Consider the following 228,337-nt stretch of genomic DNA (forward strand, 5'->3'; position numbering starts at 1 on the left):
CCGCCGCGGGCGTCCCCGTCACCAAGGTCGAGGAGCTCACCGGCTTCCCCGAGTGCCTGGACGGCCGGGTCAAGACCCTGCACCCCAAGGTTCACGCGGGCATCCTCGCCGACCTCCGGCTGGAGGACCACCGGCGCCAGCTCGCCGAGCTGGGCGTCGAGCCGTTCGACCTCGTCGTCGTGAACCTCTACCCGTTCCGGGAGACCGTCGCCTCCGGCGCCACCCCCGACGAGTGCGTCGAGCAGATCGACATCGGCGGCCCCTCGATGGTCCGCGCCGCCGCGAAGAACCACCCCTCCGTGGCGGTCGTCACCAGCCCCGCCCGGTACGCGGACGTCCTCGCCGCCGTGCAGGACGGCGGGTTCGACCTCACCACCCGCAAGCGGCTCGCCGCCGAGGCCTTCCAGCACACGGCCGCGTACGACGTGGCCGTGGCCTCCTGGTTCGCCTCGTCCTACGCGCCCGCCGACGACTCGCAGTTCCCCGACTTCCTCGGGGCCACCTGGGAGCGCGCGCACACCCTGCGCTACGGCGAGAACCCGCACCAGCCGGCCGCGCTGTACGTCTCCGGGACCGGCGGTCTCGCCGAGGCCGAGCAGCTGCACGGCAAGGAGATGTCGTACAACAACTACACGGACACGGACGCCGCGCGCCGTGCCGCGTACGACCACGACGAGCCGGCCGTCGCGATCATCAAGCACGCGAACCCCTGCGGTATCGCGGTCGGCGCGGATGTCGCCGAGGCGCACCGCAAGGCGCACGCCTGTGACCCGCTGTCCGCGTTCGGCGGTGTGATCGCCGTCAACCGGCCGGTCAGCAAGGAGATGGCCGAGCAGGTCGCGGAGATCTTCACCGAGGTCATCGTCGCGCCCGACTACGAGGAGGGGGCCCTGGAGGCCCTCGCCAAGAAGAAGAACATCCGGGTGCTGAAGGCGCCGGGCGCGCCTGCCGCGCCGGTGGAGCTGAAGCCCGTCGACGGCGGCGCGCTGCTCCAGGTGACCGACCGGCTCCAGGCCGACGGCGACGACCCGGCGAACTGGACCCTCGCGACCGGCGACGCCCTCTCCGCCGACGAGCTGGCCGAGCTGGCGTTCGCCTGGAAGGCCTGCCGCGCGGTGAAGTCCAACGCCATCCTGCTCGCCAAGGACGGCGCGTCGGTCGGTGTGGGGATGGGGCAGGTCAACCGCGTCGACTCCTGCAAGCAGGCGGTCGAGCGGGCCGGCGCCGAGCGCGCGCGGGGCTCGTACGTCGCCTCGGACGCGTTCTTCCCGTTCCCGGACAACATCGACGTGCTGGGTGCGGCCGGCGTCAAGGCCATCGTGCAGCCGGGCGGTTCGGTCCGTGACGAGCTGGTCGTCGAGGCCGCGCAGAAGGCCGGGATCACGATGTACTTCACGGGGACGCGGCACTTCTTCCACTGATCCCACCGAGTGGATGCGCTGAAGGCGTGAGACACGGGGCCCGTCGGTTCGTCCGACGGGCCCCGATTCGTACGTGTGCGCCGCGGGCCGCTCGCTACGTCGTGGCGCGCAGTGCCGCCCAGGTGTCGGGCCCGACCTGGCCGTCGATCTCCAGCCCCTTCGCTGTCTGGAACCGCCTGACCGCCGACTCCGTGTCCTTGCCGAACTTGCCGTCCACGCCCGAGTCGCCGACGCCGTAGCCGCGTTTCTGCAGCATGCACTGCACCTGGACGACGCGTTGGCCCTCGTCGCCCCGGTCGGTGAGTTCGGTGCCGGAGTAGTAGGTGCACTGGGAGATCCACGCGGGGGTGGCGGGCTTCGTCGCGGTCCTGGTGGGGGTGGGTGCGGGGCTGGTCGCTGCCGCGTCGCCGTCACCGCCCGGGGAACCTCCGGCGCCGGGGGTGGGGTCGGCCGTGTCGTCAGGAGCGGCGTCGGTCGTCTCCGCCGAGGGCCGCGCGGACGGACTCTTCTCGTCGCCCTTCTCCCCGTCCTTCTCGGCGGAGGGCGAGGGCGATTCGGAGGACCCCGGCAGCGGCGCCGCCGCCTTCCCGTCGGGCGCGGTGGCCGTACCGGCGGTCGGCTTGGCGGCCGCGGCCTCCTCGACGGGCTTCCGGGTGACGAGGAACGCCCCCACGGCCACCGCGCAGATCGCCAACACGGCCACGACGACGAAGTAGGGCCGCCTCCGCCGCCGGGGCGCGACCGACGTGACCGTGGGCCCCTGGCCGCCGCCGGAGGCCGGCGGTCCTGCGTATGGGCCGGGCGAGGGAGTAGGCGGACCGTACGCCCCGATCGGCGTCACGGCTCCGTACGCCGTGGCCGACACCGGCGTTCCGTACGCCGTGCCTGACGTCGCGGCTCCGTACGCCGTGGTCGCGATCGGCGCTCCGTACGGCCCGGCAGGCGTGGGCGCTCCGTAGGAACCGGCGGGCGTGGACGCCTGGTGAGGCCCGGCCGGCGCGGAGCCGCCGTGCGCAGCGTCGGTCGGCGTCGCGCTGTGACCGCCGGGCGACGCGGGCGCCCCTTGGGCCCCAGCCTCCGTGGCCGCCGCCCCCTGCTCGCCCGGCGGCGGTGTCGGGGTTGTGGCGCGTCGGGTCGGGAGGCGGAGGCGGGCCGTGTCCTGGGCCGTGGCGTGGGCCAGGGACGCACAGGACTCCCGGCGGGCGAGGACGCGGGAGTTCAGGGGGTCGGGCCAGGGGCGGCCGGTGTCGGCGGCGGCCTCGACGAGGCCGGCCGGGGTGGGGCGGTCGGCCGGGTTCTTGGCGAGGCAGGCGGTGAGAAGGGCGGCCAGCGCCGGGTCGGCCGAGGCCAGTTCGGACATCAGCGCCGGCTTGGGTTCCTCGAAGGCGACCCGGTGCATGACGTCGACGCCGGTGCCGTCGCCGAACGGAGCGTGGCCGGTGACGGCGTACACGAGGGTCCCGGCGAGGGAGAAGACATCCGAGGCGGTGTCGCAGCGGCCGTCCCTGAGGTACTCGGGGGACATGTAGGCGGGAGTGCCGACGCGGCTGCCCGTGGTGGTGATCGCGCTGCTGTCCACCGCCTGCGAGATGCCGAAGTCGATGACGTGGACGCCGTCGGCGGAGAGCAGGACGTTGGAGGGCTTGAGGTCGCGGTGGACCACCCCGGCCGCCGCCAGCGCCGACAGGGCCCGGCCGAGTTCGCCCACCAGCCGCCAGACCGCCGAGGGCGGCAGCGTGCCGCAGTCGCGGACCGCGTCCGTGAGGTTGAGGCCCGGCAGATACTCCGTGGCCATCCAGAGGAGTTCGCGCCCGTGCTCGTCCTCGGGTTCGAAGCCGGTGCCGAGCAGCCGTGGCGCGTAGGGCGTGCGGACCCGGTCGTGCACGCCCGCCTCGCGCTGGAACCGGCGCCGGAACTCCGTGTCCTCGGCGTACTCCGGCCGGATCACCTTCACCGCGGCGAGCCCGGGGGCGTCGTCGGCGGGCCGGGCCAGATACACCCGGCCCATTCCGCCACTGCCGAGCAGCCCGAGCGGCACGTACGGCCCGAGGCGCGCGGGATCCGAGGCCCGCAGGGGGGTCGCGCCGGCCAGTTCCAGCGCGGTGTCACGCGATGCCGGGGAGTCGGACGAGGGGGAGCCGGACGAGGGGGAGTGGGACGCCGGGGAGTGCGACGGCGGTCCGGGCCGCTGGTCTGACATGGGTCCCCCGGGTGGTGTTCTCTCTGGTCGTGCGCTGCCTCAACGGTCCCATGGGCAACACGAGTTGACGAGAGAGTACCGTGCGGGCGACGCCGGGAACGGCCGCCGGAGCAGGTCCGGCGGGCCGTCGCGGGCGGGCCGTATCAGCAGTTCTTGCTCACGACGTCCGTCCACGTCTTGCCCGCGCCCGTGTACGCCTTGCCGTTGAAGTGCACCGGCTTGCGGTGCTTCTCGGTCGGGACCCCGTTGGTCCGGTACCGCTGCTCGTAGTGCAGGTGGGCGTGGTTGCCGCTGTTGTTGCCGGTGGCACCGATCCGGCCGATCTGCTTCTTCGCGGAGACGTTCTGGCCCACCTTGACGTACTTGGTGGCGCTGTCCTTCAGGTGGTAGTACGCCGTGTACCAGCCGCCACCGTGGTTGATGATGATCATGTTGCCGGCGCCGGAGTCCTTGTAGGCCTTGACGACCTTGCCCTTGTAGCCGGGGTAGACGGGCCTCCCGGAGGAGCCCGGGTTCCCCTTCACCACGATGTCGATGGCCGGGTTGTGGCCCCAGGTGTCGATCCGCCAGTGGGTGTTGCACTGGAACGGCATCTGGAACTTCGGCTTGGCCGCCGCGGCCACGTCACCCGCTGTGGCCGCGGCAGTCGGCGCGGCCGCGGCCGAACCCCCGGCTGCCAGGCCGAAGGAGAGCGCCACGGCGGTCGCGGCGAGCGCGATGGCCGTCCTGCGCCGTACGGCCGTGGCTGTGCTCGGTGCCGTTGTGGTCGTCGTCATGATTTCCCCGTTTCCCCGTGGGTTCTTGTCGGTGTTCGCTGTGAACGCCTCAAGCATCCGCGCGCGGCCCCCGCCCCGGTACCTCGAAGGTCATAGGGTCAGGTGGTCGGCGGCTCGCCGCTCAGCACGCCTCCACCCACTCGTGGGAGCGGAGCACGAGGCCCTCGGGGTAGTTGACCTTGGCGTTCTCCTGGACACAGCCGAACGGTCCCTTGCGGTTCGGCTCGCGGAAGAGTTCGACGTCTGCGTGCGGGTCGCCCGAGTAGCCGTTGTTGAAGACCGACCTGGGCCTGGTGTCCTTCGCCCAGTCGCAGGTGATGATCCCGCCCAGCCAGTCGTCGTCGTACTCGTACCAGGCGCACATCTCGCCCTGTCCGTCCGCGCCGGTGAAGAAGCAGACGTCTCCCCGGTCGCAGCGCTCGTAGCCCTGCGGGGCGGGTTCACGCAGGGCCAGCAGACCGGCCGTGGCGAGGGACACGACCGTGAGCGCGGCCAGTCCGCCCAGCAGGGCGGGGTGGGGGCCGCGCCTCGGCCGGAGCCGGGGCAGTCGTGGGGAGCGCGCCGCTCCGGCCGCCGTCTCGACGCGGCGGAGCAGGGACGAGGCGGTGCACGGGGCGCGCGCGGCGTGCGTCGGGGCCAGGCAGTCGGTGACGATCTGCCGCCAGGGGCCGGGCAGTTCGGGGGAGATCCGTAGCTCCTCCTGGCCGCTCGCGTAGCGCAGGACCGCGTCCCTGCGGGCGGGCGGGGTGGCGCCCGGGAAGGGCGGGCCGCCGGTCAGGACCAGGTGGGCGAGGACGCCGAAGGCCCAGATGTCAGCGGTCGGACGGGTCCGGTGCCCGTTCTCGCCGACCTCGGCCCAGAGCAGCTCGGGCGGGGTGTAGTCGGGGGTGGCGAACGCCGGGGAGTAGGCATGGGTGCCGTCCAGCTCGGCGGCCAGGTTGAAGTCGGCCAGCCGTACCGAACCGTCCGCCATCAGCAGTACGTTGGCGGGCTTGAGGTCGCCGTGCACCCAGCCCGCGTGGTGGAGGTGGGCGATCCCCTCGCAGATCTGGGCGAGGAGCGAGGGTCCGCCCGGCAGCGCGACGGCCCGCTGCCCCCGCGCCTGCCCGGCCAGCCGGTCGATCAACTGGTCGAGGGAGCCCTCGGCACGCTCCAGTACGAGGACGGAGGCGCCGTCGAGCAGTGGGTCCGACGGGTCGTCGACGGTGAGCGTCTCGTACATGCGGATGAGGCGCGGACGGCGCAGGCGGAGCAGCAACTCCTTCTCGCGCTCGGCGAGTTCCTGGAGGTGCCGCAGCTGGCGCGGGGTGCGGGTGCCGGTGGGGTGGAACTTCAGGGCGGCCTCGGTGGGCAGCCCCTCGGCCGGTTCCGTGCGCCTGGCTGCGTACACCGTCCCGAAGGCCCCGGAGGCCAGCGGCTCACGGATCTCCCAGCCGCCGACGCGATACCCCTTCGGCACCGGTACGGCGTACGTCTCCTCCGCGCTCATCGGCCCGCCCCGCCCTTCAGCAGGGCCAGGTCGGCCTCGCGGACGAGGTCGAAGCGCAGGGCCAGGGAGACCAGGCGGTCCTTCTTGCCGTTGAGGCGGGTGCCGCCGGGCGGCGCGGACTCCGGGGCCGGCTTCAGGCGCAGTTTGACGGCCAGGTAGTCGATGTTCCACTGCACGGCCGTGCGGGACACCGACGGCCAGCAGGGGCGCAGCAGTTCGACCAGCTCGTCGGCGGTGGCGAGCGCGGCGTGCGGTTCGCCGCGCAGTCGTGGCGCGCACAGGGCGGCCAGCACCTGGAAGTAGCGCCGGCCCCGGTCGAGCGGGAACGCGGACGCGGTGGGCGAGCCGTCGCGAGGACCGGCCTGGTCGAGGAAGTCGTGGCGCGGGGCCCAGACGTCGAAGCTGAGCAGCTCGTTGCCCGCGGGCAGCACCACCCGCGAGAACTCGAACGGCACCGGCGCGTCCAGCCGCCCCGGCGCGACCTTGATGTGTTCGCCGGCGCCCTCCGGGTTCTCCACCACGTACGTCTGTGCGCGGCTCAGATTGCTGAGCGTCCAGTAGGCGCCCGTGGCCGTGATCTCCCCGGCCTCCCGGGAGACCCCTTCGTGCGCCAGGGCCAGATGCGGGGCACCCGGCCGTGCCGTACGGCCGAAGGGCAGGGACTCGCCGGGGGCGAGTCGGAACTGTTCGCCCGGACGTGCTCCGTCGACGGGCACGACGATGATGCTGTGCATGACTGGTTCCTCCCCCGAGGCAGACATGGACGGGTCAGGCTACGGCGACAGGAGGCAGACGCCTCAGGTCCGGCACATCCCGCGTTTCCGAAGAAGAACCTGTCAAAGCGAGTCATATGAGGTGATAAGTGGTATGGGATCGCCAGTGAGCGGCGGCTGATCCGGTGGCGAAACGCCCTCTGCGTGGTCGCTGTGGCCAGTGCAGGCGGAATGGCCGATACCCCGGTGCAGAGGCGGGCGTTCCGCTGCGAGGGTCGAGGGGACAGCGCTCTGGACTCAGGAGGTTCCGTCATGCGCAGCAGGTTGAATCGGTCACGCCGGGTCGTGGCCGTCGGCGCGGTGCTCGCGGCCGCGCTCGGTACGGGAATGGGCGGCACCGCCGTCGCCGCCCAGAAGGAGGCGGCGGCGGTGCTGTGTCCGCAGGGGTTCGTGTGTCTCGCGGAGAACCCGAACGGCACGGGCCGCGTGTACCGCATAGCGCAAGGGACGACGGCGCAGCTGGGTGCGGTGCCGGTCGGCGAGGCCACCAACAGCACGAGCATCGACTACTGCGTGATCGGCACCTTCAGCTACCTCCTCCGCCCCGGCGAGACGCAGACCCGGGACAGCGTCGTCCGCACCGTGACGCCCCGCCCGACCAGCGGGACCTGCCCGGTGTGAACACGCCGAAGGGCCGTACCCCTTCTCCGCGGGGTACGGCCCTTCGCTGTGCTCGGCGGCGCTCAGTAGCGCGGGCGGTTGAACCAGGCCTTGCCGTTGGCGTTGCCGACGAAGACGGCGATCAGGATGCCCAGCACCAGGTGGACCAGGCCGATCAGGAAGAACGGGAAGACGCCCAGGACGGCCGTGATGATGCCGAAGACCAGCGCGGCGACGCGTACGCCGCTGCCGCCGGTCTTGAACTTCACGGCCAGCATGATCGCGTAGACCAGCCAGGCCACCGCGAAGACGGCGATCGCCACCATCTGGCCGGTGGGGATGTTGCCCAGCGCCTCCGCGAGGGCCGGGTCCTCGGTGCTGTCGCTGGCCGCGGCCACACCGATCGCGCCGATGCCGTACAGGAGCACGCCGACGACCTGGAGGCCGACGATGACCCAGAGCATGATGCGGGCCGCGTTCACCGTGCTGGGCATGGTCTCGGGAGCGCCCGGGTAGCCGCCGTAGCCCTGGGAGACCGGCGGGGCGGTCGGGTAGCCGTACCCCGGCTGCTGGGGCTGGTTCTGCTGCGGGTAGCCGTAGCCCGGGGCGGGCGGCTGCTGCTGGGGCTGGCCGTACGGGTTGTTCGGGTCGCCGAAGCTCATGCGGGGTTTCCTCCGTTGCCTGGTGCGGGACGCGCGGCACGGTTCGGAGGAATGCCCTGCCTTTTTGAACTGGTCACGCCCCCCGGCAGTGCCCGCGGCACTGTGTCCCAATCGTTTTATATGCCCGCCCGGATGTCCAGGGAGATATCGCGGGTGTTGTGCAAGTGCAACACATCCGATCTTGTCCCGCAGGGACGCTCCGTACGGACCGGTACGGGGCGGAAGGCGTCCGCCTGGTGACCGGATTGGAACCCGGCACCGGTCATCCGCGAAGATTGGGGCCATGAGCGCCCAGATTCTCGATGGCAAGGCCACCGCAGCCGCGATCAAGTCCGATCTGACCGCCCGCGTGGCGGTGCTGAAGGAGAAGGGCGTCACGCCCGGACTCGGCACGATCCTGGTCGGGGAGGACCCCGGCAGTCAGAAGTACGTGGCGGGCAAGCACCGCGACTGCGCGCAGGTGGGCATCGCCTCCATCCAGCGCGAGCTGCCCGCGACCGCCACGCAGGAGGAGATCGAGGCGGTGGTGCGGGAGCTCAACGAGGACCCCGCGTGCACCGGATACATCGTGCAGCTGCCGCTTCCCAAGGGCATCGACGAGAACCGCATCCTCGAACTGATGGACCCCGACAAGGACGCGGACGGCCTGCACCCGATGAACCTCGGGCGCCTCGTCCTGAACGAGCCCGCGCCGCTGCCCTGCACGCCGAACGGTGTCCTCACCCTGCTCCGCCAGTACGGCGTCGAGATCAAGGGCGCCGAGGTCGTGGTCGTCGGGCGCGGTGTGACCATCGGCCGTCCGATGCCGCTGCTGCTGACCCGGCGCAGCGAGAACGCCACGGTGACCCAGTGCCACACGGGTACGCGTGACCTGGCCGCGCACCTCAAGCGGGCCGACATCATCGTCGCGGCTGCCGGTTCGGCCCACCTCGTCCGGCCCGAGGACGTGAAGCCGGGCGCCGCCGTGCTCGACGTCGGTGTCTCCCGCTCAGCCGAGGGCAAGATCGTCGGGGATGTGCACCCCGGGGTCGCCGAGGTCGCCGGGTGGATCTCCCCCAACCCCGGGGGTGTCGGGCCCATGACCCGCGCCCAGCTGCTCGTCAACGTGGTCGAGGCGGCGGAGCGCAGTGTCGGCTGACGGCAGGGCGGAGGGGACGTCGGGACGGCCGGGGCCCCCGAGGGCCTCCGGCCGGGCCGAACGGCCAGGGGCGTCGGCCGACGGCTCCCCCGGTCTCGGGAAGACGGCGGTCGAAGCCGCAACGTCGGAGCGGCCGGGCGCGAGCGACGGGGCAGCGGCGTCGGAGAGGGCACAGATGTCGAGGACGACGGAAACGGCCGGGACGACAGGAACCGCGGGGGCCGCTGAGGGCGCCGGGGCGGTCGAGACGCCGGAGGCGCCGGAGGCGGCGGAAACTGCGGAGACCGCGGAGGGGGCTGGCGCGGACGAGGGTGCAAGGGGCGCGCGGTCGACAGGGGCCGCCCGGTCGGGCGAAGCGGCCGAGGGCGCAGGCCCTTCGGCTGAAGCGGCGGGTGTGGCCGGGGCGGCCAGGTCCGCTGCGGGCGGCGACGAGGGTGATGAGATCGAGGTACGGGATCACATCAGCGTGCCCGACGCCGACGGGAAGCCCGCGCGCGGTACCCGGCGGTTCCCGATGTTCACCAAGGACACCGCGCGGCCCGAGGGCGGCGGCAGGGCGGCACCGCGAGAGGCGCCCGCGCCCGTCCGGCAGTGGCCGATCCTCGCCGTGCTGAGCACCGTGGGCCTCGGCCTGCTGCTCACCGCGCTGGACGCGTTCCGGGTCGGCACGATCCTGATCGGCGTCGCGCTGCTCGCCGGTGCGGCGCTGCGCTGGGCCGTCAGGGACGTCGGCATGCTCGCCGTCCGCTCCCGCTTCACCGACATGGCCACGTACATCTTCCTGGGCACCGCGATCGTGTTGCTTGCGCTGATGGCCCAGCCCAAGCCGTGGCTGGAGATCCCGTTCCTCAAGGACACGCTGCACTTCACGGTGGGCGACGAGGAGACGGGCTGAGACCGGCCGCTTCGCCCCGGCCCCTGACGCGGTGCGACGGCGGCCCGTCCCCTCCCCCGAGTAAGGACGGGCCGCCGTCGCGCTCCACGTTCCTGCACGGCGAACGACCTGTTCAACACCTGGCAGGCCGCTGTGGCACGGAAGTGACCATTCCGCCAAGGTGTCCGGATCGGGCCACTGCGACGGCACCCGAACGTCATCCCGGTATGGCAGCAGCGCAGGCCATCAGCGGCAGGCCACCGGTGACAGGGCCGGCAGCGACAGGCCGACAGCCGTGGATCGCACCGGCGCGGGCCCGATTTCACGCGCCCCCTCCGTGCCCTTCGCTTCGCCTCACCAGGTCACCCACGTCACTCCCCACCACTCCCACCCGGTCCGGCGCGCTGTCCGAACGCCAGGGCTCCGAGGCCCGTACTGGTGGGAACCGGTCCACCCACGTCCTTCGTCACCTGCTCAGACCCGCACTTGAGCCCCACCCTCGAGCCGAGGAGGCAGCCCGATGAGCGCCTGGCAGCCGCTGCCGGACGAACTCCCCCCGGAGGTACAGCATTTCGTCGAGCAGCTGCGCCTGCTGAAGGACCGCACGGGGCTGAGTCTCGTCGCGCTCGGCGCGCGCACCGCCTACAGCAAGTCCTCCTGGCAGCGGTACCTCAACGGCACCCAGCCCCCGCCCCGCCAGGCGGTCGTGGCCCTGTGCCGGGTCGCCGGCGAGGACGCCCACCGCTTCGGGGCGCTGCGCGAACTGGCCCTGCGGGCCTGGCCCCGCCCGGCCCCCCAGACGGTGCCGCCGTCCCAGCCGCCCGAGCACGGAGCGGCGGGGAAGCGGACGCAGAACGCTTCCGAGGCGTACGAGGACGACCCCACGCTCCCCTGGTGGGACACCCCCGCCGACGAACCGGCCCCCCGCCCACCCGGCCGCGTCGCCCTCTACGCCGCCCTCGCCGTGCTGCTCGCCCTGGCCCTCGTCACCGCCGCGCTGATAGGGGCCGTCACCCTGTCGTGACGACCCCCGTCAACCCCTTGCGGCGTCCGTCGACCTTCGGCGCGGCGCCCGTCGGCACCTACCGGCGCCCACCGGCACCCACCGCGCCCACCGGCACCGATCGGTGCCGGCCGGCCCCCTCAGCCGCGCCAGTCGTACGCGGCGGCCTTCCACTTCGAGCCGATCCTGACGTAGTAGTCCCCGTCGAGGCGCTTGAAGTCCACCTCGTGCGACAGGCCCGCGTACGTCACCTTGCCGTCGCCGTACGGCCCGTCGAGGAAGCCGTCGGCCTGGCCGAACGTCTCCTTGCCGACGATCCCGTCGACGTCCTCCAGGTCTTCCTGCGCCTGCCAGTACTTGGTCGCCGAGCGGGTCTTCCAGCCGAAGATCCCGTCGATGTCCCACTGGGTGAAGGTGTGCAGCTTCCCGCTGGAGTCCTTCCACTTGGCGCCGTCGGCGTACAGGACGCTCTGCCACAGTCGCGTCGCGTTGCTCTTGGCGTGCGAGTTGACGGACAGTGTGCCCTCGTCGCCCCAGTCGTTGTACGCGGCACCGGTGCCGTCGACGACGTGCGGCTCGGCGGCCGTGGCGAGCGGAGCGGCTGTGCCGAGCGCGAGCCCGGCCGAGGCCGTCACGGCGACGGCCGCGAGCAGCAGCCTGGACTTGAGTTGCATGTGATCCCCCTGGTCCCCGTTGACTGTCGGTCTTCACTGACGCACACGTTCCTCGCCGGTGTGTGCGAGGCGCACGAGCCCCTGTTCGACTTCCGTGACCGTGCCTGTGTGGTCGCTGTGTCGATGTGTTGACAACTTCGAGGATGTGCGGCCGACCCGCTCAACACCAGGGCTAACGTGGGCATTTGGGATGGTCCGGGACGTCCCGTGCCTGGACCTGCGATTCCGCCCGGAAATCCGGGATGTCGGTGGGACACTGGACCACAGACCGTTGTGGGGCGCGCGACAGCGCGTGAGCACGCCCGAAATGCTCCCGCACGCCCCTTTCGGCGGAACTGGCATCCCCGCCGGGCGCATCCCAGTGGGTAGGCCAGAACGGGGCTTCGGAGAGGGCCCCGGGTCGTACGGAGAGACGTACGGGGGGAAGAGGGGGAAGTAATGCCTCGTTGGAGGGCCTTGCCGGATGAACTCGATCCACAGGTCAGGGAGTTCGCGGGCCAGCTCCGCCGGCTCGTCGACCGCGGTGGGCTGAGCATCGCCGCGGTGGCCGACCGCACGGGCTACAGCAAGACGTCCTGGGAGCGGTACCTCAACGGCAGACTGCTCGCGCCGAAAGGCGCGATCGTCGCGTTGGCTGAGGTGACGGGTACCGATCCCGTCCATCTGACCACGATGTGGGAGCTGGCCGAGCGGGCCTGGAGCCGTTCGGAGATGCGTCACGACATGACCATGGAAGCGATCCGTATCTCCCAGGCCCGCGCCGCCCTCGGCGAGACGGGCGGCCAGTCCACCGTCAACGGCGGCGGCCGGAACGGCAGAGCGGGCCGCAGTGCCACCGCGACGCCGGGCGTGGCGGGCCCGGCGGGCGTCTCGCCGACCGTCCCGCCGCAGCCGCGCTCCCCGAGCGATCGCATCTCGCGCTCGCCGTACGGGGGTTCGAGAGAGCCGTCGACCTCGTCGCCGTCCGCTCCCTCCGTGTCCTCCTCGTCCTCCTCGTTCTCCCCCGCGCCGCCGTACGGCGGGGTCGGCGGGGCCGGATCGGCCGTCGGAGGGGCGTCGCGCGTCAGCTGGGGAGCGGCCCCGCCTGCCTCCTCGTCGGGCTCCTCGCCCTCGGCGTCCTCCTCCTCGCCGTCGGGCCTGGTGGGAGGGCGGTCGTCCTCGGGCTCCTCCGGGGCGGCCCCGGGGCCCACCTCGGTGTCGTCGAGCTCCTCGTCCCGGGTCCCGGCCGGGGCCGTCCAGGGCGACGACGCCGCGGCCCCCTCCGGTGTCTTCGGGCCACCGCCGGGCGGCGGCGGCCGGTCCGGGGACGGCGACTCCCAGCCGAAGCGGCGCGTGACGATGTTCCTCGCCGGGGCCGTGGGTGCGCTCGTCCTCATCGCGGCGGCGTTCCTGCTCACCGACGGAGGCGGCGGGGATCAGGCGGGGGGCGGGCCGTCGACCTCCCCGTCGACCTCGATCGGCACGAACCCCGACCTCCCGGCCGGTGTGAAGTGCAGCGGCAAGGACTGTGACGGCAAGGACCCCGAGACCATGGGGTGCATCGGCAATCTCGTCCGGACCACCGACGAGGCCACCATCGGCACCACCCGCGTCGAGGTCCGCTACAGCAAGGCCTGCCAGGCCGCCTGGGCGCGCATCACCGGCGCCGCGCAGGGTGACGAGGTCCAGGTCGCGGTCGGGAAGACCAAGCAGACGGCCGCCATCGAAGCCGCCGGCGACAACATCGCCTACACCCAGATGGTCGCCGTGAAGGACGCGGGCGAGGCCACGGCCTGCGCGACCCTGGCGTCCGGGCAGAAGGGCTGCACGGGGTAGCGATTCACCGACTCGTCCGCGGTCGCCTCGCGCTCGGCCGACTTGCTGTCGGCGGACTCGCCCTGGGCCGCCTCGCCCTCGCTCGACTCGCTGTCGGCGGACTCGCCATCCGCCGACCCGCCGTCCGCCGCCTCACCGTCGGCCGTCTCGCCGTCGGCCGGTCCGGTCACCTTCCGTCATCGTCGTTACCGGAAAAGTAATCACGGTGTAAGGGGAATGCCCGCCGAACTCTGGGGCAGGCGGAGGGTACCCCCACGGGAGTCCGGCCCGCCCGGGAGACGCACCACCCTCCCGGCCCGGCACCCCCACAGGCGGCCGCCTCGGTCCCACCCCCCCCCGGACCGGCGGCCGCCTCTTTCGTGTGGCCCTCCCCGCGGCGCGACTTGTGGGCTGGGCCACACGAACCCCGGCCGTCCGGGATCCCGGATGCGCGATAGCCTGACCACCGATCTCTTGACGCCGAGAGATCGATCATTTGTACGTCCCGCAGGGGCAGGGACGCCCCACCGCCAGCTGTCATACGGAGAACGCCATGACCCGCACTCCCGTGAACGTCACCGTCACCGGCGCGGCCGGCCAGATCGGTTACGCCCTGCTCTTCCGCATCGCCTCCGGCCAGCTGCTCGGCGCGGACGTGCCGGTCAAGCTCCGCCTCCTGGAGATCACGCCGGCGCTCAAGGCCGCCGAGGGCACCGCCATGGAGCTCGACGACTGCGCCTTCCCGCTCCTGGCGGGCATCGACATCACCGACGACCCGAACGTCGCCTTCGACGGCGCCAACGTCGGTCTGCTCGTCGGCGCCCGCCCCCGCACCAAGGGCATGGAGCGAGGCGACCTGCTCGAGGCCAACGGCGGCATCTTCAAGCCGCAGGGCAAGGCCATCAACGACCACGCGGCGGACGACATCAAGGTCCTCGTCGTCGGCAACCCGGCCAACACCAACGCCCTCATCGCCCAGGCCGCCGCGCCGGACGTACCGGCCGAGCGCTTCACCGCGATGACCCGTCTGGACCACAACCGCGCGCTGACCCAGCTGTCGAAGAAGACGGGCGTACCGGTCTCCGAGATCAAGAAGCTCACGATCTGGGGCAACCACTCCGCGACCCAGTACCCGGACATCTTCCACGCCACGGTCGCCGGCAAGAACGCGGCCGAGGTCGTGGCCGACGAGAAGTGGCTCGCCGAGGACTTCATCCCGACCGTCGCCAAGCGTGGCGCCGCGATCATCGAGGCCCGTGGCGCCTCGTCGGCCGCCTCCGCCGCCAACGCCGCCATCGACCACATCTACACCTGGGTCAACGGCACCGCCGAGGGCGACTGGGCCTCCATGGGCATCCCGTCCGACGGCTCCTACGGTGTGGCCGAGGGCCTCATCTCCTCCTTCCCGGTCACCGTGAAGGACGGCAAGTACGAGATCGTCCAGGGCCTGGAGATCAACGAGTTCTCCCGCGCCCGTATCGACGCCTCGGTCCAGGAGCTGGCGGAGGAGCGCGAGGCGGTCCGCGCGCTCGGCCTCCTCTGAGCAGTCCTCCCGGGGGCGAGGCCGCCCCCTAGCTCGTCCCTGCAGGCCCTGTCCCGGTTTCGACCAGGACGGGGCCTGTTCGGCATGTTCGCCGCTATCGTCTGCCTACGCACGTCATGAGAACGCCGACGTCGGCAAGGGGGACAGGATGACGCGCTGGGACCCGCACCAAGGACGCTGGGTGGACGAGCCCTCAGGAGGGGGCAGCCCCTGGCCGCGCACGGCAGCCATCGTCGTACTCGCCGCGCTGTTGGGTGGTGGCGCCGGCTTCGGGGTGTGGACGCTGTCCCGGGACGACGACTCGACCCGTACGACGGCCACGGACACCTCCTCCTCCACGCCCCCGCCTTCTCTCTCGGTGGCGGGCCCGGAGGACGACGACGCCACCTCCTCGGCCACCCCGAAACGGTCGGTCCCGGGTGACGAAGGGGCCGACGGCCCGGACGCGGACAACGGCGAGGACGGAGAAGGGAGCGCGGGCGCGAGCGACGGCGCGGACGTCGCCCCCGGCTATGTACGCTCCGACGACCCGGCGGGCTTCACCGTCCACGCGCCCTCCGGCTGGGAGCGGACCGCGAAGACACCGTCGGGCAAACCCCCGGTCGTGACCTACGAGTCCCCGGACGGCAGCCGGATCCTCCAGATCTTCCAGGTCAGCGAGGACACTCCCGCCGTATCCATGGACCTGGCCGAGAACGAGAACTACGGCTTCGCCCGCCTCCCCGGCTACCGCGTCATCGACCGCTCCGCCGCCGACGACAGCTTCTCCGAGGTCGTCTACCGCTTCGACGGCGACGGCGACCTCGGCCCCCGCCGGGTCGTCGACCACCGCTTCCGCACGGCCGACGACCAGATCTACGGCGTCCGCCTCAGCGCCCCCGAGTCGACCCCGCTCGACACCCTGCGCGAGCCGGTCACGATGGCGGTCACCTCCCTGTGTCCGACGGGAGCGACCTGCGTACGGGGGTGAGCGCGGGGACGGCCTACGGGAGCCGCTTCTCGAAGAAGTGCGCCCCGTACACGTCGTCGTTGTACCGGGGGATCTCCCTGTAGCCGCACGCCCGGTACATCGCCTGTGCCTCCGTCAACGCGGCGTGCGTATCGAGCCGTACGACGCCGAGACCGCGCTCGGCGGCCTCCCGCTCCAGCTCTCCCAGCAGCCGTCGGGCGAGGCCGAGGCGTCGTGCGTCGGGATGCACCCACACGTGCTTGATCTCCCCGATCCGCGCCCCGGCGTCGAGCGTGCGCAGCGCCCCGCATCCCACGGCCAGCTCCTCCTCGTAGGCGACGAGGAAGGCCCCCGAGTCCCCCGAGACCTCATGGGGCGGGACGAGGGTGGCCGGGTCGTACCCCTCGGGGAACCGCTGGTCGATGTCGGCGGCGTAGGCGTCGAGGCAGGCCCGGGCGTCGGCGGAACCGCCGTCCACGGTCTCGACCCGGATCGCGGCGAGCCGCAGCAACCGCCGCGCGGCACCCAGCGCGTCGGTCAACTCGCCCCGCTGCGCCGGAGTCAGCCCGCGCAGCAGCCCCTCGGCCAGCGCGTCGGCCCGCCGATTCTGCTCGGCGACCTCGGAACGCCCCGCCGGGGTCAGCGCGGCGACCCGCACCCGGCTGTCCCCACCGTGCACCCCGACCCGGACCAGCCCCTGGCCCTCAAGCGCCTTGACCATCCGGCTCAGATACCCGGCGTCCAGTCCGAGCCGGGTCCGCAGCTCGCGCAGCGCGGCCCCCTCGTGGCCCCGGCCGGACTCGCCGACCTCGCCGATCTCGAAGAGCAGCCGGGCCTCGCCGAGTGGCCGGTCCTGCCCGAGGTAGTGGTCGTCCAACGCTCCGATACGGCGCGTGAAATACCGGTTGAACCGCCGCAGGCTCCGTACGTCCCGCGCGGCCACCGGTGCGGACTGCTTCTCGTGCCGGGTCTCCATATTTATTTGACTTTAGTCAAAGGAGCACGGGATGTCGACGTCGGCGGCGTGCCTCGGTCCCTTCACCGCAGCTCGCGGAAGAACTCCCGCAGGTCCTCGACGAGCGCCTCCGGGGCCTCCAGGGCGAGGAAGTGGCCCCCGCGTTCGAGTTCGGTCCACCGCACGATGTCGTGGTCCCGCTCGGCCCAGCGCCGGACCGTCACATCGCGCGCCGAGACCAGCACGGCGGTGGGCACCTTCGCGCCTCCACCACCGGTCGCACCCCAGCCCTCAGTCGCACCCCAGCCCTCAGTCGCGCCCCCACCCTCCGCCTCGTCCCAAGCCTGGCCCCAGGCCTCGGCCTCGGTTGGGGCCTCGCCTCCGGAGCCCTCCGCGCCGCCCCATGAACTCGCGGAGATCTCCTCGTAGTAGATCTGCGCGGACGAGGCGGCCGTGCCGGTGAACCAGTAGAGCGAGATGTTCGTCAGCATGCGGTCCCGATCGACGCTGTCCTCCGGCAGCCCGTCCTCGGGGTCCGTGAGTTCCTTGAACTTCTCGACGATCCATGCCAGTTGCCCCACGGGGGAGTCGGTGAGCCCGTACGCCACCGTCTGCGGCCGTTTGGAGTTGCACTGGAGGTAGCCGTCGTTGAAGTCCTGCATGGTCTGCCAGCGCCGCTGCTCGACCTCGCTGAGGCCGTCCGTGTCGCCCTCCGCCCCGAAGGGGAAGGAGATCATGCCGTTGACGTGGACCCCGACGACGTGCTCCGGCGCCTGCCTCCCCATCTCGGGTGCGATCCACGACCCGGTGTCGTACCCCTGGACCCCGTACCGCTCATACCCCAGACGGGACATCAGCCCCGTGAACACCGTGGCCATCCGGGCCGCGTTCATCCCGGGTCCCGCCAGCGGCGTGGAGAGTCCGAACCCCGGCAGCGACGGGACGATCAGGTGGAACGCGTCCTCCGGATCCCCGCCGTGCGCCCGGGGATCGGACAACGGCCCGATGACGTCCAGGAAATCCACCACCGACCCCGGCCACCCGTGCAGCAGCAGCAACGGCGTGGCCCCCGCCTCCGGCGACCGCACATGCAGGAAGTGCACATGCTGTCCTTCGACCTCCGTCGTGTACTGGTCGTACGCGTTGACCGCCGCCTCCTGCGCCCGCCAGTCGAAGCCGGTGCGCCAGTACTCGGCGAGCTCCCGCAGATAGCCCGATGGCACGCCACGACTCCACCCCACACCGGGCAGTTCGTCGGGCCAACGGGTGTCGGCCAGGCGTCGGTGCAGGTCGTCGATGCGGTCCTGCGGGATCGCGAGCCGGAACGGAGTGGGTGCGGGTGCGGGTGCCAGTGCATGCGTGAGTGTGGGCGTGGGGTCGGGGTGGTGCTCGGGGTCGGACAGGGGGTGGGCATCGGCTGTCGGCTTCGTCATGGCTGCGACGCTACGAACCGGTTGGGTCACCTCCGGTCCTAACTCTGCGGCACCCTCATGACCATGCTGGAGACCTCCGGACGACTGCTGAAACTGCTCGCCCTGTTGCAGAGCCACCGCGACCGCGACCGCTCCGGCGCCGAACTCGCCGAGCAGCTCGGCGTCAGCCGACGCACCCTGCGCCGGGACATCGAGCGACTGCGTGAGCTCGGCTACCCCGTGCACGCCGCCCGGGGCGCCGCCGGCTACCGGCTCGGCGCCGGCGCGAGCCTGCCGCCCCTGCTGCTCGACGACGAAGAGGCCGTCGCGGTCGTGGTGGGACTGCGCACCGCCGCCGAGGGCACGGTCACCGGTATCGAAGAGGCCTCGCTGCGCGCCCTCACCAAGCTGGAGCAGGTGCTGCCGTCCCGGCTGCGGCACCGGCTGACCACGCTGCACCGCGCCACCGTCCGAGCGGGAGCGGCCCCGGCCCCCAAGGTCTCGCCGGACACCCTCATGGCCATCGCGGAAGCCTGCCGCCGCCACGAACGCCTCCGCTTCGACTACGCCACCCCACACAGCCCCTCTCCGGATCCCCACCCCCCTGAGCCCTCAGCCACCTCCCGAGCCACCCCTCGCGTCCGCACCGTCGAGCCGCACAGGCTCGTCAGCTTCGACCGGCACTGGTACCTCGTCGCCTGGGACGTGGACCGCGAGGACTGGCGCACCTTCCGAGTCGACCGCCTCGTGCCGCGCACCCCGACCGGGCCCCGCTTCGTCCCGCGCGCCCTCCCCGACGGCGACGCGGCGACCTATCTCGCGCACCGCCTCTCGTCCCGGACCTGGCCCTTCCGGGCCACCGTCACCCTGCACGAGTCGGCCGCATCGGTCGGAGAGCGGCTCTGGCCCGGCATGGGTGTGCTCGAACCGGTCGACGACGATCGCTGTCTGCTGCACCTGGGCGCCGGGACCCCGCGCGACCTCGCCTGGATGATCACCTCGGTGGACGCCGACTTCACCCTGGAGGCGTCCGCCCCACCCGAACTCGCCGATGCCCTGCTCGCCCAGGCCACCCGCTCGCTGAAGGCGATCCGCCGCCCGTAGGCCGCCCCTCGCACCCAATTGGCCTCCTCCAGGAGTCGATCACTAGTCTGAGCGCCGATAAAGCGCACATAAGACGGCGGCCGGTTTCGTGCATCGCATGGCGAACCGGCCCCGGTACGGCAGGGCTCACGAGCCCCACGGGGGAGCACACATGGGAGAACAGCGCAGGCGGCTGCGGTCCAGCACGGTCGTACTCGGAGGAATGGGCGTCGTCGCGGCGGCCCTGACCTCCTGCGGTTCCGATCCGGACCGCCGCTGCGTGGACCGCGACAGCTACGACTACGCCAACGGTTACAAGATCATCGCCGACAAGAACTGCAACTCGAGCTCCAGCTCCTCGTCGTCCTTCGGCAAGAACCGCAAGAGCAACAGCAGCGGCAACCGCAGCCAGACCGGCTCGGTCGACGCCGCCTGGTACTACGACGCCGACGTCAGCGGCGGCCGCGCCGACTACGGCACCTTCAGCCGCAGCGAAGCCGTCGACCGGGACGGCTTCGGCTGCTCGGGCTCCGGCTCCGGCGGCGGCTGACCCGGCGGGCGGGGCACCACCATGGAACGCCGCACCATCGAACCCCGGCCGGGCTGGCAGGAGACCGTCGAGGAACAGGGGCTCATCTACCCGCTGACCCGCCACCCCGACGGCTCCCTGCGCCCGTACTGGGACGAGAGCGCCTACTACGTCTTCTCGCTGCCCGAGGTCGAGGCGCTGGAGGAGGTCGTCGAGGAACTGCACGGCATGTGCCTCGCGGCGGCCGAGCACATCGTGGCCGAGGACCGCTTCGCCGACCTCGGCATCACCGACCCGCGCCTCGCCGGTCTCGTCGCCGAGGCGTGGCGCCGACGCGACGAACTGCCGTCCGTCTACGGCCGCTTCGACCTCCGCTACGACGGGACCGGCCCGGCCAAGATGCTGGAGTACAACGCCGACACCCCGACCTCGCTCGTCGAGGCGGCCAGCCCCCAGTGGTTCTGGATGGAGGAACGTTTCCCGGGCGCCGACCAGTGGAACTCCCTCCACGAACGCCTCGTCGACGCCTGGAAGAAGCAGTCTCCTCTCCTGCCGCCGGGCAGCCCCCTCTACTTCGCGCACTCCGCCGGCGACGAACTCGGCGAGGACCTGATGACGGTCGCCTATCTCAAGGAGACCGCCGAGCAGGCCGGGCTCGCCACCGACTGGATCTCCATGGAGGACATCGGCTGGGACCGCCTCTCCGAACGCTTCGTCGACAAGAAGCTCCGCTTCATCCGCAGCATCTTCAAGCTCTACCCGTGGGAGTGGCTCACCACCGACCGCTTCGCCTCCCATGTCCTCTCCACACTCGACAACGGCGGCGGCACCGGCACCACGATGTGGATCGAGCCCGCCTGGAAGATGCTCCTCAGCAACAAGGCCCTCCTGGCCGTCCTCTGGGAGCTGTACCCCGGCCACCCCAACCTCCTCCCCGCCTATCTCGACGGCCCCCGCGAACTGGCCGCCACCACCGGCCACGTCGCCAAACCCCTCCTCGGCCGCGAGGGCGCCGGAGTCACTCTCCATGCCCCGGGCGCCGCCCCGGCTCTCCGCGAAGAGCCCTGCTGCTACCAGGAGTTGGCACCCCTGCCCGCCTTCGACGACAACCACGTCGTCCTCGGCGCCTGGGTCGTGGAGAACGAGTCCGCAGGCCTCGGCATCCGCGAGTCCTCGGGCCTGGTCACGGACGAGTACGCCCGCTTCCTCCCGCACGTCATCCTCTGACCGGCGGTCCCTCCTCTCGATTCCTCCCGACTTCTCCCGTCGTTCGAATGGTGGACGTCCCGGCCCGCCGCTCCGGCCCGCCCGATAGGGTGAGTGGTGGGCCGTGACTGGCGCGCTGGGATGGGACGGACCATCGGGGAGCGGCCCGGGGAAGATGAGTGCCGTGCGCCTGGGCCGTACCGTGAACGCTGAACGCAACGTCCGGAGGTCCCCATGTCAGCCGAGCCCCTCTCCCACGAGTCCACCGCCTTCCGTGCCGCCCTCGATGTGATCCGCGCCGTCGAGCCGCGGGTGGCCGATGCCATCGGCCAGGAGGTCACCGACCAGCGCGAGATGCTCAAGCTGATCGCCTCCGAGAACTACGCCTCCCCGGCCACCCTTCTGGCCATGGGCAACTGGTTCAGCGACAAGTACGCCGAGGGCACCGTCGGCCGCCGCTTCTACGCCGGCTGTCGCAACGTCGACACCGTCGAGTCCCTCGCCGCCGAGCACGCCAAGGAACTCTTCGGCGCCCGCCACGCCTACGTCCAGCCGCACTCCGGCATCGACGCCAACCTGGTCGCCTTCTGGTCCGTCCTCGCCGACCGGGTCGAGGTCCCCTTCCTGGAGAAGGCCGGCGCCCGCCAGGTCAACGACCTCTCCGACGCCGACTGGGCCGAGCTCCGCCAGGCCTTCGGCAACCAGCGCATGCTCGGCATGTCCCTGGACGCCGGCGGCCACCTCACCCACGGCTTCCGCCCGAACATCTCCGGCAAGATGTTCGACCAGCGCTCCTACGGCACCGACCCCGCCACCGGCCTCATCGACTACGACGCCCTGCGCACCTCCGCCCGTGACTTCAAGCCGCTGATCATCGTCGCCGGTTACTCCGCCTACCCCCGTCTCGTGAACTTCCGGATCATGCGCGAGATCGCCGACGAGGTCGGCGCCACGCTCATGGTCGACATGGCGCACTTCGCGGGCCTCGTCGCCGGCAAGGTCCTCACCGGCGACTTCGACCCCGTACCGCACGCCCAGATCGTCACCACGACCACCCACAAGTCGCTGCGCGGCCCGCGCGGCGGCATGGTCCTGTGCGACGACTCCCTCAAGGACCAGGTCGACCGAGGCTGCCCGATGGTCCTCGGCGGCCCGCTCCCGCATGTCATGGCCGCCAAGGCAGTCGCCCTCGCCGAGGCCCGTCAGCCCGCGTTCCAGGACTACGCCCAGCGCATCGTCGACAACTCCCGTGCGCTGGCGGAAGGCCTGATGCGCCGGGGCGCCACCCTCGTGACCGGCGGTACCGACAACCACCTCAACCTGATCGACGTCGCCACCTCCTACGGTCTCACCGGCCGTCAGGCCGAGGCCGCGCTGCTCGACTCCGGCATCGTCACCAATCGCAACGCCATCCCGGCCGACCCGAACGGCGCCTGGTACACCTCCGGCATCCGCATCGGCACGCCCGCGCTGACCACGCGGGGGCTGGGCACGGCCGAGATGGACGAGGTCGCCGGCCTCATCGACCGCGTCCTGACCACCACCGAGCCCGGCACCACCAAGTCCGGCGCCCCCTCCAAGGCCCAGCACGTCCTCGACGCGAAGGTCGCCGACGAGATCTCCCGTCGTGCCACCGACCTCGTCGCCGGTTTCCCGCTGTACCCGGAGATCGACCTCGGCTGAACCGGCCGCCCCTCCGGCTGCCCACCTGCCGACCGCCGCCCTCAGGCGTCCAACAGCTCCTGACGGGGCTCCCGCGGCGGCCCGGACCCGTTCCGGGCCGCCGCGCGGCGCAGCAGGAGGGTGGCACCGCCGGAGCCGGCGAGCAGGCCCAGCGCCAGGGCGGGTATCGCCCAGTGGGCGTGATCGGCCAGATCGGGCGCGGTGGCCGCGGCCCTGGCGTCGGCGGCCGTCCCGGCGGAGTCGGGCGCGGTCCCTCCCGCCGCCTCGCCGGAGAGCGGTTCGTCCCGCACCGGGTTCCCGAGGGCCGGAGCACCCGGGGCCGCGCCCCGGACTCCCAGGCCGTTGAGCAGCTTCCGCAGCTGGTCCGGCTGCTTCGCCCGGTGCCAGACGCCGACGCCCTCAGCGCCCGGATCCTCCTCGCCGGCGACGAGCGTCGTGTGGATCCAGATGTCCTTGGTGTCCGGCGCGGCCGTGTAGACCCGGTCCAGCCGCCACGGCGTCACGTCGTGGATCATCCACGTCACGCTGACCATGTCACTGATCCGCTCTCCCCATATGTCCTCCCGCCCCCACCGCGGGGCCTCCTCCCGACCCTGGTCGAGCTCGCCGCCCGCGCGGGCGAGGAGCTTCTCCAGGTCGCCGTACTCCTCCTGTGTGCCGTACAGCGAAGCCGTCCGCTGGCTGGTCGGGGAGACCAGCAGCACACTGGTCGGTCCGCCCGCCGCCGAGGGCTGGGCCTCCAGCAGCACCAGGGCGAACGCGGTCAACAACCCGCCCACCGTCGCCGTCAGTTGTCGTGGTCCACGCATCCGACACCCCCGATCGATCCCGGTGCGGCCCTCCCGCACTCGCGGTGTCATTCCTGGTACACCGCTCGGCCCGCCGGGGTTCCCACCCGGACGGGACCGATCAGTCCAACGAGTTCGCGATCTCCCGCGCCCGTGCCTTCGACTCCACGCCCTCCAGCCGCAGCGTGAACGCGTCGTCGTGGACCCACAGGAGGGTGGGCCCCGCCGTGCGCTCGGAGAGGGTGAGCCGGGAGCCGTCCTCGGAGGTCATCCACAAACGCAGCAGGTGCGGCTCGGGGAACCACAACGCGTCGTACGCGCCGCCCTTCAGCCCGACCCACTCGACGGCCTGCTCGCCCGCCACGGTCTTGCCGTACTCGGGGGCCAGCCGGGCCGCGTACTCGTCGAGCCGGACGGTCCCTCCCCTCTCGTCCCAGCAGAGAGTGATCACGAAGCGGTCCTTCGGCGCACGCGTCACGGACACCGCGTCCGGAGTGCCCAGCGCCCCCGGTACGAGCGGAGTGAACCCGGCCCGCCGCGCGGCCTCGGCCAGCGGGACCGGCTCCGGGCAGCCGGGCACCCGCGCGCCCGGCGGTGGCGTCGCCGACGGGTCGTACCGCACCTCGACCCCGCCGAAGGAGAACCAGTCGGCCACCGCCGCCCGCACCGGAGGGGTGAGGACGAGGGCCGTGAGCAGCCCGCACAGCGCGGCGATCAGCGCGCGCCACCGCGTCCGCGCCCACCGGCGCACCGCCCGCAGCCGCTCCCCGGCCCCCGGCGGCTCGGCCACCGGCGTCGGCACCCGCTCGGCCAGTATCTGCTGGAGAACCCGCTCGACCATGGTCTCGTCCCCGTCGCTCCCCGGCCGGTCCAGCGCCCGTCCGAGCGCCCGCAACTCCTGGGGCAACCGGACGTCACGCATGTCACCCCCCGCGTTCCCGCCCTTCCGCGACCGCCCCCGGTCCCCGCCAGGACCACGCTCCTCGCCAGGACCACGCTCCTCGCCCTCGCCCGGCTCACACACGTCTCTCACCCCCTTCCCCCTTCCGGCCCAGCGGTTGCCCCGGCTCGAACTCCGGCAGGAGGCGGCCCAGCTTGCGCAGTGCCCGGCTCAGACGGGACTTCACCGTGCCCCGGGGCCAGCCCAGGGCGGCCGCCGTCTCGGGCTCGTCCATCTCCAGCAGATAGCGGTACGTGACGACCAGTCGGTGTTCCTCGCTCAGCTTCTCCAGGGCGCCCAGGAGCGCGACACGCCGCTCTATCTCCAGCGCGGCGACCGCCGGGTCGGCCGAGGGCGGTATCAGCGGCTCGGCCTCCACGAAGGCGGCCTCCCGGTCGGCCAGCGAACGCTGGCGCCCCGCCGTCCGCACTGTGTTCCTCGTCTCATTGGCCACGATCGACAGAAGCCACGGCCGGAACGCGGCACCGTCCCGGAAGCGGCCCAGTGAGCAGTACGCCTTGAAGAAGGCCTGCTGCACCACGTCCTCCGCGTCCGAACCGGCGCCGAGCGCCCGCGCCGCTCGCAGCGCGATGCCCGTGTGGGCGCGCACCAGCTCCGCATAGGCCTCCGGCTCCCCGGCGCGTACGCGTGCGATCACCGCGGCCTCATCGACGATGCGGCCCCCCTCCCGCGTTCTCACAACATGGGTACACCGCCCGGACCGGATCGGTTCCCACCCGTGTCACATCTGTTTCCGGTCGGTTCCGGAACGGCCCCGGACACCTGAGAGAATGGTGAGCATGGCCTCTGATCGACCCCGCGTGCTCTCCGGGATCCAGCCCACCGCCGGCTCGTTCCACCTCGGCAACTACCTCGGCGCCGTCCGCCAGTGGGTGGCCCTGCAGGAGTCACACGACGCGTTCTACATGGTCGTCGACCTGCACGCGATCACCGTGGCGCAGGACCCCGCGGACCTGCGCGCCAACACCCGGCTCGCCGCCGCGCAGCTGCTCGCCGCCGGTCTCGACCCGGAACGCTGCACGCTCTTCGTCCAGAGCCACGTCCCCGAGCACGCGCAGCTCGGCTGGGTCATGAACTGCCTCACCGGCTTCGGCGAGGCCTCCCGCATGACCCAGTTCAAGGACAAGTCCGCCAAGCAGGGCGCCGACCGCGCCAGCGTCGGCCTCTTCACGTACCCGATCCTGCAGGTCGCGGACATCCTGCTCTACCAGGCGAACGAGGTGCCGGTCGGCGAGGACCAGCGCCAGCACATCGAGCTCACCCGTGATCTCGCCGAGCGCTTCAACGGCCGCTTCGGCGAGACCTTCACGATCCCGAAGCCGTACATCCTGAAGGAGACGGCGAAGATCTACGACCTCCAGGACCCCGCGATCAAGATGAGCAAGTCGGCGTCGACCCCGAAGGGGTTGATCAACCTGCTCGACGATCCGAAGGTCACCGCGAAGAAGGTCAAGAGCGCCGTCACCGACACCGACACGGTGATCCGCTTCGACACCGCGGAGAAGCCCGGCGTCAGCAACCTGCTCAGCATCTACTCGACCCTGACGGGGGCGGGTATCGCGGAACTGGAGCAGAAGTACGTGGGCAAGGGCTACGGTGCGCTCAAGACGGACCTCGCCGAGGTCATGGTCGAGTTCGTGACGCCGTTCCGGGAGCGCACCCAGCAGTATCTGGACGACCCGGAGACGCTCGACTCGATCCTGGCCAAGGGGGCCGAGAAGGCGCGCGCGGTCGCGGCGGAGACGCTCGCACAGGCGTACGACGCGGTGGGCTTCCTGCCCGCCAAGCACTGAGTCGCACCACCTCTGCCCCCGAGCGCCTGTCGCACCACCGACAGCGCCGCACATCACTCCCGCTGCGCCTGCCCGGAGGACCGTCGTGGCCGTACAGTCGATAGCCGGTACGACCGACAGCGGTACGACGGACAGTCGGTACGACGGGCAGTGGTACGACCGGCGGTCCGTACGACAGGCAGTCGGTACGGCCGGTGGTCGGTTCGACCGACCGCCGGTACGACGGACCGCGGCTGACAAGGACTACGACAACTCGCATGACACGACGACAGGAGACGACGTGGGGACCGTAACGATCGGTGTGTCGATCGCGGTCCCGGAGCCCCACGGCAGCCAGCTCCAGGAGCGGCGCACGGGCTTCGGCGACGCCGCGGCTCACGGCATCCCCACGCACGTCACGCTGCTGCCGCCGACCGAGGTCGAGGACACCGACCTCCCGGCGATCGAGACGCACCTCCGCGAGGTCGCGGCGGCCGGGCGGCCCTTCCCGATGCGGCTGTCCGGCACGGGCACCTTCCGCCCGCTCTCGCCCGTCGTGTACGTGCGGGTCGTCGAGGGGGACGAGGCCTGCACCTGGTTGCAGAAGCAGGTCCGGGACCCGTCGGGACCCGTGGCCCGCGAGTTGAACTTCCCCTACCACCCGCACGTCACCGTGGCGCACGGCATCGCCGAGGAGGCGATGGACCGGGCGTTCGAGGAACTCGCCGGGTACGAGGCGCAGTGGCCCTGCACCGGGTTCGCGCTCTACGAGCAGGGTTCCGACGGGGTCTGGCGCAAGCTGCGGGAGTTCACGTTCGGCGGGTCCGTGGTGCCGCCGCAGGCGGGGGCGCCGGTGGGGGACACGACGCTTCCCGCGCGGTGACGTCCGTCGGGCGCCGAAGGAGACGGAGCGCTCCGGGAGGGGCGGTTCCGAAGGCTTCGCGGCTGCGGGCTCGTGGGGGCTGTTCGCGCAGTTCCCCGTGCCCCTGAAGGGGCGCTACAGCGGCAGGCGGCGGAAGAGCGGCCTCGGCAGGTGCCTCAGGGCCGTCATCACCAGGCGTAGCGCACCCGGCACCCAGACCGTCTCCGAGCGGCGGCGCAGCCCCAGCTCGATGGCGGTGGCCACGGCCTCCGGGGTCGTGGCGAAGGGGCTCTCCGGGCGGCCCGCCGTCATGCTCGTGCGGACGAAGCCGGGGCGGACGAGCATGACGTGGGCGCCGGTGCCGTGGAGGGCGTCGCCCAAACCCTGGGTGAAGGTGTCGAGGCCGGCCTTGCTGGAGCCGTAGATGAAGTTGGAGCGGCGGGCCCGCTCGGCGGCGACGGAGGACAGGACGACCAGGGAGCCGTGGCCCTGTGCCTGGAGGGCCCGCGCGCAGACCAGGGCGGACGAGACGGCGCCGGTGTAGTTGGTCTGCGCGACACGCGCGGCGGACACCGGGTCGCGTTCGTCGTTCGCCTGGTCGCCGAGGACACCGAAGGCGAGGAGCACCATGTCGATGTCGCCCTCGGCGAAGACCTTGCCGAGGACCGCCTCGTGGGAGCCGGGGTCGAGCGCGTCGAAGGTGACGGTGTGGGTCTCCGCGCCGAGGCCGCGCAGATGGACGGCCGCGTTCTCCAGAGCCTGCGACGGGCGCCCCGCGAGCCACACGGTGCGGGTGCGGCGTGCGATCAGCCGACGGGCCGTGGCGAGCGCGATGTCCGACGTACCGCCGAGGATCAGCAGGGACTGGGGGGTGCCGAAGGCGTCCTTCATGACAGCTCCTGGGTGTGGGGGTGGGGCACAGCGGGGGACAGGCGTGCGCGCCGCGCTCACGGCACCGCACGCACAGCACGGCGCTCACTGCACGGCGTTCACAGGCCGAGGCGGCGGGCCAGGTCCGAGACGAAGACCCCGCCCGGGTCCAACTCCTCGCGCAGTGCGCGGAACTCGGGGAGCCTCGGGTACATCGCGGCCAGCAGCTCGGGCCGTAGCCGGGCGTCCTTCGCCAGATAGACGCGGCCGGCGGCGGCCGCGACCTCTTCGTCGAGCGAGTCCAGGAAGGCGCCGAGACCGGGCAGGCTCGCAGGGATGTCCACGGCGAGGGTCCAGCCGGGCATCGGGAAGGACAGCCACCCGGGGTCGCCCTCGCCGAACCTCTTCAGCACGGCGAGGAAGGAGGGGCAGCGGCGTTCCGAGATCCGCTGGACGATCCGGCGCAGGGTCTCCTCCCGGCCGTGTCCGACGACGAACTGGTACTGCACGAAGCCGGACCGGCCGTAGATCCGGTTCCAGTGCGGGACCCCGTCGAGGGGGTGGAAGAAGGTGGAGATGCGCTGGAGTTCGTCGGTGCGGGACCGGGGCGCCCGGCGGTACCAGAGCTCGTTGAAGAGCCCCATGGCCGTACGGCCGAGAAGACCGTCGGGGACGAAGGAGGGGGCGGCGGGGAGGCGGGGGGTGCGGAACTCCAGCGGACCCGCGGGCGCGCCCCTGCGGAACCGCGACGCGTCACCGACCGCGGGGCGGCCCGCACGCGCGCGCGTGGACGATGCCCAGGGCACTCCCGAGGGCGGTGTCCACGGCACTCCCCTCGGCGGCGATCCCGTCGGCCCTGTCCACGCCGGTCCCCGCCCCGCGTTCCGCCGCCACCGCGTCTCCAGGGCCTCCAGGGGCGCGTGGTCGCCGCGGGTGAGCACCGCTCGGCCCGTCGCGGGGCCCTTGGCGAGCAGGTCGATCCAGGCGACCGAGTAACGGTAGTAGCGATCCGTGGCCGTGAGGCGGGCGAGGAGGTCGTCGAGGTCGCGCGCGCGTTCGGTGTCGACGCACATCCAGGACGTCTCGACGGGCAGGAGGCGGACGGTCGCGGTGAGGATGACGCCGGTGAGGCCCATGCCGCCGGCCGTGGCGTCGAAGAGCGGGGTGCCGGGGACGACCGTGCGGATCTCGCCGTCGGCCGTGAGCAGGTCCAGGGAGAGCACATGGCGTGCGAAGGACCCGGAGACATGGTGGTTCTTCCCGTGGATGTCGGCCGCGATGGCGCCGCCGACGGTCACCTGACGCGTCCCCGGGGTCACCGGCACGAACCAGCCCAGGGGGAGCAGGACCTCCATCAACCGGTGCAGCGAGACACCCGCGTCGCACAGGACGGTGCCGCCGTCCGCGTCGATGGCGTGGACCCGGTCGAGGCCGGTCATGTCGAGGACGGCGCCGCCCGCGTTCTGCGCCGCGTCCCCGTACGCCCTCCCGAGCCCCCGGGCGATCCCGCCCCGCGCCCCCTGCGCCGCGCACGCCCGTACGGCGGCCGATGCCTCCTCGTAGGTCCGTGGGCGGACCAGCCGCGCGGCGCTCGGCGCGGTGCGGCCCCAGCCGGTGACCGTGACGGGAGCGGGAGCGGGAGCGGGAGCGGGAGCGGGAGCGGAGGCGGAGACGGGGGCGGGTGAGGCACGGCGGGGGCCGGCGGGCGGGGGAGCCGGGGAGGTCGGGGCGGCGTCGGCTGGCATGCTCGCGACCGTATCGCCGCGTATGCGGAGGAGTCGGGCACGTCGGCGCGGCCGCCCGGTCGCCTCACCGAAATGGGTGATTAGTGGGATGTCGTTCAAGATTGCCGTAGCTCCGGCCCGGTTGCCCGCGAGAGTGGCGTCGCATGGATGAAGTTGACGTCGTCGGGGGCGTGCGGGGGCTGGACCGGCGGCTCCTCTCCGCGCTGCGCGCCCGTGGTGCCGACCCGCGTGTCGCGAGCGCCGCGCGCGGGCTGTCCCGGGTCGGGGAGCACGGTCTGCTGTGGCTCGCGGCCGGACTGGCGGGGGCCGCCGTCGACCGGGAGCGGCGTCGTGTGTGGCTGCGCGGCACGACGCTGACCGCCGTGGCGCATCTGGCCAGCATGGGCGTCAAACGCGTCGTACGACGGCCCCGCCCCGCACACGTCGAGCCGCTGGTCGGCACGATCGGACGGCACTCCTTCCCGAGCTCGCACGCGAGTTCGGCGGCCGCGGCGGTCGCCGTGGTGGCCCACGGAGCACCGGCCGGTGCCCCGCTGCTGCTGTCCGCCGCCGCGCCGCTCGCCGCGGCGATGTGCGTCTCCCGGCTCGTCGTCGGCGTGCACTATCCGTCGGACGTGGCGGCGGGCGTGGCGCTCGGGACGCTCACGGCGCGGCTGGGCGCGCGCTGGGTGGTGAGCGGCGATGGCTGAGCGCACGGTGGTAGGGCGCACGCCGGGGAGCGCCGTGGTCCTGGAGCGCCGGACGCCTTACGGACAGGCGCCCCCGAAAGCTGGCCTCGTCCGCGGCCTCCTCCGGACGACCCGGCCCCGGCAGTGGATCAAGAACACCCTGGTCGTCGCCGCGCCCGCGGCCGCCGGAGAGCTCTTCACTCCTCGCGCGCTCGTCCAACTCCCGCTCGTCTTCGTCCTCTTCACGGCCTGTGCCGCCGCCGTGTACCTCGTCAACGACGCCCGGGACGCCGACGCGGACCGCGCGCACCCCGTCAAGCGCCACCGGCCGGTCGCCGCCGGGCAGGTGCCCGTCCCCGTCGCGTACGGAGTCGGGGGCGCCCTCGCCGTGCTCGCGCCCCTGGGCGCCGCCTGGCTCTGCTCGCCGTACACCGCCGCGCTGCTGACGGCGTACCTCGGACTCCAACTCGCCTACTGCGTCAGCCTCAAGCACGTCCTGGTCGTCGATCTTGCGGTCGTCACCACCGGGTTCCTGATGCGAGCGATGATCGGCGGACTCGCGCTGGGCATCCCGCTCTCCCGCTGGTTCCTGATCACCACCGGGTTCGGCGCGCTGTTCATGGTCGCCGCCAAGCGGTACTCGGAGGCCGTGCAACTCGCCGACCGGGCCGGCGCGACCCGGGCCCTGCTCACCGAGTACACCGCCGGATACCTCCGGTTCGTCTGGCAGTTGGCCGCCGGCGTCGCCGTGCTCGGCTACTGCCTCTGGGCCTTGGAGGAAGGCGGCGTACCCACCTCCGGCGTGTTGCCGTGGCGGCAGCTCTCCATGATCGCCTTCGTCCTCGCCGTCCTCCGCTACGCCGTGTTCGCCGACCGGGGCACCGCCGGTGAACCCGAGGACGTCATCCTGCGCGACCGTGCCCTCACCCTCATCGGCGCCGCGTGGCTGACGATGTACGGGCTGGCGGTGGCGGACTGGTGATCCGCTCCCCGTGGCGCCGGAGGCGGTGACGCCGGGAGAGAATCCGCGGGCGGTCCGGGGGTACCCGGTATCGGGTGTCGACGACTGGGGCAGAGTTCGGATCATGGACTGGCTGAAAAAGCTTCCCGGGGTGGGTCCTTGGGCGGAGCGTCTGATGACCACGCACGCGTGGCGCTCGTACGAGCGGCTGGAGCGGGTGAAGTGGACCCGGCTGGCCGCGGCGATGACGTTCATCAGCTTCCTGGCGCTGTTCCCGCTGCTGACCCTGGCGGCGGCCATCGTCGCGGCGACCCTCGGCAAGGACCAGCAGCAGGAGCTGGAGGACCGGCTCAGCGAGCAGGTGCCCGGCATCTCCGACCAGCTCGACGTCGCCGGCCTCGTCGACAACGCCGGCACGGTCGGGATCATCGCCGGCGCGCTGCTGCTGTTCACCGGCATCGGCTGGGTCGGCGAGATGCGCGGCTGTCTGCGCGCGGTGTGGGAGAAGGAGGACCCCGACGAGAACCCCGTCCTCGCCAAGGGCAAGGACGCGGGCCTGCTGCTCGGTCTGGGCGGCGCGGTCCTCGTCTCGCTGGCCGCCTCCGCAGCCGCCTCCTGGGCCGTGGGCCGGTTCGCCGACCAGCTCGGCATCGACCGCGACGGCTGGGGCGGAATCCTCCTGCGCCTCGCCGCGTTCGCGGTCGCCGTCCTGGCCGCCTTCCTGCTCCTCCTCTACGTCCTCACCCTGCTCCCGGGCGTCCATCCACCCCGTCGCCGCCTCGTCGTGGCCGCCCTCATAGGAGCCGTGGGCTTCGAACTCCTCAAGCTCCTCCTCAGCGGCTACATCCAGGGCGTCGCCTCGAAGAGCATGTACGGCGCCTTCGGTGTCCCCATCGCCCTCCTCCTCTGGATCAACTTCACCAGCAAGCTCCTGCTGTACTGCGCGGCATGGACGGCGGAGGGCAGCAAGGAGAGCGGGGAAGCGGACGACGCGGGGGACACCGGAGGCGCAGGGAGCACCGAAGACCTCATCCCCCCGACCGGCACCATCGCCCCGTAGCGGGCGCGGGCAACGGCGCGAGCAACCACGACGCACCCGCACCCCGCCTCCGGCCCCAGCGCCCGTAAGGGGCGCGGGGAACCGCGCGAGCAACCACGACGCACCCGCACCCCGCATCCGGCTCCCACCAGGCAGCCGCTCCCGGACCGCCCTACTTGCTCCCCCGCAGAGGCCACTTCCGATTCACCAGAAACACCCCACCGGCCACCAACACCAACACGCCCCCCATGATCCCGAGGGCGACCCCGACCCCGCCGCCCCCACCGGACGCACCCGAGGCGACCGACTTCCCGCCCGCCCCGCCGGAGGCCGACGCCGACGCCGTGGCCCCCGGCTGCGCACTCGGCTCGTCGGCACCCCCACCGGAGGTGTCCGCGCTCTTGGGCGGCACCAGCTCACCCACCGGCGTCACCTTGCCCGCCGCCTTGAACCCCCAGTCGAGGAGGCTCGCGGTCTCCTTGTAGACCTGGTTGTGCTCCTCCTTCTCCGGATGCATGACGGTGACGAGGAGGACCCGGCCGCCGCGCTCGGCGACCCCGGTGAACGTGGCGCCCGCGTTCGTGGTGTTGCCGTTCTTCACACCCGCGATGCCCTGGTAGGAGTCGAGGCCGCTGTCCCCGGTGAGCAGCCGGTTGGTGTTCTGGATCTCGAAGGAGGAACGGCTCTTCTTGCCGTTCTTGCCCTTCTTCGTCTCGCCCGGGAACTTCGCCCGCACGGTGGAGCAGTACTCCCGGAAGTCCTTCTTCTGCAGCCCCGACCTGGCGATCAGCGTCAGGTCGTAGGCAGACGACACCTGCCCCTTCGCGTCGTAGCCGTCCGGGCTGACCGCGTGCGTGTCCAGGGCCTGGAGCTCCTCGGCGTGCGCGTTCATGTCCGCGACGGTCTGCTTCACCCCGCCGTTCATGGCCGACAGGACGTGCACCGCGTCGTTGCCGGAGCGAAGGAAGACACCGAGCCACAGGTCGTGGACGGTGTACGTCTCGTCCTCCTTTATGCCGACCATGCTGGAGCCCGAGCCGACGCCCGCCAGGTCGGCGGGCACGACCTTGTGCTCGTCGTCCTTGTTGAACTTGGGCAGCAGCGTGTCCGCGAACAGCATCTTCAGCGTGCTCGCGGGGGCCAGCCGCCAGTGCGCGTTGTGCGCGGCCAGCACCTCGCCCGACTCGGCGTCGGCGACGATCCAGGAGCGGGCGCTGATGCCCTTGGGCAGCACGGGAGCGTCGCTGCCGAGACTGGCCTGCGTGCCGGGCCGGCCGAGCAGCTCGCCGCCGACGGTCGACATGGTCGCCGGGGGAGTCGCGGACGGCGAGGCGCTCGAACTCGGTGACGGCTTCGCCGCGAAGGCCGGGCCGGCCGTCAGCAGCGGCAGTGAGGCCAGGGAAAAGGACAGCAGGGTGGCTGAGGTGACCAGCAGGGGGCGCCTGACGGTCTTCTTGGAGGCGGGCACGATCGAGAAAGTACATGGCTCCGACCGGTAAATCCCACTGGAGCGCCCTGTGGCGCTCCGACTCCTGCTCACGCCCCCGCTCGCACCCCGGCGCGATACCCGGGCGGTCGACGGCGATACTGAACGCATGAAGCTCAGCCGCCCCCTCTCCTGGTTCCTGCTCGCCTTCGGGGTGTGGAGCTGGGTCATCTGGATCACTTTCGTCAAAAACCTCTGGAAGGACGGCAGCGGGCTCGCGTTCGACGACGCGGGTGATCCGACGGCGTACTTCTGGGTGCATCTGACGCTCGCCGTCGTCTCCTTTGTTCTGGGGACGGCCATCGGGGTCATCGGGTTGCGCGGGCTGCGTGCCCTTCGCCGAGCCGCACCCGGGAGTGCCTCGTGATGACCGTCGTCTTCGTCCTGGTGCTGCTGCTGGTGCTGGCCCTCTTCGGCGCGCTGCACTGGTACGCGTGGCGCCGCCTGGTGCGCGACACCACACGCGGGCCGGGCCCGGCCAGACGCGTGGGCACGGCGGTGTTCGTCGCGGGGCCGGTGCTGATGATCGGCGGCTTCGCGGCCGAGCGCACCGGCGCGCCCTTCTGGCTGCAGCAGACACTGACCTGGCCGGGCTTCATGTGGCTCGCCCTCGCGCTGTACCTGCTCCTCGCCCTTCTGGTGGGGGAGCTGCTACGCCCTCTCGTACGCCGCCTGGTGGCGCGGCGCGTCCCGGAGCCCGCGCGGCAGCCGGAGTCACGGCCGGAGCCCGCGGTGCGGGAGCCGGAGCCGGTCCCGGCGGGCGCGCAGCCCGCGCAGTCCGCCGAGTCCGCGCAGTCCACCGAGTCCGCGCAGCCCGTCGAGTCCGCGGAAGCCGCCGAGTCCGGAGGACAGTCGGCGCCGCCCCGGGCGCCGGAATCCCCGGACCCGACCGCGCCCGCGGCCCCGGCCGACCCCTCCCGCCGTCTCTTCGTCTCCCGGGTGGTGGGCGGTGCCGTCGCCGCGGCCGCCGTGGGCACGGTCGGCTACGGCACCTACGGCGTCGTACGCGGACCCAAGCTCAAGCGCGTCACCGTGCCGCTGGCGAAGCTGCCGCGCGCCGCACACGGCTTCCGCATCGCGGTGGTCAGCGACATCCACCTCTCGCCGATGCTGGGCCGGGGCTTCGCGCAGAAGGTCGTCGACACGATCAACTCGACGCAGCCCGACCTGATCGCGGTGGTCGGCGACCTGGTCGACGGCGACGTGGCGGACCTCGGCCCGGCGGCGGCGCCGCTCGCCGGACTGAAGGCACGGCACGGCAGCTACTTCGTCACCGGCAACCACGAGTACATCTCCGGCGCCGAGCAGTGGGTCGACGAGGTACGGCGGCTGGGTCTGACGCCGCTGGAGAACGCCCGCCGTGAACTGCCGTACCTCGACCTCGCCGGAGTGAACGACATCGCGGGCGAGGACGAGGGCCAGGGCCCCGACTTCGCCAAGGCGCTCGGCGACCGGGACACCTCGCGGGCCGTGGTGCTCATGGCCCACCAGCCCGTCCAGATCCACGACGCCGTCGACCACGGCGTCGACCTCCAGCTCTCCGGTCACACCCATGGTGGCCAGATGTGGCCCATGACCTATGTCGCGCAGGCCGCCAATCCGACCCTCGCGGGTCTGGAGCGCTACGGCGACACCCAGCTCTACGTGACCCGCGGCGCGGGCGCCTGGGGGCCGCCGGTGCGGGTCGGGGCGCCCTCGGACATCACGGTCGTGGAGCTGGCGTCGAAGCAGGCGTGACGGTTCGTCAGAAATGCTTCCGCTACAGGGCGGAAGCCTTTCGGGCACATATGGCGACATGCTTACCGAGTTCTTTCTCAACTCAACAAAACCTGTCTTCCATCGACGCAGTCGACTGTGGTTAGGTGATCCGCGCCATCGCGGAACCACTGTGCGTAGTGGGCCGGGTGGGGTCCTTGGAAGGGGCACCGATGCGGTCGGTTCGCATGCGGATTCTCGCGTCGCTGCTGGTGGTGGCGATCGCGGCGATCGGTGGCTGGCAGTTGATGCCGGCCCAGCGGGACGAGAACGGCACGATCGTCGTCGGCACGACCGACAAGGTCACCTCGCTGGACCCGGCCGGAGCCTACGACGCCGGGTCCTGGGCCCTGTTCAACAACGTGTTCCAGTCGCTGCTGACCTTCGAACCGGGCGGCGCCGCGCCCGTGCCGGACGCCGCCCGCAGCTGTGAGTTCCTCGGCAACGCGCTCACCGTCTACCGATGCGTCCTGCGCCCGGGCCTGAAGTTCCCCAGTGGACGCGAGGTCACCGGGAAGGACGTCAAGTACTCCTTCGACCGGATCAAGCGCGTCAATTCCGACGTCGGACCGGCCGGGTTGCTCGACACCCTGCGGTCGGTCGGCGCGGACGGGCCGACCGTCACCTTCCGCCTGTCCTCGCCGGACGCCACGTTCCCGTTCAAGGTGGCCACCGGCGCCGGCTCGATCGTCGACCGGACCAGGTACCCCGTCAACCGGCTCCGCACGGACGGCGGCGCCGACGGCACCGGCCCGTACACCCTGACGTCGTACGGCGACGGGCAGGCCCGCCTGACCCCCAACGACGGCTACCAGGGCGACGCCCAGAGGCCCCGCAGCCCGGTCCTGATGCGCTACTACGCCGACTCGGCGGCACTGCAGACGGCGTGGAAGACGCGCCGGGTGGACGTCGCCACCCGCACGCTCCCGCCCGCGACGCTCGCCGCCGTCTCGCCCAGCGACCTCGACCAGCGGGTCACCGAGGCCGACAGCACCGAGACCCGCAACCTGGTGCTGAACGTGCGGGTGGGCTCGCCGTTCCAGGACCGCCGGGTGCGGCAGGCGCTGGCCGCGCTGATCAACCGCGAGAAGCTGGTCGCCGAGGTCTACCAGGGCACCACCGAGCCCTTGTACTCGCTCGTCCCGGCCGGACTCACGGGCCACACGACCTCGTTCTTCGACGCCAACCCCCGGCCCGACCCGCAGCGGGCCCGCAAGCTGCTCGACGAGGCCGGTGTCGGCATGCCGGTCCGCTTCACCTTCGGCTACGCCGAGGGCAGCGGCTCGGCCGCCGCCGAGGCCGCCGAGCTGAAGCAGCAGCTGGAGGCGAGCGGGCTGTTCTACGTGACGACCAAGGCGTACGAGTGGACGGCGTTCCAGAAGCGGTACGCCGAGGGCAAGCTGGACGCGTACGGGGTGGGCTGGGTCGCCGACTACCCCGATCCCGACACCTTCAGCGGACCCCTCGTCGGCACCGGCGGCTCCCTGAACAACGGCTACAGCAGCGGGCAGGCCGACCGGCTGATCAAGGACAGCCGGCGGTACGAGGACCGCAGCCGGGCCGCCGACGACTTCAAGGAGCTCCAGGAGGTCGTGGCCCAGGACGTGCCGATGATCCCGCTGTGGCAGCGCAAGGAGTACGTGCTCAGCAGCGAGGACGTCGGCGGGGCGCAGTACCTGTCCGACGACACCGGCGTCTTCCGGCTGTGGCGGCTGGACTGGATATGACAGACGCCCTGGACCGGATATGACAGACGCCGTGTGACAGCTGACGCGAAGTCGTGGGCCGGACGTTCGCGGGAGTGACACGGCGTGCCCGCCCCACGCATCGTTCTGTGTGGGGGTGTGTCCGGGGTGAGGAGCGAACGTGCCGAGACGCGACTCCTTCCGGCTGCCCCGGCATCCGGCGTCCGTGGGGCTGGCCCGACGACGCGCACGGGAACATCTGGTCGCCTGGGGGCACAAGGAGGGCTCCGGGGACCTGGCGGACGTCGTCCTCGTCGTCTCCGAGCTCGCGACCAACGTCGTACGCCACGGGCCCCTGCTGGAGCGGGAGTTCGAGGTCGCCGTGACCGCCCTGGCCGACGGGTCCTGCCTGGTCGAGGTGTCCGACGAGGACATGACCGTGCCCCGGATCAGGGACGTGGGGGACTGGGAGGAGACGGGGCGGGGACTGCGGCTCGTGGAGCACCTGGCCGTGGCCTGGGGGGTGTGGAGCCGAGGTCGGCACGGGAAGACCGTGTGGGCCCTGATGGGAGGGTGACCGTCACTTTCAGGCCATCACCCGGGGCCGTGCTCACCGCGACCTCACCCTCGTGGGCCTCCACCACTCCCTGCACGATGGCCATGCCCAGCCCGCTGCCGGCCCCTCCCCCCGCCCGGAAGAAACGGTCGAAGATCCGGGCCGCGTCCTCCTCCGCCAGACCGGGCCCCTCGTCCGCCACGTACAGACGCACGGTCCCGGCCGAGCGTTCCACCCCGAGCCGCACGGGCACGTCCGCCGGCGTGTGGGTGCGCACGTTGCTCACCAGGTTGCCCAGCAGCTGACGCAGGCCCGACTCGTCGGCCCGGACGAGGAGGACGCCGTCCGCGCGGACGGTGACCGGGCGGTCGGGCTGCTGGGCGCGGAGATCGGCGGCGGCGTCGCGGACCAGGCGGGTGAGATCCACGTTCCTGACCCGTAGTTCGGGCCGCTGGTCGAGACGGGCGAGGGTGAGCAACTCGTCGACGAGGCGGCCCATCCGGTCGACCTCGTCGCTCATCCGGTCCCAGGCACGCCGGCGCTCGCCGGGATCGGTGAGCATGCCCTTGTCGTGCAGCTGGAGGTAGCCGCGGATCGCGGCCAGGGGCGTACGCAGCTCGTGGGAGGCGTCGCCGACGAAACGGCGCAGCTGGGCGGCGCTGCGTTCCCGGGTGTGGTGGGCCGTCTCGACCTGCTGGAGCATGGAGTTGAGGGCGAGCCGTAGCTGTTCGACCTCCAGGGTCGTCTCGCTGCTGGAGGGGACACGACGGGTGAGGTCGCCCTCGGCTATCGCGGACGAGGTCTCGACCATGTCCTCCAGCGGCCGCATCCGGCGGCGCACGCCGAACAGCGTCAGACAGGCGAGCGTGGCCAGGAGCAGACCACCGACGGCGAAGTCCAGCTTGAGGGCCTTGGCGATGACCCCGTGCAGCGAGGTGGTGGAGGCGCCGAGCAGGACGGTCGTGCCGTCGTCCATCCGGGCCGCCGTGACGCGGTACGGGTCGCCCGCCACGTCGACGTCGTACGGTTCGTCGTCCGCGACGAGGGCGGCAGGGTCGCCCACCGCGGCGGCGAGGGCGCGCTGCTCCGCGGTGGGCGCGAAGCCGGCGACGGTCAGCGGCGCGCCCCCGGCGTCCAGCGAGATGAAGACGGCGCCGTGGACCAGGGAGTCGGCGCCGTCGGCAGCGGGTTCACCGTGGGTCCGGTCGCTGAGGGCGATCAGCGCGCTGAGCGCGTCGACCTGCTCCATGCTGATCCGGGCGGCGCCGATGGAGTCGCGGGTCGACATCAGCTCCCGGTCGACGCTGTCGAGCAGGTACACCCGCATGGCTATCGCGCTGACCGCGGTGGCGGTGACGACGCCCACGGCGAGCAGGACGACGTTCGCGAGCGTGAGCTTGGCCCGCAGGGAGTACAGGCCGTGCCGCCGACACGGCCTGCGCGGCCATCCGGAACGGCTCACGCGAGGCCGTATCCGACGCCCCGCCGGGTGGTGATCACCGGCGGGCCGAGCGTGTCCAGCTTGCGCCGCAGATAACTGATGTAGGTCTCCACGACGGTCGACTCGGCCGGCGCGTGCTCGTACTGCCAGACGTGGCGCAGGAGTTGCTCCTTGGGGACGACCCGTCCGCCGTTGCGCACCAGGAACCGCAGCAGGGCGTACTCGGTGGGCGTCAGCTCCACCGTGCGGCCCGCCCGGCGCACCGAGTACGTCGTCTCGTCCAGCTCCAGGTCGCCGTAGCGCAGCGGCGGGCGCTGGGGCAGCACGTCGGTGCGGCGGGTACGGCGCAGGACGGCGGTGAGGCGGGCGACGACCACCTCGATGTCGAACGGCTTGGTGATGTAGTCGTCGCCGAAGCCGAGGGCGCCCACGATCTCGGCGGGCGCGTCCCGGGCGGTCAGGAAGACGAGCGCCGACTCCGGCCGCCTGGCGCGCAGTTCGCGGCCCAGGGCGCGGCCGTCGCCGTCCGGGAGCATCACGTCCAGCAGGACCACGTCGGGCCGGGTGCGCTCGGCGAGCCCGAGCGCCTCGCGGACCGTACCGGCCGTCATCACCTCGAAGCGGTGGTAGCGCAGGGCGATGGAGAGGACGTCCGCGATGCTCGGTTCGTCCTCGACGACGAGCACGGTCGCCCCCTCGTGGCCGGAGGCCGCCGCGCCCTCCTGGCCGGAGGAGGCCGCTCGCTCGTGGCCGGGGGTCGCTCGCTCGGTTCCGGTCATGTCCTCAGTATCCGCACCGGAGTTCCCGGATGCAGCCGCTCCGCTTTGGAGTTCCTTGGGAGTTTCGGCCCGCCCATGTCGCCCAGCCGCCGCCGTGGCCGAGGGTGAGGCCCGGACCTGGTGGACCGACCGACGACCGAGCGACCGACGACCGATCGATCGCAGGACAAGGAGAGTTGATCGTGGCGACCTTGGCACGGTGGTGCTATCGGCACCGGCTGGTGGTCCTGTTGCTGTGGGTGGGGACCGTGTTCGGTGTCGGCTTCGCGGGCACGAGCGCGGGCACGGACTACGCGAACGTCCTCTCCCTCCCGGACACGGACTCCAAGCACGCGTACGACCTGATGGACAAGGCCTTCCCCGAGCGCACGGGCGACACCGACACGGTGGTGTGGAAGGTGGACGAGGGGGCGGTGGACGACGAGGCCGTGCGGTCCCGGATCGAGCCCGCGCTCGCGAAGATCGGCCGGATGGCGGGTGTCGGGGACGTCACCAGCCCGTACGACGAAGGGGACCTGGCAGGCGGCGGTGCGGGCGTCAGCCGCGACGGCACCATCGCCTACGCGCAGGTGACCTTCACCGAGCAGGTGGACTCGGTCCCCAAGGACCTGGTCGACGACGTCATCGAGACCGCGCAGGGCGCCGAACGGGCCGGTCTCCAGGTCGAGTTGGGCGGCCAGGCCATCGCGCGGGTCCAGCAGGTCTCCCAGGGCACGTCCGAGGCGGTCGGCATCCTGGCGGCGGCGGTCGTCCTCTTCCTCGCCTTCGGCTCGCTCTTCGCGATGCTGCTGCCGATCGTCGTCGCCGTCGCCGCGGTCGGCACCGGACTGATGGCCACGGCCCTGCTCAGCCACACCACGGACATCCCGGACGTGGCCCCGCTGCTCGGCTCGCTCATCGGTCTCGGCGTCGGCATCGACTACGCCCTGTTCATCGTCACCCGGCACCGGCGCGGCATCCTGCGCGGCATGGAACCGGAGGAGGCGGCGGTCACCGCTCTCAACACCTCGGGCCGCGCGGTGCTGTTCGCGGGCGGCACCGTCTGCATCGCGCTCGCCGGAATGCTGGTGATGAACCTCCGCTTCCTGGACGGCGTCGTCATCGCGACCTCGCTGACGGTGGTCCTGAGCGTGCTGGTGGCCGTCACCCTGCTGCCGGCGCTCCTCGGTGTCCTCGGTCCGCGCGTCCTCAGCCGCCGTGAGCGCCGGCGCCTCGCCGCCACCGGCCCCGAACCCGAGCTGACGAGCGGCCTCGCAGCCCGCTGGGCGGCCTACGTCGAGCGGCGTCCGCGCTCCACCGCCGTGCTCGCCCTCGTCGTCATGCTGGTCCTCGCGATCCCCGTCCTGTCGATCCGTCTCGGTACCTCCGACCAGGGCAACCACAGCGACACCACGACGACCCGCCAGGCCTACGACCTGCTGGCGGAGGGCTTCGGCCCCGGCTTCAACGGCCCCCTCCAGGTCGTCGTGGACGGCACCGACACCGAGGGGCTGCTCGCGCGCATCGAGTCCACCGAGGGAGTGGCCCAGGTGGCCGCCGCTCCGCCCACGAACGGCGTCACGGTGATCCAGGTCGTCCCCACGACGTCACCGCAGGCGGAGGAGACGGACCGGCTCATCGACCGGCTGCGCGAGGACGTCATCCCGGCGTCCGGGGCCGAGGCCCATGTGGGTGGGGTGACGGCGGTCTCGAAGGACTTCGCCTCGGTGACGGGCGACCGCCTCCCCTATTTCATCGCGGCGATCATCGCGCTGGGTTTCCTGCTCCTGCTGGTCGCCTTCCGCTCCCTGATGGTGCCCCTGACGGCCGCGCTGATGAACCTCGTCGCGGCGGCCGCGTCCTTCGGGGTGCTGGTGGCGATCTTCCAGTGGGGCTGGGGAACGGAACTCCTCGGCATCGGCAAGGAGGGCCCGATCGCCGCGTTCCTCCCGGTCATCATGCTCTCGCTCCTGTTCGGCCTCTCCATGGACTACCAGGTCTTCCTGGTCAGCCGGATGCACGAGGAGTGGGTCCACACCAAGGACAACGCCCGCGCCGTCCGCGTCGGCCTCGCCGAGACCAGCCGGGTCATCAACTGCGCGGCCCTGATCATGATCTGCGTCTTCAGCGCGTTCGTCCTCAGCGGCGAACTGGAGGCCGCGATGGCCGGCATCGGCCTGGCCGCCGCCGTCGCCCTGGACGCCTTCGTCCTCCGCACGGCCCTGGTGCCGGCCGTGATGCATCTGCTCGGCAAGGCGAACTGGTGGTTGCCGGCCGGGCTGGAGAGGCGGTTGCCGCACCTGGCGGTGGAGCCGAGGGAGGAAGCGCCTCCGGCGGTTCAGCCGCCCTCGGCGAACGGGGAAGACCACGCCTCCGCGATCCATGGCTTCGTCCGCACGGCGGAGGGCGAGCCGGTCGAGGGTGTCGAGGTGATTCTGCTGTCGCGAGGCGGCCGTCAGCTGGACCGGGTGACATCCCTGGCGGACGGCTCGTACATCGTGGCCGCCCCCGGTCCGGGCCCCTATCTGCTGGCGGCGCCCTCAGCGACGTCCGCGTCCGGTACGCGTCAGGTGGTCGTGGGGGAGGGGCCGCTGGTGTACGACGTGGAGCTGGCGGAGGGGGAGGTGGACGCGGTCAACTAGTTCAGGACAGACCGGCTTTGAGGAGACGCTCGACGTCAAGCACGACCTTGCCGCCCACGGACTCGGGGAGCGTGACGAGCTCCCCGGGGATGTGGATGCCGTGCTTGGCGTAGCTGCCCCGCGCCGGATCGGTCAGGACGTGGAGGCGCTGGTGCTTGCGGTCGATGATCACGTAGACGGGGACGCGGGCCTTGGCGTAGTGGGTGACCTTCGTCTGCAGGTCCGTCTTCCAGTTGCTGGAGGTGACCTCCATGACCAGGCGGAAGCACATCGGGTCGTAGCAGCTGTTCTCCACCAGGTGATCGCGGTAGTCGTCGTCGACGACCGACAGATCGGGGATGGCGTAGTCCTCGGGGCCGCTGGGCAGCCAGAGGCCGATGCCCGGAAGCGCACGCACCAGGCCCAGCTGCATGAAGGGGGCGGCGAACAGCATCAGCGCCTCGGAGTGAGGGCCGTCCGGTGCGGGGCTCACGAGGATCTGGTCTCCGATGATCTCGACGCGGAGGCCCGGAACGCTCTCCATGATGTGGTTCGCTTCGGCGATCAGCGCCCGCTCCTCATGCGACCGCTCGACAGCTGCTGCGGACATCACGCGCCTCCCATGGGCTGGTGTCGAGACCATCATGGTAAGCAGGCCCGACGAGCAATGTCCCGTTCGATCCCGTTCACCCGAAAGTGATCACTCCGCCGCCCGCCCCTTGTCCCCAGGATCCGGAACCCCCTTCGTCATCCCCGGCAGGAAGTCCGTGAACAGCTCGTGCACCTCGCGGACCAGCGGCCGCAGTGCCCGGAAGCGGGCCAGCGAGACACCCCGGGTGGTCAGCCGGGCCCCCCGCTCGGCCAGCCGGTAGCTGCGGGCGCGCCCCTCGCTCCGGTCGAAGACCCAGTACAGGACGAGCCCCATGAGGGAGAGCCACATCAACTCGGGCAGAATGCCCCGAAGTTCGTCCGGAACCTTGGCCTTGGACCCGGCGAGCACCTCGCGGTGGATGGCGATGGACTCCTCGCGAGGCCCCGCCGACTCGGGGGAGAAGGGGCTGAGCGGGCTCTGCGGATCGGCCGCGTTCTTGAAGAACTGCGCCGCGAACTCGTGGTACGGCTCCGCCACGTCCAGCCACGCCTTGAGCACCCCGGCGATCCGCGCCTCCAGATCCTTCTCCCGCTCCAGCACGGGCCGCACCGCCACCAGGTGCTCCGCGCCGATCCGGTCGTAGAACCCCTGGATCAGATGCTCCTTGCCGGCGAAGTAGTAGTACGCGTTGCCGACAGAGACACCGGCCTCCTTCGCGATGGCCCGCATCGTCGTCTTGTCGTACCCGCGCTCCTGGAAGAGCCGCAGCGCGGTCTGAAGGATCAGCGCGCGGGTCTGCTCGGACTTGGCGGTGCCCCGGGTGCCGGACTGCTCCTTGCCGTCCCCGGGGCCGGAGCCATCGGCCACGGACGCTGCCGACCCGGGGCCGCCGGGCTCCGCGTCGAGCTGGTCGTCGAAGGGCTCTGGGCTGGGGCTGTCGTTCGCTGCGGGCACGGGCAGAGCCTAACGAGTCGGGCAGGTACCGGTGTCGCAGTCTCCGGGAGTCCGGTACACCCACCCGTACCGCCGGTCGTACGCCCATCCCGTCGGCTCGGCCCCGCCGCTCCCGTAACCGGAGCCGGGCTGCCGGTGGGCGCCCCGCCACTTCGCGGCGGTGAGCACGGCGGTGCGGGCGAGCCGGGCACCCGCCGGGGTGCTCAGCCGGTGCGCGAGCGGCCGGTGCTTGCGCAGCGCCCACAGGCATACGATCCAGGCGGCGGACCCCCGGTACACCTGCCCGCCGTCCCCCACGATCGTGATCTCCTCCAGCGTCGCCGAGTGATCGAGCGACGGGAACCGCAGATGTGCCTCCTGTGAGCCTGCCGCGACGAACGTCAGCGGAACCAACTGCCGCTGTCTGCCCAGCCACTCCCGCAGGAAGGCGCACAGCCCGCACCCGGCGTCGTACAGCACGGTGAGCCCGTGGACCGGGACGCGCTCGGCGCCCCGGTCCACGGCGACCGGCCCGGCCGCGGCGCTCATGCGCGCCCGGTCGGAGCGGCCGGAGCGACCCAGCCCTGCGGCGGGACCGGCGGCAGCTGCTCCCGCTCCATGACGCCCCGCCGCCGGAACTTGTTCAGCACGAACACGTTCCCCAGGTGCAGCGCGCCGAGCACGAGCAGCACCACGCCGAGCTTCGCCGACACGGCCTCGAACACCTCACGGGGGCTGGTGATGGCCCCGTCGGCGTTCAGATACAGCGCCACGAAGCCCAGGTTCACGAGATAGAACCCGACCACCAGGAGATGGTTCACGGCGTCCGCGAGCGTCTCGTTCCCCCGCAGCACGTCCGAGAGGAAGATCCGCCCGTTCCGACTGAGCGTACGCGCCACCCATACCGTCAGCCCCACGCTGACCAGCGAATAGACGACGTACGCGACGACCGTGAGATCCATGTCCCCACCCCTCAGTGGCATTCTTGAACGCGTTCAAAGCGTCCTGGGGGAGACTGTAGCGCTGTTTTTGAACACGTTCAAGCGATTGGGGGCGGGCGGGTGGACGGCCGATCGATCATCCGGTGCGGGCGAGTTCCGGCCGCTTGCTGTAGTCCGTGAGGCCGATGACGTTCCCCCAGGGATCCGCGAACTCGACGGTCCATCCGGTGGCGACGGAGAAGGGGGCGTCGAGCGGCGGCACACCCGCCGCCGCGAGGGCCCGCGCGGCGGCCCGCGCGTCGGGCACCTCCAGCCACACCCGCGCGGACGCCCACACCGGCGGCCGCTGCCGCAACTCTTCCTCCACTCGCAGCAGCAGTCCGGGCGTCTCCTTGCCGACCTTCAGCCCCGCGATCCCGGCCTCGTCCAGCCGGAACCCGACCTCGAAGCCGGCCCGCTCGTAGAAGGAGACGGCCTCGGCGAGGTCGCCGACGGGGAGGAGGACGTTGTCGAAACCGAGCAGACCGTGCGGCTCGTATGACTCTTTGTCTGACATGTCGTCAGATTAGAGCGTCGGCTGGCGCAACGACGGGAACGACAGCACGCGCGTGCGCGGTCGGGGGACGGCGGGGCAGGGGAGGTGGGGAGGGTTGTGGCAAAGGGGCCGAACCGCGGCTGTCCGCGGCCGGCCCCCTCCCCACTCTCGCTCCGGTCAGCCGATGGCGATCCGGGTCTTCCAGTAGCTCGCGGGCGCCACGATCTCCGTGCCCGAGCCCGCCAGGGCGGTCTTGCCGCCGACGTAGAAGCGGACCGAACCGTCCGAACGCACCGTCCAGACGTCGGGAACGGCGTCCCCGTTGGCGTCCGGGGTCCCGATCAGCAGCGGGATGTTGGCGTTGGACCAGCCGGCGGAACCGTACTCGAGGTCGGTGCCGCCGGAGGAGTCGACGCCGGAGGACAGGGAGTCCAGATCGGTGCCGCCGCCGCTCGCCGCCTTGCCCTTGCGGAGCATGAGCTGGGCGTGCTCGTCCGTGCGGTACACCATGTCCGTCACGCCGTCGCCGGTGATGTCCAGGACGGTGACGATGTCGCGCTCGGTCCAGGCGGAACCGGACAGCCGGATCGCCTGGTCGATCGTGGCGCCGTGGTAGCCGGTGAGAGCCCAGAGTTCGTCGCCCGCGGTGGCGAAGAAGTCGGTACGGCCGTCGCCGGTGACGTCTCCCGTGGACACGATCTGCGTCAGCGAGGCGGGGCTTGGGGCCCCCTCGGTAAGGAGGGGCGGCGCGGTGTGCGCGGGCAGGCCGAGGCGATCGGCTCACAGGGGAACGGGGCGCCTCGTAGCCGGGCGCGGACGCCGGGACCGGCGGGGTCTGGTCGGCGTGGGCGCGGTGGTGATCACCGGCGGGTGCGTGACGTTAACATCGGGTCACTGGCGCATTCAAGTGCATCCCTCCTCATTCCTTTCTGTGGGCGGTGGGACGCGGGTAGTGTGGGGCCGGTTTCCCGGTTTGGGCGGGCCGGAAATAGCTGATAGCGGGCACGGAAGGCGGCGGGGTGGCGGGCGTGATGGCGACGCGGCGCGGGCGCAGGCCGGCGGTCGGCGGGGTGCAGTTGACGTTCGAGGTCATCGCCGAGACCCTGCGGGAGCAGATCAACTCCGGGCGGCTGAAGCCGGGCGACGCGCTGCCGACGCAGACCGCGTTGATGCGGGAGTTCGGGGCCTCCAGCCTGACCGTGCAGAAGGCCATGGCCCTGCTGAAGCAGGACGGCTGGGCGGTATCCCGCCCGGGCAAGGGTGCCTTCGTCGCCCACCACGACCTGGCTGACGCGGATGACCTCGATCACCCGGAAGTGACGTCACCCGCAGGCGGGACGGCGGCCCGCGTCGAGGCACTGGAGCAGGCGCTGGCCGAGGCGGTCGAGCAGCTCGCCGAGCTCCGCGCCCGCGTCGCGGTTCTGGAAGCGGGCAACGGAGAGCAGAGCGACTGACCTGCCCGACAGGTGGCCCGGGGTGGCCCGGGGTGTCGGGTCCCAGCTGATGCACGACGTTCTGGTCCCACCTGAGGCTTGACGGTAGGCCTAGGAAACATGGGAAGCCCCGTGGGGCTTGTTCGCTTTCACGTTACGGACCGGGACATCGGTCGTGCGGCGGATCACGCGGATCTGGCCGTCCAGCTCGACGCTGATCGTCGTGTCCGACACGTGTGCGGTCACGGTCTGGCCGGCGTAGGGGCGGCCGAGCGGGACGGTCTGTCGGCAGACCATGATCGTGCCGACCGCGCTGATCCGTCGCTGCACGCTGACCGGCTCCACGCGGGGCCGTGGCGGCGGGCCGGCCGGACGCAGACCGCGCAGTCCGCGGACTTCCTCGCTGGTCAGCGGGTTGGGTCGCACCCTCAGCATCCCGAGAGGCCGGGTCGAAGAACGACAGCGTTTCGTCGTCGATCCGGATACCCACCTGGCGGCCGCCCAGGATCTCCGCCGCCAGCACCTGATGCCCGGCCAGGCCCACCAGTCCGCTGTTGTTCACCGCTCGGTCCACCTCGAACGCGACCCCGTCCCCGGCAGGCAGCGGCGGCGGCCCGGCCGCACGTCCACCCCGGGCGGCCAGCTGCGCGAGATCCGCCACCGACAGGTGCGACCGCACGCTCTTGATCCGCGTCCCGGCGATCAGCAGATGGATCACCGAAGTGTCGGCCCAGAACATCACCGTCAGCCCCGAACGGGCCGGACCGAGCCAGAACTGCTTGCCCGCGACCTGCAGATTCCCACTCGCAGGCACCACCCGCTCGAACTCCACCGGCCCACCCTCGTCCGCCTGCACCACCTCAGGAAGAGGGACAGAAGCAGGTACCACCCCGACCGGATCCGGCACCGCCGCGGGAGCCGTTCGCTGCTGCGGCACCAGCGCGAGCACGCCGGGGATCTTCAGGCCCAGCACATTCCGTTCCTGCTCGGGGACCGGGGTGAACCGGTCGGCGGGAGAGTGCATGTCCAGCGCCTGATGCGGACGATCGGAGTTGTACTCCTGCACCCACTCGTCCAGCGCCGCCTGAGCCTCCCTGATGCTCTCGAACGGACCGCAGTCGTCGAGGAGTTCACGCCGCAGCGTCTGATGGAACCGCTCAACCTTGCCCGTCGTGGTCGGCGACGCCGGCTGGGTCAGCCGGTGCGCGATCCCGTGCTCCCGGCAGATCCGGTCGAACAGCACCTCACCACCACGGCCGAACCGGTCGGTGAACTGCTTTCCGTTGTCGGTCAGCACCTCTTCCGGCACCCCGAACATCTGCAGGGCCCGGGCAAAGGCCGCGCAGACCGCCCGTCCGGTCGCCCGCTCGACCACCGACGCGATCACGCAGTACCGGGAATGGTCATCCACGCCGGTCACGATCTTCGCCTCGGTCAGCTCGCCGGTCACCGGGTTGACCAGCATGACTCCGCCGACGATGTCCATCTGCCACAGCTGCATCGCACGCTCGCGCTGCCAGCGCTTGTAATCCGACCGCTTCCGGCGCCGGACCCCCGGCTCGACCAGCCCATGGCGGACCAGGATCCGATAAACGGTCATCCGCGACGGCACCGGCGCCACCGTCCCGGACCGCTCCAGCACGTGAGCGATCCGCCGCGGACCCCACCGCGGATGCTTGCGCCGCAGCTCACACACGGCCGCTTCCACCTCGGCGGACGCCTGATGCGGACACGAGGCCGGCCTACGTGACCGGTCTGCCAGACCTGCCAGGCCCGCGGCCGCATACCTCGACTTCCACCCACTGACCGTCTGCCGCGAGACGCCCAGCTGAGCGGCCACCTCGGTCACGGTCGCACCCGCCAGCACGGCCAGGACCGCCCGGTATCTCTGCTCGACAACCGACAACTCCACCAGCGCCAATCCCGGCCTCCCGCCACACGCCGCAACGACGTGCACAGAAAAGCCGATCACGGCCACTGTCAACCATCAGCTGGGATCGAACTGTCAAGCATCACCCGGGACCGGACACACAGGTGGCCCGGGGTGCGCGTTCAGATTTTCTCTACGAGGTTCAAGGCGGGCCTGGCTCGCCAGGGCTGGCCGCCGTCGCCGACAGACCCGCCGTTCACTCACCGGGATCAGGCGCTACTGGAGGCCGAGCCGACGGGCGGTCGGGCGGCGGGAGCGGCAACCGGCCGGCTCGCTGGGCTGACCGGAATCGGGCTCCTGGCAGAGCAAGTTGTCGCCTGTGACCGTCCTACGGCCGGATCGCAGGCGTAGGACCGGTCAGGGGGCCGACCCTCACGTGCGTCGCACGGGGCTCACCGAGGGTGGGGGCCAGCCCCGTCTGCGGCGGGGAGCAGTGCTCCCGGCGGGTCGGCCCTCTCGGCAGGCCCCTCCCCTTCCCGGCCCGGCCTCCGCGCCGCCACCCCGACGCCTGAAGGGGGCCCTCCCCGGCAGATCCGCATCCGCGTAGGCCACGGCCAGCCAGGACAGGTACGGTGCCCACCGGTCACCGACTACGCCAATGGCGAGCCGGGAGCCTTCCTACGAGCACCGACACCCGGGGCGTCGAACGGACGGCCGTTCGGGTGGCGGTACGGACGGGTGAAAGCCCGGTGTCCCCGGGAGTTCCGCCCCGTATGCTGAGCTCTGTCAGCCCGCAGCATGCCCCGGTGGAGGTCCCGATGAGCACACCCGACGCGGACCACCCCGCCTACCCGCCGATCAGGCCCCGCCTGTCAGTCGAGGAACTCCTCGCGGCCAAGAACACCCAGCCGATCCGCTCCCTGGACGACCTCGCCGCCGACACTTTCGAGTCGGATGAGGAGCTGGAGGAGTTCCTGGCCTTCACGTACGCCGAGCGCCACCGCGACGTGGCCTGAGCCGCCGCCGTGCAGCCCGTCATCCTCGACACCGACGTTGCCTCGCTGACCCACAAGCGCAAGCTCACCGGTCCGCTGGCTACTCGCCTGATCGGCCGGAAGCCGCTGATCACCTTCGTCACCTTCGGCGAGCTGACCAAGTGGACCGAGATCCGGCACTGGGGCTCCCGAAGCCGCCAGGAACTGGCCGACTGGCTCTCCGGCATCCCCATTCTTCCCGGCGACGAACCCGTCGCGGCGATGTGGGGCCGACTGTCGGCCGCCGGCATCCAGCGCGGACGCCCCCGCCCGATCAACGACATGTGGATCGCGGCGTGCTGCCTCACCTATGACCTGCCGCTGGCCACGCTCAACCTCAAGGACTACGAGGACTTCAGGACCCACCATGGCCTGCGCATCCTCGGCACCGAATAGCCCGTCGGCAGCCGCCCACAGGATCAGTGGTCCAGTCCTCTGACGGCAGTAGTGACGGCAACAACCACGGACATCAGCGCACAATCACGGACCCCGACGCACCGTTAAAACCCCGCTGACCTGCAAAGAAGCAGGTAGAGCGTGGTCGCGTAGCACACGTACTATGTGCTGGCGGGCAAGACACCCGTTCTCGTGCACAATTCCAACTGCGGGCCAGCGGAGTATTACCGCGGGGCCAAGGGCGGCGGGCCGAGCTTTGCGCCGAGACCGAACGACTACAAGGTGGACCCCGCAACAGGATTCGTTAAGGAAACGCACGGCGTTTCCTTGTTCGATAATCCTGGAAGTATCACGAGCCGTGGTTTCGAGTCACATGGAATTAATCCGGCATCCATGCCTGACACGCTTCGAGTCATTCAACGAGGCAAGTATTTGAGGCATTATGAAATCGTACCTGCGCCAGGAGCAAATCTAACCCCGGCGAGGTACGCTGAGGAGCTATCGAAAATTCGGTGCATGTGCGGTGGAGGCGGATGAACTTGGCGACATACGACGTAAGATTTCCCGATTATCTCGATGGCTATGAGGCTGAGACCGAGGCCAAAGGCTATCTGGTGGGAGTGGTCGTGAGTGCAGGGAATCGATCCTTCGAACTTGCGGTCTACGACCGGACTCGCCTGGTTCAAGAACTCGATGATGAGCTGGATTCGGATCGCGCGTATTTCGCCGTTCCTAACTTGCTGGTCGTCCGATCGGTAACAAAGGCCGAGATCCGCAGGACCGTCGAAGCCCTGGCGAAAGGAAATTTTCAGGAATTGGTGCCGAATCCGGTAGAATAGCGAACCAGGCGCCAGGGTGCGGAGCGAGCGGACAGTGCGCAGGCCCCGGCGTGGTGGAAGTGCATAATGTCGCAATGTCAGCGTGGCATTGTGTCGCGTTGCGCCAATCCGCAAAATAGTTATATCGCCGGAAGCCCCACCAGAGTTTGTTCTGGTGGGGCTTCTGAGTCGTTTGACGGCAACGGTGACGGCAACCTCAGCGGACGACGGCTGCGGCTGGTGGGTCGTCGGGGTCGTCTTCCCGGCTGCCGAGCGCATGGCTCAGAGTGTCGATGGCGTCGCGCTGGAGGCGGAGTCGGACATGGGCGTAGACGCCGGCGGTGACGCCGATGTGGGCGTGGCCGAGGAGCTCCTTGATCACGACGAGGTCGACGCCCTGTTCCACGCGGAAAAGGCAACTCTCGACGCTGCCGCCTATGCTGACGCCTCTGGACTATGGGAGCGCTGCGCGTGGTTCGTAGTGGTCAGGCGTTGCAGCCGCCTGTTCGATGGGCGCTCACCGCGATGTCGTCCAACCTCATCTCGAACGCCGCCGGTGCGGGGTTCGACTGGTACAGCTGCCAGCCCAGCTTCAGTTTGTCGAAGGTGGGGAAGATGAAGTCGTCCGTAGTGCCGCCATGTTGGGTGGTGGAGACGGTCAGGTCGGGCTGGGGTGCGCCGTCGAGGTAGACCGTGACGCGGTTGTCCGTGGCGTCCAGGTGGAATTCCACGCACTGCCACTTGCCGGCGACCGCCGGGGTCGACGTCTTCCAGTTGGTCCAGTCGCCCGTCGGGCCCAGGTCCGAGCCGACGCCCCAGAAATTGCCCTTGTCGGTGGGGGCGTACTGGCCGCCGAGGGGGCGGACCAGGGTGGGGGAGTCGGGGCCGGAGGCCTCCGCGAGGGTCCAGTGGGCCCAGTCGGGGGCGGTCGGGAACTCGGTCACGCGTAGCCGCATACGGGCCCAGAAGCTGTTGCCGCGCGGGGCGAGGTCGGACAGGACCACGAAGGCGCGGCCGTTGCCCTCGGTGTGGACGCGGAGTTCACGGCCGTGGCCGGTGGAGCTGGGGACGACGGTGAGGGTGCCGTCGGAGGTGTCGGTGGTCCAGCCTCGGCCCCGTGTCACCGGGCCGAGGGGGAGGCGGTCGAAGTTCTCCCGGGCGAGCGTGCCGCCGTACGTGTGACTGGAGGGGGCGTGCGGGGCGGGGGTTGCCGAGGCTGTGGGGGGTGTCGCGATCAGGATCGCGGCCGCGGCCGACAGTGCGGCCGCGGCTTTCCGCAGGTTGGTCATGGGGGTCATGGGGGCAGTGTGTGGTCAACTGCCCCATCAGTCACGGACGTCGGACGCGATCCAGCCAAGCGGCGATGTACCGCCGCGACCCGAGGGGAGGGGCGTTGGCGCCGGGCTACGCCACGACCACCCGGGTCCCGTTGAAGTTCGCGACGATCTCCAGCTCCCCGCCCAGTGCCTCCACGTAAGCCGCGACCGTCCCTACCTCTGCGGACTCGGTCCTGCCGCGTTCGATGGCGGATACCCGTTCCTGACGCACGTGCATGCGGTCGGCCATCTCGCGCTGGGTGAGACCGAGTTGCCTGCGCATCTCGGCCAGCCGGTGCGCACGTGCCTCGGCGACCATGCGCCGGGCGCCCGCCATGATCTCGTCCAGGTCCTCGGTGTCGAAGACCTCCTCCTTGACCTCGTCCCATGAGTGGAAGCTTGTCATCGCTCTGCCTCCTCGTGACGTCGCCGGGCCAGGTGGTCCAGCCACTCGGTATAGCGTTCCTCGACCAGAGGGATCGCGCGGCGATACCACGCTGTCCATCGTCCCGCCTTGTCGCCGGCGACCAGCCGTACCGCGCTGCGCTCGGGATCGAAGGCGAAGAGGATCCTGATCTCCGTGTCTCCGGCCGAACCGGGTCGCAGTTCTTTGAGGTGATGCAGGGCGGAACCTTTGATCCGATCCACGAGAGGGCGTCCGAGATCCGGACCCTCCTCCACGAGGGCTTGAATCGCCTGGCCCACCAGCCGCGCCGTGGTGCGGTCGTCCTTACGTAATCCGTGCAACCAGTCGCGCACCTCTCCGGCATTTCAAGATGCCAGGCCATTAGCCATCACCATGTAGTACATGTGCATACTAGTACTCTGGTGTACTGGCCGCCAACCGTGCCGTCGGCCGGACGTGGATCACCCGATCGAGTGCCCTCCGGGCTACCCCCCGTCGCGCGGCTCACGACCCGAGAAGAGCCCTGGCGCTGTCGCCGTTGAGATCGCGTCACTCTTCGTCGCGCGCCCCCTTGCTCGGTGCGCACTTGTTCGTCCCGGTCGGCCATTTCACTGAGGCGAAGCGGTGGGCGTCGATGGTGGGTGCGCGGAGGAGACGGATGACGGCCGTGGTGGCCGTCGCACTGGGGCTGCTGCTCGGTGGATGCGGTGAGCGACCGGCCTGGGCGGAGCGGAGGCCCGCGTACGGCGACCTGCGGGAGGTGCCGGAGGAACTGGACGCCGACGGTACGACGATCCGCGTCGGGGATCCCCACGCGCCCGTCACCCTCCGTCTCTACGAGGATCTGCGCTGCCCCGTCTGCGAGGAGTACGAGCGGACCGGCGGCCCCGCCGCGCGTGAGCGGACGCTCGCGCGCAGGGTGGTGGCCGAGTACACCCTCGCTTCCTTCCTGGACGACAATCTGGGCGGCAGTGGCTCGAAGAAGGCGGTGAACGCGCTGCGGGCCGCGTTGGAGGAGGACAAGTTCGCCGAGTACCACGCCGTGCTCTACGAGAACCAGCCCGAGGAGATCGTCGACGGCTTCACCGACGCGTATCTGCTCGAACTCGCCTCCGAGGTGGAGGGCCTGCGCGGCCCGGCGTTCGACTCCGCCGTCAGAACAATGAAGTACCGCGACTTCGTGGCCAGGTCCGAGAAGGTCTTCGATCGGGAGGCCTCCGGCACGCCCACCGCCGTCATCAACGGAAACAGGGTTCGTGAGGCGTACTCCGGCGTCCTCTACGAGGAGGTGGCGTTCGGCCGGTTGCTCGACGCCGTGGAGAAGGACCCGGAGGGGTGGGAGGAGTACGGGCCCATGTCGGAGGATCTGGGCTGACTGTCGGTCCTGCCAGTTGGGCCCCAACGGCAGGAACGGAACCCCGCAGACCGGCTGTCTCCCCTACGAGGGCGACCGTATGCTCGCAGTCATCCTCAGCAAGGCGATGCTGCTCGCCAAGGACACGGAGATCACGGACCCGACGATCCTCAGCCAACTGCGATCAGGGGCTGTGACTCCGCCCACATGCGGGAGTCGGGGCGGGACCGGTCGAAGTAACAACTTCTCTCCGGGCCCTCCCCTCCTGCAATATGACGGACAGCCCATAGTGAGTTTTTCAGCCGCTCAAGCAAACAACACGCAGGAGTCAGTACCGTGACCGAGCAGCCTCAGCAGCCCGCTCAGCCCCCGCAGCCGCCGCAGCCCGGATACGGGTACCCGAACGCCGCCCCCGGCCAGCCGGGCGCCGGCCCGTACGGGGCTCCGCAGGGCGGCTACCAGCAGCCGGGCGCGGGCCAGCCCGGCTACGGCTACCCCCAGCAGGGCGGCTACCCGCAGCAGGGCGGTTACCCCCAGGGCGGCTACCAGGTGCCCCCGACGCCGGGCGGCGCGTACACGGGCGACCCCAACGCCCCGTACGGGTACGACCCGTACGGCCGCCCGTACTCCGACAAGTCGAAGATCGTCGCGGGCATCCTCTCGCTCTTCCTGGGCTCCTTCGGTGTCGGCCGCTTCTACATCGGTCACGTCGGTCTCGGTGTCGCGCAGCTCCTCACCTGCGGCGGCCTCGGCATCTGGGCGCTGGTCGACGGCATCATCCTGCTCACCAGCAGCAACACCACGGACTCCAACGGACGTGTCCTGCGTGGCTGAGCGCGGCCTCAGCACCCTCCGGCATCCGGCGGCAGCCCCCCTCGCGGTGGCCGCCGCCGGGCTGGCGGGCGCCGCGTACCTGTACGGCACCAACCCGCACGAGCCCGGCCACCTGCTGCCCCAGTGCCCGTTCCGCTACGTCACCGGGCTGCTCTGCCCCGCCTGCGGCGGCACCCGCATGGTGTACGACCTGATGCACGGCCAGTTCACCGCGGCCTGGCACGACAACCGGATGTTGCTGCTCGCCGCGCCCTTCGCGCTCGCCCTGCTCGGCCGTTGGGCCTTCGAGGGGCTGCGCGGCCGCCGTTGGCGCCCCGCGCTCAAGCCCCGCACCCAGGCTCTGATCCTGGGCATCGCCGTGACGTGGACGATCGTCCGCAATCTGCACTGAGCCGATCTGTACCGAGCCGATCGGCGCTGAGTCGGCCCGCGCCGAGCCCGCGCCGCACCCGTAAATCCCTTACGCCCGCTTTATCTTGCTCAGTTGTCGCAAGTTGGCTGGAATCGGATCACGGAATCGGAACGATCGCCCTGATCCACTCCCATCCGCCCCTCACGTCTCATTACGCTGCAACCGCTACAGGGGGGATGACGGGGGATTACGTCGTGCTCGATCGCTGGCCGGTGTTCGCCGTGCCCGGACGCAGCACGTTCTCTGCCACGCCTTTCCTCCTGTGATCGCTCCCGGAGCAATCCGCTTCGGTATCTCAGTCAGTAATCCAGGAGTTACTTCCATGACCGTCCCCACCCCTGACGCTCCCTTCGGCCACGACCCGCAGGGTCGCCCGTACTCCGACAAGTCGAAGATCGTCGCGGGCATCCTGCAGCTCTTCCTCGGCACGCTCGGCATCGGTCGTTTCTACGTCGGTTCCGTCGGCGTGGGCGTCGCCCAGCTCCTCACCTGCGGTGGTCTGGGCTTCTGGTCCCTGATCGACGGCATCCTGTTCCTCACGAGCAACGACCGCACCGACTCGCAGGGTCGTGTCCTGCGCGGCTGAGTGCGGAGGATCGCCGCTCAGGTGATCGACCGAAGGGCCTCGTCCACCCCGGAGCTTCCCCCAAGGCTCCGCGCGGGGACGGGGCCCTCGTGCGTGCGCACGCACGGGCCGCACGCCCGCCGTGCACGCCCCGAGCACGAGGAAGGCCCGCAGGTGATCCTGCGGGCCTTCCTCATGCGTTGCGGAGGCGGATCAGAAGCGGCGCGTGATGAGCGCCCGCTTCACCTCCTGGATCGCCTTGGTGACCTCGATACCGCGCGGGCAGGCGTCCGTGCAGTTGAACGTCGTACGGCAACGCCACACGCCGTCACGGTCGTTGAGGATCTCCAGCCGCTGTTCGCCGGCCTCGTCGCGCGAGTCGAAGATGAAGCGGTGGGCGTTGACGATCGCGGCCGGACCGAAGTACTGGCCGTCGTTCCAGAACACCGGGCACGAGGACGTGCACGCGGCGCAGAGGATGCACTTCGTGGTGTCGTCGAAGCGCTCACGGTCCTCGGCGGTCTGGAACCGCTCACGCGTCGGCTCGTTGGTGTCCTTCGTGATCAGGAAGGGCATCACGTCCCGGTACGCCTGGAAGAACGGCTCCATGTCCACGACCAGGTCCTTGAGGACCGTGAGGCCCTTGATGGGCTCGATCGTGATCGGCTTCTCGGGGTTGATGTCCTTGATCAGCGTCTTGCAGGCCAGACGGTTCTTGCCGTTGATCCGCATGGCGTCCGACCCGCAGATGCCGTGGGCGCAGGAACGACGGAACGTCAGCGTGCCGTCCACGTCCCACTTGATCTTGTGCAGACCGTCGAGGACGCGCTCCTTGGGGTCGATCTCCAGCTGGAAGTCTTCCCAGACCGCCTCGGCCGCGACCTCGGGGTTGAAGCGGCGCACGCGGAACGTGACCGTGATGTAAGGGGAGGCGGCGGAGTCCGCCTCGACCTTGTCCAGAACGGGGGTAGCCATCAGTACTTACGCTCCATCGGCTGGTAGCGGGTCTGGACGACCGGCTTGTAGTCGAGGCGGACGGTCTCGGAGCCGTCGTCGCCGACCTCGCGGTACGCCATGGTGTGACGCATGAAGTTGACGTCGTCGCGGTTGGGGTAGTCCTCGCGGTAGTGACCACCGCGGGACTCCTTGCGGGCCAGCGCGGAGACGGCCATGACCTCGGCCAGGTCGAGCAGGTTGCCCAGCTCGACGGCCTCCAGCAGGTCGGTGTTGAACCTGCGGCCCTTGTCCTGGATCGCCACGTTCTTGTAGCGCTCGCGCAGCTCGGCGATCTTCTCGACGGCCGTCTTGATCGTCTGCTCGGTGCGGAACACCATGACGTTGGCGTCCATGGTCTCCTGCAGCTCGCGCCGCAGCTCCGCCACGCGCTCGTTGCCCGTGGAGGAGCGCAGCCGCTCGATCTGCTCGACGACCAGGGACTCCGGGTTCTCCGGCAGCTCGACGAAGTCCGCCTTCTGGGCGTACTCGGCGGCCGCGATGCCCGCCCGGCGCCCGAACACGTTGATGTCGAGCAGCGAGTTGGTGCCGAGACGGTTGGCGCCGTGCACGGAGACACAGGCGACCTCACCGGCGGCGTACAGACCGGGGACGACGGTGGTGTTGTCGCTGAGGACCTCACCCTCGACGTTCGTCGGGATGCCGCCCATGGCGTAGTGCGCGGTCGGCTGGATCGGGATCGGGTCCGTGTAGGGCTCGATCCCGAGGTAGGTCCGCGCGAACTCGGTGATGTCCGGGAGCTTGGCGTCCAGCTGCTCCGGCGGGAGGTGCGTGAGGTCGAGGTAGACGTGGTCGCCCTCGGGACCGCAGCCGCGGCCCTCACGGATCTCCGTGTAGATGGAGCGGGACACGACGTCACGGGACGCGAGGTCCTTCATGACCGGCGCGTACTTCTCCATGAAGCGCTCGCCGTCCTTGTTGCGGAGGATGCCGCCCTCACCGCGGGCGCCCTCCGTCAGCAGGATGCCCATGCGCCAGATGCCGGTCGGGTGGAACTGGAAGAACTCCATGTCCTCCAGCGGCAGTCCGCGACGGTAGACGGCGGCCTGGCCGTCACCGGTCAGGGTGTGCGCGTTGGACGTCACCTTGAAGAACTTGCCGCAGCCGCCGGACGCGTAGATCACGGCCTTCGCCTGGAAGATGTGGATCTCGCCGGTCGCCAGTTCGTACGCCACGACACCGGCCGACTTCTTGACGCCGTCGACCTCGGTGATCAGCTGGTCCAGGACGTAGAACTCGTTGAAGAACTCCACGCCGTGCTTGACGCAGTTCTGGTACAGCGTCTGCAGGATCATGTGGCCGGTGCGGTCGGCCGCGTAGCAGGACCGGCGGACCGGCGCCTCGCCGTGGTTGCGGCTGTGACCGCCGAAGCGGCGCTGGTCGATCGTGCCGTTAGGGGTCCGGTTGAACGGCAGGCCCATCTTCTCCAGGTCGAGGACGGAGTCGATGGCCTCCTTCGCCAGGATCTCGGCGGCGTCCTGGTCGACCAGGTAGTCACCGCCCTTGACCGTGTCGAAGGTGTGCCACTCCCAGTTGTCCTCCTCCACGTTGGCGAGCGCGGCGGCCATGCCGCCCTGCGCGGCGCCCGTGTGGGAGCGGGTGGGGTACAGCTTGGTCAGCACGGCGGTCCGGCTGCGCTGCGTGGACTCGATGGCCGCGCGCATACCGGCGCCGCCGGCGCCGACGATGACGGTGTCGTACTTGTGGATCTTCATGATCGGTTGCCTCAGCCCCGTGCCTAGCGGATGTTCGGGTCGAAGGTGAAGATCACCAGCGTGCCCAGCAGGATGGTGAACACCGTGGCGGTGTAGAGCAGGCCCTTGAGCCACAGCCGCGTGTTCGGGCGCTCCGCGTAGTCGTTGATGACCGTGCGCAGGCCGTTGGCGCCGTGCAGCATCGCGAGCCACAGCATCAGCAGGTCCCAGGTCTGCCAGAACGGCGAGGCCCAGCGGCCCGCGACGAACGCGAAGCCGATCTTGGAGACGCCGCCGTCGAGGACGAGCTGGATCAGCAGGTGGCCGATGACCAGGACGACCAGGACGATGCCGGACAGACGCATGAAGAGCCACGCGACCATCTCGAAGTTGCCGCGGGTCGACCGGGGGGTCTTCTTGGTGCGCTTGCGGGGCGGCTCGATGACGGGGGCCGGGTTGTCGGGGCTGTAGCCCGACAGTTCCCCGGCGCCCTCGACGGGGCCGATGCCGGAGGCGGTGGTTTCAGTGGCGGACATCTGCCTCAGCTCCCGAAGACTTCACGGACGGCGTGGCCGAGGACGGGGTACAGGGCCCCGATCATCAGCACGAGCCAGATGCCGACGACGGACCACAGCATCGTCTTCTGGTGACGGGGGCCGTTGGACCAGAAGTCGACGGCGATGACCCGAAGGCCGTTGAGCGCGTGGAAGAGGACGGCGGCGACGAGGCCGTACTCCAGCAGCGCGACGATCGGCGTCTTGTACGTGGCCACGACCTTGTCGTAGGCGTCGGGGGAGACACGGACGAGAGCGGTGTCCAGCACGTGTACGAACAGGAAGAAGAAGATGAGGACGCCGGTGACTCGATGAGCCACCCAGGACCACATTCCTTCCCGGCCGCGGTACAGCGTTCCAGCCGGCACGGAAGAACCCTCCGGGAGCGGGGATTGGGGCCGGCCGGCTTGCTTGTCGGTCTGACCCGGCCGGGTACGGTCCACCGGCCCCGGCCATGGTAGCGACGTCGTTGCACTTGGCTTAAGCCGGGAGGGTTGGTGTGATCAAACTGGCATACAAAGGCGCACGTAAGGGTGAGTACCGGGTGGGGCGGGCCGGGCGTGGGTGCGGGTTGGATTCCCGGGTACGGGGGGTGGGGGTTGTTCGCGCAGTGCCCCGCGCCCCCGAAGAAACCCAGTTTCCCGCGGTCTACGGCACCGCGCAGGTGTTCGTGCGGCTGACGTGGGTGGTCAGGCGGGTTCTTGCCAGGCGGCGTAGTTCCTCGGCCACCACCACGCGCTCCTCCTCCGGGTCGTTCGAGAGGCGGGAGCGGATGCCCTCCAGGGTGCGGTCGAGGAGCTCGTCCGGGTGGGTGGTGTCCAGGGCGATGACGAAGACGTGGCCGAAGCGGGCCTCGTACGCGGCGTGCGCGGCGTTGAGCGCGGTGTGGGCGACGCCGTAGGTGTCGTCGGGCAGGACGGGCAGGGTCTCGCCCGCCAGGGCCTCCGCCAGGTCCGCCGGTGTGAGGTCGTACGCGGCCTCGTCGGACGCGGCGAGGAGGGCGTCCAGGTCCGGGTAGGGCCGGTGGTCGGTGAGGCGGTGCGCCCAGCGCAGGCTGCGCAGGCAGGCGAGCAGGGCCTGCCGGGCGGTCTCGGCGGGGGCGTGGTTGAACCGCTCCAGGGCCGAGGGGCCGGGAGTGTGGGCCTGCTCCGGGACGGCGACCTGGCCGGGGAGGTGCGGAAGACGGTGCGGAGGCAGCGTGGGTCCTCGGCGGTGCGTAGGGGTCGGCTGGGCAGGCTGTGCGAAAGGTGCCACCACGTTATCGAGGCGGTTCATGGGCTGTCCGTTCGATGCCCGAAATTCACCCGGACGGGAGAGTTTCGGAACCTGTGGTGGACGGTTCGGGCGGGGGGACGTCGTAGGTTCGAGAAGGGGGCTCGGCGGAGAGTCGGGAGTGAGGCCGGGGGACAGCGAGTGGCGAGAGGTGTGTGAGATGTCGTGGACGGCGAACGGGACGAGGACGGGCACGGAGACCGGGGGCCTGTCGTGAACCGAGGCCGGCGCAGGGCACCCCGCAGGAAGACGGCGATCACGTCGAAAGGGTTGCTCCTGGGCACGGGAGTGGTGCTGGCGGGCGGTGCGGTCGCCGTGGCCGTGACCGTGTGGCCGGGCGACGGGACGGGCACGCCCAGCGGCTCGGGGCCGTCGCCGGAGCGGTCGTCCGTGAGCGCCGCCGGGACCACGCCCTCCGCGTCCCCCTCGCCGTCGCGTACCTACCCCCTGTCGACGAAGCCGCGGACCGTCCCCGCCGTACGGCAGCACGAGGCCGCACGCGGTCCCGGGTGGAAGCCCGCCGACGGGGGCCGGGTCGTCGTACGGAACGCCGCGCTGGCCGACGAGGGGCGGCTGACCGCCGGGGAGCTGGGGCTGGCGTACGCGGGCGAGGCGCGGCCCCGGGCCGGGGACGTGGAACTGGCGCTGACCGGGGCCGATGCGCCGAGGTCGGAGGCGTACACCCTCACCGTGAAGGACGGACGCGTGCGGATCGCCGCGCCCGCCGAGGCGGGGGTCTTCTACGGCACCCGCACCCTGAAGCAGGAGGTGCGCGGCGGCGGTACGGCGCCGGAGGGCGTCGTCCGCGACGAGCCGGCCAAACCGCAGCGCGGGTTCATGCTGGACATCGCGCGCAAGCACTTCACGGCGGGCTGGATCGAGGACCGCATCCGTGAGCTGGGTGACCTGAAGTACAACCAGCTCGGCCTGCACTTCTCCGACGACCAGGGGTTCCGGATCGAGTCCGCGAGCCACCCCGAGGTGGTGTCCCGGCAGCACCTCACCAAGGCCCAGGTGAGGAAGATCCTGGACCTCGCGGAGAGCCGGCACATCACGGTCGTACCGGAGATCGACTCACCCGGACATCTGGGTGCCGTGATCGCGGGCAATCCGGGGCTCCAGCTGAAGAACGCGCAGGGCGTCGCCGCGAGCGGGGCCGTCGACATCTCCAACCCCCGGTCCGCCGAGGTCGTGGACGAGCTGCTCGACGAGTACGCCGACCTGTTCGACGGCGCGTACTGGCACCTGGGCGCCGACGAGTACCGGGCCCTGATGGCCGCCGACCCCGAGGCCTCGTACCCGCAGCTGGCCGCCGCCGCGCGTCAGAAGTACGGCGCCGGCGCGACCGTCGCGGACCTCGCCACCGGCTGGCTGAACGACCGCGCCAAGGTGATGCGCGGGCACGACCGGACCGTCCGGGCCTGGAACGACGGGTTCTTCCGGGGCGGCTCGGTCCAGGCGGACAAGGCCATCCAGGTCGCGTACTGGACGGGCAAGGAGATCGGGGCCCGGCCGCCGATCGAGTACCTGAGCGCCGGCCGACAGGTGATCAACTACAACGACGAGTACCTGTACTACGTCCTCGGCGAGCCCAACCAGTTCGTCTACCCGACCGGGCAGCGCATCTACGAGTCCTGGACTCCCCGGGTGCTGCGCGGTACCACCGCCGTGCCCGCCCAGTACGACGAGCAGATCCTCGGCGGCTCCTTCGCCGTCTGGTGCGACCTCGCGAACCGCCAGACCGAGGCGCAGGTCGCGGCGGGCGTCCGGATGCCGCTGCGGGCGCTCTCGCAGAAGCTGTGGGACCCGGGCAAGCCGGGCCTGACCTGGGCGCAGTTCCGGGAGCTGGCGGGACGCGTGAGCTGAGTCCCGGGGCGCGGGCCCGCGTGCCGCCCGGCACCGGCCCGCGCGACGATCGGCGTCATGGAAAGGGAGAGGGAAAGGGGTGGACGGGCGGCGCGGGTGAACCGTATGTTCCGCCTGTTCGGCTGCCGAGCGTGAGGGTCTGGGGAGGACCGCCGTTCGGTCTGTTCCGATCAACCGATCACCATCACCGATCACGCCAATCACCATCACTGATCACGGTCGCCCGATCACGGTCGTCCGATCACGCGGGGGGCTCCACGATGAACTGTGCGCGCTGCGCGACCTATGCCGCGGCACCCGGCGGTGAGCTGTGCCGCCAGTGCGAGGCGGCGGATCTGCACCCCGCGCCGGCGCCCACGCCCGCGCACGCCGCCGTTCCGCACCCGGCGGCGGGGCTCCCCGCCCACACGGCCCTGCCGATCCAGTCTCCGCACGGCCCCGCGTGGCTGCGGTCACCGGTGGGGCTGGGGCGTGCGGTGGCGATCCTGCTCGGCGTGGTCGCCGTGACCGACCTGGTCGCGGTGTGGGCGGACCTCGTGATGCTCGACGTGCTGGGAAGGATGACGGAGGGGGAGTACGGGTTCAGTGTCGATGCGGACGCGGACCGGGCCGACCGGCTCACCGGTCTGACCGGCAGCGCGCAGATGCTCGCCTATCTCGTCACCGTCGTCGTCTTCCTGGTCTGGTTCCACCGGGTGCGGGTCAACGCCGAGGTGTTCGAGCCGTTCGGGCACCAGAAGAGGCGGGGCTGGGCCATAGCGGGCTGGATCGTGCCGGTCGTGAACCTCTGGTACCCACGCCGGATCGCCCTGGACAGCTGGGACGCCAGCAGTCCGTCGACGAAGCCGCGATCGCACGCCCTCGTCAACGCCTGGTGGGCGATGTGGATCATCACCGGTGTGGCGAGCCAGGTGAGCGGCCTGGCCCTGCGCCGGGCGGAGACGGCGGAGGAACTGCAGGCGGCCACCGAACGTGTGCTGTTCGCGGACGCGTTCGAGGTCCCCGCCGCCGTGTTCGCCATCCTCTTCGTCCTCGCCCTCACCCGTATGCAGGACGACAGGGCGCGGAGCGGGCCGCGTGCGGAGCCCGAGCCCGTGTCCGCACTCTGAAACCGTCCTCCTTCGCGGCTGTCCAGGGGATCCGGGCGGATTGCCCGATTCCGGGGGCGAACCGCCGTACGGGTGTGGTCTATTCCCGGTATGGGGTACTGGGGGTACTACGTCGTGGGCAGAAGCGAGCGGCCGCTCGCGGAGCTGGACGCGCTGGCGGGGGCCGAGGCCATGACGCTGTGTGTGACGGCGGACGACGGCTGGCAGATCTGGGCGTACCCGACGGGCGCACCCGGTGCCGAGACGGCCGGGGGTTCCGGGAGCAGCGGCGACGTCGGCAACATGAACACGCTCGCCCGGGAGACGGGCGCGCCCGCGCTGTTCGGCTACGTCATGGACAGCGACTGCGTGGTCGTCGAGGCGGCGGCACCGGAGAGCGGGGCGTGGACGACGTGTCTCGCGCGGCGTGCCATGGCCGCCTATCTGGGGGACGGTCAGGGGCTCACGGTCGAGGACTACTTCCTCGAACCGCGCGACGCCGCCGAACGCGCCGTCGCCTGGGCCGCGGAGGCGGGGCGGGTCGTCGTCGAGCGTTCCCTGGTCGAGGTGTTGACCGCAGAGCCTGGACCGGCGGACCCCCTGGCTGAAAACATTCTCTTCCGGTTGCTCGACCGGCTCGGGGTCGTCCCGCTGTGACACTCCCGCGTCGTCGCACGCAGTAAGGGGAAGTGCGGGCTCCGTATAACCGGGGCACGGTCGAGCAGGATTTAGGGGAGGCGCGATGAGCCTGGTGGAGCTGTTGGCCCAGGCCGACGAACGTGGTCTGGCGGCCGGTGGGTTGGCTTGTTTGGACCGTTGCGTACCGCTTCTCGGGGGTGACGACGAGGTCCTGCGTCCACTGTGGGCGGGCCTGGTGGACGAGGGGGAGGAGTGGGGAGAGCGAGTCGCGAAGATTCGGGGTGAGCTGACGCCTACGGACCCCTCCGACGTCGGCTCCGGCGAGGGCGGTGACGGTGACGGGGGCGAGGAAGTCGTCCTGCTCGCCCGCCGGATGCTCGACGCGGTTCCCGGGGAGCGGTCCGGTGAAGGGCTGCGGGAGTGGGCGGAGGTGTGCTCCGTCTCCGCGCTGCGGATCCATCAACTCCTCGACCCGCTGGACGCCGGGGGCGCCGACTCCGTGGCGGCGTGCCGGGAGGGACGTACCGACGGCGCGTCCCATCTCGTCGCCGCCGAACTGCGCCGTCAGGTAGCGGTGTTGGAACTGCTCGCCCAGCACGGCGCGGCGGGGCTGCGGCAGGCGCTCGGTGTCGCCACGGAGGGACGGCGGGTGCTGCGGGCGGTCGTGTCGCGGCGCGCGCGAGGGGCGCAGCGGTAAACCTCGTTTCCTGGCGGGTCCTGTGGGTGTCCTGGGGCTGCGTGTGGCGGTCCTGCACCGGTGTCGGGGACAGGTCGAAATCGCGAAACGTCTCGTGTCGTGCAGGCGCTTTCCCGAGTGTGAGCGCACAGCAGACATTCAGTTCGGTCGGTGCCCCCGGCGCACCGGGGAGTCGAGGAAACCGGCCCGGGAGCGCGGCGAAGCCCCTTCGGTGGGCCGCCGACGCGGTGGCGATGATGCGGGAAGGGGCGCGGGTACGCCTCGACTACTCGACGCAGAGCCTGTGGCGGGTGGACCGGATGATCGAGGAGATCCGCCGCGAGGGAGCGCCGTACGCCGCCGTGGAGGGGGCGTTGCGGGGTTTCGGGGCGTACGGCGGTGAGGTCGTCGTGCGCTGGGCCGGCGGCGAATGGGTCGAGTCGGACGGCGGCTACTGGGTCCGCACCTGGGACGGCCGCTTCTGGGACCCCTTCGACGAGGCCCGCCGGTGCTACACGGGGGACGGGTCGTTGCGGCTGCTGTGCCACGATGCGATGCCCTCCGGGTAAGGGCGGGTGAGGCCGGGTGAGGCCGGCTTTCGGCTGCGGGTGCGTGGGGCTTCTGGCGCAGTTCCCCGCGCCCCTGAAAAGCAGGGGCTGCGCCCCGTGCTTTCGCCCCTGAGTGGCCGTAGGCCCTCAAGGGGCGCGGGGAACTGCGCGACCAGCCCCCACCGGACGGACGTGTGCAGGTCAAGGGCGCAGCCCCTTGAGGATGGGACGGGTAGGGGCGGCGGGGGCGAGGAAAAGCCGGGCTACGGCGTCAGGAACTGGCCGAGTCGCGCGCCCTCCGACGCCCCCAACTGCGGGACGCCGTAGTACACGGCCCGCGAAGCCACCGGCACACCGTCCACCGACGGCATGAACAACACCGTGCCGTTCCCCCCGTCCTCCCCCTCCACCCCGACCAGCACGTCGCCGTACCCGTCCCCGGTGACATCCGCCCCCGACACCGCGGAGCCGAACTTGTCCTCGGCCTCGGTCGAGCCCGCCACGTCCGGCGCGTCCTGCGAGAACGCCACCGACCCCGCGCCGCTCACCCCGGCGGCGGCCCCCTTCAGCAGCCACACCGACCCCGCGTTCGGCCGGTTCTTCCCGGCCCGGGTGATGTCCTCGTTCGGCGCCCCGGTCAGCATGTCGGCGTACCCGTCGGCGTCGACGTCGCCGACGGCCACCGAGGAGCCGAAGCCGTCCGAGGTCTCGGAGGCGCCCTCCACCCCCGCCGTGGCCTGGTGGACCGTCCGCGTCCCCGTCGAGCCCAGCCCGGTGGACGTGCCGGGCACCACGGTCACCTGGCCGCCCGCGTTGCCGCCGGACTCGGAGGCGTAGGGCTGACCGACGACGAGGTCGTCGTAGCCGTCCCCGTCGATGTCGCCCGCCGCGACGGCGCGTCCGCCCTTCACGGTCAGGGTCGCCGCCTTCGTCAGCCCCAGCGACCGGGAGCCCTTGAACCAGACGATCCTGCCGATGCCGGACGCGTCACGGTAGTTGAGGGCCACGTCGGTGTAGCCGTCCCGGTTGAAGTCACCGGTCGCGGCGTCCGCGTGGGCGAGGGAACCCGTCGCCGTGGTGAGGTCCCCGGCGACCTCGTGGCCGTCGCCGAAGCGGGCCGCCCAGTTGCCGCCCGTCCCGGTGGCGGCGGTGAACACGTCCGCCCTGCCGTCCGCGTTGAAGTCCCCGGTCGCCACGGTCGCGCCGAACCGCGCGCCGGCCGGCTCGTAGTCGTCGCCGAGGGCCATGGTGTCGGCGCCATCGGTGAAGGACGGCCCGTAGAGGATCGTCACCGCCCCCCGGTCCGCGTGCCCGGTGGTGTCGTCCTCACCCGGTGCGCCGACCACGAGATCCGCGTACCCGTCACCGTCGACATCGCCCCACGCGGTCGCCGCGCCCCACTGGTCGCCGGACTCGGCGGCGCCCGGCACGCCCGCGCTCGCCTGGTTCAGGCGGAGCCTGGCGGTCGGGACGGGCCCGCTCGTACCCCCCGGCACCAGGGTGACCCAGCCGCTGCCGGTCCGCGGGGTCGGCACCACCAGGTCGATCACGCCGTCGCCCGTGTAGTCGGCGGTCGGGACGGCCGAGGCACGGGCCGGGGAGGCGGCGTAGCGGCGTATCTCGGGGAGCTCGGCGTAGAGGCCCGCTCCCGGCGAGGTGAGGGACGCCGCGTCGCTGCCGCCGGCTATGACGTCCAGCTCCGCGGACTCGCCGCTCGTGTACACCCCGGTGTCCTCGGACGCCGTCAGCGTCACCCTGCCCGTGGGGTCGCCCGCGTACTGGCCCAGCTTCCACGCCGCCAGCCGTGCCACGGACTCCACGGCCGCCCGGCTCGGCGCGCCGCCGTCGAAGTCGCCGAGGACCGCGACGCCCGTGGACTCCCCGTCGAAGCCGGGGGTGTGCGCGCCGCGCACCGACAGGTCCGCACCGCCCGCCCGGCCCTCGTAGATACGGCCGCACTTGTCGACGACGAAGTTGAAGCCGAGGTCGCCCCGGCCCGCCGCCTGGATGTCGTCGGCCATGAGCGCGCGGATCAGGGCGGGCGACTCGGCGCAGCTGTAGGCGTTGGTGCCGCCCGTGTCGTGGACGAACACCGCGCTGATCCGGTCGTTGTACTCGGGAGTCCCCGTCACGGCCGCCTCGTCCGCGCCCCACGCGGCCCTGCTGACGATCGGGGGGCGGGTGACGGTCGAGGGGCGGGCGGTGGGTACGTCGTCGGCGGCGGCCGTGCCGACGCCCGGCCCGACCACGGCGTAGGACACGAGGCCCGCGCCACCGGCCACGACGGCCCCCCACATCAGCCAGCCCCTCCGCCTCGGCCCCAGCGGCTCCGACGCATGGCTCCTACCGTGACTCAAATGCCCCACCCCTGGATGAACGGTACGAAGACGCCACCCCGGCGCGGGGGTGACCCTCTATTCAGCGCACAGGACTTCACGGAGATCGGCATCGGGGGGTGCGGGTGTGGCCCATGTCACGCGCGGGGTGGGGCTCTTCGGGGGGCGTATCGGCCGCTGTGACACTTCCGCGAGGCGTGACGCAGATCAGCGTGGGGGCTGGGCGTCGGCCGGGACGGCCCCCGGGAAGGCGATCCCGGCACTGACTTGGCACTGTCCCGACAGTTCGGGGCCAGGGAGGGGAACCGCGGCGCGTGCAGGCCTACGACGGGGAGCTGGGCGCGGCCGTCGCGCGGGCCCAGGCCGGCGACGAGGCCGCGTTCGCGGTGGCGTACCGGCTCGTGCAGCCGGGGCTGCTGGGGTATCTGCGCGGCATCGTCGGGGACGACGCGGAGGACGTCGCCTCGGACGCCTGGCTGGAGATCGCGCGGGACCTCGGACGGTTCAAGGGCGACGGAGCGGGCTTCCGCGGCTGGAGCGCGACCATCGCCCGGCACCGGGCCCTGGACCATCTGCGGCGCCAGCGGGTCAGACCCCGGGCGACCGCCCTGGAGAACGACCTGCTGGAACTGCCCGGTACGCACAGCACCCAGGACCAGGCGTTGGAGAGCCTCTCCACCGAACAGGCCCTCGCGCTGGTCGCCCGGCTGCCGCGTGACCAGGCCGAGGCCGTGCTGCTGCGTGTGGTCGTCGGCCTCGACGGCCCCGCCGCCGCCCGTGTCCTCGGCAAGCGCCCCGGCGCGGTCCGCACCGCCACCCACCGGGGCCTGAAGCGTCTCGCCCAGCTCCTGCGGAGCGAGGGTGTGACGGATGACGGCCCCCGGACGCTGGGGGAGTCGAGATGACCGACAGCGACGCCGGGACGCACGGCGAGAGGGAAGGGCGCGAGATGCCGTCGGGCAGGACGGAGCCGGACATGAGCGACCGGCCTGACAACGGAGAGCGGGACGACACCTCCCCTGCATCCGTCCCACCGTCCACCGAGTTCCGGGACGCCCCGCCTCCCGCGTCCCGCGACACCTCGCCCGCCGCCGCGCGGGACACCCCCTCCGTCGATTCCCTCCTCGCCGCCGCCGTGCGCGCCGACGCGCCGGCCGACAGCGCGGGGGAGGCGCGGGCCGTGGCCGCCTTCCGGGCCGCGCGGGAGAGCGGGGGCCGCACGGCTCGCACCCGGCGGCGCGACGACTGGCGGCCCAACGCGCGGCGCCGCGTGCAGCTCTCCATCCGCACCACCCTGGCCGTCCTGCTGGCGAGCCTCACCCTCGGCGGAGTCGCCTTCGCCGCGATCGGCTCGGCCGCGCGCGGCGACAAGGGAGCCGACCAGGAGCACGGCAGCTACGAGGACCGGGAACGGCCCGACCGCACCACCGACGGCGCCCCGACCCGGCCGGGCCCCGCGGACGTCGCGCGTACGGCTCCTTCTGCACCGGACCGCTCCGCCACGGCCGACCGGAACGGCGCGTCCCGGAACCCGGACGAGTCCGAACGACGGTCCGACCGGCAGAACGGCGGCAAGGGCACGGGGGAGACGCCTTCGGGCGGCGATCGCCCGGGCGACGGCACGGGCAACGGCACAGGCGCGGGCATCGGCAATGGTTCCGGCAGCGGCTCCGGCGGCGGAGATGTCGCCGGCGACAGCCGCCGGGCGTCCCCCCGGCCCGGCGAGGCGAACGGGCCGACCGGACCGAAGGCGCAGGCCGCCCCGGAGTCGCGTGACGAAACCGCCCCGGAGTCCCGTGAGGAAACCGCGTTGGAGCCGGGTGAGGAGACCGTCCCGGAGTCGCGGCAGGAGGCCGCCCCGGAAACGCCTCAGGAGGCGCGGAGAACGAAGTGAGGCCGGCGTGCTCGCAAGACCCCCGTACTCGCAAGACACCCGGCCACTCCGCCGATGGCAACGGCCGGGGCCGCCACCCCCCACAGGAGAGGCCCCGACCGTCGCGCGGCACGGGCCGCGCGGCGACCCGTACTACCTACAGCGCCGCGTCCACGTTTTCTGTCACACCTCGTCGCATCACGAGTTAGTTGCATGTTCTACGGACATGGACGCCCAGCGGTTTCAGGCCGTAACGTGCCATTCGCGCCGGATCGTGGATGGCGGAAGACCACCACAACCATCGACGGCCCGGTACCGCACGATTCATTGAGGACCACGACCACGACAGCGAGGACCCGGTCCGCGAGAGCGGCCCGGTCGAAGCGCAAAGAGGGGCGCGCGCGGGTGCTGGGGGACGACGCGGAGCTGACCGCCGCGGTGCTTGCGGCACAGGACGGGGACGAGACCGCGTTCCGGACTGTGTACCGCTCGGTGCACCCACGGCTGCTCGGGTACGTGCGGACGCTGGTCGGCGATCCGGACGCGGAGGACGTCACCTCCGAGTCCTGGCTCCAGATAGCCCGTGACCTGGAGCGGTTCAGCGGTGACGCCGACCGGTTCCGCGGCTGGGCCGCACGCATCGCCCGCAACCGGGCCCTCGACCACATACGCATGCGGGGGCGCAGGCCCGCGATAGGCGGCGACGAGACCGAGCTGACCGGCCGGGCCGCCGAGTCCGACACGGCCGGCGAGGCGATGGAGGCCTTGGCCACCGGCCGCACGCTCTCGCTCATCGCCCAGCTGCCGCAGGACCAGGCGGAGGCGGTGGTCCTGCGGGTCGTCGTCGGACTCGACGCGAAGACCGCGGCCGAGACCCTGGGCAAGCGCGCGGGAGCCGTACGGACCGCCGCGCACCGGGGTCTGAAGCGGCTCGCCGAACTGATCGGGGAGAATCCGGAGACGGCCGGTGAGGCCGACCCGGAGTCCGGCGATCCGCTGGACGCCGTACCCCCACCGAGAGGGCCGCGCGCACGCGCGGCTTCGTCCGCCGGTGTGACGCATACGCGTTGGCGGACGCAGAAGGATGTGTGATGGCCGACGAGCAGTACAGGTGGCTCAACCGCGACGCCGCGGAGCGGCTGCTGCGTGGAGAGCCCCTCGAAGCCGTCGACGCCGACACCCGTGACCGTGCCGCCCGGCTCGCCGAGGCGCTCGGCGCGCTGACCCCCGATGTCGCTCCGGTGTCCTCGCGGAGCCCCGAACTCCCCGGCGAGGAAGCGGCGTTGGCGGCCTTCCGCAGCGTGCGAACGGCCCGTACGTCCGACGCGACCACGTCCGCCACCTCCTCCTCCGCCCGTTCCGCCCTCTCGTCCGATGCCGGGCGGACCGTGGAGCCCGGCCGGGGCAGCCGTACGCACACCGCCGCCGTTCCCGCGGCCGACGCGGGGCTCGTCCGCCTGGGACGTCCTGAGCGCCCGGCAGGCGTCGATGGGCGCCGTGCCCGTTGGGGCCGGCCCGTACGGTTCGGGCTGGTCGCGGCCGTGGCCGCCGGGATGCTCGGCGGGGTCGCGGTGGCGGTCGGAGGCGGGGCGCTGACCGCGTTCCGCGACGCCGAACCGGAGCCCTCCGCCACCGTCTCCGCCGGCCAGTCGCCGGACCGGCCGCTGCTGTCGCCGTCGCCGTCACCGAACGAGCAGGACGGCAACGGCCGACGGGGGGCGTGGGGCGACACCAAACCGGAGATGACCCCGGACGGCTCCGCACAGGGCGACGGCCCCTCCGGCGACGGCACCGGCGGCACCGGCGAGGACGGGCGGACCGGGGAGTCCGGGAAGAACGACACCCCCAGCCAGGAGTGGTGGAACAAGGTCCGCTCCGCCTGTCGTGACGTGCGCGACGGCAAGGACCTGGGGGCCGACCGTCGGCGTGGCCTGGAGGACGCGGCGGGCGGCAAGGGCAAGGGGCAGCTGAAGCGGTACTGCGAGGGCGTCCTGGCCGGCGGCTCCGACTACCCCGGCACCAAGAGGCGACCGGGCGGGGGCACCGGGAGCGGGTCCGGTACGGCGGACTCCGGCGACTCCACCGGGCGGTCCGGCGGCGGTGACGGCAACCCGCGGTCCGGCGGTGGCTCCGACGAGGACGACGACTCCCACCGCGGCGGACACGGCGACGGCAAGGGCAACCACCGCCCCGGGCACGGCAGGGGCCACGGCGACGGCGGCAAGGGCAGCGGTCACGGCAAGGGCCACGGGAATGGGCACGGCAAGGGCGGCCAGGGGAACAAGAGCGGCAAGGGCAACGGGGGCAACGGCTACCGGAGTCAGCTCGCCTCGGCGGCGCGGTTCGACGCCGCTGCCCGTATCAACCCCTCCTGACCTGCGCTTTCGCATCCGTCACGAATTCTTTCGCGGAACGGGTAACACTTTTGGCGGTCCCGGCGCAGTAATGAGTGAGCCGACTGGTCATCGGCCGTCGCACTGAGCCGGGGTTCCCCCCGTACCTACGGCTCGTGCACCTCGGCGCGGGCGGGACACGTTCCCCCGGTCCCGCCCGCGCCCCATAACCCCCGTATTTCCCCCGTGGTCCCCCGTGACCCCGTACTCCCCCTGACGCGCCGGGCACCCTCCCGCTATGCGTCATGTGATGCACGTCACGAAAACTTCCGTCGCCGGTCACGCGTCGCCAGGATCCGTCACCAGTACACGACGACCTTGTCGCCGTTCCTGACCTGGTCGAACAGCCGCGCGATCGCCGCCTTGTCCCGTACGTTGACGCAGCCGTGCGAGGCCCCGTAGTACCCACGGGCCGCGAAGTCGGAGGAGTAGTGGACGGCCTGGCCGCCGCTGAAGAACATCGCGTACGGCATCGGGGTGTCGTACAGGGTCGACCAGTGGTCGCGGGACTTGAAGTAGACGCTGAAGACGCCCTCCCGGGTCGGGGTGTACTCCGAGCCGAACCGCACCTCGACCGTCGTCAGCGTCCTGCCGTCCACCATCCAGCGCAGCGTGCGGCTCGTCTTGCTGATGCACAGCACCCGGCCCGTCATGCAGCGCGGATCGGGTGACGCGGCCGGCTGCCCGCCGTAGGCGTACAGCTCCCACTTGCCGGGCTCGCGCGTCATGTTCAGCAGTCGCGCCCATGTCACGCTGTCCGTCTTCCCGGTCCGCGGCAGCCCCCGCTTGCCCTGGAAGCCCTTGACCGCCTGGACCGTCAGGTCGTCGTACGTCCCCGTGGGCCCCGCGAAGAGCCAGGCGACCTGCCGCAGCCGGGCCTGCAACTCGCGTACGTCGAGGCCCTCGTCGCCCTGGGACCAGAGGACCGGGGCGGGGGGTGCGGGTGTGGGCGTGGGGGAGGGCGGCGCGGTCGTCGGGGCCTTGTCGGGCGCCCCCTTGTCGTCGTTCCCGCTTCCTTCGCTTCCGCTCCCGCCCGTGGCCTGGTCCCCGCCGCCGGCGCCGTCGCCTGCGTCCTGCTTCGGAGTGCCGTTCGGCGTGGCGCTCCCGTCGACGCGCACGGGCCGGCGCTGGTCGCCGTGCACCTCGATCCCCTGTGCCGTGCAGGCGCCGGCCATGGCGAGTGCCGCGATCGCGGCCACCGATCTCCGCATGTCCTTGGTACGCATCGGGGTCCCCGTCGTCTCATGATCGGCCGCGTCCGGTCGGTCTTCCCGGACAGGTTGCCCGGACGTGAGCCGTCGCGAACAAACGGGCATGGTTGTGAGCAAGGTCCCAGCAAGGGGCACTCCACCGGACCAACGGTCGCCGCTACAGTCCGACGCCAAGACCGTTGTACTGACGAGTAACAAGCGAGCATCCGAAGCGACGAGCAAGACGGAGGCACACATCATGGCGCGCGAGTCGGAGTCCGGGCTGCCGATCGAGCCGGTGTACGGGCCGGAGGTGCTGGAGGGCTGGGACCCGGCGGAAAAGCTGGGGGAGCCGGGCGCGTACCCGTTCACGCGGGGCGTGTATCCGTCGATGTACACGGGGCGTCCGTGGACGATGCGTCAGTACGCGGGCTTCGGTACGGCGGTGGAGTCCAACGCCCGCTACCAGCAGCTGATCGCCAACGGCACGATGGGGCTGTCGGTCGCGTTCGACCTGCCCACGCAGATGGGTCATGACTCCGACGCCCCGATCGCCCACGGCGAGGTCGGCAAGGTGGGCGTGGCGATCGACTCCGTCGAGGACATGCGGGTGCTGTTCGACGGCATCCCGCTGGACAAGGTCTCGACGTCGATGACGATCAACGCGCCGGCCGCGCTGCTGCTGCTGATGTACCAGCTGGTCGGCGAGGAGCAGGGCGTACCGGCGGACAGGCTGACCGGCACGATCCAGAACGACGTGCTGAAGGAGTACATCGCGCGCGGGACGTACATCTTCCCGCCCAAGCCCTCGCTGCGGCTGATCGCCGACATCTTCCAGTACTGCAGGGCTGAGATCCCGAAGTGGAACACGATCTCGATCTCCGGCTACCACATGGCCGAGGCCGGTGCCTCGCCCGCGCAGGAGATCGCGTTCACCCTGGCCGACGGGATCGAGTACGTGCGCACGGCGGTCGCGGCGGGCATGGACGTGGACGACTTCGCGCCCCGGCTGTCGTTCTTCTTCGTCGCCCGGACGACCATCCTGGAGGAGGTCGCCAAGTTCCGGGCGGCGCGCCGGATCTGGGCGCGGGTCATGCGTGAGGAGTTCGGCGCGAAGAACCCCAAGTCGCTGATGCTGCGTTTCCACACGCAGACGGCCGGGGTGCAGCTGACCGCGCAGCAGCCCGAGGTGAACCTGGTGCGGGTCGCGGTGCAGGGACTGGCGGCGGTGCTGGGCGGCACCCAGTCGCTGCACACCAACTCCTTCGACGAGGCGATCGCCCTGCCGACCGACAAGAGCGCCCGTCTGGCGCTGCGCACACAGCAGGTGCTGGCCTACGAGACGGACGTGACGGCGACGGTCGACCCGTTCGCCGGTTCGTACGTCGTGGAGAAGATGACCGACGACGTGGAGGCGGCGGCCGTCGAGCTGATGCGGAAGGTCGAGGACCTGGGTGGTGCCGTCGCGGCCATCGAGCACGGTTTCCAGAAGGGCGAGATCGAGCGCAGCGCGTACCGCATCGCGCAGGAGACCGACTCCGGGGAACGGGTCGTGGTGGGTGTCAACCGTTTCCAGCTGGACGAGGAGGAGCCGTACGAGCCGCTGCGGGTGGACCCGGCGATCGAGGCCCAGCAGGCGGAGCGGCTCGCCACGCTCCGCGCGCGACGCGACCAGCAGGCGGTCGACACGGCCCTGACCGCCCTGAAGAAGGCCGCGGAGGGCACGGACAACGTCCTCTACCCGATGCGCGAGGCACTGAAGGCCCGCGCCACGGTGGGCGAGGTGTGCAACGCCCTCCGTGAGGTGTGGGGCACGTACATCCCCAGCGACGCCTTCTGACCGCTCGTGCGTGAGCCGCGGCCGATCACGATCGACCGCGGCTGCCTTCTGACTGCCTTTTGGCTGCCTTTTCGTCTGGCTTTCCTCTGGCTTTTGTCTGGCTTCGGGCGGGCATATTGCGATGTCGGACCCTCGTGCGACACTCCTTCTCATGTTCGGTGTCATCGACCTCCCCACCTATCTGGCGGGCCTCGTCCTGATCGTGCTGCTGCCCGGCCCCAACTCCCTCTACGTGCTGTCCGTGGCCGCCCGGCGCGGGATACGGACCGGATATCGGGCCGCCGCCGGCGTATGGGTCGGCGACACCGTGCTGATGACCTTGTCGGCGGCGGGAGTGGCCTCACTGCTGCAGGCCAACGCCGTGCTGTTCGGGATCGTGAAGTACGCGGGCGCCGGCTATCTGTCGTGGCTGGCGATCGGGATGCTGCGGGCCGCGTGGGCGATGTGGCGCAGCCGCCGCGAGCGGGACGTGGAGGGGCCGGGCGAGGAGGTCGCGGAGGGCGAGCGGCCGTTCCGGCGGGCCGTGGTGATCAGTCTGCTGAACCCGAAGGCGATCCTCTTCTTCGTCGCCTTCTTCGTGCAGTTCGTGGACCCGGGCTATGCCTACCCGGCCCTCTCCTTCGTCGTCCTCGGTGCTTTCGCCCAGCTCGCCAGCTTCCTCTACCTGAGCGCGCTGATATTCAGCGGCACCAGGCTGGCCGCCACGTTCCGCCGCCGGAGGAGACTGTCGGCGGGGGCGACCTCGGCGGCGGGGGCCCTGTTCCTGGGCTTCGCGGTCAAGCTGTCCCTGGCGAGCAGCGCCTAGCCTCTGCGCGCCCCCTTCCTGCCCCGTCTCACCTCCCCGGCCGGTTCGCCGCGCGCGCCTTCCTGATCGCCCTCGTCACCACCGGCGGCAGCAGGTCCGCGGCCAGTTTCCGGGCGGGGCTCCGGGGCGGGCGGCGGCGGGCCGGGGGCTGGGGTGCGGGCGCGACCGGGGCGGGTGCCGGCGGCGAGGGCTCGGTCCAGTGGCGGGACTTCGGGAAGGCCGGGGCCTTCATGCCCTTGGACTTCAGGCGCAGGATGCGGTGACCCGCGGCCCGCTGGTTGCTGAGGTGGCAGTCGTCCCGGTCCGCGACCATGGCGAGCAGCGCCTCCTGGAGGGGCTCGGGATCGCCCCAGGTGCCGTACAGCTTCTGCGTGCTGAGGCAGACGGGGTTGAGGCCCCGGTTGAGGACGGCCTCCCAGGCGGCGATGGAGACACCCGGTGTGTGCTCCGAGCGGAAGTCGTCGAGGACGACCAGGCCGCCGGGCAGGAGGACGTCCCGGGCGGCGGTGATGTCGGCCTCGACGTGCTCGTACAGGTGCGAGGCGTCGATGTGCACGAATCGGCAGGAGCGCGGCTGGACCTCGCCGGGGACGACCGAGCTGGGCCCCTGCAGCACACGCGGCAGTTCGTCGTGGAAGGAGAGGTAGTTCGCCTCGAACGCCCGACGGGTGAGCGTGCTGCGGTACGACTTGGTGGCCTCCGCCGCGTTGGCGTCGTCCGGTGCGTCGCTCTCGAAGAGGTCGCAGACCGTGTACGCCTCGCCCTCCTGGAGATGGTGGCCGAGGAAGATGGCGCTCTTGCCCATGTAGACGCCGACCTCCAGGAGGTCGCCCCGCTCGCCCGCTGCCTCCTGCCGGTTCAGGAACCAGTCGAAGAGCATCTGGTCGAGCACCGGGAACCAGCCGGGGACGTCATCGAGTTCACGGGGCAGTCGGATCGTGCCGTGTTCAGAGGTCATTTCAGAGGTCATGAGGACGGAAGACCTTCTTGCGTCGACGAGGCGAACAGGCGAACGGGCCAGGAACCTATGAGATGCCTTTGGCCCGGTCAAGGATGCTGCGGAGCCTCTCCGCGGAAGCGTTTTCGAATCCTCGCGTCGCATGAACAGTGGGCCAATTCCAGGTTCCGGGACCGTTCAGCGACGACGTCCTCCGAGTGACGTCCGCAGCAGCGGCTGCAACGGACGTTCGACCCACCGGTGCAGCAGCCAGGCGAGCGCCAGCATCAGCGCCACGGTGAGCGTGACGGTCAGGGCCGACGGAACACCCAGCCCCTGGTGCAGTGCCCGCACCACCGGCCAGCCCAGATGCTCGTGCACCAGGTAGAAGGGGTACGTCAGGGCCCCCGCGGTGGTCAGCCAGGGCCAGTCGACGCGGTTCAGCAGGCCCAGCGCCACGGCACCCACGGCCACGAAGCCGACGGTGACGGCGACGATGATGCCGAGCTGGGAGCGGTAGGAGAAGTAGTCGGCGTTCGGGGCGTGCCACATCGCCTCGACCGTCTGGTACTGGCTCAGCAGCAGACTGAAGACCACGATCAGCCAGGCGGCGGTGTCCCGGCGGTCGCGGTGCACCAGATAGAGGCCCATGCCCCCGATGAACAGGGACGCGTACTCCGGCATCAGGACCATGTCCAGCAAGGGCTCCTTCGCCCCGTGCGCGAGCACCGAGGCCAGGGTCCAGCCTCCGCAGAACCAGATCACCCGTCTGCGGGTCACCCCGGGCAGCACCACGCACAGCGCGAACAGGACGTAGAAGCGGACCTCCGCCCACAACGTCCAGCACACGCCGAGGACGCGGTCCGCACCGAGCGGCATCTGCAGCATCGTGAGGTTCACGAGGAACTCGCTGACCGACACCCGTGCGAAGGCGATCCCCGGCAGCGCGAACACCGCCGCCACCAGGATCACCGCCGCCCAGTACGCCGGCAGCAGCCGGGACGCCCGGGAGGCGAAGAACGCCTGCACCGACCGGCCCCAGCCGCTGGCGCAGATCACGAACCCGCTGATCACGAAGAAGGCCTGCACCCCGGCCCAGCCGTAGGCGAGCCAGCTGTGGGCGGTCGGGAACTGCACGGCGGGCGAGGCCCCCCACGCCTTCGCGATCTCGCCGTCCCGCCCGCCGTAGTGATAGGCGGCGACGGCGAGAGCGGCTATCAGCCGCAGCCCGTCGAGCGCGTAGAGCCGGGGCGCTGCCCGGCCGACGCCCGCTGCCGCGCCCCGAGAGGTGCCCGGGGAACTGCGCGAGAAGCCCCCACCGACCCCCGCCCGAGACTCGACCCGATCATCAACCTTGGTCAAAGAACTCACCGCGGAACTCACCCCAGAGTCGCCCGCTTGAGCGACCGTGCCCGCCGGGCGACCCTCCGCACCGTCGCGTTACGCGGAATGAACGCGAGCTGCACCGGAATCCCACCGGGCAGCCCCAGCGAGGTCAACCGCCGCCGCTTGAAGTACCGCAGCGTGTGCGTACTCAGATGCCGCGTCAGATACGCCTCGGTCTCCGCCCGCAGCGACGGGTAGATCTTCGACTGCATCGCGAACCCCACCGCCCGGACCAGGCTGTTGAGGTCGGACACCGCCGTGCCCGGCCGCTGGGAGGCGACGGCCGCCGCGTCCCCCAGCTCCGGCAGCAGCGCGTCCACGATCGTGACGGGCACCCGGTTGCTGTTCTCGTACGGGGCGAGCCGGTCCAGCAGCGCGCCCGTACCGACGCGGGCCACCGGCAGCCCGTACAGCGCGGAGGCCGTCAGCAGGGCGGTCGAGAAGCAGCCGACGACCAGGGCCGGACGCATCCGCTGGTAGAGCACCTCGGCGAGGACCGGCGTGTCCAGCACGGTCAGGTCGGCGCCGAGCCGCTCCGCCTCCTTCTCCAGACCGCGCGACCAGCGGGCCGGGGCACTGGGGTGCGGCTTGAACACGACCTTGGAATGCCCGAGCGCGACGGCACCCTTCAGCATCGTCACGTGGAGGTTCTCCTCCTCCTCGGCGGTCAGGATGCCGAGCGCGGAGAGGTACTGGCCGAGCAGCAGCGCCGGCTCCTCGATCGCGGGCAACTCGTCGCCCGTGTCCACGAGTTCGGCCAGCACCTTCACGAAGGCGTCCGTCGGCACGATCTCCGCCCCGACCCCGAACTCGGTGAGCAGCAGGGGTTCGAGCCCCGGCACGAGGTCCAGGTGGAGCAGCCGGTCGATACGGGTGCCGACCAGCGGGTCGATCTTGTTGCGGGTGGGGCCGTAGCTCATCAGGCCGTCGGCGTACACGGTCACCGGCGCGCCGGTGAAGATCTGCGTGAAGCCGAGCGCGGGGTGGACCTGGATGGACTCCACGGCCAGTTCGACGTCGTCGTCGCCCAGGTTCCACAGCAGCCGCAGATGCCGCTCCCACAGCGGTACGTCGTCCATGCGCGGGGACCAGCCGCCGGGGTGGAAGGGGGAGATGGTCTCGTTCCAGGAGATCACCTCGTCGAAGCGGGACCGCAGCCGCTCGAAGCCGGGCATCTCGTCCGGGCCGGGGGCCGTCTCCGGGGTCGCCGCGTTGTTGGAGACCAGCAGGATGCGCCGGGAGGCGGGGCGAAAGCACTCGGTGTCCAGGGCGGCGGCCAGCGTGGCCACGCCGTACAGGGTGGACGCCATGAAGATCTGCGTGGTCATGCGGCGACCCCCGTGGCGGCGGGACGACGGCGCAGCCGGCGCAGCCGGGTGGCGCGCTGGACGTCCATCGAGTCGAGGGCCTCGTCGAGCACGTCCTGCGGCATTCCGCGCAGCGCGACCGCGCTCATCGACTTCAGTTTCCGTGCCACCGCCGGCTCGAACCTTTCGATGGAACCCAAATGGTGGGAGATGATCGCGCAATAGGTGCGCACGGCCTTGGGGAGGAGTTTGTCCGCGTCCCGGTCCTTCGCGGTTTCCGCGACGACCTGGTCGAATGCGCGAATGAAATCGAGCTGTCGTACGTCGCCGATCTGGGTCAGCGAGGAAGCCACACCGCGCCGGTAGAAGACGCCCAGCAGCCCCACCGTGGCGAACGAATCGGCCTCCCGGTGCAGCTTCCAGATCCACGGCCGGTCCTCGGCCGTGCGCAGCCCGTGGGTGAAGTGCAGCACGCCCTTGTCGACCAGTCGGCGGTGGTAGATGCCCGCCCAGGCGTACGCGTAGTCCACGGAGGTGGAGCGGTCGGCGGGCAGGATCGCGTCGCGCGGGTTCATCACCACGCCCCGCCGCCCGATGGGCACCCGGTGGACCGAGCGGGCCCGCGCGGTGCACTGGACATGGTCCGTGCGCACGAAGTCGCAGCCCAACTCCTCGATCGCGCCCAACAGTTGAGGATAGTAGCCGGGGGCGAGCCAGTCGTCCCCGTCGAGGAACGTCAGGTACTCGCCGCGGGCCTTGTCGATGCCCGTGTTGCGCGCGGTCGCCAGTCCTCCGTTCTTCTCGTGTCTGACGTACACCGCCCCCGGCAGCTCGCGCTCCGCGCGCGCGAGAATGTCCGGTGTCTCGTCGCGGGAGCAGTCGTCGACGAGAATGAATTCGAAGTCCTCACGAGCGTTGGCTCCGAGGCTCTTCAGGGTGTCGGGCGCGTATTGCTGCACGTTGTAGAACGGCACGATGACGGAGAGCTTGACCACCCCCGTGACGTTAGGCGGCGCTCCGGCATTCGTCTTGACCAGCCGCTTGATGTCAGGTGAACGACGCGTGGCGGGACCGTGAACCAGATACTTTTCGGTGCCATTCGCGCCCCGATTCGCCGTTCGGCGATGTGCTGTTAACCCTTTGTTGCATTCGGGTTGGGCCGATCAACGGAATCGCTTCCTAGCGTCTTCGATGTGCCAGCAAGTGCTACGAACAGCCTGCGAGTCGCCGTGCTCGCGGATTCCGACACCCGGTGGAAATGGGGCGCGCTCACCGCGCACCGTCTCGCTCCGGAGGGCGCGGACATCCGCCTGGACGGCTTCCTCCTGCGCGGCCGGGCCACCCCCACGGCCCGCCAGCTCCAGGAGGTCGGGGTCCGCCCCGACTCCCTGCGCGAGGTGACCGGTCTCGAATTCCTGCGCGCCATGAAGGAGGACACGAAGGGGAACGCGTACGACGTCATCGTGCTCTCCCTCGTCGGCGGAGGCGTCCAGGCGATACTGCACGGCCTGCGCCGGGCCTGGGACGGCCGGACGAAGCGGCCCGTGGTCGTCACCGGTTACGTCGGTGTCGTCTACGAGAAGCTCGCCGACGGTCTGCTGCTGCGGCACGGCGCGGACCTCGTCCTCGCCAACTCCCGCCAGGACGCGGACCGTTTCCGGGCCGTCTACGAGGGTGTGGGCGCCGACGCCTCCTCGGTCACCGAGGTCGCGCTGCCCTTCCTGGGCGGCAAGGCGTACGCCGGCCCCGACGGCCCCTACACGGTCGTCTTCGCCGTACAGCCGTCCGTCCCGGACAACCGCCGGGACCGTACGTACCTGCTGAACCGCCTCGTCCAGCACGCGAGGCTGCACCCGGACCGCCAGGTGCTGCTGAAGCTGCGCTCCAAGCCGGGCGAGCACACCACGCACATCGAGGAACTGCCGTACCAGAAGCTGGCGGAGAAGCTTCCCGGCGGACTGCCGGCCAACTTCCGCCTCGCGTACGGGAACATGGGCGAGGTCCTCGACACCACCGACCTGCTGGTCACCATCAGTTCCACGGCGGCCCTGGAGTCGCTGCACCGCCGGATCCCCACCGTCGTCCTCACCGACCTCGGGATCCGCGAGACCCTCGGCAACCACCACTTCGTGGGCTCCGGCTGCCTCGCCTCCTGGGACCAGCTGGACGCCGGGTACGAGCCGACGCCGGACCCCGAGTGGGTGGCCCGGCAGGGGGTCATGGCCGGGGGCACCTCCCGGACGGAGTCCGGGGGAGGCTCGTACGCCACCGCCTTCGACGCCGCCCGTACCCGTATCGCGAAGCTGGTCGCGGCGCCCGAACTGCCGCCCCTCGCGCCGTACTACACGCCCGTCACCGCGCCCGGCTACCTCCCCGGCATCCTCGCCCGCCACCACCTCGGCCCCGACGGCGCACCGCTGCCCGGGTCGCCCGCGGAGGAGCGGCAGGCCGGGCCCGTACGGCAGATCGTGCGCCGGGCGGCGCGCGGCGCCTACCGCCACGGAGTGCAGCGCGTGGCGCCCGTCATCCGCCGGATGGGGGAGCTGTGAGCCGCCGCCCCACCGCCTCGCAAGAGCCGCAAGGAGTTCCCGACATGTCCAACCCGGAAGCGGGCCAGGCGCCTTCCGCCCGCCGCGTCCTCGCCGTGATCCCCGCGCGGGGCGGCTCCAAGGGCGTCCCCGCGAAGAACCTCGCCCCCGTCGGCGGCGTTCCGCTGGTGGCCCGCGCGGTCCGCGAGTGCCTCGCCGCCCAGCTGGTGACGGACGTCGTCGTCTCCACCGACGACCACGCCATCGCCGCCGCCGCCCGTGAGTCCGGCGCCGAGGTCGTCCTGCGCCCCGCCGCGATCGCCGGAGACACCGCCACCTCCGAGGCCGCCGTCCTGCACGCCCTGGACGTCCACGAGTCCCGCCACGGCGCCCCCGTCGACGTCGTCCTCCTCGTCCAGTGCACCAGCCCGTTCATCCTCCGCGAGGACATCGACGGCGTCGCCCGCGCCGTCGTCGAACACGGCGCCGACACCGCCCTCACCGTCGCCCCGTTCCACGGCTTCATCTGGCGCGACACGGCGGACGAGCCCGCGACCGCCCAGGCCGCCCACCCGGGAGGCACGGACGGCGAGACCCCGGAGCCCGCCGACACCACCGGCGGCTACGGCGTCAACCACGACAAGTCCTTCCGCCCCCGCCGCCAGGACCGCCCCCAGGACCTGCTGGAGACCGGTGCCGCCTACGCCATGGACGCGGCCGGGCTGCGCAAGCACCAGCACCGCTTCTTCGGCCGTACGGAACCCGTCCGCACCGACCCTGCCCGGGTCCTGGAGATCGACGACCCGCACGACCTCGCCCGCGCCCAGGCCCTCGCGCCGCTCTTCGACGCGAACCGGCCCGGCGCCCTCCCCGCCTACGACGACATCGACGCCGTAGTCCTCGACTTCGACGGCACCCAGACCGACGACCGGGTGCTGATCGACTCCGACGGACGGGAGTTCGTCTCCGTGCACCGCGGCGACGGACTCGGCATCGCGGCCCTCCGCAGGAGCGGCCTGAAGATGCTCATCCTGTCCACGGAACAGAACCCGGTCGTCGCCGCACGGGCCCGGAAGCTCAAGATCCCGGTCCTGCACGGCATCGACCGCAAAGACCTCGCGCTGAAGCAGTGGTGCGAGGAGCAGGGCATCGCGCCGGAGCGCGTGCTCTACGTCGGCAACGACGTCAACGACCTCCCGTGCTTCGCCCTCGTGGGCTGGCCCGTGGCGGTCGGCAGCGCCCACGACGTCGTACGCGGCGCCGCACGCGCGGTCACCACCGTCCCCGGCGGTGAAGGCGCGATCCGGGAGATCGCCGGCTGGATCCTCGGTCCCTCTCTCGACTCTCTCGACCCCCTCGACAAGTAAGGAACTGGTCCCACCATGAGCACCAACTCCCGTCTGCGCACGTTCGGTTCGAAGACCGCCGGCCCCGGACACCCCGTCTACGTCGTCGGCGAGATCGGCATCAACCACAACGGTGAGCTGGAGAACGCCTTCAAGCTGATCGACGCCGCCGCCGAGGCCGGCTGCGACGCCGTCAAGTTCCAGAAGCGCACCCCCGAGATCTGCACCCCCCGCGACCAGTGGGACATCGAGCGCGACACCCCCTGGGGCCGCATGACCTACATCGACTACCGCCACCGCGTGGAGTTCGGTGAGGACGAGTACCGCCAGATCGACGAGTACTCCAAGGAGAAGGGCATCGACTGGTTCGCCTCCCCGTGGGACACCGAGGCCGTCGCCTTCCTGGAGAAGTTCGACGTCCCCGCCCACAAGGTGGCCTCCGCCTCCCTGACCGACGACGAGCTGCTGCGCGCCCTGCGCGCCACCGGCCGCACGGTCATCCTCTCCACCGGCATGTCGACCCCCAAGCAGATCCGGCACGCGGTCGAGGTCCTCGGCTCCGACAACATCCTGCTCTGCCACGCCACCTCGACGTACCCGGCCAAGGCCGAGGAGCTCAACCTCCGCGTCATCAACACCCTCCAGGCCGAGTACCCGAACGTCCCGATCGGCTACTCCGGCCACGAGACCGGCCTGCAGACCACGCTCGCCGCCGTCGCCCTCGGCGCCACCTTCGTCGAGCGCCACATCACCCTCGACCGCGCGATGTGGGGCTCCGACCAGGCCGCCTCCGTCGAGCCCCAGGGCCTGACCCGCCTGGTCCGCGACATCCGCACCATCGAGGCCTCCCTCGGCGACGGCGTCAAGAAGGTCTACGACTCCGAGCTCGGCCCCATGAAGAAGCTGCGCCGTGTCGCCGGCGTCGTCGCCGAGGCGGAGATCGCGGTGGCGGCGGGCGAGCCGGTCGGCGTCTGACCGACCGCAGGTAGCCGCGGGCCGTCGTGCCGCCGGGGCGGCACGGGTGGCCCGCGGCCCGCGGCGGCACCCGCCACCGCAGGCAAGCGATCCCCCGCCCCGCCCCCAACATCCGTACTCCCGGAAGCGACGGACATACGTCGATGAGCCCCCGCACCGGAACCGCCGCCCCCCACACTCTCGCCTTCGTCGAGAGCCCGGTACAGCTCCTGAACGTGCTGGAGTGGGCGCACACCCACGCCCTCGGCACCCCCGAGGACCCCGGCGCGGGGCCCTTCGGTTCCGGTGGCGCGGGGCTCACCCTGGTGATCCTGTCGCCGAACGACCCCATGACCCGGGGCCAGCTGCGCCGCATGACGGAGCTGGCCCGGGACGAGGGCCACGACGTGCGCTGGGAGGAGGCGCGCGGCGGCACCGCCGCCCCCTTCCGCACCGTCGGCGGCCTCGCCCCGCTGCTGCGCGCCGCGCGCCGCATCGTCCTGGGCGACCCCTTCTCCCGGTACGTCCAGCTCCTGCTGACCATCACCCGGGCGTCGGACGTGGTCGTCGTCGACGACGGCACCGCGACCATGGAGTTCGTCTCCCAGCTGGCCCGGGGCGAACGCCTCGTGCGCTGGCACCGCAAGGGCGGCCGCCCCGGCCCTCGCGACCTGATCTTCGCCCCGGTCTCCTCCAGGGCCCGCAAACGCCTCACCCCGGCCGGCGGCCGACGGGTCGAGGTCTTCTCCTCCATGCCGATCGACGAGGCCCCCGAGGGCGTCTCCGTCACCGCCAACGACTTCGCCTGGACCCGCTCCCGCTTCGGCCCGCCCCGCATCACCAAGGGCGCCGACCTCGTGGGCACTTCCCTCGTGGAGACCGGAGTGGTCGACGGCGACCGCTACCTCGAAGCCGTCCGCTCCCTCGCGAAGGCCCACGGCGCCACCCGGTACTTCGCCCACCGCCGCGAGAGCGCCGAGAAACTCCACACCCTCGGCGCGGAGACCGGCCTGGAGATCGTCCGCCCCGACCTCCCCCTGGAACTCATCGCCCGCCGCGGTCCCATCGGCCGGACGATCCTGAGCTTCCCGTCGACGGTCGTCCACACCCTGCCCCTGGCTTTGGCCGGGACGGACGTGCGCGTCGCCGTCTGCGACATCGACCCCGGCTGGCTCACCGAGAACGCCTCCCCCCGCGCCCAGGGCTTCCTGTCCGGCGTCACGGGCACGGCCCGGGACGTCCACCGGCTGTCGTCGGTGGCGTCGGCCTGAGGGTCCGGCGGGGACCACTTGTCCCCGTGTCCCGGGTCACGGGGAGACCGTGATCCCTGTCACCTCGGGTACGCGTGCGCGACCCGGTCGGTCAACCGGTCGCCGACGCCCCCGAACGCCCGGACAACCGCAGGCCACCGCCCCCGTCCCAGCTGGTCGGGGTGGCGGTCCGGCCGCACGGTCGAACACACGACGTAGCCGCCCGGTCGCGCGGTGGTGACGCTTCCGGCACCGTGGGACGACGGATACGTGGTAAGGGTGGAGTGTGGGAATCGTTCGGGCACCCCCGGACGTTTAGTCGATGGGATTCGCGGGCAAACCCGGCGCTCCCGTCTCCGAGGGCCACCCGAACCGAAAGACGGACGGGTATACCCATCCCTGCCAATACGTATGCGGTGTGCGGCCGGAAAACTTCCCTCACAGGCTGATTTTTTGTTGATCGAGGGTTAGAAGGTCGCCCGATCGCCCTACCCTTCAGAGGGTGAACCAACTGATGTCCCGAGAGTCCGAGGCCGATCTGCCAGGGGAAGCCGAAGCGTCGCTCCCCGGCACGTTGCCGGAAGCCCTGCGTGCCGAACTCGTCGCGTTCCGCCGCGACTTGCACATGCACCCGGAGCTCGGCAACCAGGAGTTCCGTACGACCGCCGCGATCAAGGCCCGCCTGGAGAAGGCAGGGCTCAGGCCGCGTGTGCTCGAGACCGGGACCGGACTCATCTGTGACATCGGCGACTGGAGCGGCGCCGACCACTCCGCGCTCGCCCTGCGCGCCGACATCGACGCCCTCCCGATCCCGGACACCAAGGTGGACTGCGACTACCGCTCCACCGTGCCGGACCGCGCCCACGCCTGCGGCCACGACGTGCACACCACCGTCGTCCTCGGTGCCGGCCTCGTCCTCGCCGACCTGCACCGCAGGGGAGAGCTGCCCCGCCCCGTGCGGCTGATCTTCCAGCCGGCCGAGGAGGTGCTGCCCGGCGGCGCCGCGGACGTGATCAGGACCGGCTCGCTCGAAGGCGTCGGCCGGATCATCGCCGTCCACTGCGACCCCCGCGTCGACGCGGGCCGCATCGGGCTGCGCCACGGCCCCATCACCTCGGCCTGCGACCGGCTGGAGCTCTCCCTGGACGGCCCGGGCGGCCACACCGCGCGCCCGCACCTCACGACCGACCTCGTCACCGCCGCCGCCCGGGTCGTCACCGACGTGCCCGCGCTGGTCGCCCGCCGCTTCGACGCCCGCGCCGGGCTCGTCGTGACCTGGGGCCGCATCGAGTCGGGCCACGCGCCGAACGTCATCCCGCAGCACGCCGAACTCTCCGGCACCGTCCGCTGTCTGGACATCAACGCCTGGCGGCAGGCCCCCGACCTGATCCACGAGGCGGTCCAGGAGGTCGCGGTCATGCACCGCGCCAAGCCCGAGATCAACTACATCCGGGGCGTCCCGCCGGTCGTCAACGACCCCGTCGTCACCGAGCTGCTGCACGACTCGATGGTGGCCCGCCGCGGCGTGAAGTCCGTCGAGGACACCGAGCAGAGCCTCGGCGGCGAGGACTTCTCCTGGTACCTGGAGCACGTCCCCGGCGCCATGGCCCGCCTGGGCGTCCGCCGTCCGGGCGACCTCACCGTCCGCGACCTCCACCAGGGCGACTTCGACGCCGACGAACACGCCATCACCGTGGGCGTCGAGCTCTTCACCGCGGCCGCCCTCCTCGACGCCCGCATGCGGCTCCTCGACGCGGCCGGCCGGTAACCCCCTCCGGAGCCCTCGGCTTGCGCCCCGTCCACCCTCGCGGCAGCCTGGTGCGCGTGTCCGTACGAGCCCCGTACGGACCGCGCACGCTCACGCTGAAGTCACCCCTGTACACGGACCGCGAGGGACGCGAAAGGCCCCGTGCCCGAGACGTCCCTTTCGATCCCCTGGTTCACGAGGGCGTAACGGCCACCGGCACGAATGGATAACGGCCAGTCGAAACCCCGTTCCCAGGAGGGTCTACGCGCGTTAATGTGCGCCGAACTGAGCACCCGGTCGCGGGGCTTTGGAGAAGATGGGGAACTTCAAGATGCGTCGGATTTCCAAACTGACCCGCGTCGCGGTGGGGGTCGCGTCGCTGGCGCTCGCCGCCACGGCCTGTGGTGGTACCAGCAGTGAGAGCAGCGGCAGCGGTGGCGAGACCAGCAAGGGCGAAAAGGGCCTCGCGATCGCGTACGACATCGGCGGCAAGGGCGACCAGTCCTTCAACGACGCCGCGTACGCGGGCCTGGAGAAGGCTCAGAAGGAGTTCGGTTACCAGACCGAGGACATCGAGCCCACCGAGGGCGAGACGGACGCCGACAAGCAGCAGCGTCTGGAGTCCCTGGCCAAGCAGGGCTACAACCCGGTCATCGGTGTCGGCTTCGCCTACGGCCCGGCCATGGAGGCCGCCGCCAAGCAGTACCCGGACACCACCTTCGGCATCGTCGACTCGGTCGTCGAGGGCAAGAACGTCGCGTCCCTCGTCTTCGCCGAGCAGGAGGCCTCGTACCTCGCCGGTGTCGCGGCCGCCAAGGCCACCAAGTCGAACACCGTGGGCTTCATCGGCGGTGTGGACATCCCGCTGATCCACAAGTTCGAGGCCGGCTACAAGCAGGGCGTCGAGGACACCAGCGGCGGCAAGGTCAAGGTCGTCTCGCAGTACCTGACCCAGACGGCCGAGGAGGGCGGCTTCTCCAGCCCCGACAAGGGCAAGGCCGCCGCCGAGGGCCAGATCGAGAAGAACGCGGACGTCCTCTACCAGGCCGCCGGCCTCTCCGGCCAGGGTGTCATCGAGGCCGCCGCCAAGGCCAAGGTCTGGGCGATCGGCGTCGACTCCGACCAGTACAACCAGGAGGCCCTGGCCCCCTACAAGGAGTACATCCTCACCTCCGCCCTCAAGGACGTCGGCGGTGCGGTCTACGCCCTCGCCAAGTCCGTCGAGGACGGCAAGCCCCTCGAGGGTGTCCAGACCTTCGACCTGAAGGTCGACGGCGTGGGCCTCGCCGACTCCAACCCGAAGATGGCCGAGATCGCCGGCCTCTCGGACGCGGTCGCCAAGGCCAAGAAGGAAATCATCGACGGCACGATCAAGGTGAAGACCGAGTAACGGTCGCATCTCCGCGAGCGCGCACAGGCGGGGTGGGTGTACCTGTACACCCACCCCGCCTCACTTGTGTCCCGGGGTCTTCCGGGGGCGCGGGGAACTGCGCGACCAGCCACAACGCACGGACGATCGCGACTCGACGGGCACCCCCCACCCCTGACGCCCAGAACCCCCGCCCCACGTTGCAACACGGCCCCATAACAACGTGGTCCACCAGGCTTCACCCGGAGGGTCTACGCGCGTTACTCTGCGGCGAAAGCCATATAAGGCGCCGATGCTGTGCAGCACTACTGCCCAGTACCCCCCGGCGCTGTACGACAGGAGCACCACAAATGCGCCGGGTTTCCCGCCTCGCGGTCGCAGGCGCAGCGACCGCCTCCCTCGCCCTCGCCCTCTCCGCCTGTGGCGGTACGTCGACGGACGCCTCGTCCTCGGCCGACTCCAAGGGCGACATGGGCCTCGCCATCGCGTACGACGTCGGCGGCAAGGGCGACCAGTCCTTCAACGACGCGGCCTACGCGGGCCTGGAGAAGGCGAAGAAGGAGTTCGGGTACAAGACGCAGGACATCGAGCCCACCGAGGGCGAGACGGACGCCGACAAGGAGCAGCGCCTGGTCTCCCTGGCGAAGCAGGGCTACAACCCGGTCGTCGGTGTCGGCTACGCCTACGCTACGGCCGTGAAGGCCGCCGCCGAGCAGTACCCGGACACCACCTTCGGCATCGTCGACGACTCCACGGTCCAGCTGGACAACGTCGCTGACCTGGTCTTCTCCGAGGAGCAGGCCTCGTACCTCGCCGGCGTCGCGGCGGCCAAGGTCACCAAGACGAACACGGTCGGCTTCGTCGGCGGCGTGGACATCCCGCTGATCCACAAGTTCCAGGCGGGCTTCGCGCAGGGCGTCAAGGACACCAACCCCAAGGCCAAGGTGCTCACCCAGTACCTGACCCAGACGGCCGAGGAGGGCGGCTTCTCCAGCCCCGACAAGGGCAAGACGGCCGCCGAGGGCCAGATCGAGAAGAAGGCCGACGTCGTGTACGCGGCGGCCGGTCTGTCGGGCCAGGGCGTGATCGAGGCCGCCGCCGCGAACAAGATCTGGGCGATCGGCGTCGACTCCGACCAGTACAAGCAGGAAGCCCTCGCGACGTACAAGGACTTCATCCTGACCTCGGCGACGAAGGACGTCGCCAAGGCGGTGTACAACCTGGCGAAGTCGGTCGAGGACGGCAAGCCCGAGACCGGTATCGTCAGGGGCGATCTGAAGACCGGCGAGGTCGGCCTCGCCGACTCCAACCCGAAGTTCAAGAGCGACACCGAGCTCCAGGAGGCCATCGCCACGGCCAAGGAGAAGATCATCAGCGGCGAGATCAAGGTCAAGACCAGCTGATCCAGGTCGCGACCGACCACCCAGCCACAGCACGAGCAGCCGGGCGACCGAGGGGGCGGTCTCGGACACCACCGAGGCCCTCCCGGAGTCTCCAGTAACCGCGGGGTTACGTCCGCTCAACGGGGCACGGGGAGTATCGCTCCCTGTACCCCGTTGTCCCGGTGCGTCGCCGCCCAATTTCGATGCCGTAGGGGCGCTACGCGCGTAGACGACCCCCTTTCCCAGGAGAGTGCGCCATCAACGCGTCCAGCAGCCCTCCGGCCGACGCGGCGGTCAACGACTCGGTGACCGCCGTCGAACTCGCCGGGATCACCAAGCGATTCCCCGGCGTCGTGGCCAACCACGACATCCACCTGACCGTCCGCAAGGGCACCGTCCACGCCCTCGTCGGGGAGAACGGCGCCGGCAAGTCGACCCTGATGAAGATCCTCTACGGCATGCAGAAGCCGGACGAGGGCACCATCGCGGTCGACGGCGAACACGTCTCGTTCTCCTCCCCGGCCGACGCCATCGTGCGCGGCATCGGCATGGTCCACCAGCACTTCATGCTCGCCGACAACCTCACGGTCCTGGAGAACGTGGTCCTCGGCAGCGAGAAGCTCCACGGCATCGGCGCCAAGGCCCGCCGCAAGATCAAGGAGATCTCCGACCGCTACGGCTTCGGGGTCCGCCCCGATGTCCTGGTCGAGGAGCTGGGCGTCGCCGAGCGCCAGCGCGTGGAGATCCTCAAGGTCCTCTACCGGGGCGCCCGCACCCTCATCCTGGACGAGCCGACCGCCGTCCTGGTGCCCCAGGAGGTCGACTCCCTCTTCGCCAACCTGCGCGAACTCAAGGCGCAGGGCCTCGCGGTCATCTTCATCTCGCACAAGCTGGGCGAGGTGCTCTCCGTCGCCGACGAGATCACCGTCATCCGACGCGGCACGACCGTCGGCACGGCCGTCCCCGCCGAGACCACCCCGCGCCAGCTCGCCGAGCTGATGGTCGGCAGCGAACTGCCCACCCCCGAGACGGCCGAGTCCACGGTGACCGACCGTCCCGTCCTCACCGTCAAGGACCTCCGTCTGGAGGCCGTCGGCGGCAAGGCGCTGCTCGACGACATCACCTTCACCATCCACGCGGGCGAGGTCCTGGGCCTGGCCGGCGTCGAGGGCAACGGCCAGACCGAGCTGGTCGACGCTCTCATCGGCCTGAAGTCCGCCGACTCCGGCACGATCTCGCTCGCCGACGAGGAGATCACCACCTGGGCCACCCGCAAGCGCCGCGAGCAGGGCGTCGGCTACATCCCCGAGGACCGCCACCGGCACGGTCTGCTCCTGGAGGCCCCCCTCTGGGAGAACCGTATCCTCGGCCATGTGACCGAGCGGCCCAACGCCAAGGGCGTCTGGCTCGACCCGAAGGCCGCACAGGAGGACACCCGCCGGATCGTCGCCGAGTACGACGTCCGCACCCCCGGCATCGACGTCACCGCCGCCTCCCTCTCCGGCGGCAACCAGCAGAAGCTGATCGTCGGCCGCGAGATGAGCCACAAGCCGCGGTTCCTGATCGCCGCCCACCCCACCCGCGGTGTGGACGTGGGCGCGCAGGCCCAGATCTGGGACCAGATCCGCGAGGCCCGCCGCGAGGGCCTGGCCGTGCTGCTGATCTCCGCCGACCTGGACGAGCTGATCGGCCTGTCCGACACCCTCCGGGTGATCTACAACGGCAAGCTGGTCGCCGACGCCGACCCGGCCACCATCACCCCCGAGGAGCTGGGCTCGGCCATGACCGGTGCAGCCACCGGCCACCTCGAACACGAAGAGACCCCTGAGACCTCGGCGGACGAGTCCGCGTCCGGGTCCGAGGAAGACGAGGCCCGCTGATGAAGAAGTTCGACAAGGAGCGCGTGCTCCTCGCGGTGGCCGGACCGGTCCTCGCGCTCGCCGTGGCCTTCGCGCTGACCGCGATCGTGCTGCTGGCCTCCGGCAAGAACCCGGTCGAGCCGTTCTCGATCATGTTCGAGCAGGCCTCGTTCTCCGACATTCAGGTCCGGATCATCAACCAGGCCTCGCTGTACTACATCGCGGCCCTGGCGGTGGCCATCGGCTTCCGGATGAACCTGTTCAACATCGGTGTCGACGGCCAGTACCTCCTCGGCGCCATGATCACCGCGATCGTCGGCGCCCACATGGACCTGCCGGCCGCCCTCCAGATCCCGCTGCTGATGCTCACCGCGATCTGCACCGGCGCGTTCTGGGCCTCCATCGTCGGTGTCCTCAAGGTCACCCGCGGCGTCAGCGAGGTCGTCTCCTCGATCATGCTGAACGCGATCGCGACCTCCGTCATCGGCTACCTCTGGCTGCCGAACGTCTTCGGCGTCAAGGTCGGCAACAACAACACCACCGGCGAGATGGCCGAGTCGGGCTGGGTGCCCGGCATCGACATGGGCAAGGCCGGCGAGATCTACGGCCTGGTCCTCCTCGCCGTCCTCCTCGGCGTCGGCTACTGGGTCGTCATCAACCGCACCCGCTTCGGCTTCGACCTGCGGGCCTCCGGCGCCTCGGAGTCGGCCGCCGCGGCCAGCGGTGTCGACCCCAAGCGCATGATCCTCACCGCCATGCTGATCTCCGGTGGTGTCGCGGGGCTCGCGGGCCTGCCGATCCTGCTCGGCGACACCCACACCTACAGCCTCAACTTCCCCACCGGTATCGGCTTCCTGGGCATCGGCATCGCTCTCCTCGGCCGAAACGGTCCCGTCGGCATCGCCTTCGCCGCCCTGCTGTGGGCCTGGCTCGACAAGGCCTCCCCGGAGCTGGACTTCCACGGTTACGACAAGGAGATCGCGGTCATCATGCAGGGCCTGATCGTGCTCTCGGTCGTCGTCTCCTACGAGACCGTCCGCGAGTGGGGCCTGCGCCGGCAGCAGCGCCGCGTCGGCGCCGAGCTCGCCGCCGGGAACGTCCTCGGCGCGGACGCCTCCGACAACAACAACGTCAAGAAGGAGGTGTCGGGCCGATGACCACGAGCACCACCGCGACCGACCTCAACCAGCCCTCGCTGGAGCCGACCGCCCCGACCGGGCGCAAGATGTCGCTGCCCGTGCTGCTGCTGGTCATCGCCGGCGTCCTGGCACTCACCTCGATCGTCCGCATCATCACCGGCGCCGACGGCATCACCAACGTCAGCCAGATGTCCACCGCGCTGGAGCTGGCCGTCCCGATCGGCCTGGCCGGTCTCGGCGGTCTGTGGGCCGAGCGCGCGGGCGTCGTCAACATCGGCCTCGAAGGCATGATGATCCTCGGCACCTGGTTCGGTGCCTGGGCCGGCTTCCAGTGGGGCCCCTGGACCGGCGTCCTGGTCGGCATCATCGGCGGCTGCGTCGGCGGCCTGCTGCACGCCTTCGTCACCGTCACCTTCAACGTCAACCACATCGTCTCCGGTGTGGCCATCAACATCCTCGCCCTCGGCGCCACCCGCTACCTGGCCCCCCTCGCCTTCGAGGGCCACCAGGGCGGTTCGGCCAAGCAGTCCCCGCCGGTCGAGTCCATCGGTGACTTCACCATCCCGGGACTGTCGGACGCACTGAGCGAACTCAACTCCAAGGGCTGGTTCTTCGTCTCGGACCTCGCCGGCCTGCTCGGCGGTCTGGTCACCAACGTCTCGTGGCTGACCCTCGTCGCCGTCGCACTGATCCCCGCCACCTGGTGGATCCTGTGGCGCTCCGCCTTCGGTCTGCGCCTGCGCTCCTGCGGTGAGAACCCCATCGCCGCCGAGTCCCTCGGCGTCAACGTCTACAAGTACAAGTACCTCGCCGTGATCATCTCCGGCGGTCTGGCCGGCCTCGGCGGAGCCTTCCTCTCCATCGTCGCCAACCCCTTCTACCTGGAGGGCCAGACCAGCGGCCGCGGCTTCATCGGTCTCGCCGCGATGATCTTCGGCAACTGGATGCCGGGCGGCCTCGCCCTCGGCGCCGGCCTCTTCGGCTACACCGACAGCCTCAACCTGCGCGGCGGCTCCGAGAACGTCCACGCCCTGCTGCTCCTCGGCGCCCTCCTGCTGATCATCGGCGCGATCTGGCAGGCCGTGCGCAGGAAGTACGTCGCGGCCGCGATCACCTTCGTCGTCGGCGCCCTGGTCTTCGCCTGGTACGCGACCACCAACGAGGTCCCGAACCAGGTCGTCGCCGCCACGCCGTACGTCATCACCCTGATCGTCCTCGCGCTCTCCGCACAACGGCTGCGGATGCCGAAGGCGGACGGCCTGCCGTACCGCAAGGGCCAGGGCAAGTGACCGCCGGCGCACCGGCCGAGGCCGACTGGGACGAACTGCGCGCCCTCGCGCGGGACGCCATGTCCCACGCGTACGCCCCGTACTCGGGCTACCCGGTGGGCGTGGCCGCCCGCGTCGACGACGGCCGCACGGTCTCCGGCTGCAACGTCGAGAACGCCTCGTACGGCCTCGGCCTGTGCGCCGAGTGCGGACTGGTCTCGGAGCTGCAGCGCACGGGCGGCGGCCGGCTGACGCACTTCACCTGCGTCGACGGCAAGGGCGAGATCCTCGTGCCCTGCGGCCGCTGCCGACAGCTGCTGTACGAGTTCGGCGGCCCCGGCCTGCTGCTGGAGACCCCGGCGGGAATCCTGCCCCTCTCGGAGATGCTGCCCCAGGCCTTCGGTCCGGGCCATCTCACCAAGTAACTCCCGTGCGGCCCCTCCTGACGACCGGTCGGAGGGGCCGCGCACTTTCGCAGATCTTTGGAAGGACAGCCATGGCCATGGACGCCATCTCAGTCATCCGCACCAAGCGGGACCGCGGCGAGCTCAGCGACGAGCAGATCGACTGGGTCATCGACGCGTACACCCGCGGCGAGGTCGCCGACTACCAGATGGCCGCCCTCAACATGGCGATCCTCCTCAACGGCATGGACCGCCGCGAGATCGCCCGCTGGACGGCCGCGATGATCGCCTCCGGCGAGCGCATGGACTTCTCGTCCCTGTCCCGCCCCACCGCCGACAAGCACTCCACGGGCGGCGTCGGCGACAAGATCACCCTGCCCCTGGCACCGCTGGTGGCGGCCTGCGGCGCGGCGGTACCGCAGCTCTCCGGCCGGGGCCTCGGTCACACCGGCGGCACCCTGGACAAGCTGGAGTCCATCCCCGGCTGGCGCGCCCTGCTCTCCAACGAGGAGATGCTGAACGTCCTGGACGAGGTCGGCGCGGTCATCTGCGCGGCGGGCGACGGCCTGGCCCCGGCGGACAAGAAGCTCTACGCGCTCCGCGACGTCACGGGCACGGTCGAGGCCATCCCGCTGATCGCGTCCTCGATCATGTCGAAGAAGATCGCCGAGGGCACGGGCTCCCTCGTCCTGGACGTGAAGGTCGGCACGGGGGCCTTCATGAAGACCATCGAGGACGCGAGGGAACTGGCGTCGACGATGGTCGGCCTCGGCACCGACCACGGCGTGAAGACGGTCGCCCTCCTCACGGACATGTCGACCCCCCTCGGTCTCACGGCCGGCAACGCCCTCGAAGTCCGCGAATCGGTCGAGGTCCTTGCGGGCGGCGGCCCGGCGGACGTCGTCGAGCTCACCGTCGCCCTCGCCCGCGAGATGCTGGACGCGGCCGGGGTGAAGGACGCCGACCCGGCGAAGGCCCTGGCAGACGGCTCGGCGATGGACGCCTGGCGCCGCATGATCGCCGCCCAGGGCGGTGACCCGGACGCCCCGCTGCCGACCTCGCGCGAGCAGCACGTGGTCACGGCGACCGCCTCCGGGGTCCTGACCCGCCTGGACGCGTACGACATCGGCATCGCCGCCTGGCGCCTCGGCGCCGGACGCGCCCGCAAGGAGGACCCGGTCCAGGCCGCCGCCGGCGTCGAGCTGCACGCCAAGCCCGGCGACACGGTCACCGAGGGTCAGCCCCTGCTGACGCTGCACACCGACACGCCCGAGCGCTTCGACTACGCCCTGGAGGCCGTGCGGGGGTCGTACGACATCGCGGCCCCCGGCACCGCGTACTCCCCGGCCCCGATCGTGCTGGACCGCATCGCCTGAGACAGCCGAGCCCGGTGGATCCGGGCAGGTCACGGTGGGTGTGGTCGCCTCCGCGATGAGTTCCGGGGCGCTCCCCGGTCTACCGATCGTGGACGCGACGACACCCGCCGTACTCGTGCTGCCAGGCCCCGTCACCCGGGACGAGACGCCTCGGCTCTGTGCCGAGGTACGCGCGCGACTGGAGGAGACCGGGGGCGGGACCGTGGTGTGCGACGTCGCCGGTGTCGGACCGCCGGGCCTGGTCGTCGTCGACGTGCTGGCGCGGATGCAGCTCACCGCCCGCCGGGCCGGGGGCCGGATACGGCTGCGGGACCCCGACCCGGCGCTGCGCGCGCTACTGGGCCTGGTCGGGCTTGCCTTCGAGGTGGAGGGGCAGGCCGAAGAGGGGGAACCAGCGGGCGGTGTCGAGGAAGCAGTGGAATCCGGCGATCCGGCCCTCTGATATCTCCAGCGCCTGCACCGCCCACGCGCTGAAGCCGCCCTTCTCCGGGTCCGGCTTGTACTGCGCGAAGCCCGGCAACCCGTTGACCGCGACCGGCACGAGGTGCGATCCGGCGCAGGGCGCGCCGAGCGTGGTCATGAAGCCGGTGATGTCGCCGGTGCCGGTCAGCCACAGGTCGAACGGCGGCATCGTCATGACCGCGTCCTCGTGCAGCAGGGCCGTCAGCGCCGCCATGTCGTACCCCTCGAAGGCGGCCACATAGCGCTCCAGCAGCTTCTGCTGCTCGTCGTCGAGCGGGTCGGAGACATCGGCCGGCGCGACCTTCCCGTCGCCCTCGGCGAGGGTCGCACGGGCCCGCTGCAGCGCGCTGTTCACCGAGGCGACGGAGGTGTCGAGCAGCTCGGCGACCTCGCTGGCCTTCCACGCGAGCACCTCACGCAGGATGAGCACCGCCCGCTGCTTGGACGGCAGCTTCTGCAGCGCCGCGACGAACGCCAGCCGCACGGACTCCTTGGCCACGGCGGCCTCCGCCGGATCGTCGGTGGTCGGCAGCACCCGGGCGTCCGGCACCGGCTCCAGCCAGGTGTTGTCGGGGCGGGGGGAGAGGGCGGCCTGCGCGAGCGGCGTGGAGTCGGTGAGATCCATGGGCCGGGCCCGCTTGTTCCCCGCGGTCAGCATGTCGAGACAGACGTTCGTGGCGATCCGGTAGAGCCAGGACCGCAGGGAGGACCGCCCCTCGAACTTCTCGTAACTCCGCCAGGCCCTGATCATCGTGTCCTGCACGGCGTCCTCGGCCTCGAAGGACGACCCCAGCATCCGATAGCAGTACCCGGTCAGCTCGACCCGGTGTTTCTCCAGCCGGACGTCAAGTTCCGCCGTCGCCGTACCGTCGCTCATGGCCCAACCCACCCCTGTGGCTCACTCCGTCGCACGCACCCTTGCGCACCACCTCGGAAGCTACCGCAGCCCACTGACAATGGCCTGGCGAAGGGGTGAAGGTGCAGTTCAGGGGGTTGCGGGTCCTCCGCGGGCCGGTGAGGGCCGGTCGCGCAGTTCCCCGCGCCCCTGAAGGGGGCCTTTGGCCCTTCATCGAAAAGCACGGGGCGCAGCCCCTGCTGTTCAGGGGCGCGGGGAACTGCGCGAGAACCCCCACCGGACGCGCGCATACCCACCCACCCCCGCGCGGAGCGCGAACAGGGGGTCGAAGGGGCGCAGCCCCTTCCGGATGGGACGGGTAGGGGCGGCGGGGGCGAAGAACCTCAGCGAACCGGCACCGGCACCGGCGCCCGCCGAGCCGCACGCGACCCCACCACAGTGATCCCCACGACCCCCACCACAGCCAGCAGCCCCAGCGAAACCGTCCCGCCCCAGCCGCCCGCGTGGAAGGCCACCGCCCCCAGCGTGCTGCCCGCACTGGAGCCCACGTAGTACGCCGACTGGTACAGCGCCGACGCCTGTGCCCGCCCCTCCTTCGCCGTGTGGCTCACCGCCGACGAGGCGGCGGCGTGCCCGGCGAAGAACCCGGCGGTGATCAGGACGAGTCCGAGCAGGACCAGCGGGAGCGAGTCGGACAGCGACACCAGCAGACCGGCGGTCGTCGTACCGCCCGCCAGGTACAGCGTGCCCCGGCGCCCCAGCCGCCCGACCAGCTTCCCGGCCGTGGACGCCGAGACCGTGCCCACCAGGTACACGAGGAAGATCGACCCGATGATCCCCTGAGGCAGGGAGAAGGGCGCGTCGGTCAGCCGGTAGCCGATCACCGTGTACACGGCACCGAAGACCGTCATGAACAGCGCGCCGATCGCGTACAGCCGGCGCAGCAGCGGGTTGGCGAGGTGCGCCCGGACCGTACGGCCCAGCACCGCGGGCCGCAGCGACCCGGCCACGAAGTGCCTCGGCGCGGGCAGCAGCAGCCGGAAGGCCACCGCACAGCCGACCGCGACCAGCCCGAGCACGCCCAGCGCGACCCGCCAGCCCCACTCCTGGGCGACCCACCCTGTGACGACCCGCCCGCTCATGCCGCCGACGCTGTTGCCGGCGACGAAGAGACCGATCGCCGTGATGAGCGCCCTGGGCCGCACCTCCTCGGCGAGGTAGGCGGTGGCCGACGCCGGCACCCCGGCCAGCGCGGCACCCTGCACGGCCCGCAGCACCACCAGCGCCTCCAACGAGGGCGCGAACGGGATCAGCAGCCCGACCGACACCGCGACCGCCAGCGACACGGTCATCAACGTCCGCCGCCCGAACCGCTCCGACAGCGCGCTCATCGGCAGCACGAACAGGGCCAGCGCACCCGTCGCCGCCGACACCGTCCAGCTGGCCGCGCTCGCCGTCGTCCCGAAACCGTCGGAGATCAACGGCAGCAGTGCCTGCGTGGAGTAGAGGAGGGCGAAGGTCGCGACACCCGCGAGGAACAGCGCGAGGCTCATCCGCCGGTAGCCGGGCCCGCCCGGGGCCACACGGGAATCGATGGGGGTGATGACTGATCCGGCGCCCACGCTGGTGGGCGCCTCGGTACTCGCGGAAGGCATGCCTCGAAACTACGTACGCCGATATTCATCCGTCCAATGCATGGAACCGTCATAATCGTTCCTGTGATGCATCAGCAGAGGTCAGGGCCGCGGCTGTCACCATCCGGTGACACAGGAGACACCGAGCACACCGGGCACGGCGACCAGGGCGGGGACATCGAGGACATCGTCCTGCGGCTCGCCCCCCGCCTCGCCTACTTCGCCGGGGTCGCCCGCACCGAGCACGTCACCCGGGCCGCGCAGGAGATGCAGGTCCCGCAGTCGACGCTGTCGAGGGCGATGGTCCGCCTGGAACAGGACCTGGGCGTCGACCTGTTCGCCCGCCGGGGGCGCACGGTCTCCCTCACCCCCGCCGGCCGCACCTTCCACGCCTCCGTCGAGCGCGCCCTCACCGAGATCGAGCGCGCCGCCGACGAGGTCCGCGCCGACGCCGACCCCGCCACCGGAAAGGTCGCCTTCGGCTTTCTGCACACCATGGGCGCCGAGACCGTCCCCGGCCTCCTCCAGGCCTTCCGCGCCGAACACCCCCGCGTCCGCTTCAGCCTCGTCCAGAACTACGGCGAGGCCATGCTGGAGCGCCTGCGCGCGGGCGAACTCGACCTCTGCCTCACCTCGCCCGTCCCGGACGCCCCCGACCTGGTGGCCCGCCGCCTCGACGAACAGAAGCTCCGCCTCGTCGTCCCCGCCGACCACCGCCTCGCCGCCCGCAAACGCGTCCGCCTCGCCGAAGCCGCCGACGAAACCTTCGTCACCCTCGAACCCGGCTACGGCATGCGCCGCATCACCGACGACCTCTGCAAGGAGGCCGGCTTCAAACCTCGTATCGCCTTCGAGGGCGAGGAGGCGGAGACCCTACGGGGCCTGGTGGCGGCGGGCCTGGGCGTGGCGCTCCTGCCGCCACCCGCCGTCCCACGGCCGGGCGTCGTCGAACTGACGGTCACCGCCCCGCGAGCGGCCCGCGAAATCGGCGTGGCCTGGCTCGACGGCCACCCCGACACACCCCCGGTGGCGGCCTTCAAGAAGTTCCTGCTGTCGAGAAGGGGCAACTTGCTGAGCAGCTGAGCCGCAGCCGCGCCCCTGAAGCGGCGCGGGCCTGTGTCGAACGTGCGGCTCCGCCGCGTGGGCGCGAGAAGCCCCACCGGACCCGCGGCCGCGCAACGAACCTCAGACACCCCTCTGTGAGCGAGCCCTCCCGAAGCCGGAGGCGAGCGGCATCCGCAACCCCAACGGCGGCGGCGCCGCGAGCGCGTCCTCCACGGGCCGCGCGAACGCCCGCCCGAACAGCACCCCCATCACGAAGTCCGCGGCCAACGCGTGCACCTCGTCCCGGTACTGCGTCAACCCGTGCCGATCCGCGTGCACCTCGAACCGGCAGATGTCGGGGTTCGTCTTCTTCGCCCGCGCCGCGAACCGGAACGACAACTCGGGATCCACCCGCTCGTCGTTCGTCCCGTGCACGATCAGCACCCGACGCCCGGCCAGTTGTTTCACCGGTTCGGGCGGCGCCGCCACATCCTCCTCGGGCAGCCAGGGAGCGATGGCCAGCACGGAGTTGACGGCCTCGTGCCCGCCCGCGTGCAGCGCGGCCCGCGCCCCCATGTGCAGCCCGGCGAGACACACCGGGACATCCCCGTAACGCCGGACGACCTCGTCCGCGGCCCACTCGGCGTCCCGCGCCAGCCGAGCCTCCGAGCCGTTCCACCCCCGATGGCGGTAGTGCACGACATGCGTGGCCAGCCCCTCCGTACGGCCCGCGCGGGTGAGCCGGCGCCCGAGGGCGCGCACGGACGCCGTGGCGATCATGGGGGAGGGTCTGCGGGTGGATGCCTCGTCGCCGGCCGGGAGCAGCAGGACGACCCCGCCGACCGTGCTCGGCTCCGGGCCGAACGTCCGCCCAAGTCTGGGCGTGCGTACCGGCATTGCTTGCTGCGCCATGACAGAACAGTGTCAGAAGAGATGGTGTACGCCACCCGTCCTGAGGGTCACCGTTGGGTATCGACGGAACCGCCCGACAGGCGCTCTACGCGCGTAGGCGATATCGTGCGAAAATGACGAACCAGACCGACCCGACCGGTAACACCCCGGATCCGGACCAGATCCGCCGGGCGCCCAAGGTTCTGCTGCACGACCACCTCGACGGCGGCCTGCGCCCCGGAACCATCGTCGAACTCGCCCGCGACAGCGGGTACTCCCAGCTCCCCGAGGCCGACGCCGACCGGCTCGGCGTCTGGTTCCGCGAGGCCGCCGACTCGGGCTCGCTGGAGCGGTACCTGGAGACCTTCTCCCACACCGTCGCCGTCATGCAGACCCGCGACGCCCTCTTCCGCGTGGCCGCCGAGTGCGCCGAGGACCTCGCCGCCGACGGCGTCGTCTACGCCGAGATCCGCTACGCCCCGGAGCAGCACCTCGAAGGCGGCCTCACCCTCGAAGAGGTCGTCGAGGCCGTCAACGAGGGCTTCCGGGAGGGCGAGCGGCGGGCCAGGACCGACGGCCATCGCATCCGCGTCGGCGCCCTGCTCACCGCCATGCGGCACGCGGCCCGCGCCCTGGAGATCGCCGAACTCGCCAACCGCTACCGCGACCTGGGTGTCGTCGGCTTCGACATCGCGGGCGCCGAGGCCGGTTACCCGCCCACCCGCCATCTCGACGCCTTCGAGTACCTCAAGCGCGAGAACAACCACTTCACCATCCACGCCGGTGAGGCCTTCGGGCTCCCCTCCATCTGGCAGGCCCTGCAGTGGTGCGGCGCCGACCGGCTCGGCCACGGCGTCCGCATCATCGACGACATCCAGGTCCACGCGGACGGCTCCGTGAAGCTCGGCCGCCTCGCCTCCTACGTCCGCGACAAGCGCATCCCGCTGGAGCTGTGCCCCAGCTCCAACCTCCAGACCGGCGCCGCCCGTTCGTACGCCGAGCACCCCATCGGGCTGCTGCGGCGACTGCACTTCCGGGCCACCGTGAACACCGACAACCGGCTGATGTCCCACACCAGTATGAGCCGCGAATTCGAGCACCTTGTCGACGCTTTCGGTTACACGCTCGACGACATGCAGTGGTTCTCGGTCAATGCTATGAAGTCAGCATTCATTCCTTTCGATGAACGACTGGCCATGATCAATGACGTGATCAAGCCCGGATATGCCGAGTTGAAATCCGAATGGCTGTTCCGTCAGACGGCCTCCACCAGCGGTTCTGTCGACGAACAGGACTGATCTGCGGCATGGGGAAGCGGTCGCGCCGACGACGACGCGGCCGCTTTTCGATGTTTGCCTCCGGCGGGACTTTGGTGTTTACGTTTCGGCACCGCTCACCACCCGTCAAACGCATTCCAAGGACGCATTCAACATGAAGCAGTCTGCTGCCAAGACCCTCGGTGTCGCCGTCGTCGGTGCCGCCATCGCCGCCGCGGGCGCGGGCGCCGCGAACGCCGCACCGGGTGCCCCCGACGCCTCCCAGGCCCTGGGCACCGTCACCCAGGCACTGCCCGTGGAGAACGTCTCGAAGGTGCTGCCGGCCGCCTCCGGTGCCCTCGCCCAGGGGCAGAGCGCGCTCGGCGCCGGCCTCGAAGCCGCCCAGCCCGCCGCCACCAACGTCCTCGCCGAGGGCCCCACCGCCCCCGTCGCCGGACTGCTGGGCGGCCTCCCCGTCGGCAAGACCCTCCCCGCCAAGGGCCTCGGCGTCAACGGCCTGCCCCTCGGCGGCGGCCCCGCCGCCTGAGGCGCATCGCGACAGCCGAACGGGGCGCACCCTGCGCAGGGGCGCCCCGTCGGTGTGTGCGCCGGGAGGCCACCGGTCGTCGTCGGCCGCCGGTCGGTGCGCGTCACCAGGCCGCGCGGGCCTTGCCCTCGGAGGGGAACAGGACCCAGAGGGCTATGTAGAGCAGGAACTGCGGGCCGGGAAGCAGACACGACACCAGGAAGATCACGCGCATCGTGGTCGCGGAGGTGCCGAAGCGCCGTGCCAGCGCGGCGCACACTCCGCCGATCATCCGGCCTTCGGTGGGGCGGGCAAGGCGGCTCATGAGGGCTCCTTCGTCAGCGTAGGACGTCGACCCGAGGCCGACGGTGGGACGGGACCTCGAAGCGGCCCGCTCTCTTTTCCACACCTTCGACGCTACGGTGACGAACCGGACGAAGCCTCCCTCTATGGGGCCATCCCCACCCTGGGAATCGTCGGGGTCCGACCCTGAGACAGTTCCTCGGGCAGCCGGGCCGCCCCCACCCGCGTCTTCGCCCTCCGCCGCAAGGCCGACCTGAGCGCCGGTACGACCGCGACATGGGCGAGGCCCACGCCGACCGAGTTCAGCAGGATCGAGTCGATGTCCACGACCTGACCGGGCACCCCGGTCTGCAACAGCTCGATGGCCAGCGACAGCAGCGCCCCGGCCGCGACGGACCGGGCCAGCGAGGCGAGCGGCGACACGGCGAGCCTGCCGTGCAGCATCGGCAGCAGGACGCCCAGCGGGGCGAGCAGCGCCAGCCCCTCGCCGATGCGGTGGGCCGCCTCCGGCCAGCCGAGCGCCAGATCCGCTCTGATCCCCGCGAACGGCCGCAGATTCGCCGGACTCATCCAGGTGACGTCCAGCGGACGCAGCGTGATCCAGGCAACGACCGCGAGATGTGCGGCGAGGAGGACACCCCCCGCCACACGGACACGGACCCCGGCGCTACGGCCGTTCGTACCTTGAGGCTGCACGCCCCCCAAGACGCGGCCCCCGGCACGATCGGTTGCACCTTCTTTTTTGGGCTCGGTTCGCCTCCGGGGCGCTTGTGCCTGTGTCGAGACGGCGATCGTGCTCGGCCCCTCCTTCGTCGGGGCCTGCGCGCGTTCGCCGTCTCGACACAGGCGCGCCCCTTCGGCTCACTCGCCGACCTCTGTTGCAGTGGCCCGGGCAGGAACCCTCTGTGGCGAGCCGTGGTCCGGCTCAGGAGCCGTTGATCTCCTCGGAAGGGGGGTTGCCCTCGCCCGGGGAGGACTCGGTCTCCTGGGTGCACTCGTAGCGGCGTAGCGACTCGGCGCTCGTGCTGCCGAGGACCACCGAGCCGTTGTCGCCGGCGGCGGCGGAGTCGGCGAAGGTGCAGACGATCTGGGCGAGGGCGTACTTGGGCAGGGAGTCCGGGGCGGTGGACAGGCGGAGCGTGTCCTCGGGGTCGCCGGGGGAGGGGCCCGTCACCGTCAGGCCGGGCGGGACGGCCGTGCTGTAGCCGGCCTCGTCCTCGACCTCGCTGGGGTCGTCGGCCAGGGCGTCCAACAGGCCCTGGGCGACGGCGACCCGTCGCTGGGACTCCTCGGTGCCCTCGGCGACCTGCACCGAGCGGTTGACGCGGACGAGCGCCCCGGAGCAGAGCAGGAAGACCTCGACCGGCATGCCCGAGGGGGTCGCCTGGGGCGAGAGGTCCGTCGCCGACAGCTCGCACGGCACCATCGAGGGCGCCGGGCCGAAGTCCGTCGGCACCTGGGTGGCCCGGATGCCGCAGCCGGCGAGGAGGCCGGTGAGTGCCCCCGTCGCGACCAGGACGCGTACGGCTCGGGCGTCTCGTATCGTCACTGGCCGTCCCCTTCGCTGCCCGCCGGGCCGCCGTCGCCCTGCTCGCCGTCCCGTTCGTCCCGTTCCTTCGCGACCAGGGAGGCCGCGTCGCGGGGCAGGCGCAGGGTGAAGACCGCGCCGCCCTTGGGGGAGTTGGCGGCGGTGATCTCGCCGCCGTGGATGTGGGCGTTCTCCAGGGCGATGGAGAGGCCGAGGCCGCTGCCCTCGGAGCGCGGGCGGGAGGCGCTCGCCTTGTAGAAGCGGTCGAAGACATGCGGGAGGACGTCCTCGGGGATGCCGGGGCCGTGGTCCTGGACCTCGATGAACAGGTTCTCGCCCTCCGTGCGCACCGAGACGCGCACCGGGGAGCCGCCGTGCTTGAGCGCGTTGCCGATCAGGTTCGCCAGGATCACGTCCAGGCGGCGCGGGTCCAGGTTGATGATGATGCCGCGCTCGGCGTCCAGTTCCACCGCGTCCAGCCAGGCGCGGGCGTCGATGCAGGCGGTGATCTGGTCGGCGATGTCCACGTCGTCCAGGACGAGCCGGGCCGTCCCCGCGTCGAAGCGGGTGACCTCCATCAGGTTCTCGACCAGGTCGTTCAGGCGCCGGGTCTCGCTGACGACGAGCCGTACCGCCGGTTCGATCATGGGGTCGAGGCTGCCGGTGTCGGCGTCCAGCTCCTCCTCCAGCACCTCCGTGACGGCGGTGATCGCCGTCAGCGGCGTACGGAGTTCGTGGGACATGTCGGCGACGAAGCGGCGGGAGGCCTCCTCGCGGGCGCTCATGTCGTCGACCTTCTTCTCCAGGGACTCCGCCGCGAGGTTGAACGTCCGGGAGAGGTCGGCCAGTTCGTCCGTGCCGGAGACCCGAAGCCGGGTGTCGAGCTTGCCCTCGCCGAGGCGTCGGGCGGCAACCCCGAGGCGCTGCACCGGCTTCAGGACCGTGGTCGCGGCGGCCTGCGCGAGCAGCGCCGAGCCGATCAGCGACAGACCCGTGGCGATACCGAGCGACCAGGCGAGGGAGTTGAGGTCCTTCGCCTCCTCGGCGAGGGACTTGCGCATGTAGCCGGTCGGCCCGCCGCCGATCATCTTCGCGCCGCCCACCAGATAGGGGGTGTCGCCGTCTATGACCCGCTGCCAGTACACGTGGTACGCGTGTTTGTTGCCCGAGGTCAGCTTCTGCCGCTTGTTGACGGCCTTCTGCAGGGACGCGGGCACGTCCTCCAGCGAGAAACCGGTGAGCGCGTTGTCGGTGGAGGATCCGGAGACCGTCTCCCCGTCGGCGCCCTCGGCGATCAGCAGCACACTGGAGCGCTCGCCGCCGTCCGCCATCTTGCGTGCGGCGACGCGCAGTTGATCCTGCGTCGGGTTCGGGCGCAGCGTGCTCACATGGCTCTGCATCTCACGCTCGAAGTCGTTGAGCGCCGCGTCCTGCGCGCGGGTCTGCACGGCCTCGCGGTTGAGCCAGTACGCGATTCCGGACGCCGACACGGCGGCCGTGAGCGCCACCAGGCCGAAGACGACCACCAGACGCAGCCGCAGACTGGTGAAACGGATCCGGGACTGCACTTTCCTGCGAGCCGCGGCCCAGCCGCGGATCCCCCCTCGGGCCTTCGTCACTGAGGCGTGTCCAACCGGTAGCCCACGCCACGCACGGTACGGATCAGGGTCGGTGACGACGGTACGTCCTCGACCTTGGCGCGCAGCCGCTGCACACACGCGTCCACCAGGCGGGAGTCGCCCAGGTAGTCGTGCTCCCACACCAGACGCAGCAACTGCTGCCGGGACAGGGCCTGTCCGGGGCGACGGCTCAGCTCCAGGAGCAGCCGCAGCTCGGTGGGCGTCAGCTGGAGGTCCTCGCCGTTCTTCGTCACGGTCATCGCCGCGCGGTCGATCACGAGGGAGCCGAAGGTCGCCGCGTCGTTGGCCTCGCGCTCACCTCGCCGCAGCACCGCGCGGATCCGGGCGTCCAGCACCCGCCCCTGCACGGGCTTGACCACGTAGTCGTCCGCGCCCGACTCCAGGCCCACCACGACGTCGATGTCGTCGCTGCGCGCGGTGAGCAGGATGATCGGCAGCTGGTCGGTGCGCCGGATCCGCCGGCACACCTCGAAGCCGTCGATGCCGGGCAGCATCACGTCCAAAACGATCAGATCCGGCCGCTGTTCGCGCAGCAGCTTGAGACCATCCTCGCCGGTGGCGGCGGTGGCGACACGGTGCCCCTGGCGCGTCAGAGAGAGCTCCAGGGCCGTGCGGATGGCGTCGTCGTCCTCGATCAGCAACAGGGAAGGCACGGGCTCATTCTGGCCCATGGCATGGCGCCGAATCGACCGTTGGAGCGCTCCCACCCGACACCCGCACACGATCGTGCCGTTCGCGTAGCCGTACGACTCTTCTCTGTGATCGACCTGTGCCCCGGCTGGGCCGTACCGAGGGGCCGACCCCTGTGACAGGTCTGTGACAGTCGGCGGACAGAGCCATGAAGGTGAACCGGCAATCTTTTCGGCACAGGCAAGCAAGCAGGCCGAAGACCGGAACTCCACGACGGGGGGCGCGAGATGAACACGCTGCACAGCACCAGCACTAGCGCAGTTGTCACGCGGCTCCACGACGTCGTCCGGAACACGGAGAAGTCCGGTGCCGTGAGCGGGCGGGGGTGCGCTCGCGGCACCGGGCGTCAGCACACCACGTTGATGTCGGTGGTTGACGCACACGTGGGGGGAAGCACCACGGGGGCAACGGGGGTCGCCCACGGGGGAACGGGGACCGCGTACGGGGAGGGCACGGGGGAACGCCGGTCTGTGTCGGAGGCGGAGTTCACCGCCTACGTCCAGGAGCGTCGTGCCTCCCTGTACGCAACCGCCTACCACCTGACCGGAGACCGCTTCGAGGCCGAGGACCTGTTGCAGAGCGCGCTGTTCTCGACCTACCGGGCGTGGGACCGGATCAGTGACAAGGCCGCGGTCGGGGGCTACCTCCGCCGCACCATGACCAATCTGCACATCAGCGCGTGGCGCCGCCGCAAGCTGAACGAGTACCCGACCGAGGAACTGCCGGAGACCGCCGGCGACACGGACGCGATGCGCGGCACCGAACTGCGCGCCGTCCTGTGGCAGGCGCTGGCCCGGCTGCCCGAACTCCAGCGGACGATGCTGGTCCTGCGTTACTACGAGGGCCGCACCGACCCGGAGATCGCGGAGATCCTCGACATCAGTGTCGGCACGGTGAAGTCCAGCATCTGGCGGTCCCTCCGCCGGCTGCGTGAGGACGAGGTCCTCAGCTTCGGCCGTGACGAGGAGGAGTCCTTCGGGGAGCTTGTCGCCTGAGGGTCTGGGGGGAGCAGGTAACGGGGGAAAGCGGGGGGTACGGGGAAATCGGGGGGAGCACGGGGGAACGGGGAACGTCACGGTGGCGCTGGGGGGCGCCGGTGTGACACGTGGGGGATCACGGGGGAAGCGGGACTGGAGGGCCGGGGGGTCCGTCCAGTCCCGCTTTCATGTCCGGCCTCGGGCTCAGAGCCTCGGGCTCAGAGCCTCGGACCCAGAGCCTCGGGCCCAGAGCCTCGGGCTCAGGCCGGGGCCTTCGCGACGCGGCCGGCGGCGGCCGCCGCCAGCCGGCCCAGCGCCTCGTCCCGGTCGCAGGGGTGGGCGCCCAACTCCGTCTGCCGGGCCACGATCGAACGCTCCAGCCGCATCAGCCGCCAGCCGCGACGCAGCAGGAACGGCACCGACTTGCGGCCCTCCTTGAGGTCGCGCAGGAAGCGGCGGCGGAAGGTCTTCACCGGACCACGGGTCAGGCAGAGCGCGTCCGCCAGCAGGCCGAGTTCACGGCAGCGTTCGACGATCTCGGCGGCGAAGATGCCCTCGGCGATGAACACCGGCGTCCGCCCGATGTGCAGGGCCTCCGCGCCCGTCCGCGCGCTGAGGGAGATGTCGTACGTCGGGACGGTCGTCCCGCCCGTGCGGCACAGTTCCCCGATCGCCGCGACGGCGGTGTCCGCGTCCCATGACAGCGGGTGGTCCCAGTCGATGTCCGTGCTGCCCTCCACCAGCGGCAGCGTCGGGTCGTCGCCCTCCTTGTAGAAGTCGTCGAGCCGCAGCACGGGTAGGCCGGAGCGGGCGGCGAGGAGGGACTTGCCCGAGCCGGACGGACCGGACAGCAGGACGACTCGGGTCGGTATCGGGGGATGCGAACTCACGAGAGTCCAGTGTGAGGCATCGCGCGGCTCCCGCCGAGACGGCGGGTCGCCCTTGGAGCGCACATCACACCTCAACTACTTTACGTGCCTCTATGATTACTTTCCGCAAGATGAACGCACAGGAGAAGGTGGCACCCCTGATGGCTCGACACTCGGCTCTCCAGAACACCACCGCCCGGCGCGCGTTGCTGGCCGCCGCCACCGCCGGGGTCGCGCTCGGCGCGGGCGCGGGCACGGCCGTCGCGGCGGACGAGGCGGCCCCGGTCGTCGACGTGCTGCGCACCCGGCCCACGTCGCTGGGGAAGATCGACCCACAGGCGGGCCTGCAGGCCCTGACCGGCACGGTCGGTTACGTCACCGGGCCGGTCGCGGGGCTCAAGCCCAACCCGCTGGCGGGCACGGGCGTCGACCCCCTCGACAACGGCGTGGGCACGCAGTTGGCGGACTTCCAGCCGCTGCAGTCGACGGCGCTGACCGGGCCGGTGGCACAGGCGCCGTCGATCGGGAGCATTCCGGTGGTGGGGCAGGTGGTGGGCGGATTGCGCTGAGTGGTCGGGTGCGCGGTGCGCCCGTGAGTGAAGCAAGCCGCCCCCTTCCTCTGAAGGGGGCGACTTGTGTTGCTCAGGCGGTACGGCCCAGGTGGGTGATCATGATGTGGATCACCGCGTTGTCGATGATGTACAGAACCCGGTAGTCGCCGACGCGGAGGCGGCGGATGTCGGGTGACCCGTACGGGGTGTCGATCTGCGTTGAAGCCTCGGTGTGTCAGTACGCCGAACCCGACGCCCCCAGCGACCCCGTCGGGTGCCACACCGTCTTCGTCTCCAGGAACGCCGTCATGCGGTCGATTCCGGGCGTGGCCGACCAGTCGTCCACAGGCTGTGGGCGCAGGACGCGCTTGAGGTTGTCGGCCGCGGCGATCTCCAGTTCCTTCGCCAGGACCTCGTCCGCGCCGGCCAGGTCGATCGCGTTGACGTCCTGGTGCGCGGCGAGGGGGGCCGCGATCTCCGCCGTACGGCCGGAGAGGACGTTGACCACGCCGCCGGGGACGTCGGAGGTGGCCAGGACCTCGCCGAGGGACAGGGCCGGGAGGGGAGACCTCTCCGCAGCCACCACCACGGTTGTGTTGCCCGTCGCGATCACCGGGGCGAGGACCGAGACCAGGCCCAGGAACGACGACTCCTGGGGGGCCAGGACCGCCACCACACCCGTCGGTTCGGGGGAGGACAGGTTGAAGTACGGGCCCGCGACCGGGTTTCCGCCGCCGACCACCTGGGCGATCTTGTCGGTCCAGCCCGCGTACCAGACCCAGCGGTCGATGGTGGCCTCCACCTGGGCCGCCGCCTTCGACTTCGACAAGCCCTCCGCGTCGGCCACCTCGTGGACGAACTGGGCCCTGCGGCCCTCCAGCATCTCGGCGACGCGGTAGAGGACCTGGCCGCGGTTGTAGGCGGTGGCTCCCGACCAGGCGCCGAACGCCTTGCGCGCGGCCACGACCGCGTCACGGGCGTCCTTGCGGGAGGAGAGCGGGGCGTTGGCCAGCCAGTTGCCCTTGGAGTCCGTCACCTCGTACACCCGGCCGCTCTCGGAACGCGGGAACTTCCCGCCGACGTACAGCTTGTAGGTCTTGAAAACAGACAGGCGGTCAGACATCGAGGTACGCCTCCAGGCCGTGGCGGCCGCCCTCGCGGCCGAAGCCCGACTCCTTGTAGCCGCCGAACGGCGACGTCGGGTCGAACTTGTTGAACGTGTTGGACCAGACGACACCCGCGCGCAGCTTGTTCGCGACGGCCAGGATCCGGGAGCCCTTCTCGGTCCAGATGCCCGCCGACAGGCCGTACTGGGTGTTGTTGGCCTTGGCGACCGCCTCGTCCGGGGTGCGGAAGGTGAGGACGGAGAGGACCGGGCCGAAGATCTCGTCACGGGCGATGGTGTGCGCCTGCGTGACGTTCGTGAAGAGCGTCGGGGCGAACCAGTAGCCGGAGGTGGGCAGTTCGCAGGCCGGGGACCAGCGCTCGGCGCCCTCCGACTCGCCGCGCTCGACGAGCGAGGTGATCCGGGTGAGCTGCTCCTCGGAGTTGATCGCGCCGATGTCCGTGTTCTTGTCCAGCGGGTCGCCGAGACGGAGGGTGGACAGGCGGCGCTTGAGGGAGTCGAGCAGCTCGTCCTGGATCGACTCCTGGACCAGCAGGCGGGAGCCCGCACAGCAGACCTGGCCCTGGTTGAAGAAGATGCCGTTCACGATGCCCTCGACGGCCTGGTCGACGGGTGCGTCGTCGAACACGATGTTCGCGCCCTTGCCGCCCAGTTCGAGGGTGAGCTTCTTGCGGGTGCCCGCGACCGTCTTGGCGATCGCCTTGCCGACCGCCGTGGAGCCCGTGAAGGCCACCTTGTTCACGTCCGGGTGCGCGACCAGCGCCGCGCCCGTGTCGCCGTATCCGGGGAGGATGTTGACGACGCCCTTCGGGAGGCCCGCCTGGCGGCAGATGTCCGCGAAGAAGAGGGCCGAGAGGGGGGTGGTCTCGGCGGGCTTCAGAACGACCGTGTTGCCGGTCGCCAGGGCCGGGGCGATCTTCCACGCCAGCATCAGGAGCGGGAAGTTCCAGGGGATGACCTGGCCCGCCACGCCGAGGGGGCGGGGGTTCACGCCGTAGCCGGCGTGGTCGAGCTTGTCGGCCCAGCCCGCGTAGTAGAAGAAGTGCGCGGCGACCAGGGGGAGGTCGGCGTCGCGGGTCTCCTTGATCGGCTTGCCGTTGTCCAGGGTTTCGAGGACGGCCAGCTCGCGGGAGCGCTCCTGGATGATGCGGGCGATGCGGAAGAGGTACTTCGCGCGCTCCGTGCCGGGCAGGGCCGACCACTTCTCGAACGCCCTGCGGGCGGCCTGCACGGCGCGGTCCACGTCCGCCTCGCCCGCCTGGGCGATCTCGGAGAGGACCTCCTCGGAGGCGGGGCTGACCGTCTTGAAGACCTTGCCGTCGGCGGCCTCGGTGAACTCGCCGTCGATGAACAGGCCGTAGGAGGGGGCGATGTCGACGATCGCCCGGGACTCGGGGGCCGGTGCGTATTCGAATGCGGAAGCCATGGGGATCAGTCCACCGTCACGTAGTCGGGGCCGGAGTAGCGGCCGGTGGCCAGCTTCTGGCGCTGCATCAGCAGGTCGTTGAGGAGCGAGGACGCGCCGAAGCGGAACCAGTGGTTGTCCAGCCAGTCTTCGCCGACGGTCTCGTTGACCAGGACGAGGAACTTGATCGCGTCCTTGGTGGTGCGGATGCCGCCGGCGGGCTTCACACCGATCTGGACGCCGGTCTGGGCGCGGAAGTCACGCACGGCCTCCAGCATGAGGAGCGTGTTGGCGGGCGTGGCGTTCACCGCGACCTTGCCGGTGGACGTCTTGATGAAATCCGCGCCGGCGAGCATGCCGAGCCAGCTGGCCCGGCGGATGTTGTCGTAGGTCGAGAGCTCGCCCGTCTCGAAGATGACCTTCAGGCGGGCCGAGGTGCCGCAGGCCTCCTTCACCGCGGTGATCTCCTCGTGGACCTTGAGGTAGTTCCCCGCGAGGAACGCGCCGCGGTCGATGACCATGTCGATCTCGTCGGCGCCCGCGGAGACGGCCTCGCGGACGTCCGCCAGCTTCACGGCGAGGGGGGCGCGGCCGGCCGGGAAGGCGGTGGCCACGGAGGCGACCTTCACGGTGGAGCCGGCGACGGCGGCCTTCGCGGCGGGCACCATGTCGGGGTAGACGCAGACCGCGGCGGTTGCGGGCGTGGTGCGGTCGGTGGGGTCGGGGAGGACCGCCTTGGCGCCCAGGGACCGGACCTTGCCGGGGGTGTCCGCGCCTTCCAGGGTCGTCAGGTCGACCATGGAGATGGCCAGGTCGATGGCGTACGCCTTGGCGGTCGTCTTGATGGAACGGGTGCCGAGGGAGGCGGCGCGCGCCTCAAGGCCGACCGGGTCGACGCCGGGCAGCCCGTGGAGGAAGCGGCGCAGCGTGCTGTCGGACGCGGTGACGTCGGCGAGAGCGTGGGGTGCAGCTGTGGACATGGTCACCAGACGAGCATATCTACGCGCGTAGCGGGTGTACAGCCCTCGGATTGTTCCGACAGGCGCCGGGGGCGGGTGAGGCTGCGTCGTGGGTCGGGGCCGCCCCCGCGGTCCGCCCGGCGTCGGGGTGTTCCGGGCATCGGGCAGAATCGGACGTATGAGCACCTCGGATCAGGCCTCCGCGTCGACGCCCGGCAAGCCCGACGACAAGCCCGGCAACAGGCCCGACGGCAAGCCCGTCTACAAGGACCGGGCCTACCGGTCGCCCGCCGGGCTCGTGGGCGGTGCGCTGCTGCTCGGCCTGATCGCCTGGCTCGGTGGGGACGCGGTGGTGTCCGGCGAGGGGCGTACGCCCTGGCTGGCGCTGGCCTCGATGCTGGTGGCGGTGCCGGTGGTGGTCGCGTTCTCGGTGCGGCCGGCCGTGTTCGCCAACGACGACCGGCTGCGGGTGCGCAATCCGTTCCGGGTGATCGAGCTGCCCTGGGCGAGCGTGGTGTCGCTGCGGTCCGGCTACACGAACGAGGTCATCGACGAGAGCGGCACCAAGTACCAGCTCTGGGCGATCCCCGTCTCGCTGCGGGGACGCAAGAAGGCCCATCGGCAGCAGGCCCGGGAGGCCCATCGGGCGGCCAAGGGCGGCGGTGGCGGGCGTACCGCCGACGCCGGGCGGCCCGTGCGGGCGGAGGCCGATCAGGTCATGGCCGATCTGCGGGACCTGTGCGAGGCACGGGCGAAGGCCGCCGGGTCGCAGGGGGAGCCGAGCGTGCGGTGGGCCTGGGAGATCATGGCGCCCGCGGCGGCCGGGGCTGTGCTGTTGGCGGTGCTGATCGCGCTGGGGTGACACCGGTCCGGTGTGACGCCGGTCTGGTGCGGGACCCCGTCCGGTGTGTCACCGGCCTGGTGCGGGGCCCCGTCCGGTGTGTCACCGGCCTGGTGTGGCACCCGCCTGGTGTGGCACCGGTCTGGTGTGACGTGGAGCTCCGGGACGCTGTTTCGGTGAGGAACACCGGACGTCTGTTCTAGGGTGGCGCTGCTCGTGTGTCCCGCCTTCACAGCCTGGTCCGCTTGGATCGTGTCGGACCGCGCGGCGCAACCACGACATCGGCCGGAGTGTCCACACAACGATGAGTACCGAGCTTGAGCCCCAGTTCCCGGCCGGGGTCTCCCCACCGCCGCGTCGCCTGCCCGCGTTCGCCGTGCCCGACGGCAGCGTCGCCTGGAGCGGGGAGAAGACGGAGGTCTGGGCGCGGACCCGGCCTCCCCTGTGGGTCCCCGCGCGGACGCGGCCCCTGCATCTGCTCGCCGTGGTCCCGGGCGGCCTCATCGTCGGCTTCTGGCTGGCGAACTTCGCGGAGGTGCCCGCCGCCCTCGCCGCGCTGGTGCCGCTGCAGCTGGTGTGGACCCTGGTCAGGCCAGAGGTCGTACGGTTCTCGGCGCCCGCCCTGCTGCTACTGCTCGCCTGGTACGGCGGCTCGCACGACGTGCCGACCCTGCTGGGCCTCGTCGCCGCGACCTTCACCTGGGCCGCGGCCGAGATCCGGCTGAGCAAGCGCCGACTCCAGCGGCAGTGGGCGCTCGCGGCCACCGAGGGAGTCACGGCCACGGTGCCGGACGAGGTCGGGCCACTGCGGCGCGGCCGGTTCCTCATGGGCTTCGGAGCCGTGCTGGCCCTGGTCGGTGCGGGGATGCTCTCCGCCGTCTCCGGCTGGGACGTCGCCACCGACCGGCACGAGGTCACGCTCGTCGGCTGGTTCGTGGTCGGCTGGGGGCTCACCACGTCGCTCTCCGGGCTGCTGGGGCGCCGCCGGTCCGCCGCGCTGCGGGGCGCTCCCGTGCCGGTGCTGCGGGTGCTCGTCCGCGACGGCGCCGACGGGGACGCGGAAGTGTTCGCGGCCGACGACGTGGCGGCGCTGCGGCCGTTGTTCACGGTCGCCACCGAGCGGTGGTACGACGACGCCGACGAAGACGATGAGGGCGCCGAGGAGCGGGACGGCCGGTCGGAGCGGGACGCGCTCCTCGACGCCGTCGAGGGCGTCGACGAGGACGACGACCAGCCCGGTCCCCTGCGCGAGGCCGTGCTGTACGGGCTGCCCCACGACGGCGCCGAGATCGTGATCGTCAGCGCGGCGGAGGCCCCGGAGGCGCCGGGCGGGTCCGGTGGGTCGGTGGACCTGGAAAAGCCGGAGGCCGCCGAGGATGGTGCGCCCCCGGAACTGGTCGTCGAGTCGTCCAGCGGGCCCGTGCGGCCCCTGTCCGACCGGACCGTACGGCACCGGGCCGCCCGGCAGCGTGCCGGGGCGAAGCGGCACACGGTCCACGAGGAGCTGCGGGCCACGGCCGTCACGCAGAGCCGGGCGCGGCTGGGGGACGAGCACGTGTCCGTACGGCGCTGGCGGGCGGGCTGGCCGGACTGGTCCGCCGCCCTGTTCATGGTCGTCGCCATCGCCGCCGTGGGCCTCTACCCGGACGGACTGACGCGGTACGTCCTCGGCGGCTTCCTCGGTGTCTTCGGCGTCCTGACGCTGCCCCAGATGCTCACCTGGCGCATCACGGCCGACCGCTCCGGGCTGTGGCTGAGCGGCTGGAGCCGGCCCCGGCACGTCGCGTGGGACGACCTCGCGACCGTGCGGTGCGCCGGTTCCGTGCTGACGGTGGACAGCCGCCAGGAGTCGTTCGAGCTGTGGAGCGTCCGGGCGGAGCGCTGGCGCTGGCTGGAGCGCAGGCTGCGGCTCGTTCACCCCTACGAGAGGACCGCCGCCGAGATCACCGCCCTGTGGCAGGAGCCGTCGCTGCGGCCGGAGGGGGAGTACGTGGGGCGGGGGCTCCCCCTGTGGCCGCTGAGTGCGGTGCTCGCCGTGGGGTGGGCGGCGGTGCTGGTGCTGGTGCCGTAGAGGCTGTGCCGACGCCGTGGAGGCCGGTGCCGGTGAGGTCGGCGGACCGTGCCGCGCCGTTTTGTCGGCGCGCGCATGGCGCAGGCCCCGGCCGGTGAATCGGACGCTGTTGGTAAATCCGCCCCGCTGGATCTCATTCAGCGGGGCGGAGTGCTGCGAAGGGTGAGGTGCGGGTGCGGGCGAGCGGTCTGCCGGTGAGCCAGGCATCGATGCGGGCGAGGTTGATGGCGGCGCCGGTGAAGTGGTGTTGCAGCCGGGTTTTGGCGAGGCCGCGGTAGCGGGATCTGCGCAGGCCGAATGCCTGGACGCCTTGGGAGATGGTGCCCTCGACGCCGGCGCGGTGTCCGTAGCGGCGGCGCCAGTGGTGGGTGTCCTGCTCGGTGCGGGCCTGCTGGAGGATCTCGTGTTCGGCTTTGGGGCGCAGGGTCAGATTGCGGCCGGTTTCGGCGGTGGTGCAGGAAGTCCGCAGTTCACAGGGGGTGCAGTGGCGTTCGGCGAAGCGGACGCGGGTGACCGGGGTGCCGCGGTGGCTCTGGGCGTCTCTCCACTGGACGCTGGTGTGGCCGCCGGGGCAGACGGCCTGGCGTTGCTCCCAGTCGACGGTGAAGCGCGTGCTGTCGAAGACGTCGCCGGTTGCCTGTTGCCGGATGGTGTTCTTCCCGACCGGTCCGACGAGGGTGATGCTGTGATCGCGGCGGGCGTGGTGGATCTGCTCGGCGTCGACGTATCCGGCGTCCAGCAGGTGTTCGTCCGGCACCAGTTGGCGGTCGGCAAGGGCGGTGTGGATGTCCTCCAGCACGGCGTTGTCGGTCACCGGTGCCGGGGTGGTGTGGATGTGGGTGATCAGGTGCGGGGCGTCGGGCTCGCAGGTCTCGCTGAGGTGGACCTTGTATCCGGACCAGGCCAGATCGCGCTTCGCTCCGGTCCTGGCCCCGGGCTCGTGCGGGGTGCGTAAGCGGATCAGGCCGGGCGGGGTGTTCTTCGGCTCCCGCCAGCGCACGGTGCCGTCGACGCGGTGAAACTGCTGCACCCAGGTCTGGCGGAGGAACTCCACCGCGGGAAGACGCTGCAGGCCGGGCGGTGCCGATGTCGACCAGACCGCTTCCAGCAGCACCGTGCCGTCGGCCCCGCACTGGTCGCCGTGCTCGATCCGGGCGGCCCACCGGGACGGGAAACGGCTGTCCTCCGGACGCGCCGAGTACCGGTCGAACCACTCCGGCGCAGCCAACCCCATCAGCCAGTCCCCGGCCGCCTCGGCGATCTGGTTCAAAGCCGCCCGCAGTGTCTCGACCACGAACTCCAGCCGGCTCAGATCCCTGGTCACGGCCAGTACATGGGTGGCGTCCGTGCGCTGCCGGTTACCCGCCTTGACCAGCCCGGCCTCCCCGGCGGCCGTCAGCACCGCGTCGAACACCGCCCGGCCCGCATCCGACTCGGTCAGCCGGGCCCGGAACTCGCTGAGCACGGAGAAGTCGAACCCCACGTCGGCCAGCTCCAGCGACAGGGCGTACTTCCAGTCCAGACGCGAACGGACCGCGTGCGCAGCCTGCCGGTCGGTCAGACCCTCGGCGAACTGCAACACCGACACCAGCGCCAGCCGCGCCGGCGAGACCACCGGCCGCCCCCGCGCCGAGAACAACTCCTCGAAGTCGGCATCGGCGAAGACCGGCCCGAGCGCATCCCGAACCCGCATCACCAGACACCCCTTCGGAAACACCGCACGCGCCAGCCGCGCGGTCTCCTCCGGAATCTCCGCCAGATCCACCCCACGCAACGACACGAACCCACCCCACGAACATGACGACGGCCTGCACAACCCCAACGGGGTCGTGCAGGCCGTCGTCACGCAGGCCCCCGGATTTACCAACAGCGTCCGGTGAATCGGCCGGGGCCCGCGTGTGCGAGGAGAGGCAGGGGTCAGATGCCCGCTGCCGCCGAGAGGTCCCGCTTGATGCCGGTCAGCAGCTCCGTCGCCTTCGCGCGGGCCGCCGGGAGGGCGGTCGGGTCGGCGACGGGCACCACGACCTCCAGGTAGCACTTGAGCTTGGGCTCGGTGCCGCTGGGGCGGACGATGACACGGGCGCCGTCGAGCGTGTAGCGCAGGCCGTCCGTGGGCGGGAGCCGGTCCGTGCCCCGGGTCAGGTCCTCGGCCCGGGTGACGGGCAGGCCGGCCAGGGCGGTCGGCGGCCGCTCACGGAGCCGTTCCATCGCGGCGGCGATGAGCGAGAGGTCCTGGACGCGGACCGAGAGCTGGTCGGTGGCGTGCAGGCCGTGTTCGACGGCGAGGTCGTCCAGCAGGTCGAGGAGGGTGCGGCCCTCCTCCTTCAGTCGCGAGGCGAGTTCCGTGATGAGCAGGGCCGCCGTGATGCCGTCCTTGTCGCGGACGCCCTCGGGGTCGACGCAGTAGCCGAGCGCCTCCTCGTAGCCGTAGCGCAGGCCCTCGACGCGGGCGATCCACTTGAAGCCGGTCAGGGTCTCCTCGTAGGGGAGGCCGGCCTTCTCGGCGATACGGCCGAGGAGGGAGGAGGAGACGATCGACTCGGCGAAGGTGCCCCGGGCGCCGCGCGCGACCAGGTGGGTGGCGAGGAGCGCGCCGACCTCGTCGCCGCGCAGCATGCGCCAGTCGGTGCCGTCCTTCACGGCCACCGCGCAGCGGTCCGCGTCCGGGTCGTTCGCCACGATCAGGTCGGGGTCCGTCTCGCGGGCCTTCGCGAAGGCCAGGTCCATCGCGCCGGGCTCCTCCGGGTTCGGGAAGGCGACCGTCGGGAACTCCGGGTCCGGGTCCGCCTGCTCGGCGACCAGGACGGGCTCCGGGAAGCCGGCCCGGGCGAAGGCGGCGAGCAGGGTGTCCCGGCCGACGCCGTGCATGGCCGTGTAGACCGTGCGTGCGGTCCGGGGGGAACCGGGGGCGAGCACCGCGTCCGTACGGGCCAGATAGGCCTCCAGGACGCTGTCGTCGAGGGTGTCCCAGCCGGCGTCCGGGCGGGGGACGTCGTCGAGGGAGCGTACGGCGTCGATCTCGGCCGCGATCCCGGCGTCGGCCGGGGGCACGATCTGGGAGCCGTCGCCCAGGTAGACCTTGTAGCCGTTGTCGCGCGGCGGGTTGTGGCTGGCCGTGACCTCCACGCCGGCCACCGCGCCCAGGTGCCTTATGGCGAAGGCCAGGACGGGAGTGGGCAGGGGGCGGGGCAGGACGGCCGCGCGCAGGCCCGCGCCGGTCATCACGGCGGCCGTGTCGCGGGCGAAGTCGGCTGACTTGTGGCGGGCGTCGTAGCCGATGACGACCAGGCCGCCGGTGTCGCCCTGCTTGTTGAGGTACGCCGCGAGGCCGGCGGCGGCGCGGATGACGACCGAGCGGTTCATGCGCATGGGGCCGGCGCCGAGTTCGCCGCGGAGGCCGGCCGTGCCGAACTGGAGGGTGCCGGAGAAGCGGGTGGTCAGCTCCGCCGTGTCCGCCGCGTCGATCAGCCTGCCGAGTTCGTCCCGGGTGTCCGGGTCGGGGTCCTCGGCCAGCCACGCCTTGGCGCGGGCGATCAGGTCGTCGTGCACGGGGGTCAACCTCTCGTTCTTTGTCTGCCGTCGGTCTTCTGCTGTGCCGTCGGTTCGATTGTCCTCGCCCCCGCCGCCCCTACCCGTCCCCGTGCCAGGGGCTGCGCCCCTGCGACCCCGCTCTCGGTGGGTTTCCGGGTGCGGGTTCGGTGGGGGTTGCTCGCGCAGTTCCCCGCGCTGCTGAAAGACCAGGCCCCTGCGGGCCTGGAAGGGTGCGGGGCCGCGGGGTGAAAAGCACGGGGCGCAGCCCCTGCTTTCCAGGCGCGCGGGGAACTGCGCGACCAGCCCTCACCCACCCGCACCCGACAACGCACCCCCCGGCGGATCCCCGGGCTACAGCCGGTTCAGGACCTGCGTCAGCAACGCGCCCATGCGGGTCGCCGAGTCGCGGCCCGCCTGGAGGACCTCCTCGTGGTTGAGGGGCTCGCCCGTCATCCCGGCCGCCAGGTTCGTCACCAGGGAGATGCCCAGGATCTCGGCGCCCGCCTCGCGCGCGGCGATGGCCTCCAGGACCGTGGACATGCCGACGAGGTCCGCGCCGATGACGCGGGCCATGCGGATCTCCGCCGGCGTCTCGTAGTGCGGGCCCGTGAACTGCGCGTAGACGCCCTCCTCCAGGGAGGGGTCGATCTCCTTGCACAGGGCGCGCAGGCGCGGGGAGTAGAGGTCCGTGAGGTCGACGAAGTTCGCGCCGACGATCGGCGACGTCGCCGTCAGGTTCAGGTGGTCGCTGATCAGCACCGGCTGGCCGGGACGCATGCCCTCGCGCAGACCGCCGCAGCCATTGGTGAGGACGATCGTCTTCACACCGGCGGCGACAGCCGTACGGACACCGTGCGCGACGGCGGCGACGCCGCGTCCCTCGTAGTAGTGGGTGCGGCCCAGGAAGACGAGCGCGCGCTTGTCACCGATCCTGTACGAGCGGACCTTGCCGCCGTGACCCTCGACCGCCGGCGGCGGGAAGCCGGGCAGCTCGGTGACCTGGAACTCGGCCTCGGCGGCGCCGAGGGCGTCCACGGCCGGGGCCCAGCCGGAGCCCATCACGAGAGCGACGTCGTGGGTCTCGGCGCCCGTCAGCTCACGCAGGCGCGCGGCGGCGGCGTCGGCGGCGGCGTACGGGTCGCCCTGGATGTCGTCCGGAAGAAGAGATGCGTTCACGTGACGAGGGTATCCGGTTTGAGCCTACGCGCGTAGATGACCAGGCTCACGGGACCGGGATCGTTGCCTTGTCGTTTCCAACACCGGGGGAGCCGCTCGCCCCCGGGCCGGTTCGTCAGCAGGGGCGCTTGCGCAGTTCCATCACATAGTCGTGCGGCGCGCCCGCCGACTCCGCCGCGTCCGCGACCTCTCCCAGATAGCGGGCGGAGGGCAGGCCGCCCTCGTAGCCGTTGAGGACGTAGACCCAGGCCGGTTCCTCACCGTCCAGCGTGTGCACGCGGACCCGCATCCGGCGGTATATGTCCAGCCCGACGCCGACCCAGCGGTCCATCGCGTCCTCGTCCATGGGGGCGATGTCGTAGAGGGCCACGAAGACCTGGGAGCGGGGGGCCTCCACGACGGTGGCCAGGGCGCCTTCCCAGCCCATGTGCTCGCCGCCGAAGGTCAGCCGCCAGTCGTTCAGCCAGCCGGTTGCGCGCAGCGGGGAGTGGGGGGCGCGGCGGGACATCAGGCGCGAGTCCAGGTTGCCGGCGTAGGCGGCGTAGAGCGACATGGGGGAGAGGGTACGGGAGCACTCCGCTCGGGGGCCGGGCGCCTGAGAAGGTGGGGGGGGTGCCCGTGGTCTCGCGAGTGCGGGTGTGTTGTGGCTGGTCGCGCAGTGTCCCGCGCCCCTCGCGGGGTGGCCCGCACCCCCGACTCGTTGGCACCCCCGCTCGTACGGGACAATGGGGCATGTGACTCGGATCGTGATCATCGGTGGCGGACCCGGCGGATATGAAGCGGCGCTGGTGGCCGCGCAGCTCGGCGCGGAGGTGACCGTCGTGGACTGCGACGGTCTGGGCGGGGCGTCGGTGCTGACCGACTGCGTGCCGTCGAAGACCCTCATCGCCACGGCCGAGGTGATGACGACCTTCGACTCCTCCTATGAGGAGCTGGGGATCATCGTCGCCGACGACACCCCGCACATCGACACGCCCGCGCGTGTCGTCGGCGTGGACCTCGGCAAGGTCAACCGGCGTGTGAAGAGGCTCGCGCTGGCGCAGTCGCACGACATCACCGCCTCGGTGACGCGCGCCGGCGCACGGGTCATGCGCGGGCGCGGGCGGCTCGCGGGCCAGCAGGACCTCGACGGGTCGCGCAAGGTCGTCGTGCGGGCGGCGGACGGGTCCGAGGAGACCCTGACCGCCGACGCCGTGCTCATCGCCACGGGCGGACATCCGCGCGAGCTGCCCGACGCGCAGCCGGACGGCGAGCGCATCCTCAACTGGACCCAGGTCTACGACCTGGACGAACTGCCGGAAGAGCTGATCGTCGTCGGGTCCGGTGTCACCGGTGCCGAGTTCGCCGGGGCCTACCAGGCGCTCGGGTCGCGCGTCACCCTCGTCTCCAGCCGCGACCGGGTGCTGCCGGGCGAGGACCCGGACGCCGCGGCAGTCCTGGAGGACGTGTTCCGGCGGCGCGGGATGAACGTCATGGCACGGTCCCGGGCCGAGTCCGCCAAACGGGTGGGGGACCGGGTCGAGGTCGCGCTCGCGGACGGGCGCGTCATCACCGGCTCGCACTGTCTGATGGCCGTCGGCGCCGTCCCCAACAGCGCCGGGATGGGCCTGGAGGAGGCCGGGGTCAAGGTCAAGGAGTCCGGGCACATCTGGACCGACAAGGTGTCGCGGACCACCGCCCCCGGCGTGTACGCGGCCGGTGACGTCACCGGGGTGTTCGCCCTGGCGTCCGTCGCCGCCATGCAGGGCCGTATCGCGATGTACCACTTCCTCGGCGACGCCGTGGCCCCGCTGAATCTGAAGACCGTGTCGTCCAACGTCTTCACCGACCCCGAGATCGCCACCGTCGGCTACACCCAGGCCGATCTGGACGCCGGAGTCATCGACGCCGTCGGGGTGAAGCTGCCGCTGCTGCGCAACCCGCGCGCCAAGATGCAGGGCATCCGGGACGGCTTCGTCAAGATCTTCTGCCGACCGGGCACCGGCATCGTCGTGGGCGGTGTGGTGGTCTCGCCGCGCGCCTCCGAGCTGATCCACCCGATCTCGATCGCGGTCGACAACAACCTGACGGTCGAGCAGATCGCGAACGCGTTCACCGTGTACCCGTCCCTGTCCGGCTCGATCGCCGAGGTCGCGCGCCAGCTCCACACGCGCAAGTCGGGTGGAGGGGTCTGACGTCGGTACGGTCCGTGCGGTTCGTACCGACCGCACGGACCGCACGGACCGCATGACCGTTCGGGCCGTTCGGTCGGTGTGATCTGTGCGTTCTGACCGATGTGTGCCGGGTTCCGTCCGGGATAGTCCCTATATCACTTCTCGCCCCACCCTGCGAACAACTTCTGCTATTCGGCGCAAACTGCTGAAAGCAGATGGTCGTTGGCGTTACTGTCAGTTTCGTGTTCGCTGCAGAACGTCGTCAATTGATCCTCGAAATGGTGCGGGCCAATGGAGCCGTGTCGCTCCGTGAGCTCGCCCGCGTCGTCCAGACCTCCGAAGTGACCGTACGGCGGGACGTGCGCGCTCTGGAGGCAGAAGGACTCCTCGACCGCCGACACGGCGGTGCGGTATTGCCGGGCGGGTTCACGCGGGAGTCCGGCTTTCCGCAGAAATCCCATCTCGCGACCGCCGAGAAGACGGCCATCGCCGATCTCGCCGCGAGCCTCGTCGAAGAGGGCGAGGCCATCGTGGTCGGGGCGGGGACCACCACGCAGGAGCTGGCACGCCGGCTCGCGCGGGTCCCCGGGCTGACCGTCGTCACCAACTCCCTGTTGGTGGCCCAGGCGTTGGCCCACGCCAACCGTGTGGAGGTCGTGATGACCGGCGGCACCCTGCGCGGTTCCAACTACGCCCTGGTCGGTTCCGGAGCCGAGCAGTCCCTCCAGGGGCTGCGTGTCTCCAAGGCCTTCCTCTCCGGGAGTGGACTGACCGCCGAGCGCGGCCTGTCCACGTCCAACATGCTGTCGGCGTCGGTCGACCGCGCGCTGGTCCAGGCCGCCGCCGAGGTCGTCGTGCTCGCCGACCACACCAAGCTCGGCGCCGACACGATGTTCCAGACGGTGCCGACGGATGTGATCACCCGGCTGGTCACCGACGATCCGCCCGGCCATGACGACCGCGCGGTCACCGAGCTGCAGGCCCTGGCCGATCAGGGTGTGCAGATCTCCGTGGCCGGGGCGTCGGGCACCGGGGGAACGGGAGGCGATCCCGTCCCGGCACGCCCTTCGCGCCGCGACGTGCCCCTTCCGGGGCCCCGCCGCAACCAGGTCCACGGCACCGCGCCCCAGCTGCGCACCGCCACGGTCCTGGGGGACCAGCCGCCCGCCGGTGAACGGGAACGGGAGCGGGCGGCCCGGGTCGCGGATCTGCGGCGCCGGTAGGGGCGTGAGCCGCGGCATCGGGCAGGGCGCGGAGCCGCGGCGGCGGGCAGGGGCGCGCGGGCTGAGCCCGGGTGGGCTCGGGCCGGCGGTGACTACGGCTTCAGGCCGCGCACGGTCAGCGCCAGCAGGCGGTCGGCCAACTCCGGGTCACCCGGGGTTTCCTCGGCCGCCAGCGCGATCGCGTGGGTGAGCTGGAGCAGATCTCCGATGGACACGTCGTCGCGTACGGCGTGAGCCTGTTGCGCCCGTCGGAGGAGGGCCGTGCCCGCTTCCCGGATTGGGGCGCAGCACCGGGCCAGGTCCGAGGGGTTCTCGTCCACGGCACGGGAGTCCGCGTACGAGACCGTCATCAGGGCCTGCGCCAGCCCTCGGTATTCGCCCGCATGGGTGATGATGTCGCGCAGCCAGGCGACGAGCGCCGTGCAGGGGTGCTCCATGCGCAGGTGTGCCTGGGCGCGGGCCAGCAGATCGGCGACGGCTTCCTCGAAGACCGCGCTCAGGAGGGCCTGGCGGTTCGGGAAGTGGCGGTACAGGGTGCCGATGCCCACATCCGCCCGGCGGGCGATGTCCTCGAGCGAGGCGGCGGTGCCGTGGGCCGCGAAGGCGAGGCGGGCCTGCGTGAGGAGGCGGTCGTGATTGCGGCGCGCGTCCGCGCGCATCGGTCGCGTGGTCGGCAAGGGTTCACCCGCTCTCTTCGCCGAGTGGTCGGTTCAGCCTAAGAGTTCGGGTGACCGAGGTGCGTGCGCGGGTGTGGGCCCCGGGGGCTTCTCGCACAGTTCCCCGCGCCCCCGAGAACAGGGGGCGCGGGGATTTCACGAGCTGGTCAGTCCTTGATCTCGCAGATGGGGGCGCCCGAGGTGAGGGAGGCGCCGACCTCCGCGGTGAGGCCCTTGACGGTGCCGGAGCGGTGGGCGTTCAGGGGCTGTTCCATCTTCATGGCCTCCAGGACGACGATGAGGTCGCCTTCCTTGACCTCCTGGCCCTCCTCGACGGCCACCTTGACGATGGTGCCCTGCATCGGAGAGGCGAGAGTGTCGCCGGAGGCCGCCGGACCGGACTTCTTGGCCGCGCGACGCTTCGGCTTGGCGCCGGCGGCGAGGCCGGTGCGGGCCAGGGTCATGCCCAGGGCGGCCGGGAGGGAGACCTCCAGGCGCTTGCCGCCGACCTCGACCACGATCGTCTCGCGGTCGGCGTCGTCGTCGGCCTCGGTGGTGTCGGCGGGGGCCGCGAAGGGCTTGATGTCGTTGACGAACTCGGTCTCGATCCAGCGGGTGTGGACCGTGAACGGGTCGCTGGAGCCGGTCAGTTCAGGAGCGAACGCCGGGTCCTTGACCACCACGCGGTGGAAGGGGATCGCGGTGGCCATGCCCTCGACGGTGAACTCGTCCAGTGCGCGGGCCGCGCGCTGCAGGGCCTGCTGCCGGGTGGCACCGGTGACGATCAGCTTGGCCAGCAGGGAGTCCCAGGCCGGGCCGATGACACTGCCGGACTCCACGCCCGCGTCCAGGCGGACACCGGGGCCCGAGGGTGCGGTGAACGTGGTGACCGTGCCGGGCGCCGGGAGGAAGCCCCGGCCCGGGTCCTCGCCGTTGATGCGGAACTCGAAGGAATGGCCGCGCATCGGCGGGTCGTCGTAGCCCAGTTCCTCGCCGTCGGCGATGCGGAACATCTCACGGACCAGGTCGATGCCGGTGACCTCCTCGGTGACCGGGTGTTCCACCTGCAGGCGGGTGTTGACCTCCAGGAAGGAGATCGTGCCGTCCGCGCCGACGAGGAACTCGACGGTGCCGGCGCCGACGTAGCCGGCCTCCTTGAGGATCGCCTTGGAGGCAGCGTACAGCTCGGCGTTCTGCGCCTCGGACAGGAAGGGGGCCGGGGCCTCCTCGACCAGCTTCTGGTGGCGGCGCTGGAGCGAGCAGTCACGGGTCGAGACGACGACCACGTTGCCGTGCTGGTCCGCCAGGCACTGGGTCTCGACGTGGCGGGGCTTGTCGAGGTAACGCTCCACGAAGCACTCGCCCCGGCCGAAGGCGGCGACGGCCTCGCGCACGGCGGAGTCGTACAGCTCGGGGACCTCTTCGAGGGTGCGGGCGACCTTCAGGCCGCGGCCGCCACCGCCGAAGGCGGCCTTGATCGCGATCGGCAGGCCGTGCTCCCGGGCGAAGGCCACGACCTCCTCGGCGCCCGAGACCGGGTCCGGGGTGCCCGCGACCAGCGGGGCACCGGCGCGCTGGGCGATGTGACGGGCCGCCACCTTGTCACCCAGGTCACGGATCGCCTGCGGCGGCGGGCCGATCCAGATCAGACCCGCGTCCAGGACCGCCTGAGCGAACTCCGCGTTCTCCGAGAGGAACCCGTAGCCCGGGTGGACCGCGTCGGCGCCCGCGTCCTTCGCCGCCTGGAGGACCTTGCCCATGTCCAGGTAGCTGGTCGCCGGAGTGTCACCGCCCAACGCGAACGCCTCGTCCGCGGCGCGCACATGCAGCGCATCCCGGTCCGGATCGGCGTACACGGCCACGCTCGCGATCCCGGCGTCCCGGCACGCCCGGGCGACGCGGACAGCGATTTCGCCTCGGTTGGCGATCAACACCTTGCGCACGATGGCTCCCTCTCCTTGAAACAAGCCGAGTTTAGGGACTGCCGACACGGCGTTTCGACCCGTCCACAATGGTGAGCTTGCCCACACGGAGCGTGAATCGAGGCTCACTCAACCCGCGAAATCCCTTGTCGCACAGCATGGCGCAGGACTCCACGCGAAAACCCTAGCCCTCTGATGTGGTCAAGGTCTCTGTGCGGCCATGCTGCGGCCGGTTGGGTTTCTTTGTGGAGTCCCTACTAATGGCCCAACGATTCTTTGCTCTCGTAAGAACCCTTGTCCCGAGGTTTACCCGTTAGTAGCGTTCGCGATGTCTCGAACACCTACCTGGGGTAACGAGTGGGTGTGCGGGGAGAGCGTCGAGCGACAGACGAGAGCGGAAGTGGGTGGGGCCGGTGATCCGCAGACCGGTGGCGGTACTGACGGCGATCGTGCTGTTCGTGGAAGGGCTCGGGATCGCCGGGGTCCAGTGGCTCCTCGGCACCGTCGTCGACCGGCAGCAGATGTCGCTCGCCGGGCTGGATTCCGGCGCGATGTCCGTCTCCACGAAGGCCGGGGGCGTCCTCTTCGGCCTCTACTTCGTCTTCTGCGGGGTCGTCGCGCTGCTCGTGGCGCTGCGCAACAGTCCCCCCGCCGGGCTCGGCAGGATCCTGCTCATCAGCGTCGCCGTCGTGCACGGGCTGCTCGGGGCGCTCACCGTGGGGCTGGTCGGGTGGGGCGCGTTCGCGTTCATGATGGCGGTGCTGGGGCTGGTGCTGCTCACCCTGATGACGTACGACCGACAGGACGGGGTCGCTGACGCCGTGCCAGGTGGCTCCGGGGCCGACGGGGGTACCGGGAGCACTGGCGGCGGGGGGCCGGAGCAGGCCGCTCCGGCCGCGCCCGGTGCCTCGTGAGGGTTCGCGTCAGTCGGCGCGGGGCGTCCACAGGTCGGTGATGGACACGCCGAGTTGGGCCAGCAGGCGGCGGAGCAGGGGGAGGCTGATGCCGATGACGTTCCCGTGGTCGCCGTCGATGCCGTCGATGAACGGCGCCGAGCGGCCGTCGAGCGTGAACGCCCCCGCGACGTAGAGGGGCTCGCCCGAGGCCACGTACGCGGCGATCTCCTCGTCCGAGGGGTCGCCGAAGTGGACGACCGTGGAGGCGGTCGCGGAGGTGTAGCGGCCGGTGGCGGTGTCGTAGACGCAGTGGCCCGTCTGGAGGGTGCCGGCACGGCCGCGCATGGACTTCCAGCGGGCGGTGGCCTCCTCGGCGTCGGCGGGCTTGCCGAGGGCCTCGCCGTCGAGGTCGAGGACCGAGTCGCAGCCGATGACGAGGGCGCCCTTGACCTCCGGCTTCGCGGCGACGACGGAGGCCTTGGCCTCGGCGAGGGCCAGGGCCAGGTCGGCGGGGGTGGGCGCGGACACGGCGTCCTCGTCCACACCACTGACGATCACCTCGGGCGCGAGGCCGGCCTGGCGCAGGAGATTGAGCCGGGCAGGGGACTGGGAGGCGAGGATCAGGCGACGGTGGGTTTGTGGGGCGCTCATGCGCTCAGGGTATTGCGTGGGTCGGTGGGTGCGGGCTGAGTGGGCCGGGTGGGGTGCGGGCTGAGTGGGCCGGGTGGGGTGCGTTGTCGGGGGCGTGCCGGGGGGTGTCCGGCCTCGAAACGGCGCGGAATCGGTTGGCCGGGAAGCGGGGCGAGTTGACGCGCCAACCGCCGCGGGCGGACACCCCCCGGCACGCCCCCTTCTCGCCGTACGCGGCTCTCCGTGCGGTGTGGTGGTCAGAGGATGCCCAGGACCAGCATCGCCAGGAGCATGGCGCAGGCCATGAGCACGCCGAGCCGCCGAAGCATGGCCTGCGTGTCGCGCAGTTCCTTCGGCGGCTCGTTCTCAGGGTCGGACCAGAGCATGCTCCGATGGTGCGCCGCCCGGCGGGCCGGGCGCCTGAGTACGCGTACTCAATTCGGTAGGCGAGGTTCCGCTCAGCCGGGCCAGTAGGTGCGGCTCCACGTGGTGGGGCCCGGGGCCGGCAGGCGGTGGGCGGCGATGCGGGACGGGTCGGACCAGGAGTCCCGGGGGGCGGGCGCGCCGGGCGGCTCGGTGGCCGCCGCCGCGGCGCGGGCGCGGACCACCGCCAGGGCGGCGGCCAGCTCCTCCGGGGTCGGGTTTCCGCGTACGACCTTGATGGTCATGTCGGCTCCCAGCGGGGTCGCGGGTGGTTACAGGGGGATGTTGCCGTGCTTCTTCGGGGGCAGGGACTCGCGCTTGGTGCGAAGTTGACGCAGGCCGCGGACCAGGTGGCGGCGGGTCTCGGAGGGCGGGATGACGGCGTCGACGTAGCCGCGCTCGGCCGCCGTGTAGGGGTTGAGGAGGGTGTCCTCGTACTCCTGGATGAGGCGGGCGCGGACCTCCTCGCGTTCGTCGTCGGGGGCGGCGGCGATGGTGCGGCGATGCAGGATGTTGACCGCGCCCTGGGCGCCCATGACGGCGATCTGCGCGCTGGGCCAGGCGAGGTTGAGGTCGGCGCCGAGGTGCTTGGAGCCCATGACGTCGTAGGCGCCGCCGAAGGCCTTGCGGGTGATGACGGTGATGAGGGGGACGGTGGCTTCGGCGTAGGCGTAGATGAGCTTGGCGCCGCGGCGGATGATGCCCTCGTGCTCCTGGCCGACGCCCGGGAGGAAGCCGGGGACGTCGACGAAGGTCAGCACGGGGACGTTGAAGGCGTCGCAGGTGCGCACGAAGCGGGCGGCCTTCTCGGAGGCGTCGATGTCCAGGCAGCCGGCGAACTGCATCGGCTGGTTGGCGACGATGCCCACCGGGTGGCCCTCGATACGGCCGAAGCCGGTGAGGATGTTCGGTGCGAAGAGTGCCTGGGTCTCGAAGAACTCGGCGTCGTCCAGGACGTGTTCGACGACCGTGTGCATGTCGTAGGGCTGGTTGGCGCTGTCCGGGACGAGGGTGTCGAGTTCGCGGTCCTCGTCGGTGAGGGTGAGGTCCGCCTGCTCGGGGAAGGCCGGGGGCTCACTGAGGTTGTTGGAGGGGAGGTAGGAGAGGAGCTGCTTGACGTACTCGATGGCGTCCTTCTCGTCGCCCGCCATGTGGTGCGCCACGCCGGAGGTCGCGTTGTGGGTGCGGGCGCCGCCGAGTTCCTCGAAGCCGACGTCCTCGCCGGTCACCGTCTTGATGACGTCCGGGCCGGTGATGAACATGTGCGAGGTCTGGTCGACCATCACCGTGAAGTCGGTGATCGCGGGGGAGTAGACCGCTCCGCCCGCGCACGGGCCGACGACCAGGCTGATCTGGGGGATGACGCCGCTCGCGTGGGTGTTGCGGCGGAAGATCTCGCCGTACATGCCGAGGGCCATGACGCCCTCCTGGATGCGGGCGCCGCCGGAGTCGTTGATGCCGATGACCGGGCAGCCGGTCTTGAGGGCGAAGTCCATGACTTTCATGATCTTTTGGCCGAAGACCTCGCCGAGCGAGCCGCCGAGGACGGTGAAGTCCTGGGAGAAGACGGCTACCGGGCGGCCGTCGACCGTGCCGTAGCCGGTGACGACACCGTCGCCGTAGGGGCGGTTGTTCTCCATGCCGAAGTCGGTGGAGCGGTGCCGGGCGAACTCGTCGAACTCCACGAAGGAGTCCTCGTCGAGGAGCAGTTCGATCCGCTCACGGGCCGTCAGCTTGCCCTTGGCGTGCTGCTTCTCCACCGCGCGCTCGGAGCCGGCGTGCGTCGCCTCGTGGATACGGCGCTGCAGATCCGCGAGCTTCCCCGCGGTCGTGTGAATGTCGATGCTTGCTGGCTCTACCGGCTCGGACATCGGGGTGCGGCTCCCTGCCTGCTCATGGGGACGTGAGGGATCAGTCAGTACGTGCTGCGCGGTGCGTGCTCATAAGTGGGTGCGGTTACTCATCCGTAGCGTAGTGCTGTGCCAACTGTTCGGCAGTGCGGCGTTTACCACACCTAATGTGGGTTGCATGACGCCGCGAAATTCCTCTTCAGACGACGGTAACGACAAGCCGGGCGGACGCTGGTCCGACCTCGACCGGCCACCCCTCAACTCCGCCTCCCTGCGCCGGGCCCTGGTCCGGGAGGGCGGGCTGTGGAGTTCCCTGGACGTGGTGCCCGTCGTCGGTTCCACCAACACCGACCTCGCGGGGCGGGCCGACCGGCTTCCCGAGGGCGCGGTGCTCGTCGCCGAGGAACAGAACGCGGGCCGGGGGCGGCTCGACCGCGTCTGGACCGCGCCGCCGCGCTCCGGTCTGTTCTTCTCCGTCCTCCTCAAGCCGACCGAGGTGCCCGTGCGCCACTGGGGCTGGCTGCCGCTTCTCACCGGGGTCGCCGTCGCGACCGGGCTGTCCCGGGCCGCCGGGGTCGACACGGCACTCAAGTGGCCCAACGACCTGCTGGTGACCGTGGGGGGCGAGGAGCGCAAGGCCGGCGGGATCCTCGCGGAGCGGGCGGGCTCGGAGGGTGTCGTGATCGGGATCGGCATCAACGTCAGCCTGCGCGAGGAGGAGCTGCCGGTGCCCGCGGCGGGGTCGCTGGCGCTCGCCGGTGCCGTGAGCACGGACCGTGATCCGCTGCTGCGGGCCGTGCTGCGGTCGCTGGAGGAGTGGTACGGGCGGTGGCGGGCGGCCGGGGGTGATCCGTCCGCGAGCGGGCTCCAGGAGACCTATGCCGCGGGGTGCGCGACGCTGGGGCGCACCGTGCGGGCCGAGCTGCCCGGGGATCGGTCGGTGGTGGGGGAGGCCGTGGCCGTGGACGGGGACGGGCGGCTCGTTCTCGCGACGGAGGCGGGGGTGCAGGAGCCGGTGGGGGCGGGGGACATCGTGCATCTGCGGCCCGTTTGACGGGTGCGGCCCGTGCGTCCGGTGCGGGTCGTGGGGCCGGTGCGTGCTGAGGGGTGGGTGACAGGAGGTGTGGCTGGTGGGTGCTGGGAACTCGGGGTGGTGTCGGGGGAGGGCGTGTTTCGCTCACCGGCGTTCGCCGGGTGCGTGTGGACGGCGGGTGTCCACCATCGGCCCCACCTGACGGAGTGAGCTGGCGCACACCTGCCGTAGAGTTGAGGCCGGTCGAGTACGTGACCGCGGGAGATCGGAAGGGCAGCAGGAGTGAGCGTCGAGGACACGGGCTCCGGCACGGACGCGGATGGCCGCGTGGAGCCGCCCCCTCTCTCGGCTTCGCTCGAGCGGGGCGAGCCCCACGGCGTGGACGCCGATGAGGAGGACCCTCTGGCGCTGCGGCTCGAAGGGCTGATCCTCGGGGCCGAGCGCCGGTACACCCCTTTTCAGGCGGCACGCAGCGCCGGTGTCTCCATGGAGCTGGCGTCCCGTTTCTGGCGGGCCATGGGCTTCGCGGACATCGGTCAGGCCAAGGCGCTGACCGAGGCCGACGTGCTCGCGCTGCGGCGCCTGGCCGGTCTCGTCGAGGCGGGGCTGCTGAGTGAGGCCATGGCGGTGCAGGTGGCCCGTTCGACCGGGCAGACCACGGCACGGCTGGCCGAGTGGCAGATCGACTCCTTCCTGGAGGGCCTGACCGAGCCGCCGGAACCGGGGATGACCCGGACCGAGGTGACGTATCCGCTGGTCGAGCTGTTGCTGCCGGAGCTGGAGGAGTTCCTCGTCTACGTCTGGCGCCGTCAGCTGGCCGCCGCCACCGGGCGGGTCGTGCAGGCCGCGGACGACGAGGAGATGGTCGACCGGCGGCTGGCCGTCTGCTTCGCCGATCTCGTCGGGTTCACCCGGCTGACCCGGCGGATGGAGGAGGAGGAGCTCGGCGAGCTGGTCGAGGCCTTCGAGACCACGGCGGCGGACCTGGTGGCGGCGAACGGGGGGCGGCTCATCAAGACCCTCGGGGACGAGGTCCTGTACGCCACGGACGACGCCGGTGTCGCGGCCGAGATCGCCCTGCGTCTCATCGAGACCATGGCCAACGACGAGACCATGCCCGAGCTGCGCGTCGGCATGGCCTTCGGCACGGTGACGACGCGGATGGGTGACGTCTTCGGGTCCACCGTGAACCTCGCGAGCCGGCTCACCTCGATAGCGCCGAAGGACGCGGTTCTCGTCGACGGTGCCTTCGCCGAGGAGCTGATCCGTACGGGCGAGGCGCCCGCCTCCGAGGCCGAGGCCGCCGAGGCCGCGGCCGCCGCGGAGAAGGAGGGCGAGGAACCGCCCACCTACCGCTTCGCCCTCCAGCCGATGTGGCAACGGCCCGTGCGCGGGCTGGGCGTGGTCCAGCCGTGGCTGCTCACCCGGCGGGGCTGATCTCCGCTATCCGCTCAGGGCGTCGTTGACGCATACGCCGACGATCGGGACGCAGAGGCCCGGCTTCGTGGGCTTCGTGGGTGTGGTCGTGTCCCCGGGGTCGGTCGGCGTGGTCGGTGCGTCGGGCGCGGTCGGCTGCTGAGGGGCTGCCGCCGAGGGCTGGGTGGGTGCCGGCGCGCTGGGGCGTTGGGCTTCCGGAGCGCGCGGTGCCGTGGAGGTGTCCCGTGGCGGTGGCGTCCTGGGGAGGTCGCGGGCACCTGGGGCGGAGGGGATGTCCACGCCGATGGAGGGGCCGGGCTGGTAGCCGGAAGGGGTCGGCGTGGGGGCGGGCGCTCCCGCTGAGGGCGGCTGCTGGGTGGGCGTGGGGTTCCCGGCGCCCATGGGGGTGTCGGCGGTCGGGGTGCCCGCGTCGGGGGAGGGCTCGCCGCCCACGGTGGCTCCCGCCTCGGTCGTCCCGTCCGTGATGTCGTCCGCCGCGCTCGGTGCCGGACCTGCCGCGCCGACGCCGCCGACCGGGTCCGACGTCAGCCGTACGAGGCTCAGCGCACCCGCCGCCAGGGCCATCCCGCCCACCGCGAACAACAGCTTCCGGGGGCGGGGCCGGCGGTGCCGGCCTCGCGGGCGGGGGGCGGGGCCGGTCTGGGGCGAGGGTTCTGTGGCGGCGTCGGCTGTGGTCGCGGAGAGGGCGGCGGAGAAGGGTGTCGTGTGGCCTGAGGGGGCCGTGGACGGCTTCCAGGGTGGCGAGGATGTCGTCGGCCCCGGGCGAGCGCCTGGCGGCGTGTCGGCCGTCCGGGCCGTGGGAAGCCCTGCTGCGGTCGGTGCCTGCGGTGCCTGCGGTGCCTGCGGTGCCTGCGGCGATTGCGGTGCCTGCGGTGGCTGGTGTGGCGCCCGTGGTGTGGTCTGCGTCGGCCTGGTGGCCGTGGTCGTCGTCATGGTCCGTCCCTCCCCTGTGCGCCCGTGTCCCTCGGTGCGCCTATGGCGGAGCGCAGGTTATGCGGCGCGGTGGGCGGTGTGGCCGGAGAAGGCCCGGATGTCACCCGTACGGGGAGAAGGCCGCCGGGGCAGGTCAAGGGGCGGCTCCGTGGGCACTCCCGTTGGGGTGGCCGACGGGCGCACGGCTGACGCCGCCGCTTGCCGGTGCATCGCCCGCCGGTGGATTGCCTGCCGGTGTATCCGGAGCCCGGCCAGGGTTTCGTTCGGTGGGGGCGGCTGGGATGATCGGGGCGGTTGTTAACTGTCGTTAACCGGGAGGGTGTCATGGGTGAGGGTGTGGAGCAGGCGGGAGAGCGGCGGTTCGGGGAGTTCGTCGTGGTGCGGCGGCACGGGTACGTCGCCGAACTCGCGCTGGACCGGCCCAAGGCCATGAACGCCGTGTCGACCGACATGGCCCGCTCCGTCGCGGCGGCGTGCGGCGCGCTCGCCGCCGACCGGGACGTACGCGTCGTCGTGGTGACGTCCACGCACGAGCGCGCGTTCTGTGTGGGGGCGGATCTGAAGGAGCGGAACTCCTTCAGCGACGCCGACCTGGTGCGGCAGCGGCCCGTCGCGCGCGCCGCGTACACCGGCGTGCTGGAGCTGCCGATGCCCACGATCGCCGCCGTGCACGGCTTCGCGCTGGGCGGCGGCTTCGAACTGGCCCTGTCCTGCGACCTGATCGTGGCCGACCGTACGGCGGTGGTGGGGCTGCCCGAGGTGTCGGTGGGGGTGATCCCGGGCGGCGGGGGCACGCAACTGCTGCCGCGTCGGGTGGGGGTCGCGCGGGCCGCCGAGCTGATCTTCACGGCGCGGCGGCTGGAGGCCGAGGAGGCGCGGGAGCTGGGGCTCGTGGACGAGCTGGTGGAGGAGGGGCGGGACCGGGCGGAGGCGTTGGCGCTGGCCGAGCGCATCGCCGCGAACTCGCCGGTCGGGCTGCGGGCGGCCAAGCGCGCGCTGCGGCTGGGGCACGGACTCGACCTGCGGGCCGGTCTGGAGGTCGAGGACGCGGCCTGGCGCTCGGTCGCGTTCTCGGGCGACCGGGCGGAGGGTGTGGCTGCGTTCAACGAGAAGCGGAAGCCGGCCTGGCCGGGGGAGTGAGGGTGGGTTCGGGCTGTGTGCGCCGGTGCCAGGGGCATGCCCTCCCGGCCGTCTCGTGGCCGTCTTGTGGTCCTTCGGCTCCGGTGCCCGTGGTCCGTACCCCTGTTCGCCCCACTAACGTCCCGAATCAGGGCAAAGCTACCTAGCCTGGGGTGATGGGAGAGGACAGGCGGCTGAGGGCCGTGGTCGCGTTGGCGCGGGGGATGGCGGGGGCGCGTACGTCACCGGAGACGTGGTGGGCGGCCGCGGACGGATCGTGCCGGGCGCTCTCGGGGAGCTTCGCCGCGCTGTCCGTGTGGGAGCGGGAGCGCGGGCTGCTGCGGGTGCTGGTGAACGTGGGCAACCGGGCGGCGGACGAGGAGGAGTTCCCGGAGGACGAGACGTACCCGGTGCACGAGTTCCCGGAGATCGCGGAGTTCCTGCACGAACGCTGGCTGGAGGGCGGTGAGCCCAACGCCTGGGTGGAGACGGCGGCCGGGCCGGTCGGCGGTCGGCGGCCCGGCGGCTACTGCCATCAGCGCGTCGCCGCGCTGCGCCGGCGAGGGCGCGGCTGCTGCGTGGTGGCGCCCGTGGTGCTGAACGGCCGGGCGTGGGGCGAACTGTATGTGGCCCGGCCCGCCGGGGAGCCCGTCTTCCACGGCGACGACGCCGCGTTCGCCACCGTGCTCGCCTCGGTCGTGGCGGCCGGTCTCGCGCAGTCCGAGCGGCTGGAGGAGGCCCGGCGGCTCGCCTTCACCGACCCCCTCACCGGACTGGGCAACCGCCGCGCGGTCGACCTCCGGCTCGACGAGGCGATGGAGGCGTACCGGCGCGACGGCACGGTGATCAGCCTTGTCGTCTGCGACCTCAACGGGCTGAAGAAGGTCAACGACTCCTACGGGCACGCCATGGGCGATCAGCTGCTGGAGAGGTTCGGTTCCGTGCTGTCGCGCTGCGCGGCCGAACTGCCTCGGGTGCTGGTCGCGCGGCTCGGCGGGGACGAGTTCTGTCTGCTCGCGGTGGGGCCGTCGGCGGACGACGTGGTGCGGGTCGCCGGGGACCTGTGCGTGCGGGCGCGGGAGCTGGAACCGGGTGACGGGGTCGCCTGCGGGGTCGCGTCCACCGGGGATCCGATCGGGCCGCTGCGCTCGGCCCGGCGGCTCTTCCGGCTGGCCGACGCGGCGCAGTACCGGGCCAAGGCCGCGGGGTCCGTCGAGCCGGTCGTCGCGGGACGTGAGGGGGAGGGTGGCGAGGATCCCGTGGTCAGCCTCGCCGACCGGCCGCCCGCCCCGGTGGACCCCGCGCACCCGGGGGACCGGCGCCGCATTCGAGGGCGCCGGTCCTAGGGCGGGCCGCGCGACGGGTCGAGTCGGCGCGCGGTCCTGGGCTGCCCACGGCCAAGGGGGGAGTGGGCCGTGGGCCGGTCCGAGATCTCGACCCTACGCTCCTGTTCGCACCCCTAACGCTCTGACCTGGGGATTCTGACCAATCTCTGAGCAAGCTCGGATCGTTCTCGAAGCGGATTCCGATCTACGCGGATTGCGGACCGCGGTGGGTAAGGAGCCCCTCCGCTGTTCGGTCGTGACATTCGGCGATTCAGTCCCTACGATCCTGAATATGGATATGCACTCTGTGGACACGGTGGTCCTCGGGACGTCCGGGGTCACCGCGGCCGACGTCATCGCCGTGGCGCGCGCCGGCGCCCGGGTCGAGCTCTCCGACGAGGCGGTGGCCGCCCTCGCCGCGGCACGCGAGATCGTGGACGCGCTGGCGGCCAAGCCGGAGCCCGTCTACGGCGTCTCCACCGGCTTCGGCGCTCTCGCGACCCGGCACATCAGCCCGGAGCTGCGCGCCAGGCTCCAGCGCAACATCGTCCGCTCCCACGCGGCCGGCATGGGACCGCGCGTGGAGCGCGAGGTCGTGCGCGCGCTGATGTTCCTGCGGCTGAAGACCGTCTGCTCCGGCCGGACCGGCGTACGGCCCGAGGTCGCGCAGACCATGGCCGACGTCCTCAACGCCGGCATCACACCGGTGGTGCACGAGTACGGCTCGCTCGGCTGCTCCGGCGATCTGGCGCCGCTGTCGCACTGCGCGCTCACCCTGATGGGCGAGGGGGACGCGGAGGGGCCCGACGGGGTCGTACGGCCCGCCGGCGAGCTGCTCGCCGAGCACGGCATCGCTCCCGTGGAGCTGCGCGAGAAGGAGGGGCTGGCTCTCCTCAACGGCACCGACGGCATGCTCGGCATGCTGGTCATGGCGCTCGCCGACCTGGAACTGCTGTACACCTCGGCCGACATCACCGCCGCGATCTCGCTGGAGGCGCTGCTCGGCACGGACCGGGTCCTCGCGCCCGAGCTGCACGCCATCCGTCCGCACCCGGGGCAGGCCGCCTCCGCGGCCAACATGCTCGCGGTGCTGAAGGGGTCGGGGCTCACCGGGCACCACCAGGACGACGCGCCCCGCGTGCAGGACGCGTACTCGGTGCGGTGTGCTCCGCAGGTGGCCGGGGCCGGGCGGGACACCGTCGCGTACGCGCGGCTCGTCGCGGAGCGGGAGTTGGCGGCGGCGGTCGACAACCCCGTGGTCCTGCCGGACGGGAGGGTCGAGTCCAACGGGAACTTCCACGGGGCGCCGGTCGCGTACGTCCTCGACTTCCTCGCCATCGCGGTGGCGGATCTCGCCTCGATCGCGGAGCGACGGACGGACCGGCTGCTCGACAAGAACCGTTCGCACGGGCTGCCGCCGTTCCTCGCGGACGACGCCGGGGTCGACTCCGGGCTGATGATCGCGCAGTACACGCAGGCGGCGCTGGTGAGCGAACTGAAGCGGCTGGCCGTGCCGGCCTCGGCCGACTCCATCCCGTCCTCCGCGATGCAGGAGGACCACGTGTCGATGGGGTGGGCGGCCGCGCGGAAGCTGCGGACCGCCGTGGACGGTCTGGCCCGGGTGCTCGCGGTGGAGTTGTACGCGGGGACGCGGGGGGTGGAGCTGCGGGAAGGGCTGGTGGCCGCGCCGGCCACTCGGGCCGTGGTGGCGGCGGTGCGGGGTGCCGGGGTCGAGGGGCCCGGGCCGGATCGCTTTCTCGCGCCTGATCTGGCGCTGGCCGAGGAGTTCGTGCGGGACGGGCGCTTGGTGGCGGCGGCGGAGTCCGTCACGGGGGGGCTTGCCTGAGTTGTCTCGCCCCCGCCGCCCCTGCCCGTCCCCTCACCAAGGGGCTGCGCCCCTTTGACCCCCATCCGCGGGTCCGGTGGGGCTTCTCGCGCAGTTCCCCGCGCCCCTGAAGGGCCTCCGGCCCTTTCGGGCCGAAAAGCATGGGGCGCAGCCCCAGCATTTCAGGGGCGCGGGGAACTGCGCGACCAGCCCCACCGGACCCGCGCCCGACTACACGCCCCGTACCGGCCCGAAATCTTCCCGCTCGCGGCGGATCGCGTACGCCAGGAAACCCGCGCCCACGCCCAGCATCGCCGTGCCCCCGATGACGTACGGGGTCGTGTTGGGGCTACCCGTGTCGGCCAGTTCGCGGGTTTCGGAGGTGGTCGTCTCCGTCGTCGTGGACGCGTTCGTCGCCGTCCGGTCGCGTATCGCCGCCTCGTCCTGGGTCGCGTTGGCGGACGGCACGAACCAGAGGGCACCCAGCAGGGTGCCCGCGGCGGTGGCGGTCAGCAGCGATCGGCGGGCGGTGGACGACGCGCGACGTGCGACGGACACGGAATATCGATCCCCTTGTGGCGCTGGCGAATTGGCCGTAGGGACCGATGCTAATGAAAGGCGCGGGTCGTGGGAAAGTCGCGTGACCTGTGAGCCGTACGCTCCGGAGCATGAGCACAACGGAGACATCACAGTTTGTCCGGCTTCGCGTCGAGTTGGTGGTCGAGGTCGAGGATGTGGAGGCCGTCACCGGCGCCGCGTTGCGGCGGATCGCGGACGACCCCGATATGCCCGCCGATGAACGGGTACACGCCGAGAGTGCGGTGACGGAGGACACGGCGGAGGCGCTCGCCTACCTGGTCGACCCGTTCGACCTGGTCGGGGAGGTGCCGGGGGTCGAACTCGCCCAGGCCTCCTGGAGCAGTGAAGGCATCGACTACGACCCCGATTCGCCGGAATGGGGTCTCGACGAGGATGATGATCGGGAGGACGAGGAAGACCGACTCGGCTGAGCGGCTTGGGAGATTGATGGCCCCGGGCGGCAACCGCTGCCCGGGGTTCTCTCGTCTCATGGGTCGCACCAGTCACTAGTGCACCGCCGCCGGGTCGCCGTCGATCCGTTGCGGGTGGAGTGGCGTATCCCACATCTCCGCTTCGGCGGAACGGCTCGGTGCCGTAGTGGTGTTTAAGTGCTTACGGGGATCTTCGGGGTTTTGGGGATTCGGCAACGATGGAGAAGCGTGTGATGACGAACAGTAAGCGGCGCAGGGGCCTGACGGTCGCGTCCGCACTGCTCGGCGGGGTGCTGGTGCTCTCTGCGTGCAGCGGGGGTGACAGCGACAACGCGTCCGGGAACGACGGCGGGGACTCCTCGCAGGCCCAGGCCGACAAGGCGGCGGCCGAGAAGACCTCCGAGGCGGACATCAAGATCACGCCGAAGGACGGCTCGGACAACGCCTCCATCAACAACTCGGCGAAGGTCACCGTGAGCAAGGGAACGCTCACGGAAGTGAAGATGACCACTTCCGAGGGCGCCGCCGTCGAGGGCGAGATATCCGCCGACAAGAAGAGCTGGGCGCCGAGCGTTCAGCTGGAGCGGTCCACCAGCTACAAGATCACGGCGGCCGCCGAGGACTCCGAGGGCCGCGAGGCGCACGAGAACGCCGCGTTCACCACGGTCTCCCCGGCCAACAGCTTCATCGGCAACTTCACGCCCGAGGACGGCTCCACGGTCGGCGTCGGCATGCCCGTCTCGATCAACTTCGACAAGGCGATCACCAACAAGGCCGAGGTCCAGAAGGGGATCACCGTCTCCAGCAGCTCCGGCCAGGAGGTCGTGGGGCACTGGTTCAACGCCAACCGCATCGACTTCCGCCCCGAGGACTACTGGCAGGAGAACTCCACCGTCACCCTGAAGCTCGCGCTCGACGGGGTCGAGGGAGCCGACGGTGTCTACGGTGTGCAGCAGAAGACGGTCACCTTCAAGATCGGCCGCAATCAGGTCTCCGTCGTCGACGCCAAGACCAAGCAGATGAAGGTCATGCAGGACGGGAAGGTCATCAAGACCATCCCGATCTCCGCCGGTTCGCCCGAGAACAAGACCTACCAGGGCGTCATGGTGATGTCGGAGATGTTCAAGGAGACGCGCATGAACGGCGCGACCGTGGGCTTCACCGACGACGACGGCAAGGGCGAGTACGACATCAAGGACGTGCCGCACGCCATCCGCCTCACCACGTCCGGGACGTTCATCCACGGCAACTACTGGGGCGCCGACTCCGTCTTCGGCAACGTCAACACCAGCCACGGCTGTGTCGGTCTGAACGACACCAAGGGTGCCAACGACAAGGGCACGGCGGGCTACTGGTTCTACAACAACTCGATCGTCGGTGACGTCGTGGACATCCGGAACACCGGTGACAAGACGGTGGCCCCGGACAACGGCCTCAACGGCTGGAACCTGGACTGGGCCGCCTGGAAGGCCGGCTCGGCGGTCTGATCCGCAGTCACTCGCGTCACTCGCACGTCGTCGATGCCGCCCCCGGGTCTCCCGGGGGCGGCATCGGTGTCTGAGGCTTCCTGAGGGCGGCAGCGGTGTCCGCGGGGGCGCGCACAGGGTTCTCATCAGGCTCTTATCCCGGGCTTATGCCTTCATCACGCGGCGTACCTAGCTTGCCGCCATGTTCTTCACCTACCTGAGGCGCGAACTGCGCCGCCGCAGAAAGGCGGCGCTCGTCGTCGCCTCCGGCCTCGCCCTGGGCATCGCGCTGGTGATCGTGGTCAGTTCCGTATCCTCGGGCATGGAGAAGGCCCAGGCCAAAGTCCTCGAATCCCTGTACGGCCTGGGTACGGACATGACCGTCACCAAGGCCGCCGCCGCGTCCGGCGAGAACGGCGGCGAACGCCCCCGGTTCGAGTTCGACGCCCAGGACGACGACTCCGACGAGGAGCAGAGCAGCGACCTCGTCCGGGTCCAGGGCTTCCAGACCCTGGCGAGTTCGACCGTCACCGAGGTCGGTGAGCAGCAGGGCGTCGCCGAGGCCGTCGGAGGGCTCAGTCTCCAGGTCATCAAGGTGGACGGGCAGTTCCGGCGCGGGCAGTTCCAGCAGGACGAGGCGTCCGGGGGCGGGCAGCAGGGCGGCCCCGGCGGCGGCCGGAACGGCGGCACCGGGCAGCCCCAGGGACGGGTCGAGGGCGGCGGCGCCGAGTTCGACGTCGACAACTACTCCGTCTACGGCACGGACGTCACCGAGCCCGAGCTGGGCCCGCTGACCTCCTCGAAGATCACCAGCGGTCGTACGTTCAAGACGTCCGAGACAGACGCCAAGGTGGTCGTCGCGGACAAGTCGTACGCCAAGGAGAAGGAGCTGAAGGTCGGCGGCAGCGTCACGATCAACAGCATCAAGTACGGAGTCATCGGGATCGCGACGCCCGACAGCGGGGACGCGGCGGCCAACCTCTACATGCCGCTGAAGCAGGCGCAGACGCTCAGCGACTCCAAGAACAAGGTCACCACGATCTACGTCAAGGCGAACGACTCGCAGCAGATCGACAGCGTCAAGGCTGCCATCCAGAAGAACATCGACGGGACGACCGTCACCACCTCCGCCGATCTCGCCGCCACTGTCTCCGGGTCGCTGTCCACCGCGTCCGACCTGGCCTCCAACGTCGGCAGGTGGCTGTCGGCCGCGGTGCTCGTGGCCGCGTTCCTGGTGGCAGGGCTGCTCACCTCGTCGGCCGTGTCACGGCGGGTGCGGGAGTTCGGCACCCTCAAGGCGCTGGGATGGAAGTCGGGGCGGGTGACCCGGCAGGTCGTCGGGGAGGCCCTCGTCAACGGACTCGTGGGCGGCGCGCTCGGGATCGCGCTGGGGCTCGCCGGCGCCTACGCGGTGACGGCGATCAGTCCGACGCTCCAGGCCGAGGTCGGGGCGACGGGTGGCGGATTCGGTGGCGGACCCGGCGGGGGCGGCTTCCGGGGCGGAGGCGGTCCCGGTGGTGGGCAGCAGGCCGCGTCGAACGCGCTGGAGGTCGCTCTCACGGCGCCCGTCGGTGTGACGACGATCGTGGTCGCGGTGGGGCTCGCCGTCACGGGTGGGCTGATCGCGGGGGCGTTCGGCGGGTGGCGCGCCTCGCGGCTGCGGCCGGCGGACGCGTTGCGGCGCGTGGAGTAGCGGGACCGGGCGCCCCACGACCGCACGACCCACGACCGCACGACCGCACGACCCACGACCGCACGGCCACACAGCCGCCCGGCCGTCCGGCGGCCGAACCAGCCACCAACCCTCTTACCCTTCCCGGGAGTTGCACATGTACGTACTCAGCGGCGTCACCAAGCGGTACGCACGCGGCAAGGACACCGTCACCGCGCTCGACGCGGTCGATCTCACCATCGCCGACGGGGACCGGCTGGTCATCCAGGGGCCCACCGGCGGTGGGAAGTCCACGCTGCTCCAGATGCTCGGGGGCCTGGACAAGCCGTCCGACGGGAGCATCGAACTCGACGGGACCGATCTGGCGCGGCTGTCGGAGGCGAAGCTCACGAAGGTGCGCAGCGAGAACATCGGCTTCGTCTTCCAGGGCTTCAACCTGATCCCGACGCTGACCGCGCAGGAGAACGTCGAGACCGCTCTCGTGCCGCTCGGGGTAAAGACGAAGGAGCGGCGCGAGCGGGCCGCCGAGGCGCTGGAGTCGGTGGGCCTCGGCGAACGGCTGGGGCATCTGCCGACCGAGCTGTCGGGTGGTCAGCAGCAACGCGTCGCGATCGCCCGTGCGCTGGTGAAGCGGCCGAAGGTGCTGCTCGCGGACGAGCCCACCGGCAACCTCGACGAGTCCACGCGCGACGAGATCATGGAAGTCCTGGAGACGTTGTGGAAGGAGCACGGGCTCACTTTCGTCATGGTCACCCATGACTCCGTGCTGGCGAAGAAGGCTCCCCGGGTCGCGACGATCCGCAAGGGGCGGATCACGGTGAAAGAGAACGCCAAGGCGTGAAAGGGAAGGCCAAGGCGTGAAAGGAGAATGCCAAGGCGTGACGGGGGCGCGTGCGGGTCGCGGCCGGCCCGTACTTCGCCGCTTTGCGCCCAGCCGCGAGGCATGTGGCACGAGTTGACCCCCGGTCATACTGCGTAGACCGGGGGGAATTGACGTGTATGTGTGCGGAGGGTCCCCTGGCCGGATCAACCGGATCAACCGGATCAACCGGATCAACCGGATTAACCGGAACAGCGGGATCGAGGGGGAGACTTGCGCAGACACGTCAAGCGTGCGCGTACGGCCGTGACCGCCCTGGCGTCGGCCGTGGTGGTGACGGCGGGCACGACCGTGGGGACGACGGCGGGCCTGACCAGCCCGGCGTCCGCGATATCCGTGCGCGCCCCCGGCGCGACTCCGGTCGGCGGCCCTGAAACCCGCGGCGCGGGAGGCAGGGTGAGCCACCGCATCACCCTCGTCACCGGCGACCGCGTGCTCGTCGACGACGGCGGCCGGGTGCTGGGCCTGGAGCGGGCGAAGGGCCGGAAGGGCGTCCCGGTGCAGGTTCGCACGGCCCATGGCCACACGTATGTGCTGCCGGCCGACGCGGCCCGGCTCATCGCCGACGGAAGGGTCGACAAACGGCTCTTCGACATCACCGTGCTGAGCCGGTCGGCCACCCGCACCGCGCAGAAGCAGGGCCTCACCCTGATCGTCGGCTACGCGGGAGCCGCCGCGGGGGCCCGCGCCGACGTCCGGGACGCCGGCGACACCAAGGTCCGGCGCACCCTGAAGACCCTGAACGCCGACGCCGTGCTCACCCCGAGGGACGACGCCGCCGAGCTGTGGAAGGCGGTCACCGACGCCGACGGCACCACCGCCGCCGGGGTCGCGAACCTCTGGCTGGACGGTGTCCGCAAGGTCGCCCTCGACACCTCGGTCGCCCGGATCGGCGCCCCGAAGGCATGGAAGGCGGGCTTCGACGGCAAGGGCGTCACCATCGCCGTACTGGACACGGGCGTCGACGCCACCCACCCCGACCTCAAGGGCCAGGTGGCGGCCGCCAAGAACTTCTCCACCTCGCCCGACACCACCGACAAGTACGGCCACGGCACGCACGTCGCCTCCATCGCGGCGGGCACCGGGGCCCGGTCCAAGGGCAGGTACAAGGGCGTCGCGCCCGGCGCCGAGCTGCTCAACGGCAAGGTGCTCAGCGACGAGGGCTTCGGGGACGACTCCGGCATCATCGCGGGCATGGAGTGGGCCGCCGGGCAGGGCGCCGACGTGGTCAACCTCAGTCTGGGCGGCGGCGACACCCCCGAGGTCGACCCGATGGAGGCGATGATCAACAAGCTCTCCGCCGAGAAGGGCATCCTCTTCGCGGTCGCCGCCGGCAACGAGGGCGACGGGGAGCGGACGGTCGGCTCGCCGGGCAGCGCGGCCGCCGCCCTCACCGTCGGCGCCGTCGACGACAAGGACAGGATCGCCCCGTTCTCCAGCCGGGGCCCCGGCATGGACGGGCAGATCAAACCCGACGTCACCGCGCCCGGCGTCGCCATCACCGCCGCCGCGGCCCCGGGCAGCGTCATCGACGAGGAGGTCGGCCAGAAGCCCGACGGGTACCTGACCATCTCCGGCACCTCGATGGCGACCCCGCATGTCGCGGGCGCCGCCGCCCTCCTCAAGCAACAGCACCCCGACTGGACGTACGCCGAACTGAAGGCCGTCCTCGTCGCCTCCGCCAAGGGCGGCCCGTACACGCCCTTCGCGCAGGGCTCGGGCCGTATCCGCGTCGACAGGGCGATCAAGCAGACGGTTGTCGCCGACCCGGTCTCGGTCGATCTCGGGGTCCAGGAGTGGCCGCACGCCGACGACAAGCCGGTGACCAGGAAGCTCACCTACCGGAACCTCGGCACCGAGGCCGTCACCCTCGGCCTCTCGGTCACCGGCACCGCCCCGAACGGCAAATCCGCCCCGGCCGGCTTCTTCCGGCTCGGCGCGAAGAAGGTCACCGTCCCGGCGGGCGGCCGGGCCTCCGTGAAGGTCACCGCCGACACCAGGCTCGGCGGCACCCTCGACGGGGCCTATACCGCGTACGTCGTCGCCGAGGGCGGCGGGCAGGGCGTCCGCACGGCGGCGGCCGTGCAGCGCGAGGAGGAGTCGTACGACGTCACGCTGAAGGTGATCGACCGGGACGGCCGGCCCGCCGCGCACCACATGCTCGACCTGACCGGCATCGAGGGGCTCGCCGAGGGCACGTGGTTCACGCCGTACGACAAGGACGGCACGGTCGATGTGCGGGTGCCGGAGGGCACGTACATCTTCAACGCCGGCATCGTCGTGGACCCGAAGGACTACGGCGAGGGAGCGGCCTGGCTGTCCCGGCCGAGGCTCACCGTCGACCGGAGGACCACCCTCACCCTGGACGCCCGCGCGACGAAGCCCGTGGACATCACCGTGCCCGGCAGCACTGCCGAACCGGCCTTCGCCGCACCGGAGTTCACCCTGGAGTCCGGCGGCGGGTACACCTTCGGATGGCTGCTCGACACCTATAAGGGGTTCCGCACCGCGCACCTCGGTCCGGAGATCGGCGGCGGCCGGCTCAGCCAGAACTGGGTGGGCCAGTGGACGAAGGGCGACACCGAGCAGTACGCCGTCGCCACCGGTGGCAAGGTCACGAAGCTCGCCACCGGTTTCACCAAGCGCTGGAAGAAGGGCGAACTGTCCACCGTGAGGACCGGCCTCGGCTCCTCCGCCGCGGGGAAGACGGGCGCCGTCATCCCCTGGGCCTGGCTTCCCGGCAGCCCCGGCTCACCCGCCGTCGCCGTCCCGCAGCCGCTGCCCGGCACCCGCACGCTGCATCTGTCCGCCGTGCGCGGGGTGAAGTGGAGCCTCGACTTCGAGCAGTACGGCGCCGACGACGAGCAGGGCTTCCCGCTGCTGGACGCGTACTACACGACCGGCGACAGCCTCACCTTCAAGCCCGGCCGGACGTACGCACAGACCTTCAATGTCGGGGTCTTCGGCCCCGAGATCGCCGGGTTCTACGGCATCCGCCGCGACCGGAACCAGCTGTACGGGCTGCTGCCGATGTTCGCCGACGGGCGCGGGCACGCGGGGGCCTCCTTCTACGAGAAGGTCACGACGGTCCTCCACCGGGGCGGCGAGAAGATCGCCACCAGCGAGGACGCGCTGGACGGGTCCGGGCAGTTCAAGGTCCCGGCGGGCCTCGCCACCTACCGTCTGACGACATCCATCTCCCGCTCCGCCGATCTGGCCGGGGCCGCCTCCCGGATCGACGCGAGCTGGACCTTCACCTCGGAAAAGACCGCGAGCGACACGAAGCTCCCGGCCTCCACCGTCCGTTTCGGCGCCCCGTTCCTGGGACTCGACAGCACCGCCCCCGCCGGCAGCGAGGGCACCGTCCGCGTCACCGTGCAGGGCGCGGCCAAGGGCGGGAACCTCAAGTCGCTGGCCGTGTACGTGTCCGGTGACGGCAAGAAGTGGACGAAGGTCGCCCTGAAGAACAGCCGGTTCACCCAGAAGGCTCCGGCGGCGGGGAAGAGCGTCTCCCTGCGCGCCGTGGTCACCGACAAGAAGGGGAACCGGTCGACGGTGACGATCCACGACGCGTACTTCGGCAGGTGACGGAAGGGGGGTAGGGAGGCAGGTGAAGGACGCTTCCTGGACGTCCGCGCCACGAACGCGTCATGACCCCTCCCGCTCGGGCGGCGCCGTGGCACCCGGCTACGGCGCCGCCGTCGACGCGCGGGTAGCGTCCGTGCCCCAGCTGGCCAGCAGACGCAGGGCGTCGGCGGAGGGCGAGCCCGGTTCGGCGTGGTAGGTGATCAGGTTCTGCTCGTGGTCGTCGGGCATGCTGAACGTCTCGAAGGAGAGGGTGAGTGCACCGACCAAAGGATGGTGCATGCGCTTCACCCCGTGGCTCTTCTCCTTCACGTCGTGCGTCGCCCACAGCCGCCGGAACTCCTCGCTCTTCACCGACAGCTCGCCCACCAGCGCCGCCAGCAGCGGATCGTCCGGATGGCAGCCCGCGTCCATCCGCAGATAGCTCACCATGTCGGCCGCCTTCTGGTCCCAGTCGACGTACAGATCTCGGTAGTCGGGCCGCAGGAACACCAGCCGCGCCCAGTTCCGCTCGTGCGCCGGCAGCGCCGACCAGTCACCGAACACCGCCGCCGCCATCCGGTTCCAGACGAGGATGTCCGAGCGCCGGCCGGTGACGTACGCGGGGATGCCGTCCAGGGTGTCGACGAGCTGCCGCAGGGCGCCCCGCACCTGCTGCGGCCGGGCCGACCGCTTCTTCTTGTGCGCCTTCGGCTTGGCGAGGTGGGTGAGGTGCGCGTGCTCGGCGTCGTTCAGCCGGAGGGCGCGCGCGATGGAGTCGAGCACCTCCGCCGACACATTGCGCCCGTTGCCCTGCTCCAGCCTCGTGTAGTACGCCACCGACACACCGGCCAGCTGCGCCAGCTCCTCCCGGCGCAGCCCGGGGACCCTGCGGTGCCGCCCGAAGGTCGGCAGTCCCACGTCCTCCGGCTGCAGCCGGGCCCGCCGGGTGCGCAGGAACTCGCTGAGCTCGGCACGCCGGTCCAGCGCCCCGGCGGCCTGACCGGCCTGGGGCTCCCGAGCGGCTTCGGGCTGTTCGTCCATACGGCAAGTATTCATGGTCGTACGACCACACACGCCTGTGAGCCTGACCCCACCAGTGATAGGACCAGCGGACGTACGCAAAGCCGTGACCTGGGTGACCTTCGGGATGTGGGGCAGGCTGGTCCTCGCAGCCGGCCGGAAGGCAGGCCGGATGCAGGACGAAGATCAGGAGAATTCCGGCATGACCACCACTGTTGCCGCCTACGCGGCGCCCGCCGCCAAGGCTCCGCTGGAGCGCACCACGATCGAGCGCCGAGAAGTCGGCGAGTTCGACGTTCTGATCGACATCAAGTACGCCGGTATCTGCCACTCGGACATCCACCAGGCGCGTGAGGGCTGGGGAGAGGCGATCTTCCCGATGGTCCCCGGCCACGAGATCGCCGGTGTCGTCGAGGCCGTCGGCTCCGGCGTCACCAAGTTCGTTGTCGGCGACAAGGTCGGCGTCGGCTGCATGGTCGACTCCTGCCGCGAGTGCGAGAACTGCCGGGCGGGCCTGGAGCAGTACTGCCAGAAGGGCAACGTCCAGACGTACAACGGCATCGGCAAGGACGGCCTGCCCACCTACGGCGGCTACGCGCAGAAGATCGTCGTCGACGAGGCCTTCACCCTGCGCATCCCCGACGGCATCGCCCTCGACGAGGCCGCCCCCCTGCTGTGCGCCGGCATCACCACGTACTCCCCGCTCAAGCACTGGAACGCGGGCCCCGGCAAGAAGGTCGCCGTCGTCGGCCTCGGCGGCCTCGGCCACATGGGCGTCAAGCTCGCGCACGCGCTCGGCGCCGAGGTGACCGTGCTGTCGCAGTCCCTCCGCAAGCGGGAGGACGGCCTGAAGCTGGGTGCCGACCACTACTACGCGACCAGCGACGAGGCGACGTTCAAGGAGCTGGCGGGCACGTTCGACCTGATCCTGTCGACGGTCTCGGCCCCGCTGAACCTGGACGCGTACCTGTCGCTGCTGAAGACCGACGGCGCCTTCGTGAACGTCGGCGCCCCCGAGGAGCCCGTCGCCCTCAACCTCTTCTCGGTCATCGCCGGCCGCAAGACCCTCGCGGGTTCCGGTATCGGCGGCATCCGGGAGACCCAGGAGATGCTGGACTTCTGCGCCGAGCACGGCCTCGGTGCCGAGATCGAGCTGATCCGCGCGGACCAGATCAACGAAGCGTACGAGCGGGTGCTGGCGAGCGACGTCCGCTACCGGTTCGTGATCGACACGGCGACGATCTGAGCGCGTCGGTTCGCGTCGGTTCGCGTCGGGCCGGGCGGTCGCGCCGTGTCCGGCCGCGAGTGAGTGGGGCCGGTCGCGCAGTTCCCCGCTCCCCTCGAGCGGCACGGGGCTCCGCCCCCGTGCCGCTTGCCCCGTGGGGGGTGCGGCCCGACGATGGAGGGAACGGGAGAGAGACAGGCGGCCGCGACGCGATCATCACCCGGGGGGCTTGCGAGGTGTGAGCGACATGCCCCTGCAGAAGACCCGTCCGGGCACCGTCCACCGGCTGCGCCCGGACATCAGCGTTCTCGCCGACAGCCTGGAGGTGCCGGGGATCGGGCACATCCCGGTGAACGCGTTCGTCCTGCTGTCCGCCCAGCCGGTCGTGGTCGACACCGGCCTCGGTCTGCCCGACCGGATGTTCGTCGAGACGCTCGGCTCGGTGCTGGACCCGCGCGACGTGCGCTGGATCTGGCTCACCCATCCCGACCGGGACCACACGGGAGGCATCTTCGACCTGCTCGCGGAGGCGCCCGACGCACGGGTCGTGACGACCTTCGTCGGCGCGGGGATCCTTTCCTGCGAACGCCCGCTGCCCCTCGACCGCTGCTATCTGCTGAACCCCGGCGAGACGATGGACATCGGCGACCGCACGCTCACCGGCTTCCGCCCGCCCCTGTTCGACAACCCCGCCACCGTCGGCTTCTTCGACGACCTCACCGGCGTCTGCTTCAGCTCCGACTGCTTCGGCGCGCCGCTCCCCACGGCCGACCTCGCCCAGGCCGGCGACGTGCGGGACATCGCCGTCGACGATCTGCGCACCGCCCAGCTGCTGTGGGCCACGGTGGACAGCCCCTGGGTCAGGACGGTCGACCTGGACAAGTACCTCGCGACCTTCCAGCCGCTGAAGGACCGCAAGCCGGACCTCGTCCTCTCCACCCATCTGCCCCCGGCCGCGGGAATCACCGGCTCACTCCTCGACACCCTCACCACGGCCCCGGACGCCCCGCCCTTCACGGGCCCGGACCAGGCGGCCCTGGAACGCATGCTGGCCGACTTCGAGCCGGAGGGCGGCGGCCATGGGGCCTGAGCACGGTGGCCGCTGGGCCGGCACGGAATCGCTTGGAGCGCTCGCGCGTTGAGGACGGTGGGCATCGGAGGGCGGCGGTGTGCGAGACGAGTACGCCGAGCCACCGAGCTGACTGTATGGGAGGGTCGCGATGACCGCGCAGACGCAGAGGGCCGTGCTGGCCGGCGGATGTTTCTGGGGAATGCAGGACTTGATCCGCCGGCTCCCGGGGGTGACGGCGACCCGGGTCGGATACACCGGGGGTGACGTGCCGAACGCCACGTACCGCAACCACGGCACGCACGCGGAGGCCATCGAGATCCTCTTCGACCCCGAGAGGACCGACTTCCGCGCCCTCCTGGAGTTCTTCTTCCAGATCCACGACCCGAGCACCCGGAACCGCCAGGGCAATGACATCGGCCTCAGCTACCGCTCGGCGATCTACTACGTGGACGACGAGCAGAAGCGGATCGCCGAGGACACGATCGCCGACGTGGACGCCTCCGGCCTGTGGCCGGGCAAGGTCGTCACCGAGGTGGAGCCGGTCGGCCCCTTCTGGGAGGCCGAGCCCGAGCACCAGGACTACCTGCAGCGTTACCCGGACGGCTACACCTGCCACTTCCCGCGCCCGGGATGGCGGCTGCCCGCCCGCACGGAGAGCTGACCGACCGCGAGAGGGCCCGGCGGAAGGCGGAGGCTCCGCAGCCGGGCTGTGCCGAGCCCTGGGCCCTGGGTCCAGGGCGGCCCGCTCAGTCGGACGCCGCCGCCACGGCCGCAGCCGACGCGTTGCGGATCCGGCAGTAGTGCGCGGCCATCGCCTCGCCGTCGCCCTGGTAGCGCCACGGCAGCGCGTTGACGTACCCGTCCACCAGCCTGAACTGTTCGAGCGCGGCGTCGTCACGGTCCTGGAGGGAGAGGTAGTACGCGAGGAGGTGCCTCAGCTCCGGCAGACGTGGGTGCGTCGGGTCGGCCGCGGCCGCGTCCGTGAGACCGGCGTCCACGCGGCCGATCATCCTCGGGGTACGGTCCGCCTCCGCGTCGTCCGACGTGTCGTGCTCGAAGTGCGCGATCAGGGGGAACGCGGTGAGCAGGCTGCCGAGCGGTGCCTGGGCCGCCGCGCGCTCGGCGAACTCCGTCGCCAGCTTCTCCGAGCCCCTCCACTTCGCGCACCAGTACTGGAGCGCCGAGAAGTGGGCCTCGTAGTGGTGCGGGGCGCGAGCCGTGATCTCCGACCAGAGCCGGTCCATCTCGGAGTGCGGGTAGCCGAGCCCGAGCGCGACCCAGATCTCGGTGATGAACGGCGTGGGATCGTCGGGGTTGAGCGCCGCTGCCCGGCCGATCTCCTCGCGGGAACGTTCCAGCATCCGGTGGAAGCCCTGGAACTGCTCACCGGTCGTGTACTTGGCCCTCTTCCCGCCGCGCAGGTCCCAGGCCAGGATGACCGTGCTCCGGGCGCGGACGACGGCGGCGTCGGGGTCGTCGGGACGGTCCGCCTCCCATGCGAGCAGCCAGTCGTCCTCCTTGGCCGCGATCTCGCCCAGCAGATACGCGGCCAAGGAGCGGCGCTCCCAGTCCCGGCCGGTGTCGTGCATCAGCTTGGCGGCCGCCTTCCAGTCCCCGCCGCGGACGGCGGCGAGCGCCGAGTCCACCCCGGCCGGGAGCGGGCCCGCGAACTCGGTGTTCTGCCGCTCGGCCGGCAGCAGCCCCATCGATTCCGCGACGTCCGGGTCGACGTCGCCGCTGGGGCGGAAGAACTCCTTGAGGAACACCCCGGCGATCCAGAGCCCGAAGAGCAGGGTCGGTACCGCCAGGACGGCCAGTATCCACAGCAGTACGGTCATCGCGGTGCGTCCGTTTCTCGGGCGGCGGGGCCCTGGGGGGTGGGCAGCAGTGTGCGCAGCGGGCGGGTGTCGGGGTGGTCGGCCACGGCCGCCTCGATCGCGGTGCCGAGGTCGCTCTCCGTGCCGTCCGGCGCGGGCGCCAGCCGTACCGCGGCCGGTTCCGACCAGGAGAAGTCCCAGCTCAGCCGGGAGTGCGCGCTCAGTTCGGCCAGCACCATGCCGTGCAGCGCGTCGGCCAGCGCGGGCCGCACGAACTCACGGAAGGCCCGCCCCTGCGCCTCGGCCGCCTGGTCCGACAGGGGCAGCCGCCGCGCCAGCTGCCACAGCTGACCGTCGTCGATCACCTTGAGCAGCGTGGCCAGCGTCGGGCGTTCCTTGGTGTACATCGCGAGCGCCCGGTGCAGCGGAGTGTCGAGGGAGGCGAAGTTCGCGACCATCGAATGGTCGAGCAGTTCCTGCCAGTCGGCGGTGCGGCCGAACCGCAGCACGTCCTCGGTGAGGACCGCGTCCTCCAGCGCCGCGAGGGTCCGGTCCGGGTCGGCGAGCAGGCCGAGTGCCACGCCCCGGGCCTCGTCCGTGCGGCCGTCGGCGGGCAGCGCCTCGATCCGCTCGACGCGGTCGGCGATGGGCGGATGCGAGTCGTAGGGGGAGGCCGGCTCGGTGGGCAGGTCGGTGCGCAGGCCGACCAGTTCGAGCTGGCGGGCGGTAAGCATCCGGCCGTAGCCGCCGAAGAACTCGCCGCGCGGCGGCATCAGCCGGGCCTCGGCGCCGAGCGTGGCGTAGCTGTTCATGTAGAAGTCGTACGCCGCGTCCAGGGCCGGTATCTCGCGCAGCGCCGACGCGGTGGCGTCCCGGCCGGCGACACGGACGGACGCGAGGTCGGCGGCGTACTCCTGGCGGCGGGAACCGGCGAGCGTGGCGCGGATGTACAGCTTGGCGTAACCGATGTAGATCTTCGCCATCACGCGGTACGTGACGCCCGCGTGCCGGGTGTCGATCTCCCGGGTCTTCTTCCCCTTGGCCGCGGCCTTGGCGTTCTTCTTCTCCTGCCGGGCCCGTTCGCGTCCGGCGGTCTTGTCGGCCCGCTCCTCGAAGTGCCGGACGGCGCGCAGCACCTGGGCGCGGCCGCGCACGGTGAGGGCGGCGAGCCGGGTGTCGGAGTTCGAGTAGTGGCCCAGCTCGTGGGCGAGGACGGCGCGCAGTTGCGCCTCGGTCAGGCCCTGGAGCAGCGGTACGCCGAGGTAGAGGCGGCGCGGGCCGGGCAGCAGGCCGAGCAGGCGGGCGTCCTCGGCGACCGCGGCGTTCACGTCGGCCGTCAGGACGATCCGGGAGGGCGCCCGGGTGCCGACCTGGTCGGCCAGCTCCCGGACCGTCCGCCACAGTGCGGGCTCGTCGGCCTCCGTCACCGGCAGGCCCGGCGGTTCCTCGCCCTTCGGTGTCCGCAGCATGAACAGGCCGCGGACCAGCGGGATCGCGAGCAGTACGGAGACCAGGTACAGCTTGGCGGCGACGCCGGACGGAGCGTGCAGGTGGAGCAGGTAGTCGGCGCCTGCGAGCGCCGCGAGCAGGATCACGCCGAGCAGATAGAAGCCGACGAGCAGCACGAGGGCGCGCAGTGCGCGCAAGGTCGCGCCCATTGGGCAGTCTTCCCCCCACGGAAAGATCGCGAACAACGATCATGTATACGGTGAAAAAGGGCGGCCAGGGGCGCTCTGGGGCGTGTCCATGACCAAAGGTGTGAGGGGCGGAGTATTTCGCACGGCTGTGCGGGGTCGCAAGGGCTTACCGGAGGGGCCGGGTGTCTCGCCGGGTCAGTGCAGCAGCGTCGCCGGACTGCCGCCGTTCGCCTCGTACCCCGCGACCGCAAGCGCCCGGTACAGCGCGTAGTCCGCCGCCGGGTCGGAGGTGAGGGTCCAGGGGAGCGCGCCCACGTGGCCGTCGACGTGCACGAGCTGGTTCATGGCCTCCGACCAGCGCTCGGAGCGGACCAGGAACAGGATCAGCAGATGGCGGACATGGGCCAGCATCGGGTCGTCGGGGCGCGCCGCGTGCACCGCGAACAGGGCGCCGTGGATCGCCTTGGTGACGACCTCGCTCTCGTAGAAGCCCTGCACCAGATTCACCTCGGGCAGGTGCTCGAACACCGCGAAGAGCGGCATGGCCGCCAGCAGCGAACCCTGCGGCGCGCGGGCGGCGGCCGCCTCGGCGAAGGAGTACGCCAGCTCCCGCGAGCCGTGCCACTTCTCGCACCAGTAGTGCAGGGCCGCCAGGTGCGCGCCCATGTGCGCCGGGGCCCGGTCGAGGATCTTCAGCCACAGCTGCTCGAACTCCTCGCGGGAGTACTTCAGCCCGCGTGCCACCGACAGCTCGATGATGTACGGGATCGGGTCGCCCGGGGCCAGCAGCGCCGCGTCACCGCACGCCGACCTGGCCTCCTCCATGATGATCCGGAAGTCGTCCGTGCCCGGCGTCGACGTCCGCCACGCCTGCTGCACCAGGAACTCCGCGTGCACCGCCGCGCCGCCCGCGTCCTTGGGGGCCTCCGCGCGCCACACCCGCAGCCACTGTCCGCCCGGCGTCTCGCCCACCCCGCCGGGACGCTGCGCCAGCTCCAGCGCCGCCGCGCCCGCGAACGCCTGCACCCGCTGCCATCTGACCTCGCCCACCGCGTCCGTACCGGCCAGCAGCTGCTTCGCCGCGCGGTAGTCCTGGGACCGCTGCACCACGTCCAGCACGTCCAGCAGATCCTGGTCGGGCCCCGGCATCCGCACGTCCAGCAGTTCCTGGCGCACGAACCCGTAGTTCGCCGGGTCCGCCGCGTCCGGATGCCCCGCCTCGACCTGCTGAATACCGGCCCGCCGCCGCGCCACGATCGGCCACACCACGAACCCGATCATGAGCATCGCCATCAGGACCCAGAGAATCTCCATGCGACAAGGGTTCCAGACGCCGCCGACAATTGCCCAACCCGGTTGGGGGTCTGTGGATAACTCCGGCGAGCGCAGCACGGATGAACGGGGCGCAGCCCCGAAAGGGGCGCGGGGCTGTTTCGACATGCGGCTCCGCCGCGTGGGCGCGACCAGCCACGACGCACCCGCACCCGCCAAAGCACCGTTGCCCCCACCCCGGAAGGCGCCGCTGACCCAGCGGAGCGCTTAGGCTCGACAGCTATGAGCGACACCCACACCAGCCAACACTTCGAGACCCTCGCGATCCACGCGGGCAACACCGCGGATCCCCTCACGGGCGCCGTCGTCCCGCCGATCTACCAGGTCTCGACCTTCAAGCAGGACGGCGTAGGCGGCCTGCGCGGCGGCTACGAGTACAGCCGCAGCGCCAACCCCACCCGCACCGCGCTGGAGGAGAACCTCGCCGCCCTGGAGGGCGGCCGTCGCGGCCTCGCCTTCGCGTCCGGCCTGGCCGCCGAGGACTGCCTGCTGCGTACGCTGCTCAGCCCCGGCGACCACGTGGTCATCCCCAACGACGCGTACGGCGGGACGTTCCGCCTCTTCGCCAAGGTCGTCTCCCGGTGGGGCGTGGACTGGTCGGTGGCCGACACCTCCGACCCCGCGGCCGTCCGTGCCGCCATCACCCCGAAGACGAAGGTCGTCTGGGTGGAGACCCCCTCCAACCCGCTGCTCGGGATCACCGACATCGCGCTCGTCGCCCAGGTCGCCCGTGAGGCCGGCGCGAAGCTGGTCGTCGACAACACCTTCGCCACGCCCTACCTCCAGCAGCCGCTCGCGCTCGGCGCGGACGTCGTCGTGCACTCGCTCACCAAGTACATGGGCGGCCACTCCGACGTCGTCGGCGGCGCCCTGATCGTCGGCGACCAGGAGCTGGGCGAGGAACTGGCGTACCACCAGAACGCGATGGGCGCGGTCGCCGGGCCCTTCGACTCCTGGCTGGTGCTGCGCGGCACCAAGACGCTCGCCGTCCGCATGGACCGGCACAGCGAGAACGCCACCAAGGTCGCCGACATGCTGACCCGGCACCCGCGCGTGTCGAGCGTGCTCTACCCTGGCCTGCCCGAGCACCCCGGGCACGAGGTCGCCGCCAAGCAGATGAAGGCGTTCGGCGGCATGGTGTCGTTCCGGGTCACCGGTGGCGAGGAGGCGGCCGTCGCGGTCTGCGACCGCGCCAAGGTGTTCACCCTCGGCGAGTCCCTGGGCGGCGTCGAGTCCCTGATCGAGCACCCGGGACGCATGACGCACGCCTCGGCCGCCGGCTCGGCCCTGGAGGTGCCCGCCGACCTCGTCCGTCTCTCCGTGGGCATCGAGAACGTCGACGACCTCCTGGAGGACCTCCAGCAGGCCCTGGGCTAGGCATGGGCTAGGCACCCCCCGGACGCGACCGGGACCGTTCCCGGTCGCCCACCGGTGGCCGCCGGTCGCTCACCAGTCGACCACCGGTGGGGTCGTCGTCGACGGCGGCTCCACCCAGGGGCGGGTCGTCAGCGCCCACACGAGGAACGCGACCACGGCGGCCGTCAGCGCCAGCCACAGCAGACGGCGGGCCACCGTCCGGCGCCGCAGCATGCGCCCGCCACGTCGCATCGCCGCCGCGCACAGGTCGGGCGGCACCTGGACCGGCCCGCGCTCCAGGATCAGCCGTACGGCCGACTCACGCTCTCGCAGACTCATGACGGCGCCACCTCCACCACCTGCTGGGCCGCGACCTCGCGCGGGGGATGCAGCACGGTCGCCATCGCGCGCAGACAGATCGTCCGCACCCGCTCGACGGGCAGCCCGAGGAGCGCCGCCGTCTGTTCCTCGGCGACCCCCTCGTAGAGCCGGAGCACCAGGATCAGCCGCTCCTGGGGGCCGAGGACGCGCAGGACGCCCCCGCGCGCGTGGCGGAAGAAGGCGTGGTGGTGCCAGGCCGCGCGCGCGAAACGGAGGGCCAGCTGCTGACGGGTCCGGTCGTAGGGGTCCTCGCCGCGCAGCCGGTCCCAGGTGGCGTACGTATGGGCGAGGGCGTGCGTCAGCAACCGCCGCGCGCGCGGGTTGTCGTCCGGCGTCTCCGCCGTGAGCAGGGTGGCGGTCCGCAGCAGCCGCCCCGCGGCGCCCGCGACGAACGCCTCGAACTCCCGTGCCCGGAGGGCGCCTTGGGCCACCTGCCGATCTCGCACCGCGCCTCCCGCCTGAGGCCGACCCTGAGGGGAACGGGGCCCGGCCGCCCACGGTTCGGTCCGCCGCGCACGGTGGTGTCCGCCGTCACGACGAGGCCCCGGTCTCATATGAGGCCAGGAGCGGGGGCGCGGTCAAGGGTCAGGAGGGCGACGGTGCCTCCGGCGCCGCCGCCATGCGGGTGGAGAGCGCCGTGTTGAAACGGGTGAGGAGGGAGCAGAACGCCTCGCGCTCCTCGGGGGCCCAGTCCTGGGTGAGTTCGGCCATCAGCTGACGCCTGGAGGAACGTACCTCCTCGAGGCGGGCGAGCCCGCGGGGCGACAGCTGGAGCACCACCGCCCGGCCGTCCTCCGGGTGCGAGGTGCGCTTGACGAGTCCGGTGTCCACGAGCGGCGCCACCTGACGGGTGACCGTCGAGGAGTCGATCCCCATGCTGGCCGCGAGCGCCTTGACCCCCATCGGGCCTTCGTTGTCGAGGCGGTTGAGCAGCAGGTACGCGGCTCGGTCCATGGAGTTGCGCACCTGCCCGACGCCGCCGAGCCGGGTCTGTTCGGCACGGCGTGCGAACACCGCGACCTCGTGCTGCAGCGTGTCGAGAAGACCGGTGTCACCGACGGTCGTCATGTCCATCGACATTTCAGGTGTTGTGGGCATGGCCAAAGGCTCAATTCATGCGTGGGGCGCTGGGTTGGGGGACAGAGTACGCGGACCGGGCGCGGGGTGTACCGGCGCCGCTGAAACCCGTCCCGCGCCTTGGTCACACCCGCGTTCCACCGCTGTGAACTGCGAGACTGGTGGTCATGAGCTACAGCACGGCTGACTCCTTTCCGGTGGTGACGCTCGACGACGTGCGCGGCGCCCAGAAGATGCTTACCGGCGTCGCACGTGTCACCGCGATGGAGGGCAGCAGGCATCTCTCGCAGCTCGTCGGCGCGCCGGTGCACCTCAAGTGCGAGAACCTCCAGCGGACGGGCTCGTTCAAACTGCGCGGCGCGTACGTCCGGATCGCGGGTCTGCTGCCCGAGGAGCGCGCCGCCGGAGTCGTCGCCGCGAGCGCCGGCAACCACGCCCAGGGGGTCGCCCTCGCCTCCTCCCTGCTCGGGGTGCGCTCCACGGTCTTCATGCCGAAGGGGGCCCCGCTGCCGAAGATCAGCGCGACCGAGGAGTACGGCGCCGAGGTACGGCTGCACGGCACGGTGGTCGACGAGACGCTGGCCGCGGCCCAGGAGTACGCGGCCGAGACGGGCGCGGTGTTCATCCACCCGTTCGACCACCATGACGTCATCGCCGGTCAGGGCACGGTCGGCCTGGAGATCCTGGAGCAGTGCCCGGAGGTCCGGACGATCGTCGTCGGGGTCGGCGGCGGAGGGCTCGTGGCCGGCGTCGCGGTCGCGGTGAAGGCGCTGCGGCCGGACGTGCGGGTCATCGGCGTCCAGGCGGAGGGCGCCGCCGCGTATCCGCCGTCGCTGGCCGCCGGGCTGCCCGTGGCGGTGGAGAACCCGGCGACGATGGCCGACGGCATCAAGGTCGGGCGGCCCGGCGACGTGCCGTTCGGGATCATCGCCGACCTGGTGGACGAGATCCGCACGGTCTCGGAGTACGACCTCTCCAGCGCCCTGCTGCTCTGCCTGGAGCGGGCCAAGCTGGTCGTCGAACCGGCCGGCGCCAGTCCCGTCGCGGCCCTGCTGCGCGACCCGGAGTCCTTCGAGGGGCCGGTCGTCGCGGTGCTCTCCGGCGGCAATGTCGACCCGCTGCTGATGCAGCGCATCCTGCGCCACGGCATGGCCGCCGGCGGCCGCTACCTCCAGGTACGCCTCCGCCTCACCGACCGCCCCGGCGCCCTCGCGACGCTCCTCGGGGTGTTGTCGGCCGTCGACGCCAACGTCCTGGACGTGAGCCACGTACGGACCGACCCCCGGCTCGGGCTCACGGAGGTGGAGGTCGAACTGCACCTGGAGACCAGGGGCCCGAAGCACTGCGCGGAGGTCAACCTCGCCCTGCGTGAGGCCGGTTACACCGTCATCGACTGAGCGGTGCACGACCGGGCCCCCGGCGCCGAGGGGGCGCCGGGGGCCACGGGCCGAGCGAGGGACGTGCGGTCAGCTCTGGTAGGGCACGGCCTTGAGGATCTTCACCGAGGCGAACTTGCCGTTCGGCAGCTCGTACTGGGCGTCCTCGCCGACCTTCTTGCCGATCACGCCCGAGCCGAGCGGGGACTGCGGCGAGTAGGTCTCGATGTCGGAGCTGGCGTACTCCCGGGAGGCGAGCAGGAAGGTCACGGTGTCGTCCTCGTCGCCGTCGAAGGCGATCGTCACGACCATGCCGGGAGCCACCGCGCCGTCCGCCGACGCCGGCGCCTCGCCGACCTTCGCGTTCTCCAGGAGCTGGGTCAGCTGGCGCACACGGAGCTCCTGCTTGCCCTGCTCCTCCTTGGCCGCGTGGTACCCGCCGTTCTCGCGCAGGTCGCCCTCCTCGCGCGCGGCCGCGATCTTGGCGGCGATCTCCGTGCGCGCAGGACCAGACAGGTACTCCAGCTCGGCCCTGAGCTGGTTGTACGCCTCCTGGGTCAGCCAGGTGACGTTCTCGCTGGTCTGGGTCACAGGTGCTCCTCGTAGGTACTGGGAATACAAAGCATCGCCCTACCCAGAAGCATGTTCCTTCACGAGTGGGCGAAACCACGAGCCTAACAATTCAGTGGCGCAAGGGGGAGGACATAAACCACAAGCGTTACGTCGACGCAGGTCAGGGCCGAGGTACGGGGAGCCGATGGCTCGGTCGCGGGCCGGGCCCGGGGTGCGGTGGGCCGGATCAGCCGACGTGACAGCCGAGCAGCTCGGCGGTGGTGGCGCGCGCCGTCGTCCTCAGGGTGACGACCTCGTCGATGTCCGTGGTGGCGGCGGCGAAGCGGAAGTCCGCCCGGCCCACCTCGGCACCGTCCTCGGACTGGGAGCGCACCGTGCAGTAGCCCTCGACACCGGCGTCCTTGTCGCCCCTGAGGTGCACCTTCACCGAGGTCGCCGAGGTATCGAAGGTGTAGATCTCGACGCTGATCCGGTTGCCGGCGACGTAGTGGTAGGCGAACCAGCCGACGAGGACGAGGAGGACCGCGCCCAGGACACTGCCGACGATCATGAGCTTGCGGTCGGGGCGCTCGTCCGTGGAGCGGCCGTAGCGACCCTCGGGAAGCCGTGTGCCCGCCGTCGTCATGGTCGCCCTCTCTGATCCGGACCGGGAATATCCCACCCCCCGATGCCGTCACTATAGAAGCCCCCCGCCCAGCGCCTGACGGCCGCCCCACACGGGTGTCCGCGCGGGGCGGCAGTATGGACTCACCGGATCGCGCCGGGCCGAGTCACCGATCGTTCAGGCCGGGCGCCGACTTACGAGGGAATGAGTCTTGACTGACCAGCTGCGACTGATGGCCGTGCACGCGCACCCCGACGACGAGTCGAGCAAGGGTGCGGCCACCATGGCGAAGTATGTGTCCGAGGGGGTGGACGTGCTGGTCGTGACCTGCACGGGCGGGGAGCGCGGCTCCATCCTCAATCCGAAACTGCAGGGCGACAAGTACATCGAGGAGCACATTCACGAGGTACGCAAGAAGGAGATGGACGAGGCCCGCGAGATCCTCGGCGTCGGCCAGGAGTGGCTCGGCTTCGTCGACTCCGGCCTCCCGGAGGGCGACCCCCTCCCGCCCCTTCCCGACGGCTGCTTCGCCCTGGAGGACGTCGACAAGGCGGCCGGCGAGCTGGTCCGCAGGATCCGCGCGTTCCGTCCCCAGGTGATCACCACCTACGACGAGAACGGCGGGTACCCGCACCCCGACCACATCATGACCCACAAGATCTCGATGGTGGCCTTCGAGGGCGCGGCGGACACCGAGCGGTACCCGGAGGCCGAGTACGGCCCGGCGTACCAGCCGCAGAAGCTCTACTACAACCAGGGCTTCAACCGCCCGCGCACCGAGGCGCTGCACAACGCCCTGCTGGAGCGCGGTCTGGAGTCCCCGTACGGCGACTGGCTCAAGCGCTGGGACGAGTCCGACCACAAGGACCGCACTCTCACCACGCACGTGCCCTGCGCCGAGTTCTTCGAGATCCGTGACAAGGCCCTCATCGCCCACGCCACGCAGATCGACCCCGACGGCGGCTGGTTCCGGGTCCCCATGGAGATCCAGAAGGAGGTCTGGCCGACCGAGGAGTACGAGCTCGCGAAGTCCCTCGTGGACACCTCGCTCCCGGAGGACGACCTCTTTGCGGGCATCCGCTAGCCCTGGGGGACAATGCCAGGCATGAGCGTAAGCCTGGCAGTCACACACCTCGTCCCCCTCGCCAAGGAGCTGGACGAGGACAAGGTCACACCCGGCGTCCTCGGTTTCATCGTCTTCGCGGTGATGGCCCTGGCCGTCTGGGGCCTGATGAAGTCCATGAACAAGCACATGGGCAAGGTCGACTTCAAGGAGTCGCCGGACCCGGACGCCTCCGTCGAGGAGACGGCGACGGACGCGGCCGGGAAGACCCCTTCGGCGAAGGGCTGACCGCGAAGGGCTGACCGCGAAGGACCGACCGCCGGCGTGACGGCTCGACGGGCGGGATCGTGCGACACCGCGAGGTGCCGCACGGTCACGCCCTGTCGTCGCGGGGCCACGGGGGCGGCGGGTCTTCGCTCACGCCGGGCCGGCAGGAGCCGCCCTCATCCGTGCCCGCCCGACACCGGCACCCCCATCACCTCGCGCGCATGGCGGTTCGGCACCATGCCGAGGGTCCAGGCCCGCCAGCCGCTCTCCAGGTTGACGCCCCGCTCCAGGAGGAGCTGGTAGGCCTCGATGTACTCGGTGAGTTTCTCGTCACGCAGGGGATGGTCCGTGCGGGAGAGATGGGCCAGGTCCTCCTGGGCGACGGCCGTGCCGATCTCCACCCCGCCCGGAGCTGCGTAGGGCAGCAGGGTGCACTTGAGGAAGCGGGCCCAGTCCTCGCCCCGGCGGTCGCCGTAGGAGGCGAAGAGACGGGTGGCCTCCTCGCACAGGGCCAGAGCCTGCGGGGTGCGGGTGTTGCCCGCGTCCACGACCGCCAGTTCCAGGCAGGTCCACGCCTCCCCGTGGGCGACGCCGATGCGCTGGAAGTCCGCGCGCGCGTCGACCAGGAGCTGACGGGCGAAGCCGGAGTTGCGCAGCGAGCCGGTCTGCACGGCGCGCTGGTCGCGGGTGACGCGGGCGGAGTGGTGACGGGCACAGGCCAGGCCGTACACGTCCCGCATCCGGGAGAACATCGTCCGGGAGCGCTCCAGCTCGCGGACCGCCTGGTCGAGGTTGCCGGTCTCCTCCAGGGCCTGCCCCAGGTAGTAGCCGGACCAGGCCTCGCCGCGCGCGTCCTCGTTGTCGCGGTGGCGCGAGACGGCCTGGCGCAGACCGTCGACGGCGGCGGAGGGGTCCCCGGCCACGAGTCGGGCGCGGGCCAGCTGCGTCATCGACCAGGCCTCGCCCCGGGAGTCACGGGTGCGGCCGAACAGGTCGAGCGCCGTGCGCAGTTCGGTCTCCGCGCGCGGTACCTCGCCCATGCGCAGCAGCAGTTGGCCCAGCTGGTAGTAGGCCCAGCCCTCACCGTGCAGGGACTCCTGCTGGCGGTGCAGGACCAGCGCCCGGGTCAACAGGTCCAGGGAGTCCGCCAGATGGGAGCGGTCGCGTTCCACGGCCGCGAGGGCGTGCATCGTCCACGCGCGGTCCGCGGCCAGCTCGGGGACCGACTGCATCTGCAGGGCCTCCAGCAGCTTCTCCGCCGCCTCCGTCAGATTGCCCTGGTGATGCAGGGTGATGCCCAGGGAACACAGGGCACGCGCGGCGCCCGCGTCGTGGTTGGTCTCCATGTACAGGTTGACCACCGACGCCAGCGTCGTCCGTGACTTGTCCAGCTCGCCCAGCTGACGGGCCGCGATACCCGTGCGCCACTGCACGGAGCGGGTCAGCAGGCCCTGGCCCACCGACTGGGCCAGCTCGTTGAGCTCGCCCAGGCGGTAGAGGTCGCCGCGCAGCAGGCAGTAGTCGCACAGGGCGCCCAGCAGACTGAGCACGGCCGCCTCGTTCACGCCCTCCGCGTGCCGGAGCGTGGAGGTGATGAAGCTCGTCTCGTCGTCCAGCCAGCGCAGCGCCTCCTCCAGCGACACGAAGCCGTGCTGGCCGAAGCGGTCCGAGCGGGTCGACATGTTCCCGTCGACCAGGCGCAGGACGGAGTCGGCCAGATCCGCGTAGGTGACGATGAGGCGTTCCTGCGCGGCCGTGCGCTCGCTCGGCTCCTCCTCGTCGAGGAGGCGGGCGTGGGCGAAGGCACGGACCAGGTCGTGCAGGCGGTAGCGGTTGCCGTGCACGTGGTCGATCAGGCCCGCGCGGGCGAGCGCCGTGAGGTGACGGGTCGCCTCCGTCTCGTCGGTGGCGAGCAGTGAGGCGGCCGCCGCCGCACCCAGCGACGCCCGTCCCGCCAGCGCCAGGCGGCGCAGCAGCTTGCGGGAGGGCTCCGACTGGTCGGTGTAGCGCAGCCAGAGGGCCCGCTCGATCGGCTCCACCGGGCCGTACGCGCCCAGGTCCGTGGCCAGTTGGCCGGGCGTGCGCGGGCCCAGGGACGAGCCGGCGATGCGCAGGGCGAGCGGCAGACCGCCGCACAGGTGCCGGATCCGGGCGACGGACTCCGTGTCGTACGAGCCGGCGCGCGCCCCCGAGGACGGCCCCGCGGCGGCGCCCGCGCCCGCGCCCGCGACGGCTCCCGCCGACAGCGCCGCGCCGTCCTGGGCCGCCGTGCTCAGCAGTTCGTGCGTGCCGTCGGCGTCGAGCGCCTCGACGGGGAGCTGGTGGACCCAGGCGGGCAGGTCGGCGGGCAGGGCGAGCGGGGAGCGGGCGGTGACCAGCACGAGGCTGTCGGAACGCTCGGGGACGAGGGCGCGGACCTGCTCGGGGTCGGAGGCGTCGTCCAGGACGATGGTCACCGGCACGGTGGTCAGATGCTGGTGGTACAGCTCGCTGAGCCGTTTGACCTGCTGGTCCTGGGAGGTCCGCTCACGGAAGAGCAGCTGGTCGCGGGGCGCGCCGAGACGATTCAGCAGATGCATCAGCGCGTCCCGGGTCGACAGCGGCGGCTCCTGGGGGCTGTCGGCGCGCAGATCGACCACACAGGCGCCCCGGAAGTAGTCCCGCAGCTCGTGGGTGGCGCGGACGGCGAGGGCGGTGCGGCCGGAGCCGGACGCGCCGTGCAGCACGACGACGGTCGGCCGGGTCTCGGTCTCCGCGCGGGCCGCCTGCACCCACTGGCGGATCTTCCCCATCTCCGCCCGTCGGCCCGCGAACCGGTCGTCGGCCTCGGGGAGTTGGGCGAACGACTGCTCCAGCACGTTGCGCCGCCGGGCGGCCGCGCTCTTGTCGGCGCCCCGCAGTTGGGGTGCCTTCTTCTTCGCCGTCGCCGTGGACGCGGCGAGGACGCGCTGCTGGTCCAGGAACGGGCGTATCCCGCGCACCTCCAGTGCCGTCAGCCACTGCAGTCGCAGCTGCTCGGGGCCGCCGGGCTGGCTCAGGGTGCCCGCGTGGTGGTGGGCGGCGGGGAGGTGGGAGGCGGTGACCTTCAGGACCGTGGCCACGGCGCTCGCGACGCCGACGATCACGCCGGTGCTCACGGCGGTGCCGGGGGCGACGCCGAAGGAGAGGTCGGCGACGACCGCCGTGCCGGCGGCGACGGCCGCGACCAGCAGGGGAGTGCCGGAACCCTCCTTCGCGTAGCGCTGGCGGAAGGTGGGACGCACCGCCTCGGACTCGTCCAGGGCGCGGGTGTACGTCTCGTACTCCTCGGCCGCGTTCTGCGCCATCGAGTCCAGGGAGGCGCGGGCGCGGCCGAGCAGGACCACTCCGTCGGTACGGCCGCCCGATCTGCGGACCTCCTCCTCGACCGCCCGGACCAACAGCCGTTCGGCCTCCCCCCGGTGGCTGTCCCGCATCACGCTTCCCCCTTCGCCGAAACGGTTGCCTCCGGCCAGTGTGCGGGGAGTAGTCCGGCTAGGCGAGAGGGCGTGATCGTGGGCGGGGGTCAGGGGCGGGGTTTCGCCATAGGAGGTCGGGTGGTCGGCCGGGTGCGAGTGGGGCGTGGTTGCTCGCGCCCACGCGGCGGAGCCGCACATCGACACGGACCCGCGCCCCTGACGGGGCGCGGGTCCGTGCTGAACTGCGATTCACGGGTACTGGGGAATGATGGTGCCCATGGCGAATCGACTGGCCCACGAGACCTCTCCCTACCTCCTCCAGCACGCCGACAACCCGGTCGACTGGTGGCCGTGGTCGGCCGAGGCGTTCGAGGAGGCGCGCAGGCGGGGTGTGCCGGTGCTGCTCAGCGTCGGGTACTCGAGCTGCCACTGGTGCCATGTGATGGCGCACGAGTCCTTCGAGGACCGGGAGACCGCCGAGTACCTCAACGCGCACTTCGTGAACGTCAAGGTCGACCGGGAGGAGCGGCCGGACGTCGACGCGGTGTACATGGAGGCCGTACAGGCGGCGACCGGGCAGGGCGGCTGGCCCATGACCGTGTTCCTGACGCCGGAGGAGGAGCCCTTCTACTTCGGTACCTACTTCCCGCCCGCCCCCCGCCACGGCATGCCCTCCTTCCGGCAGGTCCTGGAAGGGGTGCGGGCCGCCTGGGCGGACCGGCGGGACGAGGTCACCGAGGTCGCCGGGAAGATCGTGCGGGACCTGGCGGGCCGGGAGCTGAAGTTCGCCGCGGTCGACGTGCCCGGGGAGGACGAGCTCGCCCAGGCGCTGCTGGGGCTCACCCGGGAGTACGACGCGGCCCGGGGCGGCTTCGGCCGGGCGCCCAAGTTCCCGCCCTCGATGGTGATCGAGTTCCTGCTGCGGCACGCCGCGCGCACCGGCTCCGAGGGCGCGCTGCAGATGGCGGCGGACACCTGCGAGCGCATGGCCCGCGGCGGCATCTACGACCAGCTCGGCGGCGGCTTCGCCCGGTACTCCGTCGACCGTGAGTGGGTGGTGCCGCACTTCGAGAAGATGCTGTACGACAACGCCCTGCTGTGCCGGGTGTACGCCCACCTCTGGCGGGCCACCGGTTCCGAGCTCGCCCGGCGCGTCGCCCTGGAGACGGCCGACTTCATGGTCCGCGAGCTGCGCACGAACGAGGGCGGGTTCGCCTCGGCGCTGGACGCCGACAGCGACGACGGGACCGGTTCCGGCAGGCATGTCGAGGGGGCGTACTACGTCTGGACCCCCGAGCAGCTGACCGAGGTGCTCGGCGAGGAGGACGCGGCCCTCGCCGCGCACTACTTCGGGGTCACGGAGGAGGGGACGTTCGAGGAAGGGGCGTCTGTTCTTCAACTACCGCAGCACGAGGGCGTGTTCGACGCCGAACGGATCGAGTCGGTCAGGGATCGGCTGAACGCCGCGCGTGCGCACCGGCCCGCCCCCGGCCGCGACGACAAGGTGGTGGCCGCCTGGAACGGCCTCGCCGTCGCCGCGCTCGCCGAGACCGGCGCCTACTTCGACCGCCCCGACCTGGTGGACGCCGCCATCGCCGCCGCGGACCTCCTCGTACGCCTGCATCTGGACGAGCGGGCGCGGCTGGCGCGGACCAGCAAGGACGGGCAGGTCGGGGCGAACGCGGGGGTGCTGGAGGACTACGCGGACGTCGCCGAGGGGTTCCTGGCGCTGGCGTCGGTCACGGGGGAGGGGGTGTGGCTGGAGTTCGCCGGGTTCCTGCTCGACCATGTGCTCGCCCGGTTCGTCGACGAGGAGTCCGGGGCGCTCTTCGACACCGCCGCCGACGCGGAGAAGCTGATCCGGCGGCCGCAGGATCCGACGGACAACGCCACGCCGTCGGGGTGGAGCGCGGCGGCGGGCGCGCTGCTGAGCTATGCCGCGCACACCGGTTCCGCGCCTCATCGGACCGCTGCCGAACGGGCGTTGGGTGTGGTGAAGGCCCTGGGGCCGAGGGCGCCGCGGTTCATCGGGTGGGGGCTGGCCACGGCGGAGGCCCTGCTCGACGGGCCGCGTGAGGTGGCGGTCGTCGGACCGGAGGGGCATCCGGGGACCAAGGAGCTGCACCGGGCGGCGTTGCTGGGGACCGCGCCGGGCGCGGTGGTGGCCGTGGGGACCACGGACAGTGACGAGCTGCCGTTGCTGGCCGACCGTCCCTACGTCGGCGGTGAACCGACCGCGTATGTCTGCCGTAACTTCACATGTGACGCTCCCACGACAGATGTCGACAGGTTGCGCACAGCCCTCGGATCGCCCGCGACGGGCGCTACCGGCTGAAACTCGCCGGTCCGGGACCGGGACAAGATCGAACAACTACCTGGAAACGGGCCGGTGTGCGGACACTTCCGATTAGATGTTCCACCGAACGGAAACACGGTTTTTATCGGAAGGGTCCCCGGGCTTCACAGTTTCCCCCTAGGCTCAGCACAGTTCCGCGGCAGGAGTAACTCGCTGTCGCGTAGGGGGTATTGGGGATCTGGGGGGATCTTTCTTGCTGACGTCCGTCTTCATTGCCGTCGTCTCGCTGGTCCTGTTCTGGATGGCGGCCTTCACCCTGTGGTGGCAGATGCACGCGTGGCGAACGCCCGAAGTGCTCGCCTCCACCCGGTTCAGCAGACCCGACGGCGACGAACATGTGTCGTTCTCACTGCTGCTGCCGGCACGCCATGAACAGGCCGTGCTGGACCACACCATCCAACGACTGCTCGAATCCAGCCACGACGACTTCGAGATCATCGTGATCGTCGGGCACGACGACCCGGAGACCACCGCGGTGGCCCGGGCGGCCGAGGGGCGCGACCCGCGCGTCCGCGTGGTGGTCGACCACCACGAGAAGAAGAACAAGCCGAAGGCCATGAACACGGCGCTGCCGCACTGCCGCGGCGATGTCGTCGGGGTCTTCGACGCCGAGGACCAGGTCCATCCGGAGCTGCTGTCCCACGTCGACCATGCCTTCCGCACCACCGGCGCGGACGTCGTGCAGGGCGGCGTGCAGCTCATCAACTACAACTCCAGCTGGTACAGCCTGCGCAACTGCCTGGAGTACTTCTTCTGGTTCCGGTCCCGCCTCCATCTGCACGCGCAGAAAGGGTTCATCCCGCTCGGCGGCAACACGGTCTTCGTCCGTACCGACGTGCTGCGCGCGGCCGACGGCTGGGACCCCAACTGCCTCGCCGAGGACTGCGACCTGGGCGTCCGGCTCTCCAGCGTGGGCAAGAAGGTCGTCGTCGCCTACGACTCCGACATGGTGACCCGGGAGGAGACCCCCGGCAGCCTGATGTCCCTGATGAAGCAGCGCACCCGCTGGAACCAGGGCTTCCTCCAGGTCTACCGGAAGCGCGACTGGCGCCAACTGCCCTCCTTCCAGCAGCGGTTGCTCGCCCGCTACACGCTGATGACGCCCTATCTCCAGGCCGTCTCCGGGGTGATCATTCCCCTCAACGTGGGCATCGCGCTCTTCCTCGACGTCCCCGTGGGCGTCGCCTTCATCACCTTCCTGCCGGCCGTGACCGCCCTGGTCACCTTCGTGTTCGAGGTCGTCGGACTGCACGACTTCGGCAAGCAGTACGGACTGCGCGTCCGGTTCGTCCACTACGTCAAGCTCATCGTGGGCGGCCCCTTCTACCAGGTGCTCCTCGCCTTCGCCGCCGTACGCGCGGTGTGGCGCGAGCAACGAGGCCGCAACGACTGGGAGTTGACCAGTCACGTCGGCGCACATCTCGCGAACGTGACCCGAGAGGACGTTCCTGCGTGACCTCCACACTTCCCGCGGCGGCCAAGACGGAAGTCAAGGTCCCCGCGCAGCGGACAGCTGCGCCCACAGCCGGTTCGACAGGTCGAACAAACGATTCCTCTTCCACTTCGCCCACGCCCCAGGCACCGCCGGACCGCCTGCGGGACTCGCGCCTCGACCTGATCCTCTGCGGTCTCCTCCTCGTCGCGATCATGATCGTGCAGGGCTGGAACATCGCCGACTACCCGACCCTCAGCGACGACGAGGGCACCTACCTCGCCCAGGCCTGGGCCGTCCAGGAGAGCAGGGGCCTCGCCCACTACACCTACTGGTACGACCACCCGCCCCTCGGCTGGATCCAGCTCGCCGTCCTGACCTGGATCCCCGCCCAGCTCGCCCCCGAGTCGATGACCGTCGGCTCGATGCGCGTGGTCATGCTGCTGATCAGCGCGGTCAGCGCCGTCCTCGTCTACGTCCTCGGCCGCCGTCTCTCGCTGCCCCGCTGGGCCGCCGGCCTCGGCATGGCCCTCTTCGGGCTCTCCCCGCTGTCGGTGGTGCTCCAGCGGGAGATCTTCCTCGACAACATCGCGGTGATGTGGACGCTGCTGGCGTTCTGCCTCGCCGCCTCGCCCAGCCGTCACCTCTGGCACCACTTCGGCGCCGGCATCGCCGCCGCCGCGGCCGTGCTCACCAAGGAGACGATGCTCCTCGTCCTGCCGGCCGTGCTGCTCACCATGTGGCGGCACAGCCACCGGGACACCCGCAAGTTCGCCATCACCGGCGCCGTCACCGCCTGCACCCTGATCGGCATCTCGTACCCGCTGTTCGCCCTGCTCAAGGGCGAGTTGCTGCCCGGAGACGGCCATGTGTCCCTCTGGGACGGCATCGTCTACCAGATGAGCCGCCCCGGCTCCGGCTTCATCCTCAGCGAGGGCACGGGCTCGTACGGCGTCCTGCAGTCGTGGCTGTACTACGACCGCGTGCTGCCGCTCGGCGGACTCGCGGGCGCCCTGCTCCTGCTGGTCACCTGGCGCTGGTCGGTGACCGCGCGGGCCCTCGCCGGTCCCGCGCTCGCCGTCGCGATCCTCGCCGGCATGGCGCTGCGCCCCGGCTACCTCCCCGCCATGTACGTCCTCCAGGCGCTGCCGTTCCTCGCGCTCGTCCTCGCGGGCGGCACCGCGAGCGTCGCGCACGGCGTCCTGCGCCGATGGCGCAGTGCGACGGAGAGGAGGCCCGTGACCTGGGCGCGGCACGTCCTCGCGCTCGCCCTGGCCGCCGCCGCGGCCGCGTACGTCGTCCCGCGCTGGTACGACGGCAACCACACCGCGATGACCTTCGACGCCAACGCACCCTACCGGCAGGCCGCCGAGTGGCTCGGCACGGAGGTCGACGACCCCGCGGACACCCGGGTCCTCGTCGACGACGCGCTCTGGCTCGACCTCGTCCACGAGGGCTACGAGCCGGGCCTCGGCGTCATCTGGTTCTACAAGGCCGACCTCGACCCGGCGGTGACGAAGACGATGCCACGCGGCTGGCGCGACCTGGACTACGTGGTCGCGTCCCCGACGGTACGGCGCGACGCGGTCGACCTGCCCAACGTCAAGGGCGCGATGGAGAACTCCACCCCGGTGGCCACCTTCGGCACCGGCGAGGACCGGATCGAGATCCGCAGGATCGACACCGGCGGCGACCGTACGGATGGCACCGAGGCCACCGACGACGGCGACCGCATCCGCGAGACCGAGGCCGCTGGAGGCGACCGATGAGCAGCGGAAGCTATGAGTCGACCGTGCCCGGGGAACTCGGCGATCCCGCCGTGCGGGGGGCCGAGATCCCCGAGCCCGGGGCCGTCACCATCGTCGTACCGACCTTCAACGAGTCCGCCAACGTACGGGAGTTGCTGCACCAGATCACCGAGACGGTCCCCGGGCGGCTGCCCTGCGAGGTCGTCTTCGTGGACGACTCCACCGACGACACCCCGGAGGTCATCGACGCCGCCGCGCAGGACTGCCCGTTCCCGGTGACCGTGCTGCACCGCGACGATCCCGTCGGCGGCCTCGGTGGCGCGGTGGTCGAGGGGATCAAAGCGGCCACCTCCGACTGGATCGTCGTCATGGACGGCGATCTGCAGCACCCGCCGTCCCTCGTACCGGAGCTCGTGGCGACCGGGGAGCGGTCGTCGGCGGGTCTCGTGGTCGCCTCCCGCTACATCAAGGGCGGCAGCCGCGCCGGACTCGCGGGCAGCTACCGGGTCGCCGTCTCCCGCGGGGCGACCTGGCTCACCAAGTCCCTCTTCCCGCGCCGGCTGCACGGCATCAGCGACCCGATGAGCGGCTTCTTCGCGATCCGCCGCAGCGCGGTCACCGCCGAGATCCTCCAGCCGCTCGGCTACAAGATCCTCCTCGAACTGGCCGTCCGCAGCCGCCCCCGGCAGGTCACGGAGGTGCCCTTCGTCTTCCAGGACCGGTACGCCGGCGAGTCCAAGTCGACCGCGCAGGAGGGCCTCAAGTTCCTGCGCCACCTCGTCGGACTGCGCACCGCGTCGCCGCTGGCCCGCATGACGGTCTTCGGGCTGATCGGCGTCACCGGCTTCCTGCCGAACCTCGCGGGCCTGTACGCCCTCACCGCGGCCGGGATGCACTACGTCCCCGCCGAGATCCTCGCCAACCAGCTCGGGGTGCTCTGGAACTTCTTCCTCATCGAGCATCTCTGCTTCCGCGAGCGGCGCCGGTACCGCAAGGGGTGGGACCGCATCGGCCGGTTCGCGTTGCTCGCCAACGCCGACCTGGTGCTGCGTATCCCGCTGATCGCCCTGTTCGTGGGCAAGTTCGGGATGGGCGCGCTGCCCGCCACCGCACTCGCCCTGGTGACGACGTTCGTCCTGCGTTTCGTGGGGACCGAGGCGCTCGTCTATCTGCCCCGCAAGAAGTCCCGCCGCGGGGAGCGCGGCGGGCGGAGGCGGGCCGAGAAGCAGGCTGAACGGTCCGGTCGGTCCGGTGCGACCGATGCGACCGATCGGACCGGGGAGCCTGCGGAGTCCGAGCAGTCGGCAAGGAGAGCCGCGTGAAGAACCACCTGAGGAGCCGCTTGACCGGCTGGATGAGATCCAGACCGAGATCCACCCCGAGATCCATCCCCAGACCCAGACGCAGAACCGCCCTGCTGGCGGTCGGAGCCCTCGCCTCCGGCCTCCTTCTGATCTCACCCCAGCCCGCGTCCGCCGCCAACCTCATCCAGAACCCCGGCTTCGAGACGGCCGGTACGGACGACATGCCGTACTGCTGGAAGAAGTCGGGCTGGGGCGACAACGACTTCACGTTCACCACGACCTCGGACGCCCACTCGGGCGCCAAGGCCATGAAGGTCGAGCTGACCCGCCGGGTGGAGGGCGACCGCAAGGCTCTGATCACCGAGTCGGCGGCCTGCGCGCCCCCGGTCACGGTGGGCAAGCAGTACGACCTGGCTCTCTGGTACAAGTCGACGACGCCGGACACGTCCATCACGCTCTTCCGGCACGACACCACGGCCGGCTGGCAGTACTGGACCGACCTCAAGACGCTGGAGATGGCGGGAAGCTGGACCGAGGCCACGGTCCGTACGCCCGCCGTGCCGGCCGCCACGGACCGCATCGCCTGGGGTGTCTCCGTCTACGGCACGGGCTCCGTCACCACGGACGACTACACGATGGACGTGGTCGCCGACCCCGTCCCCGAGCCGCAGTGCACGGGCACGCCGGACGAGTGCCTGAACGGCCGCTGGGACGTGCTGCCCACGCAGAACCCCGTCCGCTCCATGCACTCCGTCGTCCTCAACAACGGCAAGGTGCTGCTGATCGCCGGCTCCGGCAACAGCGAGGAGATGTTCGAGGCGGGCACCTTCACCTCGGCGGTGTACGACCCGAAGAACGGCACGTACAAGCAGATCCCGACCCCGGACGACATGTTCTGCGCGGGCCACGTCCAGCTCGACGACGGCCGGGTCCTGGTGATGAGCGGCAACAAGGGCTATCCGTCGGCGGACGGCACGATCGGCTACCAGGGCTACAAGGACTCGTACATCTTCGACCCGGTGACGGAGACGTACAGCAAGACCAACGACATGAACGACGGCCACTGGTACCCGTCGGCGACGATCCTCGGCAACGGTGACGTCATCTCGTTCGGCGGCCTGAAGGAGGACTCAACCGGTTCGGTGACCGCCGAACTGTGGTCGGACGCCGAGCAGAAGTGGCTCGAACTCTGGAAGGTCAACCAGACCTGGTCGTACTGGGGCCTGTACCCGTCGATGATCCTCATGCAGGACGGCCGCCTCTTCTACTCGGGCAGCCATGTCTTCGGCAACAACATCCCGGGCACGGGTTCGGCGATCTACGACTACGGCGCCAACACGGTCACGCAGGTCCCGGGTCTGCAGAGGAAGGACGAACGCGACCAGTCCGCGAGCGTGCTGCTGCCTCCCGCCCAGGACCAGAAGGTCCTGACGCTCGGCGGCGGCAACATCGAGTCCAACCCGGTCGCCAACCGCCTGACGGACATCATCGACCTCAAGGCCGCGAACCCGGCGTACGTCGCCGGCCCGCCGATCCCGCAGGGCACGGTGGACCTCGGCAACGGCAAGGTCGCCCAGACCGGCGACCAGGGCAAGATGTACGTCTCCGCGGTGCTGCTGCCCGACGGCAAGGTCCTGGAGACGGGCGGCGCCCTGCACAACCGCGCCGACCCGGTCTACGAGACGTCGATCTACGACCCGGCGACCAACACGTTCGACCAGGTGGCGACGGATCCGGAGGAGCGCGGCTACCACTCCTCGGCGTTCCTGCTCCCCGACGGCCGTGTCATGACCACGGGCGACAACCCGGGCAACGGCACCTGGAACCACGACGTGTCGATCTACACCCCGCCGTACCTGTTGAAGGGCGCGCGGCCGAAGATCACGTCGGTGATCGACAAGCAGTGGGTCTACGGTGACACCCAACGCATCACGGTCGACCGCCCGATCGCGAAGGCGGAACTCATCCGCCCCGCCGCCGTCACCCACTCCTCGGACCCGAACCAGCGCTTCGTGGACCTCCCGCTCTCCGTCGACGGCAACAACGTGGACCTGAACGTGACGAGCAACCCGAACCTGGCGCCGCCGGGCTGGTACATGCTCTTCGCGGTCGACGCGAACGGCGTCCCGTCGGTCGCGGAATGGGTGCACCTCCAGGGCCCGTCCGCACTGGCGCAGGCGTCCGGAGAGGCCCCCTCGGCCCACGTCCACGACTTCGCGGACGCGCCGAAGGGCAAGGTCACGGGCCCGGGGAAGAAGACCAGATCCAAGAAGGTCAGCCCGACGATCTCCGGCTGCGACCGCCACTACGGCACGGCGAACGTGTGCGTCCCGACGACGTTCCCGGCAGAGGTGAAGAACACGACGGCCGCCCGCTGCGAGTGGCTGTCCCGGAACGACTACGGCCGCCTGAAGGTGAACGGCAAGGACGACCCGCTGAGGCTGGACCGGGATGGGGATGGCCGGGCGTGCGGGAAGGGAGATGTGAGGCGCCGCTGACGATGATCGGCGGAGCGGCTTGATCGGTCCCGTATCCGGTGGTGATCGCCGGGTACGGGACCGTTGGCATTTGTGCGGGACCACCCTGCCGAGCGCCTGGGAGCCTCCACGGAGACACGCCAGAGCGCCCTCCTGGACCGTCCTCGGGGCGTGGAAGGGCGCTCAGCGATGACCAACGTCGACAACCGCCGACACCCGCCGAGGTCCGCCGTGCTACACGTGCCGACCCCCGGCCGGCTCACCAAGCACGGTGTCGAAGGGGCTCCGTGCCAGGTGTGCCCAGGTGGGTGGCTCTTCGTATGGCAGGGAATTAGTCAGGCGCGACAGCCAGGGGGGCTCAGTCGCGGGTGCCCCACGCCACAGGAGTGGCGGCGCGTACGCACTGTCGACCAGATGCCGCGCTCGGCGCGCGGGATTGATTCTGTCGGACCTCGATCACTCGCGAGGGTTGCGCGCATCAAGGACGAATGGAGCCCAGCTGACGCGCTTCTTGACCTTTCGATCGTCTAGCCAGTCCTTAGCACTGAATAGTCCACCAAAGGCCGCTCCTGCGCCTGGGATAACCTGGTTTAGAAACGCAGCTGCCGTGGGCACGCCATAAGTTCTCAGTTTACCCTTACCCTTGATGAAGCGATCAAGAACGTCGCGCGCATGCCGATCAGCCTGCGCTACCACTTCTGCCGCCAGGGCTTTGAGGTCCTTGCCCTCGACGTCGGTTTCTGCGAGCAAGTTGCGGAACTCGGCGATGCGTTCGTGAGATCGGAGATCATTGAGGCTCTCATGGAAAGCCCCTTGCGGGCTTAGATGGTCCAAAGTATGGATTCCAGTGATTTGCTCCGCCAAGACTAGTCGATTCCCCGCTTGAGGGTCTCCTTGAATTAGCCCTGCCGCTCCTGACGCGTAGCTGTTGAAGATCACGTCAATGTTGAAATCCAGAGCTGCTGCAATGCCAATATCTGCAACTACGTTTTCGAAGCGCAACCCGGAAGCGTTAAAAGCGTGCCCGGAGAGGCGGAAGGTGGAGAGCTGTTGACTGTGATGATCGGGCGTGAACTCAAACGGAACCGCTCGGGTGATACGTTCTATCGCCCGATGCATTCCTCTGTTGGCGATTCCATCCCGTCGAATCATCTCGCCTTTGGGGATCCCATGCGCCATATTCGTGAATTGTTCCAGCGCGACGAGGGCGCGCTCCATGAGGATTGGCTCATCCTCGATGAACTTAACGAAGTGTGCATTCTGGAGATCGCTCGGGCACAGCTCTCTGCAGATAAACCAAATCTCATCGTAAGAGAGAACCAGGCCGGTTACGTTCTCCAGGACCGGATTAGGGAATGCACCTGACGGAATATTCAGGTGATTCTTGTAGTCATAACAAACCGGTCCTGTGAGCCCGACCAATGCCCGCTTCACTCGCGCCTCCCCAACTGCAGTGAGCCTCCTACTGCCATCCAGACGCGCTTGCGGCGTTGCCGGTTCCCTGCCACACCGGCGGCTTTCTTGCCTAAAGGCTGTCCCGCAATGATCAACTGAGTAGACACGGTCAGCATCGGGGATTGCCGCCTCGGGCCGGTCTATCCGGCGAGCGCGAGGTTGTACAGGCGGGCTACGCCCAGCATGGCGTGATGAACGCCGTCTCCCTTCAAGCGGCAGTCGCGGAGGATCTTCCAGCTCTTCATGCGGGCGAAGGCGTGCTCGACGCGGGAGCGCGGACTTGACCTCTCAACGACATGAGATGTCTTCGACTGCTCGGCCACCGAATGGTCATGCGTGGGTACCAAGGTGCCGTCCACGATGAGCACGGTGCCCTTGCGGAACCGAAGGCGCGGCGGCAGCACGAGCAGCGGGCCGATCTCGGCGGACCGCGTCCTCACGGCGTAGAGCGATCACCAGCTTGCCGAAGCAGCGCGGGCTCAGCCTTGTGAACGGGCCTGTCCAGGACGGCTGTGATGCTGTGATCACTGCCGGCACGTCAAGATCGTCCCACTACCCCGGAGCCAGAGTTGCTGAGACCAGTACCGGCCAGAATCCTGTTGGGCGGTCTCGCCACCGGCCAGTACGGTGCGAGGCAGGACCAAGGGGGATGAGCTGGTGCGCCCAGTGCTGTTGGTGGATGTGGACGGACCGCTGAATCCGTATGCCGCGAAGCCGCACCGTCGGCCCGAGGGCTATCAGACGCACCGCCTGCTGACGCCTCGGTGGGAGGCCGCCGAGCGGCGCCGGCTGACTGAGTGGGGGCTGCCGAACAAGCCGGTGAAGCCGCTGCGGGTGTGGCTGAACCCGGATCACGGCCCTGCGCTGGAGGCGCTTCCCTTCGACCTGGTGTGGGCGACTACGTGGGAGGAAGAGGCCAACGCTTTCGTCGCGCCAGTCCTGGGATTGCCCGAGCTGCCCTTCATCCCGTGGACCTCGCCGCGGCCCGAACCCGGGAGCGGTGTGTTCTGGAAGACGCCTGAGATCGTCGCCTGGGCGAAAGGCCGTGCGTTCGCCTGGGTCGACGACGAAATTACTGAGGCGGATCGGACTTGGGTGAAGGACCACCACGACGGTCCCGCCCTACTGCACCGGATCGACCCGCGACGCGGCCTCGCCATCGACGACTTCGCTGCGCTGACGGCATGGGCGACCGGCCTTGACTGACTCCGCAGTCGGCTGGCAAACGGCTGCGACGCCCTCCGGCGTGATCATTACGGGACAAGACTTACGGCTTGGTCGCCTATTGAAGATCGGGGCTAGAGCTGTGTGGCTGAGGACCCGAGGTGCTGACCGGTTCGGCCGCTGGTGAACTCCGATCCTCCGCCGTGCCGCCGGGGCGGGCCGCAAGCATGAGCTGGTGTTCGCCGACCGGGTGCTGGTCGCTCTGGTCCACCTGCGCACTCAGCTCCCGCACGCCGCGCTCGCCGAGCTGTACGGGGTCGGCCCCTCCTCCGTCACCGAGGCAATCGGCGAGATCCGTCCGCTGCTCGCCGACCGCGGCTTCGCCGTCCCCGACCAGCCCGGACTGCGCCTGCCAATGTTGGCCGACGTGTTCGCCTACGCCGATGCGGAGGGCGTGACCTTGCGGATCGACGGGACCGAGACCCAGGTCCGCCGCCCGAAGGCCCACCGGCCGGGCCGCTGCGCGTTCGTCTCCGGCAAGAAGAAGCAGAACACCATGAAGACCACCACGATCAGCGATGGACAGGGCAGCACCCTGTGGTCCGGGGCCGACCGGCCCGGGAAGAATGCACGATCAGACCGCGATGCGAACGGAGGGCATCGCCGAGCAGTTCCGCCTCCACCCGGACGTGAAAGCCGAGGTGGATGAGGGCTACCGCGGTCTGGCGAACGAGTTCTCCGAACAGGTCAGGGCGCCGCCGAAGAAGCCGAAGGAGGACGCCCCGCCCACCGGCGTCATTTCCTACGGGTCGCCCTCCCTGCGCTTCGTCCGCTACTCCCACGACCTTGGGCTGCTGCTCCTGGCGGACACCCACGTTCACCGGGACGGGGTCTGGTCGTTCGCGCCGACCAACAACGAGCCTGCACGACTTGCCAAGTCCACCCTTCTGGCTCGTCAGTGCGGCGATCAGGATCTGGAGCGGACGGCTGTCACCAAGCTGCGGAACCGTGGCGAGGAACCGGTTGCTCATCGCCCCGACTGCCTGTTCCGGCAGGCCGTCGCCGACTGGTCCAGGCGGTATGGCAAGGCCACGGACATCGATCTCAGTGACCTGGCCAAGCTCAGCGGAAGCGCCCCCAATACCCCGACATCCCGTAGCTCAGCGCGGCCCCTCGGTGCCGGGAGATGATCTCGCCGTGATCACGGCATCGGAGTTCATCTGGATACGCCCGTTCACCGGGCTGAGCCCGCAGCAGTTCGCCACGCTCATCACCGCTCTGCGCACGGAAGGCGCGGTCCCAGTACGCAGGGGACGGCCGTGGGGTTTGCCGCTTCTGACATCCATAGCTGACATCAACGACGCCGGACGAGTGTGCACACCTGCGTCTGGGCCTGGCGTCGCACCAGTCGCCAGCCGCAGTCGAAGCAGGCCTGGATCGAACTCCCAAGCTGGCGTCGTACGTTATGCGCGAAGCCCTGATGTGCTCCGGTCGCTCGGCGGACAATGGCGGCATGACGTTGACGATTTGGGTCGATGACTGGCAAATCCAGTGCTGCGGGCAGAGCTTCGCGCCAGGGGATGTTGTCTCATGGACGCTGCTGGAGGTCGATCCGGAGGATTACGCCGACGTCGTTGGCAGCGAACGCGCGGATGAGATCGACTTCCGCGAGGAACATCACGGCCAAGAGGAGGGGCACGCACCCACCTCGGTGGAGGTGGTGTCGATCGCCGAGGTGCACTGTCGTTACGAGGTGCCGCCGGGCGCTACGGACAAAGTGAACTACCCCGTTCCGGGCACGACCGTGCTGGTTCCGGTCAAGGAAGCGGACGGGTGGGCAAAGGCCAGGCCGGACGTCGGCTTTGCGGGCTATCTGGTGATGGCCCGGCATGCCGCAGACGAGCCGGGAGGAGCGGCTTCTCGCGGTCGATGAAGGAGTTACGCGGCACAAGCCAGTACCAGCTTCTCGCGGCTCACGGCTTGTTTCGCTGTGATTGGGTTCGCGATCCTCGCCGTGAGGTGGTACCGCCTCGGCGTGACGTGTGAGGGCGAAAGGCTCTTGATCCGCGGCTACCTGCGCACACGCGTGATCGTGCGGGAGCGCATCACGGAGATCACGGACTTCCCCGCCGTCAGATGGACGGCTCGTAAGGGTGGTGAGCGATGGACCCCTGTTACGGCGTTCATGACGAGCCCGGGCGAAGCCTCGGCAACCGTCCTTCACAAGGCCCAGGTCACCAGGAGGTTGCGACGGTGGGCGGGACGCTAGCGCCCGGCGTGGGGCCGTCTCGTGATGAGCGCGCGGCCGACAGGGCTGACTTTCGTGTCGTACTGGGCCGTCCGGTGTGAGGGGGGCTGCCCGTACGTCGACCTCGCCTTGCCCTGCGGCCCCGATTCAGCCCGTGCTCTCGCGCAAGGCGCTCAACGCGTCCGCAGCGCCTCCCGCACGATTGCCTCCAGCTGTTCGTGGTGCGCGCCCTTCCAGTACGCGCGGCCGCATGAGGCGCACTGGGCGAACACGTCGTACGAGCGTTGCGTGCCGCCCTCCAAGCGGTCCGCCACCTGGTCCTTCGTCGCCGGCTTCAGGAGGCCGTTGCAGGCGGTGCAGCGGGTCCAGGGGTGGAGGGCCGGGGCGAACCGGGTCAGGACCTCGCGGAGTTGTTCGTCCGGCTGGGTGCTGTAGACGTACGCGCCGGCCCACAGCTCGCGGCGCCGCAGCAGGCCCCGGTCGCGGCTCAGCATCACCCGGCGGTCGGTGGCGGAGAGCGTGGCCAGGGCCGGGTCGCCGATGTCGGTCGACTCGTAGGCCGCGTCCACGCCCAGGAGGCGTAGACGTCGGGCCAGCGTGCCCAGGTGGACGTCGAGGAGGAAGCGGAGAGGAGCGCCCGGTACCTGCTGGGGGCGGTCGACCGGGCGTACGGTCACCGACTCGCCGTCGGCCGGGATGTGGGAGACCGGAACCACCCGGCCGTCCACGACCAGCGCGCCCACCTCCGTCAGCGGGACGCCCAGGGACTCGATGACATGACCGAGCGTCGAGACCCCGTCGATGGCGAGGGCGGTCGCGCCCGCTCGGCGGCCGTGTGGGACGAACAGGGCCAGTTCGGGGGCCACTTCGACGTGGATCTCGGGTGCTTTCACCTGGTCAGGATCGCATGAGGGGAGGGGACGGGCTCAGGGGTTTTTTGTCGGCGGGTCAGGGTGGTCCGGCCCCGCACCGCGCCCGGCATCGGGCCCCGCGCCGGGGCGGTCCGTGTCCAGACCGTGCTGGATCGTGTTCAGGGCGCGGTCCACCAACTCGGCGAAGTCGTCGCGGTGGTCGTTCTCCGCCCAGTAGAGCGACGTCTCCAGCAGGGCGCCGATCAGGGACATCGCCCAGACCCTGACCTCCAGGCTGTCGGGGTCATGGCCGGTCCGTTCGGCGATGGCCGTGCAGACCATGCGGCCCGTCACCGACATGCTCTCCATCATGCGGGAGCGGACGGCCGGGACCTGGACCATCAGGTGGGTACGCAGCCGGGCGACCTCCATGTCCTCCTCGACGCCCGTGCGGACGGCCTCCCGCATCACGTACCGGATGGTGTCCGGCCACGGCTCGTCCGCCGGGCGGGACCGCAGTTCGTCCATGAGGATCGGGTCGTACTCGTCGGTGAGGACGATGTCCTCCTTGGTCGGGAAGTAGCGGAAGACGGTCGACGGCGAGACCTCCGCCCGGTCGGCGATCTGCTCGATCGTCGTGGCGTCGTAGCCCTGCTCCCGGACCAGTGCGTACATCGCGGAACGGATGGTCTCGCGCGTCTTGATCTTCTTGCGCTCACGCAGTCCGAGCGCGGGGCGGTCGGCGGGGTGCGCGGGGGGCGGGGGAGTGCTGGGGCGTGCGGCCGTCATGCGGTCATTGTCGGGCATCGGCCTTGGACGTGGCCAGGTCAGGGCCGGTGTCCCGCGCGTTCGCGGCGCCCTGGTCGGTCGGCGTGCTCGGCAGGAAGGCCGCCGCCAGCAGCGTCGCGGCCAGTGCCGCGCCACCGCACACCAGTATGACCACGCCCATGCCATGGACGTACGAACTGTTCGCGGACGTCAGGAGATCGGCCGTGCCCGCGCGTTCGGCGACCAGATGCGCCGCGACCACCGAGTCCCCGGCGGTGTCGGCCGCCGACGCGGGCAGGCCGGTGACGTCGAGGCGGTCCCGGTAGACGCCCGCGAGCAGACTGCCGAGCAGCGCGATGCCGATCGCGCTTCCCACCTGGCGCAGCGTCATCAGCAGCCCGGAACCGCTGCCGGCCCGGTCCGTGGGCAGGGTGCCCAGCGCCCCGGACATCGCGGGCACCATCGCCACCCCGAACCCGGCACCGGCCAGGGACAGCCACAGCGCCGTGAAGCCGTAACCGGAGTCGACCGTCGTACGGCTGCCGAGGAACGCGGCGAACGACAGCACCGCCAGCCCCGCGCTCACCACGGCCCGGGACCCGAAGCGTCCGACGACCGGCTGCGCCGTCCGCGCGCCGACCAGCAGACCGCCCATCAGCGGCAGCAGCCGTACCCCGGTGCCCAGGGCGTCATGGCCGAGGACGGCCTGGAGGTACGGCGGCAGGACGAACAGCAGGCCGGACAGGACGAACATGACGAGGGTCGCGGCGAGCGCGTTGAAGAGGAAGCCGCGGTGCGCCAGCAGCCCCATGTCGAGCAGGGGGCGCGCGGAACGCCGTTCGCGGAGCACCAGTGCGGCGATCAGTACGGCGGCCGCCGCGAACATGCCCAGGACGAGCGGGTCGCCCCAGCCCCGGGTGGGCGCCTCGATGATCGCGTAGATGAGGGAGCCGAGGCCGGTCGCGGTGAGCGCGGTGGACACGGCGTCGACCCTCGGGGAGGCGGGGTCCCGGGTCTCCGGCAGGAGGAAGACGCAGGCGGCGATGCCGAGGGCGGCCATGGGGAGGTTGATGAGGAACACCGAGCCCCACCAGTAGTGGTCGAGGAGCCAGCCGCCGATGACCGGGCCGAGCGGCAGCCCCAGCATGGAGCCCGCCGAGACGATGCCGACCGCCTTGGTGCGCTCGTCGGGGGTGAAGAGCGAGGGCAGGACGGAAAGGGCGAGCGGGGTGACCAGCGCGGCGCCGATTCCCATGACGGCGCGGGCCGCGACGACCGCGTTCACCTCCTGGGCCAGGGCGCCGATCAGTGATCCCGCGAGGAAGATCCCGAGTCCGACGATCAGCATCCGCCGCCTGCCGAAGCGGTCGCCGAGCAGACCCGCCGGGAGCATCAGGGCCGCGAACACGACGATGTACGCGTCCGCCATCCACTGTTGCTGCCCGGTGGTCGCGCCCAGTTCTGCGGCCATGGTCGGCAGCGCCACGTTCAGGATCGTCATGTCGAAGCCGAGCGTCAGCATGCTCGCGACGAGGGCGCCGAGGGCCCACCAGCGGCGGGGGTCGGGCCGGGCCCCCGAAGGGGCAGCGTCAGGTTCAGTGACAGTCTCCATGAATTGAGAGTAACTCTCAAAAGATGGTTGGTGTCAATTGACTGGCAGTCGGGTTCCGTCTGCGGGCATGCGAAAGTGGCCGCGGCTTGGTAGCCGCGGCCACTGGAAAGGGCTGCGTCCCGGTCGTCCCGGAGGGTTACGCGTGCTGGTACGCCACCAGGGAGATCCCCACGTAGTGCGTGGTGAACGCCGCCAGCGTCAGGGAGTGGAAGACCTCGTGGAAGCCGAACCAGCGCGGCGACGGGTCCGGGCGCTTGAGGCCGTAGATGACCCCGCCGACGCTGTAGAGGACGCCGCCGACGATCACCAGGACGAGGACGGCGATGCCGCCGGTGCGCATGAAGTCGGGCAGGAAGAAGACGGCCGCCCAGCCCATCGCGATGTAGCACGGGGTGTAGAGCCAGCGTGGGGCGCCCACCCAGAAGACCCGGAAGATGATGCCGGCGAGCGCCGCCGCCCAGATGCCCCACAGCAGCCACTGTCCCTTGGCGCCGGGCAGGAGCAGCATCGTCAGCGGGGTGTAGGTGCCCGCGATGATCAGGAAGATATTGGCGTGATCCAGCCTGCGCAGGATGCCGTCCATGCGCGGGCTCCAGTTGCCCCGGTGGTACAGCGCGCTCACGCCGAACAGCAGGCAGGCCGTGAAGGTGAAGATCCCGCAGGCGATGCGTCCGCGTGTGGAACCCGCGAGCGCGGTGAGCACCAGGCCGGCGACGAGCGCGGCCGGGAACATGCCGAGATGGAGCCAGCCCCGGAGTCTGGGCTTGATCTCACCGGTGATCTGTTGGATCTCGTCGGTGATGGTGTGGGCGATCTGATGCGGCAGGGATCGCGCGTCGGGATCGCGGCTGTCGGCCGGCGTCTCCGTGTGCGCATCGGGGACGGACGCTGTCATGTCCTGCATCGTACCTACGGGGCCGTAACTTACGGGAGTGTGCGGGCCGTTCGTGCCTCGCTAAGTGGCCATCGTCTCACGCGGGGGCCTCGCGGGTGATATCCCGGCGCGCCACCGGGCACTCCCGGTGAAGCGGTGGTGACACACGGAAACCTCCTGGGTGAAATCGGGCGAGTGGTGAGGGTCACGATGCTCACGTGGGCGGCCCTCTGGACAGATGGGCACTCCCGTCGGATGATCAAATGAGTGTGGTCGGCACCGGATGAGCGCCCAAAGATCCAACCGTGAAGCATCCGGGTCGCAGCCCCCACGGGGCCTCCAACAAAAAATCCCTCATTTAGGAGCAATCGTGGCGCGCGACATCGCGGCTCCCCCTTCAACCGTCCCGACCGCCCACCGAGAACTCGTGGCGTGGGTGAACGAGATCGCCGAACTGACCGAGCCGGACAACGTGGTCTGGTGCGACGGATCCGAGGCCGAGTATGAGCGCCTGTGCGGGGAGCTCGTCGAGAAGGGCACCTTCCGGAAACTCGACCCGATCAAGCGCCCCAACTCCTACTACGCCGCGTCCGACCCGACCGATGTCGCCCGGGTCGAGGACCGCACGTTCATCTGTTCGGAGAAGGAGGAGGACGCGGGTCCGACCAACCACTGGAAGGCCCCCGCCGAGATGCGGGAGATCTTCCAGGGCGAGAAGGGCCTGTTCCGGGGCTCGATGCGCGGCCGGACCATGTACGTCGTCCCGTTCTGCATGGGCCCCCTCGGCTCGCCGCTCTCCGCCATCGGCGTCGAGATCACCGACTCCGCGTACGTCGCCGTCTCCATGCGCACGATGACCCGTATGGGACAGCCCGTGCTGGACGAGCTCGGCTCCGAGGGCTTCTTCGTGAAGGCCGTGCACACCCTCGGCGCCCCGCTCGCGGAGGGCGAGGCGGACGTCCCGTGGCCGTGCAACTCCACCAAGTACATCTCCCACTTCCCCGAGAGCCGCGAGATCTGGTCGTACGGCTCCGGGTACGGCGGCAACGCGCTGCTCGGCAAGAAGTGCTACGCCCTGCGCATCGCCTCGGTGATGGCGCGCGACGAGGGCTGGCTCGCCGAGCACATGCTGATCCTCAAACTCACCCCGCCGCAGGGCGAGTCCAAGTACGTGGCGGCGGCCTTCCCGTCGGCCTGCGGCAAGACGAACCTCGCGATGCTGGAGCCGACGATCTCCGGCTGGACCGTCGAGACGATCGGCGACGACATCGCGTGGATGCGCTTCGGTGAGGACGGGCAGCTCTACGCCATCAACCCCGAGGCCGGGTTCTTCGGTGTCGCGCCCGGTACCGGTGAGCACACCAACGCCAACGCGATGAAGACCCTCTGGGGCAACTCGGTCTTCACCAACGTGGCGCTCACGGACGACGGCGACGTGTGGTGGGAGGGGATGACGGAGGAGACCCCGGCGCACCTGACCGACTGGAAGGGCAACGACTGGACGCCGGACAGCGAGACGCCGGCCGCCCACCCGAACGCCCGCTTCACGGTGCCGGCCGCGCAGTGCCCGATCATCGCGCCGGAGTGGGAGAACCCCAAGGGCGTGCCGATCTCGGCGATCCTGTTCGGCGGCCGCCGGGCCACGGCCGTGCCGCTGGTGACCGAGTCCTTCGACTGGAACCACGGGGTGTTCCTGGGCGCGAACGTGGCGTCCGAGAAGACCGCGGCGGCCGAGGGCAAGGTCGGCGAACTGCGCCGCGACCCCTTCGCGATGCTGCCCTTCTGCGGCTACAACATGGGCGACTACATGGGCCACTGGGTCGATGTCGCCAAGGGCAAGGACCAGTCGAAGCTGCCGAAGATCTACTACGTCAACTGGTTCCGCAAGAACGACGCGGGCAAGTTCGTGTGGCCCGGCTTCGGCGAGAACAGCCGGGTCCTGAAGTGGATCGTGGACCGGCTGGACGGCAAGGCGGAGGGTGTGGAGACGCCGATCGGCATCCTCCCGGCACCGGGTGCGCTCGACACGGAGGGGCTGGACCTCTCCTCGTCCGACCTCGACTTCCTGCTGACCGTCGACAAGGAGGTGTGGCGGGAGGAGGCCGCGCTCGTGCCCGAGCACCTCAACACCTTCGGTGATCACACGCCGAAGGAGCTGTGGGACGAGTACCGGGCGCTGGTGAGCCGTCTGGGCTGACGCCCCCTTCTACTCCGCGACCGGCCGGATATGGGTTGCCCTGACCAGCGACGTCTCCTCGGCCGGTCGCGGATTTTTGTGCGGTTCTTGTTCGGGCGCCTGATAGCTCGGGGGTTCGGGTTCGTTGGCGGGCTCGGGTGGGTGGGGCTTCTCGCGCAGTTCCCCGCGCCCCCAAAAAGACAAGGTTCTGCGCCCCTGAAAAGGCAGGGGCGCAACCCCGCCTTTTCAGGGGCGCGGGGAACTGCGCTACCAGCTCCCACCGGACGGACGCCTGGGGGTCGAAGGGGCGCCAGCCCCTTGGTGGGGGCACCTCCCGCTCGAGCGAAGCCGAGAGTGGGGGAGGGACGGGTAGGGGCGGAGGGGGCGAAAAGGGCTGCCGCGCAACGGATTTCGCGGGACACTCGGGACATCCGCACCGAACCCCGAAATGAGGTGACCGGGGTGCGCACACCCGTAAGTGACCCCATGAAGATCGGCCCGTACAAGATAGTCGGCCGCCTCGGCTCCGGCGGCATGGGCTGGGTCTATCTGGGCCGCTCACCCGCCGGCCGAGAGGTCGCCGTCAAGGTCGCCCGCCCCGAACTCGCCGCCGAACCCGAGTTCCGTGAACGCTTCGCCCGCGAGGTCGCCGCCGCCCGCGTGGTCAGCGGCGCCTACACCGCCGCCGTCGTCGACGCGGACCCCACCGCCGAACTCCCCTGGCTGGCCACGCTGTACGTTCCCGGCCCCTCCCTCGCGGAAGCGGTCCGTGCCGACGGCCCCCTCCCCGAGGCCCAGGTCCGTCCCCTCGGCGCCGGTCTCGTCGAGGCGTTGCAGGCCATCCACGCCGCCCATGTGATCCACCGCGACCTCAAGCCGGCGAACGTCCTGCTCGCCCAGGACGGCCCCCGCGTCATCGACTTCGGCATCTCCCGCGTGGACGGTGCCCCCGGCCTCACCCGTGTCGGTGTCGTCGTCGGCACCCCCTCGTTCATGTCGCCCGAGCAGATCCGCGGCGACCGGGTCGGCCCGCCGAGCGACGTCTTCTCACTGGGCGGCGTCCTGGTGTACGCGCTCACCGGCCGCCCGCCGCACGGCACCGGGGAGGGCGTGCGCGTCGAGGTCGTGCGGGGAGAGCCCCGGCTCGACGGCGTACCGCCGGGACTGCGGCCCCTCATCGCCCGCTGTCTGGCCAAGCGGCCCGAGGCGCGGCCCCGACTCGCCGAGATCCTGGGCGAGTTGGTGGAGGAGGAGACCCGCGTCGAGGCGTGGCCGCCGCCGCAGGTGGCCCGGACCATCGAGGTGCGGTACGAGGAGCTGAGGGAGCGTCATCTGCGCCGTACGACGAGCGAGTCCGTCCCCTCCTGCCTGCTGCTGCACGCGCAGGCGCTGCTCGACGCCGGGCTGACCGACGCCATGGTCGCGGGGGCGGTGGTCCGTGACGGTTCCTGACTCCTACCCGGGCCGTGAGTCCCACCCGGGGCGTGACTCCTTCCCCGGTCGCGACGGCCGTGACTCGTACCCGGGGCGCAACGCCGAGATATACGACCTCGGCACGCACTGGCGGCAGTTGGTGCAGAACTGGGTGGCGCGGCGGAATTACCACAAGGTCCATGACACCGTCTCCGTCACCCTGCAATTCGATCTCCATGAGGCGGGGCGGGTGGTCACCCTGCGTTTCATGACCACCAAGAGGCTTCTGGTGGCCTTCGCGACGGACGGGAATTTCCTCCGCCAGGATCAACTGGCCATTGCCGCTGCCGCGTCGAACGCGTGGAATACCGAACAGCTGAACCCCATGCTTTCCGTGTGGGATGTCCGCGGGCCTCGGCCCTGTCTCGCCGGAGTCTGCGATCTGCCGTTGACGTGCCGGATCACCCAGGCGGATTTTGACGCTCTGGCCAATGACTGGGTGGAGCGGGCGCGGCAGATGTTCAGTCGTTGCCACCAGGTGTTCAAGTTGTAGAAGTGAAAAGCGTACTGATCGAACGTCGGCGCAACTCGCCGTAATTCCATCGGCGGAAATCGCCAAACCCTTCCGGCCACCCGGCTGCCTGCTCCACTATTGGATGGGCTTTTTCAGGGCCGCGGGGGCGTGCCTTTCAGGCCACGGGGGGTTGGGGCGATGGGTGCGATCGGGCGTTTGTCGTTTCTCGGTTTGCTGGTGGGGCTGTTGGTCGGGCTGGGCGGGCTGGTTCCGGTGGGGTCGTCGGTCGCGGACGACGACCCGTGTCCGGGCGAGGGGTTCGCGGAACGGCTGACGTGCTGGGCCGATCGGACGGCCGAGGGGCCCGTCGTGATCACGCTTGAGAAACCGCTGGGGTACGAGAACATCGGGGAGGACCAGCACGCCGTCCTCGAACGACTGAGCAAGAGCGCCCACCCGGTGGTGGTGCTGGTGCCGCAGGGCGCGCGTACGGGGCAGGGCGGTACGGCGTTGCTCCTCGCCGTCGAGGAACTGCTCATCCACCCCGATGCCACGATCGACCGGCTGACGGCAGAGACCCTGGCCGACCTGAAGGCGAGCGGCGTCTGCGACCAGAAGAAGAACCAGATGTGCGGCGAGGTCGGCCCCGTCGAGGGACAGGCCACGCTCAAGGGTTCGCAACTGGACGACTTCACCGCCAGTCCCGACGACAACGACTTCACCATCAACGAGGTCGACAACGACCGGAACTCCGGTGCCTCCAGTGCGTCCGGCGCCACCGACGGCCAGGACACCGGTGACCGAGGTGACGAGGGCCAGAACGGCAAGGAGCAGGACGGGGACGGCGAGGGTGGGGCCGACAACGCGGCCGACACCATCGACGGCGAGGCCTCCGACTCCGGCTACAGCAACGCCACCTGGACCGCCTTCTGGATGGCGCTCCTGCTCGCGCTCCTGCTCCTCGCCTTCGTGATCGTGATCCGGCGGTCCAGGGGCCCGGTCGCCGTGGGGCACCGGGCACCTCCGGCCGGGCGGGCGGCCTCCGGGCGGCCGGCCGGCGCGCTCGGGCGGGTAGGCCCCACCCGGTCCGCGCCGGCGCACGCGGCGCGCGGCGGGGGCGCGGGCCCGGGAGGCAGCGGCAGCGGAAGCACGGGCGGACTCGGGCCGGCAGGCGGAAACGGCGGCGCGGGGGGAAGCGGGCCCACGGGCGGGAGCGGGAGCGCGGGCGGAAGCGGCGGCGCGGGCGGAAACGGCAGCGGCGACGGCGAGGGCGGGGACGAGAGCACCACCCGGCTGCGGGTCGCGGCCGGACCCCGGCACGGGCGCCACGTGGGAGGCCGCCCGGCGAACGCCCGGACCGCCGTCGTCCGGACCGAGCTGCACCCGCAGGGCTATGTCGAGGTCGACCGGGTGCTGCGCCGAGCCGTGTGGGCCGAACCGGGGCGCCCGCCGCCCGCGCCCGGCAGTCTCGTCGACGTCACCGACGCACGGGAACGCGACTCCGACGTCCTCTACGCCTTCCCACCGACGGCCGCCCGGCACGCCAAGGGCACACCCAGGTGAGACCCGCCCGGCACACCAAGGGCACGCCCAGGTGAGACCCGCCCGGCATCACGGCACCACCAGCACATCGGCAACACAGAAGCACCAGAAGCACAGGGGGATGACGATGCACAGCGAATACCCGCCCACGCTGCCGGCCGAATACGCCGACATCGAGTTCGAGAACAATGCCCAGCGCATGCCGCTCGTGCTCTGCCTCGACACGTCCAGCTCCATGGCGGGCCAGCCGATCCAGACGCTCAACAACGCGCTCGCGGAGTGGACCAGGGAACTCCACGACGACGTCAGCCTCAGTTACAGCGTCGAGGTCGCCGTCGTCACCTTCGGCGGACAGGGCGTCGGCGCCTGGCGTGGACCCCAGCTGCTGGACCCGCGCACCCGGACGAGCCCCTTCATACCCGCGCACGCCTTCCAGGCACCGCAGCTCACGGCCGCCGGGGTCACCCTGATGACCGAGGCGCTGGAGCTGGCGATGCACATCGTGGCCGCCCGCAAGAGCGAGCTACGGGCGTCCGGCCTGCAGTACTACCGGCCGCAGATCTGCCTCGTCACCGACGGTCTGCCCACCGACCCCACCGGCCGGCTCACCGACTCCTGGCACCGGCTGGTCCCCGTCCTCGCCGAGGAGCAGCGCGCCCGCCGGTTCCGGCTGTACGCGATCGGGGTCGGCGGGATCACGGACATGGGGGAGTCGGTGCTGCGGGCCTTCGCACCCAAGTTCAACGCCCGGCTGCAGGGATTCCCGTTCCGTGAGCTGCTCCAGATGATGTCCGCCAGTGCCAACGCCGAGCAGAAGGGGGCGGGGGACGAGGTGTTCGAGAAGATCTTCAGCCAGTTCAAGACACAGCGCCCCGCCTGGGAGGCGTGAGGTGAACGCCGCCCCGCCCTGGCGGATCCACGGCCTGAGCGTCGAGGGCTACCGGCACCGGCGCCAGGGCCTGCCCTGCCAGGACGCGTGCGCCGCCGCGGCCACGCCCTCCGTCGCCGTGCTCGCCGTCGCCGACGGGGCCGGCAGCCGGCCCCGGTCGGAGGAGGGCGCGCGCCTCGCGGTGGGGCTCGCCACGGACCACTTCGTACGGCGGGCCGAGGCGGCCGCGGGGGTCCGGCCGGGGGATGCCGTGCACGAACTGCTGCGGGACGCGTTGCGCGACGTCAGCGAGGACTTCCTCGAACGGACCGGCGCCGACGCGCCCGACTTCGCGACCACGCTCACGGTGGTGGTGCTCGCGCCCGGCTGGCTCGGTCACCTCTCCGTGGGCGACGGGTTCGTCGTCGTACGGGCCGGGACGGAGGACGGGGAACGGCAGTTCCATCTGCTGCCGCAGGCCGCGGCGGCGAGCGAGTACAGCAACGAGACGGTGTTCCTGACCTCGCCGGACAGGGACCGCTGGACCCACACCGAGTGCGTCCTGGACGACGGCGTCGACGGGGTGCTCCTCTCCACGGACGGGCTCGCGCAGGCCATGCTCAACCGATCGGCCGACGGCGCGCAGTCACCGAACACCTCGTTCGCCGACGCCGTCTTCCGCTCCCTCGACCAGGCCGGCGAGGACGACCGCGACCCCAATCTGGCCGCCCTCCTGCGCTCCGACCGCCTCACCGCCCTCAACGCCGACGACAAGACCCTGCTGCGCGCGGTCCGCACACACCGGCGCTGAGCGCGCCCCATGCGCCTCACGCGCCTCACGCGCCTCACGCGCCCAGGCTCATCAGCGGTGACGACCGGCTCGACGAACACTCGGAGGTACGGCCATGAGCGGCCGCACGGTCTTTCTCGACGGTAGGCGGGTCACTCTGGCCGAGTTGCCGTTGAAGGGGGGTGGGCAGGCGGCCGTGTTCCCGGTGGAGGGGGACACGGGGATCGTCGTCAAGATCTACCGGGACACCCCGGGGCCGGACCAGGAACGGCGGCTGACCCGGATGCTGACCATGTCACCGCTGGCCGCCCGCCCGACGGACGCCAGCCAGCCGCCGGAGCTGGCCTGGCCCACCGCGATCGCCCGGGGGGCGAACGGCGAGTTCCTCGGTTACGCGATGCGCCGCTTCGGCGAACCCCAGCACGTGCAGCTCGTCGGCCTGTTCACCCGCGTCCAGCGCCTCAAGCTCTTCCCGGACCGGGCCGACTGGCGGTTCCTGCTCGGCGTCGCCTGGAACCTCGCCTTCATGACGGCCCGCATGCACTACGACAACCTCGTCATCGGCGACTTCTCCAGCAGCAACGTCGTCGTCGACGCCAACGGGTTCGTCACCTTCCTCGACTGCGACTCCATCGCCTTCACCGACCCGGTCACCGGCGAGCTCTTCCCGTGTCTGATGCACACCACCGACTACTCCTCCCCGGAGCGGCAGGCGGGTGGCCCCGCGACCCGGCAGAGCGACGACTTCGCCCTCGCCGTCCTCGTCTACCAGCTGCTCACCGCGGGCAACCATCCCTTCGGCGGCGTGCCGCACGAGAGTGCCTCGGAGTCGACGGTCAAGGACAACATCGCCGCGAGCTGCAGCTATGTCGTCCGGCCCGAGCGGGTCACCATTCCGCGCGGCACGATCGACCCGTCCGTGCTGCCGACCGAACTCCTCGTCCTCGCCAAGGCCGCGTTCGGGCCGGGCGTCCAGGACCCCGACGCGCGGCCGCAGGCCGAGGCGTGGCTGCGGGCCCTGGACAAGGAGCGCGGGCAGGTGCGGGCCTGCACGGTACGGCCCCTGCACACGTACGGGTCGCATCTGCCGACCTGTCCCTGGTGCACGCGGGCCGCGGTCACCGGGCACGACGTCTTCAACGGGCCGCGGCCTACGTCTGTACCGGGCCCTCCGGGGGTTCCGCCGGATCAGGTGGCGTCTCCGTATGCGGGGTTGAAGGTGTTGGCGGTGGTGGTGGGGGTGGTGTTGCTGATTGTGCTTCTGGCGAGTGTGGGGTGACGGGGGGTAGGGGCCGGGGGACGGGGAGGGTGGCTGGGCTGCGAGGCCGGGTGCCGGTCCGGTGGGGGCTTCTCGCGCAGTTCCCCGCGCCCCTGAAAAAGCAGGGGCTGCGCCCCATGCTTTTCACGCCTGCAGCCCCGTCGCCTTCCAGGCCCCCGCAGCCCGTGGTCTCTCATCTCCCAGTCCCGTCGCCTTCCAAGGCCGTACGGGCCCGGTCTTTCAGGGGCGCGGGGAACTGCGCGAGAAGCCCCACCGGGCCCACAGCCGAGAACGCACCCCCCCCACCCCCCTCACCCCGACCGGTCCTCCAAATACCTCGTGTGGGACTCCTGGCGGCGCGCCTCGATGTCGCGCAAGGTGGCGGCCAGGCGCCCCAACTCCTCCTGCAGCAGACCCAGCTGCCGCTCAAGGTGGCGTTCCGGCGGCTCCGTGCCCGGCGTGAGGCGGGTCCACCAGCGCGTGCGGACGAACGTGTCGACGGCCTCGGGGACGTCCTGGCGGACGGCCCGGGAGAGGGCGTGGACCCCTTCGGGGTCATGGGCGAGGACCTCGGCGACCCAGCCGGGATCGAGCAGGGCCGTGAGGAGCTCGGTCAGCTCGGTGAGCCGGCCGGCCGCGGCGGGCGGCAGGTCGACGTCGGCCAGGTACTCCCGGAGCCTGCCGAAGTCACCGCGTACCTCGTCGAGTTGGGCGGACGGATCCGCGAAGTCCGGCGGAGCCACCCGCTCCGGCGGCGCGATCAACGCACCCGCGCCGTACAGCCCGACGACCACCACGGGCCAGTACGGCCCCGCGACCCCTGCGAAGGTCAGCCCGAGCCCGACGACCCCGAGCGCGCCGCCCGTGAGGTTCTTGCGGGACTCGACGTACGCCAGCCATCTACTGGTAGCCACGGATCTCCTCGAAGGCGCCGTCCAGCGAGCCCCGCTGGGCGTCGAAGAGACGGCCGCCGGTCAGGTCGGCGATGTGCTCCAGTTCGTCCTGGTCGGAGTCGCCGAAGAGGATGGGGAAGACGGGGATCTGCCGCTGGGCGATGGGCAGTCGCACGTAGAACCAGTCGAAGTCGGCGGGGCTCTCCCCCTCGGTGTTCTCGCCGTCCGTCATCAGCACGATCGAGGTGAAGGTGTCCCGGTCAGCGGTGGCGAGGTGCTCGTACGCATTCCGCAGCGAGGTGTAGATGGCGGTGTCGCCGCTCGCGGACAGCTCCCGGGTGTCGGCGCGGATGCCGTCGAGCCCGGCCTTCGGGTCCTCGGGCCGTACGACATGCGTCCGTATGCTCTTCACGTCCGACCCGAACGGCATCAGGGTGACCTCCTCACGGTCCCGGAAGTCGCCGGTCAGCTCGGTGAGCGCGGTCTTCAGCCGGTCGAGCCGGTCGCCCTCCATCGAGCCCGAGGTGTCCAGGACGTACACGGTCCGCGACGGGCGGCGCAGCTCGTTCTCGTACGCGTCGAGAAGACCGTCGGCGACGGAACGGCTGCCGGGGAAGGGCAGTTCACGGCGGCGCGTGGTGTCGAGGCCGGCCGCGGGCGGTACGGAGGCGACGACCGGGCGGCGCAGCGTCCGCTCGGTGATCAGCCGCTGGACCTCCGGGGTGCGCAGGGCGTCCGAGAGCCGGCGTACGTCGTCGCGGACCTCCTTGCCGGTGGAGGCGAGGGAGGAGAGCGGGTAGTCGGCGGTGACGACGCCGTCGCGCGGCCGGATGACCGTCAGGTCCTCGCGCGACTCCAGCACGGACTCGTAGTTGAGGAGCGCGTCGACGTCCCCGCGCCGGTCGTAGGCCGTCGCGAGCCAGCCCGACGACCCCGAGGTCAGTTGCTGCCCCGTGAAGAACTCCTTCAGCCTGGGCCTCGCCCGCGCCACGTCCGCGTCCGTGAGCGCGGACTGGGCCTCGGAGAGGGCCGACGCGACCGAGACGAGCGTGGCGAAACCCGAGTGGGAGCGGGTCGGGTCGGTCATGCCGTACGTCAGCTTCCCGTCCGCCACGGCCCGCTCGACGTCCGACCAGGTCACGTCCTCCGGCTGCCAGTCGAGCTTCGCCACGGTCGCGTCCTTCAGGCCGATCGCGACGGGGCTGGACATCACCGGGGTCTCCGACACCACCTGCCTCGCCGCCTCCGGACGGAGCCGCAGATAGTCGTTGGAGGACAGCCAGACCGCGTCGTACGCGCCCTTCGCCCGGCCCTCGGCGAGCAGCTCGACGGCGTCGAGGGTGCCCATGTAGGTGGGCCGGACCTTGATCCCCGTGTCCTTCTCCACCCGGGTCAACACCGGCTTCATGTCGGCGAGTTCACTGGAGGCGAGGACGCGCAGGGTGCCGGGGACGTATGTGGCCGCCTCGGCGGGACCGGGCGAGCCCTGGTCCGCGGCGGTGCAGGCGGTCGCCAGCAGGACGGCCACGGTCGTCAGGGCGATGCCGGCCGTCGTGCGCATTCGCCCACGCCTTCTCAGGTGTCCCTTCATGCGAGCCCACCGCCTTCCAGTGCCCCCTGGTTCCGGCTGCGCTCCAAGTACGCTGTCGCGTGCTGGAGTTCGGAGGTCAGGGACTCGACGGTCGCGGCCATGGTCTCCGTCGCCTGGACCTTGTACGTGTCGATCGCGTCGAGGGTGCGGTAGATCTGCTGGAACGCCGAGCGGAGGGTCTCCGCGCCGACGGCCGGGTCGGCGGCGATGCGCTGGATCTCGCCGCTCTGGGTGGCGAGCATCTCCGCGTTCCCCCGGATCAGGTCCTCCGTCGTGCCGCGCAACGCGTTGACCTGGTCGACGACCTTCTTCTGGTTGTCGAGGGCGGAGGCGAGCATCACGGAGATGCGCAGCGCCGAGACCGTGGTCGTCGCGGCCCGGTCGACGCCCTTGATCAGCTCCTCGTTGTTGCGCCGTACGACGTCCATGGCCAGATAGCCCTGGGCACAGACGGCCAGCTGGGTGAGCAGGTCCTGGTGCTTCTGCCGGACCGGGAAGAGCACGTCGGCGCGCAGGGTGTCGCCCTGCTGCGGATCGGTCGTGTCGACGTGGGTGGTGATGTGCGCCTCGACGGCCGTGTCCAGGGCCTCCGTCAGGACGACGTACTCCTGGAGCTTGCCCATGGTCTCCCAGAGCCGGACCCGCTCGGTCTGCAACGCGGCGTTGTCGCGACGCAGTTCGTCCTGCCCGCCCCGCAGGGATCCGACGATCCTGTTCAACGTTCCTTGCGCGGACGCGTACTTGGCGACGTGGTCGCGCAGCCTGTTGCCGCCCGGCAGCCGGGACAGCAGCTTGCGTCCCTTGCTCGCCGGCAGATCACGCGGGTCGAGGTCCTCCACCACCCGCCGCAGTTCCACGAGCGAGCCGGCGACCTGCGACTGCGCGTCCCCGCCCTTGCCCGGCAGGCTGCGCACGGTCCGCTCCAGCATCCGGTTGGACTGCGCGGCGGCGGTCCGCATCTCGCCCGCGCCGAGCGCGGTGATCTCCCCGACCCGACCGGCGAACTCCGGGGAGCGGGCGTCGAGGGCGGCGAGCCCTCGTACGTACTCCTCGGCCTTGCGGGCCATGTCCGTCCGTACGGACTCCTCGACCGGCACCAGTCCGCCGGCCTTCTCCCGGGGGACGGCCGCGACCGGCTCGGGAGGGGTGAGAGTGAAGACGCTGCCGCCACCGCCACCGCCACCGTCACCGCCCAGGCCGCTGCCGCTGCCGCCGATGCCGTTGCCGCCGTTCTTGCTGTTCTCGCTGTTCTCGATGGTCATGTGTCGTGTTCCCCCGTCGTCCTACTGGCCCCGGGCCCGGCGCGCCATCTCGTGCAGCACCTCGGAGGTGGGCACGGGCGCCTGCCGGACGGTCAGCTTCTGCATCAGGTAGGTGGTGTGGTCGGCGGTCGCCGCCGTGAACTCGGTGGCCGCGCCCTGCGGCCGGAACCCGTGCCGGGCGGCCAGCTCGCGCAACCGCGGGTCGGTGCCGAGGAGTTCGCCGAGCGCACGCCCTTCGTCCGTGACCGGCACGACGGTGTGGTCGCTGAACACGGTGGTGTCCGGGTAGAGGACGACCAGATCGTCGACCTTCTGACCCGCTGTCAGCATCGCGGCGACCTGTGACTCGTAGACCAGGACGAGCGGATTGCCGACCCCGCTGACGAAGTCGCGGAACGCCGCGTCGGTGCTCGGCTGCTGAGCGCCCTGGACGCTGATCAGTTCGCGCATCAGCGGCGCCGTCCGGTCCAGGTCCGCCTTGCCCGAGACCACCCGGCCGCCGTTGGCGACGTCGGAGGCGGCGGCGAGGTAGAGCGCGCCGGAGTTGGACGTGGTCGGATCGGTGGTGGCGATGTAGAGGAGTCCCCTCAACTCCCCGTACTTGTCGGCCCCCTTGAGGTCCTGCCACGTCCGCTTGTCCTCGGCGGCCTTCAGGTAGGCGTCCATGTCGAGGACGCCCCGGCCCTTCTCGACGGTGGCCAGCCCGTTCTGCCGCAGTACGTCGGCGGCGCCCCGGTGGGCGACGACCACGAGGGGCGAGTAGAAGGGGCGGGGCAGCGGCTCGCGTACGCCGTACTTCTCGGCCAGCTCGTCGGCGGGCGCCTTGCTGGACGGGAACGCGAAGTCGTACCCCTTCGGGTCGAGGCCCTCCATGGCCCAGGACCCCGACGTCTCCGTCCGCACGGTGTAGCCCTGGGCGGCCAGGGCCTTCACCACCTCCGGGTCGGCGAAGAACTCCGCCTTCTCCGACCCGATCACTCCTCGCACGGTCTTCGTTGCCGTGCCCGTGTCCTCGGTCTGCCGGCCCGCCACGACGGCTGCCACCACGCCGCCGATCAGCAGGACCGCGAGGACGATTCCTGCGATTCGTCTCACAAGGGGAGAGTGCTCCCGGAATCCAACGTTCCTTACGGGCGCCGGTGAACGGCCGGTGAAGCCGCGGTCCCGGAACGCAACGGCGGAGGCCGTTCCAGCCTCACCGGCGCGCCTCGGCACCGCGCCGGACGGGCGTGACCAGGGGCCGGTGGAGCGGAAGCGCGACGAGCAGGGTGAGCGTCACGAGCAGGGCGGCTCGTCCACAGGGGCCCGCGGTTCCCGGCCGCCGTGCCGAGGGCGGCGCCGGTGACGAGCGGCCCGACGGGGGCACCGATGTCGAGGGCGCGGTCGCGTAGGAGCCCGCCATGACGGGGGCAGCGGCGGCCTCGTGGAGAACCCGCCCCCTCGGGACGCCCCTCAGGGACCCTCTCAGTGAGCCGCCAGCTCCCGTGAGGCAGGCTCCGGGGTGGAGGCCGTCCCCTCGGCCGCCGCGTGGGCGTCCATCCGCTCCGCCGCCAGGATCGCCGCCACCGTGTCCGCCCGGGAGGCCGCGACGACGAGGGCGCGGCCCGCGAGGGCGTGGGCGCGGCGGTGGAGTTCGCCGACGTTCCGCCCGTCGCCTGCGGGGGCCACGGTGGACCGTACGGGCGGTCGGCCACCGCGCAGGCGAGCCACCTGCGCGGCGAGTCGACCCGCGGCGGTGTCGAGGTCGGCGGAGGGGGCGACCGCGCGGAGCGCGTCCGTCGTCGCCAGCAGCGCCGCCAAGTGACCCGCGAGCTGGATGTCCAGCTCTTCCTCACGCGAACGGTGAGGGAAGTCGGAGGAGGTCGTGCCGGCCATCGTGTGGACCGACTTGGTGCGGATCGGCTCGTACATGGGATGGCCTCCAAGCGCTCTCGGACGACCAGCCTACCTTAGATTTGGTCTAAAGTTGAGCGGCGTCCGAAAGCGCTGGAAGTCCCTGCTCGCCGTCCTCGGCGCGTGGTGTCAGGCCTGCCCGTACCCGTCCAGGAAGTTCCCGATCCGGGTGATCGCGGACCGCAGGTCACCCACCGTCGGCAGCGTCACGACCCGGAAGTGGTCGGGCTCGGCCCAGTTGAAGCCGGTGCCCTGCACGACCATGATCTTTTCCTGGCGGAGCAGGTCGAGGACCATCCGCCGGTCGTCCTTGATCTTGAAGACGTTCGGATCGAGGCGCGGGAACAGATACAGCGCCCCCTTCGGCTTCACGCACGAGACGCCCGGGATCTGCGTGAGCAACTCGTACGCGACGTCCCGCTGCTCCTTCAGTCGCCCGCCCGGCAGCACCAGGTCATTGATCGTCTGCCGCCCGCTGAGCGCGGCGACCACGCCGTGCTGCCCCGGCATGTTCGCGCACAGCCGCATGTTCGCGAGGATCGTCAGACCCTCGATGTAGGAGTCGGCGTGCGCGCGTGGCCCGGAGATCGACATCCAGCCCACCCGGTAGCCGGCCACTCGGTAAGCCTTCGACATGCCGTTGAAGGTGAGGGTCAGCAGGTCGGGGGCGACCGAGGCCGTCGGGGTGTGCGTGGCGCCGTCGTAGAGGATCTTGTCGTAGATCTCGTCCGAGCAGACCAGCAGGTTGTGGCGGCGGGCGATGTCCGTCAGGCCGCGCAGCATCGCCTCGTCGTACACCGCGCCCGTCGGGTTGTTCGGGTTGATGATGACGATCGCCTTGGTGCGGTCGGTGACCTTCCGCTCGACATCCGCGAGGTCCGGCATCCAGTCGGACTGCTCGTCGCAGCGGTAGTGCACGGCCGTACCGCCGGACAGGGAGACCGCCGCCGTCCACAGCGGATAGTCCGGGGACGGTACGAGGACCTCGTCGCCGTCGTCGAGGAGGCCCTGCATGGCCATCACGATCAGCTCGGAGACGCCGTTGCCGATGAAGACGTGCTCGACGTCCGTCTCGATGCCGAGGGTCTGGTTGTGCATGACCACGGCCCGGCGCGCCGCGAGCAGGCCCTTGGCGTCGCCGTACCCGTGGGCACTGGACACGTTCCGGAGGATGTCCTCCAGGATCTCGGGCGGGCACTCGAAGCCGAACGCCGCCGGGTTGCCCGTGTTCAGCTTGAGGATCCGATGCCCCGCCGCCTCAAGCCGCATCGCCTCCTCGAGCACCGGGCCCCGGATCTCGTAACAGACGTTGGCGAGCTTGGTCGACTGGATCACCTGCATGTCCGTGAGCTTACGGCCCGGTAACGCGTTGCGGGCCGTGTTTTCCACCACGTGGGACGGGTGCAATACCCCGAAATGCCCCGCCGCTGTTCCCGCGGCGCCCTCCTCTCTACAATCCGCGAGCAGGTCCGGCCGACCCCCCACCGCACGGCCGCCGACCGCACGGCACCTGGCCGTACGCCCGTGGACCTGGGCGTTCGGCCCATGACGCCTGGGCGTGCGGCTCACGACGACGAAGCGCGAGACGAAGGCAGTGGAACGCGATGAATGGGGTGGGCGGCGTGGACAGCGCGCACGGACCGGACCGGAACGAGGCCGACACCGGGACACCGCCGAACGTGTACCTCCCCGTCGGCGACCCCCGCTCCACGCCCGCGTACGAGGTCTTCGCGGACCCGGCGACGGCCCACGGCTGGCAGAACGCCTACGACGACACGATCCAGCTGGACGGCCTGGAGATCGTGCCGCTCGCCGACGCCCTCCCGGGTGAGATACGCGGGGGAGCCGGGGGCGGCACGGCACCGGGCGCGACCGGTGGTACGCCGTACGCGGAGGGCGCGTCGTACGGGGAGGGGGTCTCGTACGAGGAGGGCCTGGCGTACGGCGGTGGTGCGCCGCACGGGGAGGGCGCGCCCTACGAAGACCCCGCGCCGCACGCGCCGGGGAGCCCGGGGGCGGACGACGACGGGGCGTACGCCGGGACGGGCGGGCCGGAGGCCGTGGGGGACGGGGTCGGGCGGCGGGCGCGGCCGGCCGGCGGGCGAGGCCAGGGCGCGACGAAGGACCCCAGGTAACCAGGGGCCGCCACCGCCGACTGCCACCGCCGACCGCCGACCGCCACCGCCGACCCGACCGCCACCGCCGACCGCCACCGCCGACCGCCGACCGTCGGCCAGGCGGCGAACGCGCACTTGTCGGCCCGGCCCCGGATCACCCGGGGAACACGTACGCCCCCACCGGCACACCGACGTCTGCTGGTGAGGCCTCCGCCGGTCTGCGACTGGTCGGCCCTCGCCTCCTTCGGCCGCCCTGTTCCCGTGCATCTCTCTTCGCCGGTCGCCCTCTGCCGCCGAGCTTTCCCGCTCTGCTCGCGCCGGTCGACCGCCGTTCGTCGTCGGTGGTCCCCACCGGCCGGCCCCGGCCCCAACCCCCCACCCCCTGGCCGAAGATCACGCGGCCGGAACCAACTCCTTGCTCGTCCTCCACATCGCCCTCACAATGCGCATGACAAACTGCGGTGGCCGGAAGATCTTCTGCCACCACGCAGCCATATAGCTGTAGTGAGGGGACCCCCACATGAGAAAGCCTCTCGTTGCCTCGCTGTTCGCCCTGGTGATCACCGGGGCGGGCGCGGCACCGGCGGTCGCGGCGCCCGAACCGGCGGTACCCGGGAAGTCGGCGGACGCAGCCGTGAAGTCCGTGGTCGGCGATGTCGTCGACACGGCGAACAAGACCGTTGCCGGCCTCGCGGGCCCCGCCCCGGCGGCCCGGGCCGTCAACTTCGCCGGCACCGTCTCGCTCAGCAACTGTTCCGGCTCCGTCGTCCGGATGCCCGACTCCGAGGACAACGACCCGGCGCTGGTGATGACCAACGGCCACTGTCTGGAGGGCGGCTTCCCGACCCCCGGACAGGTCATCGTCGACCAGTCCTCCACCCGTACCTTCGGCCTGCTCAACTCCGCCGGCACCCGCGTCGGCACCCTGCGCGCCAGCAAGATCGCGTACGGCACGATGACCGACACGGACATGGCGGTGTACCAGCTCACCACCACGTACGCGCAGATCAAGAGCACGTACGGCATCGACGCGCTCGTCTACGACACCGCCCGCCCGGCGGCCGGCACCGACATCAGCGTCGTCTCCGGGTACTGGAAGCGGATCTACAGCTGCGACGTCGACGGGTTCGCTTACCGCCTGAAGGAGGGTGACTGGACCTGGAAGGACTCCATCCGTTACACCTCCGCCTGCAACACCATCGGCGGCACCTCCGGCTCCCCGGTCCTCGACGTCGCCACCAACAAGGTCGTCGGCGTCAACAACACGGGCAACGAGAGCGGCGAGCGCTGCACCGTCAACAACCCCTGCGAGGTCGACGCGAACGGCACCGTGACCGTCCGCCGGGGCATCAACTACGCCCAGCAGACCTGGCACGTCCCCGCCTGCTTCGGCGTGGACAACAAGCTCGACCTCTCGGCCGCGGGCTGCGTGCTCCCCAAGCCGTAGTGCTCCGCTCGGGGCCCGTCGAGACCGCCGTTGCCTCATCGGCCGTTGCTCGGCCGAGGGTCGGTGGGGCTTCTCGCGCAGTTCCCCGCGCCCCCGAGGGGGCGCGGGACGCCGATCACCCCGTCAGACGGCCCGCCGAACCGACCCGCCCGCCAGGACGTCCGTCCGTCGGCCGTCCTCGATGACGAAGCGGCCGTCGATCAGGACGTACGGGATGCCGGTGGGCAGCGTGCGGGGGGCCTCGTAGGTCGATCCTGCGGCCACGGTCGCCGGATCGAACAGGACCAGGTCGGCGCGGTACCCCTCGCGGACGAGTCCCCGGTCCGCGAGGCGCAGCCGCGCGGCGGGGCGTGAGGTGAGATGGGCGACGCACTCCTCCAGGGAGAGGACGCCCAACTCCCTCACGTACCGGCCGAGATAGTGGGGGAACGTCCCGTACGCGCGCGGATGCGGCTTGTCCCCGCGCAGGATGCCGTCGGAGCCGCCGGTGTGCACGCGGTGGCGCATGATGGCCCGTACGTTCTCCTCGTGCCCGACGTGCTGCAGGATCGTGGAACCGAGCCGGTCCTCGACCAGCAGCCGCCGGGCGGTCACCCAGGGCTCCTCGCCGCGCGCACCGGCCGACCGCGCGATCGTCCGGCCGACGTACGACGACAGCGCCGGGTCGGTGACGCCCGAGATCTCGATGGTGTCCCACTCGATGGGGACGCCGTGGCAGCCGTCCGAGCCGAGGACCTCCATGTGGTGCCGGATGCGCCCGGCCGTGTCGTCGTCCGCCAGCCGCGCCAGGATCGCCTCGGGGCCGCCCTCGCTCGCCCAGCTCGGCAGCATCGCGACGAGGGTCGTGCAGCCGGGGGTGTAGGGATAGGTGTCGAGGGAGATGTCCGCGCCGGTCGCGAGCGCCTTGTCCAGCAGCGCGAGGAGCTCCGGCGCCCGCCCCTCGTTCACACCGAAGTTCATGGTGGCGTGGGCCAGGTGCAGGGCGCAGCCGGCCTCTCGGGTCAGGGTGACCATCTCCTCGTACGCCTGGAGCGCGCCCGCCCCGTACGAGCGGTGGTGCGGACAGTAGTAGCCGCCGTACGACGCCACCACCCGGCACAGCTCGGTGAGTTCGGCGTCCTTCGCGTACATGCCGGGGGTGTACGTGAGCCCCGACGACATCCCGACCGCGCCCTCCCTGAGCCCCGCCGCCACCAACTCCCGCATGCGGTTGAGCTCTTCGGGCGTCGCCTCCCGGTCCTCCCAGCCCACGGCGAGCATCCGGACCGTCCCCTGCGGCACGAGGTACGCGGCGTTCACGGCGATCCCCTCGCCCCCGAAGCCGTGGTCGAGCCGGTCCAGGTACGCGCCGACCGAGCGCCAGGTGAAGTCGATGTCCTCGCCGTACCCGTTCCAGCCGGTGATCGCGCGGCGGACCTCCTCCAGGGTGCGGTCGTCGACGGGCGCGTACGACAGCCCGTCCTGGCCTATGACCTCCAGGGTCACCCCCTGGGCGGCCTTCGCGGTGTGCTCGGGGTCCCGCAGCAGCGCCAGGTCGCTGTGGGCGTGCATGTCGATGAAGCCGGGGGCGAGGACAAGGCCCTCGGCGTCGATCTCCCGCCGTGCCCGCGGCCGTTGGCACCCCGCCGCGGCCGCCTCCTTGACGATCGACGTGATCCGGCCGCCCGCCACGACCACGTCGGCGCGGTAGGACGCGTCGCCGGAGCCGTCCACGACCTCGGCGTCACGGAAGACCAGTTCGTCCATGCGCGCTACCCGTTCGTCCATGCGGGGCACCTTTCAGGGCTCGGCGGCCGGAGCCGGAAGCGGCCGGGGTCAGAAATACGTGCGGACGTAGTCCGTCACGGTCCCGTCCGCCTCCACCACCGGAATCAGCTTCCACTTGTCGAACGACGTGCACGGATGCGACAGCCCCAGTCCCACCCAGTCACCGACCTCCAGCTCCGCGCCGGACTCCGTGCGCAGCCACGCGTGCTGGTCCGACAGACCCGTCACCGTGATCCCGGCGGCCTCGCGGACCGCGCCCGTCCCCGCGTCCCGCACCACTTCCGCCGACGGCAGATCGAGGTCGTACGCGGCGTCGCGCTTGCCCGCGTTGACGAAGGCCTGCTCGGGGGTGGGGCGGGAGACGACCTGGGCCCAGAGCCGGAAGGCCGGCTCCAGGGCGCCCTCCTCGGGGATCCGGTTGAAGGGGGTGATCCGGCGGTAGTGCCCGGCGTCGTGCGAGACGTACGCGCCGGACCGCAGCAACTTCAGCACGGGCACGGACAGGTCGGGCAGCTCGGCGAAGACCTCGGCCACCGTGTCGAACCAGGCGCTGCCGCCCGCACTGACGATCACCTCGTCCAGGCCCGCGAACCGCCCCGCCTTGTCGAAGTCGACGGCCAGCGCGGTGAGCCGGCGCAGCCACGCCGCCACCCGCTCCGGGTTCGCGTCCGGTACCTCGCCCTCGTACCCGGCGACCCCGACCAGCCGCAGCGTGTCCGCCCCGGCCACCGCGTCCGCGACCACCGCGCACTCGGCCTCCGTGCGCACACCGGTCCGCGCGCCCTCGCCGGCGCCCAGCTCCACGACGACGTCCACGGGACGCGCCGGGCGCGCGGGGCCCCGTAGCGCCGCGTCCATCAGCTCCACGCCACGCACCGAGTCCACGTAGCAGACGAACCGGAAGTCCGGGTCGGCCGTCAGCTCGTCGGCGATCCAGCGCAGGGCGGCTCGGTCGACGAGTTCGTTGGCCAGGAAGACCCGCTCGATGCCGAACTCTCGGGCCACACGCACCTGGTGGGGCACGGCGAGGGTGATGCCCCAGGCGCCGTGCTCGATCTGCCGCCAGAAGAGCCGTGGCGCCATGGACGTCTTGCCGTGCGGGGCGAAGGCGAGGCCGTGGCGCGCGGAGTACGCCTCCATCAGCGCCAGGTTGTGCTCCAGGCGCTCGGCGGAGAGGGCGAGCACCGGGGTGGTGAAGCCGCCCGTGAACAGGTTCCGGCGCTGCGCGGTCAGCTCGGCCACCGTCAGGCCGTCGGCGTCCGGCGGAAGGCCCTTGAAGCGTTGGTCGACGCGCTCCCGCGCCAGCCGGCCCGTCACTTCGCCACTCTCGACACCCACGGGACCTCCCTGACCAGTTGCGTTGCAGCAGATGCAACACCCATTGCGTATGACGCTCACGGCTATCTAATATCCCAGCCAGCGCCGGGTCAACGGTGCCGCCCCGCCCCGGGGCCCGTCGACGCGACGAGGAGCCCTCACCATCGTGACCGCCGACGGACTCCGCACCCCCGACGCCGCCGCTCCCGACGTCGTCGATGTCGTCGCGCTCGGCGAGTCCATGGTCACCTTCCTGCCCACCCGCCCCGGGCGCCTCGCCGACGTGCCCTCCTTCGACCGGGCCATCGGCGGAGCGGAGTCCAACGTGGCCTGCATGCTGGCCGCCGCGGGCCACACGGCGCGCTGGGTCAGCCGGGTCGGAGCGGACGGCTTCGGCGACCACCTGGTGCAGGAGATCGGCTCCTACGGCGTCGACGTGTCGTCCGTGCGGCGCGACCCGGTACGGCCCACGGGCGTGTACTTCCGCACGGCCGGCGACCGCGCCACGGGCGCCCACGAAGTCGCCTACTACCGCGCCGGTTCGGCCGCCTCGGCGATGTCGACGCGGACGGTGGCCCTCACCGCCCTGCGCGCCGGTCGCGTCCTGCACCTCTCCGGCATCACGGCGGCCCTCTCCGACGACTGCCTGCGCCTGCTCCGCGCCCTGACGGCCCCGCGCCCCGCCCACCACCCCGTGGTCTCCTTCGACGTCAACCACCGCCCAGGCCTGTGGCGCGACACCGACGGCCCCCACGTCCTGCTCGAACTGGCACGCGGCGCCGACCTCGTGTTCGTCGGTGAGGACGAGGCGGAGGAAGCGTGGGGCGTCACGGGCGGCCCCACCGCCATCCGCGCCCTCCTCCCGGAGCCCTCCACCCTGGTGGTGAAACAGGGAGCCCACGGAGCCACCCTGTTCGCACGCACGCCCTCACCGGAGGATCAGCCGCGCGCGGACGGAAGGGGGCGTGCCGGGGGGTGTCCGCCCGCAGCGGCCGACGTCCACCACCGAGCACAACCCCACCCGACGGCGCCCGCCGGACCGAGGACGGAGACCCCCCGGCGCGCCCCCGACCCAGTCCCTTCCGAGGGCGAGCCCACGACGGCGCGCACCCGGCCACCCACGGACACGACCGCTTTCGTCCCCGCCCCCGCGGTCCGTGTCGCCGCGGCGGTCGGGGCCGGTGACGCCTTCGCCGCCGGGTTCCTCTCCGCCACGCTCCGCGGGCTCCCCGCCCGCGACCGCCTCCGGCACGGGCACCTCATGGCCGCCGCCGCCCTCACCGCCCCGGGCGACCTCGCCACCCCACCCCGGCGGGGCCACGCCGACCGCCTCGCCGCCCTGGACGACGACGCGTGGGGGAGACTTCGACTCGCCCCCGGCTGGACTGACGTACCGGACCGGGCCGAGGAGGAGGGACACACCCCATGAGCCAGACCGTCGACCGCGCGCTGAGCATCCTGCCGCTGCTCGCCGAAGGCCCCGCCGACCTCGGCCAGGTCGCCGACCGCCTGGGCGTCCACAAGTCCACGGCCCTGCGCCTCCTGCGCACCCTCCACGAACACGGCCTGGTCTACCGCCAGTCCGACCAGCGCTACCGCCTCGGCGCCCGTCTCTTCGCCCTCGCCCAGGAGGCCGTGGAGAACCTCGACATCCGCGAGATCGCCCACCCCCACCTGGTACGCCTCAACGAGCAGTGCGGCCACACCGTCCACCTCGCCGTCCACGAGGAGAACGAGGTCCTCTACATCGACAAGGTGGAGAGCCGCTACCCGGTCCGGATGTACTCGCGGATCGGCAAGCCGGTCGCCATCACGGTCGCCGCCGTCGCCAAGCTGTGCCTCGCCGACCTTTCCGAGGCCGAGCGCCGAGCCCTCGCGGAGAAGCTCGACTACCCCCTGTACACGTCCCGTTCGACCCCCAACGCCCCCGCCTTCCTCAAGGAGTTGGCGCGGGTCCGCGAACAGGGCTGGGCCACCGACCTCGGCGGCCACGAGGAGTCCATCAACTGCGTCGCCGCGCCCATCCGGGGCACCGACGGCCGGGTCGTCGCCGCGATGTCGGTCTCGGCGCCCAACGTCGTCGTCACCGCCGACGAACTCCTCACCCTGCTCCCGCTGGTCCGCCGCACCGCGGACGCGATCAGCAGCGAGTACTCCGGCAGAACCCCCACGTCAGCCCCCGTATGACGGACAAGGATCCCCGATGACCGACAAGATCGCCCTCACCCCGAAGACCCACACCGCACCCCCCGCGAAGTTCTCCCACGGTGTCCGGAAGGGCAACATCCTCCAGGTCGCGGGCCAGGTCGGCTTCCTCCCCGCCGTCGAGGGCGAGCCCCCCACCCCCGCCGGCCCCACCCTGCGCGAACAGACCCTCCAGACCCTCGCCAACGTCCGGGCGATCCTGGAAGAGGGCGGCGCCACCTGGGACGACGTGATGATGATCCGCGTCTACCTCACGGACGTGGACCACTTCGCCGAGATGAACGCGATCTACAACGAGTACTTCGCCCAGCACTTCACCACGGCCCCGGCCGCCCGTACGACGGTCTACGTCGGCCTCCCGGCGGGCCTCCTGATCGAGATCGACGCACTGGCGGTCCTGGACGCCTGAGTCCCGCCCCCGCGCCCGAAGGGCCGCAAGGCCCTGCAGGGGCGCGGGGAACTGCGCGAGCAACCCCACACAACCCGCACCCGGCCTCTCTTGCGATCCCCCCTGCCCAGAATCCGCATGCCCCCACCCAGTGGGCTCCCATCCAGAGGACCCCCACCCAGAGGACCCCCATGCCCGAAACACCCCCACACACCGGCGGCCTGCTCCTCCTCATGGACGGCACGGCCGGCCTCCTCACCGTCGCCGCCCTCGGCATAGCCCTCCTCCTCTTCCTCATCATCAGGACCAGACTCCAGCCCTTCGTCGCCCTCCTCGCCGTCTCCATAGCCGTCGGCCTCGCCGCGGGACTCTCCGTCACCGAACTCTTCGGCACCGTCCAGCGAAGCGACGCCGTCTCGACCATCGAGTCCGGCATGGGCGGCATCCTCGGCCACGTCGCGATCATCATCGGCCTGGGCACGATGCTCGGCGCGATCCTCGAAGTCAGCGGCGGTGCCGAAGTGTTGGCCTCCCGCCTCCTGAACCTCTTCGGCGAGAAACGCGCCCCGCTGGCGATGGGCCTGACCGGCCTGATCTTCGGCATCCCGGTCTTCTTCGACGTCGGCATCTTCGTCCTCGCCCCGATCGTCTACGCCGCCGCCAAGCGCTCGGGCAAGTCGATCCTGCTCTACTGCCTCCCGCTGCTCGCCGGCCTGTCGATGACCCACGCCTTCCTGCCCCCGCACCCGGGCCCGGTGGCAGCCGCGGGCCTCCTCCACGTGGACCTCGGCTGGGTCATCCTGATGGGCCTCGTCTGCGGCATCCCCGCCGTACTGGCCGCCTGGGCGTTCTCCGCGTGGATCGGCCGCCGTATCTTCGTCCCCGTACCCCAGGACATGGTCGAGGCCGCCGAGGAGTCCCGTCAGGCGGTGATCGACGAACAGCGCGCGGCGGGCGTGGTGCCCACGGAGCACCCGGTCCCGCTCACCACGGTCTTCCTCATCATCGGCACACCCCTCCTCCTCATCCTCGCCGCGACGTTCTCCTCGATCGCCCTGGACCCCTCCACGCTCCGCTCGGTGATCGAGTTCTTCGGCAACCCCTTCGTCGCGCTGACGATCGCCCTGCTCCTCGCGTATTACCTGCTCGGCATCCGCCGCGGCTGGTCCCGCAAGTCGCTGGAGACGGTGTCGACGTCCTCCCTCAAGCCGGTCGGCAACATCCTGCTGGTGGTCGGCGCGGGCGGCGTCTTCGGCGCCGTGCTGAAGGCGAGCGGCGTGGCGCAGGCACTGTCGGACACGTTCAACGACGTGGGCCTGCCCGTGATCGTCCTGTCCTACCTGCTCTCGGTGGTGCTCAGGGTCGCCCAGGGCTCGGCGACGGTGGCGATCGTGACCACGGCCGGCATCGTCGCGCCCCTCCTCGCCGGGGGCGACCACTCCCAGGCCTTCGTCGCCCTGGTCATCATGGCCATCTCGGCGGGCTCGATCTTCGCCTCGCACGTCAACGACGGCGGCTTCTGGATCGTCGCCAAGTACTTCGGCATCAGCGAACGCGACACCCTCAGGACCTGGACGGTCCTGGAGACGGTGCTGTCGCTGGCGGGTTTCGCGGTAGCGGCGGTATTGAGCGTGTTCGTGTCAACGACCGGGGGCTAAAGTCCCGGGCTTGCACAGCGGGCGCCACTGGCTGTGGTGCTGCGCTTGCGTCCGGTCCCGCCCCCGGATCTCGGGGGTGGGTCTGGGGCGGTTGACTGCGCCCCGCGTCGCCACAACTCTTCCGCGCGGGCGCGGATGTTGCGGGAGCCGTTGCGATCCGCGTGATCAACGAATCCGCAGGACCGGCACGCGAACCAGGCCTGGGAGACCCGGTTCGCTCTGTCGATATGGCCGCATTCGGCTCTTCAGCCGACGCCGGGCGGACGGGGTGTTCTTCTTCTGCGGCTTGGTGCGTAGCGTGCGTTCGCGCAGCCGTCCCGGTTGAGGTCGCGTCCGGCCATGATCTGACCGTCCGAGGTGGTGGCGATGTTCACGATCCCCAGGTCGATGCCGAGGAAACCGTCCGGATCCGCGTTCGGTTCGGCTTCGGGGATCTCGCAGGTGGCGTTCAGGAACGACATGCCGTCCCGGTACAGCAGGTCGGACTCGCCCTTGCGGTACAGGGCCAGCCGGGCCAGCTGCTCCGGAGAGACGGTGAACGCCACCCCCTTCACCCTCCCCGACAACGTCCAGAGGGAGACGGTCCGGTCGGCGATCTGCCCGCAGCGCGAAGTTCCGCTTCACATCCTTGGCGAATGCCACCTCGGACACCCAGGACGCCGCCTCGTTGCAGGCGTGCAGGGTCGCCTCAAGCGCCGCCGCCTGTATCGGGTGTCGGCAACAGCTTGACCTGCACCACCAGCTTCATGCCACCCGAACCTACACAGCCGCCCGCACATACAGACCGCTTCCGCACACCTGCCCCGCCATGCAGCGACCCACCGGCCGCACGTTCGACAGCGCCCCGGCTTCGCCAGACAGTCCTGCGGGCGCTCCGCGCCCCAACTCCCGACTCTGCGACGCTCCGCGTCGCCCCCACACACGATGCGATTCCTCCCAGACGTAAAGGCCCGGGGTTCCTCGCAAGAATTTCGCTGAACGCTGTGAAACCCAGATACGGACATATGCCTGGCCCGACTGTCCCCGACACAGGGTCGTCGACCATACTGCCCGCTGTGGAGCAGCGTATCGGTTCGAACAACCAGCCCCTGGCCGCCGCCGCGGTCGACCCGTCGCACATCCCCGGACTCACGGCCCCGGTGTCCGTGAAGAAGGAGAAGCAGGAGGAGCCGGAGGACATCAAGCCGACGGAGTCCGCCGAACCGGCGGAGACCGGTGAGGCGGACGAGGCTGCCCCGGCCCGGGACGAGCCGTCCACGTCCGGGAAGCCCTCGGCCGAAGCCGAGGCCGAGGCCGCAGCCGAAGAGGACGACGAAGCCGAGGGCGCCGCCGGCGAGGCCGCACCGGACGGCCCCGTCTTCGAGGCCGCCGACCGCCGCGCGAAGATCATCGCGGACGCCAGTGGCGTACGGCTGCGTCTGGACGACCAGGAGTGTGACTTCACCTGGGACGAGATCGGCGCGATCGAGACGGAGTCCCCCCGCTTCGGCAAGCGTTTCACCATCACGGTCCACACCCCCGACCGCCGCTGGTACTTCCTGGAGATCGAGGCCAAGGCCAAGTCGGAGCACGCGGCCTGGGAGAAGCAGATCGACGAGGTCCTCGACGCCTACTTCGACGACGGTTCCGACGAGGAGGAGCCCGAGGACGACGCCCCGTAAGGTGCGCGGGGAACTGCGCGACCAGCCACAACGGTCCCGCAGTTCCCCACTGACAGAAGTCCCCGAGCTCTCACCCGCTCAAGCGGCGCAGCCTAGGCGCAATACTGCGCTTCCTTGCCGATCGACCGGTACATGCAGTCCGAGTTCTCCAGCAGCTGCAACACCGCGTCCCGGTTCCGCGCGGTCTCCCGGGCGATGACCTCGTCGGGCGGATAGAACCCACCCCCCGACGCCGACCCCGGATACATCTCGAAGGTGTACCCGAAGATCTTCTGGTTGCCCCACAGCCAGTCGTCGATCGACCCGTCCGTGATGTAGAGGTCGCTGGACTGCTCGGGCGTGTACCCGTTGCTCGCGGCCATCTTCCCGCCGACCGTCGCGAACGCGTTGCGGTCGTCCGCCGTCATCCCGGTCGCCGTGTCCGCGGTCGTGTACCCGAACGGCCACAGCACCAGCTCGCTGTAGGTGTGGAAGTCGATACCGGTCTTGATCTGCTGGACCCCGCCGACGACCCGGCTGCGCACGAAGTTGGCGACGACCTTCACCTCGGGCGCCGACTCGGCGGCCGTACCCCGGTAGGTGTCCGAGGACGTGGACCCGGACGAGCCGCCACAGCAGCCCCAGCGGTAGTTCCAGTTGCGGTTGAGGTCGGTGCCGACGGCCGACGAACCGCTGTTGGGCTGCCGGTTCTTGCGCCACGAGCGGTACGAGCCGGTGGCGACGTCGTACTCGCCGCCGTCCGGGTTGATGTCCGGGATGATCCAGATCTCGCGGTTGTTCACCATGTTGGTGACTCGGGAGTCGGTCCCGTAGTCCGAGGTCAGCTCGTTGAGCAGGTAGAGCGCCATCTCGACGGTGAGGTGCTCACGGGCGTGCTGGTGGTGGGTGAACAGCACCTCGGGCTCGGCCTCGTCCGTGCCGACATTGTCGCTGATCTTGATCGCGACGATGTTCCGGCCCTGGTACGAGGTGCCGATGACCCGCTGGCTGGCGATCGAACTGTTCGCCGCGACCACGGAGTTGATCTCGTTCGTCATCTCCGCGTAGTTGTGGTAGCGGGAGTCGGCGGACGGGAAGTCGAAGAGCCGTACGTCGTCCTCGCCGTTCGACCGGTCCGGGGCGGCGCCGAGCGGGGTGATCTCGTAGCCCTGCTGCTTCAGCTTCTTGATCTGGTCCGCGCGTCCGGAGACGAACACCGAGTGGTCGTCGGCGTCGTCCACGGTCACCCCGGCCTGCTGCAGTGCCGTGCGGGACTTGCTGTCCGAGTGCATGTGGACCTCGTACTGACGGATGTCGTCGGCCGAGGCCTTCGGCCGCTCGGCGCTGGTCGCCGTCGCGTCCGTGGTGGTCGCGGCGACCGGGGCCGCGAGGGCCAGCGCCAGCAGGGTGGCGAGGGCGGCGGTGCGGCGACCGGATCTTCTGCCGGTGCCGTCGGGCGTGGCCGCCCTGCCGCGTATGCGGAGTCGCATCGAGTCTCCTTGTTTCTCCAGGAATTCCGGGGTCTCCGGAAGTGGGGAGTGGAGCGGGGGGTGGATCCTTGCGACGTGCCTCGGGTCCGGCCGGTGACCGTGGGGGTGCCCGGCCGGGCCCTGGTGCGGGTGTGGCGCTCATGGTGCGGGTCTGGCATGACCAGGTCAAGAGTGGGCTGGTGCGGGCAGGGGGCGAGATGGCCGGAACAGGGGCGAACGGGCCGGGAGTTCAGGTCGCGCGTAAGCCGTACACAACCGCGTACACGCCCATCAGCCGCGTAGGTCCCCAATTGCGGACGTACCCGGGCGGGAAACAGGTATATGCAGGGCCGGAAACGGGTAGTCCTCCCCGTGTGCCGCGTACGCGTGGCGGCAACCCTGGAAGCATGCTGCAACTCTCCGGGGGTCTCCTTCCGGATTCCGGCCCCCATTTCGCCTCGTACCCCCAACCCCCCATGGGTGCGGGCCACTTGAGTGTCGAGTACGACCCCCGTCCCACCGTCGCCGCACAGGCCCGCGCGCAGGTGCGCAGGCAGCTGGAGGGATGGGGTCTGCTCGACCAGACCGACACGGCGGAGCTGTTGGTGAGCGAACTGGTCACCAACGCGCTGGTGCACGCGGAGAGCCGACTGAAGCTGACCCTGTCGGCCGCCCACGGAGTACTGCGCTGCGAGGTGTCGGACACGGACGGCCGCCCGCCCCGGGTGCGCCGGGTGACGGAGATATCGGAGAGCGGCCGGGGGATGTTCCTGGTGGACGCGCTGGCCGGGCGCTGGGGCTGCCGGCAGGACGGCTCGGGCAAGACCGTGTGGTTCGAACTCGGCACGTGCGGGGCGGACGGCTGCGTGTAGCTCCGCCGGGTCGAGCGGTTCGACGGGGCCGGCGGCTTCGGTGACATCCGGCACCGAAGCCACCGGCCACCGGCCACCGGCCACCGGCCACCGGCCACCGGCCACCGGCCACCGGCCACCGGCCACCGGCCACCGGCCGCTGAGGTCGTCGGTCGTCAGCGGCGTCGTCGTGGCTGGTCGCGCAGTTCCCCGCGCCCCTTCGGGGGCGTCGGTGCGGGCCCTCTTGCCCGATGCGGCCCCTTGGGGTTTCTTGACCCTCATGGCGGACACCACGGGAAACCCCACCGATACACCCGCAACATCCGACACCAACCCCCCACCCCGTAGATCCAGTTGGAAGTACATCGGCCCCGGCATCGTCGTCGCGGCGACCGGTGTCGGCGCCGGCGACCTGGTCGCGACCCTGATCGCCGGCAGCAACTTCGGCTACACCCTGCTGTGGGCCGCCGTCATCGGCTGCCTCGTCAAGATCTCCCTGGCCGAGGCGGCGGGCCGCTGGCACCTGTCCACCGGCCGCACCCTCTTCGACGGCTGGGCCAGCCTCGGCCGCTGGACGACGTGGTTCTTCGTCGTCTACGTCGTGATCTGGGGCTTCGTCTACGGCGCCGCCGCGATGTCCTCCAGCGCCCTGCCCCTGCAGGCGCTGTTCCCGGACGTGATGGACCTCAAGTGGTGGGCCGTGCTGTGCGGCCTGAGCGGCCTGGTCTTCGTCTGGTTCAACAAGTACGAGGTCTTCGAGAAGGTCATGACGGTCCTGGTGGGCGTCATGTTCCTGGTCACGGTCTACCTGGCGATCCGCGTCGCCCCCAACCTCGGCGACGCGTTCGCCGGGCTGCTGCCCGTCCTGCCCGACGAGAAGGACTCGATCCTCAACACCCTCGGCCTGATCGGCGGCGTCGGCGGCACGATCACGCTGGCCGCGTACGGCTACTGGGTCAACGCCAAGGGCTGGACGAACACCGGCTGGATGAAGGTCATGCGCCTGGACAACCGGGTCGCCTACATCACGACCGGCATCTTCGTGATCTCGATGCTCTTCGTCGGCGCCGAACTGCTGCACTCCGCGAACATCGCCATCGCCTCCGGCGACAAGGGCCTCATCCAGCTCGGTGACATCCTGGCCGAGGAGTACGGCACGGCCACCGCCAAGTTCTTCCTGATCGGCTTCTTCGCCACCTCGTACACCTCCCTCATCGGCGTCTGGCACGGCGTGAGCCTGATGTTCGCGGACTTCGTGGCGCGCTTCCGCAGGAAGGAGTCGGTGACGGGCGAGGAGGTCGCCTCAGGCCGGCACGAGAAGTCCTGGCCGTTCCGCGCCTACCTGCTCTGGCTCACCTTCCCGCCCATCGTCCTGCTCTTCCAGGGCCAGCCGTTCCGCCTGATCATCCTCTACGGCGTCCTCGGCGCGGCCTTCCTGCCGTTCCTCGCCGCCACCCTCCTCTGGCTCCTCAACTCCTCCCGCACACCCCGGGAATGGCGCAACGGCATCGTCAGCAACGGCATGCTGGCCGTCGCGGGCCTGCTGTTCCTCGTCCTGGCCGTGAAGCAGATCTGGGACCAGCCGTGGGCCGACTTCTTCTGACGCCGGGCCGTCAGCCGAGCGACTTCCACCGCTCGCTGGTGGCGATCTCCCTCAGCTGAGCCATGGTGAGCGCGGGGGTCTGACGGGTCGCGGCGGTGTGCTGGGCGCCGGAGTTGAAGGCGCTGACCACGACCCGCAGCCCGTCCGTGCGGAGCGTGTCCACGGTCCACATGACGACCCCCTCGCCGCCCTTCTCCCCGGGCTGCTTCCTCTCGACGACCTTCGTGCCGTCGGGCAGGGTCTCGGCGTCCGTGCCGAACAGCGAGTCCGCGAGATCCGCCATGCCCGGCTGGGCGTTGACCTGCACCAGGCTCCGCCCCTTGCCGTCGTCGAGGACGACGTACGCGAAGTCCGACACCTGGCTGTCCTCGCCGACGACATCGACGCCGTCGGGAAGGAGGCTGACGAGGGTCCTGCGAATGGCCTCGCCCTCGACGACCGGGGCATCGAGGGACCCGCCCCCGGGGGGAACCGTCGACGACTCCTCCTTCTCCCCCTGGTCCTCCTGGTTCTCCTGCGGGCCGCCCTTCTCGGGCTTCTCCGTGATCGCGTCGGCGACGGCCTGCCAGCCCGGATCCCTGACGATCGCCTTCAACGCGGCAAGGGACAGCGGCGGTTCGGCACGGGTGACCGGAGCGTCCTTCTGCGCCGCGGCGTTCCACTCCATGACGCTGACCTCGTACCCCGCCGGGTCGACCAACTGGGCGTACCAGTGCTTGGTGTCCACCCGGCGGTCCGGGTACTCGTAGCCCTGGAAGAGCATCAGCCGCGCGCCGCCCGGCAGGGTGCTCTCCTCGCAGGAGTCGTACGCGACGGACGTCTTGTCCGGGCATTCGGTCAGCTGACGGGCGTACTCGCTGTCGGGCTCGACCCGCCCGAGCGCCAGCTGGACGGCCGCCCTGCCCTTGCCGTCGTCGTACACGACCTGGGCGTACGGCGGTCCGTCCGCGCTCGTGCCCCGCGCGGACTCCCCGCGGAACTTCCCGTCCGGCAGCAGCTCCTTGAGCATGCGGACCAGTTCCGCGCCGGACACCGCGCCGTCGTCGTCGCTGACTCCCGGCTCGGTGGACCGGTCCGCCGCCACGGACTGCCTCCCGCCGCCGTCGCCGGCTCCCGGCAGCAGCAGTGCCCCGCCCACCCCGACGAGCGCGATCCCGGCGACCCCGCCCAGCATCGCCGCCCGCCGGCGGAACAGCAGCCTGCGGCCCCGTACGGCTCCTGCGCCGACCATCGCCTGGTGATCGGTCTCGTAGGCATCGCCGACCCGGCGCAGGGCGTCACCGAGCCTGCCCTCGAAGAGGTCTTCGTGCTGTTCCTGGGGCATGACGAACCGCCGTTTCTGCGAGGTGGGTGTGCTGGTGTCGGTGGGTGCGGGGCGCGACGTTCGGGGTCCGCTCAGGGCGTGGCGTACTCGCCGACGGTGTCGCCGAGCAGGGCGCGCAGCCGTGCCAGCGCGCGGACGCACCGGGTGCGCACCGCGGCCGAGCTGGCGTTCATCGCCGCGGCGGTCTCCTCGACGGACCGGTCCTCCCAGTAGCGCAGGACGATCACGGCCCGGTCCTTGGGCGGCAGTTGGGCCAGCGCCTCGACGAGAGTGAGCCGCAGGGACGTGTCGACGCCCGGCGCGGCGGGCCCGTCCGGGAACACGTCGGTGGCCCGCTCACGGCTGCTGCGCCGCCGTTGATGGGCGAGGAACGTCCTGGTCAGCACGGTCTGGGCATAGCCGGCCGGGTTGTCCGCCCGACGCACCCGCCCCCACTTCACGTACAACCGGCCGAGCGTCTCCTGCACCAGGTCCTCGGCGAGATGGGTGTCCCCACCGGTGAGCAGACACGCGGACCGGTACAGATGGCCCGCACGCGCCGTCGCGAACTCCTGGTATCCGTCCGCGCGGACTGGTCTCATGCGTGGCTCCCCCTGAACGGACTCGCGTTGTCGCCTCTCACTCCCTTGATGCGGTGGCCCCCGGGGAATGTTTCACCCGAGGGCGAGAGATACGGTGCGGTACGAGTCACACCAACGGGGCAGAGGACACACACCATGGACCAGCCGGGACAGGGGCACCAGCCGCCACCGCCGCCGCAGCAGCCGGGGACGCCACCGGGCGGCGGGCAGGGCTTCGGCCCCCCGCCCCCGCCGTACGCGCCCCCGCCCGCGCCTCCCGGCCCGCCGTACGCGCCCCCGCCGCAGCCTTACGCCCAAGTACCCCAGCCGTACGGCCAGGCCCCGCAGCCGTACGGCCAGGCCCCGCAGCCGTACGCCCAGGCGCCGCAGCCGTACGGCCAGCCGCAGCAGGGCCCGGAGTTCCTGGCCGTCGACCGGCACAATTCCGTCGTCGTCGACGTCAACGGGGTCGCCTTCGAGGACCACGGTGTCTCCGTCGACTTCTCGTGGTCCGAGATCCGCAGCGTCCACTACAAGGCGAGCGGCAACGGCAAGGCCCTGATGGTCGCCGTCATCCACCTCGACGGCGGCTTCTTCGAGTGCTCGGTGGAGGCCAGGCCCCGCGAACGCCTGCACCAGTGGTTCCCCCACCTCGCCCAGGTGCTCGGCCACTACCGCCCGATGGGCTGATCCCCTCCCGCGCCTCAGCGCAGGGAGGCGAAGAACCCCCGTACGTCCGACGCCAGCAGGTCCGGCTCCTCCAGGGCCGCGAAGTGGCCGCCGCGGTCGAACTCCGTCCACCGTACGACGGTGTTGACCTGCTCGGCCCAGTGACGGATCGCCACGTCCTCCCCGAAGTTGGCCACCGCGGTCGGCACCCCGGAGGTCGCCGTCGGGAACCAGTCCGGGACATGGCTGTTCTCGTAGTACATCCGGGCCGCCGAACCGGCCGTGCCGGTCAGCCAGTACAGCATCACGTTGGTGAGCAGGGTGTCCCGGCCGACCGCGTCCTCCGGCAGCGCGGCCGAGGAGTGCGTCCACGCCTGGAACTTCTCCGCGATCCAGGCGAGCTGACCGACGGGGGAGTCCGTGAGGCCGTACGACAGTGTCTGCGGACGGGTCGACTGCAGGGCGTTGTAGCCGAAGCCGTCCGTGGTGAACTCGGCGATGCTCGCCAGGCTCCGCAGCTCCCGCTCGTCGAGCCCCTTCCGCTCGTCCTCGTCCACCGGGCCGAGCGGGATGAACCCAATCGACGCGGCGTTCACATGGACCCCGACCACCGCCTCCGGGGCGACGCGGGCCAGCGCGGGGGAGACCAGCGCGCCCAGGTCGCCGCCCTGGGCGCCGTAGCGCTCGTAGCCGAGCCGGCGCATCAGCTCCGCCCAGGCGCGGGCGACCCGGGAGACGTTCCAGCCCTTCTCCCGGGTGGGCCCGGAGAACCCGAATCCGGGGATGGAGGGGATCACCAGATGGAAGTCGCTCAGCAGGTCGATCACGCCGAGGAACTCCACGATCGAGCCCGGCCAGCCGTGCGTGAGGATCAGCGGCAGCGCGTCCGGCCGGGCGGAGCGGACGTGCAGGAAGTGCACCCGCGCGCCGTCGATCTCGGTGACGTACTGCGGGATCTCGTTGAGGGCGGCCTCGTGCTCGCGCCAGTCGTAGGTGTCGCGCCAGTACGTGGCGAGGTCGCGGAGGTACGGCAGGGAGGTGCCGTACGCCCAGCCCGCGTCCGGGAGTTCGTCGGGCCAGCGGGTGAGGTCCAGGCGGGTGTGCAGATCGTCCAGCTGGGCCTGAGGGATGTCGATCCGGTGGCTGCGCACGCTGTTGTCTGTCATGAGTCCAGGGTGGGAAGGCTCGCGGACAGCATGTGTCCGCGAGGGCGGGCGGTCTGCTCTCACCTGTGCCGAGCCCCGGTCGGCGGGAGCACGACCGGCCGCCGACCGGGCCACCGATGCTCACGTACCCTCCCGCGCCGGACAAGCCTTTCGAATCTGCTCGAAAGGGGTTGACCGACGGGCCCGGCACGGACGGGTCCCGCAACGGACGGGCCCTGCCGGGGGGACACGCCCCGGCAGGGCCCCGGGCATCCCTGCTCGCCTACGGCAGTCCGTGCACGTGCGGACCCACGGCGCTGGACCACGCGTTGCCCGCCGTGGCGTCCCAGTTGGTGGACCAGGTCATCGCGCCCCGCAGGTCGGGGTACGTCCTGGGCGGCCGGAAGGAGCCGCAGCCGGTGCCCCGGGCGAGACAGTCGAGGGCGTTGTTCACCACCGTCGGCGACACGTACCCGCTGCCCGCGCCCCGTGTCGAGGCCGGCAGCCCCAGCCCCACCTGGGAGGGGGCGAGCCCGTTCTCCAGCTGGATGCAGGCGAGGGCGGTGAGGAAGTCCACCGACCCCTGGCTGTAGACCTTGCCGTCGCAGCCCAGCATGGAACCGCTGTTGTAGTACTGCATGTTGACGACGGTCAGGATGTCCTTGATGTTCAGCGCGGTCCGGAAGTACGCGTTCGACGTCGACTGCATGTCGATGGTCTGCGGCGCCATCGTGATGACCAGCGAGGGGCCGGCCTTCGCCGACAGCGACCGCAGGGCCTGGGTCATGTACGTCGCGTTCAGCCCGTTCTCCAGGTCGATGTCGACGCCGTCGAAGCCGTACGTCCGCATCAGGGAGTGCACCGAGTCCGCGAAGTTCGCCGCGGAGGCCGCGTCGTTGACGGCCACGGTGCCGCGCTCGCCGCCGACCGACACGATGACCTTCTTGCCGGCCGCCTGCTTGGCCCGGACGTCCGCCTTGAACTGGTCGACGGTGTAGCCGCCGAGCCCCGCCGAGTCGAGGGTGAAGTCGACCGCGCCCGGGGTGGCGGTGGCGTCCGCGAAGGCCACGGCGATGATGTCGTACTGCGCCTGGACATCGGCGAGCCGCTGCACCGCCGCGCCGTTGTCGAAGTTCTGCCAGTAACCGGTCACCGCGTGCTTCGGGACGCCGGTGCCGCCGCCCGGAGCCGCCGTCGTCGTCCCCGTCACCGTCGCCGAACGCGCCGACTCGCCGGCCGCGTTCGTCGCCGTGACCTGGAACGAGTACGAAGTGGAGGCCGCCAGTCCCGTCACCGTGGCCGAGGTCCCGGTCACCGACTGGACCCTCGTGCCGCCCCGGTAGACCTGGTAGCCGGTGGCGCCCGGCACCGCGTTCCAGGCCAGGGAGACCGAGGAGGACGTCGAGCCCGACACCGTCACCCCGGACGGGGCGGACGGGATCGTGGGCGGCTGGTCGCCGCCGCCCCCGCCGTCGGGACCGAAGACGGACACGTCGTCGACGTAGTACGCGGCCTGCCCGTACCAGCCGTGCGTGTGGACCGTCACCGAGGTGGTCGAGGCGCCGGTGGTGAAGGTGGTCGACAGCTGCTTCCAGGCTGTCGAGTCGGGCGTCCAGGTCGAGACGTCGGTCGTCCCGGTCCCGGTCGCGCCCAGATACGCGTACCCGCCGCGCACCCAGGCGCTGAGCGTGTACGTCGCGTTGGGCTTCACCGCCACGGCCTGGGTGCAGCGGGCGTTGTCCTGCCCGGCCGGGGTGGCCCGCAGCGCGGCCGCGCCGCCGTGCACCGGGGAGGAGACCGTGGTGCCGCTGCCCGCCGAGCAGTTCCAGTCGCTGAGCCCCGACTCGAATCCGGCGTTCCTGGCGTTGTTGATGTCCGCGGCGGACGCCTGTCCGGCGCCGGCGAGCGAGAACCCGAGGGCGAGGGAGACGGCGACGACTCCCGACCGGAGCCGGGTCCGCCCCGGCGCCCGTCCGCCCTCGCGCCCCGGCGCGTTCATCCGTGTGCGTAGGTGTCTTCTGTGTCTGAACATACTCGTAAGTTGGTCCAGACCAATAGAGTTGTCAATACTCCAGCGCGAGGCCCGTTCACCCGTTCGTGGAGCCCAACACCCCCGCTCGCCTGCCGAGTTGAGGCATATGCGTCTCACTCTGTGTGGATACGGCCCCACCCGGCGTGAGTTGATCAAGGAGATTCAGTGTTGATCGGGCCATGCCGTGGATATGGTGCTGATGCAAGACGATGCGGGAGGGACGTCGACGCGGACGTCACTCCCCACAGGGGCCGTCCGAGGCGGTGGTCGACCACTCCGCCGAAGTGAACGGGGTGGTGTGCAGCGTGCCGACCGCGATAGCCGTCACCAGTTCCGACCTGGTGCTCCCACCGCACGACCGGCAGACCCCGCCCGCAGTCGTACAGCCGCAGGAGACCCTCGAAGAGTCCCTGTACGGCATGCACGCGCTCATCGAGCAGCACGGCTACGTCATCGCCCTCCACTCGTCCTCCGACGCGGCTGCCGTCACCCGGCGGCTGCACACGGTCCGTTCGGTGCTGGAGAGCGACCGCATCGCCCTGCTCGGCGTGGACCTGCCCCCGCTCGGCGTCGCCCTGCTCGCCCAGCAGCTGCGGCAGCTGTCCGTGTGCGACTTCAGCCCCGGAGTGCTCGCCTCCTCCGTGCGCCTCCTCGCGCACTACATCTACGCCGGCGCGCACCTCGGTTCCGTCGCCAAGCTCGACCGGGTGCCGGTCACACTGAAGTCGCACGCCAAGTCCTGGCTGCCGGGCGCCCAGTTCGCCGTCCTGGCCAACCCGCGACCCCAGCTGGTCCGCCTCCACACCGCCGAAGAGGAGCCCCTCGCGGGACCCGAGTTCGCCACCCGGCTGCTCGTCGCGCAGGGACCGCAGCCGCCCTCCGACTGGGTCACCGGGACGCTCGCCCCGGCCTGGCAGGTGCAGGGGTCCCTGCCGGTGCCGCTGCCCGAGGGCTCCGTGCGCTGGTGGGGGACCGGCAAGCTCGTCGAGTTCGCCGCCGGCCTCAGTGACGTCTCCGTGCTCTACCAGCTCGTGTCGTCCGTGCGCCGCGAGACCTGCCACTGGTGCGGCCTCGAACTCATCGGCGACCGCTGCGGGTTCTGCGCGGCCCCGCTGCGAGAGCCCGAACCGCCGCCCGTGCGCGCGCTGCCCCGAGGGGGCACATGACCGCCGTACGCCGACCCCCCGGCCCGCAGGGCCGTACGACCCGTCCGTCACCGCCCCGACCGAGCGGCAGGCCCGCTCACGTGCCCGGCACGCCCCCACGAGGTGAGATGTAGTGAACTCGCGCCAGCGCCGCGGCGTCATCCTGCTGGTCCTCTCGGCCCTGTGCGCCCTGGCCGCCTTCGCCGGGGTGCTCTCGGTGATCCGTGACGTGAACGCGAAGGTCGGGCCCGAGGTGACCGCGTACCGGCTGAAGAGCGACATCGCGCCCTACAAGGAGCTGACGGCGGGCCAGTTCGAGAAGATCTCGATGCCGGAGCGGTGGCTGTCCGGCACGGCCGTCACCGATCTCGCGGAGATCCGCGGCAAGATCGCCGTCACCCAGCTGAGCAAGGGCTCCCTGCTCCAGTCGGACATGATCGTCGACCGGCCCGAACTCGAAGCGGGGCAACAGGAGATCGCCATCCTGATCGACGCCTCCACCGGGGTCGCCGGCAAGATCAACCCGGGGTCGCTGGTCAACATCTACGCCACGTTCGAGGAGAAGGACAGCGACTCGGGCAAGGACACCTCCAAGCTCATGGTCGCCGACGCCCGGGTTCTCGACGTCGGCAAGCTGACCCCGCTCGAACCGGGCCAGTCCAGCAGCGACCGCCGGCGCACGGCGACCGAGGCCGTCCCGATCACCTTCGCGCTCGACACCGCCGACGCCCAGCGCGTCGCCTTCGCCGAGTCGTTCGCCGAGCACGTCCGTCTCGCCCTCGTCGGGGGCGGCGAGGCCACCGTCGTCGTACCGGACGACCGTTCGTACACCCTCGACGAGGACAAGTAGGAGGCCCCGCGATGAGGTCGGTCCGGAACGTCTGTACGAGGGCACCTCGAACGGGGGTACGTCGAATGCGCCTGCGGATGGGCATGCCGAGGCTGGGCATGCTCACGGGGGTACGGCACACCGGGCCGTGGGCGACGAGCGGGTCGAGGGCCCCCGGTGCGCCGGGAGCGTGGTCGCGCCGGACGGCACCCGCCGAACCCTGCCGGCACGCGATGCACGGCGCACCCCGCCCGTCCGAGACCTCCGAACCGCGCCCATCCGCCGTGATCTCCTCGCCCTCCGCGTCCTTCGCCATCCGAACGGGGACCCGCCGATGACCGTCCGCATCCTCCCCGCCGCCGGCGACGTCGACTCGGCCCGCGCCCTCACCACCCTCCTCGGCCAGCTCGCCGACGCGGAACCGGCACCGCCCGTCTCCGACTCCACCGCGCTGCTCGACACCCTGGCGCGGCTGGCCGCCGACTCGCTGGACGAGCTGCCGGAGGTGGTGCTCGTCCACGAACGGATCGGCCCGGTACCGGCGTTGGACCTGGTCCGCGATCTCGTCCTGCGCTTCCCGGCGGTCGGCGTCGTGCTCGTCACCTCCGACACCAGCACCGGCGTCCTCACCGCCGCCATGGACTCCGGCGCCCGGGGCATCGTCCAGCTCCCGCTCTCCTACGAGGCCCTCGCCGAGCGTGTCCAGGCCGCCGCCGCCTGGTCGGCGGGCATGCGACGCCACCTGGGCAGCGGCGCGCCCGAGCTGTACGCGGGCCCCGGCGGCACCGTCGTCACGGTCAGCGGGGCCAAGGGCGGTGTCGGCGCGACCGTGACCGCCGTCCAACTCGCCCTCGCGGCCCGCGCGTCCGGCCGTACGGTCGCCCTGCTCGACCTCGACCTCCAGTCGGGGGACGTGGCCTCGTACCTCGACGTGCAGTTCCGCCGCTCGATCGCCGACCTGGCCGGCATCACCGACCTCAACCCCCGGGTGCTCCAGGAGGCCGTCTACGCCCACGACACCGGTGTCTCCCTCCTCCTCGCCCCCGCCGAGGGCGAACGCGGCGAGGAGGTGACGGACCGGGTGGCCCGCCAGGTGGTGGCCACCCTCCGCTCCCGGCACGACGTGGTGGTCGTCGACTGCGGCTCCCAGATGAACGCGGCCACCGCGGCGGCCGTCGAGATGGCCGACCAGGCCCTCCTGCTGGTCACCCCGGACGTCGTCGCGGTCCGCGCCGCCAAACGCATGGTCCGCCTCTGGGACCGCCTCCAGATCCGCAAGGCCGAGGAGACCCTGACGGTCGTCAACCGCCTCTCCCGCGCCACGGAGATCCAACCGCCCCTGGTCGAGAAGGTCACCGGCACCAAGGTGGCCCGCGCCGCCGTCCCCGCCGCCTTCAAGGAACTCCAGGCCGTGGTCGACGCGGGCCGCCTCCAGGACCTCGACGCCCGCTCCGTCGTCAAACAGGCACTCTGGGCCCTGGCCGGCGAACTGGAACTGGTCGCCCCGCCGGAACACGGCCACGGCGGCCGGCGCCGCAGGTCCTCCTCCGACCGGGGCGCCCTCGTCCTGCGCCGCAAAGGAGGCGACCGGGGCTCGGCGACCCTCGAATTCGCCGGCATGCTCCCGCTGATCCTGATCACCATGACGATCCTCTGGCAGGCGGCCCTCTACGGCTACACCTACTCCCTCGCCGGAAACGCCGCCGACGAGGCCGCCCGCGCCGCCACCGCCGCGTACGCGGTCGACGGCGACGTCGCCGGCGCCTGCGAGACCGCGGGCAGCGCGAACCTCCCGGGCGCCTGGAGCGACACCTCCATCGACTGCGCCCCCGCCGGCCCCGTCATGCGAGCCGAGGTCGAGGCCAACGTCCCCCTCTTCTTCCCCGGCTTCGACACGGGCTGGACGGTCAACGGCGAGGCGGGCGCGGCACTGGAGGGGGACACGCCATGACCGGCCGAACCCCCGGCGAATCGGCGCTCCACCCCCACGGCCGGAAAGCCGAGGCACCCGCGAACACGCAGCAGCACCCCCGCCGTAGGGAGAGCCGCGTACGGCGAGAAGGGGGCGTGTCGGGGGGTGTCCGCCCGCAGCGGTTGGCGCGTCAACTCGCCCCGCTTCCCAGCCAACCGATTCCGCGCCGTTCCGAGGACGGACACCCCCCGGCGCGCCCCCGACCCACTCACCGCGCGCCGGCGCGCCCCCGACCCACTCACCGCCCCCGCGCGAACCCCCACCCCACAGGCCGCCGCTGGAACGACCGAGGCTCCTCCATCCTGGAGTTCGCCGGCTTCCTCCCCATCCTGCTCCTCGTAGGCATGGCGGCGATCCAACTGGGCCTGATCGGCTACGGCATCAGCCAGGCCGGCTCGGCCGCCCGCGCAGCCGCCCGCGCCGAGTCCCTCCAGCCCGGCACCGGCGCGGCAGCGGGCGCGGCGGCGGCGAGCGCGTGGCTGGACCCCTCCGTCGACTCGGGAGACGGCGGCACGGACACCACCACCGCCACGGTCGTCGTCACCGTCCCCTCCGTGATCCCCCTCTTCGACCCCGTAGCCGTGGAACGCTCGGCCACCATGCCGAACGACCTCGACCCCTGACCACCGAAACTGCTGCCCCCACGCCCGACCCCCGAGAGGAGTTGACGAGAAGATGAGCCTGCGTTCCCGTATCGCCGCCCCCGACGACGGGGGAGCCGGACGCGAGGACGGACACCTCGTGGCCGTCTACCGCGCCAAGCTCCTCGAAGAGATCGACCTCGCCGAGATGTCGGCCCTGACCGCCGCCGACCGCAGGGCCCGCCTGGAACGCGTGCTCGGCCACATCATCAGCCGGGAGGGCCCGGTCCTCTCCTCGGCCGAACGCTCCCAGCTGATCCGCCGGGTCGTCGACGAGGCCCTGGGCCTGGGCGTCCTCGAACCCCTTCTCGCAGACGCCTCGGTCACGGAGATCATGGTCAACGGCCCCGACTCGATCTTCGTCGAACGAGGCGGCCGCGTGGAGCAACTGCCCCTGCGCTTCGCCTCCACCGACCAGCTGATGCAGACGATCGAACGCATCGTCTCGACCGTCAACCGCCGGGTCGACGAATCGAACCCCATGGTCGACGCCCGCCTCCCCACCGGCGAGCGCGTCAACGTGATCATCCCCCCGCTCGCCCTCACCGGCCCCACCCTCACGATCCGCCGCTTCCCCCGCGCGTACACCCTCCCCGAGCTCATCGACCTCGGCTCACTCGACGAGCAGATGCTGATGCTCCTCGCGGCGTTCGTCCGAGCCCGCTTCAACGTGATCGTCAGCGGGGGTACCGGCACCGGAAAGACCACGCTCCTCAACGCCCTCTCCGGCCTCATCCCGCCCCGCGAACGCATCATCACCATCGAGGACTCCGCCGAACTCCAGCTCCAGCAGGACCACGTCATCCGCCTGGAGTCGCGGCCGGCCAACATCGAGGGCAAGGGCCAGATCACCATCCGCGACCTGGTCCGCAACTCCCTCCGCATGCGCCCCGACCGCATCATCGTCGGCGAGGTCCGTGGCGGCGAGACCCTCGACATGCTCCAGGCCATGTCGACCGGCCACGACGGCTCCCTCGCCACGGTCCACGCCAACTCCGCCGAGGACGCGCTGATGCGGTTGCAGACCCTCGGCTCGATGTCCGAGGTCCTGATCCCCTTCGAGGCACTGAAGGACCAGATCAACTCGGCGGTGGACGTGGTCGTCCAGCTCACCCGCTTCGCCGACGGTTCCCGCAAGGTCACCGAGATCGCCCTGCTCGTCTCGCACGGCCGCGAACAGTTCCGGATCGCGACCGTGTCCCGCTTCGCCCCCGACCCCCTCGGCGCCGACCGTGTCGTCCACGGCCGCTTCGAGCACCTGCCGATACCCCGCCCCGTCGCGGAGAAGCTGTATGTGGCCAACGAGCCGCTGCCGCCCGCGTACGGCGTGGCCGAGGCCATCGACCCGCTCAACACCCGCCAGGCCATCGGATAGCCGAGAGCCCCGAGGAGGTAGGACCGACCATGGCGACCACCGACAACACCACCCTGCTGGCGCTCGGCGCCACCGTCCTCTGCGGCACCCTCGCCGTCGCGGGCGCGCACGTGTACGCCTCCGGCCGGGCCCAGCGCCAGGCCCTCGTCGACCGTCTCGCGGGCCACCAGGGCGGCCCGCTGCGCACGGCGACGGGCCGGGTGCGGCGCTTCACGGCCGTCGACCGCCGCCTGCGCCGCACCCGCCTGGGCCGCGCCATCCACCTACGGCTGACCTCGACCGGACTGGACCTCACGGCGGGGGAGTTCGCCACCTACGTCGCGCTCCTCGTCGTGGCGCTCTGGCTGGTCGCCGCCGCCACGCTGGCCCCCTTCTTCGGCCCCATCGCGGGCGCCGTGGGCATATGGGCGGCCGCCATCTTCCTCAACTGGCAGCGCCAGAAACGCATCGAGGCCTTCATCAACCAACTCCCCGACGTGGCCCGCCTCCTCGCCAACGCCACCGCCGCCGGCCTGGCCCTGCGTACGGCCCTGGCGATGGCGGCGGAGGAACTGGAAGCCCCGGCGGGCGAGGAACTGGCCCGGGTCGCCGACCAGTTGGCGCTCGGCCGGTCGGTCGACGACGCCCTCGGCGAACTCGCCGAACGCCTCCCCTCCCGCGAGCTGATCGTCCTCGTCACCACCCTCATCCTGTCCAACAAGGCGGGCGGAACGGTGGTCAGCTCGCTGCGCAACCTCACCCAGACCCTGGAGGACCGCAAGGAGACCCGCCGGGAGGTCCGCACGATGCTCTCCGAGGTCAACGCGACGGCCTTCACCGTCCCCCTCCTGGGCCTCGGCTCGCTGCTCCTGATCAACTCCTCGAACGACGGCGCCCTGGCCCGGGTGACCGGCTCGCCCCTCGGCCAGCTCCTGGTCCTGATCTCGATCGGCCTCTACACGATCGGCTTCTTCGTCATCCGCCGCCTCGGCAAGATCGAAGTATGAGAAGGCCCCGGTGACCGACATGACGACCTCGACGCCCTCCTTCCTCCCGCTCCTGCTGGCCCTCCTGATGGCGGTCTCCGTGGCGGGCGTCCTCCTGGGCATCCGCATGATCCGCGCGGACGCGAAACTCCCCAGCGACCTCGCCCTCGCCCTGGAGGTGGGCGCCACCCGCGTCTCCAAGACGGGTTCGGCGGTCGACCGCCTCGGCATGCGCTTCGCGCCCCTCGTGCTGCGCCTCATGGGCCCGCGCCGGGTCGAGGCCAAACGCCACCGCATCGACATGGCGGGCAACCCCGGCGGCCTCACCCTCAACCGCTACGCCGCCCGCCGGGCCGTCTACGGCTTCTTCGGCGCCTTCATGGGACTCGTCTTCCTCACCAGCGGGCGCCCCCTGTTCGCCGCGTTCACCTTCGCCTTCGGTCTCCTCGCCGCAGACGCGGCGATCTGGCAGGCCGTGCGCGAACGCAAGGACGTCATCGACCGCACGCTGCCCGACTTCCTCGACGTGCTCGCGGTCGTGGTCTCGGCGGGCCTGGGCTTCCGCCAGGCCCTGGACCGGGTGGCGGAGAAGTACGAGGGCCCCTGGGCGGACGAACTGCGCATCACCCTCCGCCAGATGGACATGGGCGTCAGCCGCCGCCAGGCCTTCGACGAACTCCGCCGACGCAACTCCTCGGAACAGGTGGCCCAGTTCGTCTCGGCCCTCCAACAGGGCGAGGAGCTGGGTTCCCCCATCGCCGAGACCCTGATCCAGCTGGCCGCGGACATGCGCCGCACCGACGCGCAGAACGCCCGCCGCCGAGCCGCCCGCACCATCCCCAAGGCCACCCTCGTCACCCTCGTCTTCATGCTCCCGGCCACGATGATCCTGATCGCCACGGGCATGTTCCTGGGCTCGGGAACGAACTTCGGCGAAATCCTGGGCCGCTGATGACCCCCCAAAAACCCTGGCGGCCCCGCCTACAGCTCCCACCCCTCCTCTCCAGCGGGCAATCGTGCCGCGGGGGCGATGGGGGTCCCCCCGGCCGAGCGAAGCCGAGACCGGGGGAGGGTGGGCGCAGGCGGCACCTCGCGACCGCCGAGCAGCGGAACGCACCCCCGCCCGGCCCCGGCGAGGGCACACGCACGCAGCCCCCGCCCAGCACCAGCGAAGGCCCACGCGCGCACCCGCCTGCCCCCGGATACCTCGCGGACGACGCCACACCCCCCGCCACCCTCCGCCTCCAGCTCAACGCCCTCCAGGCCCTGGCCCGCCAGACCTTCGCCGTCCGCCTGGTCACCCTCACCATCGGCACCCCCTTCGCCATGGCCAACACCACCAACGGCCCCCCGACCCACGCCGTACTCATCGCCGCTGTCCTCGGCATCACCGTCTCGTACGCCATGCTCAGGGACTGGGACCGCTTCGCCCCCCGCCTCCTCGCCCACCCCACCCTCATGGCCCTGGACCTCCTCTTCTGCGCGGTCCTCCTTCTCACCGCCTCCCCGGTCTCCCCGCTCGCCTACGCCACCGTCTGCACCCCCCTCCTGTCCGGCCTCCTCTACGGCTGGCGCGGCGCCGGCGTCCTCACGGGCCTCCAACTCGCCGTCCTCCTCACGGTCCACCGCGCCTGGGAACACCGCCCCGGCGCAGGCGCCAACACCCTCCTCATCGCCGGCTTCTGCGTCGCCGCCGGCATCATCGGCGTCACCCTGCGCAACCTGATGTTCCGCTTCGGTACGGCCACGCAGGCGCTCGCCGAAGCCACCTCGCGCCTGGCCGTCGCGGAGGCCGTGGAGTCCGAACGCGCCCGCCTGGCCCGTGACCTCCACGACTCGGTGGCCAAGACCCTGCACGGCTTGGCCCTCGCCGCCGACGCCCTGGCGACGTCGGCGGACCACCCCACCCCCGACCCGGCCCACCT

Annotated in this window: 202 protein-coding genes and 7 pseudogenes (2 of these 209 only partly in view); 116 read left to right on the forward strand and 93 right to left on the reverse strand. The window is 71.1% G+C overall.

Annotation, left to right across the window (positions count from 1 at the left end; all coding sequences use genetic code 11):
• Nucleotides 1-1,421, forward strand: the 3' portion of a protein-coding gene (gene purH / locus GWK25_RS04740; protein WP_215448618.1) for a bifunctional phosphoribosylaminoimidazolecarboxamide formyltransferase/IMP cyclohydrolase. The gene continues 142 nt to the left of window position 1, outside the view; the window shows 1,421 of its 1,563 coding nt (coding positions 143-1,563); its start codon lies off the left edge, out of view; its stop codon occupies nt 1,419-1,421.
• Between the two features lie 94 nt (nt 1,422-1,515).
• Here purH and GWK25_RS04745 read toward each other — a convergent pair whose 3' ends face one another.
• The 4 genes from GWK25_RS04745 to GWK25_RS04760 all read right to left on the reverse strand — a co-directional run bounded on the left by GWK25_RS04745 (nt 1,516) and on the right by GWK25_RS04760 (nt 6,620).
• Nucleotides 1,516-3,621, reverse strand: a complete 2,106-nt coding sequence (locus GWK25_RS04745) for a serine/threonine-protein kinase (protein ID WP_215448619.1) — start codon at nt 3,619-3,621, stop codon at nt 1,516-1,518.
• 143 nt (nt 3,622-3,764) lie between these two features.
• Nucleotides 3,765-4,397: a M23 family metallopeptidase gene (locus GWK25_RS04750; protein ID WP_215448620.1), complete on the reverse strand. Its 633-nt coding sequence runs from the start codon at nt 4,395-4,397 to the stop codon at nt 3,765-3,767.
• A gap of 121 nt (nt 4,398-4,518) precedes the next feature.
• The gene (locus GWK25_RS04755) at nt 4,519-5,886 is read right to left on the reverse strand and encodes a protein kinase (protein WP_215448621.1); all 1,368 of its coding nucleotides are present in this window, start codon (nt 5,884-5,886) and stop codon (nt 4,519-4,521) included.
• Nucleotides 5,883-6,620, reverse strand: coding sequence for an FHA domain-containing protein (locus GWK25_RS04760; RefSeq protein ID WP_215448622.1), 738 nt, complete (start codon nt 6,618-6,620; stop codon nt 5,883-5,885). The genes GWK25_RS04755 and GWK25_RS04760 overlap by 4 nt, the downstream gene beginning before the upstream one ends.
• Nucleotides 6,621-6,911: 291 nt before the next feature.
• Between GWK25_RS04760 and GWK25_RS04765 the strand changes: the two genes are divergently transcribed.
• Nucleotides 6,912-7,280, forward strand: a complete 369-nt coding sequence (locus tag GWK25_RS04765) for a peptidase inhibitor family I36 protein (RefSeq protein ID WP_251828713.1) — start codon at nt 6,912-6,914, stop codon at nt 7,278-7,280.
• A 62-nt stretch (nt 7,281-7,342) separates the two neighbouring features.
• Here GWK25_RS04765 and GWK25_RS04770 read toward each other — a convergent pair whose 3' ends face one another.
• Nucleotides 7,343-7,921, reverse strand: coding sequence for a hypothetical protein (locus GWK25_RS04770; protein ID WP_215448623.1), 579 nt, complete (start codon nt 7,919-7,921; stop codon nt 7,343-7,345).
• Between the two features lie 283 nt (nt 7,922-8,204).
• On the opposite strand from GWK25_RS04770, the gene GWK25_RS04775 reads away from it, so the two are divergent.
• The 3 genes from GWK25_RS04775 (at nt 8,205) to GWK25_RS04785 (ending at nt 10,957) form a co-directional block, all read left to right on the forward strand.
• The gene (locus tag GWK25_RS04775; RefSeq protein WP_184904459.1) at nt 8,205-9,059 is read left to right on the forward strand and encodes a bifunctional methylenetetrahydrofolate dehydrogenase/methenyltetrahydrofolate cyclohydrolase; all 855 of its coding nucleotides are present in this window, start codon (nt 8,205-8,207) and stop codon (nt 9,057-9,059) included.
• 394 nt (nt 9,060-9,453) lie between these two features.
• A complete protein-coding gene (locus tag GWK25_RS04780) occupies nt 9,454-9,954 on the forward strand; it encodes a DUF3017 domain-containing protein (RefSeq protein ID WP_215448624.1) in 501 nt (166 codons plus the stop codon).
• Nucleotides 9,955-10,453: 499 nt separating this feature from the next.
• Nucleotides 10,454-10,957, forward strand: a complete 504-nt coding sequence (locus tag GWK25_RS04785) for a helix-turn-helix transcriptional regulator (RefSeq protein ID WP_215448625.1) — start codon at nt 10,454-10,456, stop codon at nt 10,955-10,957.
• Between the two features lie 119 nt (nt 10,958-11,076).
• On the opposite strand, the gene GWK25_RS04790 is transcribed toward GWK25_RS04785, so the two are convergent.
• Entirely contained in the window at nt 11,077-11,610 is a 534-nt protein-coding gene (locus GWK25_RS04790; protein ID WP_215448626.1) for a peptidoglycan-binding protein, read from the reverse strand.
• A gap of 456 nt (nt 11,611-12,066) precedes the next feature.
• On the opposite strand from GWK25_RS04790, the gene GWK25_RS04795 reads away from it, so the two are divergent.
• Entirely contained in the window at nt 12,067-13,425 is a 1,359-nt protein-coding gene (locus GWK25_RS04795; RefSeq protein ID WP_374200593.1) for a DUF2690 domain-containing protein, read from the forward strand.
• Here the strand turns inward: GWK25_RS04795 and GWK25_RS04800 are convergent.
• A complete protein-coding gene (locus tag GWK25_RS04800) occupies nt 13,338-13,595 on the reverse strand; it encodes a hypothetical protein (protein WP_215448628.1) in 258 nt (85 codons plus the stop codon). The genes GWK25_RS04795 and GWK25_RS04800 overlap by 88 nt on opposite strands.
• Before the next feature lie 362 nt (nt 13,596-13,957).
• Between GWK25_RS04800 and GWK25_RS04805 the strand changes: the two genes are divergently transcribed.
• Both GWK25_RS04805 and GWK25_RS04810 read left to right on the forward strand, forming a co-directional pair.
• Nucleotides 13,958-14,947 (forward strand): malate dehydrogenase, encoded by a 990-nt coding sequence (locus GWK25_RS04805; protein WP_215448629.1) that lies wholly within the window; start codon nt 13,958-13,960, stop codon nt 14,945-14,947.
• Between the two features lie 148 nt (nt 14,948-15,095).
• Complete coding sequence (locus GWK25_RS04810) at nt 15,096-15,917, forward strand: hypothetical protein (protein ID WP_215448630.1); 822 nt, start codon at nt 15,096-15,098, stop codon at nt 15,915-15,917.
• Nucleotides 15,918-15,930: 13 nt separating this feature from the next.
• Here the strand turns inward: GWK25_RS04810 and GWK25_RS04815 are convergent, their stop codons facing one another.
• A complete protein-coding gene (locus GWK25_RS04815) occupies nt 15,931-16,872 on the reverse strand; it encodes a helix-turn-helix domain-containing GNAT family N-acetyltransferase (RefSeq protein WP_215448631.1) in 942 nt (313 codons plus the stop codon).
• A 62-nt stretch (nt 16,873-16,934) separates the two neighbouring features.
• Nucleotides 16,935-18,284, reverse strand: a complete 1,350-nt coding sequence (locus tag GWK25_RS04820) for an epoxide hydrolase family protein (RefSeq protein WP_251828715.1) — start codon at nt 18,282-18,284, stop codon at nt 16,935-16,937.
• Between the two features lie 63 nt (nt 18,285-18,347).
• Here GWK25_RS04820 and GWK25_RS04825 point away from each other — a divergent pair, with 63 nt between their 5' ends.
• The 4 genes from GWK25_RS04825 (at nt 18,348) to GWK25_RS04840 (ending at nt 22,764) form a co-directional block, all read left to right on the forward strand.
• On the forward strand, nt 18,348-19,367 hold the full coding sequence (locus tag GWK25_RS04825; RefSeq protein WP_215448632.1) for a YafY family protein: 1,020 nt from the start codon (nt 18,348-18,350) through the stop codon (nt 19,365-19,367).
• Between the two features lie 151 nt (nt 19,368-19,518).
• The gene (locus tag GWK25_RS04830; protein ID WP_215448633.1) at nt 19,519-19,896 is read left to right on the forward strand and encodes a hypothetical protein; all 378 of its coding nucleotides are present in this window, start codon (nt 19,519-19,521) and stop codon (nt 19,894-19,896) included.
• A 21-nt stretch (nt 19,897-19,917) separates the two neighbouring features.
• Nucleotides 19,918-21,102 carry a glutathionylspermidine synthase family protein gene (locus GWK25_RS04835; protein ID WP_215448634.1) on the forward strand — a complete coding sequence of 395 codons (1,185 nt, stop codon included), beginning with the start codon at nt 19,918-19,920 and terminating at the stop codon, nt 21,100-21,102.
• A 213-nt stretch (nt 21,103-21,315) separates the two neighbouring features.
• Nucleotides 21,316-22,764 (forward strand): glycine hydroxymethyltransferase, encoded by a 1,449-nt coding sequence (locus tag GWK25_RS04840; protein WP_215448635.1) that lies wholly within the window; start codon nt 21,316-21,318, stop codon nt 22,762-22,764.
• A 41-nt stretch (nt 22,765-22,805) separates the two neighbouring features.
• Here GWK25_RS04840 and GWK25_RS04845 read toward each other — a convergent pair whose 3' ends face one another.
• The 3 genes from GWK25_RS04845 to GWK25_RS04855 form a co-directional block, all read right to left on the reverse strand.
• A complete protein-coding gene (locus GWK25_RS04845) occupies nt 22,806-23,573 on the reverse strand; it encodes a hypothetical protein (protein ID WP_215448636.1) in 768 nt (255 codons plus the stop codon).
• A 100-nt stretch (nt 23,574-23,673) separates the two neighbouring features.
• Nucleotides 23,674-24,474 carry a hypothetical protein gene (locus GWK25_RS04850; RefSeq protein WP_215448637.1) on the reverse strand — a complete coding sequence of 267 codons (801 nt, stop codon included), beginning with the start codon at nt 24,472-24,474 and terminating at the stop codon, nt 23,674-23,676.
• A 94-nt stretch (nt 24,475-24,568) separates the two neighbouring features.
• Nucleotides 24,569-25,192 (reverse strand): RNA polymerase sigma factor, encoded by a 624-nt coding sequence (locus GWK25_RS04855; RefSeq protein ID WP_215448638.1) that lies wholly within the window; start codon nt 25,190-25,192, stop codon nt 24,569-24,571.
• A 100-nt stretch (nt 25,193-25,292) separates the two neighbouring features.
• Between GWK25_RS04855 and trpS the strand changes: the two genes are divergently transcribed.
• On the forward strand, nt 25,293-26,306 hold the full coding sequence (trpS, locus tag GWK25_RS04860; protein WP_215448639.1) for a tryptophan--tRNA ligase: 1,014 nt from the start codon (nt 25,293-25,295) through the stop codon (nt 26,304-26,306).
• A 280-nt stretch (nt 26,307-26,586) separates the two neighbouring features.
• Nucleotides 26,587-27,168, forward strand: coding sequence for a 2'-5' RNA ligase family protein (locus GWK25_RS04865; RefSeq protein WP_215457204.1), 582 nt, complete (start codon nt 26,587-26,589; stop codon nt 27,166-27,168).
• A 114-nt stretch (nt 27,169-27,282) separates the two neighbouring features.
• On the opposite strand, the gene GWK25_RS04870 is transcribed toward GWK25_RS04865, so the two are convergent.
• On the reverse strand, nt 27,283-28,038 hold the full coding sequence (locus tag GWK25_RS04870; protein ID WP_215448640.1) for a decaprenylphospho-beta-D-erythro-pentofuranosid-2-ulose 2-reductase: 756 nt from the start codon (nt 28,036-28,038) through the stop codon (nt 27,283-27,285).
• Between the two features lie 98 nt (nt 28,039-28,136).
• The gene (locus GWK25_RS04875; RefSeq protein WP_215448641.1) at nt 28,137-29,762 is read right to left on the reverse strand and encodes an FAD-binding oxidoreductase; all 1,626 of its coding nucleotides are present in this window, start codon (nt 29,760-29,762) and stop codon (nt 28,137-28,139) included.
• A 143-nt stretch (nt 29,763-29,905) separates the two neighbouring features.
• Between GWK25_RS04875 and GWK25_RS04880 the strand changes: the two genes are divergently transcribed.
• The 3 genes from GWK25_RS04880 (at nt 29,906) to GWK25_RS04890 (ending at nt 32,451) form a co-directional block, all read left to right on the forward strand.
• Nucleotides 29,906-30,451: a phosphatase PAP2 family protein gene (locus GWK25_RS04880; RefSeq protein WP_215448642.1), complete on the forward strand. Its 546-nt coding sequence runs from the start codon at nt 29,906-29,908 to the stop codon at nt 30,449-30,451.
• A complete protein-coding gene (locus GWK25_RS04885) occupies nt 30,444-31,412 on the forward strand; it encodes a decaprenyl-phosphate phosphoribosyltransferase (RefSeq protein WP_215448643.1) in 969 nt (322 codons plus the stop codon). The genes GWK25_RS04880 and GWK25_RS04885 overlap by 8 nt, the downstream gene beginning before the upstream one ends.
• 103 nt (nt 31,413-31,515) lie before the next feature.
• The gene (locus GWK25_RS04890) at nt 31,516-32,451 is read left to right on the forward strand and encodes a YihY/virulence factor BrkB family protein (RefSeq protein ID WP_215448644.1); all 936 of its coding nucleotides are present in this window, start codon (nt 31,516-31,518) and stop codon (nt 32,449-32,451) included.
• A gap of 151 nt (nt 32,452-32,602) precedes the next feature.
• On the opposite strand, the gene GWK25_RS04895 is transcribed toward GWK25_RS04890, so the two are convergent.
• The gene (locus GWK25_RS04895) at nt 32,603-33,898 is read right to left on the reverse strand and encodes a D-alanyl-D-alanine carboxypeptidase family protein (RefSeq protein ID WP_374105742.1); all 1,296 of its coding nucleotides are present in this window, start codon (nt 33,896-33,898) and stop codon (nt 32,603-32,605) included.
• Between the two features lie 127 nt (nt 33,899-34,025).
• Between GWK25_RS04895 and GWK25_RS04900 the strand changes: the two genes are divergently transcribed.
• The 4 genes and pseudogenes from GWK25_RS04900 to GWK25_RS04915 form a co-directional block, all read left to right on the forward strand.
• Nucleotides 34,026-34,283, forward strand: a complete 258-nt coding sequence (locus GWK25_RS04900) for an SCO4848 family membrane protein (protein WP_215448646.1) — start codon at nt 34,026-34,028, stop codon at nt 34,281-34,283.
• A complete protein-coding gene (locus GWK25_RS04905; RefSeq protein WP_215448647.1) occupies nt 34,283-35,653 on the forward strand; it encodes a metallophosphoesterase in 1,371 nt (456 codons plus the stop codon). Before GWK25_RS04900 ends, GWK25_RS04905 begins: the two co-directional genes overlap by 1 nt.
• A gap of 206 nt (nt 35,654-35,859) precedes the next feature.
• Complete coding sequence (locus tag GWK25_RS04910) at nt 35,860-37,398, forward strand: ABC transporter substrate-binding protein (protein ID WP_374200594.1); 1,539 nt, start codon at nt 35,860-35,862, stop codon at nt 37,396-37,398.
• Nucleotides 37,399-37,537: 139 nt separating this feature from the next.
• Nucleotides 37,538-37,924, forward strand: a pseudogene (locus GWK25_RS04915) (ATP-binding protein); the annotation flags it as partial.
• Here GWK25_RS04915 and GWK25_RS04920 read toward each other — a convergent pair.
• Both GWK25_RS04920 and GWK25_RS04925 read right to left on the reverse strand, forming a co-directional pair.
• Nucleotides 37,806-39,374, reverse strand: a complete 1,569-nt coding sequence (locus GWK25_RS04920) for an ATP-binding protein (protein ID WP_374200595.1) — start codon at nt 39,372-39,374, stop codon at nt 37,806-37,808. The pseudogene GWK25_RS04915 and the gene GWK25_RS04920 overlap by 119 nt on opposite strands.
• Nucleotides 39,371-40,039 (reverse strand): response regulator transcription factor, encoded by a 669-nt coding sequence (locus tag GWK25_RS04925; RefSeq protein WP_308010674.1) that lies wholly within the window; start codon nt 40,037-40,039, stop codon nt 39,371-39,373. Before GWK25_RS04925 ends, GWK25_RS04920 begins: the two co-directional genes overlap by 4 nt.
• 284 nt (nt 40,040-40,323) lie before the next feature.
• Here GWK25_RS04925 and GWK25_RS04930 point away from each other — a divergent pair, with 284 nt between their 5' ends.
• Nucleotides 40,324-42,753 (forward strand): MMPL family transporter, encoded by a 2,430-nt coding sequence (locus tag GWK25_RS04930; protein ID WP_215457205.1) that lies wholly within the window; start codon nt 40,324-40,326, stop codon nt 42,751-42,753.
• A gap of 1 nt (nt 42,754) precedes the next feature.
• Here GWK25_RS04930 and GWK25_RS04935 read toward each other — a convergent pair whose 3' ends face one another.
• The 6 genes and pseudogenes from GWK25_RS04935 to GWK25_RS04960 form a co-directional block, all read right to left on the reverse strand.
• Nucleotides 42,755-43,342 (reverse strand): Uma2 family endonuclease, encoded by a 588-nt coding sequence (locus tag GWK25_RS04935; protein ID WP_184904406.1) that lies wholly within the window; start codon nt 43,340-43,342, stop codon nt 42,755-42,757.
• A 90-nt stretch (nt 43,343-43,432) separates the two neighbouring features.
• The gene (locus GWK25_RS04940; protein WP_215457206.1) at nt 43,433-44,191 is read right to left on the reverse strand and encodes a TetR family transcriptional regulator; all 759 of its coding nucleotides are present in this window, start codon (nt 44,189-44,191) and stop codon (nt 43,433-43,435) included.
• A gap of 96 nt (nt 44,192-44,287) precedes the next feature.
• Entirely contained in the window at nt 44,288-44,806 is a 519-nt protein-coding gene (locus tag GWK25_RS04945) for a thiol-disulfide oxidoreductase DCC family protein (RefSeq protein WP_215448651.1), read from the reverse strand.
• Nucleotides 44,803-45,219 carry a hypothetical protein gene (locus tag GWK25_RS04950; protein WP_215448652.1) on the reverse strand — a complete coding sequence of 139 codons (417 nt, stop codon included), beginning with the start codon at nt 45,217-45,219 and terminating at the stop codon, nt 44,803-44,805. Before GWK25_RS04950 ends, GWK25_RS04945 begins: the two co-directional genes overlap by 4 nt.
• A 115-nt stretch (nt 45,220-45,334) precedes the next feature.
• Nucleotides 45,335-45,754 (reverse strand): VOC family protein, encoded by a 420-nt coding sequence (locus GWK25_RS04955; RefSeq protein ID WP_215448653.1) that lies wholly within the window; start codon nt 45,752-45,754, stop codon nt 45,335-45,337.
• A gap of 156 nt (nt 45,755-45,910) precedes the next feature.
• A pseudogene (locus GWK25_RS04960) lies at nt 45,911-46,474 on the reverse strand (hypothetical protein); the annotation flags it as partial.
• Nucleotides 46,475-46,764: 290 nt separating this feature from the next.
• On the opposite strand from GWK25_RS04960, the gene GWK25_RS44200 reads away from it, so the two are divergent.
• Nucleotides 46,765-47,187: a winged helix-turn-helix domain-containing protein gene (locus GWK25_RS44200; protein ID WP_215448654.1), complete on the forward strand. Its 423-nt coding sequence runs from the start codon at nt 46,765-46,767 to the stop codon at nt 47,185-47,187.
• A 967-nt stretch (nt 47,188-48,154) separates the two neighbouring features.
• Here the strand turns inward: GWK25_RS44200 and GWK25_RS44670 are convergent.
• A pseudogene (locus GWK25_RS44670) lies at nt 48,155-49,087 on the reverse strand (IS481 family transposase); the annotation flags it as partial.
• 767 nt (nt 49,088-49,854) lie between these two features.
• Here GWK25_RS44670 and GWK25_RS04975 point away from each other — a divergent pair.
• The 4 genes and pseudogenes from GWK25_RS04975 to GWK25_RS04985 all read left to right on the forward strand — a co-directional run bounded on the left by GWK25_RS04975 (nt 49,855) and on the right by GWK25_RS04985 (nt 51,305).
• Nucleotides 49,855-50,052: a hypothetical protein gene (locus GWK25_RS04975; protein WP_093782074.1), complete on the forward strand. Its 198-nt coding sequence runs from the start codon at nt 49,855-49,857 to the stop codon at nt 50,050-50,052.
• A gap of 9 nt (nt 50,053-50,061) precedes the next feature.
• Nucleotides 50,062-50,466, forward strand: a complete 405-nt coding sequence (locus tag GWK25_RS04980) for a type II toxin-antitoxin system VapC family toxin (protein ID WP_215448655.1) — start codon at nt 50,062-50,064, stop codon at nt 50,464-50,466.
• A gap of 153 nt (nt 50,467-50,619) precedes the next feature.
• Nucleotides 50,620-51,003: pseudogene (locus GWK25_RS44675) on the forward strand (hypothetical protein); the annotation flags it as partial.
• Between the two features lie 2 nt (nt 51,004-51,005).
• A complete protein-coding gene (locus GWK25_RS04985; protein ID WP_215448656.1) occupies nt 51,006-51,305 on the forward strand; it encodes a hypothetical protein in 300 nt (99 codons plus the stop codon).
• Nucleotides 51,306-51,501: 196 nt separating this feature from the next.
• Here the strand turns inward: GWK25_RS04985 and GWK25_RS04990 are convergent.
• The 4 genes and pseudogenes from GWK25_RS04990 to GWK25_RS05005 form a co-directional block, all read right to left on the reverse strand.
• Nucleotides 51,502-51,690: pseudogene (locus tag GWK25_RS04990) on the reverse strand (site-specific integrase); the annotation flags it as partial.
• Nucleotides 51,691-51,769: 79 nt separating this feature from the next.
• Nucleotides 51,770-52,573, reverse strand: a complete 804-nt coding sequence (locus tag GWK25_RS04995) for a hypothetical protein (RefSeq protein WP_215457207.1) — start codon at nt 52,571-52,573, stop codon at nt 51,770-51,772.
• Nucleotides 52,574-52,688: 115 nt separating this feature from the next.
• Nucleotides 52,689-53,006, reverse strand: coding sequence for a helix-turn-helix transcriptional regulator (locus tag GWK25_RS05000; RefSeq protein WP_215448657.1), 318 nt, complete (start codon nt 53,004-53,006; stop codon nt 52,689-52,691).
• A complete protein-coding gene (locus GWK25_RS05005; protein WP_215448658.1) occupies nt 53,003-53,359 on the reverse strand; it encodes a type II toxin-antitoxin system RelE/ParE family toxin in 357 nt (118 codons plus the stop codon). Before GWK25_RS05005 ends, GWK25_RS05000 begins: the two co-directional genes overlap by 4 nt.
• 305 nt (nt 53,360-53,664) lie before the next feature.
• On the opposite strand from GWK25_RS05005, the gene GWK25_RS05010 reads away from it, so the two are divergent.
• The 4 genes from GWK25_RS05010 (at nt 53,665) to GWK25_RS05025 (ending at nt 56,192) form a co-directional block, all read left to right on the forward strand.
• Nucleotides 53,665-54,381: a thioredoxin domain-containing protein gene (locus tag GWK25_RS05010; protein WP_215448659.1), complete on the forward strand. Its 717-nt coding sequence runs from the start codon at nt 53,665-53,667 to the stop codon at nt 54,379-54,381.
• Nucleotides 54,382-54,696: 315 nt separating this feature from the next.
• On the forward strand, nt 54,697-55,194 hold the full coding sequence (locus GWK25_RS05015; protein ID WP_215448660.1) for a TM2 domain-containing protein: 498 nt from the start codon (nt 54,697-54,699) through the stop codon (nt 55,192-55,194).
• Nucleotides 55,187-55,585 (forward strand): DUF2752 domain-containing protein, encoded by a 399-nt coding sequence (locus tag GWK25_RS05020; RefSeq protein WP_215448661.1) that lies wholly within the window; start codon nt 55,187-55,189, stop codon nt 55,583-55,585. The genes GWK25_RS05015 and GWK25_RS05020 overlap by 8 nt, the downstream gene beginning before the upstream one ends.
• Before the next feature lie 343 nt (nt 55,586-55,928).
• Nucleotides 55,929-56,192 carry a TM2 domain-containing protein gene (locus tag GWK25_RS05025; RefSeq protein ID WP_033525300.1) on the forward strand — a complete coding sequence of 88 codons (264 nt, stop codon included), beginning with the start codon at nt 55,929-55,931 and terminating at the stop codon, nt 56,190-56,192.
• Nucleotides 56,193-56,384: 192 nt separating this feature from the next.
• Here GWK25_RS05025 and GWK25_RS05030 read toward each other — a convergent pair whose 3' ends face one another.
• The 5 genes from GWK25_RS05030 to GWK25_RS05050 form a co-directional block, all read right to left on the reverse strand.
• Nucleotides 56,385-57,146 carry a succinate dehydrogenase iron-sulfur subunit gene (locus tag GWK25_RS05030; protein ID WP_215448662.1) on the reverse strand — a complete coding sequence of 254 codons (762 nt, stop codon included), beginning with the start codon at nt 57,144-57,146 and terminating at the stop codon, nt 56,385-56,387.
• Nucleotides 57,146-58,900: a succinate dehydrogenase flavoprotein subunit gene (sdhA, locus tag GWK25_RS05035; protein WP_215448663.1), complete on the reverse strand. Its 1,755-nt coding sequence runs from the start codon at nt 58,898-58,900 to the stop codon at nt 57,146-57,148. The genes GWK25_RS05030 and sdhA overlap by 1 nt, the downstream gene beginning before the upstream one ends.
• Nucleotides 58,901-58,923: 23 nt before the next feature.
• The gene (locus GWK25_RS05040; RefSeq protein ID WP_184904364.1) at nt 58,924-59,415 is read right to left on the reverse strand and encodes a succinate dehydrogenase hydrophobic membrane anchor subunit; all 492 of its coding nucleotides are present in this window, start codon (nt 59,413-59,415) and stop codon (nt 58,924-58,926) included.
• Between the two features lie 5 nt (nt 59,416-59,420).
• Nucleotides 59,421-59,801, reverse strand: coding sequence for a succinate dehydrogenase, cytochrome b556 subunit (sdhC, locus tag GWK25_RS05045; protein ID WP_078853945.1), 381 nt, complete (start codon nt 59,799-59,801; stop codon nt 59,421-59,423).
• A gap of 280 nt (nt 59,802-60,081) precedes the next feature.
• The gene (locus GWK25_RS05050) at nt 60,082-60,708 is read right to left on the reverse strand and encodes a 2-oxo-4-hydroxy-4-carboxy-5-ureidoimidazoline decarboxylase (RefSeq protein WP_251828717.1); all 627 of its coding nucleotides are present in this window, start codon (nt 60,706-60,708) and stop codon (nt 60,082-60,084) included.
• 210 nt (nt 60,709-60,918) lie between these two features.
• Between GWK25_RS05050 and GWK25_RS05055 the strand changes: the two genes are divergently transcribed.
• The 5 genes from GWK25_RS05055 to GWK25_RS05075 all read left to right on the forward strand — a co-directional run bounded on the left by GWK25_RS05055 (nt 60,919) and on the right by GWK25_RS05075 (nt 65,543).
• The gene (locus GWK25_RS05055; protein WP_374105917.1) at nt 60,919-62,571 is read left to right on the forward strand and encodes a glycoside hydrolase family 20 protein; all 1,653 of its coding nucleotides are present in this window, start codon (nt 60,919-60,921) and stop codon (nt 62,569-62,571) included.
• Nucleotides 62,572-62,831: 260 nt separating this feature from the next.
• Complete coding sequence (locus tag GWK25_RS05060) at nt 62,832-63,680, forward strand: DUF4328 domain-containing protein (protein ID WP_215448664.1); 849 nt, start codon at nt 62,832-62,834, stop codon at nt 63,678-63,680.
• 90 nt (nt 63,681-63,770) lie between these two features.
• On the forward strand, nt 63,771-64,316 hold the full coding sequence (locus tag GWK25_RS05065; protein WP_215448665.1) for a hypothetical protein: 546 nt from the start codon (nt 63,771-63,773) through the stop codon (nt 64,314-64,316).
• 85 nt (nt 64,317-64,401) lie between these two features.
• The gene (locus tag GWK25_RS05070; protein ID WP_215448666.1) at nt 64,402-64,995 is read left to right on the forward strand and encodes a hypothetical protein; all 594 of its coding nucleotides are present in this window, start codon (nt 64,402-64,404) and stop codon (nt 64,993-64,995) included.
• Nucleotides 64,996-65,114: 119 nt separating this feature from the next.
• Nucleotides 65,115-65,543, forward strand: coding sequence for a hypothetical protein (locus GWK25_RS05075; RefSeq protein WP_215448667.1), 429 nt, complete (start codon nt 65,115-65,117; stop codon nt 65,541-65,543).
• A gap of 242 nt (nt 65,544-65,785) precedes the next feature.
• Here GWK25_RS05075 and GWK25_RS05080 read toward each other — a convergent pair whose 3' ends face one another.
• Nucleotides 65,786-67,819, reverse strand: coding sequence for an FG-GAP-like repeat-containing protein (locus GWK25_RS05080; protein WP_215448668.1), 2,034 nt, complete (start codon nt 67,817-67,819; stop codon nt 65,786-65,788).
• 353 nt (nt 67,820-68,172) lie between these two features.
• On the opposite strand from GWK25_RS05080, the gene GWK25_RS05085 reads away from it, so the two are divergent.
• The 4 genes from GWK25_RS05085 to GWK25_RS05100 all read left to right on the forward strand — a co-directional run bounded on the left by GWK25_RS05085 (nt 68,173) and on the right by GWK25_RS05100 (nt 72,106).
• On the forward strand, nt 68,173-68,763 hold the full coding sequence (locus GWK25_RS05085) for an RNA polymerase sigma factor (RefSeq protein WP_215448669.1): 591 nt from the start codon (nt 68,173-68,175) through the stop codon (nt 68,761-68,763).
• Nucleotides 68,760-69,752, forward strand: coding sequence for a hypothetical protein (locus GWK25_RS05090; protein ID WP_215448670.1), 993 nt, complete (start codon nt 68,760-68,762; stop codon nt 69,750-69,752). Before GWK25_RS05085 ends, GWK25_RS05090 begins: the two co-directional genes overlap by 4 nt.
• 384 nt (nt 69,753-70,136) lie before the next feature.
• A complete protein-coding gene (locus GWK25_RS05095; RefSeq protein WP_184904345.1) occupies nt 70,137-70,823 on the forward strand; it encodes an RNA polymerase sigma factor in 687 nt (228 codons plus the stop codon).
• The gene (locus GWK25_RS05100) at nt 70,823-72,106 is read left to right on the forward strand and encodes a hypothetical protein (RefSeq protein ID WP_215448671.1); all 1,284 of its coding nucleotides are present in this window, start codon (nt 70,823-70,825) and stop codon (nt 72,104-72,106) included. The genes GWK25_RS05095 and GWK25_RS05100 overlap by 1 nt, the downstream gene beginning before the upstream one ends.
• Nucleotides 72,107-72,423: 317 nt before the next feature.
• Here GWK25_RS05100 and GWK25_RS05105 read toward each other — a convergent pair whose 3' ends face one another.
• Nucleotides 72,424-73,350 (reverse strand): L,D-transpeptidase family protein, encoded by a 927-nt coding sequence (locus tag GWK25_RS05105; protein ID WP_215448672.1) that lies wholly within the window; start codon nt 73,348-73,350, stop codon nt 72,424-72,426.
• Nucleotides 73,351-73,573: 223 nt separating this feature from the next.
• On the opposite strand from GWK25_RS05105, the gene GWK25_RS05110 reads away from it, so the two are divergent.
• Nucleotides 73,574-75,154 (forward strand): methylmalonyl-CoA mutase, encoded by a 1,581-nt coding sequence (locus GWK25_RS05110; RefSeq protein WP_215448673.1) that lies wholly within the window; start codon nt 73,574-73,576, stop codon nt 75,152-75,154.
• A gap of 151 nt (nt 75,155-75,305) precedes the next feature.
• Nucleotides 75,306-75,959, forward strand: a complete 654-nt coding sequence (leuE, locus tag GWK25_RS05115) for a leucine efflux protein LeuE (protein ID WP_215448674.1) — start codon at nt 75,306-75,308, stop codon at nt 75,957-75,959.
• A gap of 28 nt (nt 75,960-75,987) precedes the next feature.
• On the opposite strand, the gene GWK25_RS05120 is transcribed toward leuE, so the two are convergent.
• The 4 genes from GWK25_RS05120 to GWK25_RS05135 all read right to left on the reverse strand — a co-directional run bounded on the left by GWK25_RS05120 (nt 75,988) and on the right by GWK25_RS05135 (nt 80,584).
• Complete coding sequence (locus GWK25_RS05120; RefSeq protein WP_215448675.1) at nt 75,988-76,917, reverse strand: class I SAM-dependent methyltransferase; 930 nt, start codon at nt 76,915-76,917, stop codon at nt 75,988-75,990.
• Nucleotides 76,918-77,094: 177 nt separating this feature from the next.
• Complete coding sequence (locus GWK25_RS05125) at nt 77,095-78,258, reverse strand: acyltransferase (protein ID WP_251828719.1); 1,164 nt, start codon at nt 78,256-78,258, stop codon at nt 77,095-77,097.
• Between the two features lie 17 nt (nt 78,259-78,275).
• On the reverse strand, nt 78,276-79,610 hold the full coding sequence (locus GWK25_RS05130; RefSeq protein ID WP_215448677.1) for an alpha-2,8-polysialyltransferase family protein: 1,335 nt from the start codon (nt 79,608-79,610) through the stop codon (nt 78,276-78,278).
• On the reverse strand, nt 79,607-80,584 hold the full coding sequence (locus GWK25_RS05135) for a glycosyltransferase family 2 protein (protein ID WP_215448678.1): 978 nt from the start codon (nt 80,582-80,584) through the stop codon (nt 79,607-79,609). The genes GWK25_RS05130 and GWK25_RS05135 overlap by 4 nt, the downstream gene beginning before the upstream one ends.
• Nucleotides 80,585-80,782: 198 nt before the next feature.
• On the opposite strand from GWK25_RS05135, the gene GWK25_RS05140 reads away from it, so the two are divergent.
• The 13 genes from GWK25_RS05140 (at nt 80,783) to GWK25_RS05200 (ending at nt 96,653) form a co-directional block, all read left to right on the forward strand.
• On the forward strand, nt 80,783-82,138 hold the full coding sequence (locus GWK25_RS05140) for a DUF6716 putative glycosyltransferase (protein ID WP_215448679.1): 1,356 nt from the start codon (nt 80,783-80,785) through the stop codon (nt 82,136-82,138).
• Between the two features lie 44 nt (nt 82,139-82,182).
• A complete protein-coding gene (locus tag GWK25_RS05145) occupies nt 82,183-83,484 on the forward strand; it encodes an N-acylneuraminate cytidylyltransferase (RefSeq protein WP_215448680.1) in 1,302 nt (433 codons plus the stop codon).
• A gap of 15 nt (nt 83,485-83,499) precedes the next feature.
• On the forward strand, nt 83,500-84,438 hold the full coding sequence (locus tag GWK25_RS05150) for an N-acetylneuraminate synthase family protein (RefSeq protein WP_215448681.1): 939 nt from the start codon (nt 83,500-83,502) through the stop codon (nt 84,436-84,438).
• A 143-nt stretch (nt 84,439-84,581) separates the two neighbouring features.
• The gene (locus tag GWK25_RS05155) at nt 84,582-85,688 is read left to right on the forward strand and encodes a hypothetical protein (protein WP_215448682.1); all 1,107 of its coding nucleotides are present in this window, start codon (nt 84,582-84,584) and stop codon (nt 85,686-85,688) included.
• Nucleotides 85,689-86,181: 493 nt separating this feature from the next.
• Nucleotides 86,182-87,435 carry an amidohydrolase gene (locus GWK25_RS05160; RefSeq protein WP_215457210.1) on the forward strand — a complete coding sequence of 418 codons (1,254 nt, stop codon included), beginning with the start codon at nt 86,182-86,184 and terminating at the stop codon, nt 87,433-87,435.
• Between the two features lie 310 nt (nt 87,436-87,745).
• Entirely contained in the window at nt 87,746-88,804 is a 1,059-nt protein-coding gene (locus GWK25_RS05165) for a BMP family protein (protein WP_215448683.1), read from the forward strand.
• 329 nt (nt 88,805-89,133) lie between these two features.
• Entirely contained in the window at nt 89,134-90,186 is a 1,053-nt protein-coding gene (locus GWK25_RS05170) for a BMP family protein (protein WP_215448684.1), read from the forward strand.
• 284 nt (nt 90,187-90,470) lie between these two features.
• Entirely contained in the window at nt 90,471-92,045 is a 1,575-nt protein-coding gene (locus GWK25_RS05175) for an ABC transporter ATP-binding protein (RefSeq protein ID WP_215448685.1), read from the forward strand.
• The gene (locus GWK25_RS05180; protein ID WP_215448686.1) at nt 92,045-93,181 is read left to right on the forward strand and encodes an ABC transporter permease; all 1,137 of its coding nucleotides are present in this window, start codon (nt 92,045-92,047) and stop codon (nt 93,179-93,181) included. The genes GWK25_RS05175 and GWK25_RS05180 overlap by 1 nt, the downstream gene beginning before the upstream one ends.
• A complete protein-coding gene (locus GWK25_RS05185) occupies nt 93,178-94,452 on the forward strand; it encodes an ABC transporter permease (RefSeq protein ID WP_215448687.1) in 1,275 nt (424 codons plus the stop codon). Before GWK25_RS05180 ends, GWK25_RS05185 begins: the two co-directional genes overlap by 4 nt.
• Nucleotides 94,449-94,856 (forward strand): cytidine deaminase, encoded by a 408-nt coding sequence (locus GWK25_RS05190; protein WP_184904314.1) that lies wholly within the window; start codon nt 94,449-94,451, stop codon nt 94,854-94,856. Before GWK25_RS05185 ends, GWK25_RS05190 begins: the two co-directional genes overlap by 4 nt.
• Nucleotides 94,857-94,927: 71 nt before the next feature.
• Nucleotides 94,928-96,211, forward strand: a complete 1,284-nt coding sequence (locus tag GWK25_RS05195) for a thymidine phosphorylase (RefSeq protein ID WP_215448688.1) — start codon at nt 94,928-94,930, stop codon at nt 96,209-96,211.
• A gap of 55 nt (nt 96,212-96,266) precedes the next feature.
• Nucleotides 96,267-96,653 (forward strand): STAS domain-containing protein, encoded by a 387-nt coding sequence (locus GWK25_RS05200; protein ID WP_215448689.1) that lies wholly within the window; start codon nt 96,267-96,269, stop codon nt 96,651-96,653.
• Here GWK25_RS05200 and GWK25_RS05205 read toward each other — a convergent pair.
• Together GWK25_RS05205 and GWK25_RS05210 are read right to left on the reverse strand one after the other, a co-directional pair.
• Nucleotides 96,546-97,550 (reverse strand): sigma-70 family RNA polymerase sigma factor, encoded by a 1,005-nt coding sequence (locus GWK25_RS05205; protein WP_215448690.1) that lies wholly within the window; start codon nt 97,548-97,550, stop codon nt 96,546-96,548. The two genes, GWK25_RS05200 and GWK25_RS05205, sit on opposite strands and share 108 nt — an antisense overlap.
• A gap of 362 nt (nt 97,551-97,912) precedes the next feature.
• Complete coding sequence (locus GWK25_RS05210) at nt 97,913-99,184, reverse strand: MFS transporter (RefSeq protein WP_215448691.1); 1,272 nt, start codon at nt 99,182-99,184, stop codon at nt 97,913-97,915.
• Nucleotides 99,185-99,247: 63 nt separating this feature from the next.
• Here GWK25_RS05210 and GWK25_RS05215 point away from each other — a divergent pair, with 63 nt between their 5' ends.
• On the forward strand, nt 99,248-100,246 hold the full coding sequence (locus GWK25_RS05215) for a LysR family transcriptional regulator (RefSeq protein ID WP_215448692.1): 999 nt from the start codon (nt 99,248-99,250) through the stop codon (nt 100,244-100,246).
• A 102-nt stretch (nt 100,247-100,348) separates the two neighbouring features.
• Here GWK25_RS05215 and GWK25_RS05220 read toward each other — a convergent pair whose 3' ends face one another.
• Nucleotides 100,349-101,119 carry a prolyl oligopeptidase family serine peptidase gene (locus GWK25_RS05220; RefSeq protein WP_215448693.1) on the reverse strand — a complete coding sequence of 257 codons (771 nt, stop codon included), beginning with the start codon at nt 101,117-101,119 and terminating at the stop codon, nt 100,349-100,351.
• 113 nt (nt 101,120-101,232) lie between these two features.
• Here GWK25_RS05220 and GWK25_RS05225 point away from each other — a divergent pair, with 113 nt between their 5' ends.
• Nucleotides 101,233-102,396, forward strand: a complete 1,164-nt coding sequence (locus GWK25_RS05225) for an adenosine deaminase (RefSeq protein ID WP_215448694.1) — start codon at nt 101,233-101,235, stop codon at nt 102,394-102,396.
• A gap of 133 nt (nt 102,397-102,529) precedes the next feature.
• Nucleotides 102,530-102,901 (forward strand): ATP-binding protein, encoded by a 372-nt coding sequence (locus tag GWK25_RS05230; RefSeq protein WP_215448695.1) that lies wholly within the window; start codon nt 102,530-102,532, stop codon nt 102,899-102,901.
• Nucleotides 102,902-103,004: 103 nt separating this feature from the next.
• On the opposite strand, the gene GWK25_RS05235 is transcribed toward GWK25_RS05230, so the two are convergent.
• From GWK25_RS05235 to afsQ1, 5 genes are all read right to left on the reverse strand, one after another.
• Nucleotides 103,005-103,205, reverse strand: a complete 201-nt coding sequence (locus GWK25_RS05235) for a PspC domain-containing protein (protein WP_215448696.1) — start codon at nt 103,203-103,205, stop codon at nt 103,005-103,007.
• Nucleotides 103,206-103,327: 122 nt separating this feature from the next.
• Nucleotides 103,328-103,879, reverse strand: coding sequence for a VanZ family protein (locus tag GWK25_RS05240; RefSeq protein WP_215448697.1), 552 nt, complete (start codon nt 103,877-103,879; stop codon nt 103,328-103,330).
• 229 nt (nt 103,880-104,108) lie between these two features.
• Nucleotides 104,109-104,732, reverse strand: a complete 624-nt coding sequence (locus GWK25_RS05245; RefSeq protein WP_215448698.1) for a hypothetical protein — start codon at nt 104,730-104,732, stop codon at nt 104,109-104,111.
• Nucleotides 104,729-106,279 carry a HAMP domain-containing sensor histidine kinase gene (locus GWK25_RS05250; protein ID WP_308404173.1) on the reverse strand — a complete coding sequence of 517 codons (1,551 nt, stop codon included), beginning with the start codon at nt 106,277-106,279 and terminating at the stop codon, nt 104,729-104,731. Before GWK25_RS05250 ends, GWK25_RS05245 begins: the two co-directional genes overlap by 4 nt.
• 47 nt (nt 106,280-106,326) lie before the next feature.
• Nucleotides 106,327-107,004, reverse strand: a complete 678-nt coding sequence (afsQ1, locus tag GWK25_RS05255) for a two-component system response regulator AfsQ1 (RefSeq protein ID WP_013001223.1) — start codon at nt 107,002-107,004, stop codon at nt 106,327-106,329.
• A 264-nt stretch (nt 107,005-107,268) separates the two neighbouring features.
• Here afsQ1 and GWK25_RS05260 point away from each other — a divergent pair, with 264 nt between their 5' ends.
• The gene (locus GWK25_RS05260) at nt 107,269-108,036 is read left to right on the forward strand and encodes a SigE family RNA polymerase sigma factor (protein WP_215448700.1); all 768 of its coding nucleotides are present in this window, start codon (nt 107,269-107,271) and stop codon (nt 108,034-108,036) included.
• A gap of 242 nt (nt 108,037-108,278) precedes the next feature.
• On the opposite strand, the gene GWK25_RS05265 is transcribed toward GWK25_RS05260, so the two are convergent.
• Nucleotides 108,279-108,908 (reverse strand): uridine kinase, encoded by a 630-nt coding sequence (locus tag GWK25_RS05265; protein WP_215448701.1) that lies wholly within the window; start codon nt 108,906-108,908, stop codon nt 108,279-108,281.
• A 140-nt stretch (nt 108,909-109,048) separates the two neighbouring features.
• Between GWK25_RS05265 and GWK25_RS05270 the strand changes: the two genes are divergently transcribed.
• On the forward strand, nt 109,049-109,456 hold the full coding sequence (locus GWK25_RS05270; RefSeq protein ID WP_215457211.1) for a hypothetical protein: 408 nt from the start codon (nt 109,049-109,051) through the stop codon (nt 109,454-109,456).
• A gap of 217 nt (nt 109,457-109,673) precedes the next feature.
• On the opposite strand, the gene GWK25_RS05275 is transcribed toward GWK25_RS05270, so the two are convergent.
• From GWK25_RS05275 to deoC, 3 genes are read right to left on the reverse strand one after another with little or no spacing between them, the layout of a single operon-like run.
• A complete protein-coding gene (locus GWK25_RS05275; RefSeq protein ID WP_215448702.1) occupies nt 109,674-110,561 on the reverse strand; it encodes an aldehyde dehydrogenase family protein in 888 nt (295 codons plus the stop codon).
• Entirely contained in the window at nt 110,554-111,990 is a 1,437-nt protein-coding gene (locus tag GWK25_RS05280) for an aldehyde dehydrogenase family protein (RefSeq protein WP_215448703.1), read from the reverse strand. The genes GWK25_RS05275 and GWK25_RS05280 overlap by 8 nt, the downstream gene beginning before the upstream one ends.
• A 5-nt stretch (nt 111,991-111,995) precedes the next feature.
• Nucleotides 111,996-112,949 (reverse strand): deoxyribose-phosphate aldolase, encoded by a 954-nt coding sequence (gene deoC, locus GWK25_RS05285; protein ID WP_215457212.1) that lies wholly within the window; start codon nt 112,947-112,949, stop codon nt 111,996-111,998.
• Nucleotides 112,950-113,106: 157 nt separating this feature from the next.
• On the opposite strand from deoC, the gene GWK25_RS05290 reads away from it, so the two are divergent.
• Together GWK25_RS05290 and GWK25_RS05295 are read left to right on the forward strand one after the other, a co-directional pair.
• A complete protein-coding gene (locus GWK25_RS05290) occupies nt 113,107-113,790 on the forward strand; it encodes a PH domain-containing protein (protein ID WP_215448704.1) in 684 nt (227 codons plus the stop codon).
• Between the two features lie 283 nt (nt 113,791-114,073).
• Entirely contained in the window at nt 114,074-115,840 is a 1,767-nt protein-coding gene (locus GWK25_RS05295) for a hypothetical protein (RefSeq protein ID WP_215448705.1), read from the forward strand.
• Between the two features lie 133 nt (nt 115,841-115,973).
• On the opposite strand, the gene GWK25_RS05300 is transcribed toward GWK25_RS05295, so the two are convergent.
• The 4 genes from GWK25_RS05300 to GWK25_RS05315 form a co-directional block, all read right to left on the reverse strand.
• The gene (locus tag GWK25_RS05300; RefSeq protein ID WP_215448706.1) at nt 115,974-117,620 is read right to left on the reverse strand and encodes an IS1182 family transposase; all 1,647 of its coding nucleotides are present in this window, start codon (nt 117,618-117,620) and stop codon (nt 115,974-115,976) included.
• 137 nt (nt 117,621-117,757) lie between these two features.
• Nucleotides 117,758-119,389: a phospho-sugar mutase gene (locus GWK25_RS05305; RefSeq protein WP_215457213.1), complete on the reverse strand. Its 1,632-nt coding sequence runs from the start codon at nt 119,387-119,389 to the stop codon at nt 117,758-117,760.
• Nucleotides 119,390-119,722: 333 nt separating this feature from the next.
• Nucleotides 119,723-120,547 carry a purine-nucleoside phosphorylase gene (locus tag GWK25_RS05310; RefSeq protein ID WP_215448707.1) on the reverse strand — a complete coding sequence of 275 codons (825 nt, stop codon included), beginning with the start codon at nt 120,545-120,547 and terminating at the stop codon, nt 119,723-119,725.
• Nucleotides 120,548-120,662: 115 nt separating this feature from the next.
• Nucleotides 120,663-121,100, reverse strand: coding sequence for a gamma-glutamylcyclotransferase (locus GWK25_RS05315; RefSeq protein ID WP_045562870.1), 438 nt, complete (start codon nt 121,098-121,100; stop codon nt 120,663-120,665).
• Between the two features lie 172 nt (nt 121,101-121,272).
• On the opposite strand from GWK25_RS05315, the gene GWK25_RS05320 reads away from it, so the two are divergent.
• Together GWK25_RS05320 and GWK25_RS05325 are read left to right on the forward strand one after the other, a co-directional pair.
• Nucleotides 121,273-122,721, forward strand: coding sequence for an NAD(P)H-quinone dehydrogenase (locus tag GWK25_RS05320; RefSeq protein ID WP_215448708.1), 1,449 nt, complete (start codon nt 121,273-121,275; stop codon nt 122,719-122,721).
• A gap of 194 nt (nt 122,722-122,915) precedes the next feature.
• The gene (locus GWK25_RS05325) at nt 122,916-123,923 is read left to right on the forward strand and encodes a DeoR/GlpR family DNA-binding transcription regulator (protein ID WP_215448709.1); all 1,008 of its coding nucleotides are present in this window, start codon (nt 122,916-122,918) and stop codon (nt 123,921-123,923) included.
• Between the two features lie 92 nt (nt 123,924-124,015).
• On the opposite strand, the gene GWK25_RS05330 is transcribed toward GWK25_RS05325, so the two are convergent.
• Together GWK25_RS05330 and GWK25_RS05335 are read right to left on the reverse strand one after the other, a co-directional pair.
• Nucleotides 124,016-124,582, reverse strand: a complete 567-nt coding sequence (locus GWK25_RS05330) for a TetR/AcrR family transcriptional regulator (RefSeq protein ID WP_215448710.1) — start codon at nt 124,580-124,582, stop codon at nt 124,016-124,018.
• Between the two features lie 164 nt (nt 124,583-124,746).
• Nucleotides 124,747-126,522, reverse strand: a complete 1,776-nt coding sequence (locus GWK25_RS05335) for a biotin carboxylase N-terminal domain-containing protein (RefSeq protein WP_215448711.1) — start codon at nt 126,520-126,522, stop codon at nt 124,747-124,749.
• A 392-nt stretch (nt 126,523-126,914) separates the two neighbouring features.
• On the opposite strand from GWK25_RS05335, the gene GWK25_RS05340 reads away from it, so the two are divergent.
• A complete protein-coding gene (locus tag GWK25_RS05340) occupies nt 126,915-127,415 on the forward strand; it encodes a hypothetical protein (protein WP_215448712.1) in 501 nt (166 codons plus the stop codon).
• A gap of 9 nt (nt 127,416-127,424) precedes the next feature.
• Here GWK25_RS05340 and GWK25_RS05345 read toward each other — a convergent pair whose 3' ends face one another.
• The 4 genes from GWK25_RS05345 to GWK25_RS05355 form a co-directional block, all read right to left on the reverse strand.
• Complete coding sequence (locus GWK25_RS05345; RefSeq protein ID WP_215448713.1) at nt 127,425-128,048, reverse strand: nucleoside triphosphate pyrophosphatase; 624 nt, start codon at nt 128,046-128,048, stop codon at nt 127,425-127,427.
• A gap of 236 nt (nt 128,049-128,284) precedes the next feature.
• Complete coding sequence (mmpB, locus tag GWK25_RS44205) at nt 128,285-128,413, reverse strand: morphogenic membrane protein MmpB (protein ID WP_086784515.1); 129 nt, start codon at nt 128,411-128,413, stop codon at nt 128,285-128,287.
• A gap of 72 nt (nt 128,414-128,485) precedes the next feature.
• Entirely contained in the window at nt 128,486-128,695 is a 210-nt protein-coding gene (locus tag GWK25_RS05350) for an acyl-CoA carboxylase epsilon subunit (protein ID WP_184904269.1), read from the reverse strand.
• 27 nt (nt 128,696-128,722) lie between these two features.
• A complete protein-coding gene (locus GWK25_RS05355) occupies nt 128,723-130,321 on the reverse strand; it encodes an acyl-CoA carboxylase subunit beta (protein ID WP_215448714.1) in 1,599 nt (532 codons plus the stop codon).
• Nucleotides 130,322-130,478: 157 nt separating this feature from the next.
• Between GWK25_RS05355 and GWK25_RS05360 the strand changes: the two genes are divergently transcribed.
• Complete coding sequence (locus tag GWK25_RS05360) at nt 130,479-131,354, forward strand: biotin--[acetyl-CoA-carboxylase] ligase (RefSeq protein WP_215448715.1); 876 nt, start codon at nt 130,479-130,481, stop codon at nt 131,352-131,354.
• 261 nt (nt 131,355-131,615) lie between these two features.
• The gene (locus GWK25_RS05365) at nt 131,616-132,770 is read left to right on the forward strand and encodes an adenylate/guanylate cyclase domain-containing protein (RefSeq protein ID WP_215448716.1); all 1,155 of its coding nucleotides are present in this window, start codon (nt 131,616-131,618) and stop codon (nt 132,768-132,770) included.
• 6 nt (nt 132,771-132,776) lie between these two features.
• Here GWK25_RS05365 and GWK25_RS05370 read toward each other — a convergent pair whose 3' ends face one another.
• Entirely contained in the window at nt 132,777-133,334 is a 558-nt protein-coding gene (locus tag GWK25_RS05370; protein ID WP_215448717.1) for a hypothetical protein, read from the reverse strand.
• Nucleotides 133,335-134,027: 693 nt separating this feature from the next.
• On the opposite strand from GWK25_RS05370, the gene GWK25_RS05375 reads away from it, so the two are divergent.
• From GWK25_RS05375 to hutH, 3 genes are all read left to right on the forward strand, one after another.
• A complete protein-coding gene (locus GWK25_RS05375; RefSeq protein ID WP_215448718.1) occupies nt 134,028-134,843 on the forward strand; it encodes an enoyl-CoA hydratase/isomerase family protein in 816 nt (271 codons plus the stop codon).
• A gap of 155 nt (nt 134,844-134,998) precedes the next feature.
• Complete coding sequence (locus GWK25_RS05380; RefSeq protein ID WP_215448719.1) at nt 134,999-136,168, forward strand: sensor domain-containing diguanylate cyclase; 1,170 nt, start codon at nt 134,999-135,001, stop codon at nt 136,166-136,168.
• A gap of 286 nt (nt 136,169-136,454) precedes the next feature.
• The gene (hutH, locus tag GWK25_RS05385; protein WP_215457214.1) at nt 136,455-137,993 is read left to right on the forward strand and encodes a histidine ammonia-lyase; all 1,539 of its coding nucleotides are present in this window, start codon (nt 136,455-136,457) and stop codon (nt 137,991-137,993) included.
• A gap of 210 nt (nt 137,994-138,203) precedes the next feature.
• Here hutH and GWK25_RS05390 read toward each other — a convergent pair whose 3' ends face one another.
• Complete coding sequence (locus tag GWK25_RS05390) at nt 138,204-138,488, reverse strand: hypothetical protein (protein ID WP_251829465.1); 285 nt, start codon at nt 138,486-138,488, stop codon at nt 138,204-138,206.
• Nucleotides 138,489-138,640: 152 nt separating this feature from the next.
• Between GWK25_RS05390 and GWK25_RS05395 the strand changes: the two genes are divergently transcribed.
• From GWK25_RS05395 to GWK25_RS05415, 5 genes are all read left to right on the forward strand, one after another.
• Nucleotides 138,641-138,982: a hypothetical protein gene (locus tag GWK25_RS05395; protein WP_215448721.1), complete on the forward strand. Its 342-nt coding sequence runs from the start codon at nt 138,641-138,643 to the stop codon at nt 138,980-138,982.
• Between the two features lie 218 nt (nt 138,983-139,200).
• The gene (locus GWK25_RS05400; RefSeq protein WP_215448722.1) at nt 139,201-140,469 is read left to right on the forward strand and encodes an Ig-like domain-containing protein; all 1,269 of its coding nucleotides are present in this window, start codon (nt 139,201-139,203) and stop codon (nt 140,467-140,469) included.
• 181 nt (nt 140,470-140,650) lie between these two features.
• Entirely contained in the window at nt 140,651-142,141 is a 1,491-nt protein-coding gene (locus GWK25_RS05405) for an ABC transporter permease (protein ID WP_215448723.1), read from the forward strand.
• 136 nt (nt 142,142-142,277) lie between these two features.
• Complete coding sequence (locus tag GWK25_RS05410) at nt 142,278-142,961, forward strand: ABC transporter ATP-binding protein (protein ID WP_215448724.1); 684 nt, start codon at nt 142,278-142,280, stop codon at nt 142,959-142,961.
• A 252-nt stretch (nt 142,962-143,213) separates the two neighbouring features.
• Nucleotides 143,214-146,588: a S8 family peptidase gene (locus tag GWK25_RS05415; RefSeq protein WP_215448725.1), complete on the forward strand. Its 3,375-nt coding sequence runs from the start codon at nt 143,214-143,216 to the stop codon at nt 146,586-146,588.
• Nucleotides 146,589-146,687: 99 nt separating this feature from the next.
• Here the strand turns inward: GWK25_RS05415 and GWK25_RS05420 are convergent, their stop codons facing one another.
• Nucleotides 146,688-147,608 (reverse strand): helix-turn-helix transcriptional regulator, encoded by a 921-nt coding sequence (locus tag GWK25_RS05420; protein ID WP_215448726.1) that lies wholly within the window; start codon nt 147,606-147,608, stop codon nt 146,688-146,690.
• A gap of 181 nt (nt 147,609-147,789) precedes the next feature.
• Here GWK25_RS05420 and GWK25_RS05425 point away from each other — a divergent pair, with 181 nt between their 5' ends.
• The 3 genes from GWK25_RS05425 (at nt 147,790) to msrA (ending at nt 150,545) form a co-directional block, all read left to right on the forward strand.
• Nucleotides 147,790-148,833 (forward strand): NAD(P)-dependent alcohol dehydrogenase, encoded by a 1,044-nt coding sequence (locus GWK25_RS05425; protein WP_215448727.1) that lies wholly within the window; start codon nt 147,790-147,792, stop codon nt 148,831-148,833.
• 226 nt (nt 148,834-149,059) lie between these two features.
• A complete protein-coding gene (locus GWK25_RS05430; protein WP_215448728.1) occupies nt 149,060-149,902 on the forward strand; it encodes an MBL fold metallo-hydrolase in 843 nt (280 codons plus the stop codon).
• A 130-nt stretch (nt 149,903-150,032) separates the two neighbouring features.
• The gene (msrA, locus tag GWK25_RS05435; RefSeq protein ID WP_215448729.1) at nt 150,033-150,545 is read left to right on the forward strand and encodes a peptide-methionine (S)-S-oxide reductase MsrA; all 513 of its coding nucleotides are present in this window, start codon (nt 150,033-150,035) and stop codon (nt 150,543-150,545) included.
• Nucleotides 150,546-150,630: 85 nt separating this feature from the next.
• Here the strand turns inward: msrA and GWK25_RS05440 are convergent, their stop codons facing one another.
• The 3 genes from GWK25_RS05440 to GWK25_RS05450 form a co-directional block, all read right to left on the reverse strand.
• On the reverse strand, nt 150,631-151,722 hold the full coding sequence (locus GWK25_RS05440; RefSeq protein ID WP_215448730.1) for a hypothetical protein: 1,092 nt from the start codon (nt 151,720-151,722) through the stop codon (nt 150,631-150,633).
• Complete coding sequence (locus tag GWK25_RS05445) at nt 151,719-153,359, reverse strand: M48 family metalloprotease (protein ID WP_215448731.1); 1,641 nt, start codon at nt 153,357-153,359, stop codon at nt 151,719-151,721. Before GWK25_RS05445 ends, GWK25_RS05440 begins: the two co-directional genes overlap by 4 nt.
• A 174-nt stretch (nt 153,360-153,533) precedes the next feature.
• On the reverse strand, nt 153,534-154,652 hold the full coding sequence (locus GWK25_RS05450) for a hypothetical protein (RefSeq protein WP_215448732.1): 1,119 nt from the start codon (nt 154,650-154,652) through the stop codon (nt 153,534-153,536).
• A gap of 240 nt (nt 154,653-154,892) precedes the next feature.
• Between GWK25_RS05450 and GWK25_RS05455 the strand changes: the two genes are divergently transcribed.
• A complete protein-coding gene (locus GWK25_RS05455; protein WP_215448733.1) occupies nt 154,893-156,047 on the forward strand; it encodes a cystathionine gamma-synthase in 1,155 nt (384 codons plus the stop codon).
• A 69-nt stretch (nt 156,048-156,116) separates the two neighbouring features.
• On the opposite strand, the gene GWK25_RS43230 is transcribed toward GWK25_RS05455, so the two are convergent.
• The 3 genes from GWK25_RS43230 to GWK25_RS05465 all read right to left on the reverse strand — a co-directional run bounded on the left by GWK25_RS43230 (nt 156,117) and on the right by GWK25_RS05465 (nt 157,487).
• Nucleotides 156,117-156,365, reverse strand: a complete 249-nt coding sequence (locus tag GWK25_RS43230; protein WP_251828726.1) for a hypothetical protein — start codon at nt 156,363-156,365, stop codon at nt 156,117-156,119.
• A complete protein-coding gene (locus tag GWK25_RS43235) occupies nt 156,362-156,853 on the reverse strand; it encodes a sigma factor-like helix-turn-helix DNA-binding protein (RefSeq protein WP_217185446.1) in 492 nt (163 codons plus the stop codon). Before GWK25_RS43235 ends, GWK25_RS43230 begins: the two co-directional genes overlap by 4 nt.
• 139 nt (nt 156,854-156,992) lie before the next feature.
• The gene (locus GWK25_RS05465) at nt 156,993-157,487 is read right to left on the reverse strand and encodes a MarR family winged helix-turn-helix transcriptional regulator (RefSeq protein ID WP_184906451.1); all 495 of its coding nucleotides are present in this window, start codon (nt 157,485-157,487) and stop codon (nt 156,993-156,995) included.
• 164 nt (nt 157,488-157,651) lie between these two features.
• Between GWK25_RS05465 and ilvA the strand changes: the two genes are divergently transcribed.
• Nucleotides 157,652-158,881 (forward strand): threonine ammonia-lyase, encoded by a 1,230-nt coding sequence (gene ilvA, locus GWK25_RS05470; RefSeq protein ID WP_215448734.1) that lies wholly within the window; start codon nt 157,652-157,654, stop codon nt 158,879-158,881.
• 69 nt (nt 158,882-158,950) lie between these two features.
• Here the strand turns inward: ilvA and greA are convergent, their stop codons facing one another.
• Together greA and GWK25_RS05480 are read right to left on the reverse strand one after the other, a co-directional pair.
• Entirely contained in the window at nt 158,951-159,451 is a 501-nt protein-coding gene (gene greA, locus GWK25_RS05475; RefSeq protein ID WP_184904219.1) for a transcription elongation factor GreA, read from the reverse strand.
• 208 nt (nt 159,452-159,659) lie between these two features.
• A complete protein-coding gene (locus GWK25_RS05480) occupies nt 159,660-160,058 on the reverse strand; it encodes a DUF4307 domain-containing protein (protein ID WP_215448735.1) in 399 nt (132 codons plus the stop codon).
• A 211-nt stretch (nt 160,059-160,269) separates the two neighbouring features.
• Between GWK25_RS05480 and mca the strand changes: the two genes are divergently transcribed.
• Together mca and GWK25_RS05490 are read left to right on the forward strand one after the other, a co-directional pair.
• Entirely contained in the window at nt 160,270-161,121 is an 852-nt protein-coding gene (mca, locus tag GWK25_RS05485; RefSeq protein ID WP_184906449.1) for a mycothiol conjugate amidase Mca, read from the forward strand.
• A gap of 21 nt (nt 161,122-161,142) precedes the next feature.
• Complete coding sequence (locus GWK25_RS05490) at nt 161,143-161,388, forward strand: hypothetical protein (protein WP_215448736.1); 246 nt, start codon at nt 161,143-161,145, stop codon at nt 161,386-161,388.
• A gap of 155 nt (nt 161,389-161,543) precedes the next feature.
• On the opposite strand, the gene GWK25_RS05495 is transcribed toward GWK25_RS05490, so the two are convergent.
• Nucleotides 161,544-164,822 (reverse strand): tetratricopeptide repeat protein, encoded by a 3,279-nt coding sequence (locus GWK25_RS05495; protein WP_215448737.1) that lies wholly within the window; start codon nt 164,820-164,822, stop codon nt 161,544-161,546.
• Between the two features lie 259 nt (nt 164,823-165,081).
• Between GWK25_RS05495 and GWK25_RS05500 the strand changes: the two genes are divergently transcribed.
• From GWK25_RS05500 to GWK25_RS05520, 5 genes are all read left to right on the forward strand, one after another.
• Nucleotides 165,082-167,139 (forward strand): thioredoxin domain-containing protein, encoded by a 2,058-nt coding sequence (locus GWK25_RS05500; protein ID WP_215448738.1) that lies wholly within the window; start codon nt 165,082-165,084, stop codon nt 167,137-167,139.
• Between the two features lie 214 nt (nt 167,140-167,353).
• A complete protein-coding gene (locus GWK25_RS05505; protein WP_215448739.1) occupies nt 167,354-168,616 on the forward strand; it encodes a glycosyltransferase in 1,263 nt (420 codons plus the stop codon).
• Complete coding sequence (locus GWK25_RS05510) at nt 168,613-170,361, forward strand: glycosyltransferase family 39 protein (RefSeq protein WP_215448740.1); 1,749 nt, start codon at nt 168,613-168,615, stop codon at nt 170,359-170,361. The genes GWK25_RS05505 and GWK25_RS05510 overlap by 4 nt, the downstream gene beginning before the upstream one ends.
• Nucleotides 170,358-171,662, forward strand: coding sequence for a glycosyltransferase family 2 protein (locus GWK25_RS05515; protein ID WP_251828727.1), 1,305 nt, complete (start codon nt 170,358-170,360; stop codon nt 171,660-171,662). Before GWK25_RS05510 ends, GWK25_RS05515 begins: the two co-directional genes overlap by 4 nt.
• A 32-nt stretch (nt 171,663-171,694) precedes the next feature.
• Complete coding sequence (locus GWK25_RS05520; RefSeq protein WP_251828728.1) at nt 171,695-174,142, forward strand: galactose oxidase-like domain-containing protein; 2,448 nt, start codon at nt 171,695-171,697, stop codon at nt 174,140-174,142.
• A gap of 435 nt (nt 174,143-174,577) precedes the next feature.
• Here the strand turns inward: GWK25_RS05520 and GWK25_RS05525 are convergent, their stop codons facing one another.
• Together GWK25_RS05525 and GWK25_RS05530 are read right to left on the reverse strand one after the other, a co-directional pair.
• Complete coding sequence (locus tag GWK25_RS05525) at nt 174,578-175,555, reverse strand: hypothetical protein (RefSeq protein ID WP_215448741.1); 978 nt, start codon at nt 175,553-175,555, stop codon at nt 174,578-174,580.
• A 161-nt stretch (nt 175,556-175,716) separates the two neighbouring features.
• Nucleotides 175,717-176,113, reverse strand: a pseudogene (locus GWK25_RS05530) (transposase).
• A gap of 117 nt (nt 176,114-176,230) precedes the next feature.
• Between GWK25_RS05530 and GWK25_RS05535 the strand changes: the two are divergent.
• The 4 genes from GWK25_RS05535 (at nt 176,231) to GWK25_RS05550 (ending at nt 178,673) form a co-directional block, all read left to right on the forward strand.
• A complete protein-coding gene (locus tag GWK25_RS05535) occupies nt 176,231-176,782 on the forward strand; it encodes a hypothetical protein (protein WP_215457216.1) in 552 nt (183 codons plus the stop codon).
• Nucleotides 176,783-176,975: 193 nt separating this feature from the next.
• A complete protein-coding gene (locus tag GWK25_RS05540) occupies nt 176,976-177,449 on the forward strand; it encodes a transposase family protein (protein WP_215448742.1) in 474 nt (157 codons plus the stop codon).
• Nucleotides 177,367-177,930: a hypothetical protein gene (locus GWK25_RS44680; RefSeq protein ID WP_215448743.1), complete on the forward strand. Its 564-nt coding sequence runs from the start codon at nt 177,367-177,369 to the stop codon at nt 177,928-177,930. The genes GWK25_RS05540 and GWK25_RS44680 overlap by 83 nt, the downstream gene beginning before the upstream one ends.
• Before the next feature lie 323 nt (nt 177,931-178,253).
• Nucleotides 178,254-178,673, forward strand: coding sequence for a DUF6578 domain-containing protein (locus tag GWK25_RS05550; protein WP_215448744.1), 420 nt, complete (start codon nt 178,254-178,256; stop codon nt 178,671-178,673).
• Between the two features lie 488 nt (nt 178,674-179,161).
• Here the strand turns inward: GWK25_RS05550 and GWK25_RS05555 are convergent, their stop codons facing one another.
• From GWK25_RS05555 to GWK25_RS05570, 4 genes are all read right to left on the reverse strand, one after another.
• Nucleotides 179,162-179,881: a Mut7-C RNAse domain-containing protein gene (locus GWK25_RS05555; RefSeq protein WP_215448745.1), complete on the reverse strand. Its 720-nt coding sequence runs from the start codon at nt 179,879-179,881 to the stop codon at nt 179,162-179,164.
• A 33-nt stretch (nt 179,882-179,914) separates the two neighbouring features.
• Nucleotides 179,915-180,628, reverse strand: coding sequence for a TetR/AcrR family transcriptional regulator (locus GWK25_RS05560; protein WP_215448746.1), 714 nt, complete (start codon nt 180,626-180,628; stop codon nt 179,915-179,917).
• 4 nt (nt 180,629-180,632) lie between these two features.
• Nucleotides 180,633-182,219 carry an MFS transporter gene (locus tag GWK25_RS05565; protein WP_215448747.1) on the reverse strand — a complete coding sequence of 529 codons (1,587 nt, stop codon included), beginning with the start codon at nt 182,217-182,219 and terminating at the stop codon, nt 180,633-180,635.
• A gap of 136 nt (nt 182,220-182,355) precedes the next feature.
• Nucleotides 182,356-183,114, reverse strand: a complete 759-nt coding sequence (locus GWK25_RS05570) for a hemolysin III family protein (protein ID WP_215448748.1) — start codon at nt 183,112-183,114, stop codon at nt 182,356-182,358.
• A gap of 349 nt (nt 183,115-183,463) precedes the next feature.
• On the opposite strand from GWK25_RS05570, the gene GWK25_RS05575 reads away from it, so the two are divergent.
• The 7 genes from GWK25_RS05575 to GWK25_RS05605 all read left to right on the forward strand — a co-directional run bounded on the left by GWK25_RS05575 (nt 183,464) and on the right by GWK25_RS05605 (nt 191,675).
• Entirely contained in the window at nt 183,464-185,290 is a 1,827-nt protein-coding gene (locus GWK25_RS05575; protein ID WP_215448749.1) for a phosphoenolpyruvate carboxykinase (GTP), read from the forward strand.
• Nucleotides 185,291-185,731: 441 nt separating this feature from the next.
• A complete protein-coding gene (locus GWK25_RS05580) occupies nt 185,732-186,721 on the forward strand; it encodes a serine/threonine-protein kinase (RefSeq protein WP_215448750.1) in 990 nt (329 codons plus the stop codon).
• Entirely contained in the window at nt 186,708-187,235 is a 528-nt protein-coding gene (locus GWK25_RS05585) for a hypothetical protein (RefSeq protein WP_215448751.1), read from the forward strand. Before GWK25_RS05580 ends, GWK25_RS05585 begins: the two co-directional genes overlap by 14 nt.
• A 177-nt stretch (nt 187,236-187,412) precedes the next feature.
• Nucleotides 187,413-188,759, forward strand: a complete 1,347-nt coding sequence (locus GWK25_RS05590) for a hypothetical protein (RefSeq protein WP_251828729.1) — start codon at nt 187,413-187,415, stop codon at nt 188,757-188,759.
• A gap of 106 nt (nt 188,760-188,865) precedes the next feature.
• On the forward strand, nt 188,866-189,627 hold the full coding sequence (locus GWK25_RS05595) for a VWA domain-containing protein (RefSeq protein WP_215457217.1): 762 nt from the start codon (nt 188,866-188,868) through the stop codon (nt 189,625-189,627).
• Nucleotide 189,628: 1 nt separating this feature from the next.
• Nucleotides 189,629-190,417 (forward strand): PP2C family serine/threonine-protein phosphatase, encoded by a 789-nt coding sequence (locus tag GWK25_RS05600; protein ID WP_215448753.1) that lies wholly within the window; start codon nt 189,629-189,631, stop codon nt 190,415-190,417.
• Nucleotides 190,418-190,511: 94 nt separating this feature from the next.
• Nucleotides 190,512-191,675 carry a hypothetical protein gene (locus tag GWK25_RS05605; protein ID WP_215448754.1) on the forward strand — a complete coding sequence of 388 codons (1,164 nt, stop codon included), beginning with the start codon at nt 190,512-190,514 and terminating at the stop codon, nt 191,673-191,675.
• A 290-nt stretch (nt 191,676-191,965) separates the two neighbouring features.
• Here the strand turns inward: GWK25_RS05605 and GWK25_RS05610 are convergent, their stop codons facing one another.
• The 6 genes from GWK25_RS05610 to GWK25_RS05635 all read right to left on the reverse strand — a co-directional run bounded on the left by GWK25_RS05610 (nt 191,966) and on the right by GWK25_RS05635 (nt 198,634).
• Entirely contained in the window at nt 191,966-192,568 is a 603-nt protein-coding gene (locus tag GWK25_RS05610; protein WP_215448755.1) for a hypothetical protein, read from the reverse strand.
• A complete protein-coding gene (locus tag GWK25_RS05615) occupies nt 192,555-194,108 on the reverse strand; it encodes a VWA domain-containing protein (RefSeq protein ID WP_215448756.1) in 1,554 nt (517 codons plus the stop codon). Before GWK25_RS05615 ends, GWK25_RS05610 begins: the two co-directional genes overlap by 14 nt.
• Before the next feature lie 26 nt (nt 194,109-194,134).
• Nucleotides 194,135-195,400 carry a toxic anion resistance protein gene (locus GWK25_RS05620; protein ID WP_251828731.1) on the reverse strand — a complete coding sequence of 422 codons (1,266 nt, stop codon included), beginning with the start codon at nt 195,398-195,400 and terminating at the stop codon, nt 194,135-194,137.
• Between the two features lie 21 nt (nt 195,401-195,421).
• Nucleotides 195,422-196,495 (reverse strand): substrate-binding domain-containing protein, encoded by a 1,074-nt coding sequence (locus tag GWK25_RS05625; RefSeq protein WP_215448757.1) that lies wholly within the window; start codon nt 196,493-196,495, stop codon nt 195,422-195,424.
• 369 nt (nt 196,496-196,864) lie between these two features.
• The gene (locus GWK25_RS05630) at nt 196,865-197,311 is read right to left on the reverse strand and encodes a hypothetical protein (RefSeq protein ID WP_215448758.1); all 447 of its coding nucleotides are present in this window, start codon (nt 197,309-197,311) and stop codon (nt 196,865-196,867) included.
• 111 nt (nt 197,312-197,422) lie between these two features.
• Complete coding sequence (locus tag GWK25_RS05635) at nt 197,423-198,634, reverse strand: pyridoxal phosphate-dependent aminotransferase (protein WP_215448759.1); 1,212 nt, start codon at nt 198,632-198,634, stop codon at nt 197,423-197,425.
• Between the two features lie 281 nt (nt 198,635-198,915).
• Between GWK25_RS05635 and GWK25_RS05640 the strand changes: the two genes are divergently transcribed.
• Nucleotides 198,916-199,428, forward strand: coding sequence for a hypothetical protein (locus GWK25_RS05640; RefSeq protein ID WP_215448760.1), 513 nt, complete (start codon nt 198,916-198,918; stop codon nt 199,426-199,428).
• Between the two features lie 502 nt (nt 199,429-199,930).
• On the forward strand, nt 199,931-200,857 hold the full coding sequence (locus GWK25_RS05645) for a serine protease (RefSeq protein ID WP_215448761.1): 927 nt from the start codon (nt 199,931-199,933) through the stop codon (nt 200,855-200,857).
• A gap of 123 nt (nt 200,858-200,980) precedes the next feature.
• On the opposite strand, the gene GWK25_RS05650 is transcribed toward GWK25_RS05645, so the two are convergent.
• Together GWK25_RS05650 and GWK25_RS05655 are read right to left on the reverse strand one after the other, a co-directional pair.
• On the reverse strand, nt 200,981-202,603 hold the full coding sequence (locus tag GWK25_RS05650) for an amidohydrolase family protein (RefSeq protein ID WP_215457219.1): 1,623 nt from the start codon (nt 202,601-202,603) through the stop codon (nt 200,981-200,983).
• A gap of 69 nt (nt 202,604-202,672) precedes the next feature.
• Nucleotides 202,673-203,962, reverse strand: coding sequence for an amino acid deaminase (locus GWK25_RS05655; RefSeq protein ID WP_215448762.1), 1,290 nt, complete (start codon nt 203,960-203,962; stop codon nt 202,673-202,675).
• 145 nt (nt 203,963-204,107) lie between these two features.
• On the opposite strand from GWK25_RS05655, the gene GWK25_RS05660 reads away from it, so the two are divergent.
• The 4 genes from GWK25_RS05660 to GWK25_RS05675 all read left to right on the forward strand — a co-directional run bounded on the left by GWK25_RS05660 (nt 204,108) and on the right by GWK25_RS05675 (nt 208,192).
• Nucleotides 204,108-205,370 (forward strand): sugar kinase, encoded by a 1,263-nt coding sequence (locus GWK25_RS05660; protein ID WP_308404174.1) that lies wholly within the window; start codon nt 204,108-204,110, stop codon nt 205,368-205,370.
• A complete protein-coding gene (locus GWK25_RS05665; RefSeq protein ID WP_215448763.1) occupies nt 205,367-206,128 on the forward strand; it encodes an IclR family transcriptional regulator in 762 nt (253 codons plus the stop codon). Before GWK25_RS05660 ends, GWK25_RS05665 begins: the two co-directional genes overlap by 4 nt.
• Nucleotides 206,129-206,144: 16 nt before the next feature.
• Entirely contained in the window at nt 206,145-206,555 is a 411-nt protein-coding gene (locus GWK25_RS05670) for a RidA family protein (RefSeq protein WP_215448764.1), read from the forward strand.
• 170 nt (nt 206,556-206,725) lie between these two features.
• Nucleotides 206,726-208,192 (forward strand): GntP family permease, encoded by a 1,467-nt coding sequence (locus GWK25_RS05675; RefSeq protein ID WP_215448765.1) that lies wholly within the window; start codon nt 206,726-206,728, stop codon nt 208,190-208,192.
• Here the strand turns inward: GWK25_RS05675 and GWK25_RS44685 are convergent.
• Nucleotides 208,189-208,940: pseudogene (locus GWK25_RS44685) on the reverse strand (zinc ribbon domain-containing protein). The gene GWK25_RS05675 and the pseudogene GWK25_RS44685 sit on opposite strands and share 4 nt — an antisense overlap.
• Nucleotides 208,941-209,247: 307 nt before the next feature.
• On the opposite strand from GWK25_RS44685, the gene GWK25_RS05685 reads away from it, so the two are divergent.
• A complete protein-coding gene (locus GWK25_RS05685) occupies nt 209,248-209,853 on the forward strand; it encodes a hypothetical protein (protein WP_308404176.1) in 606 nt (201 codons plus the stop codon).
• A gap of 92 nt (nt 209,854-209,945) precedes the next feature.
• Here the strand turns inward: GWK25_RS05685 and GWK25_RS05690 are convergent, their stop codons facing one another.
• A complete protein-coding gene (locus GWK25_RS05690; RefSeq protein WP_215448767.1) occupies nt 209,946-211,322 on the reverse strand; it encodes a M14 family metallopeptidase in 1,377 nt (458 codons plus the stop codon).
• A gap of 470 nt (nt 211,323-211,792) precedes the next feature.
• On the opposite strand from GWK25_RS05690, the gene GWK25_RS05695 reads away from it, so the two are divergent.
• Together GWK25_RS05695 and GWK25_RS05700 are read left to right on the forward strand one after the other, a co-directional pair.
• The gene (locus GWK25_RS05695; protein ID WP_251828732.1) at nt 211,793-212,173 is read left to right on the forward strand and encodes an ATP-binding protein; all 381 of its coding nucleotides are present in this window, start codon (nt 211,793-211,795) and stop codon (nt 212,171-212,173) included.
• A gap of 259 nt (nt 212,174-212,432) precedes the next feature.
• Entirely contained in the window at nt 212,433-213,755 is a 1,323-nt protein-coding gene (locus GWK25_RS05700; protein WP_215448769.1) for an Nramp family divalent metal transporter, read from the forward strand.
• Nucleotides 213,756-213,765: 10 nt separating this feature from the next.
• Here the strand turns inward: GWK25_RS05700 and GWK25_RS05705 are convergent, their stop codons facing one another.
• On the reverse strand, nt 213,766-215,079 hold the full coding sequence (locus GWK25_RS05705) for a hypothetical protein (protein ID WP_215448770.1): 1,314 nt from the start codon (nt 215,077-215,079) through the stop codon (nt 213,766-213,768).
• A gap of 71 nt (nt 215,080-215,150) precedes the next feature.
• Complete coding sequence (locus GWK25_RS05710; protein ID WP_215448771.1) at nt 215,151-215,660, reverse strand: SigE family RNA polymerase sigma factor; 510 nt, start codon at nt 215,658-215,660, stop codon at nt 215,151-215,153.
• 135 nt (nt 215,661-215,795) lie between these two features.
• Between GWK25_RS05710 and GWK25_RS05715 the strand changes: the two genes are divergently transcribed.
• Complete coding sequence (locus GWK25_RS05715) at nt 215,796-216,329, forward strand: hypothetical protein (RefSeq protein WP_215448772.1); 534 nt, start codon at nt 215,796-215,798, stop codon at nt 216,327-216,329.
• A 14-nt stretch (nt 216,330-216,343) separates the two neighbouring features.
• On the opposite strand, the gene GWK25_RS05720 is transcribed toward GWK25_RS05715, so the two are convergent.
• The gene (locus tag GWK25_RS05720) at nt 216,344-217,474 is read right to left on the reverse strand and encodes an epoxide hydrolase family protein (RefSeq protein WP_215448773.1); all 1,131 of its coding nucleotides are present in this window, start codon (nt 217,472-217,474) and stop codon (nt 216,344-216,346) included.
• 262 nt (nt 217,475-217,736) lie between these two features.
• Nucleotides 217,737-219,452, reverse strand: coding sequence for a chitinase (locus GWK25_RS05725; protein ID WP_215448774.1), 1,716 nt, complete (start codon nt 219,450-219,452; stop codon nt 217,737-217,739).
• Nucleotides 219,453-219,748: 296 nt separating this feature from the next.
• On the opposite strand from GWK25_RS05725, the gene GWK25_RS05730 reads away from it, so the two are divergent.
• From GWK25_RS05730 to GWK25_RS05765, 8 genes are all read left to right on the forward strand, one after another.
• Nucleotides 219,749-220,651 (forward strand): hypothetical protein, encoded by a 903-nt coding sequence (locus GWK25_RS05730; RefSeq protein ID WP_215448775.1) that lies wholly within the window; start codon nt 219,749-219,751, stop codon nt 220,649-220,651.
• Nucleotides 220,652-220,763: 112 nt separating this feature from the next.
• Nucleotides 220,764-221,480, forward strand: a complete 717-nt coding sequence (cpaB, locus tag GWK25_RS05735; RefSeq protein WP_215448776.1) for a Flp pilus assembly protein CpaB — start codon at nt 220,764-220,766, stop codon at nt 221,478-221,480.
• Between the two features lie 313 nt (nt 221,481-221,793).
• Nucleotides 221,794-223,410: an AAA family ATPase gene (locus GWK25_RS05740; protein ID WP_215448777.1), complete on the forward strand. Its 1,617-nt coding sequence runs from the start codon at nt 221,794-221,796 to the stop codon at nt 223,408-223,410.
• Nucleotides 223,411-223,733: 323 nt separating this feature from the next.
• A complete protein-coding gene (locus tag GWK25_RS05745; protein WP_286014598.1) occupies nt 223,734-224,054 on the forward strand; it encodes a TadE/TadG family type IV pilus assembly protein in 321 nt (106 codons plus the stop codon).
• 52 nt (nt 224,055-224,106) lie between these two features.
• Entirely contained in the window at nt 224,107-225,447 is a 1,341-nt protein-coding gene (locus GWK25_RS05750; protein ID WP_215448778.1) for a CpaF family protein, read from the forward strand.
• Between the two features lie 29 nt (nt 225,448-225,476).
• Nucleotides 225,477-226,433: a type II secretion system F family protein gene (locus GWK25_RS05755; RefSeq protein ID WP_215448779.1), complete on the forward strand. Its 957-nt coding sequence runs from the start codon at nt 225,477-225,479 to the stop codon at nt 226,431-226,433.
• A gap of 19 nt (nt 226,434-226,452) precedes the next feature.
• Nucleotides 226,453-227,364, forward strand: coding sequence for a DUF5936 domain-containing protein (locus tag GWK25_RS05760; protein ID WP_215457222.1), 912 nt, complete (start codon nt 226,453-226,455; stop codon nt 227,362-227,364).
• 374 nt (nt 227,365-227,738) lie between these two features.
• Nucleotides 227,739-228,337, forward strand: partial view of a sensor histidine kinase gene (locus GWK25_RS05765; RefSeq protein ID WP_215448780.1) — the 5' portion only. 580 nt of this gene lie beyond the right edge of the window; only the first 599 of its 1,179 coding nucleotides appear in the window; its start codon is at nt 227,739-227,741; the stop codon falls past the right edge of the window.

Origin of the sequence: Streptomyces sp. ATCC 21386 (genome assembly GCF_018728545.1) — a bacterium.
In the GTDB taxonomy this organism is placed as follows: Bacteria; Actinomycetota; Actinomycetes; order Streptomycetales; family Streptomycetaceae; genus Streptomyces.

Excerpts from the sequence above, each read along its gene's own strand:
- GWK25_RS05040 (WP_184904364.1), bottom strand. The coding sequence starts at position 59,415 with ATGTCCGCCACTGAAACCACCGCCTCCGGCATCGGCCCCGTCGAGGGC.
- GWK25_RS05280 (WP_215448703.1), bottom strand. The coding sequence starts at position 111,990 with ATGGCTTCCGCATTCGAATACGCACCGGCCCCCGAGTCCCGGGCGATC.
- GWK25_RS05050 (WP_251828717.1), bottom strand. The coding sequence starts at position 60,708 with ATGAACCGCCTCGATAACGTGGTGGCACCTTTCGCACAGCCTGCCCAG.
- GWK25_RS04770 (WP_215448623.1), bottom strand. The coding sequence starts at position 7,921 with ATGAGCTTCGGCGACCCGAACAACCCGTACGGCCAGCCCCAGCAGCAG.
- GWK25_RS05345 (WP_215448713.1), bottom strand. The coding sequence starts at position 128,048 with ATGAGCGCCCCACAAACCCACCGTCGCCTGATCCTCGCCTCCCAGTCC.
- GWK25_RS05160 (WP_215457210.1), top strand. The coding sequence starts at position 86,182 with ATGTCCCGAGAGTCCGAGGCCGATCTGCCAGGGGAAGCCGAAGCGTCG.
- GWK25_RS05565 (WP_215448747.1), bottom strand. The coding sequence starts at position 182,219 with ATGGAGACTGTCACTGAACCTGACGCTGCCCCTTCGGGGGCCCGGCCC.
- GWK25_RS04750 (WP_215448620.1), bottom strand. The coding sequence starts at position 4,397 with ATGACGACGACCACAACGGCACCGAGCACAGCCACGGCCGTACGGCGC.
- GWK25_RS05620 (WP_251828731.1), bottom strand. The coding sequence starts at position 195,400 with ATGACCATCGAGAACAGCGAGAACAGCAAGAACGGCGGCAACGGCATC.
- GWK25_RS05710 (WP_215448771.1), bottom strand. The coding sequence starts at position 215,660 with ATGAGACCAGTCCGCGCGGACGGATACCAGGAGTTCGCGACGGCGCGT.
- GWK25_RS05430 (WP_215448728.1), top strand. The coding sequence starts at position 149,060 with ATGCCCCTGCAGAAGACCCGTCCGGGCACCGTCCACCGGCTGCGCCCG.
- GWK25_RS04955 (WP_215448653.1), bottom strand. The coding sequence starts at position 45,754 with ATGTCAGACAAAGAGTCATACGAGCCGCACGGTCTGCTCGGTTTCGAC.
- GWK25_RS05220 (WP_215448693.1), bottom strand. The coding sequence starts at position 101,119 with ATGGCGCAGCAAGCAATGCCGGTACGCACGCCCAGACTTGGGCGGACG.
- GWK25_RS04870 (WP_215448640.1), bottom strand. The coding sequence starts at position 28,038 with ATGAAGGACGCCTTCGGCACCCCCCAGTCCCTGCTGATCCTCGGCGGT.
- msrA (WP_215448729.1), top strand. The coding sequence starts at position 150,033 with ATGACCGCGCAGACGCAGAGGGCCGTGCTGGCCGGCGGATGTTTCTGG.
- GWK25_RS05455 (WP_215448733.1), top strand. The coding sequence starts at position 154,893 with ATGAGCGACACCCACACCAGCCAACACTTCGAGACCCTCGCGATCCAC.
- GWK25_RS05750 (WP_215448778.1), top strand. The coding sequence starts at position 224,107 with ATGAGCCTGCGTTCCCGTATCGCCGCCCCCGACGACGGGGGAGCCGGA.
- GWK25_RS04820 (WP_251828715.1), bottom strand. The coding sequence starts at position 18,284 with ATGACGAAGCCGACAGCCGATGCCCACCCCCTGTCCGACCCCGAGCAC.
- GWK25_RS05370 (WP_215448717.1), bottom strand. The coding sequence starts at position 133,334 with ATGGCCCTGGCGGCGGGTGCGCTGAGCCTCGTACGGCTGACGTCGGAC.
- GWK25_RS05645 (WP_215448761.1), top strand. The coding sequence starts at position 199,931 with ATGAGAAAGCCTCTCGTTGCCTCGCTGTTCGCCCTGGTGATCACCGGG.
- GWK25_RS05550 (WP_215448744.1), top strand. The coding sequence starts at position 178,254 with ATGACGTTGACGATTTGGGTCGATGACTGGCAAATCCAGTGCTGCGGG.
- GWK25_RS04845 (WP_215448636.1), bottom strand. The coding sequence starts at position 23,573 with ATGCGTGGACCACGACAACTGACGGCGACGGTGGGCGGGTTGTTGACC.
- GWK25_RS05720 (WP_215448773.1), bottom strand. The coding sequence starts at position 217,474 with ATGACAGACAACAGCGTGCGCAGCCACCGGATCGACATCCCTCAGGCC.
- GWK25_RS05030 (WP_215448662.1), bottom strand. The coding sequence starts at position 57,146 with ATGGCTACCCCCGTTCTGGACAAGGTCGAGGCGGACTCCGCCGCCTCC.
- GWK25_RS04805 (WP_215448629.1), top strand. The coding sequence starts at position 13,958 with ATGACCCGCACTCCCGTGAACGTCACCGTCACCGGCGCGGCCGGCCAG.
- GWK25_RS05425 (WP_215448727.1), top strand. The coding sequence starts at position 147,790 with ATGACCACCACTGTTGCCGCCTACGCGGCGCCCGCCGCCAAGGCTCCG.
- GWK25_RS05515 (WP_251828727.1), top strand. The coding sequence starts at position 170,358 with ATGAGCAGCGGAAGCTATGAGTCGACCGTGCCCGGGGAACTCGGCGAT.
- deoC (WP_215457212.1), bottom strand. The coding sequence starts at position 112,949 with ATGTCCACAGCTGCACCCCACGCTCTCGCCGACGTCACCGCGTCCGAC.
- GWK25_RS05760 (WP_215457222.1), top strand. The coding sequence starts at position 226,453 with ATGACGACCTCGACGCCCTCCTTCCTCCCGCTCCTGCTGGCCCTCCTG.
- GWK25_RS05070 (WP_215448666.1), top strand. The coding sequence starts at position 64,402 with ATGAGCCTGGTGGAGCTGTTGGCCCAGGCCGACGAACGTGGTCTGGCG.
- GWK25_RS05725 (WP_215448774.1), bottom strand. The coding sequence starts at position 219,452 with ATGAACGCGCCGGGGCGCGAGGGCGGACGGGCGCCGGGGCGGACCCGG.
- GWK25_RS05670 (WP_215448764.1), top strand. The coding sequence starts at position 206,145 with ATGACCGACAAGATCGCCCTCACCCCGAAGACCCACACCGCACCCCCC.
- GWK25_RS05320 (WP_215448708.1), top strand. The coding sequence starts at position 121,273 with ATGGGGCATGTGACTCGGATCGTGATCATCGGTGGCGGACCCGGCGGA.
- GWK25_RS05520 (WP_251828728.1), top strand. The coding sequence starts at position 171,695 with ATGAGATCCAGACCGAGATCCACCCCGAGATCCATCCCCAGACCCAGA.
- GWK25_RS04945 (WP_215448651.1), bottom strand. The coding sequence starts at position 44,806 with ATGAGCGCCGCGGCCGGGCCGGTCGCCGTGGACCGGGGCGCCGAGCGC.
- GWK25_RS05690 (WP_215448767.1), bottom strand. The coding sequence starts at position 211,322 with ATGCGACTCCGCATACGCGGCAGGGCGGCCACGCCCGACGGCACCGGC.
- GWK25_RS05290 (WP_215448704.1), top strand. The coding sequence starts at position 113,107 with ATGAGCACCTCGGATCAGGCCTCCGCGTCGACGCCCGGCAAGCCCGAC.
- GWK25_RS04935 (WP_184904406.1), bottom strand. The coding sequence starts at position 43,342 with ATGTCCGCAGCAGCTGTCGAGCGGTCGCATGAGGAGCGGGCGCTGATC.
- trpS (WP_215448639.1), top strand. The coding sequence starts at position 25,293 with ATGGCCTCTGATCGACCCCGCGTGCTCTCCGGGATCCAGCCCACCGCC.
- GWK25_RS04760 (WP_215448622.1), bottom strand. The coding sequence starts at position 6,620 with ATGCACAGCATCATCGTCGTGCCCGTCGACGGAGCACGTCCGGGCGAA.
- GWK25_RS05605 (WP_215448754.1), top strand. The coding sequence starts at position 190,512 with ATGAGCGGCCGCACGGTCTTTCTCGACGGTAGGCGGGTCACTCTGGCC.
- GWK25_RS04785 (WP_215448625.1), top strand. The coding sequence starts at position 10,454 with ATGAGCGCCTGGCAGCCGCTGCCGGACGAACTCCCCCCGGAGGTACAG.
- GWK25_RS05405 (WP_215448723.1), top strand. The coding sequence starts at position 140,651 with ATGTTCTTCACCTACCTGAGGCGCGAACTGCGCCGCCGCAGAAAGGCG.
- GWK25_RS05270 (WP_215457211.1), top strand. The coding sequence starts at position 109,049 with ATGGCTCGACACTCGGCTCTCCAGAACACCACCGCCCGGCGCGCGTTG.
- GWK25_RS04830 (WP_215448633.1), top strand. The coding sequence starts at position 19,519 with ATGGGAGAACAGCGCAGGCGGCTGCGGTCCAGCACGGTCGTACTCGGA.
- mmpB (WP_086784515.1), bottom strand. The coding sequence starts at position 128,413 with ATGCTCTGGTCCGACCCTGAGAACGAGCCGCCGAAGGAACTGCGCGAC.
- GWK25_RS05065 (WP_215448665.1), top strand. The coding sequence starts at position 63,771 with ATGGGGTACTGGGGGTACTACGTCGTGGGCAGAAGCGAGCGGCCGCTC.
- ilvA (WP_215448734.1), top strand. The coding sequence starts at position 157,652 with ATGAGCTACAGCACGGCTGACTCCTTTCCGGTGGTGACGCTCGACGAC.
- GWK25_RS05235 (WP_215448696.1), bottom strand. The coding sequence starts at position 103,205 with ATGAGCCGCCTTGCCCGCCCCACCGAAGGCCGGATGATCGGCGGAGTG.
- GWK25_RS05560 (WP_215448746.1), bottom strand. The coding sequence starts at position 180,628 with ATGACGGCCGCACGCCCCAGCACTCCCCCGCCCCCCGCGCACCCCGCC.
- GWK25_RS05230 (WP_215448695.1), top strand. The coding sequence starts at position 102,530 with ATGAAGCAGTCTGCTGCCAAGACCCTCGGTGTCGCCGTCGTCGGTGCC.
- GWK25_RS04875 (WP_215448641.1), bottom strand. The coding sequence starts at position 29,762 with ATGCCAGCCGACGCCGCCCCGACCTCCCCGGCTCCCCCGCCCGCCGGC.
- GWK25_RS05755 (WP_215448779.1), top strand. The coding sequence starts at position 225,477 with ATGGCGACCACCGACAACACCACCCTGCTGGCGCTCGGCGCCACCGTC.
- GWK25_RS44680 (WP_215448743.1), top strand. The coding sequence starts at position 177,367 with ATGCACGATCAGACCGCGATGCGAACGGAGGGCATCGCCGAGCAGTTC.
- GWK25_RS05170 (WP_215448684.1), top strand. The coding sequence starts at position 89,134 with ATGCGCCGGGTTTCCCGCCTCGCGGTCGCAGGCGCAGCGACCGCCTCC.
- GWK25_RS05395 (WP_215448721.1), top strand. The coding sequence starts at position 138,641 with ATGAGCACAACGGAGACATCACAGTTTGTCCGGCTTCGCGTCGAGTTG.
- GWK25_RS05595 (WP_215457217.1), top strand. The coding sequence starts at position 188,866 with ATGCACAGCGAATACCCGCCCACGCTGCCGGCCGAATACGCCGACATC.
- GWK25_RS05380 (WP_215448719.1), top strand. The coding sequence starts at position 134,999 with ATGGGAGAGGACAGGCGGCTGAGGGCCGTGGTCGCGTTGGCGCGGGGG.
- sdhA (WP_215448663.1), bottom strand. The coding sequence starts at position 58,900 with ATGAAGATCCACAAGTACGACACCGTCATCGTCGGCGCCGGCGGCGCC.
- GWK25_RS05715 (WP_215448772.1), top strand. The coding sequence starts at position 215,796 with ATGGACCAGCCGGGACAGGGGCACCAGCCGCCACCGCCGCCGCAGCAG.
- GWK25_RS05185 (WP_215448687.1), top strand. The coding sequence starts at position 93,178 with ATGACCACGAGCACCACCGCGACCGACCTCAACCAGCCCTCGCTGGAG.
- GWK25_RS04890 (WP_215448644.1), top strand. The coding sequence starts at position 31,516 with ATGGACTGGCTGAAAAAGCTTCCCGGGGTGGGTCCTTGGGCGGAGCGT.
- GWK25_RS05225 (WP_215448694.1), top strand. The coding sequence starts at position 101,233 with ATGACGAACCAGACCGACCCGACCGGTAACACCCCGGATCCGGACCAG.
- GWK25_RS05210 (WP_215448691.1), bottom strand. The coding sequence starts at position 99,184 with ATGCCTTCCGCGAGTACCGAGGCGCCCACCAGCGTGGGCGCCGGATCA.
- mca (WP_184906449.1), top strand. The coding sequence starts at position 160,270 with ATGGCCGTGCACGCGCACCCCGACGACGAGTCGAGCAAGGGTGCGGCC.
- GWK25_RS05145 (WP_215448680.1), top strand. The coding sequence starts at position 82,183 with ATGTCCAACCCGGAAGCGGGCCAGGCGCCTTCCGCCCGCCGCGTCCTC.
- GWK25_RS05675 (WP_215448765.1), top strand. The coding sequence starts at position 206,726 with ATGCCCGAAACACCCCCACACACCGGCGGCCTGCTCCTCCTCATGGAC.
- GWK25_RS05400 (WP_215448722.1), top strand. The coding sequence starts at position 139,201 with ATGGAGAAGCGTGTGATGACGAACAGTAAGCGGCGCAGGGGCCTGACG.
- GWK25_RS05080 (WP_215448668.1), bottom strand. The coding sequence starts at position 67,819 with ATGTGGGGGGCCGTCGTGGCCGGTGGCGCGGGCCTCGTGTCCTACGCC.
- GWK25_RS05295 (WP_215448705.1), top strand. The coding sequence starts at position 114,074 with ATGAGTACCGAGCTTGAGCCCCAGTTCCCGGCCGGGGTCTCCCCACCG.
- GWK25_RS05495 (WP_215448737.1), bottom strand. The coding sequence starts at position 164,822 with ATGCGGGACAGCCACCGGGGGGAGGCCGAACGGCTGTTGGTCCGGGCG.
- GWK25_RS05060 (WP_215448664.1), top strand. The coding sequence starts at position 62,832 with ATGAACTGTGCGCGCTGCGCGACCTATGCCGCGGCACCCGGCGGTGAG.
- GWK25_RS05315 (WP_045562870.1), bottom strand. The coding sequence starts at position 121,100 with ATGTCGCTCTACGCCGCCTACGCCGGCAACCTGGACTCGCGCCTGATG.
- GWK25_RS04835 (WP_215448634.1), top strand. The coding sequence starts at position 19,918 with ATGGAACGCCGCACCATCGAACCCCGGCCGGGCTGGCAGGAGACCGTC.
- GWK25_RS05420 (WP_215448726.1), bottom strand. The coding sequence starts at position 147,608 with ATGGACGAACAGCCCGAAGCCGCTCGGGAGCCCCAGGCCGGTCAGGCC.
- GWK25_RS05490 (WP_215448736.1), top strand. The coding sequence starts at position 161,143 with ATGAGCGTAAGCCTGGCAGTCACACACCTCGTCCCCCTCGCCAAGGAG.
- GWK25_RS05465 (WP_184906451.1), bottom strand. The coding sequence starts at position 157,487 with ATGTCGATGGACATGACGACCGTCGGTGACACCGGTCTTCTCGACACG.
- GWK25_RS05450 (WP_215448732.1), bottom strand. The coding sequence starts at position 154,652 with ATGGAGATTCTCTGGGTCCTGATGGCGATGCTCATGATCGGGTTCGTG.
- GWK25_RS43230 (WP_251828726.1), bottom strand. The coding sequence starts at position 156,365 with ATGAGTCTGCGAGAGCGTGAGTCGGCCGTACGGCTGATCCTGGAGCGC.
- GWK25_RS04885 (WP_215448643.1), top strand. The coding sequence starts at position 30,444 with ATGGCTGAGCGCACGGTGGTAGGGCGCACGCCGGGGAGCGCCGTGGTC.
- GWK25_RS04995 (WP_215457207.1), bottom strand. The coding sequence starts at position 52,573 with ATGACCAACCTGCGGAAAGCCGCGGCCGCACTGTCGGCCGCGGCCGCG.
- GWK25_RS05205 (WP_215448690.1), bottom strand. The coding sequence starts at position 97,550 with ATGAGCGACGGTACGGCGACGGCGGAACTTGACGTCCGGCTGGAGAAA.
- GWK25_RS05090 (WP_215448670.1), top strand. The coding sequence starts at position 68,760 with ATGACCGACAGCGACGCCGGGACGCACGGCGAGAGGGAAGGGCGCGAG.
- GWK25_RS05445 (WP_215448731.1), bottom strand. The coding sequence starts at position 153,359 with ATGGGCGCGACCTTGCGCGCACTGCGCGCCCTCGTGCTGCTCGTCGGC.
- GWK25_RS05195 (WP_215448688.1), top strand. The coding sequence starts at position 94,928 with ATGGCCATGGACGCCATCTCAGTCATCCGCACCAAGCGGGACCGCGGC.
- GWK25_RS04755 (WP_215448621.1), bottom strand. The coding sequence starts at position 5,886 with ATGAGCGCGGAGGAGACGTACGCCGTACCGGTGCCGAAGGGGTATCGC.
- GWK25_RS05275 (WP_215448702.1), bottom strand. The coding sequence starts at position 110,561 with ATGTCTGACCGCCTGTCTGTTTTCAAGACCTACAAGCTGTACGTCGGC.
- GWK25_RS05165 (WP_215448683.1), top strand. The coding sequence starts at position 87,746 with ATGCGTCGGATTTCCAAACTGACCCGCGTCGCGGTGGGGGTCGCGTCG.
- GWK25_RS05570 (WP_215448748.1), bottom strand. The coding sequence starts at position 183,114 with ATGACAGCGTCCGTCCCCGATGCGCACACGGAGACGCCGGCCGACAGC.
- GWK25_RS05350 (WP_184904269.1), bottom strand. The coding sequence starts at position 128,695 with ATGACCATCAAGGTCGTACGCGGAAACCCGACCCCGGAGGAGCTGGCC.
- leuE (WP_215448674.1), top strand. The coding sequence starts at position 75,306 with ATGTTCGGTGTCATCGACCTCCCCACCTATCTGGCGGGCCTCGTCCTG.
- GWK25_RS04905 (WP_215448647.1), top strand. The coding sequence starts at position 34,283 with ATGACCGTCGTCTTCGTCCTGGTGCTGCTGCTGGTGCTGGCCCTCTTC.
- GWK25_RS05000 (WP_215448657.1), bottom strand. The coding sequence starts at position 53,006 with ATGACAAGCTTCCACTCATGGGACGAGGTCAAGGAGGAGGTCTTCGAC.
- GWK25_RS04880 (WP_215448642.1), top strand. The coding sequence starts at position 29,906 with ATGGATGAAGTTGACGTCGTCGGGGGCGTGCGGGGGCTGGACCGGCGG.
- GWK25_RS05480 (WP_215448735.1), bottom strand. The coding sequence starts at position 160,058 with ATGACGACGGCGGGCACACGGCTTCCCGAGGGTCGCTACGGCCGCTCC.
- GWK25_RS04810 (WP_215448630.1), top strand. The coding sequence starts at position 15,096 with ATGACGCGCTGGGACCCGCACCAAGGACGCTGGGTGGACGAGCCCTCA.
- GWK25_RS05500 (WP_215448738.1), top strand. The coding sequence starts at position 165,082 with ATGGCGAATCGACTGGCCCACGAGACCTCTCCCTACCTCCTCCAGCAC.
- GWK25_RS04975 (WP_093782074.1), top strand. The coding sequence starts at position 49,855 with ATGAGCACACCCGACGCGGACCACCCCGCCTACCCGCCGATCAGGCCC.
- GWK25_RS04900 (WP_215448646.1), top strand. The coding sequence starts at position 34,026 with ATGAAGCTCAGCCGCCCCCTCTCCTGGTTCCTGCTCGCCTTCGGGGTG.
- GWK25_RS05665 (WP_215448763.1), top strand. The coding sequence starts at position 205,367 with ATGAGCCAGACCGTCGACCGCGCGCTGAGCATCCTGCCGCTGCTCGCC.
- GWK25_RS04910 (WP_374200594.1), top strand. The coding sequence starts at position 35,860 with ATGCGGATTCTCGCGTCGCTGCTGGTGGTGGCGATCGCGGCGATCGGT.
- GWK25_RS05150 (WP_215448681.1), top strand. The coding sequence starts at position 83,500 with ATGAGCACCAACTCCCGTCTGCGCACGTTCGGTTCGAAGACCGCCGGC.
- GWK25_RS05375 (WP_215448718.1), top strand. The coding sequence starts at position 134,028 with ATGGGTGAGGGTGTGGAGCAGGCGGGAGAGCGGCGGTTCGGGGAGTTC.
- GWK25_RS04825 (WP_215448632.1), top strand. The coding sequence starts at position 18,348 with ATGCTGGAGACCTCCGGACGACTGCTGAAACTGCTCGCCCTGTTGCAG.
- GWK25_RS05100 (WP_215448671.1), top strand. The coding sequence starts at position 70,823 with ATGGCCGACGAGCAGTACAGGTGGCTCAACCGCGACGCCGCGGAGCGG.
- GWK25_RS05635 (WP_215448759.1), bottom strand. The coding sequence starts at position 198,634 with ATGCAGGTGATCCAGTCGACCAAGCTCGCCAACGTCTGTTACGAGATC.
- GWK25_RS05200 (WP_215448689.1), top strand. The coding sequence starts at position 96,267 with ATGAGTTCCGGGGCGCTCCCCGGTCTACCGATCGTGGACGCGACGACA.
- GWK25_RS04775 (WP_184904459.1), top strand. The coding sequence starts at position 8,205 with ATGAGCGCCCAGATTCTCGATGGCAAGGCCACCGCAGCCGCGATCAAG.
- GWK25_RS05700 (WP_215448769.1), top strand. The coding sequence starts at position 212,433 with ATGGCGGACACCACGGGAAACCCCACCGATACACCCGCAACATCCGAC.
- GWK25_RS05740 (WP_215448777.1), top strand. The coding sequence starts at position 221,794 with ATGACCGTCCGCATCCTCCCCGCCGCCGGCGACGTCGACTCGGCCCGC.
- GWK25_RS05705 (WP_215448770.1), bottom strand. The coding sequence starts at position 215,079 with ATGCCCCAGGAACAGCACGAAGACCTCTTCGAGGGCAGGCTCGGTGAC.
- GWK25_RS05110 (WP_215448673.1), top strand. The coding sequence starts at position 73,574 with ATGGCGCGCGAGTCGGAGTCCGGGCTGCCGATCGAGCCGGTGTACGGG.
- GWK25_RS04950 (WP_215448652.1), bottom strand. The coding sequence starts at position 45,219 with ATGGATCTCACGGTCGTCGCGTACGTCGTCTATTCGCTGGTCAGCGTG.
- GWK25_RS05325 (WP_215448709.1), top strand. The coding sequence starts at position 122,916 with ATGGTCGTTGGCGTTACTGTCAGTTTCGTGTTCGCTGCAGAACGTCGT.
- GWK25_RS05025 (WP_033525300.1), top strand. The coding sequence starts at position 55,929 with ATGACCGTCCCCACCCCTGACGCTCCCTTCGGCCACGACCCGCAGGGT.
- GWK25_RS05630 (WP_215448758.1), bottom strand. The coding sequence starts at position 197,311 with ATGTACGAGCCGATCCGCACCAAGTCGGTCCACACGATGGCCGGCACG.
- GWK25_RS05615 (WP_215448756.1), bottom strand. The coding sequence starts at position 194,108 with ATGCGCACGACGGCCGGCATCGCCCTGACGACCGTGGCCGTCCTGCTG.
- GWK25_RS05410 (WP_215448724.1), top strand. The coding sequence starts at position 142,278 with ATGTACGTACTCAGCGGCGTCACCAAGCGGTACGCACGCGGCAAGGAC.
- GWK25_RS05155 (WP_215448682.1), top strand. The coding sequence starts at position 84,582 with ATGAGCCCCCGCACCGGAACCGCCGCCCCCCACACTCTCGCCTTCGTC.
- GWK25_RS04790 (WP_215448626.1), bottom strand. The coding sequence starts at position 11,610 with ATGCAACTCAAGTCCAGGCTGCTGCTCGCGGCCGTCGCCGTGACGGCC.
- GWK25_RS04745 (WP_215448619.1), bottom strand. The coding sequence starts at position 3,621 with ATGTCAGACCAGCGGCCCGGACCGCCGTCGCACTCCCCGGCGTCCCAC.
- GWK25_RS05260 (WP_215448700.1), top strand. The coding sequence starts at position 107,269 with ATGAACACGCTGCACAGCACCAGCACTAGCGCAGTTGTCACGCGGCTC.
- GWK25_RS05120 (WP_215448675.1), bottom strand. The coding sequence starts at position 76,917 with ATGACCTCTGAACACGGCACGATCCGACTGCCCCGTGAACTCGATGAC.
- GWK25_RS04765 (WP_251828713.1), top strand. The coding sequence starts at position 6,912 with ATGCGCAGCAGGTTGAATCGGTCACGCCGGGTCGTGGCCGTCGGCGCG.
- GWK25_RS05440 (WP_215448730.1), bottom strand. The coding sequence starts at position 151,722 with ATGACCGTACTGCTGTGGATACTGGCCGTCCTGGCGGTACCGACCCTG.
- GWK25_RS04850 (WP_215448637.1), bottom strand. The coding sequence starts at position 24,474 with ATGCGTGACGTCCGGTTGCCCCAGGAGTTGCGGGCGCTCGGACGGGCG.
- GWK25_RS05180 (WP_215448686.1), top strand. The coding sequence starts at position 92,045 with ATGAAGAAGTTCGACAAGGAGCGCGTGCTCCTCGCGGTGGCCGGACCG.
- GWK25_RS04815 (WP_215448631.1), bottom strand. The coding sequence starts at position 16,872 with ATGGAGACCCGGCACGAGAAGCAGTCCGCACCGGTGGCCGCGCGGGAC.
- GWK25_RS05105 (WP_215448672.1), bottom strand. The coding sequence starts at position 73,350 with ATGCGTACCAAGGACATGCGGAGATCGGTGGCCGCGATCGCGGCACTC.
- GWK25_RS05010 (WP_215448659.1), top strand. The coding sequence starts at position 53,665 with ATGACGGCCGTGGTGGCCGTCGCACTGGGGCTGCTGCTCGGTGGATGC.
- GWK25_RS04840 (WP_215448635.1), top strand. The coding sequence starts at position 21,316 with ATGTCAGCCGAGCCCCTCTCCCACGAGTCCACCGCCTTCCGTGCCGCC.
- GWK25_RS05330 (WP_215448710.1), bottom strand. The coding sequence starts at position 124,582 with ATGCGCGCGGACGCGCGCCGCAATCACGACCGCCTCCTCACGCAGGCC.
- GWK25_RS05650 (WP_215457219.1), bottom strand. The coding sequence starts at position 202,603 with ATGGACGAACTGGTCTTCCGTGACGCCGAGGTCGTGGACGGCTCCGGC.
- GWK25_RS05360 (WP_215448715.1), top strand. The coding sequence starts at position 130,479 with ATGACGCCGCGAAATTCCTCTTCAGACGACGGTAACGACAAGCCGGGC.
- GWK25_RS05355 (WP_215448714.1), bottom strand. The coding sequence starts at position 130,321 with ATGTCCGAGCCGGTAGAGCCAGCAAGCATCGACATTCACACGACCGCG.
- GWK25_RS05130 (WP_215448677.1), bottom strand. The coding sequence starts at position 79,610 with ATGACCACGCAGATCTTCATGGCGTCCACCCTGTACGGCGTGGCCACG.
- GWK25_RS44200 (WP_215448654.1), top strand. The coding sequence starts at position 46,765 with ATGGCGACGCGGCGCGGGCGCAGGCCGGCGGTCGGCGGGGTGCAGTTG.